A 230686-nucleotide genomic window follows, 5' to 3' on the forward strand; every position below is an offset into this window, starting at 1 on the left:
AGTAATTGAAGGTATTGAAAGCGGCTCGTTAACAGAAGCGTTTGCTGCCGGAACTGCTGCTACCGTAACGCATGTTGGTGAAATGGGCTACAATGGTCAGACTTATAAATTAACCGATCCAGCAACAAGACACATTTCAAACGGCATTGCTAAAAAATTAAACGATATACGTTATGGCTTAGCTCCAGATGAGTTTGACTGGAACTGGGTTTTATAATAAAAGAAAATCAACAAAAAAACCGGTGCAAATGCTGCATCGGTTTTTTTATGCTTTAAGCTTTTTCTTCTCGCTTATTCTATTTATCAAGTATCACCACGCCTTTAGCCTCAAAAGCCAGTTCTTTTTTAGGGTCGGTAATTTTAGCAACTTCTTCAGGTGTCTTTTTTGCATCTTCTGCGTAATGACGTAAGGTTTCGACAGAAATGGTCTGTTTTTTAGCCAAGCCATCCAAAACAACATTTTTCCCTACAATATCTTTTGGCATAAAAAAAGCATAATCTTTAAAGGTTACGCGCATGGGGTCGCCATTTGGCATTTCTAAGGTCATCCAGCATCCTTTTTTCTTGCATACATCAACCACTTTTCCTTCTATTTTCATCTCAGCTGTTTTCTTATTGCCCATTGCGGCTTCCATTTTTGCAGCAGGTTTAACATCACCAGGTTTAACTTCTTCGCCAAATTTTTGACCAGTATAGGCCGTTTGAGCAAATGCAATAGCACCAAACAGGCAGAAGCTAATGCTTAAAATAATCTTTTTCATTTTTTATGAATTTAGTTCCGGTTATTATCTGTTCAAAGTTATTTAAAAAAAAGTCTAAATAGCTAAAAAGTAAAAAAAACCACTAGCATCCACTAACGGGGCAAATTATCCCTATTTTGAACTTAGTTAATCAATCAAGCCAATGAGTGATATATAACTAGTTAACTAAGCCTTTTAAGGCAAGCGTTATTTCATTTTGGAGTATGAACCTGGATTTGTTTGTAATTATTTGTATTTAAGCTGCTTAATTATTTTTTGCGCTGTGTTTGTGCCAGATATTAAAGTGGGGAATTTATTCATCAATTTGGGAAAGTTGTTGAAATGTTTACACAGTTTTTTTTACCCGAATACCATTCCGAAAACCTCCTCAATTTTACTAACAGGTTTAATTTCGATGTTGTACTTTTCAACTGGTACGCCTTTTAGGTTGTATTTGGAGATGTAAATGGTTTCAAAACCTAGTTTATCAGCTTCGGCAATGCGTTGTTCTATTCTGTTAACAGCTCTTATTTCACCTGATAAACCAACCTCTGCTGCAAAACAATTTTTTGAAGAAACGGCAATATCCTGATGTGAAGAAATAATAGCAATGAGTACGGCCAGATCGATTGCAGGATCTTCAACCCTGATTCCTCCGGCAATATTTAAGAAAACATCCTGGGTACTGAGCCTGAAACCACAACGTTTTTCTAAAACCGCCAGCAGCATATTCATCCGCCTGGTATCAAACCCTGTAGCGGAGCGCTGCGGGGTGCCATAAGCTGCTGTACTAACCAACGCCTGTGTTTCTATAAGCATGGGCCGTGCACCTTCTAATGTTGCCGCTATAGCTATTCCGCTTAATTCTTCATCGCGTTGCGAGAGTAAGATTTCTGATGGATTTGAAACTTCTCTTAACCCGCTTCCCTGCATTTCGTAAATGCCCAGTTCAGCTGCAGCTCCAAACCTGTTTTTAATCGACCGCAGAATACGATAAACATGATGTCTGTCGCCTTCAAACTGTAAAACGGTATCAACCATGTGTTCTAGTATTTTCGGCCCTGCAATGGCGCCATCTTTGGTAATGTGGCCAATTAAAAATACCGGCACTCCTGTTTCTTTTGCAAAACGCAGTAATTCGGCTGTACATTCTCTTACCTGCGATACACTGCCCGGTGTTGAGTCGATATGCGATGAGTGCAGGGTTTGGATCGAATCTACCACAAGAATTTCAGGTTCAAGGATTTCAATCTGCTTAAAAATGTTTTGGGTTGAAGTTTCGGTCAGGATGTAGCAATCAGACGAAGGACTTTCTTTAATCCGCTCGGCCCTCATTTTAATTTGTTGCTCACTTTCCTCGCCAGAGATATAAAGTAACTTTTTCCCTTTTATGTTTAATGCCAGCTGCAACATTAAAGTCGATTTTCCTATACCCGGTTCACCGCCAATTAAAACCAGCGACCCTTCTACCAGGCCTCCGCCCAGAACACGGTCAAGTTCCTTATCTCCGGTTAGTATACGCCGCTCGGTAGAAGATTGTATTTCATCTACCTTACTTGGTTTGCTTAGCTTTCTGCTGGTGTTGTCGTTTTTCCAGGTCGGTACCGATGCAGGGTTCTTCTCTACGATTTCTTCTACAAAGGTATTCCACTGGTTACACGATGGACATTTACCCAGCCATTTTGCCGATTCGTAGCCACAGCTCTGACAGAAATATGCAGTTTTTGATTTTGCCAATTGATTGAAATTTAGATTACGAATTTAACCTTTCAGGATTGAAAGTGTTTTTATTTTTTTGAACAATTAAGCGTTTGGCGGATTGTAGTTTCTACTTTGAAGCGTACTTAAACAAGAAAGCCCGGACTTTTAAAATCCAGGCTTTCTGTTAAAATGTTTTGAGTTATAATTTAATCTCTTCATCCTTTGCTGAGATGAAGTGAAACTCAGTTAAGTAATATGATGATTGTGCCTTCACCTTAATCCACTGGCCATATTTAAAGAACCAACGGCGTTGAAGGTTGAAAATACCTTTTGTAATGTAAGCTTCTATGTATGGGTGAACACATAATGTTACACCTTTTTCATTCTGCTCTCTTAAAATATAATTAAGGTTGTTCTCAATATCATCCATTAAAACGATACTCGCTTTAATTTCTCCGGTCCCGTCGCAGGCCGGACATTTTTCTACCGTAACAATGTTCATTTCCGGACGTACACGTTGTCTGGTAATTTGTACCAAACCAAATTTGCTCGGTGGCAAAATGGTGTGTTTGGCCCTATCCAATAGCATCAGCTCACGCAAATAATCGAATAGCATTTTACGGTTTGTTGGTTTGTGCATATCGATAAAATCGATTACCACAATACCGCCCATGTCGCGCAGTCGCAATTGACGGGCAATTTCTTTAGCCGCCTCTTTGTTTACCTGTAAAGCATTTTCCTCCTGGTTTTCTTTACTGGCAGTACGGTTTCCACTATTCACATCTATTACGTGAAGTGCTTCGGTGTGCTCTACAACTAAGTAAGCACCTCCGGGTAAGTTTACGGTTTTACCGAAAGCATTTTTAATCTGCTTTTCAACACCAAAATGATCGAAGATTGGCTCTTTCTGCTTGTACAGTTTCACAATTTTTTCCATTTCAGGAGAAATATCATGAACATAAGAACGGATATCGTCGTACAGTTCGGGTGTACTTACGTAAACGTTTGTAAAATCAGGGTTCAGAATATCGCGTATTAATGTCGATGATCTGTCCATTTCTCCCCAAACTCTTTTTGAGGGTTCGGTTGATGGCACTTTTTTAGTGAAGTTTTCCCACTTTGCAATCAGGTCTAAAAGATCTTTTTGCATTTCGGCAACTCCTCTGCCTTCAGAAACGGTTCTGATAATAACCCCAAAATTTTGAGGTTTAATACTTTCGATAATCTTTTTTAAACGATTACGTTCGGTATTACTTTTGATTTTTTTTGATACGGATATGGTATTGGAGAATGGCACCAGTACCACATACCTGCCGGCAATAGATAGGTCGGAACTTAAACGCGGTCCTTTGGTAGAAATTGGTTCTTTAGCAATTTGTACGGGCAGGAGCATGTTTTTACTCAGCACATCAGAAATTTTGCCTGCCTTATTAATGTCGGCTTCGAGCTTTAAATTATCTAATAATGTGCCTGTAACCGAGCCATTACGCTTGATCTTAGTTAGCTTAATTAAAGATTGCACCTGAGGGCCCAAATCAAAATAATGCAAAAATGCATCCTTTTCATAACCAACATCCACGAAAGCAGCATTCAGGCCGGGCATAATTTTTTTAATGCGGCCTAAATAAATATCGCCTACGGCGTAGTTATTATTGATTTGTTCTTTGTGAAGCTCAACAAGTTGTTTGTCTTCAATCAACGCTATGGTAACTCCGGCAGGAGTCGAATTGATAATTAATTCTTTTACCAACAGCTACAGATTTAAGGCTTTCGCCTATTAACAAATGGATAGTAATAAACAAGAAAACATTGATAAAGCCGCTCCTTTACGAAATAAAAATCGTATAAATACTTTAAACCTCACAGTATTCACTATGAGGTTTAAAAGGGCTTTATCAAAATAAGAAACTATTTTTTCTTATGTCTGTTTTTTCTTAAACGTTTTTTACGTTTGTGGGTAGCCATTTTATGTCTTTTTCTTTTTTTACCGCTTGGCATAGTTTTAAGTTTTAAATGTTTTTATTAATCTGTTAATTAATTTTTATTTTTTAGCTCAGCCACTTTCTTATCAATGAAAGAAGATAAGGTTGGGTTTGCCGCTAATTTTTTGCTTGCTAAATAGGCGTTAACCGCTTCTTTATTTCTGCCTAAATTTTCTAACGCTGTACCTAAATAAAAATAGGCCTCAGGAGTTGGAGCAGCAGCAATTACCGTGTTAAAACGTGGAATAGCTTTGTCAAACTGACCCGATTTAATAGAGAATAAACCTAAATTCATATTTGCTTTAACGTTTTTAGGTTCTTTAGTAACTACCTCGAGCAGCATGGCAATACCTTGCATTGGCGCTCCTAAGCCATTTACTATTGTTACACCTAAGCCCGTCTTAGCTTCAATGTTTGTAGAGTCTTTCTCTAATGCGTTTTTGTAAGAAAGATTGGCTTTCTGCAATAAAGCAGGTTGAGCCAAACTATCTTGTGTGCTTTCAAAAGCTTTTATAAACTGATTACCTGCGGCCAACCACGTTTTCGACGATGGTTCTGCCTGGGCAACAATCTCTAAATAAAGTGCTGATGGGGTAATTTGCTCAACATCATCCCATTTTTGGGCCAGTTGTTTTGCAAGTTCTACTTTTTCTGCACCATTTGCGCCTTTGTAACTGTTCTCTAAAGCTGTAATATCTGTAGCTAAATTTTTATTTATTACATTTTTTGCAGCTGTAGAAGAAGTCTGGATGTTTAGTGCCGTTGAAGCTGACGGTGCTCCTGCTTCTGCCATTTGGCCGCTTGCAGGCATTTTACCATTTTCTTCAGTCGGTTTAACTAAACCCTTAATGTCTCTTGTAAATAAGAACGCAACAAGCAATACAATCGCTCCAATAATAATGGTTTGTTTTGATCTGATGCTGCTACTCATATGACTTAAGAACTAGGCTTCTACGTTAATTTTTTTTGAATTACTTTTTACTTTATCAACAAATACTTTTGCTGGTTTAAAGCTAGGAACGAAGTGTTCTGGGATAATTATTGCAGTATTTTTAGAGATGTTTCTCGCAGTTTTTTGCGCTCTCTTTTTAACAACAAAGCTTCCGAAGCCTCTAACGTATACATTTTCACCGCCAATCATGCTGGTTTTGATAACCTTGAAAAATGCCTCAACTGTTTCCTGTACATCAACCTTCTCAATTCCGGTTTTTGTTGATATTTCTGAAATAATATCTGCCTTAGTCATATTTTATTATTTATTATATTATTATGTTTTAATATTACTACTGTTTTGGGGTTGCAAAAGTATTGCTTTTTAATGAGATAGGGAAATAAAAGATGATTTTTTTATCTCCAGACTTATCAGCCAAATGCAACTTTTTTTTTAATCGGATAAATTGGCCGTAATTTGCAGTAATGACATTTCAAAATGAACTCATCAATTGGTACCTGATAAACAAGAGAGATTTGCCCTGGAGGCACACTAACGATGCTTATACCATCTGGTTATCAGAGGTTATATTACAACAAACAAGGGTAGAGCAGGGACTTCCGTACTTTAATAAATTTTTAGAAAATTTTCCGACTGTTACCGATTTTGCCAATGCAACCGAAGCCAGGGTTTTGAAGCTTTGGCAAGGCTTAGGTTACTACTCGCGGGGAAGAAATATGCATGCCACCGCGCAGATTGTGGTAAATAATTACCGCGGAATCTTCCCAAATCTGCACGATGAGTTGATAAAATTGAAAGGAATTGGTGAGTATACCGCTGCTGCGATCTCTTCTTTTTCATCAGGTGAGGCGCGTGCTGTAGTTGATGGAAATGTGTTTAGGGTGCTTTCGCGCTATTATGGTATCCATACTCCTATAAACTCGCCTGCCGGCAAAAAAGAGTTTTATGCGCTGGCTAACGAATTGCTTTATCAGAAAGATCCTGCACTTTATAATCAGGCTATTATGGAGTTTGGAGCCATGCAATGTAAACCCAAAAGCCCCAATTGTAACATTTGCCCTCTGGTGCAAAGCTGTTATGCTTTTAAAAAGGAGCAGGTTAATACTTTGCCTGTAAAAATTGGCAAGATCAAGCAAAAGCATCGTTACATCAATTATTTTGTATGTGTAGAAAACGACCAGATTTTGGTTAAAGAAAGGCAGGCAGGCGATATATGGCAGCATTTATACGATTTTCCAAGCCTGGAGACAGCAGAAGGTAGTGGGATTAACGACACAGCCTTTTTAGAGGCTGTAAAATCGGTTTTTGGAGAGGCTGTTGAACTGACGCTGGTCAGCACAAAAAAACACCTCTTAACACACCAAATAATCCATGTGCAATTTTTTGCATTAAAAAATTATATATTTAACTTTAAGAAACAAAAGGAACTTAATTGGGTTTCTTTTGATAAGTTAGATGAGTTACCGCAACCAAAAGTAATCCATGATTTTATTCAGGGATACTTTTATAAAAATGATATGGAGTAACTAACCATCTTAGTGGTGCGCATTTTTATACAAAACAACTAACCAAAAATATTTATGTCAGGGATTAACAAAGTTATTTTAGTAGGCCACTTGGGTAAAGACCCTGAGGTGCGGCATTTAGATGGTGGCGTAACTGTAGCCAGTTTTCCATTAGCTACATCAGAAACATACAACAAAGACGGAAAAAGAGTAGAGCAAACAGAATGGCATAATATTGTGCTGTGGCGTGGCCTGGCAGAGGTGGCATCTAAATATTTGCAGAAGGGTAAGCTGGTTTACATAGAAGGCAAACTAAGAACCAGGTCTTTTGAAGATAAAGAGAAGGTTAAAAAGTATGTAACTGAGATCGTTGCAGAGAACTTTACCATGCTGGGTAGAAAAAGTGATTTTGAACAAAGCCCGGCAGCACCAGTTCATCAAAGTACCGAGTCTAAAATTGAAGATGAATTTACCATAGGCCCATCTGATGAGAACGGTGATTTGCCTTTTTAAGATATAAACTCATTTAACAACGGCTATCTGATAACAGTTAGCCGTTTTTTTTTGGTGTCAGGTTAAGGCACAAAAAAACTCCCGCCGGTTTAGTGGCAGGAGTTTTAAAATTTTGTTTATTACTATTAATTAATCTTAGTGTAGTAAATATTAAGTTTTACTTTATTGGTGGTATTTGTAGTTGCCCCAAGAACTGATCTTTCTGCGGTAATGGCGGTCGGAACTACCTGAAACGCATCTAAGCCGGTTGGTGCGATGAAAGTACCATAATCTTTTACAGTTTTATCAATCAGGCCTTGTACATAATTAGTTACAATAAAGATGTATCTGTTTTTAAGCGAATCGTAATAGCCGCCAATTACCCCAGGGCTTGTTGAGCTATAATCAGGAGTTGTGGTGGGCTGGTTTGCAATATCCCAACGGTATAAAGATAGGCGTTGAATTGGTGTAAAAGGATAGGCATATGTTCCTGCGCTTAAATCAACCACTAACTCTGCTTTGTTTACTACAACTTTACCATATGTGCCGGTAAATGCATCGAGCAGAGGAAAAGAGATCTTTGTTTTAACGCCCGCCAAACCTTGAGTATAAGTTACGGTATAAGGTGAAGGAGAGCTTGTTGGTGGGTTCTTTAACTGTGTATCAACGTTTGTGCCTGTATAATCGTGCACAATTGTTGCGGCTGCAGCACTTGTAGTAGAAACAGGGAAGTTAACCGAAACGGTATCGATTCCACTTGTTGAACTCGTTTTTTTGTATACTAATTGTAAATAAGAATTATTCAGGTTGATAAAAGCCACACCTCCAACACCTGTGGAAGTATTTTTGTTCACCTCGGCATATAGACCTTTAAAATAATCGACGAATTTAGCATTTGTCGATGTACCTGTTGTAGGTAAGCTTAATATTTGCGATTGGATAAATGCTTTATCTAATGGGATCCTGATTTGTGCTTTAACCGTTTTTAAAGTGTCTGTTTTGCCTGTAACCACATCGGTAACCTTAAAAGGTGTGTTTGGATACAGTTTCTTTTTTACATTACCCAATAATTGTGCGTTGTGTGCCTGCACGTCAGAACTTTTGTAAGTAGTCACCTTATTGGTTAACTGATACACATCGATGCTATATTGAGATGAAGTGGTATCACCGTAAAATTTATTGGTGGTAGTATCAATTCTTAAAACCAGAATAGCAGAGTCTAAAACAGGCGAAGTACCAAAATCATAGCTTAAGCTACTTGGAGTAACGGTCATGGCTACACTCGATTTGGTTGTGCCAAAAACAGGATCAACCATATAGCCTAATGGGTAGCGCGTTAAGCTTTGTGTGTTGGCAGCAGGTTCGGCTATGGTTTCCGATCTAACCTCGCTGGTTACCAAAGTACCGGTAATTGCTGTGCTTGGATCAACATCTAAACCAACACTATCAGGGTTTTTGCACGATGCAAAAAGAAAAAGACCTATCAACAGGGTTAATAAGTCTTGTTTTGTAAATTTCATATTTAAAATAATAATACCTAATTAAGCAAGTGAAACCAATTCGTCATTTGAAATTTCTTCATAAAAAGTATAGAAGTTTTCAAAATTCTCGGTTAAGTTAAATGCTAATGTTGGCTTATTTGAATCTTTAACAAATTTTAACAAAGCGGTATCCAGGTTTTCGTCGCCTAAAACCACTGCGTCTGAATGTGTTACCGCACCAATGTGCATGCTGTTGCAATCTGCTGGAATGAAAGCTTTGGTGTCGTCTTCAGTCATGTTGGCCATAACTGCTTTCTTAGCGAAATTATCGTTTAGTTTTTCAGTAAAGCCATCCTCATAAATAGAATATACCACTTTCGAGTTTTTAAAAGTAGGATCGTTTTTATAAGTAGTTTTAATATAAGCAGGTACTAAAGAGCTCATCCAGCCATGGCAGTGAACAATATCTGGTGCCCAGCCTAATTTTTTAACCGTTTCTAATGCACCTTTGCAGAAGAAAATGGTACGCTCATCATTGTCGTCGAAAAATTTTCCGCTCGCATCTCTAAATACTTGTTTGCGTTGAAAATATTCTTCATTGTCTAAGAAATAAACCTGCATACGTGCAGCTGGGATGGAAGCCACTTTAATAATTAACGGGTTATCGTTGTCATCGATGATGATGTTCATTCCTGATAAGCGGATTACTTCGTGTAAACGATTTCTTCTTTCATTAATGTTACCGAATTTAGGCATCAAGATGCGGATTTCGAATCCTTTTTCTTGCATTGCTTGAGGTAATTGGCGTGTAATTTCAGAAATTTTAGTAAGCTCGAGGAAAGGCGACATCTCGTGTGTAACAATCAGCAGCTTCGTTTTTGCCATCTCCATATTCTAAGAAAATATTAAGTTAAATAAAAGATAATGAGCTGCAAAGGTAAGCATAATAATACTATTTATCAATATCGCAAGCATTTGTTTGGTTTCGTTTAGATTAATTTACACCTTTACGGCTTTAATTTAGATTGTCCGAATTGGAAATATTTAAAACAAAGGCTGCTCTTAAAGCTTTCTTAAAACCTTTAAAAGCATCAGGTAAAAAAATAGCACTTGTGCCTACAATGGGTGCATTGCATAATGGCCATATATCACTTATAAAACTGGCCCAGCACAACGCCGATATCATTATCTGCAGTATTTTTGTTAACCCAACACAGTTTACCGATCCTAAGGATCTGGAAAAATATCCGCGACCCATTGAACACGATCTGGCTATGTTGCAGGATGCAGGTTGCAGTGGCGTTTTTATGCCCAACGTAACAGAGATGTATCCGGCAGGTGCAGACGAAAAATGGCACATTGATTTGGGAAATGCCGAATTCCTGTTAGAAGGTGCTTTTAGAAAAGGGCATTACCAGGGGGTAACCCAGATTGTGAAAAAGCTCTTTGATGCAGTTGAGCCTGATGTAGCCATGTTTGGGCAGAAAGATTTTCAGCAGGTATTGATGATTAAAAATATGCTTGCTCACTTTAACTTACCTATTACTATTATTACCTGCCCGATTATCAGGGAGGAGGATGGTTTGGCCATGAGTAGCCGGAATATCCATTTAACCCCGAAGACCGTAAGCATTCATTGGTATTGAGCAAATCGCTCCAGTTTGTAGTTGATCATTTTGATAAGTATACATTAGCCGAACTCGAAACCCTTGCAAAAGCATTATACGAGGATATTGAAGGGGTAGCCCTTGATTACTTTACCATTGCCAATGGCGATACCCTGGAACCAGCCAAAACTAAAGAAGCAAACAACCTTGTTGCTTTAGTCGCTGCAAAGGTAGGCTCAACCAGATTGATTGATAATATGATTATTAAATGAGGTAAGATTTGAGGTAAAATGGCAGAGGTAAGATGGATTTTAGAGCATATCGTTCATATTTAGAGTTTATCAATCATTAGCCATTTCCCATATTACATGGTAGTTACATTTTCCATTTTTTTCATCCAGTGCTTTATTACTAACTTTGCCGAATGGTTATCACAATATTAAAATCGAAAATACACCGTGTTAGGGTAACACAGGCCGAATTAAATTATGTAGGCAGTATTACGATAGATGAAGATTTGATGGATGCAGCTAACATTATAGCTAATGAAAAGGTGCAGATTGTAAATAATAATAATGGTGCGCGTTTCGAAACCTATGTTATAAAGGGCGAACGTGGTACCGGAACTATCTGTTTAAATGGCGCAACCGCACGTTTGGCACAGCTTGGCGATATTCTTATTATTATGTCGTACGGTGCATTGCCAATAGAGGAAGCTAAAAAATATAACCCTATATTGGTCTTCCCTGACGATAATAATCATTTGCTAAAATAAATTGTGGCATTCGACCTTAAAGCAGCGCTAAAATATATCATCCTGTTTTTAATAGGAGTGGGAGTTTTATATTTAGCGTTTCGGGGTCAGGATTTAGGCAAAATCTTGGAAGAAATAAAAGGAGCTGATTTCTTTTGGGTAATCGTTTCTTCCTTCGCCGTATGGATAGCCCACGTTTTACGCGCATTGCGTTGGCAAATGCTTTACCGCTCCATACAATATAATGTTGGTTTCTGGAATGCTTACCACGCCGTAATTATTGGTTATCTGGCCAATTTGGCTTTACCCCGTTTTGGCGAAATTGGTCGGTGCTCTGTTATAAATAAGGCCGAAAAGGTGCCCATGTTCGCATCGATAGGTACTGTAATTACCGAAAGGCTTTTTGATGTACTGGTACTTTTACTTACCAGTGTAGCCATGTTGGTTTTTCAGTACGATATTGTTTCTGATTTTTTACACGATACGATTTATCTTAATCTGGTTAAAAAATTAAGTGCCATCAATTATTTGTGGCTGCTTTTAATTGGCATTATTGTTATTCTGTTAATCGTAAGCGCAATTTATTTTATGCGTCAAAAATTTAGTCAAAAATTTCTGCGGATTTTTGTGAGCCTTCGCCAGGGTTTTGGTTCATACAGCAAGTTAAAGCAAAAAGGCTTATTTTTAAGCTATACCTTAGGCATATGGGTTTTCTATTCGCTATCGATGTATTTTGCCTTTTCATCTATTTCAGCTACGTCAGGCTTGCATTTTAGTGCAGCGTTTACCGCAATTGTATTTTCTGGTTTTGCTATGGCAGCTCCAATCCAGGGTGGTATTGGTGTTTTTCACTGGGTAGTTGCGCAATCGCTGGTATTATACGGTGTATTGTTTAAAGATGGTTTGGCTTACGCTACCATTATCCATTCCTCGCAGGTATTGCTGATTTTAGTGCTGGGTAGTTTGAGTTTGCTGAGGGTTTTGGTGCAAAAACGGACACGTTAAAAATGGCCATTAATTGGCTCTGTTTTCATCTTCGTTTTTTTTGTTTTCCTTGGCCTTGTAAGTTGAGCTGCCAAAATTATAAGTTAAGCTAAAGACCAATCGCCGGGCAGCATTATAATGATACATATCGTTGTTTATAATGTGTTTCTCTCTAAAAATGAGCCTTCTTTTAATGTTGTCAAAAGCATCGTAAAGTGTCATCTTCGTATTAAGCTTATTCTTTAGCCAGGTTTTTTGCAATCCAAAATCGACTCCATAAATAGGTGAGAAGATGTAAAGGCCGTTGCCGCTTTTCGATTCGTAAGTATAGCTCACATCAATTAACCAATCTTTTAAGGTAAAAACCTGACTGCCGTTAATCTTATAATCATAAACGGGTATTTGATAGGTTTGCCCGAAGTAAGGGGTTAACTCTTTATTGTAATTAAAGGATACATTGTTATTCATCCGCCACCATTTGGTTACTGTTATTGGAGAACTGACCTGCAGGTTTGCGAAATTTCTGTACGGGAGGTTTCTGCCTAAAAAAATTAATTCATTTGTTTCGGGATTGTATTCGGGATAACGTGCCAAAACATCTGTTTCACGTCCGGCGTTTAATGAGATGTTGAGTGATTTTCTGCTGTAAGATAGCGCGAACAGGTTGGTTGTTGCAGGTTGCAGATAAGGATTTCCTATCCAATAATGGCGCGGACTATAATAAAAACGGAAAGGATTTAAAGCCGCAAAGGTTGGTCTTGTTAACCGTTTGCTATAGCTGAAACTAAGTTGTTCACTATTGTTAATTCTGTAGGTTAGATTAAGGCTTGGTAACCACTTCAAATACCTTCTTTCGGTAAGTATACCAGTTGTTACGGAATTTGCTACGGTAACAGTATGCTCGGTTCTTAAACCTAAGCTGTAACTTATTTTATCCAGTTGCCCGGTATAAAACAAGTAACCTGCTGCAATATGTTCGTGGTAACTAAATTGATTGCTGCGTTTGGGGTCTAAATTAAAGACAGCATTAGCCAGGGTATCGTAACGAAGGTTATTTTGAGTACTGTTGTAAGCATATTTGCCGCCAAATTCTAACTTTCCTTTACCTGTTTTTTGAATATAATCTGCTTGTAGGGTACGTATCAAAATATTGTTCCGTGAGTTTGTTTTCCAATAATTCACCAGCTCGTTTTTAAATATATTGCGGTTTTGAATATCCTCTGTTTGCCTATTGTCAATTTGAGCTAAGGTACTTATGATGTGTAGCTCGCTGTTTTTAAACTGGGCATTATAATTAAGACCGCCTGCATAATTACGTTGTTTAGGCCGCGCATCGTTGTCGCTTTTAACAAGATTAAGGGTATAATCTAAGTCAGGTGTCTGGGTAAGCAGTTGGTTGCCTGATATGGCATTTCTGTTTACCTGGTTGGTACGTACAAAAGCTTCCAGGTTTTGCCCACTTTTTAATTCGTAAGTCACGGCCGCCTGTGCATTAAAATTCTGGTTAGCGGTAATGGTTCGCGTATCGGTAATTAGGGCATTGCTATTGGCCAGGTATTGTAGCGCGTAATATTGGTAATAAGTGCTTCCATAGGCGTGGCCAAGTTTAAAGTCGTAACTGAATCGAGGTGTTTTTAAAACCAGCGATAGATTATTATCGAGTAAACTGTAGTTGTTTTGCTGAAAACGGGTATTGTAAATCCCTCTTAAACCTAACGCAAGATTCCTTTTTAACCTGATGTCTATAATTCCTTGATATTCTCCATCATATTTGGATGAAGGCTGGTTAATCATTTCGATAGATTCGACCATATCTGGCGATAAGCTATTCAGGTAAGTCAAGACTTCATCATTACTCATGTTTATAGGTTTGCCATCAACAAATACAGTAGGAGTTGCTCTGCTAGCCATTTGTATTGTTCCATCCTGGCTAACCTGAAGTCCGGGAAGCTTTCTTAATACATCGAGCAAATTTGAAGCAGACTTGAAAAATGTATTGTTGGCAATACCGATTTTAATTTGTCCATTTTTCGTGCTGAAATTAGCTGTACCGCCCATAATGGTTACTTCCTGGAGCAGGTTGATGTCTTCGGGTATTAAAATATGGCCTAGTTCTAGTATTTCTGCACTATTTTCATTAATCAATAGTATTTTTTCCACCTTTTGATAACCCATCAACGTAATGGTTAAACTGTATTTACCTTTGGGTATACTGCTAAATCCAAAGAAACCGGCAGTGTCGCTACTGGCATATTTAATTAAAAGCGGGCTGCCTTGATCAGTCAGCATCAGGTTAGCTAAAGGCAGGCTTTGGCCGGTCTTGCTGTCAACCACCCGTCCCTTAATAATCTGTGCGCTTAAATATGAGCTGATAAATAAAAAGAGGCACAATAATATTGGTTTCATCTTCGTGTGTTTGGTTTTTATAATTTATGCCAAAACTAGAAGTGGATGAGGGAGAGGTGGTTTTGAATTTCAGATTTGGGAGTTCTGAATTATAAAACCGGACAGTGTTTAGTTTGATGAAGCAACAGATAGCTGTTCTTTATAAAGTGTTGGGGTTGTTTGTTTATGCTTTTTAAAAGCGGTGTAAAAAGTAGATTTGGCATTAAAGCCCACTTCGTAACCAATAGCCTCGAGTTTAATGCCTTTATCGTTGATGATCAGTTCGCAGGCCTCATCTATTCTAAATTCGTTAATGTAGGCTGCAAAGCTTTTTCCTAAATTATCGTTAAGTAACTGAGATAGCTGGTGGCTCGAAATATTGATTTTTTTGGCAAGGTCATTTAACTTGAGGTCCGGATTTTTGTAAAGTTCTTCCTCCAGAATAAGTTTTTGGAGTTTTTGGGTTAAGGCTTTGGCCTGCTCCGTAGCAATCTTTTTGTTGGCATACTTGGGTAAATCGGGGTTGCCAGATAAAATATTGCTGTTTTTTCTTTCGCTAACAAACAAGAAAAAATTTAGATAAAGAACCAGTGAGAAAAATAAGGCCCCACTAATACAGGGCCCGTTAAAAAAAGAGAAAATAGATAACTTAAATGCAGCCGGAACAATTATGTTACCTGCAAATACAGATAACAATAGCTTTTCGGTTATAGAAAGTTTGTCTCGTTTGGTAAATAAGGTAATAATAACACTTCTTAGCAACCAGGCTGATAATAAGATATAGATGGTAAATTGTGCAGAAACGACTGTTCCGATGTAATTTTCCCACATATCAGGTCGGTTATCATAAGGTGCTATTATGCCCGCAATTGTAATGGCCAAAAACCAAAACAGATAAACCCCTTTTTGGACCATTGTACTTTTCTGATCCGGTACCAATGCCGATTGAATGAAATAATAAAGCGAGGGCCCCACTAAGGCACTTCCCATAATGCCAATTTCGATGTAGAGACCAGGGAGAGTGGGATAGAAGTAAAAAATAAATGATTTGCCAATTTTTAAGCAGAGCGATAATAACAAAATTCCGAGGAGGTGTACAGAAACAGACTTCGGCTTTTTGAACAGCAACAAGTATCCACCAATGAGAAATGAATTGAATATGCCTAAAGCACTGAAAAAAAATAAAATTTGTTGCCCCAGGTTCATTTAACAAAAATAATAATCTTTCGTTAACGCCAGCTAGTCATAATAAATACTTTCATTTTAAATGCGATAATCTTTTGCAGGATTGTTAAGTATTATCCAGCAAAATAAAATACTATGCAGCCATAGTATTTCTGATCTATAAATCATACATTTGATTTACTAACCTTTTATACATAATTGTTATGCATTTTGAATTAAGTGAAGAACAGATCATGATACAGCAAGCTGCGCGCGATTTTGCCCAGCATGAATTAAAACCTGGAGTTATTGAAAGAGACGAGCATCAGAAATTTCCGGCCGAGCAGGTTAAGAAATTGGGTGAACTCGGCTTTCTGGGAATGATGGTTGATCCAAAATACAATGGCAGCGGTTTGGATGCCATTTCTTATGTTTTGGTAATGGAAGAGCTATCTAAAATAGATGCCTCGGCTTCTGTTGTTGTTTCGGTAAACAACTCGCTGGTGTGTTACGGTTTAGAGGCTTATGGAAGTGAGGCACAAAAGGAGAAATATTTAAAACCACTTGCTGCCGGCGAAAAAATCGGGGCTTTCTGCCTGTCAGAACCCGAAGCTGGATCTGATGCCACCTCACAGCGAACTACAGCCGAAGATAAAGGCGATTACTATTTACTTAACGGTACCAAAAACTGGATTACCAATGGTAGTACTGCTTCAACTTATCTGGTTATCGCACAAACTCATCCTGAATTAAGGCACAAAGGAATAAATGCCTTTATTGTTGAAAAAGGGATGGAGGGCTTCACCGTTGGGCCAAAAGAAAATAAACTGGGTATTCGCGGGTCTGATACACATTCGTTAATGTTTAATGATGTTAAGGTACCCAAAGAAAACAGGATTGGTGAGGATGGCTTTGGTTTTACCTTTGCCATGAAAACCCTCGAGGGTGGGCGTATTGGTATAGCAGCCCAGGCGCTGGGGATTGCGCAGGGTGCTTTTGAGCTGGCTACGCAATATGCAAAAGAGCGCAAAACCTTCGGTAAACCGATTTCAGAGCATCAGGCTATTGCTTTTAAGCTGGCCGATATGGCTACACAGATTGAGGCTGCCCGTTTATTGGTATATAAGGCCGCCTGGTTAAAAAGCCAGGGACTTCCGTATACACAGGCTGGCTCGATGGCTAAATTATATGCTTCGAAAGTGGCTATGGATGTAACCATAGAGGCGGTCCAGGTGCATGGTGGTTACGGTTTTGTAAAAGAATACCATGTAGAGCGTTTAATGCGCGATGCAAAAATTACCCAGATTTACGAAGGAACATCTGAAATACAAAAGATGGTGATCTCGAGAGAGGTGATTAGATAGTTCATGGTTATCAGTTGGCAGCTCGAATTGCAAACTGCCAACTGAAAACTGAACTATTCTTTCTCTCCCACAATAGCGCCAAAAACTGCTTTCAGCAGGGCTACAATTATTGCCAGAAAAGCTGCGGAGATAAAACCCGAGGTATTAAAAGAAGTCATCATGTTATCAACCAATAATACCATTAATACGGTGATGATAAACGAAACCAGGCCCAGGGTAAGGAAATTAATCGGAAAGGTTAATAGCCTTAAAATAAAGCCAATTGTAGCGTTGGCCAGGGCAATTAAAATGGAGGCAATAATGGCACTGCCATAGCTATCAATATGTACACCAGGTACTAAGAATCTGGCGCCGATAAAAAAGGCCAGCCCTGTTAATAGTATTTCGATAATAAATCTCATAATTGTTTATTTTTGTGAATGTTAAAGTACTTTTTTAAATATTTAGTCTTGTTTATCGTCGTGTTTTTGGCGATTTCCTGTTCGAATACAAACAACAGGCCAATTATTCAGTTTTCTGGCGATAGTACTTCAATAATAATTAAAAATATTGATGAGGCCAGCCTTTTGCAGGTTAAAAATGCCTATCGGGCTAATGCAGATACAGTTAATATGGTTACAGTGTTACTTAAGCCGGGGGAGCTGGACAGTGTACAAGACGAGCTTGAAGTGCCCGGAAAAATTAACATTGCCGGCGATTCGCTTGTTTTTAATCCCGATAGCTCATTTGTTAAAGGTAACACCTATATGGTAGAAAGTTACATCGGCGTAAAATTTGCCACGGTGGGTAATCTGATCTCAGGTAATGCAAAACAGAACTTACAGGCACAGCGACAAACACTTAGGCGGTAATAATCAGCATAATAATTGCTGCAGGTGTTTGATTTTGTCTAAAAAATTACTACATTTGCATCGTAATCGAAGAAAAGAGAAGGGGACAGTGTCCCCTTTTTCTATGAAATCAGGTTAAAATATGCAGGTAGAAAAGAGAGTTGCAGCCCTCGTAGAGGAAAAAATTGCCGATCGTCCAGAGTTGTTTCTGGTTGATGTGAAAATGTTGCCAAACAATAAATTAATTATCCATGTTGATGGCGATGAAGGCATTAGCATACAGGATTGCGTGGCTATTAGCAGGCACGTTGGTTTTCATCTCGAAGAAGAAAACGCAATAGAGCAGGCTTATAATTTAGAAGTTTCTTCGCCGGGTGTTGGCGAGCCATTAAGGCTTGTTCGCCAATACAGCAAAAATGTTGGCCGTACTTTAGGTATTAAGTTAAAAGATGGCCTGAAAAAAGAAGGTAAACTGCTGGCAGTTACAGAAAATGATTTGCTGATTGAAGAATCGGTAAAAGAAAAAGGGAAAAAGGCGGTAGCGGTTCAAACAACTGTTCCGTTTAATGATATATTAGAAACAAGTGTGTTAATTTCATTTAAGTAAGAATGAGTACTACAACAATTAATTTGATCGACTCTTTTCAAGAGTTCAAAGATTTCAAAAATATAGATCGCCCTACGGTGATCAGTGTGCTGGAAGAGGTTTTTCGTAGCATGTTGCGTAAAAAATACGGAACAGATGAAAACTGTGATGTAATTGTGAACCCGGATAACGGGGACTTGGAGATCTGGAGAACAAGGAAAGTAATGGAAGATGGCTTTTCTGAGGATGATGATTTAGAAATCGAACTTGCTGATGTACACAAACTTGATCCGACTTTAGAAGTTGGTGATGATTATATCGAGCAAATTACTTTAGAAAGTTTCGGTCGTAGGGCAATTTTAGCAGCACGCCAAACACTCGTTTCTAAAGTATTGGAGTTAGAGAAAGATGAAATTTTCAAAAAATATAAAGATCGCGTTGGTGAAATTGTAACCGGCGAGGTTTATCAGGTTTGGAAAAAAGAAACTTTGGTTTTAGATGATGAAGGTAACGAACTTTTAATGCCTAAAACAGAGCAGATCCCAGCTGATTATTTCAAAAAAGGCGATTCTGTAAAAGCAGTAATCTCTAAAGTGGAAATGATCAATGCCAATCCGAAAATTATCATTTCGAGAACTGCGCCTGAGTTTTTACAGCGCTTGTTCGAGCTTGAAGTACCTGAGATTTTTGATGGTTTAATTACCGTTAAGAAAATTGTTCGCGAACCAGGAGAGCGTGCTAAAGTTGCAGTAGAATCGTATGATGACCGTATTGATCCGGTTGGAGCATGTGTGGGTATGAAAGGATCGCGTATCCATGGTATCGTTCGCGAGCTGAAAAACGAAAATATTGATGTGATTAACTTCACAAACAACATCTCATTATATATTACCCGTGCTTTAAGCCCGGCTAAAATCACATCTATTAAATTGGATGATGAAACCAAACATGCATCGGTTTATTTAAAACCAGATCAGGTTTCATTGGCAATCGGACGTGGCGGACATAACATTAAACTGGCTGGTAAATTAACCGGTTACGAGATTGATGTTTACCGTGAAGCTGGAGAAGAAAGCGACGAGGATGTGGATTTAGAAGAATTCTCAGATGAGATTGATAGCTGGATTATTGATGAATTAAAGGCTATCGGGTGCGATACTGCTAAGAGTGTTTTAGCACTTACAGTAGAAGATTTGGTAAAACGCACCGACTTAGAAGAAGAAACCATTAAAGAAGTGGTTCAGATTTTACAGTCAGAATTTGAATAAGTGGTGTAATTGCCAAATAAACACTACTTTTGTTTTATTATAAAAAATAACAGGAGCTAAATGTCAGACGACAAACCAATCATTTTAATTAAAGCTATTAAAGAACTTAATATAGGCATGAGTACGGCCGTTGAGTTTTTAAACAAAAAGGGATTCTCTGCCGAGAAGAGCCCTATGTTTAAACTTACGGGTGAGATGTATAATGCCTTATTGAAAGAGTATCAGGGAGATAAGATCGTAAGAGAAGAAGCCAAACAAATAGTGATTGGTAAAATACGTCGCGACGAGCCTGAAACTGAGAAGCCAGTAGAAGCGCCGAAGAAAAATACCGATTTTGAGAAAAATGAAGAGATTTTAATCAAAAATGCTCAGTCATTTACTTCTCCGGTAGAAAAACCAAAGGTGGTTGAAACACCTAAAGTAGAAACTCCGGCACCAACCCCTGCGGCAGCAGCGCCGGTTGCAGCACCAAAAGCTGAAGAAAAAGCTGATGAAAGCGCTTTACCAGGTGTTAAAATTGTAGGAAAGATCGATTTAAGCGATCTTAATTCAAAAACACGTCCGGTTAAGAAAGAAGAAACTCCTGCACCAGCAGCTCCGGTAGCAGCCGCACCAGTTGCAAAAGCACCAGAGCCAGTTAAACCGGTAGAACAACCTAAAGCAGAAGAAAAACCAGTAGAGGTTAAGAAGGAAGAAACTCCAGCTCCTGCACCAACACCTGCTCCGGTAGCAGCAGCACCAGTTGCAAAAGCACCAGAGCCGGTTAAACCGGTAGAACAACCGAAGGCAGAAGAAAAACCAGCAGATACTAAACCTGTAAGCAACGAGCCCGAAGTAATTAAGGCGCGTACGGTTAAATTAACTGGTCCGAATATTATTGGTAAAATTGTTTTACCAACTACGCCAGATCGCAGAAACGGTCCCGTAGCTTCATCTAGCGATAGTGAAGCAGCTAAACGTAAGCGTAAGCGCAAAAAAACTCCTGGAGCACCAGGTCAGCCAGGCCAACCTGGTGGTCATGGTCAGCAAGGACAAAATAATCCTGCAGGTCAGGGTGGGGCACCGGGTCAACCTCGTCAGCCTTATCAAGGCAACAGGCCAGGTGGCGGTACACCATACCAGGGTAACAGACCAGCCGGACAAGGCGGTACTCCTTACCAGGGTAATAGAAATAACAACAGACCAGGTTTCCAGAATAGAAATGCTGCACCAAGCGGACCTAAAGAAGAACCTACAGAGAAAGAGATTCAAGATCAGATTAAAGCCACACTTGCCCGTTTAAGTGGAGCAGGTAAATCTGGTAAGTTTGCACAACGCGCCAAGTTACGTCGTCAGAAACGTGATGATGTGGCCAGTAACGCTGAAGAAGCAGCAAACGAGCTTGAATCGCAATCGAAAATATTAAAAGTAACAGAATTTGTTACGGCGAATGAGCTGGCGAACATGATGGATGTACCGGTAACCAAAATTATTGGTACCTGTATGAGCTTGGGTATGTTCGTTTCCATTAACCAGCGTTTAGATGCTGAAACCTTAACCATTGTTGCCGATGAGTTTGGTTACGAAATTCAATTCGTTAAACCAGATGAAGAAGAAGATAATGTAATTGAGGAAGAAGATAACGAAGAAGATTTAATCGAAAGAGCTCCGGTTGTTACGATTATGGGTCACGTCGATCACGGTAAAACCTCATTGCTGGATTATATCCGTAAAGCGAATGTGGTAGCTGGTGAGGCGGGTGGTATTACCCAGCACATTGGTGCTTACATGGTAACTACCCCTTCTGGTAAAAAAGTAACTTTCTTAGATACACCAGGTCACGAGGCCTTTACCGCGATGCGTGCACGTGGTGCTAAGGCTGCAGATATTGCCATTATTGTTATTGCTGCGGATGATGCAGTGATGCCTCAAACAAAAGAGGCGATTAACCATGCACAGGCAGCGGGTGTGCCATTGGTATTTGCTTTTACCAAAATTGATAAACCAGGTGCAAACGGAGATAAGGTACGTGAGCAGTTATCGGTAATGAATATTTTGGTTGAAGACTGGGGGGTAAATATCAATCGCAGGAAATTTCGAGCAAAAGCGGCTTAAATGTAGACTTACTTTTAGATAAAGTATTATTAGAAGCTGAGTTATTAGAACTGAAAGCCAATCCGAACAAACGTGCTACAGGTACGGTAATCGAATCGGCATTAGATAAAGGACGTGGTATTGTAACTACAGTACTGGTTCAGGGTGGTACTTTAAAAGTTGGAGATCCAATTTTAGCTGGTAGTTACAGCGGACGTGTAAAAGCGTTAACCAATGAGCGCGGTGCTAAAGTAGATTCGGCAGGTCCATCACAACCGGTACAGGTTTTGGGTATGCAGGGCGCACCTACAGCTGGCGACAGGTTTAATGCTTTAGAAAGCGAAACTGAAGCCCGTGATATTGCAAACAAACGGATGCAGTTACAACGCGAACAAGGCTTACGTACGCAGAAACACATTACTTTGGATGAGATCGGTCGTCGTTTGGCAATCGGTAACTTTAAAGAGCTTAACATCATCGTTAAGGGTGACGTGGATGGTTCTATCGAGGCCTTAGCAGACTCATTGTTGAAACTATCAACTGAGCAGATCCAGATTAATATCATTAGTAAAGGTGTTGGTCAGATTTCAGAATCTGATGTATTGTTGGCTTCGGCTTCGGATGCGATTATTATCGGTTTCCAGGTTCGCCCATCAACAGGTGCACGTAAATTAGCTGAAGCAGAGCAAATCGATATCCGTTTATATTCTATCATTTACGATGCGATCAACGAGATTAAATCGGCAATGGAAGGTATGTTAGATCCGGAATTTGAAGAGAAAATTGTGGCTAACGTTGAGATCCGCGAAACATTCAAAATCACTAAAGTGGGTACCATTGCAGGTTGTATGGTATTGGATGGTAAGATTACCCGTAACAGCAAAATCCGTATCGTTAGAGATGGTGTTGTAGTTTACACAGGAGAGCTTGCATCATTAAAACGCTTTAAAGATGATGTGAAAGAGGTGAACAAAGGTTATGAATGTGGTTTAAACATCCAGAACTTTAATAACATCGAAGTTGGCGATATCGTTGAAGCTTACGAACAAGTAGAAGTAGCGAGAAAGCTGTAATCAGTTTTCTGTCAAAATAAAAGTAAGGGCATCAATAATATTGATGCCCTTTTTTGTTGCGGAGAGCAATTGGTTGTTCTTTTTAAAAATCTGATTGAATAATTATCTGATGAATCGGAATATTGTAGAGTCCTGCAATTTTATCCAGTTGTGATATGACAAAATCTAATTCGTTATTTTTAAGAAGAGGAACTGCTCCCGCAAATATGATTAAGAAGGGATACAGAAAGCAATATCTACAACTGTAATATTTTACGTACATAAATGTTAAAAGGGTTCATAATTAATTCTGAACCCTTTTTTTAACGGATATTTGCCGATTCATCTACCAAAACATTTAATGGATATCGAATTAAAGAAAGAAACTGCGGCTGTAAAAAAGAATTTTGATTTCGTTAATACCATCCGGTGTATCTCCATGATGGGTATTGTATTTGAGCACAGCCACATTGTTCAGGCTCCTATGTATAATACCATTGGGGATACGATTGTGGAAGCAGGCGTTATACAGTTTTTTAAGTTCTCTACAGTAGCCTTTTTTTTGATAGGTGGTTTCCTGATAAACCATAAATTTCAAGAGTATTCAGCAGTCCAATATCTAAAAAATAGGTTCAAAAATACAGTAAGCCCTTGGCTTTTCTGGATGTTTGTTTTTATTGCCATTACAATGCTGGATAGGTGCGTTGCTTTTTTTAAAGGAAGTGATGGTGGCTTAATGTTTACAAATTTCTGGGCTTATATCTCGGATTTTGTTTACCGGGTATTGTTCTTTAGCCCGTACTGGTTTATTCTTAATTTTTTAATCTGTATTACCTTATTGCTGGTGTTTAAAAAATATCTTTATAAGTATTGGCTTGGGGTATTTTTTGGATTAATTTCACTTGTGTATAGTGTAAATTTATATTTTAAATGGTTCGAAACTACGCATACTTCTGCCCTTTTTGGTTTTGTATTCTATCTGTGGCTTGGGGTATATTTAAACAGATATTATGTAGAGGTAAAGAAGTTTGTAAAAGAAACACCGTGGTTAATCTGGATATTTTGTTTAGTATTAACTTTTGCGCTGGGCATTGGAGAATCTGTAATCCTTATTAAATTAGGAAGTAAAGATGCTTACAATACGCTTCGTATAACAAATATTATTTATTCGTTTGTAGCCTTTGGAGTTTTACTTAAAATAGGAAACATTAAAATCCTTAATCGCCTTAAGCCCAGGGAAACGACATTTGGAATATATTTATTACACAGTATCGTAATTGAAAGGCTTTTACCCCTGATTTTTCAACCTTTGAAATTAGATGTGGAACATTATAATGTTTACGAAAACACAGGGTTGCTAGTCTTTAGATTTTTAATAGCCTATTCTATCAGCTATTTGTTATCTGCAGTACTTATCAAAACCAGAATGAAATGGACTGTTGGGCAGTAATCTAGTCTAAAATTTGTTTAAGACTGTTTTTTGCTGCCCTTCTAAATTTCTTAAAATTAAAATAGTTCCTTTCGAATATCTCAGTTTTAAAGTACCATTTTAAGTTCAGACCATTAATCTGGTCAGATATTAAAATCTCCATCCATTTATTAAACAGAAAACGATTAAATCGTTCTGGGTTATGTCTTTTAGAAATATTGTTAGCTAATTTAAGCTCATGGAACAGGTTTAAATAATCACCTAAGTGTGTTTTACTGAGACTCCAGTTGAACAATTCAACATGTAAATTAATCCACTTTGCATGATTTGTTAAGCCAATATGTTCTTGCATACTACTGATAATTTTTCTCTCATTTGCAAGTCTTATATCTAGGTTTAATGAAGAGGTATTATTGCTATGGATACGATAATCGACAAGTGTTTCATCCAGGTTTGCAACTTGATACTTCTCTGCCATTCGTATAAAAAGGTCAAAATCTTCGGATATTGTATAGTTTTGGTAACCCCCAAGTTCGATAAAAACATTGGTTTTAAACATCGTTGTAGAATTAACGAAAGGATTTCCGAACAACATAAATAAATCAACCGTATTATCTACCGGTACCATTAATTTTGTTCCTGTTTTTTCGCTATGCTCATTAATTATCGCTGCATGACCACCACATAGTACCACATCTGGGTTAGCCAGAAGATACTTGTACTGAAGTTTAAGTCTATTGGGATAAGCAATGTCATCTGCATCCAGTATTGCAATATATTCACCCTTTGCCAACGTTAACAAGAGGTTTCTGGTATAAATCAAACCTTTATTACTTTCATTCTGTATCAGTCTGATTCTTTCATCATTAAATGATTTAACAATCGAAACAGTATCGTCAGTAGAACCATCATCTACGACAATCAATTCAAAATCAGGGAAGCTTTGGATTAATATGCTATTTATGGAATGTTTGATAAAATCTGCCTGATTGTAAGCAGCCATAAATACAGTTATTTTTGGATGTCCCATTATTTGCAAAATAGATAAATTTGAACTTAAGTAATTAGTTCCAAATATACCAACAAACTAGTGTGGTGTAAATGCAATTACATTATTTATGCTTTAATTTGCATATCCTGTAAAAAAAATAAGGTTACTTTCATATCGGAGATTAGATGAAGAAAATATTGTTTATAACGCATAACCTAGGTAGAACAGGTTCAGAAATGTTGCTTTGGTACTCTTTAACCAATTTAAACAAAGAGAAGTTTATGCCCCTTTTATTTACCAAAGATAAAGGTGTACTCATTGATGAACTGCCTGGTGAAATTAAACATTTCCTGCCCTATAAAAAAAATCCGAAAAGATCTTTAAGGCTTTTGAGGTCTATTTTAAAGATCTTTAAAATAGATTCTTTAGCATATCAGCTAAGCCAGATACATAAAAAAAACAAAGTGGATTTTTGGTATGTAAACACGATTGTAATTCCTGAGGTTTATCCAATAGCGAAGAAATTGGGGGTTAAAGTGATCACGCATGCGCATGAGTTACCATTAGCTTATAACTTTGTTTCTTATACAGATTTAGAAACAATTGTATCTTCATCAGCAGCTTTAATTGGCTGCTCGGAAGCTGTATGTGAAAAGATTACTAATATGGGTAGGCCTGATGTGAATTTGCTGTATGGATTTATCGATAAATCTAAAATAGTTTGTACAAAAACTGCTGAAGAAGTAAAGGCAAATACTGGTTTTAAGGATCAGGATTTTGTTTGGGCAATTTCTGGTAAAACATCTTTGATAAAAGGGGTTGATTTTTTGGTTTTGTTACTCCAGGAACTTCCAGATAATATTAAAATTATCTGGATTGGTGGAGAGGAAAATACGGGAATATACTATTATGCTAAAAAGGCTGTCGAAAATAAATACCCCGGTAGAGTTAAATTTTTAGGTGCACAAAGTACAGAATACTACAATTATCTTAATTCTGCCGATGGCTTTTTATTATTGTCCAGGGAAGATTCATTTCCATTGGTAATGTTAGAAGCGGCATCGCTGGGCAAGCCAATTGTGGGCTTTAATTCTGGAGGAATTAGCGAATTTGTAAAAGAGGGTACCGGGATTGTTGTAGATTCCTGGAGGGCAAAAGATTTAGCGGCAGCCATGATGGCGGTTAAAAACAATCCTGAAAGGTTTAACGTCGAAGAAATAAAGCGGCAAGCATCTGGTTATGAAGTAAAAAAACAGGTGTCGATTTTGGAGAATATACTGGATAGTGTAAATTAATATTATCCCCGATCGATCGCCGGTCTTTTTACATCATTAGGTTTTCGGATTATGCTGATTCCAGTCCGTTTTTTAACGCCTTTAAATAACGGTGACCATATTGCTGATCGGGCTCTAAGTGGCAGCCTTCTGCCCATTCATTCCAGGCGTTTACAAAAAATAAGCGCTCTTCTCCGTTAAAATGTTCATTGGTATATTGGGCTGTTTTTGTAACCCATTCCTGAAATTTCTCAGGGCTTGAGTTTACAAAAACGGTTGCATCTTTGGCCCTTCTTGCCGAATTATCCCAGCTCGGAAAAACTGAACGGAAGTATTTATACGGTTTGGGTGCTTTTTTTTCCATTTTATCAACCATTTCTTCATAGTCGAATACTTTATTGGCAAGCAGTCCATTCTCTTTTATAGCGGTTTTATGAAGTAGCTTCCTGAAAAAATGATTAATCGGTTCTTTTTTACTGTATTTCTGTAAAGGGATTGAAAAATCTGGGGCAAATTCCATACTGGCATCAAAATCATGGCCTTTAGGATCGAAATCTCTCTTGAAATTTTCTACCCTGATCAGATAGAGGTCTTCAAAACCAGCTTTTTTTGCTTCCTCGCGCCATATTTTTACGGCCTCGTTGATATTTGGATGAAGTTCTGACCGATACATCAGATAAACAGGCTTACCATCAATTTTGATATATCTCTCATCCTTAAAAAATGGCATTAGGTATTGGATATGTTCAAGGTCGTCTTTTAAGTCATATTCCTGCTTAATTAAAACATCTGCCTCCAACCCATCCCACCGCCTGGTCCAGTTTTCATTCGCCCAACATAAACAAAAAGGGAAATCAGGTTTTTTAGATTTTAACATTTGTTCCAATGGGTTTTCCATTAAAAGTTTTCCATTAAACCAGTAGTGGTAAAAACAGAAACCATAAACGCCATAAGCTTCTGCGAGGACAGCCTGCTCAATCATGGTGTCCAATAATCTAAGATCATAAAAGCCTAAATCAGTTGGCAAATGGGGCTGATAATGTCCTTTAAATTTTGGTTTCGATTTGGTAACATTTGTCCATTCTGTAAAACCTTTTCCCCACCATTCGTCGTTTTCCTTAAAAGGATGGAATTGTGGCAGGTAAAGGGCTATGGCCTTCAGGTTATTTTTGCTGGTAGAATTTTGCATAAACTGTTGATGTTAATATCCCATTTTTAAAGCGAAATTAAATCGGCTGATAAGATTTCTCTTTTTTAAATCGGGGAAATAATATGGATAATTTCTGATCATTTGAGTGATCAGAAACGTATTGTATCTGCTCTTTTTTGTAAAGCTATTATATAATTCAGTAATAAGATGTTTATCTTCTGTACTAAGGTTCGCGTAATCTTTTAAAATTTCAAGGTTTTTTGTTTTTTCCAAAAAACGAGCCTCATTTTGTTTACTGGAATTAGCCTGTTCCTCTTTATTCATTACAGAACTGCTGTGAATTCTGTGCCGTGTTAAATTGCTATTTAAATAGGCTATTTTTTGATGGTAAAGAGCAATGAAGCCCATCCACCAATCGTAGTAACCTTCATTAGGAATTGGTAATATATAGGTAATAAAGATGCGTTTAAAAAGGACAGTATGACCAGTAACAAAGTTATAAAAAAGTAAACTCCTGAAATCTCTCTTACCAAGTTCAGAAGTTTGCTGAAGCAGGGTTTTATTTAAATCATTATTATGTTCATCTACAAATACCGAATTAGAAAAAATGAGCCAGTTTTCGCCAATGTGGTTAAGCAAGAGTTCCAGTTTATTTAATTCCCATATATCATCCTGGTCACTGATTGCAATGTAATCGCCAGTGGTTAGTGTTATTGCTTTTTCAAAATTCTTGTTAAAACCGAGATTTTGCTTGTTTTGATATAATTTGATTTGAGGGTAAGATTTTTCAAAGGTTTTTACAATATCTATGGTGTCATCCGTAGAACTGTCATCGACTATAATAACCTCAATGTTTTTATAGGTTTGGTTTAAGATGCTTGTTAACTGCTGATGCAGGTATTTAGCTCCGTTGTATGTGCATAGCGCTATCGAAATTAGAGGTTGCATCGGCAGAAAAAGATTTAAGCATTTACAAAAACTGTTTTTACCGCTGCTTCAAATTCCTGTTCTTCACGGTAAAGGGCTTCACGGTAGGGAATAAAGTTCTTAATTTCTTCGTCGTAGTTGTTTAAGCAGGTATTTATCGTTTCTATGATTGCATCGATATTATCGTCTGTTTTATCAAAACGGTATTTTTCAAGGATTGGCATGTCCTGATCAAAAGCGGCCGAGCCTTCTTTACCGATAATCATACAGCAACGCATAATACAGGCCTCCCTTGGCATTCTTTCTTTGCCTGGGTGATAACCAAAATCTACATAAAGTTTGGCCCTATTCATCCTATCAGCTACTTTTTCGGGAGTTAATCCTTTTAATGCAACCCAGTTAAGGGTAGGGGTTTTGGCAATAATCTTCTGTAAATATTCCCCGTTTTTTACCGGATTGTAAATAATGATATCTTCTTTTGTGATCTGATTATCTACCCGCATAAAGAACTGGTGGTTCATATAATCGGATATTTGGCCAATTGGCTTTATTCCGGCTTTAGCTAAATGATCCATCGAAAAATAAGAATGGCCAATATTCGCAATACTCATTTCCTTTATTTTGGTTAATGTTGCAAACTCAATAGGATTATATATTTTTCTGATCCAGTAGATTGGTTTTCGCCTGGTTCGTCTGATAACAGGTGCTAACATTTTGTAATAGTTAGTTACACTTAACCACCAAATTATCTTTTTAATTTTGCTAAACTCCTTTTTAAAAATGATTTCAGGAGAAGTTTCGGGTAAGATCAGGAAATTGGATGTCGAGTTTTCTAGCGTTGTAACATAAGGTACGTTATAGCCTTTATAAAATGGATGAACCGGATCTGCCTTAGGCTTTACAAGCGGGAAATAGTACATTTTGGCGTTCATGCCCATTTTTATAAGCTGATGTGCCAATTGATGTAAGGCTTCTGGGCCACCGGTTGCAAAATTCGGTGCGCAGAAAATGTATATGGTAGAATCTTTCTTTATTTTAAGCATCTTTTTTAACCTCTAGTACATATAATTTCTTTGGCTTAAAAGCTTTATAATATTGCCTGACGAAAAATTTTATAGGTTGTAAATTGTAAAACCAGGCCGTAAACCAATTACCCGATAAATAGTAACGTGTAATGGTTGTTGTCATGAAACGGCCCCTAAAAGCGTGGTTGTACTTTTTGATAAATGCCTTTCTCAATCTACGGAAGGATTCATCGGGATTGCCGTTGCTTTTATGTATGATGTTAAAATCGATTACATAAGCGTTAAAACCCAAAACATCGGCAATTAGACATAAATCAGGGCCATACATGTGAAAACCAGATAAGTTATGCGAAAGTGCAAGGTTAGCACTGTTTTTAACGACCATGAAATTCTCGTCAACTGTTTTTGTTTTTAAGGGCAGTTTAGGTTCCTTAATTACTTTACCGGATCCCTGCGTAATGTTTGTGGCAATCCACTTAAGGTTTATGCCCCGGCATTGGCCAATATAGCCCAATTGGGATCGTTTTGTTCGATCTCGAGGATCCGTTCGGATAAATGTTTCCTGTCGTGATCGTGTATGATAATGTCCTGATGGCACAAGATGATGTATTTTCCCTTTGCCTGCTGTAGAAATTGATTTAATCCCTTAAAAGCTTCAAATCCGGATCCTTCTGTATTATCGATAAACAGATACTCACAGCTTTTTTCATCAAACCCTTTCTGAAGAAATGAATCAAGCATTTCTGTATATTCTGATTTTCTGGTTACTAGAGTGCATATCGAATATTCATATTCGTAAACAGGGGTGGAAATTGATCTGGCTAAATTTAAAGCTGTACCCATAAATTAATCAGTAAAAGCCTGCATATCGATTAAACGTTTGTATAAACCATTGGTAGCCATTAATTCGCTGTGACTTCCGGTTTCTACAACGCTACCTTTATCTATCACAATAATTTTATCGGCGTGCTGTATGGTACTTAAGCGATGCGCAATTACAATCGAGGTACGGTTTTTCATTAAATTATTGAGGGCTTCCTGAACCAGTTTTTCTGATTCGGTATCCAATGCAGATGTAGCCTCATCCAATAGCATAATTGGGGGTTTGCCAATACGGCTCTCGCAATACAAACACGTTGTCTTTGCCCGCCAGAAAGTCTATTTCCCCTGTCGCCAACAAAAGATTGGTAACCATTTTCTGTATTTTCAATAAAATCGTGCGCGTTGGCAATTTTTGCTGCAGCAACTACTTCTTCCATAGTTGCATTGGGATTGGCAAATGCAATGTTGTTAAAAATGGTATCGTTAAAAAGGAAAGATTCCTGGTTAACGGTTCCCATTTGTGCCCTGATGCTTTCAGCCGTAAGATCTTTGTAATCATGGCCATCAATTTTGATGCTACCCGATTTTGGATCATGGAAACGTGGAAGAAGATCCATTAAAGTACTTTTTCCACCACCCGATGGACCCACCAAAGCTATGGTTTTTCCCTTTTCGATGTCGAAGTTAATGTTGTTCAGAATCTGTTTTTCTCCATAACTGAAAGATACATCTTTAAACTTTATGGCATGGTTAAAGTCTTCAAGTGCTTTTGCTTCCGGTGAGTTAACCAGCAACGGTTTGGTGTCGATTAGATCTAAAACACGTTCGCCTGCGGCAATACCTGAATGGATACCGCTAAATGAATCAGTTAATGCTTTAGCAGGTCTCATCACTTGTGAAAAAATAGCGATATAGGCTATAAAGTCTGTAGCAGCAAGGGCATCACTTTGATTGTTTATTATGAGTGATCCTCCATACCAAACAATAGTTGCAACCATTAATACACCCAAAAATTCAGAAACAGGAGAGCCAAGTTGTTGCCTTCTTGTCATTTTGCGGGTTAAATTGGAGTAATAAATGTTTTCCTGATTAAACTTGTCTTTAATCCTTTCGGTAGAATTAAAAGCTTTTATAATCTTGATACCACTAAGTGCTTCGTCCAGAAAGCCAATCATTTTTGCGAAAGACTCATGAGATTCTTTAGCCTGTTGTTTTAGGCGTTTAACAATTTTACTGATGATAAAGGCTGATACAGGTATAACCAGTAAGGAGAAAAAAGTAAGTTTGGCAGAGATGTTAAATAGTAGAACAACATAAACAATTAAGGTTACAGGTTCTTTAAATACTACCTGAAGTGTATTGGTAACCGTAAATTGTACAACCTGTACGTCAGAAGCAACCTTTGATATAATATCGCCTTTTCGTTCATTGTTAAAAAAACCAACATGCATATTCATTACATTGTTGAATACTGTTTTGCGGAGGTTCAGAAGGGTATGGACTCTTAGATCCTCCATATACCTTTGAGAAAAATATTTAAATAGGTTAGAAAGTAGTACCGAAATAATAATTACAATACATACATATCCAAGTGTTTTTTCGGGACCATGTATATTTATTGAATCATTTACAAATTTCCTAAACTGGGCCAATATGTCAAAAGAGGAAGCTGCCTTTTCAGTTAGAGATTCTGTTTTACATTCTTTATTCTTGTTGTTCAGAAGTGTTTCGAAAAGCGGAGATAGTAAGGCCAGATTTAAGGTGCCAAATAAAATCGAAAGCAATGTTGCAATAACGTAAGGTATTGCAAATTTTTCTATGGGTTTAGCAAAAGATAATAAACGAAAATATGTTTTCATTTTTATTTAAAATGGAATATGTAAGATGGAATATGTTATAAAACAAGCCCAAAAAATCTAATTAAAACTTGGTAAAGGTACGGTTTTCAAATCAACCTTGTCGTTTTTGGGGAAAGCGGTCACTAAAATTACAATCGTTTAATTTTTTTATGGTTAACAGATTGATTGATAATGGCCATCACATCCGAAACATTTAGGTTAGAATTGTATTTATGTTTTAGGGCTTCTAAATGTGCTTTACTATCATTAATAAGATCTTTATGGGCTAAATAATCTTTATAGCTTTCCAATACCCAGGTTTTGCCAGTAAGCAGCTTAGGAATCAATTCGGTAAAAGCCTGTTGCAATGGGTATAAAGCTTTTCTTAATCCGTGCAGATGGATTCCCTGCAGGATGTAACGGTTGCGGTAGTAGATTTTTTTGATAAAATTGGATTTGATCTGCGTTTTTGTGCTACCGCTTACGTGATGGAAACATGAAGACCGGTGCTCGTAATAACATTTCCAACCCAATTGCCATGCACGTAGGCTTAAATCAAAATCTTCTGAAGAGAATGGGGAGTAAATTTCGTCAAAACCACCAAGCTCTTTTAATTTCGTTGCATCTACTAAAGCATTCGCCCCCGAAAGATAAGCAGTATAAACCTCTTCATCTGCAGCATTTTCGCTATAATAAAACTTATTTGCTTTTATTCGGCAACCGCTATAGTACAATAAACGGGCAGCATCTTCTATTCTGGTTTCATCAAAGCTCATAATGCGAGCCATGACCCCAAAAGTATCGGGCTTGTTAAAATACTTCCATTGATGTTCAAAGTAGTTTGGTGTAAGTTTAACATCAGAGTTTAAAAGCAAAATCAATTCGTATTTAGCTTCGCTGATGCCGTGGTTACAGGTAAAAGAAAAACCTCTATTCCGATCGTTAATAAGCAGTTTTACATGCTGGTAATTTGCTTTGATAAATAATATGCTATCATCTTTAGAACCATCGTCGATAACAATGACCTCAAATTCGGTATTTGCATTTTCGGCAGCGGCAAAAACCGAAGGGAGGTACTTTTCGAGCAGATGCCTGCCATTATAGTTTGGTATTACGATGGAAACGCTTTTCTGCATCTACTTTACAATTTTATAGTTTCGGTATTCAAATAAGCGCAAGCCGGTTAAGTCTTCAATTTTTTGTAAAACCCTTCTGCGGAAATTCATTTTCGGGGTTTCTTTGGTTAAATCTTTGTCAAACTTCCAGTTTGCGGCAGCAATTCTGGCCTGCATTACTTTTGGATGGCTACCCTTAAAATGCACTAAACGATCGGCATTGTGCATGTCGTAGGTATCCTGAACAGGATAATTTTCCTCTATCCACTCTGGTGTTTGATAAAATTGATTGAAGTTACGCACCTTGCCCTGTAAACCCTTTGGTGGTTTTACCCAACCATAATGATAGATGTAAGCATCAATTAATTTAACCTTTAGCTTTCTTTCATTAATCCTGAAGCCCTGAGCATCGCGATAAGAACTTACTCCTGATAGGTTTTTGATAATCCTAACTTCTCTTCTGTACCAACGCCTCGATTCTGCCAAATAATCATAAGAAGCGTAGAAGTGTTTATATTTTAAAAGGAGGGCTTCAACATTTGGATTATTGAGTTCCTGCTCCATTTCTTTTTTAATCAAAGGGAGATAATCTTCGTGTATTGCCTCATCCCCTGAATGTAGATCATCCAATCGGTATCGGCACTTATTTCGGCCAGGGCTTTATTGGTTTCGTCGGCAAAAACGCGTCCACCTTCCCGTATGCTGTCATCCCAAACCGTATCAATGGTCCTAATTTTAGGATCGATACTTTTAACCATTTCAGCAGTTTCATCAGAGGAATTGCCCAATGCCACGATAAAATCATCACACAAGGGTAACACTGAAAGTATGGCTTCTTTTGCGGGATAATCGTTTACAATTGCATTTCTTAAAAAGGTAAAACCGGTAACTTTCATTCGTGGTGGTGCTTTGTAGCTGATAATTTTTGTTTATTTGTACAAAGATAGTTTTATTGATGAATACGCACCTATCCATTTTAAGCGAAGTAAAGGCAGGTAACTACAGGGCTTTGGCAAGGGCGTTAACGCTTGTTGAAAATAATATTAACCCGGCCAGTTCGATTTTAAGGGATTTGGATTGTAAGGCCAATACAACTGTTTTGGGTATTACCGGGCCTCCCGGAGCGGGTAAAAGTACCCTGGTAAATGTGATAACCAATCATTTTGTAGCTGAAGGGAAACGTATTGCGATTTTAGCGATAGATCCTACTTCGCCATTTAATTTTGGATCTCTACTAGGAGACAGGATTCGTATGGCCAGTCAGTTTAACAATCCAAATGTATACATCCGATCGTTGGCTACACGGGGAGCGCTGGGTGGAATTTCTGCAAAAACAATCGAAATGGTCGATGTTTTAAAATCAGCTAAATTTGACCTAATTATTGTTGAAACGGTTGGTGTTGGGCAATCGGAGGTGGAAATAGCAGGCCTTGCCGATAAAACAATTGTTGTGCTGGTACCTGAATCTGGAGATGAAATTCAGAACATCAAATCGGGACTAATGGAGATTGCGGATTGTTTTGTAATCAATAAGGCTGATAGAGATGGCGCTGATACCTTTACCAATAATTTGAAGAAAATCGTTCATCAAGGGGTAAAGACGATCCCGATTTTAAAGACAATTGCCGATAAAAACTCAGGGATTGATGAATTGTGTGCCTGGATTGCCAAATCCCCAAAAACAGATCATAACCGTAAGGCATTCCTTTTTGCCGAAAAAGCATGGAAACTTATTCAGCATAAAAGAATGATTGATATTGATAAAAAAAAGCTGCGAGAAAAAATTCAGGCAGCTTTAAAAAATGATGACTTTAATATTTATCGCTTTGCGGATAGCTTTGACAGAGCTTAACTGGTTTTTTGTTTAAACCGGTTAGCTGAGCACTGTAAATCGCTAACTGAATTAACTGTTCATAATATCTTCTATCTCTCCTGCCTCTAATGGGATATCGGCCATTAAATCTACATTACCATTTGCTGTAATCAGGATGTTGTTTTCTAAGCGGATACCCAATCCTTCCTCGGGAATATAAATACCAGGTTCAACGGTTAAGATGTTACCAATGGCAAACGGCGTGTATCTCCCTGCAAAATCGTGTACATCTATTCCCAAATGATGCGATGTGCCATGCATAAAATATTTTTTATACACCGGATAGGCACGGCTTTGTTTTTTCACGTCTTCCAACGAAATCAAACCAAGATTAACCAATTGCTCTGTCATAATCTCTCCAACCTGTTCGTGGTAGGTATTCCACAATACACCTTCACCAATTAATTTAATAGATTCTTTCATTACATGGCGCACTGCATTGTAAACATCCTTTTGCCTTGGCGTAAATTTTCCATTTACCGGTATCGAACGGCTCATATCTGCATTGTAATTAGCATATTCTGCCCCAAAATCAAAAAGAATTACATCGCCATCTTTGCATTCCTGATTGTTATCGTTGTAGTGCAGAATGTTTGCATTGTGCCCTGACGCGATAATCGGTGTGTATGCATGTCCGGTTCCGCCCTGACGGATAAATTCGTGAATAATCTCTGCCTCGATCTCATATTCTTTTACCCCAGGCTTGGTAAATTTCAGTACCCTAATAAAAGCATCGCGGGTTATGGCGCAGGCTTTTTTGGTTAATTCTACCTCAACATCCGATTTAACCGCACGTAAATCCCGCATAATGGGTGCTGAACGTTCGTAATGATGCAATGGATATTTTGCCCTCATTTTTTCGATAAAACGGATATCGCGGTATGGAACTTCGTGAGAATACCGGTCGTTTTCATTTGTATTTAAATAAATATGTTCGGCGTAGTTAACAATACTGTGTAAAATGTTGTCAAAATCTTCCAGCCAATATATTGTTTCAATACCCGAAGCGGCCTTTGCTTGCTCTTTGGTGTACTTATAACCTTCCCAAACTTTAATATAATCGTTAGTCTGTCTTAAAAACAGGACTTCCCTGTACAAAGGATTAGGACAATCGGGATATAATAATAATATCGTTTGTTCCTGGTCAATTCCGGATAAATAAAATAAATCGGGATTTTGCTTAAAAACAAAGTTCTGATCGCCACTTCTTGGAAACTCATCACTTGCATTGAATATTGCTAATGAATTGTTTTTTAGGTGTTTATTGAAATTTTTTCTATTTAAAATAAATAATGACTGATCAATAGTAGGATATTTCATGAAAATGGTATTTTTATATGGGTAACGGCCAAATGTAAGAAAATGATCAATGACTGTGAAGTTTGGAACGGAGTTTGTATAAAAGTTTGAAAATTTAAAATTTTGTTTAATTTTGCGATTACTAAAAAATTAATCAATTAAATTGTTTAACCCTTAAAAAAGAAAAAGATTATGAATTATTCTACTTTAAAGAAAAGTGTTGCGCTTTCTTTAGTGGCATTAACAGGAGTTGCTTCTCTTGCTGTCGCTCAGGATGCTCCTGCAACCTCTTCTGCTGTCAAGGTATTTGGCGGTAGAGGTCAGTACAGAACTTGGTCTATCGGTGTACACGGTGGTGTTTTAATGCCAGTTGTAGCTATCGGTGGTTCTAACGACTTCAACAAATGGGATGCTAACTTAGGTTACGGTTTAAACATCCGTAAACAATTAGGTCACTCTTTCGGTTTAGAATTAAACGGAACTCGTGGTAAACTTTCTGGTAATAACGATGGTATTACTTCATCAGTTAAAGAATTCGAAACTCAATTACAATATGCAGTAGATTTACGTGGTGTTGTGAACTTAGGTTCTATCGATTTCTTACGTCGTGAAAACTCTGTAGGCTTCTTCTTAACAGCTGGTGCTGGTATGATGGCTTATGCTCCTAAGGTAACCACTACTTCAGGTGTAATCGACTGGAAAGGTAAAGCTATCGGTCCTGCTGATGACAGACACGATGCTAAAGACTACGTAAAAGGTTTCTATATTCCAGTTGGTGCTGGTGTTAAATTCAAGGTTTCTGAGCGTGTTAACTTTAACTTAGGTTACACTATGAACTTTGTTGACGCTGATAACGTGGATGGAATTTATGCTAAAGGTGAAAGTAAAGATAAATTCTCTTACGGTTATGCTGGTTTAGAATTCTCTTTAGGTTCTTCTGCTAAACCAAGTTTAGAGTGGACTAACCCATTAGCTACTATGTATGATGAGTTAAAAGATCCAACTTTACGTCAAGAAGTTGAAGCATTGAAAAACCGTGTTTCTGCTGTTGAGAAATCTGTTGAAGATTTGAAAAAAGATACTGACGGTGACGGTGTTGCTGATCAATTCGATAAATGTCCAGGTACTCCTGCTGGTACTGCTGTTGATGGTTCAGGTTGTCCTCTTCCAAAACCAGCTCCAGTTGAAACTGCTACATCTAACGTAACTGGTTTCGAAAAAATCGCTTTCGATTTCAACTCTTCAGTTTTAAAAACTGAGTCTTACCCTACTTTAGATAAATTATCTTCAGTGTTACGTGAAAACGGTGGTAAAGTAACTGTAAACGGTTACGCTTCAAGCGAAGGTACTGCTGCATATAACTTGAAATTATCTAAAGACAGAGCTAACTCTGTTAAAACTTACTTAGTAAACTCTGGCGTTAACGCTAGTCAAGTTGCTACTAAAGGTAATGGCGAAGCTAATCCAATTGCTTCTAACGATACTGAAGAAGGTCGTATCCAAAACCGTCGTGTTGAAACTGCTAGAAACTAGTATTTCAATATAAAATTTTTTTAAAAAAGTCCCGATGCAAATCGGGACTTTTTTTGTGCCGTTTAGTTTTCTGTGTTAAGCTTTTTCGCTAAGTTTGTATTATGTATTTCTTTCGAAAAAAGGATCCCAACAGGCCAACCAATATCAATATCAGGATTATGCATTTTATCAATGCACTGGCCATATCTATTTTTCTCGCAGGTATCATTTACAAGCTGATTCAGTGGCTTGCTAAGTAATCTTAAAAAACACTTATGAAACAAATTATTAAAACAACAAATGCTCCAGCTCCGATTGGGCCATATAGTCAGGCTGTACAAGCCGGTAACTTTTTATTCGTATCTGGTCAGGTAGCTATTAACCCTGAAAGTGGAGAATTAAATATTGGCAATATCGAAGAAGAAACACATCAGGTAATGCGTAACCTTAAGGCTGTGCTACTTGAAGCTGGATTAAACTTTGATCATGTGGTAAAGTCGACAATCTTTTTAAGCGATATGGGTACCTTTGCACAGGTTAATGAAGTTTATGGTCAATATTTCACTGCCGATTTTCCGGCTCGCGAGACTGTTCAGGTTTCTGTATTACCTAAAAATGTAAACGTAGAAATTTCTGTGATTGCCATTGTAGGATAATTTTGGCTGCAGCTAGAAGCAAATATTTTATTGCTGGCATTGTTCCTTACATTATCTGGGGAACAATGTCAATTCCTTTGCGTAACATAAAAGGCTTTCCGCCACAAGAAATTTTATATTACCGGATATTTGTTTCCATATTAATGGTTTGGTCAACAATTTTGTTGTTTAGAAGAGCAAGCCTTAAAAAGGATTATACTTTTTTTAAATCTCTGAACTCGTCTAATAAAACCAAACTGATACTGCTGACCGTCTTATCAGCTTTTCTAATTACTGGAAATTGGTTTACCTATATTTATGCAGTAAATGGTGTGAGTTTAAAGGCCGCTGCTTTTGCTTATATGGTTTGCCCATTGCTAACTGCCCTCTGTGGCTTTATTGTCTTAAAAGAGCAATTAAGCAGAGAAAAAATCATTGCACTAATCGTCGCGCTAATCAGTATTCTGCTTTTGGCAACAGGTTCTTTACAAGAGGTGCTTTGGGCCATTCTGATTGCTTCATTTTATGCTGTTTACGTAATTGTTTTAAAAGTAATTAAGGGAATTGATAAATTTAATTTTCTTGGTGTACAATTAATTCTGTCGGGCTTTATGATGCTGCCTATGTATTTGGTTAATTCAGATCTGTTTCCAATCGAAACCATTTTTTGGTCGCATATCTTTTTAATTGCCATCGTATTTACCATTATCCCTTTATTTTTAAATTCTTATGCCCTGTTGGGGATGCCCTCATCGGCCTTGGGCATTTTAATTTATCTTAATCCTATTGTTGCTTTTGCAGTGGCATTTTTCTATTTCAAAGAACAAATAGATAGTCATCAGCTTTTTGCTTATTTGCTTTTACTATTGTCTATCGTTATTTTTAATGCGCAATTGCTAAAAAATATAGTTTATAAGAAACAATAATTATTTTGTTTAATTCGATCCTAGATACTCCTGTTGAATTTATAAAAGGCGTAGGGCCTAGTCGTGCCGATGTTTTGAAAAAAGATTTAGGTCTTTTTACTTTTCAGGATATGCTGGCGCATTATCCCTTTCGGTATATCGATCGTACCAAGTATTTTAAGATCAATCAAATCAATATCGATTCTCAATATATTCAGATCATTGGACGGATAATTGGTAAAAAGGTAATTGGCGATAAAAGATCAAAGCGGGTTGTAGCTATTTTTAAAGATGAAACAGGAATAATGGAACTGGTATGGTTTCAGAGTTTAAAATGGGTTGACGATAACATTCAAGTGGGTACGGCTTACGTGGCATTTGGTAAGCCAACATCCTTTAATGGTACCTTTAGCATTTCTCATCCCGAAATGGAGCTGTATCAGAATAAGCCTGTTGGCAGAGGAAATTTAACCTTGCAACCTGTTTATAATTCGACTGAAAAGCTAAAAAAGTTCAATCTCGATTCTAAAGGTATTCAGCGCTTAATTGCAGGGTTGCTTGATCAGGTAATTCAGCAGGTGACCGAAAATTTACCTGCATATATAATCGATAAATACCAGCTGCCGGATAAAAGACTGGCATTACTGAATATTCATTTTCCAAAGAATCAAAAGGATCTGAGTGCTGCAGAAAGACGTTTGAAATTTGAAGAGCTATTCTTTATTCAACTTCAGCTTTTACATAACAAACAGCTTCGGCAGTTAAAATTTAAAGGGGTGGCTTTTGATAAGGTTGGAGATAAAGTGAACCGTTTTTACAAGGAGTTTTTACCCTTCGAGCTTACCAATGCGCAAAAGCGCGTGGTTAAAGAAATCAGGATTGATACCCAGCGTGGCGTGCAGATGAACCGCCTTGTACAGGGCGATGTAGGAAGCGGTAAAACCGCTGTGGCGCTAATGAGTATGCTTTTGGCTAATGATAACGGCTATCAGGCTTGTATGATGGCTCCGACCGAGATTTTGGCTCGCCAGCATTATGCTTCGATAACTGAATTGGTTACTGATGATTTAGTGAAAGTGGCTATTCTTACCGGAAATACCAAAAAGAAAGAGCGTACTATTTTGCATGAGCAGCTGGAAAGTGGAGAAATCGATATTTTGATTGGTACACACGCGCTGATCGAAGATAAAGTGCAGTTTAAAAATCTTGGTCTGGTAGTAATAGATGAGCAACACCGCTTCGGTGTAGAACAGCGTGCTAAGCTTTGGCGCAAAAATGTTATTCCTCCGCATATTCTGGTAATGACAGCAACACCCATTCCCAGAACCCTGGCTATGACTTTATATGGAGACCTGGACGTTTCTGTTATTGATGAACTGCCTGCAGGCAGAAAGCCTATTGAAACAAAACATCTTTTTGAGGGACAACGCCTCAGGATGTTTGGATTTATGAAGCAGGAAATCGCTAAAGGCCGTCAGGTTTATATTGTTTATCCCTTAATTAAGGAAAGTGAAAAATTAGATCTTTTACATTTAGAAGCTGGTGTAGAGCAGCTGAGTTATCAGTTTCCGCGACCAGACTACCAGATGAGTATAGTGCATGGACAAATGCCAAACGCTGATAAACAGTTCGAAATGCAGCAGTTTATAGCTGGTAAAAGCCAGATAATGGTAGCCACAACAGTAATAGAAGTGGGCGTAAATGTACCTAACGCTTCTGTTATGGTGATCGAAAATTCGGAAAGGTTTGGTCTTTCTCAGCTCCACCAGTTGCGTGGAAGGGTTGGTCGTGGCGCCGAACAATCTTTCTGTATTTTAATGAGTGGGAATAAGTTGAGCAAAGAAGGTAAAGTTCGTTTAGAAACTATGGTGAGAACCAACAACGGTTTCGAAATTTCGGAGATTGATTTACAGCTACGTGGCCCAGGCGATATTACCGGAACGCAACAAAGTGGGGTTTTAGAGCTGAAGCTCGCCGATTTAGCTAAAGACCAGGTTATTTTAGCTGAAGCCAGAAATACAGTAATTGCTTTATTTGAAGATGATCCACATTTGGTTAAACCAGAACACACTGCCTTAAAAGCTCATTTACAAAAGCTCGAAAGAGGAATCTCTTTTGATAAAATAAGCTAATCTCGACAGATTTATCATCCCGCTATCTCAAATTTAATTTCTTAACGGGTTGCATCACTAAATACTTTAATCCCAAAAGCAATATTAAACAACATTTTTGATGTTTGTATGTTTTTATCTACGCCGTGTAGTTTTGATGATTAAATTTTACCAATCTATCCCTTATAAATATCAATTTACCCCGTTTCTTAATTCATAATATTTTCTATATTGCGGCTAACCAAATATAAACTGTCAAACTGACAAGTCCACTTCCGGGCGGGCCATACACAGTTGTTTTAAAGCCTTTTTATGCATGATAAGCATATTTTTTAAAGGTTTTAATGAGGTTAATGATAGTTTTTGCTGCGATTGATGATATTTAATGCCTTTTAGGTAATAGCTGTTTTGGCTATGTAGTCATCTGTTTCAGTAATTGGTAATGTACGCAAGAATTGTATTTAGTCTATATATTAAATGCATTAAATAATTACAATAAATATCTAACCGAAAACTAAAAATCTATGAAAAAAAGTCTATGGAGAGCTTTTACCAAAAGCAGCATCTTTCTGATGTTCGGTGGTTGTCTCATTTTCCCCCCTTTATCAAGCACATCCGCTGCAACATTATCAATCAAAAAAGAACCAAATTATTATAAGGTTCCGTTTGAGGATATTATTGTGAAGGGGCAGGTTACTGATGGTAAGGGGCCAATTCCGGGAGTAAGTGTTAAATTGAAAGGTGGAACGGCCACTACGGTAACAGATGGTGCCGGTAAATTTAGCATCAAAGTGCCTGAAGATGCAACCCTGGTTTTTACATACGTTGGTTATATAGACCAGGAGGTTCAGGTAAAAAACCAAACCAATATTAACATTCGCTTAGTAGAAAACAATCAAAACCTGTCGGAAGTAGTTGTAGTGGGTTATGGCACTCAAAAGAAAGCCGTTGTATCTGGAGCAGTAGCGGCAGTTAAGGGAACAGAGTTGGCCAAATCCTCATCAGTAAATTTAACCAACTCGCTGGCCGGGCGTTTACCAGGTGTTACTGCTTTACAAGGCAGTGGTGAACCGGGTTATGATGGTTCTACCATCCGGATTCGCGGTATTAACTCGCTTGGAAATAATAACGCATTAATTGTGATTGATGGTATTCCTAACCGGGCAGGGGGCATTGAAAGGCTTAATCCCAACGATATAGAAAGTGTATCGGTTTTAAAGGATGCATCAGCAGCTATATATGGTTCGCAGGCGGCAAACGGGGTAATCCTCATCACTACAAAACTGGGTAAATCGGGTAAACCCCAGTTTTCGTACGATTTTAGCTATGGCTTACAACAACCAACGCGAATACCAAAAATGGCTAACTCGACCCAGTATGCAGAGATATTAAACGAACTGAATATTTTTGGTTCGGATCTTAATCCAGGTGAATGGGGTGCAGCATGGAACAGCTTTAAAACCAATGGCACTTATTTATCTACAGGCGGAAAAACAATTAATGCAGCTTATACTCCAGGTCAGATTCAGAAATTAAGTGATGGTTCTGATCCATTGCGCTACCCAAATACAGATTGGTTTAAAACTGTATTTCAAACCTGGTCGCCCCAACAAAGGCACAATGTTCAAATTAACGGAGGAAGTGAAAATGTGAAGTATCTGGTTTCTCTGGGTTATCTGGATCAAGATGGATATTATAAAAATTCTGCTACTGGTTATCAGCAGTACGATATGCGTTTTAACCTCGAAGCCAAATTAAGCAAATACATTACTACAACTTTGGGCGTAACCGCGCGCGAGGAAAACCGTAACTTTCCTACCGTTGGGGCCGGTGATATTTTCAGGTTTCTGATGCGGGGAAGACCTACGGAAATAGCCATATGGCCTAATGGAAAGCCAGGTAGAGATATCGAATACGGCTATAATCCGGTGGTTTCTACCACAGATTTAACAGGCTACAATAAAGACATCAGGGATTATTTTCAAACAACAGGTAAAGTTGAAATTAAAATTCCGGGTGTTGAAGGCTTAAAAGTTACTGGAACTGCAGCTATTGATAAGTATTCAGGCAGACAAAAAAACTGGCAATTGCCCTGGACACTTTACGATTGGGATAAGAAAACCTTCGAAGCTGATGGTGTAACACCTGTGCTTGCGGGGACCGTACGTTCTCAATATACCGACCCCAGACTTAGGGAAACGGCAGGAGGGCAATTGGCCATTAACTTAACCGGAATGATCAATTATGATAAGAAATTCGGTGATCATAACATTGGATTAATGGCTGGGGTTACGCGGGAAAAAGTGGCAAACGATGGCTTTACCGCATTTAGAAGGTACTTTATTTCAACCTCTGTTCAGGAATTACTAGCAGGTGATGAAAGAGAACAATCGTTAGGTAATAATTCGGGCGACCCTAACAACCTTTTTAACAGAGCACGTTTAAGCTATTTCGGAAGAGCTGGTTATAACTATAAAGAAAAATACCTGGCTGAATTTCTTTGGCGCGTCGATGGGTCTTATATTTTTCCAACCAACAGGCGTTTTGGTTTCTTTCCAGGTGTTTCAGTGGGCTGGCGCTTATCAGAAGAAGACTTCTTTAAAAACAATGTTAGCTTTATAAACAATTTAAAAGTCAGAGCTTCATACGGTCAGATGGGTGCTGAAGCTTATTTTGGCGATGCCCTGCAGGAATACCAATACCTTAGTTTAATGAATTTTGGGACCTATATTTTCAATGATTTGGTTACCAAGACATTGTCTGAGGGTAAGGTGCCTAATTTCGATTTTGGATGGGAAGTGGCCAATAATACCAACATTGGTTTAGACGCGTCGTTTCTAAATAATAAATTGTCATTTGAGTTCGATTACTTCTATAATAAACGTACAAATATTCTCATTAGCAGAGGTAGTTCGGTTCCGGAAAGCTCTGGTATAACCGATCGTTTGCCGCCTGTTAACTTAGGAAAGGTAAATAACAAAGGTTTTGAATTTAAGTTAAGCTACAATGATAAGGTTGGCGATTTAAATTTTGGCGTGAGTGTAAATGGAGGGTATGCTAAAAACAAAATCGTATTCTGGGATGAAACCCCCGGTGCTCCTGAATGGCAGCGTTCAACGGGTAGGGTTACCAACTCATGGCTAGTGTACGATTATGATGGCGTTTTTAAGGATCAGGCAGAAATTAGTGCCAATAAATTAAATTATAGTGCCTTAACCAATAACCTGCGTCCTGGCGACATGAAGTTCAAGGATATTAATGGTGATGGTAAAATCAATGCAGATGATAAGATCCGTTTGGATAAAAATGGCACCCCAACATTTACGGGCGGTGTAAACTTTAACCTTCAATATAAAGGATTCGATTTATCAGTGCTAATTCAAGGAGCTACAGGCGGGATGCAGATTGTTGGTTTAACCGAGTCGGGCGATATTGGTAACTTCTTAGAATGGTCGTATCTGAACCGCTGGAGTATTGATAATCCAAGTTCGGTAAATCCGCGTCTATCAAACAGGGGGCTACCTATTATACCGATAGCAACAATGCATTAAACAATACCTATTGGTTGCGAAGTAATAATTACATCAGGCTTAAAAATGTTGAACTGGGCTATACATTACCTACTGGTTGGGTAGAAAAAATCGGCTTAAACAGTGTTAGGGTTTATGCAAATGGACTTAACCTATTTACACTCGATAAGATTAAAGTCTGGGATCCTGAATCAACTAATTCAAGCGGACAGTATTATCCTCAGGCAAGGGTAATTAATATGGGAATTAAAGCCGCTTTTTAATAATGTATAGCTGTTTATCAATTACAAAGAAGAGATGAAAAATATAAAAGTAAAAATTCAAAATAGAAACTTGTATCTACTGGTTTTAGTCAGCCTTTTTGCGTTTGCATGTAAAAAAGATTTTTTGAACGTAGATTCACCTAGCCAGGTACCAGCCGAATCGGTATGGAAAGATCCCGCAACTGCACAGGCGTTTGTTAACGATATTTATAATGGTTTGGGAAACGGCGGTTTTTCTGAGCAGATGCTGGCATCTGTTTCGGATGAAGCCATGTTTACACACCCTACCAGGGGAATAGATTTGGTGAATAACGCTACAATCAACCCTTCAACCCTAGGTTGGGTAGATGATACCTGGGCTTATAAGCAAATGTATAACCGTATCAGGGCTTGTAATATCACAATCGAAAAGATAACAGGAGGTGATAATTCGCTTACAAGTCAATCTTTAAAAGACCAGTTACTAGGCGAAGCCTATTTTTTAAGGGCTTATTTTTATCAGCAGCTCTTGCGATATTACGGTGCGGTACCATTAATCACAAAAACTTATGTGCTCGACGATAATTACAATGTAAAGCGTAATACTTACGAAGAGTGCGTAAACTTTATTATTAAAGATTGCGAGGAAGCCAATAGGTTATTAACGGGTAAAACACTGGATAAGGGACGTACCAGTGCACTTGCTGCTTTGGCCCTTAAATCGAGGGTGTTGATTTATGCCGCAAGTGACTTGCACGACCGGGCTAAACTTACCGCGAAAATTACCGGAATACCAGCCCAGAAATTAGATTTTCTTTCTTATGCCTCAGGTAATCAAACAGATCGTTATAAACTGGCTCAAACAGCTGCAAAAGCAGTTTTAGATGCTAATAAAGGCTATAAGTTTACGCTTTTAGCTCGCGAATCATTTGCAGATGGACAAGCGAACTTTAAAAGTATTGCCATGGGAGGGGGAAGTAAAGCACAGGGTATTGATGCTGCTGCAGCTTCCGAATTGATTTTTGCCCGTTATTTTATTACCCAGAGCAACAACAGGCATGCACAGCAAAACGGGCCAAATGGTTACCACAATTGGGCGGGTAATACGCCAATAGGTTTGTTGGTAGATGATTATGAAATGAATGACGGGAGCAAGTTTAGCTGGGCTAACGCTACGCAGAAAGCTAACCCATATCAAAACAGAGATCCACGTTTTTATGCTACTATTTTGTATGATGGTGCAGGATGGAAGCCTCGTGATAAAGCATCAGGAAATGTTGATCCAGCCAGTCAGATCCAGACGGGCATATATGATTTGTTGAGTAACGGAAGTGTAACGGACTTTAAAGGACTAGATACGAGAGGAAGCTCTATCGAAAACTGGAACGGCAGCTGGACAGGTTATTACTACCATAAATTTATCGATCCGGATCCAACTATTGTTGATGCCTCTGCACCTCAAACTATTCCATGGCCATTTTTTAGATACACCGAAGCAGCATTTAATTATATTGAAGCCAGCATTGAGTTGGGTGAATTAACAAATGCCACAAACTGGTTAAATAAAATCCGCTTTAGAGCAGGGATGCCAGCTGTTACGGCTACTGATCAGGCTGGTTTGAGAGAAGTATACCGCCATGAACGCCGTATTGAGATGGCTTATGAGGAACAACGTTACCACGATACCCGCAGGTGGTTAATTGCAGGCGAAACACTAGGTAGAAAAGTTACTTACATTAAAGTTACCGGTAAATTTAAGCCAGGCAAAACCATGTCGGCCCCTTACCATTATGATAATACTGTTTACGATTATACCTATAGCCCGGTAGAAGAGAATGCACAGGAAAACAGAAGCTGGGACAATAAACTTTATTTCAGACCATTTAGCCGGGACGAAATAAACAAGAATAATCTGCTGGAGCAAAACCCAGGTTATTAAGTTCTTTTAGTAAAAGAAGCCCGATGAGTATCATACTCATCGGGTTTTATTGTTTATGCCATTATAATTTCATAAATAAAAAAGAGGTTCCATAAAATTTAAAGCAGGTGGCAGATTTAAATTTTCATCGCGTAGTTTTGCAGATAAACTTTTTTCTGTGGCAGATTCAGACCCCAATTCGGTTATTGTAAAACCAGATGCTTACGCAGCACTTCGTTATAGAGAGTTCCGCTCTTACCTGGGCATGCGTTTTTTCTTTACTTTTGCCTATCAAATGCAGGCTGTAGTTCTTGGAATCTATATTTATCACATTACCAAAGATCCATTGGCTTTGGGTTTTGTAGGTTTGTGTGAAGCCATTCCAGCAATTGGAATAGCGCTTTATGGAGGTTATGTAGCTGATAAAAGCGAAAAAAGAGGACTGCTGCTCAAGATATTTGGTGGGGTATTTCTTTGTACGTTAATTATGCTGTTGGTAACACTTCCTCAGTTTAAGTTGCAACAATTCGATATCATTTTTACCTTATTTAATTTGAAGGTAAACCTTATTGCCTTAATTATGTATGTGCTTGTATTCGGGATGGGAATATCCCGTGGTTTTTTCGGCCCTGCTACATTTTCTTTGATGGCTCAGATCTTACCAAAAGAGTTATATCCAAATGCAAGTACATGGAGCAGTTCGAGTTGGCAGATGGCTTCTATTTTAGGGCCAGCTTTAGGGGAATGATTTACGGTTTTTTTGGTATCACGGTTACTTATCTTGTGATTATTTCATTCGTGTTTACTGCCTTGATTTGCATCTTCTTTTTAAAAGTGCATCCTCCCCAATTTGTGCCGAAAGAAAATATTAAGGAAAGCTTACTGAAAGGGATAAATTTTGTGTTTAAAACCAAAATGATGGTTTGGGCCATGAGTCTGGATCTCTTTTCTGTGTTTTTTGGTGGCGCTGTTGCCATATTACCTGTATTTGCCAACGATATTTTAAAGGTTGGACCTGAAGGTTTAGGCTTTATGCGCGCAGCAGTTTCAGCAGGTTCGGTATTTACCATGCTTGCAATGACCCGTTTTTCACCCATGAATAAGCCGTGGCGAAATTTGTTAATCGCTGTAACAGGTTTCGGAATCAGCATTATTTGCTGGAGTTTATCTAAAAACTTCTACCTTACCTTGTTCTTTTTATTCTTAGAAGGCTCATTTGATAGTGTAAGTGTAATCATCAGATCAACCATTATGCAATTGCTAACACCTGATGAAATGCGTGGTCGCGTATCGGCTGTAAATAGCATGTTTATTGGATCGTCAAATGAAATTGGCGCATTTGAATCAGGGCTAACAGCGAAATTAATGAGAACAATCCCTTCCGTGGTTTTTGGCGGAAGTATGACTTTGGCTATTGCTGGTATTACCTGGTTAAAAACAAAATCGTTAACGAAGTTAAGTTTGCAGGATATTAACGAACAGACTACAAAAGTTGTTTAATGACATGTAAAATGGTTCGTGTGGACACGAACCATGGCAGTAGAGGATTAATTTACTGCATAAAAATCAAAATGATTAACAAAGACGTTTTCGTAAATAACTCCTAAAAGTTACCGTCATTTCGAACGAAGTTGAGAAATCTACCTCGAGATAGATCTCTCCACTCCATTATGTTCCGGTCGAGATGACGGCGATGAAAAGGACAGCATGATGTAAATCCACGTTTATCTGTGGCAAAAAATAAATCAAATCGATAAAAAACAAAAGGTCCGTGGAAATACGGACCTTTTCAATGTGTTATCAAAAATTACACTTTTTCAAAACTTCTTATTCTTGCCCCACATGAGGTAAATAAGCGAGCCCAAAAATGGAGCCAACAGGATAATGATAAACCACAACACCTTGACGCTAAAACCCATTGCACTGTTTCTGGATATATGATAAAGGGCTACCAATATTAATGCCAGCCATAAAATGGCCGGTAAAATTATAAATAAGGCCACCTGGTTACTACTGATTTCTGCTAATAACATTTTAAAACATTTATTACCTTAAGCTTCAACAACTCTTTCGCCAATTTGTTGGCGCCACATGGCCTGGTACAAGCCATTTTGTGCAATTAGTTCTTCGTGCCTGCCCTGCTCAATAATGTGGCCTTTTTCTAATACGTAAATCTGGTCGGCATGTTTAATGGTCGATAAACGGTGGGCAATTAAAATGGTAATGTGATCTGTTAAATCGGAAACTGAGCGGATAGTTTTGGTAATTTCTTCTTCGGTAATTGAATCCAAAGATGAAGTTGCTTCATCAAACACCAGAATATCAGGTTGACGCAACAGTGCCCGCGCAATGGATAAACGCTGTTTTTCTCCACCAGAAACCTTTACGCCACCTTCGCCAATTAACGAATCTAAACCTTTATCGGCACGTGCCAGTAATGTTTGACAAGCGGCCTGATTTAAAACTTTATAACATTCCTCATCAGTTGCCATAGGGTTTACAAATAACAGGTTTTCCCTTATTGTACCCGAGAACAGTTGTGTGTCCTGAGTTACAAAGCCGATTTTTTCGCGTAAGGCATCTAAATCAATTTTGTTGCTTGAAATGCCATTGTATAAAATTTCACCCTCTTTTGCCGGGTATAGCCCAACCAATAGTTTTACTAAAGTCGTTTTTCCGGAGCCCGACGGACCAACAAAAGCAATGGTTTGGCCGTTGTGGGTTTTGAAAGAAATGTTTTCTAAAGCATTTCTGTTTGCCGTTTGATGCTTAAAACCAACCGCATTAAAAGTTAAATCTTTAATTTTTTGAATCGAAGTTGGGTTTTCGGGTTTCTTATCAATAGGTGTACTTAAAATCTTTTTAAAATTACCCAGCGAAACTTCAGCTTCTCTCCAGGCTAAAATTACATTGCCCAATTCCTGTAGCGGCCCGAAAAGAAAGAACGAATAAAATAAAAACGTTAAATATTGTCCGGCAGAAATGGTGTTGTCGAAAATAAGTAACAACAGCACCAGCACCATGGTACTACGTACCAGGTTTACCGTAGTGCCCTGAACAAAGCTCATACTGCGTACGTACTTTACTTTTTTGAGTTCTAGCCCAAGTATTTTGTAAGTGGTTTTGTTAAGTCTTTCGATTTCCTGGTCGGCCAGGCCTAAACTTTTAACCAGTTCAATGTTTCTTAACGATTCGGTAGTAGAGCCAGCTAAAGCAGTGGTTTCGCCCACAATGGCACGCTGAATGGTTTTGATTTTACGGCTTAAGAACCAGCTTACGAAACTGATAATCGGGATAGCCGAAAAATAAACCAGGGTAACTTTGTAGCTTACCGTAAATGAGTACACAATTACGAACACCATTCCGATTAAGCTTACAAAAAGGATACTGATAAATGCGGTGATAAACTTCTCAGAATCTAAACGTACTTTTTGTAAAATACCTAAAGTTTCGCCACTGCGCTGATCTTCGAAAACCTGGTAAGGTAGTTTTAGCGAGTGTTGCAAACCATCGGCATACATTTTTGCACCAACCTTTTGTACAATAACGCTGGTAAAGTAATCCTGAAAGTTCTTGGCAATGCGCGATACCATTGCTGCTCCGATAGCGAGGCCGATTAACCCTACTGAACCCCAAAGGTATTCGGCATAAGTTAAGGTGTTTTTTTTGTTGATGAAGCGATCTAGAATTTTTCCGGTAATAAGCGGATCCATTAAAGAAAAGCCAATATTTAAACCTGCAAGCAATAACGCTAAGGCCACAATCCATTTGTGGCTTTTCAGGTAGTTGAGTAATAATCCCATTAAGTTTTGTTGTTTTATATACAAACATAAAAAAAGGGAACGGATAAAAATCCATTCCCCTTTTTTATGACTTTAAGCTAAGAAACTTAGCTAAATGTAGTTTAGAAACCGTAGCGTAAACCGATTTGGGCCTGCCAAGGATTACCTGTTGGTATAACGATACCGGTATTGTTTACGCGGTAGTTGTAATTAGAAGTAGCCGCATCAAAACCTGTAACCGCATATAATGCCTGCGTACCTAAAGTTTCTGAAGTACCCCAGGTTTTCTTAAACAAATTGGCTACGTTAAACAAATCGCCAGAAATTTCAATGCTTTGTTTTTGACCACGTCCGAATTTAATCTGATAAGCTAATCTTAAATCAATTGTACCATAGAAACCATTTATACCACCATTACGCTCAGCAAAGGTACCTTCATACTTAGTGATATAATCTTTCAAACTCTGGCTTGCAGCGCCATTATCCAATAAGGTTTGTAAACCAGTTCTAAGTGCAGCTGGTACATTGGTATTTGATCTGTCGAAGATATAGGCTAAATCGTTTGTTGCCACGAAATCACCATTGGTATTTCCACCCGATAGTAAACTATATCTGGTGCCGCCAATACCCGAATAACGAATTCCGGCTTTAATACCATAGAATGATGGTAATGTGCCGTATACTACTACCTTGTTTCTAAATTGACCATTCGAATAACTCATTTTACTTAAGTTTCTTGGGTCATCAATCACAGGCAATGATAAGGTAGCTGAGTTGGCCACATTACCGTTATAAGATGTGTTGTCTTTAGTATCATTCCAGGTAAAGCTTGCCGTAATTTCTCCATCTTTAAAGTATTTCCAGGTACCATCTATAACAACAGCAAATTGATTTACTTTACCTTTGCTATTCAATTCCAGTACACGGCCAAATTGATTGGTTAAACGGCCCAATTTCCAATCTGTATTGCCATTACCTGTATTAATTGAGCTTGATGGTACAAATACTCCCCTGTTTCCTTCATTTGATAAGGTGAAGAAAGGATTGGCAACCATATTCCGATCCACATACATATAGTTGTTACGTGCTAAAGTTGCATAACCCGTAATACCTATTCGTATTTTATCATTTATCAATTTGTTGTATGATAGGTTGGCTTTATAAACCACTGGTACTTTCGCATCATCAGCATAGGTGTTTATGGTAGGGATTTGTAATGCAGGTAGGGTTGGTGCTGTAGCGGTTCCGTTTCTATAGCCGATAAAGTTTGGAGTTGGTACGCCCGTGCCAGTAACATCAACTGTAGCTAAATGTTTACCATCAAATGTTAAGTTGTTAATGGTTACATAGTTGTTAACATCCGATCCGAAAATACCTGCCCCTAAGCGAAGGTAGTCGGTATGGTTTTCATTAACATCCCAGTTAAACTGGATACGGGGCTGAATTAAAAATTGTTTTAACTCATGATCTGTTCTTACACCGATAGCATCAAATAATTGTTGATTTAATGGTGATGTTGGGTACTTGCTATAATCTAAACGTAAACCACCTGTAAAGTCTAAGCCTTTACCTAGTTTGGTTTGCATCTGGCCGTAAATTGCAGTATTCCATAACTTGCCTACAACAGTTGGATCAGCAACTAACGGAACTTCTCTGTAATAACTGATTGGTAATAAATTATCGAAGTTTTGTAGCGCGGTTGGATCGGTTGCTCCAGTGCCTGATCTGTTAAACGTAAAACGACCATTTACTTCACTGCCATACAATGATTTTGCATGGGTGTACATGATATCTACACCAAAAGTGTATTTAATTTTATCTGTGTTATAATATAAGTTATCTACCAATTGGAAAACGTTATTGGTAAAGCCTTCTTGTCCGAAGCGGTGACCACCAATTTGAACAGCTGTTAATAAATTGCCAGCTGGGGTAGTAGATTGTAAGTTAGAAACTACCGCTCTTGGTATAGCAAAACCTAATTCATCATTTTGCGTACTGGCCTGGTAGGTGTACAAATGCTGCAATTTTAATTCATTGGTAACTTTGCTACTAATGGTTGAACGTAAGGTAGCCAATAAACTATTATCAACGTTTTTATCATTACCGTAACTTTCATAAAAGTTGATAGCCGTATTATCCGCCAATCCCAGCGGATTTCTATCGTTGGTATAGTTATCCCTAACCGTTAATAAATTCTTTTCATCAATTTGCCAATCCAAACGTAAGAAACCGGCATCAGTTCCCCGCTTTTTATCGAAAGAACCAAATTGTGGCGTGTTGGCTACACCATATTTTGATCTTGCAACAGCTAAGAAATTATTTAATGTGGCATTTGTAATGTTGAAACGGGCAACATCCGCATCCGAGTTAATATCAGCAATAATTAATGGACGCGAATCTCTTTGGTGATCCCAAGCTGCAAAATAATGTAATTTATCTTTAATGATCGGGCCGCCTAAGCTAAAACCATACTGATAAGTTGAAAAATCATTAGTTCTTCTGTTGCCTCTGATGTCATACTTACTCGCAAGGAAATCGGCCCGGTTATAAGCAAAAGCACTACCTGTAATTTGATTTGTACCAGATTTAGTTACAGCACTGATTGTACCGCCACCAGAACGGCCTAAACTTACGTCGTACTGATTGGTTACTACTTTAAATTCCCTAACACTTTCAATAGAAATGGAGTATGGCGCACCACTACGACTGGTTGTACTACCTGCCGAAGTTGGGTTTTTGGCGGTCATACCATCAATGGTGAAGTTGGTAGAAGAACCTAACTGACCAGAAATACCACCCGGACCAGCCAAAGGAGATAAATCTGTTAAGCTTGAAAAGTTACGGCCGTTTACCGGCAATAAATTCATGGTTTTCGACGAAATCTCTGTAGAGGCACCAAATTGCTGAACCTTATTTTTTAATGAAGATCCATTAACTTCTACTCCATCAAGCATCTGGGCGCTTTCTTGCATGTTAATGGCAACACGTACGGCATCACCTTGATTTAACATGTAGCCTGTTCTGTTTTGCTCAGCATAGCCGATATAAATGGCCTTTACAGTATAAGGACCACCTAAAGGAAGTTCTTTAAAAGTGTACTCGCCCTGTGCATTGGTTGAGGTTCTGGTGGTAAAACCAGTAGAGTTGTTTCTGATCTGTACCGAAACTCCAGGAATAGGTTTCTTTTGCTGATCGGTAATGATACCTGAAATAGATGCCTGTGTGGTTTGCGCCAGCACTGCATTATGGGTACAACACAGCAGCAGCAACACTGCAATAAGTAAATTTTTCATCATCGTTTTTTTAAGAATTGGATGTCTGCCAGGCGTTATTTATCTGCCACGCAGGTCATCATGATTAGTTTCTGATTTTTTATGATGACAAAGATGTTAATGTAGTATTAAGCAGAATTGGATTCTATATTATGAAATGGTTTAGGAATAGTTAGGTTTTAAGGCAATTGTTAAAATAAATACATCAGGCCAATTAAGTAAGGGGGGCTGGTGTTAAACTAATGTTAGCTGAGTTTCTTTTTGCAGTGTATTGGACGCTGAAAATTTTTAATTGCTTTTATTTTTTATTAATAATTATTAATTTAGTTATCTGCTGATAAGCCATATAAATTTGTTAATGGCACAAGGCAATGTTTCCTTCCCAGGCCCTTTATGGCCTAAAACCCACCCTAAAAAGGGCTCTCAAAGCCCAACATCCCACAATGATAATGCAGAGGTATAAAAGCTTCAGCATGGTATTTTATATTTTTTAATGCTTGCTGCTGACCAATCCTCAGTGGCAGCGAAATTTAACAATGTGTGTGATGACCAATTGACTACTGCAACGAAACAATTAATACAGGAAGCCCAGCATAGCATGGTGGAAGCAAAACAATTGGTGCTGGTAGGTTAGCAAAGCAGGCTGCAGTACAAACAATCGACTATGACAATGAAACATATAACTCTTGCATAAAAACATTGGTGTGTGGCTTTTGAACAACACATTGATCAATAAAAAAACATTAATAAGATTTATCTACAAACAAAACATGACACAAAAAGAAGAGAATTACCTAACAATGGCTAATGTAACATTTTAGGTATTGCATGCAAACAAATCAATCTGGTCTGAGCAGGCCGTATTCAGTAAAATTGTTGACGAAATTGAGGAGGATGTGAAAAGCATTAATGCAGCCATCAATAGCGCCGGCGTAAAAAGCACCGGAGCTACGGCAACAAAATATCAGGCAGCAAGCTCAGCTATTGGCCGTGCGGTTAAATACTCTGCCCTGGCCCAAATCCATGCTTTGGAAATTGGGGATACTATACTGTTTGATGCGCTTAGAACATCGGCCACTAAATTAGAAAGGCTGCCCGATCAACAATTAATCCCTGCATTGGAGCATATTTCACTCATCCTCGTTACAAACGAGGACCAAACACTGCTCAAACAAAAAACGGCCGATAAATGAATATCGGCCGTTGTATTTTTGGGTACTAACAGTTACAGTTAACTGTATGCACAGTTTTCAGTTAGCAATTGGCAGTTAATAATAGGCAGTTTGCTATGCAGCAATCCAACAATTAACCGATTTAAACAATTAACCAGTTAACCCAACAATTGCTATTTCTTATCCGCTGTATATTTATCGCTAAATTTCTTGTCCAGCTGTTTGTGTAGGTTATCGAGGTTAATATCCCTGCCCTGAATAAAAGCCTGCTCAACTTTGTTGGTACGCATATCCAATGCATCGCCGGCAGAAATAAAGAAAGTGGCATCTTTGCCGGTTTCGATACTGCCAGTGGTTTTATCAACCCCCATAGCTTTAGCAGCATTTAAAGTAATGGTAGATAAGGCTTTTTCCTTATCCAATCCCCAGGCAGTAACAGTACCGGCCATAAAAGGCAGGTTGCGTTGTTGCCAGTAACCATCTATACTTAATACCACATTTAAACCTGCATTGGCCAGTACGGCTGCGTTTTTATAAGGCATGTTAACATCGTCATCATTATTGTTGGGCAAGGCATGAGGCTGCTTAACTATTAAGGTGATGTTGTTGTCTTTTAAGAAATCGATTACCAGATAAGCTTCATCAGCACCGGTAATAACCGGGGTAATGCCGAATTTTTTGGCAAAATTTACTGCAGCAACAATATCTTTCTGACTATCGGCTGCAATAAATAATTTTTCATCGCCTTTAAAAACCTTTTTCATGGCTTCGAAACGGGTGTTGATTACTTCGGGCTTGCTGATTTCAGCATAGGCTTTAGCTTCGGCAAAGAAAGAGGTTAACTGTGCAATGGCTGCCTGAGTTCTTTCTGCTAAAGCTTCGGGCGATTGCTGGGGACGGCCGAAACCACCAAAGCCACCTCTAAAACGTGGGGTAACCGGCCAGGTCATGTGCATGGCATCGTCAGTTTTTAATGCGGCATCTTCCCAGTTCCATGCATCGAGCTGTACTACTGATGAACTTCCTGAAACGGTACCGCCTTGCGGGGTTGGCTGTGCCATTAAAATACCATTACTACGTAAAGTTGCGGGAACCTTTGAATCAGTATTGTAGGCCACAATAGAACGGATGTGCGAATTGTAATCGCCAATCTCTTCAAAATCCAAGGTAGCCTTTACTGCTTCAATTTCTGTTAAACCAAGGTTGGTGGTTGCGGCAATAAAACCGGGATAAATGTGTTTATCCGTAGCTACAATGCGCATTACATCATCCTGCGGTACCTGCCCATTGGCTGTAACCGAAATAATTTTTCCATTGCCAAAAAGAATGGTGCCATTTTCGATTATGGTTCCATTGCCAACGTGCACCGTAGCACCTGTAATGGCAATGGTTTTGCTTTGTTTTTTTGCAGGCGAAATGTTGGCCTGGGCAAAGCACATCAGACTTGTTGCCGATAAAGCCAGACTGAATAAATATTGTTTAGTGTGCATGTTCTTTCTCGGTTAATTCTGCTGAATAGTTTTCTAAGGTTTCGCAATTGTAAAGGCGTGGTGCATCACCCATTGGGCGTTGTGTGCGGCCACCTTTGCTTTTGCTTTCCAACATTTTTTGGATCAAACGGGCTTTTTCTACCTGTTGGGCTTTAATCACCTGTGCATCTTTATCAAGATCCCAATAAGCAACGCCATCAACAAAGGTTTTTTCTGCTTTGGCATAAATAGAAAGTGGATTGGCCGTCCAAATCACCACATCGGCATCTTTACCAGCTTTTAAACTGCCCACTTTATCATCAATGTGAAGCATTCTGGCTGGATTTAAGGTTACGAATTTTAAAGCATCCTCTTCAGGCACATTACCGTATAATACCGATTTTCCAGCCTCCTGGTTTAAGTGACGGGCCATCTCGGCATCATCAGAGTTAAAGGCAGTGGTAACACCTACATTGTGCATAATTTTTCCATTGTATGGGATTGCCTCAGCAACCTCGTTTTTATAAGCCCACCAATCAGAGAAAGTAGAACCTGCTATACCATGTGCCTTCATTTTATCGGCCACTTTATAGCCCTCTAAAATGTGCGTAAAAGTGTTGATTTTAAAACCTAAGCTATCGGCTACGTGAATAAGCATGTTGATTTCGCTCTGCACATAAGAGTGACAGGTAATAAAACGCTTGTTGTTTAAAATTTCTACAATAGCATCTAATTCTAAATCGCGGCGTACGCTGTTACCTTTTACCGAAAGGGCTTTGGCATATTCTTTTGCGCGGGTAAATTCATCAACAAAAGTTTGCTCAACACCCATGCGGGTAACCGGGAAACGTGCACCTGTACCAAAGTTACTTTGTTTCACGTTTTCGCCGAGTGCGAATTTGATGAAACCATCAGCACCTACAAATTTCAATTCCTCAGGCGATTTACCCCAGCGCAGTTTAATCAATTGCGACTGGCCACCAACCGGGTTTGCCGAGCCGTGCAGAATGTGCGAAGTAGTTACTCCACCGGCTAACTGGCGATAAATATTTACATCTTCTGAGTTAATGATATCGGCAATGCGTACTTCGGCTGAAACCGATTGTGCCCCTTCGTTGATACCTCCCGCACCTGCAATGTGCGAATGCTCATCAATAATACCAGCAGTAATGTGTTTGCCAGTAGCATCAATTACTTTAGCTCCGTTTGCCGATAGGTTTTTACCTACGGCCTTAATTTTTCCGTTTTCTAAAAGTACATCAGCATTTTGCAGAATGCCATCTTTCTCATTCGTCCAAACGGTGCCATTTTTAATCAATACTGTTTCTTGTTTAGGCAGCTCTGTTGCGCCAAATGCAGTAAAAGGATAAATTATCGGGCCAATGGCTAATGTTGATTTAGGCTCGTCCTTTTTAGGCGTTTCTTTTGCCGCTTCTTTATAGGTTGCGGTAAACTTGCCTGTAGTACCATCGGCCAGTGCCGATTCGCCTTTTATGGTAATGGGATTGGCCGAAGTAATGTAACCACTTAAGCGAATATCGCCTTTAGGGTTTTTCTTTAAATTGAAGTTAATGCTTACCCAGTCGCCATTTCTGGTAAAGGTTGCAGTGGTTTTTACGCTATCAGCACCAGTTCTTTCAATGGCTGCGGCCGAACCACCGCCTGTACCTGTAATTTTAAGGGTTAATGCACCAACACCATCAACATTGAGGTTGTAAGTGCCACGCACATCGCTCACATCCATTTTGTTTACAATGAAACGTTTGCCCTGCACCCAGTTTTCGAAGATAATATTGGTGTTTTTAAACAGGTTATCGGATGAGATTAAAAAGTTGGCCACTTTTCCTTTTTCGAGTGAGCCTACTTTGTCGCTAATACCCAGTAGGGAAGCTGGTACTTCTGTTACCGATTGTAAGGCCTGCTTTTCGGTTAAACCGTTTTCGATGGCGGTGCGGATGTTCGCCCAAAAGTCGCGGCTGTTTTCTAATCCAAAAGTGGTTAAAGCAAATTTAATCCCTGCTTTTTCTAATGCTGCCGGATTGGTAGGTGCCAGCTCCCAGCCTTTCATTTGCGATAAACTCACATTTCTGGCCTCGGCAGGATCTTCCACATCGTAAGCTTTGGGGAAAGTTAAAGGGATAATTAAACTTGCCCCTGTAGCCTTAACTTCGTTAATGCGCTGATATTCATCGCCCGTAGATTTGATGATATAACTCTTGCCAAATTCCTTGCCTATTTTATTGGCGCGGAGAATATTTTGCCAGCCATCTACCTCAAAAATTTGTGGGATAGCTTGTTGTTTGCCGAATTCATCTAAGGAGATATTGTACTCATCTTTTTGTTTGCCATACCATTGGGCATCGTAATAAGTTTGGCGCAATAAAGCAATCGAACCCATTAACGAAGTTGGGTAATCGTTTGATGATGTACCCTTGTTGAATGAATAATTGGCTGCGGTTTGATCTTTCAGGATTACATTGTTATCGGCACCTTCGTTTAAGGTTACTGCTGCCGAAACACCACGGGCAATACCATCACGGTTAATTACATTTACACTTCCAAAACCTACTTTACGCAACTCGTCGGCTTTTTTGCTATCGGTTGAGAAAATATTTTTGACGTAAGTTTCGGGTCTGATGGCTTCGTTCCAACCGTACGCCCCTTTTTTAGTCGAAACAAAAATAGATTGGCGCTGACCGCCAAAACCACGTTGCGCGGCTGGCGTTTCACTAATGCCGTAGCTGGTAAAGGCATCTACCAGCGATGGATAAATAAATTTTCCTTTCAAATCGACCACCACATAACCTTTAGGCACAGCTAAGCCGGCTCCAACAGCCTGAATAGTTTGTCCTTTAATTAAAAGGGTAGCATTTGTTAAGGTTTGATTGGCATTTACTACTATAGTTGCGTTGGTAAAGGCAAACATTCCAGGTCTGGTATCAAAAGAGCCGTTAACAGGGAAGGTTGTTTGCTGTGCAAACAGAAATGTAGCAGAAAATACCAACCCAAGGGCGAGTAAAATTTTCTTCATAATAAGTTTAGATTTTAATTTGTTTAAAACTAATATAAATAAGCGTTCATTTTGCAGAATAACCTATTTTTTACAATTAATGCCTACTTTTGATTAAACATATTTTAGAAAAATGTACAATATCTTAAAATCTGCGCACTCCGGATGGCGCTACATCGTATTAATTTTATTGGTTATCGCGGTAATAAATGCATTATCGGGCTGGTTTGGGAATAAAACATACACAGAAGGTAACCGCAAACTAAATGTATTTACTTTGATTAGTGCACATATCCAATTGTTGATTGGCTTGGTGTTGTACTTTTTAAGCCCTTTAACAAAATTGCCAATGAGCGAGGCTGTTGGAAGGTATTTTAAAGCAGAGCATACTGCTATGATGATTATTGCAATCATTTTGATTACGGTAGGTAATGCCAGATCGAAAAAAGTAGCAGACTCTGTTGCCAAACACCGCACCATTGCTGTGTTTTTCAGTTTGGCCCTGATTCTGATTATTGTGGCTATTTTATTGATGGTTAAAGCAGTTCCCGGAAGATCGTTTTTTGGAGTTTCTTAATAAGATATTTTTTGCGAATTAATATAGAATCCTGCTTTATAAGAGCGGGATTTTTTGTTTTAAAAGCACCGTCATTTCGAGCGAAGTGCAACGTAGCCAAGAAATCTTTAAAGTAAATCACTCCGTTTTTGTTAAGCTGTCATACTCGATGCAATGAAGCATCTGAAAGAGAAGAGCTCCATATGTGAACAATAATCTTTGCTATGTTAGAGATCCTTCGCTGCGCTCAGGATGACAACTTGAAGTAGGTTCCCGCAGATTTCGCTGATTTGCTCGCAGATAGCTTACCACTTATATTCCCTTACATTTCTTAAATGTTGAATGATTAACCTTTGCCTACTTTGCGCCTCCCTTAGCGACCTTTGCGGTTAAAATGATTAGGCTTATAAAGTATCATTCTCTCAAAATAATTAACCGTTTGCTCAATTATTTTTATAAATATTTCGCTTTTTCAAAATTCTTTATATTTTTGTGGCTCATGATCAACAATATACACACATGGCTTTGGCAAAGTAATTCGAAAACGGATTGCGCTGGCTGCGTATGAAAAAAATATAGTTTATCAACCTAAACCTTATTAAAGAACCATTAAAGCCCGGCGTAGAACCACACGCCGGGCTTTTTATTGTTAAAAAAAATAATTTAACCGTTGTTGCAATGCACGAAGCAATAACCACACTGTAAAATCATGTATAAAATAAATACAACTTACAAAAAACTACTTGCCGATACCACCACACCAGTAAGCATTTATTTGCGCCTGCGCGATGTATATCCAAACAGCATTTTACTGGAGAGTTCGGATTATCACAGTCGCGAAAACTCGATGAGTTTTGTATGCGCGGATCCTGTTGCTGGTATCATTTTAAAAGGTTCACGACTGGAAACCTATTTTCCTGATGGAGTTGTTGAAATTACCGAAAGCAAGAACCTGATTGATGAAATTGCCGATTTTAAGGATAAGTTTAAAGAAACAGAACTGCCTGAAATCAAATTCATTTCGAGCGGCCTGTTTGGTTATTTTACCTGGAATGCCGTGCAGCATTTTGAAGATATCAAATTTGTTTCTGAAACGCCGGAAGGAGAGGAAATCCCCGAAATGCAATATCACCTTTACCGGTATATTATTGCTATCGACCATTTTAAAAATGAAATTACCCTTTTCAAAAATACTTTCGAAGGTGAAGAAGAAGGTGGCCTGGAGAAAATGGAATACCTAATCCAGAACAAAAACTATCCCGAATATAAATTTCAGACCAGAGGTGAAGAATCTTCAAACCTGACCGATCAGGGTTTTATGGATCTGGTAGAAAAACTGCAAAAACATATTTACCGTGGTGATGTTTTTCAAATTGTGCCATCACGCGCTTTTAAACAAGCTTTTTCGGGAGATGAATTTAACGTTTACCGTTGCCTGCGTTCTATAAACCCATCGCCTTATTTGTTTTATTTCGATTACGGTAATTTCAAGCTTTTTGGCTCGTCGCCAGAAGCACAGATTACCATTAAAAACAATTCTGCTAATATTTTTCCCATTGCCGGTACCTTTAAACGAAGTGGTAATGACGTTGAAGATGCTGAACAAGCCAGAAAGTTAGAACAAGATCCGAAAGAAAGTGCTGAGCATGTGATGCTGGTTGATTTGGCCCGGAATGATTTGAGCAGGCATTGTAACCGGGTAGAGGTAAAATCGTTTAAAGAAGTACAATACTATTCGCACCTGATCCATTTGGTAAGCAAGGTTAGCGGTCATTTGCAGGAAAACGTAAGTGCCTTTAAGGTGGTGGCCGATACTTACCCTGCGGGTACGCTAAGTGGAGCGCCGAAATATAAAGCCATGCAGTTGATCGATGAAAATGAAAAGCTTGGCCGTAATTTCTACGCCGGCGCAATTGGCTTTATGGGCTTTAACGAAGATTTTAACCATGCGATCATGATCAGGACTTTCATGAGTAAGAATAACGAACTGCATTACCGGGCAGGAGCAGGTATTGTGGCCGATTCGGTACCTGAAACCGAAATGCAGGAAGTAAACAATAAAATTGCCGCATTGCGTAAAGCAATAGAGATGGCAGTGAGTATTTAGCCAGGGCAAAAATGATAGATTCGCCAGAAAGCTGTAAAGATATAAATGAAATCCGGTCTGCTATTGATGCTATCGACCAGCAGGTTATTCAATTGATCGGGGAAAGATTTAAATATGTAAAAGCAGCTTCAAAATTTAAAGTAAACGAAGAGGCTGTTAAAGCTCCCGAAAGATTTAAAAATATGCTTTTACAAAGACGGGATTGGGCGGATGCAGCTGGTTTGAACCCCGATATTATTGAAAAAGTATACAGAGATCTGGTAAACTATTTTATCAGTGAGGAAATAAAAAATTGGAATATTGAAAATGGAAACAAATAATAAAGTTCTGGTAATCGATAATTACGACAGTTTTACCTATAATTTGGTTCACTTAATTAACGAAGTTGGTTATGAGGCCGAAGTATGGAGAAATGATAAATTCGATTTAGCAGATGTAGATAAATACAATAAAATTTTACTTTCACCAGGACCGGGCATCCCTGAAGAGGCTGGTTTACTTTTAGATGTAATTAAAACTTATGCCTCAACCAAAAGTATTTTTGGTGTTTGTTTAGGACAGCAAGCCATTGCCGAAGTTTTTGGTGGTACCTTACTTAACCTGGGCAGGCCAATGCACGGAATTGCTACTCCGGTTACTGTAGTAGATGGCGATGAGCCATTGTTCTGGGAATGCCCGCAAACGATAAATGTTGGGCGTTACCACAGCTGGGTAGTAAGTAAAGAGAACTTTCCTACATGCTTAAAAATTACGGCCCGCGACCATAAGAATGAAATTATGGCCTTAAGGCACGAAACGCTTGATGTGCGTGGTGTGCAATTCCACCCCGAAAGCGTGCTTACAGAGTATGGCAAACAGATGATGGAAAATTGGTTAACAGCCCCGAACCCCTAGCGTCTATTCACCGGTCGTCATCCTGAACTTTCTTCAGGATATCAATTGACTGGAATTAATTAAATTTTAGGTGCTGAAACAAATCCGATAGCTATCGGATCAGCAATACGGATTAGAAAAAAATGAATATTTTAGATAAAATCGTACTTCGTAAAAGAGAAGAAATCGCAGCTGCTAAAGCACTAGTTTCGATGCAGGATTTAGAAAAATCGGTACATTTTAACCGAACCCCTTATATTTTTAAAGAGTTCTTGCTGGCCGAAGATCGTACTGGTATTATTGCCGAGTTTAAACGCAGTTCGCCCTCAAAAGGATTAATTAACGGAGTGGCTGATGTAGCTGAAGTTACGCAGGCTTACAACAATGCAGGTGCATCGGCTCTTTCAGTACTAACCGATGTTGATTTTTTCGGCGGTAAAACAGCAGATCTTGTTGCAGCACGGGCAGCAAACAATATCCCGATTCTGAGAAAAGATTTCATGATTGATGAATATCAGATCCTTGAAGCTAAAGCCTGGGGAGCAGATATTATTTTATTAATTGCCTCGATTTTAACGCCGCAACAGATTAATGATTTTGGCAAGTTTGCTCATGATTTGGGTTTAAATGTGCTTTTAGAAGTGCATAATCTCGAAGAGTTGGAAAGAAGTATTTCGCCTAATTTAGATGCAATTGGGGTAAACAACCGGAACCTGGCCGATTTTACAGTTGATATCCAAACCTCGTTCGATTTGGTGAATAAGATTCCGAATGAGTTTTTAAAAATCTCCGAAAGTGCCATCAGCAATACAGAAACCATTAAAGAATTGAAAACAGCTGGTTTTAATGGTTTCTTAATTGGCGAAAACTTTATGAAAACCGATAATCCAGGTCTTGCCATTCAGCAATTTGTAGCCGGATTATAAACCTCACAGATTTTTAAAACCCCTGAGGTTTGGAAGAGCTAAAGCAACTTTCAGTGGGTTACTTTTCCATTTCATTGCGTTAAAAACTTTTATTGCATCCACATGGTTTGTTAATGGATTTACACGTTTGCAAATTTTGTATCTTTGTATCAATTACATGGGAAAACAAAAATTTTATGATACTGCCGTTGTGCAGGAACGGGCAATTTTAGTGGGGGTGGTTACTCCCGGCGAAAAGGAAGCCCAAACCAAAGAATATTTAGATGAGCTGGCCTTTTTGGTAGATACAGCCGGTGGGAAGGTGGAGAAGGTTTTTACGCAAAAAATGCTTAAGCCAGAGCGTGCCACTTTTGTGGGCACCGGTAAGCTGGAAGAAATTAAAGCGTATGTAAAATCAGAAGAAATTGATACTGTAGTGTTCGATGATGAATTATCGCCATCGCAACTACGCAACATAGACCGCGAGTTAGGGGTTAAAGTATTAGATCGCAGCAATTTAATTCTCGATATTTTTGCCAACAGGGCTCAAACTGCTCAGGCCAAAACACAAGTAGAGCTGGCCCAGTTACAATACGTATTGCCACGCCTAACAGGTATGTGGACGCACTTGGAGCGCCAGAAAGGTGGTATCGGGATGCGTGGGCCGGGTGAAACCCAGATTGAAAGCGACAGAAGGATCATTTTAAATAAAATCTCTTTATTAAAAGAACGCCTTAGAAATATCGACAGGCAGAATGAAACGCAGCGCAAAAACCGTGGTCAGTTGATTAGGGTGGCTTTGGTAGGTTACACCAACGTAGGTAAGTCGACCATCATGAACATGCTCTCGAAATCGGAAGTATTTGCAGAGAATAAACTGTTTGCTACTTTAGATACGACTGTTCGTAAAGTTGTGATCGAGAACCTGCCTTTCCTGTTATCTGATACGGTTGGATTTATCCGCAAACTTCCTCACCATTTGGTAGAATGTTTCAAATCTACATTGGATGAAGTTAGGGAAGCCGATTTGTTGGTTCATGTGGTAGATGTTTCGCATCCAAATTTCGAAGATCAGATCAATACGGTTAACGAAACTTTAAAAGATATTGGCGCAATTGATAAAGACATGATCCTGGTTTTTAATAAAATTGATGCCTATGTTTCGCCAGAGGTAGAGGAGGGTGATGAAGATGGGAAACTGACGCTTGAAGATTTTAAAAACAGCTGGATGAGCCATGGCAAAGTGCCGGTGCTGTTTATTTCAGCCACACAAAAAGAGAATATAGAAGAATTTAAAACGTTATTGTATGATAAGGTTAAAGCTGCGCATGTGGCGAGATACCCTTACGATAGCAATTTACTTTATTAGATAAAACCCCGTCATTGCGGTGGACAAAATAAACCTTGCGGGTTTTAAAAACCTGTATGGTTTGGTTCGTAAAAGCGCAATAACGATAGACAAATACAATATGGAAAGTAAACGTCAGCAGAAATTTGCAGGAGTATTACAAGAGGAGTTAGCACAGGTTTTTCAGCGCGAAGGGGCTTCATTTTTGCCAAATACATTGGTTACCATTACCCGCGTAAGGGTTTCGCCCGATTTGGCAGTGGCAAAGGTTTACCTGAGCTTTTTTAATACCAATAATACCACGCTTTCTATCAATACCGTTAATGCACATGCGGGTGAGATCAGATATAAACTGGGTAGCAGAATCCGCCATCAGGTAAGGGTTGTACCCGAACTGACTTTCTTTGTAGATGATACCAACGAATACGTAGAGCGTATGGATCATCTTTTTGATAAGATTGCAAAAGAACCCAGACAAAAGGACGAAGACAGCGAATAATTTTCTGTGAGGAAGCTAAGGGAACCTGTTAATTTCTTCACACACTTTATACCGGCTTTGATTGCAATTCCGGCAGGGTACTTTTTGCTTCAGAAATGCAATACGCCAATTGAACATACTGCCGCCTGGATTTATAGTATCGGTACTTTTATTCTATTCGGGGTAAGTGCGATGTATCACGGTTACCCGACAACGGAATACGGTGTGCGGTTTTGGCAGAAATTCGACCATTGCTGTATTTACCTTATGATAGCTGGCTCTTACAGCCCAACAGCTTTACTGGTTTTTGATGACTGGTTAAGCTGGAGCCTTTTCGCTATTGTGTGGATTATTGCCATTGTAGGCTGTCTGCTAAAAATCTTTAACCGGTTAAAATCCACAGCCATGTCTTTATCAATCTATATTTTAATGGGTTGTTTAATTGTACCTTTACTTCAAAAAATGTTGGGTACACTGCCCATTGGTGCCGTAGGTTGGCTGCTTTTAGGCGGTATTTTTTACATTGGCGGCACTTACTATTATGCAAAAGACAAACAATTATCTAAGTGGATGCACAGTCATGAACTTTGGCATTTGTTTGTAATTGGCGGAGCGTTATCGCACTACATTTACAATTACGTTTATATTTTTAAGTAAACTTTCTGATGCATATGCTTGAACAGGTAATTGCAGCCAACCGTGACTTGATCCACAGGGTTGTGGATTTCGATCCGGCACTTGATCAACTTTTAGCCTTGGATTTTACCGCTGCCAATACCGAACTTAGTAACGATATTTTAGATAATATTGATCGGTTCACGGCTTGGATTGAAGAAAAACTTAAGCTAAATAACACGAGGTACGGCATTGGTGGTTATAACGAACACCGCACCATATATTCGCGCAGTGCACATTTTGATACCGGCGAAGAACCCCGGAGGCTGCATTTGGGAGTAGATGTTTGGGCTCCGGCCGCAACGCCGATATACAATTTCTACGATGCAACTGTTCAGAGCTTTGCCAATAACAATAACTTTGGAGATTACGGTGCAACCATTATTTTAGCTTATGATATTGCAGGGTATAAATTCAATGCACTTTATGGTCACCTGAGTCTCAATTCTTTAAATCACCTGGACGAGGGAATGTTTATTAAAGCCGGAACGAAATTCGCCGAGCTTGGCAATAAGGATGAAAACGGTTGCTGGCCACCACATCTTCATTTTCAACTGATAAAAGATATGCAAGGCTTAAAGGGCGATTACCCGGGGGTGTGTAAGTTTAGCGAAAGGGAAAAGTATCTGGCTAACTGCCCTGATCCGGAGCTTATTTTGAGATCTACTTTTTCTTAACGCAAAGATTTTTAACCACAGCGTACACAAAGAAAGGCACTGAGCACACAGAGCGGTTTTTAGGCAATCGTCATTTCGAGCCTAGCAGAGAAATCTATGTTTCTGGCCACGGATTCACGGAAGGCATGGATTGTTGATCTTATGTCTTGCCAGCAGGCTGCTCTTATTTTCATGGGCGCTTATACTTCTGTGTTTTCTGTGCCTCGGTGGTTAATATTAGCCTTGCTGTATAAACTAAGTCCGTCTCATGCTTTCAGCTTTTTTTAGTAAATTAGTCTTATGAAATACCTGTTCATTATTTGCTTGTTTTTCTGCTGTTCGTTGGGCATGGCCCAGGTGCAATTTAAATCGGGTAAAAGCGGTTTCACCAATTTCCTGAGAGATAATACTATTTATCCGCAATTTTCGAAAGACAACTGCATTCAGGGAACTGTGAATGTAAGTTTTAAACTGGATGAGAAAGGGAAAGTATATTTTTCGAAAATAAGTAAAGGAATCCTGTCCGATTTGGATGAAGAGGCCTTACGCTTGGTGCGATTAAGCAGTGGCAAATGGCAGGTGCCTGCAGGTTATGATACGACCGTTTCGATTGTTGCGCCAGTTAATTTCAGGCTTTCAGGCTACAATTGCGAAGGTAAATCAAATGAAGATATTCAGGAAGCCATTCGCAATTATCAGGCTGAAGAAGGTTTAACCAATTCGGTTATCAATTTCTATAAAAATATCGATCAGGCCAAGCCGGGACAGGAAATCCAGATTATGGCGATTAAAAGCCAATTAGGCATTGACGATGAATATCTCGACGACCGCATTAAAATGGGTTTAAAAAAGATAAAACAAGGCGATAAGCAAGGGGCCTGCGAAGACTTTCTTTTTGTTAAATACATGGGGAGCAAAAAGGCGGATGACTATCTGGCCAAATACTGTAAGTAATAGCTAGCTACAGTAAACAAATCCGTGAGGAAAGCGTGGTTATTGTGGCCACTTTTTTACCATTACACATTGCTGGTGTCCATTTAAATGATTTGGCAATCTTTAACATCTGCTCGCCAACTTTACCAACTTCATCTTTTACTACCCTTTCTCTGGAGATGCGGCCATCTGCATCAACTAAAAAAGATACCATGAACTGGGTTGATGCACGACTTGGAATAGAATCTAATCTTACATTAATCATTGCGCGATAAAGTTTTGCCTGGCCTCCTTCATTTGTGGCGGGGACATCATAACTGGTATAAATTACCTTGCCTGTTATAAGATCTTTTTTACCGATGCAATCCGTTTTGTTGTTGGTAGGGGTGATTGGGTTCTGATTAATAAAATAACCTAAAACAGTGCTTGCGAGAATTGAAACCGTTAACATTAATCTGAACATGGAGCAATGAATTTGAATAATGGCTAAAGCAAGATAACAAAATTGATTAATTTAGCCAACAATGAAGAACACCACCCGATTTTTTGCCTTATTGGATATCATCAGTATTGTTTTGCTGGCCAAACAATTTTGGCAGATTTTAACACACTTAAACGAAATTCCCGATCAGGTACTTTCGCAGGCCAAAGTGGTATTGCTGCTACCCTTATTCGTTTCGTTATTTATCTCAGCGGCAGGTTTAATCCTGAATAAGAAATTTGGCTTCATTACCTATTATATCCAGTTTCCGTTCCGTTTGGTGGTATGGGTATTTTCTATTGGTTTTATTACTTTTTTGCCCGAAATGTTAAACCTCAGCGAACGCTGGTTCGATATTCTGTTCCGGATCTGTTTTATTGCCGAATTCTTCAGATTGTATTTTACCATCAGGATTCATCGCGCTACATTTCGTTAGGTAGAATAACGGTAATGGCTGCAGGTATAATGTTGGCTTCAACTGTATTTACGCGGCCAATATATTCACCGTCTACCTGAAAATGGGCTTTGTGTTTAGAAGAAATTTTGACTGCTGCAGTTTGAAATACTTCTATTTTCTTCGGGTTGAAGGGAAGTTTGGTGATCCATATTTTTAAAATCTCCAGGTAAGAGTAATCCTTAACCAAAACCACTTCAAAAAGTTCATCATCCAGTTTGCCATCAGGATTGATTTTTAATCCGGAGCCATATCTGGTTGCATTGGCAATGGCCACCATAGCTGCTTTTGAGGTGATGGTTTCGTTTTTAAGCTTCAATTGTACGTCCATTCTGCTGTGGTTCCATAAGGCATGCCAGGTGGCTTTTGCATAACCCCACATACCACGTTGAGGTAGTGTATCAAATTTTTTAACCAGGTAGGCATTAAAACCCAAATCGGATAAATGGATGCAGATTTCATTATTGAGTTTAACTACATGGATTTTCTGTTGCCTTCCTTCCTCCACAATCGCTAATGCCTGTTCTACCTCGGTTGGGACGCCCAGTTCTTTGGCCATGCCATTGGCAGAACCGGCAGGGATAATGCCTATTGGGGTGCCGGTATTCAATAAACATTCGGCAACCAGTTTCAGGGTTCCGTCGCCACCAACGGCCACCACACGGTCTGCCTGCGAACTGTTTATTTTTTGCTTAATCTTTTGTAAAGAACAATCTTTAGGCAATTCGAAAAGATCAGTTTCAGTAGTTTTTTCTTTAAAATAGGTAGAAATTACTTCTTTTAAGTTTATATCGTGACTGCCTGAGCCTGGATTTATGATGAATAGTAATTTCATTGGGTAGCTGATGCTTTTAATCACAAACAACTTTTAATAAACTCTGTTTTAATAACGATGAATAAATCGGTTAGTGTAAAAGTATATCACGGTTATGGGCATGCACATAATCTGGTTGTTTACGGCCATGTTTTTAAACGTAAGGCCAAAACAAGGCAGGTTTACAGTAACAACATCGTCGTTAATATTGTACATCTTTTAAAGCTGTTTATTTTAAAACCTTATGCTTTTGTTGATGTACGGCTACAGTTTTTTGATCAAACCATTTACAATAAAACAGAGCGCGATGGCTTTTTTAAATTCGAATGGAAAGCGGAACGGGAAATTCCGGCTGGCTGGCACCACGTAAAAGTAGAAGCGGTTGATGCGAACGGAAAAGTTTTGAACGCTGGCGAGGGAAAGGTTTATGTGCCGCACCTTACGCAATACGCTTTTATTTCGGATGTGGATGATACTGTAATGGTTTCGCATTCGGCCACCATCGGAAGGAGGTTGAGGGAGCTGTTTATTAAAAATCCGCATACCCGGAAAACTTTTCCTGATGCGGCCAGCCATTACCAGCAACTGGCCCTTTCACATACGGAAGCACAACAGCCCAATCCCTTTTTTTATGTAAGCAGCAGCGAGTGGAACCTGTACGATTACCTGCTCGAAACTTTTAAATTCAATAAATTACCCGATGGAGCTTTTTTGCTCAATACGTTAAAAAAATGGAAGGATTTAATCAGGACTGGTAAAACCGGCCACGAAGCTAAACTACTGCGGGTGATGCGGATTCTGGATGCTTTCCCGAACCAGAAGTTTGTGTTTTTTGGTGATAATTCTCAGCAGGACCCCGAAATTTATACCGCTATAGTAGAAAAATACCCTGAAAATATCGAAGCGGTTTATATCCGTAACATTCGTCCTGAAAAGGAGCTCGATACCTTGCAGCTGCTTAAAAGGGTTGAAGATAAAAATGTAAAAACCTGTTTATTTAATAATAGTAAGCAGGCGATTGAACATTCCAAATTGATAGGCTTAATTTGATGAATTTTTAAGGAGAGCAATTGTGGTGCTAGCCTGTTTCGATAGTTAGACTTTCTACTTTTTCTAACAGTTGCCTTTAAGAAATTGATTTACCAAAGGGGGTAAAAGCCAGATTCATTAATTTAAAATGCTGGCGGCCAAATGGAATGCCTACAATGGTGATGCATAGCAAAATGCCAAAGAACAAGTGGGTCAAAGCAATCCAAAAGCCTCCGCAGAAAATCCAGATCAGGTTCATGATAGTAGAAAGACAACCGGTATTGGATGTGGTATCGGTTATTTTAACACCAAAAGGAGCCAGGCCTACAATGGCAAATTTAAAGCATTGAATACCGAAAGGAATACCTACAATGGTTAAGCAAAGGATTAGTCCTCCGATAATGTATTCGAAGAAAATAAAAATACCGCCAAAAATAATCCAGATAATATTGCCTAAAAAGTTCATTGTATTTTTTTAGATTAAGATTTACTTTCAAAGTATTTGTTACAAGATCACTCTTCTTTTCCATGAATCATCGGAATCTGATAATCGAGTTTCCGGCTTTTAAAGAATGCTTTTAATTTTTGCCAGGTAATGATTCTTAAGCTATCCGAAAGCTTAATATCATTAGAAGTTACAAAATGTTTGCAGTCAAAGCAGATATCGAAAAAGGAACATTTATCTTGTTTGTAAATTAAAATACCGTGATGCGGCATAAAACACCTACCGCTTTCAAATGTTTCTCCTATTTTAAGGGGCATAATTAAAATGCTTGCTAATAAATCGATATCTTTTTTGTCGAGTTTCAGCGTTTGCTTTATAATTTTCTGATTTAGTTTTCCATTTTCGATTAAACGGGGAGAATAATCATCCTCGCTTATTTTTTGAGTGTAGGTTAGTGTATGACTAACAATTATGACAGAATCGGCGGCTGTAAAGGTTTGGTAAACTTTGTTTTTGCTCTTTTGTCCATATGTAGCCGATATTATATAGAAAAAGAGTACAGCTAAGCTGAGGAAGATTTTTTTCATGAGCATTAACAATTAAAACTAATATAGGTTTTTTTAATTCATTCTTTTGTAATTTAGAATACACACAAAAGAAACACAACATGAAAAAATTATTGATCTCTGCGGCTGCGGTCGTATGCTTTGCGCTTTCTTCCGCCCTGGCGCAAACTGTTAATGGTATCAGATTAACGGAACTAAAAGCCGATTATATCGAGCTTTCTTCAGTAAGTAGCACTTTTGAAGATAAATTATGGATTAAACTCGAGTACGGCCAAAAAGTTTCAGCAATGAACGATGCTTGTATTAAGGATGATAATGGCAAGCGTCTGGAATTTAATTCGGCTATTGATGGGGTGAATAAACTCAAAAACTACGGATATGAGCTTTTTAATATCTATACCAGGCAGATTGATAAGGATAGCAATAGGCCCGTTTACGTCTTAAAAAGAAAGTAAATTGTAAAACAATAGCTATGGGCTTAAGCCCATAGTTATTGTTTTTTATATAAAATCAAGTGTATTAAACTTCTTATTAAGGATATCTGCATTGTTCACGTCCAGCCATTTATCTAAAATAGTGCCGTAAACCTGCCGGAAATCGAGTTGGTATTTTAAGTCGCCCGTGTCCAGATCGCTCAGGTTAGGGGCTGCGTTAAAAATACCCTGTTTCTTTAATTTTCCGCCAAAAACGAACATGTTGTTGGCCGTTCCATGGTCGGTACCATTACTTGCATTTTGCTCAACCCGGCGACCAAATTCAGAGAAGGTAATCACCAATGTATCATCCAGTTTGTTGTTCGATTTTAAATCTTTTAAGAAAGCTGCCATCCCTTCGCTATATTGTTTAAGCAGGTTGCCTTGCTGCCCAATCTGGTTTACGTGGGTGTCAAAACCACTCAACGAAACATAATAAACCCGGGTTTTTAATCCCGAAGAAATAAATTTAGATACCGTTTTTAACTGATTGGCAAAACCACTGTTCGGATACGCCGATTTAGACTGATAAATTTTTGAGGTATTTTGGATATAACTGGCCGAAGATGAGGTTTCGATCATGGTTTTGTACAAATACCCTAAATTATCTTCGTCTAAATGCTCCTTATCGTTCTGTAGCATAGCTTTAAAAAACGGATCGTTGGTGTTACGGAATAAAGCAGCGGGATCTTTTAAAGCAATTCCTTTCTTGGTTTGTCCTTTCATGGCCAGAGAAAGCGAATCATCTACTTCTATGGCGGTGTAGGGGAATTTGCAGGTCTGGCAGTTGCTGTCCAGATAACGACCAATCCAACCGGTTGATAAAAACTGGTTACTGTCGCTACCGGTTTGCCAGATATCCATTGAGCGGAAGTGCGAACGGTCGGGGTTAGGGTAACCCACATCGTTAATGATGGTCATCCAGCCCTGATCGTGAATCTCCTGTAAAGCGGCCATGTTGGGGTTTAAGCCTTGCATGTCGTTGAGCTTTATTACCTCTTCGGGTTTAATGGCGATACTTTTTCTTTTCTGGTAATAAATATCGTTGCCAAAAGGTATAACCGTGTTTAAACCGTCGTTTCCGCCCGATAACTGCACCACTACAAGATTTTTGTAAAGGCTTAATTCGTCCAGCGCCATGGCTTCGAGTGGTTTCATAAAAGCCGGAACAAATAACGAGCCTGCAGCAACAAAACCTGTATTTCTTAAAAAATTTCTTCTGTTCATCTTGTTAGTTCTTTACTGGTTTTTGTGATCAATGGTTGATGGTTTAGTGTTTGAAAAACTACAATGAACTATAAGCCATCAACTATTAACCAATTTTTAACAAAGTTGATATTCGGGCATGCTGGTAATTTCGACTGCGGTACTCCGCAAACCTTTATTATCGCTCACCATTGAGGTTATTTTGGTGTTTAATTTAGGCTGCAACAGAAATTCGGTAAGTTCCAGCGGTGTTAAGCCTTTGGGCAGCGTATCTAAAAATTTGGGCCAGTCGGCATTTGCGTTTACATACGATTTTGGTTTGTTATTGGCATTTGCGTTACTGGTTGCCGTTCTGCTCAATGCAATTACAGCTTCATCTTCAGGATCGGCCTTACCGCTAAAATCAATTTCCCCATCGTTCAAAACCAGTGATGGAATGCGCATTCTGAGCATTAATGAGGAACTGTCGATCCAGCTTTGCCCGCCTGGCCAGCCTGCCACGTTGGGTGGATTAAATAAATATTGACCTAAGCTGCTTTGCAGCTGAATGAGCACCTGTGGTTTGTTGTAGGTAACATAAAACTCGCGACTTAAGCCTACTAAAAATTCGGCCGGCGATTTGATTTTTGTGCCCACATTTTCCGGTGCGTAAAACCAATCGGAGGTGAACATCTTTTTCATCATGGCGCCTATGTCGTATTTCGAATGGTAAAAATGTGTAGCCAGTTCTTTAATGTGTGCATCATTAGGATAATCATTTACAAAGAACTTATATACTTTCTGCGCTATAAATTGTGCTGTTTCGGGCTTTTCTAAAATAATATCGATAATGTTTTCGCCTTCAAAGTTGCCAATTTTACCAAAGAAAGTTTTGGTGCCATCGTCGTGCAGGTTCTTACGGAAAATGAAAGAACCATCCTTATCGTACATCCAGCCGGTAAACGAACGAGCCGATTCTTTAATATCCTGCTCAGTGTAATTGCCTCTGCCCAGGGTAAAAAGCTCCATCAACTCGCGTGCAAAGTTTTCATTAGGTTTACCTTTCCGGTTTTGCTGGTTGTTTAAGTATTGCAACATAGCCGGTGCTTTCGATACTTCGACCAAAAGCGTTTTAAAGCTACCTAAGGCATTTGCCCTTTGAATATTATTTAACTGTTGTGCAAAGAAAGGATTGTTGCTGCGGCAGGCAAAATGCCCATGCCAAAAAAGGGTCATCTTTTCTCGTAATGGTGCCTCTGTATTAATCATTTTGGTTAAAAAGGCAATATTAAGATCACGGCTTACCTCATTTTGCTCGCGAACGATTTGCTGACGCATTTTCTTTTCCTCGTCGGTAAGGTCTTTTTTAGCGTACAATCCTGCCTGTGCCAATAGTTGCCGTTTCGATTCGAAATCATTAACTAAAGCTATTGGGTCGTCTTTCTGTGAAGTCTCGATCAAACGATCAACAGTTTTTTCGAGATTTTTCTTGCTTAATTTTTGTAAGTCGGTATATGAAATCCCGAATCCGGCACGGTTATAAAGATGTTTAACTTTGGAGAAATTATCTTTTGCGCTCATAGTTAACGATTTTACAGTATGACTTATTTAAAACGCAAGGGTTTAATCTTTGTTTTCTTTCTTATTTTCGTCCATGTTTTTTCAATTGTTAGCTGATGATCCTGCTTTTCCCGATCCTGCCCTGGCAGAAGAAGATGGTTTATTGGCTATTGGCGGCGATTTAAGCATGGAAAGGCTGTTAATTGCCTATTCAAACGGCATTTTTCCCTGGTTTAGCGAAGGTGAGCCTATTTTATGGTATTCGCCACACGAGCGCTGTGTAATTTACCCAGATCGGATTAAGATCAGTAAAAGCATGAAGCAGGTTTTGAAGCAAGGAATATTTAAGGTAACGCTTAACCAGGCTTTTGAAGAAGTGATATTAAACTGTGCTACTACTGTAAGGAAAGGGCAGGACGGCACGTGGATTACGACAGAAATGCAGCAGGCCTACCTCAATCTGCATCAAAAAGGTTATGCACACAGTGTAGAGGTTTGGCAGAATGATAAACTGGTTGGTGGTTTATACGGCTTAAAGGTAAACCGGGTTTTTTGTGGCGAAAGCATGTTTAGCCACGTAAGCAATGCTTCAAAAACGGCGTTAATTTTTTTAAGTGAACATAATGTAGACCTGATTGATTGCCAGCTGCCTAACGATCATTTAATGACCCTTGGTGCTGAAATGATCAGTCGTGAAAGGTATATGGAAATGCTTCAGGCGAATGAATTTTAGTTCTGATTATTGCTGTCTATTAAATTTTGCTCACGCATGGCATTTTCAATCCTACTGTCGGGTATAAACCAGATACACGCCACTATGAAGTACATTGCAACGCCGATCCATGGGTTTATAAAACTTAATCCAACCCCTGCAATGTAAAAAAGCAACGATATTTTTCCTTTGGCATCGTTACCAATGGCGTGTACCACCAACGAATGCTGGCCTTCGGTTCTTTTGATTACAATAACCAATAGGGTATAAGAAATAGCTGCCAGAAGAAGCACTGCCCCATATATAATAACCGGCCAAAGGGCAAAGTGATGCTCACCCATCCAACCAGCAGCAACCGGAAATAAGGATAGCCAGAATAAGAAATTCAGATTGGCCCACAACATTGGCCCACTTACTTTTTTTACTGTGTGCATTAAATGGTGATGATTGTTCCAATAAATGCCCACATAAATAAAGCTTAAAACATAGCTGATAAATTTAGGGATCAGCGGTTTTAAACTATCTAAAGTTTCGCCATTTTCGGGAACTTTAATTTCTAAAACCATAATGGTGATGATAATGGCGATAACACCATCGCTAAATGCCTCTAGTCTGCCTTTGTTCATAACGAATGTACCTTTAATCGTAGTTGCTACAAGTATCAACCAAATTAATTACAAAAACAAAATCTTGTAGCATTCGCCTGCGGCTTTCTCGGCCCGTATATTTATCAGGTGGGTGTCCCCACCCACCTGATAAACTTGTGAATTTTTTATGGCGTACAAGCGGTAAAATCGCCATTCTCGTTAATCCTTATTACAAACGAGGACTATGCTTTGGTTAGATGAAACTGTTTAAAAACAAAAACCTGCAAGTTTTAGCCTGCAGGTTCCTTATTGTTGTTTTGTTGCAATTATAATTCTCTAACCCAAATGTTTCTGAAACTGATTGCAGGACTTGGGTCGCCATGATCTTGCAGTTTAATTGAAGCAGGGCCATGTTTTTTATATTGTGGCGCACCAATATAACGGGTTTCGCCTTTTAATACAAAGCCGTTTTGCAATAGCACGCCATTCAAGAACAAGGTAACGCTTGCTGGTTTTTGTAAGGTTCCGTCTTCATTAAAACGTGGCGCATTCCAAATGATATCGTAATATTGCCATTCGCCTGGTTTTTTGTTGGCGTTGGCCAAAGGGATACCCTGTTTGTAAACGCTTCCCGTTTGTCCGTTAACATAGGTTTTATTGTTGTAGGCATCCATAATCTGGATTTCGTATCCATCATCGCCACCGCCTGTTGAAGCTAAAAACACACCGCTGTTTCCACGTGCCTGTCCTTCTCCCGAAATATTAGCCGGAATTTTCCATTCCATGTGCAACTGGTAATCGGTAAATTTTTTATTGGTTTCGATATTGCCGGTTCCTTTTTTAACTGTGAAGAAACCATCATCGATGGTCCATGCAGCAGGTTTAGACGGATCTTTTACCGAGTGCCAGGCATCAAGATTACGGCCGTTGAATAAAATAATAGCATCTGATGGGGCATCTTGTGGCAATTTACCTGCAGTAACAACTTTAGGAACTGGTTCCCAAACCTCGGTTGTTTTAGGGTCTTTGGCCGGATCTGGTTTTTTATCTTGTGCCATAGCTTGCCCTGCAAATAAAACAGGAATAAATAATAGTGTGTATTTGTTCATAATTGTGGTTTAACTTTTTAAAGTTAACCAGTTTATTAAGAAATGGAAATTTGGTATTTAAAATTTTACCCCAGGTCATCTACAACATAGGTTTCGCTGATGGTAATTTCATCTGGCGCTATATCTTCTTTTCGCTGTTCTGCTAAATCGCGCATTGGGCAATAACCTGTAATGCCACGATATAATAGCCCTGCGCCAATTGCAGCGCCTGTTAATCCGATTACAGGATGGGTAAAAACACTGGTTATGCCTTTAAAGAGGAGGTAAGCGCCCGTTGCTCCTGATAACCAACGTTCTGATTTGGACACGTTCTGAAATAGTTCGGGATATTTCCAGGCTTCTTTTACATTGGTAATGGCCGTGTTGAAATCTTGATTTGTCATGATGGTAGAGTTTATGTTCTACACTATAACAAGTAAAGGCGGATTGAGTTTGAAAGAATTTTATTTGTAGGCTAAACAATAATTATTTTACCACCTAAGGCATGTAAGGGGATTTAAGTTGGTCATCATCTCGACTGAAGCGCATCGATTTTTCATCGATAGCGGAATGGAGAGATCTATCACGGTTAGATTTAGCTTCGCTGAGCTTTACGTGGTTCTCGACTGCGTTGCACCTGATAGCTGTCTGTTCCGCCCGAAATGAGAATTCCGTTCAAGCCCATAAAAAAAGATCCTTCATTACATTCAGGATGACACCTGTCTTAGTTCAAGATCTCGCGGATATCTTCCTTACTCAGCGATTTAAAGAAACTCTCCTCTGTAGTAATGAGTGAATTGGCCAATGATTTCTTCCTGTTTTGCAAGGCCAGGATTTTCTCTTCAACGGTATCTTTAGCAATAAATTTGTAGATGAAAACCTTTTTATCCTGCCCGATACGGTGCGTTCTGTCTATGGCTTGTTGTTCTACGGCTGGGTTCCACCATGGATCGAGGATAAAAACATAATCAGCCTGCGTTAAATTTAAACCTACACCACCCGCTTTTATTGAAATTAAAAACACTTTCAGTTCGGTATTTTGCTGAAATTCTGCTACAATTTCGCCACGGTTACGCGTTGCGCCGTCTAAGTAAGCAAAAGGGATATTTTCGGCTTCAAAATGTTTTTTGAAAATATCGAGATGCTTTACAAACTGAGAAAAAACTAAAACCTTATGACCGCCTTTCAATACGTTATCGAGCGTATGGATTACGTTTTCAAACTTCCCTGAATCTGACATATATTCGCCATCGATCATTACCGGGTGATTGGCCAACTGACGCAAAGCGGTTAAACCCTGTAAAAGCTGAACATGTTTCTGGGCAAATGTTCCATCATCCATACTTTGCAACAGATCGTTCCGGTAGGCCGATTTGGTTTTTTCGTAATATGCCGCCTGGTCTTCGCTCATGTCGCAGTAAATAACCTGCTCGGTTTTGGGTGGCAACTCTGCTGCTACCTGTTCTTTCGTTCTGCGCAGTACAAAAGGTTTGATTATGGTTTGCAGTTTGCGGGCTTTTTCTTCGTCTTTTTTCTTCTCTATAGCCTGCACATATTCTTCAAAAAAGAAAGCCTGCGTGCCTAATAAACCCGGATTTAAAAAGGTTAACTGCGACCATAAATCGCTTACCGAATTCTCTACCGGCGTACCACTCAAAATTAAACGGTGTTTCGATTTGAGGCTCCTAACTGCTTTAAACGATTTGGAAGCAGGGTTTTTAATGTTCTGACTCTCGTCTAATATTACGTAGTTGAAGTAAAAGTTCTTCAATTCATCAACATCTACCCGCGTGACACCATAAGTGGTAATCACAATATCGTAATTAGCAAAATTGGCCACATCTTTATTACGGTTGGTGCCGGTATGCGCCAGTATTTTAAGTTTTGGTGTGAACTTTTTGGCCTCCGTTAACCAGTTGTAAATTAAAGAGGTTGGCATAATAATGAGCGAGGATGTTTGGATGCCCTGCAACTGATCATCTTCCTTTACTTTTTGCAGCATGGCCAAAGTTTGGATGGTTTTACCCAAACCCATATCATCGGCCAGGCAACCGCCAAAGTTATACTCGCGTAAAAAGCTAAACCAGTTGTAGCCCGCCTTCTGGTAATCGCGCAAACTTCCCTTAAAATGAGCAGGCATTTGCGTATCGGCGATATCTTCAAAGTCGGATAAACGTTGGAGCTTACGCTCGAGGGTTACGTTGGCCAAACTATCTTCGGCCAGATCGTTAATTAAGCCAATGTGATGCTTCTTTAACTTTAAGCTTTTGCCGGTTTCTGCCAAACTGAATAAACTGCCATATTGCGTAAACCATTTATCCGGGATAATGGCCACTTCGCCATCGGGCAATAAGAATTCGCGTTTTTTATGGAGGATATGTTGTTTTAAAGAAAGAAAAGGGATCTGATATTTGCCAAACCAAACCACGGCATTAATATCGAACCAATCGTTTTCTTCTTTAACCTCGAGGTCTATTTTGCTAACCCCAAACACAAATTTCTTCTGTCCAGTAGCTTGTTCAATCTCAAAACCCGAAGCCTGTAATATTTCAATATGCTCATTCACCCAGTTAATGGCAGCGTAACTTGGGTTTTCTTCTCCCGAAATTACTTCCAGGTTACTGAATAATGAACTCGTTTTTTTTAGTCCGAGCGATAAAAGCAGGTTGAATTGTTTTTTCTCCCAGTCTGCCGAACGTTTAATGCGGTGAAAAATATAATTATCGGCCGTTTTTTCCAGTCGAACGGTTACTTTATGCGCATTTTCTACCGGGAAAGTATACTCGCCATACTTAAAGTACAGCTGGATTTGCGAAAGGCCACCATCTACATACAGTACCTTAATTACCGGGATCGCTTCGAACTGTTCGGTTCTGATTTCGAAACCTTCGGCATAAACATGGTGCTTCTCGATTAAAGGAGCAACAAATTTTTCGAAATAGGTAGCCTCGGTGGTTTTGGGAATGGCAATATAGCGTTTGTTCAAAAACGGCTGTAATTTTTTGCCTTCAATATCCTGATCAAAAAAGTACAAAACATCGTTAAGCAATAACCAGGCAGGTTTGTTGCTAATGATTTGCGCTTCTTTAAACATAAACTCGATGCGCAGGTTCTGGTACTTAATGGTAGGGAAGTAGCGCGTTTCGGTTTCGTTTCTGCGGAAGTGAAAAAGGATAGAAGCGGGTTCGGCAGCGAGTTCGATTTTACGCTCAACCGGCCAGCCATCTTTATCCATTACATAAAGTTCGTTTTTGGTTTTCAGTATTTCTAAAGCCTCAGCCAGTTTCTTCTCTATTTTCGGACGTACATTTTCATAAAATTTATCGTCGAAAACTTTGGTGAAAAACTCGGTTGGCCTTATTAGTTTTTTATAATACTTTTTGATAATTGAATCCTGCTCAATGTCGTCCAATATTCTGATCAGTTTATAATCAATATCGCTTAAATAACTATTGAATTCTTCGGCCGTATGGGTAAAGATTCGCTGGTATGTAAAAGAGAAATCGCCTTGCGGATTTAGCTGAACGATGTGTGGTTCAATTAAATAGCCCAAATACTCATGCTTGCACAAAGAGTACACTATTTTACAGGCTTTGGAACTATCGACACGTAACATTGATGGGATTAAAATTTTTGCAAGCTAAGCGCTTAAAAAACTTTAAACTTACAATATTTTGGGGTTACATCAAAAGAACTGATGGTTTTTGAAACAAAAAAATCAATTTTCTTGAGGAACAATTGAAGGGCAATAATTTAACTAAATACTTAAATTAAGTTAGCGTAAAAACTGCATAAACATTAATCCTTTATAATTGGTTACAACTTATTATCTTAGCACTCGTATAACGGTTTGTTAAAGACCGTTAAGCTTAACGCACGACCAAACCAAATGAAATTTTTTTACCCGCTCTCTCTGTTTATCTGCCTGTGCTTTTGTAGCTATGCGCAAGAAATTCCAAGAAGTACACAATATATTTTTAATAACATTCTGCTTAACCCGGCTTTGGCAGGTATTGATAATTATACCGACTTAAAAATTGGTCTGCGTAAACAGTGGAGTGGTTTGGAAGGATCGCCAAGTACACAATACCTGTCGTTAAGTACAGCTATTGGAGAAGATTTTGTAAGGAGCAATGTAAACTCATTTGCTGGTAATGGCGAAAATCCGATGAGCAGGAGTTATGTAAACAACTATACTGCAGCGGAGCCGCACCATGGCATTGGTTTGGTAGCCATGACGGATAAGGCGGGCTTGATCAGGCAAACCAATGTGAATGTAACCTATGCCTACCACCTGGGGCTTACCAATGAGATCAACTTATCATTAGGTTTATCAGGCGGTTTTAAATCAATCAGTGTAGATGTACGCGGAATTGTAGCCGACGAATCAAGCGATCCATTGTTTTCTGCAGATTATAATAACAAAATCAGACCTGATATTGGCGCAGGTTTATGGTTGTATAGTCCCAGGTTTTTTGCAGGCGTTTCGGCCAAGCAATTAATCGGGAATAAAAACAGTGTAGTAAACAATCAGGTGAAAAGCAGTCCGTACCAATCGGCAACTTTTTACGGAACGGCAGGTTACAAAATATTCTTAGATGAAGATATCGCAATGATCCCATCGGTGCTGATTAGCTATTGGGCCAATGCACCGGCTACTTTTGATGCCAATTTAAAATTTGCCTATAAAGATAAATTTTGGGTAGGAACGAGTTTCCGTAATAACGACTCCTTTTCGCTTTTGGCTGGTTTCAATATTGCGTCGCTGGTTAACCTCAGTTATTCTTATGATGTAAATACTTCGGGATTACGCTCAGTGAATAACGGTACCCACGAAATTGTGCTGGGCATACTACTCAATAACCGTTATCAGGTAGCATGCCCAAGCAGGCAGTTTTAACGTAAAAGCGTAATGCTGCCACCAAGTGGTTTACATTCGGCCCTTAAATCGATCACATAATAATAAACGCCGGCTGGTAATTCCTTATCCCTGAACCTGCCATCGAAAGGTTTGGTATAGTTACCGATAGATTCGTAAACGAGCTGACCACCACGTGTGTAGATCTTAATATTGGTGCCTTTAAAATCTGGTAAGCCCCGTACCTGCCAAACATCATTCATGCCATCTCCATTTGGGGTTATGGTATTGGTAATTTCTAAGTTATCGTGTGTTACTTCCACATGCACTTTGGTAAGCTCGCTGGTGCAGGAGCCCAGTTTTCTGCGTACAAAATAATCGGCTGTTTTGGCAACTTTGAAATTGAAAATACCTTTTGTACTTTCTAAAAATGGTTTGCTATCGTCTATTCTTTCAAATAACTGATAAGTTCCTTCTTCGGGAGCAATTACCGGCAAAGTTATGTCCGAAACATAACAAACACGCAGGTCGTTTATCACCGGAGCAAGAATTTTAAAGGGTTCATCAACAATGGTAAAAGGCTCACTGATGGCGTAACCGCAGCTTGTTTTATCCTTTACTGTTAAGCGGTATGTGCCCGCACCAATATTCGTTAAGTCTTGTGTAAACTGAACAGCTTCTCCTGCTTCGTTAATCCACTTAAAGTCGTAACCTGGTACACCGCCAATTACCTGTACACCGGTAACCGAGCCCCTTTGTAAAGAACAGCCATCTTTAACTGGTTTTCCGGTGTTTGGTACAATGGTAAGGAGAGGAGTAACTTCTATGGTGTAAGGGCCGATAATAAAGGGTGCACAGTTATTAATATCATAAGCGTACATGGTATAAACGCCGCCTGGTAAGTTTTTGAGTGATATAGAATTGACTGTTTTAGTACTTAATACAATGTTGCCAGCTTCATCTTTCCATTCATATCTATATGGCAGTGCAGAGCTAAAATCCAGGTCGATAGTTCCATTAGTCTGTCCGCAGGTTGTTGGCGATTCCCGGTGAGAAAAGTTATACACTGGCGGAGCAATAGCTGTTACGACAAAATCTCTAGGTACACGCGGGCAACTGGATTTGCTGTTGCTTGCCCATAACCTATATGAGCCTGGTTTTAGATTTTCAATTAATAATGATGTTCCTGCAGAATATGTTCCTTTTTTTACGGTTATTCCATCTGGTCCAATCCATTCATAGCCATCAGCATCAGTTAGGTTAATTCCTCCTATCGCTCCATTATCACTGTTACAAGTCACATTCTTTCTGATTGAGGCATCGCTGATTTGAATGGTATTATCGGTAATGATAAAAAAGGATGCAGTAGTAGCCGGACATTCACCTTCATCGGATACCACAATGGTATAATTTCCTCCTTCTACGTTTTGCAAATCGAGCGTTGCAGCAATTACATCACCCAATGCTCCGGTTATTGGGTCGGGTTTGTACCATTTATAAGTAACAGTGCCAGTGAAATCGGTAATTTTTAAGCCTGTAATGGCACCATTCAAGCTACCACAGGTGGCGTGTTTTGGTGGTATAGTACTCGCAATAATGATTTTAGGCTTTCTTTTCACTATAATAGGATCAGAAGAAAGGGTACAACTTGCTTCATCTGATACTTTTACCGAATAAGTACCTTCGGGTAAACTTGCCGGGTTGCTTCTGCTTACAACAGCATTTGTAGCGGTATTGATCCACTCGTATTTTAAAACTCCTTTTCCTCTTAAAACCTCAGCGGTAAAGGTAAAAGACGTTTGACCGCAAACGGGGTTTATAGGTAAAATGGTAGGTTTGGTTAACTTTTGGTCTTTAATGATGAATACTGTTGGAAATGGTTTACAGCCATCATCAACAGTTACTTCATAAGTGCCTACGTCCAGGTTCGAAATACTTTGTGTATTACCTTTTGACACGCGGCTACCATCTGTTTCTATTTTTACCCAGCTAAAGGTGAAACCCTCCCGTGGTTCGGGGATAGTGATTGATCCGTTGGCACTGCAGGTTACCGGTTCTACTATGGCTTCGTTGGGTAACAGCTCAGCGGTTGAAAATGGAGAGGTTGTAGCATTTAACAAACTGGCGGTTGCTGTAACCATTCCGCTTAGCGCGCCGTTGTATTCCCAACGACCATCACTACCAGCTTGTACTGTTGCAATATAAGTTTTACCCTCGCAAATGCCCTGACAGTTTATGGTATAAAACAACTCTACTTCTGAGTTTGGAGTAGCCCGGCCCGAAACATAATCGCTGCGTTTTTTCAAGATTTGAATATAAGGTTGAAGGATGGTCAGGGTTTTTCCGATCCCAAAATTCTTGTTGCAAAAGAAACTGTTGCGGGTAACTTTTACTGGTTTGGCTGATACTGTTTCCAATCCGAAGTTATTATTAGCAATTAAGTTTGCTTCAGCAGGAGTTGCACCGCCCACGATTCCGCTGGCACCTGCTTCTAATTTTACCCCCATGCCATTTCCCAGTACTACTGTTCCGGCAGCATCGGTACCAATGGCGTTGCCGGTTAATATAAAGTCGGAATTGGTTATCGAAACGCCTGTCGTCCGGTTACCGCCAATGATGTTATTACGTACATAAAGAGCACTATTTACCGCATTAACTTTTAATCCCGAAATTTCTAAAGCTGAAGAGGAAAGAAATAACGGGAGCTCATGAAAATCCTTTTTACCGGTATAGTCGACACCAATTTTATTGTTGATAACATTGATATCAAATCTGGCACTGCTGGAGTACGATGAACGGGTAATATCTACATTAATGCGGTTTGCGGCAATTACGTTGCCTTCGCCTACATTATCACCGCCAACATCCAATGCACAATCGTATAAATTGGCCGAAATACCGGTTACGTTGGTATTGGGAGTAATTCCATCGTAAATTATTCCGATTAAATTCGACTGGATTTTAATTTTGGTTGCTGCTACTGTAGTAAAGAAATAGTTATTCTGAATCAGGATTCCGTAAATGTTACCGCCAATTACGTTCCCCTTTCCGGCTGCGCCAATAATGATATTACTTGCACGGTAATCGACAATAATTCCTGAACCCTGCGCAGTGTTTACATTTTGCAAATTGGTAATGGTAGCAAAATTACGGATATACAAACCATATACTTCTACTCCGCTGGTGGGTACATTTGTACTTGATGATTGCCCAATAACCAAACCTGAAAAAGTGGTATTGGTATACTCAGGCTCTAAAATTACTTTCGCGCCCGAAACCCCAAGGGCAGGCCATGCAGCTTGTGAGGTTCCATCGATTACCACATTTGACGAAACTACCGGAAGTGCTGTGCGCAACCTGATGGTACGGTTAGCGTTATCTGTTGGGGTGCCTGGTAAATTAAAATTAATGGTAAAAGTAGAAGTCCTGTTGGCTACGGCAGCTTGTGTTAGGCCTTCGCGCAGGGTACCCGGACCGCTATCGGCATTGCTGGTTACCACATAAGTTTGGGCGTAAATATTCTGGAAGAAAAATAAGCCGGCAAATAGGGCTAAAAGTTTAGAGAGGCGCATAAAATTGTTTGGTAGCGCCAAAATACAAATAAACTGTTTAGTGGCTAGCGTTTTAGTTAAAAAACCAGGTTATTTTTTCTTTGCTTAAAGCATTAATCTTCGTTTTGTGAGAGAGAAAAGATTTTTCCCGCAGATTTAAGGGATTAAAGTTGCAGATAAAACATGATTAATATGGACCTCGTTTGTAACGAAGATCGTTGGGAAAGACGATTTTATCACTTTTACAAACACCTTAATGTGCGTCTCTTGCATCCGCGTTACAAACTGGAACGATAACTGGGCGCATAAATATTCCGACTTAAATCTGTGCCTTTTTCTGCGTTATCTGCGGGAAATACAAATAGCGCTTTCTTAAGTTATTCCAAACAAGAAAGGCATCCTGAAAAATCAGAATGCCTTTCTTTTACATTGACTTGTAGCTTATTTCCAGCCACCGCCCAATGCACGGTATAAATTAACTACCGATTGTAGTTTTTGCAATTTATCGTTAATGCCGCTTAACTGTGCTGTTAACAAACTTTGTTCAGAAGTTAACACATCAGTATAGTTGGTGGCTGAGCTATAACGCAGCAACTCCTTTGTAAAATCTACTGCTTTAGTTAACGAGGCAATTTGTTTTGCCCTTGTGGTTTCTTTTTCAGCTGCTGTTTGGTAAGCAAATAAAGCGTTCGATACTTCCTGCCCACCAGTTAAAAGAGTTTGCTGAAAGGCATAAAAAGCAATTTGCTGATTTGCCTGCGCTGTTTTTAAGCGGGCTTTATTGGCACCTTTTGCAAAAATGGGCTGGGTTAAACCTCCTATTAAATTGTAGAAAATAGATTTACTGAAGAAATCCTGCAATTGTAAACTTGATAAACCACCGGCAGCAGTTATGGTTAAAGCCGGATAAAAATAAGTTTTAGCCACATTCGTATTTTCAAAAGCTGAGCGGAAACCAAACTCCGCTGCAATTACATCCGGGCGGTTCTGCAGCAATTGTGCCGAAACACCGGTTTTTAAATCGGCGTAAGGTGTTTGCTGATCTAAGGTCGTACGGTTAATCGCATTTGGTGCTTTGCCAAGTACAACGCTCAATGCATTTTCGGCCTCTTTAATGCTTCTTTTTAAATCAGGCAGCGTAACCTGTGCAGCGTATAAATTGGCCTCGCTTTGTACCACAGCAGCACCATTTACTACCGCGCCTTGTTTAAGCTCTTTCATGGTTTCCACATCCTTAGTTCTCACTTTAATGGTTTCCTCGGTAATGGCAAGTTGCTTATCCAGCGCCAGCAAAGTATAATAGTTATTGGCAATTGTGGCAATTAACTGGGTTTGAACGGCCCTTTTAGCGGCATCGCTCTGCAATAAGGTAGCATAGGCGGCACGTTTGGCACTGCTTAATTTGCCCCATATATCGGCTTCCCAGGCAGTACTTAGCTGTGCTTTATACGTTTGGGTTTCCAGATTGATGTTAATCCCTGCTGGAAAGTTTAATGACGCCTGCGATTGTTTATTGTCAGTTACATTTACATCGGCCTGTAAGCTTGGTAAAAATGCCGCCCGACTTTGCTGTAAGGTTGCCTCGGCAATTTTAATCCTTTCAATGGCTTGTTTCAGATCTAAATTTTCATTTATCCCTTGTTTAATCAGCGATTGCAAAGTGGTATCCGAAAACAGTTGTTTCCATTGCAAAGCAGCAATAGTGGTCGTGTCTGTCGTATTGTTCTCGCGGTATAAACTCTCACTTTTCAGCTGCGGGCGCTCGTACTTTTTAGTTACGCAGCCACTAAGGCTTAAGATGACTATACCGGTTAAAATAGAATGCTTATATGTAAGTTTCATGTTTTTAAAATTAATGTGGACTGTTAACCGCTAACTCGTACTCTTCTTCTGTTTGTTCGCGGTCAATGCCTTCATCAAAGGGAGATTTGTTACTTATTTTTTCTTGCAAAGTCTGGAAAACAATAAACAGTGCAGGAATAACAAATACTCCGAATATAGTACCGATTAACATTCCCCCAACAGCTCCTGTACCAATTGATTTATTACCAGCTGCACCAACACCTGATGATAACATTAAAGGTAATAAACCTAAAATAAAGGCAAATGATGTCATTAAGATTGGGCGTAAACGTGCAGTAGCACCATCAATAGCCGCGTTGGTAATGCTCATGCCTTTCCGCCTTCGGTCTACCGCATATTCTACAATCAGAATGGCATTTTTGGCCAGTAAGCCCACCAGCATAATCAGGGTAATTTGAGTGTAGATGTTATTGTCGATACCAAAAATCTTATCGAACATGAATACCCCTGCTAAACCGATTGGCAGTGAAAATAATACGGCCAAAGGTAAAATGTAACTCTCGTATTGTGCCGAAAGCAGGAAGTAAACGAAGATTACACAAAGAAGGAAGATGAAAATGGTCTGACTGCCGCTGCTTACCTCCTCACGTGATAAACCTGAGAACTCATATCCGTATCCTGTTGGAAGGTGGATAGCCGCTTCTTCCTGTATCGCCTTGATGGCATCGCCAGAACTGTAACCGGCATTTGGGTTACCTGTAACCGCAATTGAAGTGTACAAGTTGAAACGTGAAATGGCCTGTGGCCCATACACCCGCTCTAAAGTAATAAACTCAGATACCGGAGCCATGGTGCCGCTCGAGTTGCGCACGTAAATGCTGGTTAAGCTTTGCTGGTTAGCGCGATACTTGGCATCGGCTTGGAACATTACCCGGTACTGCTTACCAAATTTATTAAAGTTAGAAGCGTAAACCCCACCGTAATAGCCTTGTAAAACGCCCAGTACATCGCTAACAGTTAAGCCTGCCTGTTTAATTTTTGCTACATTAACATCAATTTGATATTGCGGGAAATTAGGGTTAAAGGAAGTTGATGCGTACTGGATTTCCGGACGTTTACTCAAGGCTCCTAAAAATGCATTACCTACTTCGTTGAATTTCTTAATATCGCCACCAGTTTTATCCTGCAGTTGAAATTCGAAACCACCACCTGTACCAAAGCCCTGGATGGTTGGCGGGGCAAAGAAAATTACTTTTGCACCTTTAATGCCGGCAGCTTTAGCAAATAATTCACCAATAATGGCCTTAACATCTCTTTTACGCTGATCCCACGGTTTAAGCCTCGCGATAACCATACCGTAAGAGCTGCCCGAACCACTAATTAAACTCCGGCCAACTACCCTGAAAGTCGCTTCAACTTCTGGTACTTTACTTACAATATCATTTATTTTAACAATGATTTTATCAGTTTCTTCCTGCGAAGTTGATGGTGGTAAAGAAATATCAGAGAAAACAGTTCCCAAATCTTCGTTAGGTACGAATCCTTTAGGCGTGGTATTCATGATCCAAACCAGTACCACAGCAAAAACTGCAATGCCTAAACCAGCTAACCATCTTTTTCTACCTAAAAAGCCTACCGAACGTTTATATTTATGCGTTACGGCATCAAATGAGGTGTTAAAAGCGTCATAAAAACGCTGTAAAAAGTTTTTGCTTTTTCCGTGGTCATCTTTGTGCGGCTTTAAAAATATGGCACATAACGCCGGACTTAAAGTTAATGCGTTAATGGCCGACAAAATGATGGATATGGCCAGTGTTAAGCCAAATTGTTTATAAAATACACCCGATGAACCCTGGATAAAACTTACCGGGATAAATACCGCCGCCATTACCAACGTAATAGAAATGATGGCTCCGCTGATATCGTCCATAGCATCTTTGGTTGCTTTCTTGGCATCGGTATAACCTGCATCGAGTTTAGCGTGTACCGCCTCAACCACTACAATGGCATCATCTACCACAATACCAATGGCCAGTACGAGGGCAAACAAGGTTAATAAGTTAATGGTAAAACCAAATAAACTTAAAAAGAAGAAGGTACCGATAATTGCCACCGGAACACTAATTGCCGGAATCAGCGTTGAACGGAAATCCTGTAAGAAGATAAACACCACCAGGAACACCAGGATAAAGGCCTCAATCAGTGTATGGATTACCTTTTCGATTGAAGCATCGAGGAAGTTGTTTACGTTAACAACCGTTTCATAGTGAACACCCTTAGGGAAAGAAAGCGCAGCTTTATCTAAAGTTTTAATCGAATTGTCAATTACTTCTTTCGCATTTGAACCAGCGGTTTGGCTAATGGCAATACCCAATGCAGGTTTACCATTAAATTTTACATAACTGGCATAACTTTGTGCACCAAGTTCTATTCTAGCTACATCTTTTAATCGTAAAATCTGTCCGTTTGGATTAGCTTTTATTATAATATTGCTAAACTCGGTTTCGGTTTTTAAACGACCGCTATATTTTAAAGTATATTGGAATGCTTGTCCGCCTTGTTCACCAAACTGACCTGGTGCGGCCTCGATGTTCTGCTCGGCAAGGGCTACATTCACATCATTCGGAACCAGGCCATAAACCGCCATTACATCAGGCTTAAGCCAAATTCGCATGGTATAATCTAAAGTACCAAAAGCACTGGCATCACCCACACCATTAATCCTTTTAATTTCAGGAATAATATTGATGTTGGCGTAGTTCTGTAAAAACTTCTGGTCGTACGATGGGTCGTCGCTGTAAATAGCAAAAATAAGCAGGTTACTCGCCTGTCTTTTAGCGGTAATTACACCTGATCTTGTTACCTCTGCAGGTAATAAGCTGGTTGCCCTGGCCACGCGGTTTTGCACGTTTACAGCCGCCAGATCGGGGTTTGTACCCAGCTTAAAGTTAACGGTAATGGTAGCACTACCATCGTTACTTGCACTCGAAGTCATGTAGGTCATGTCTTCCACACCATTTATTTGTTCTTCGAGTGGAACAACAACACTACTCATTACCACATCGGCGTTGGCACCCTGGTATGAAGCCGATACCTGAACGGTTGGCGGCGCAATTTCAGGATACTGCGAAATGGGTAAAGTTACAAGGCCTAAAACGCCTAATATTACAATTATAATGGATATAACTGTCGATAAAACGGGCCTGTCTATAAATTTCTTAAACATAAATAATAGGGATTACACTGATACAGTGTGATTGCACTAATTGTATTTTTATTTTTTTATTTCAGCATAAACTGAATCGGCTGCTTTTTCTTCAGGTTTAATTTTTGTGCCGTCTTTTAACGATTGGAAACCTTCTAAAATCACTTTGTCGCCGGTTTTAAGCCCTTTTGTAACTACGTAGAAATTGCCTTTGGCTAATTCCATTACCTCAATTTGCGTATTAACAACCTTAGCCGAATCGCCTAAAATGTAAACGAATTTCTTACCCTGTAAATCGATTGTTGATTTCTGAGGGATTAGAATAGCATTTTCAACATGCTGAGGAATTCTAACCGAAGCACTGGCACCATTTTTTAATAGGAAAACCGGGTTAGGGAAGGTAGCCCTTAAGCTTGCCGAACCTGTGTTGGTGTTAATCTGACCGTTAATTGATTCGATTTTACCATTTTGCGCGTAAACACTTCCATCAGCAAGTACTAAACTAACCGGCGGAATGTTATTCATTTGCTCGGTTAGGGTTTTGCCTTTATAGGTGCTGGCAAAATCTAAAAGCTGTTTTTCGTTTAAAGAGAAGTAAGCATAAACTTTAGAGGTATTCGAAACCGTAGTTAGTGGCTGTGTGCTGCTGCTACTCACCAGACTTCCGTTTCTAAAAGGAATACTGCCTACTACACCATCTACCGGACTGGTAATTGAAGTATAACCAAGATTAACCCTCGCATTTACCAGCTCTGCCTTTGCCTGTGCCAACGCAGCTTTTCTGCTTTGAAGCGTTAATTGAGCTGCATCCAGGTCATACTTACTGATAATATCTTTTTCAACCAGGGGTTTGGTCTTGTTTACCGTTAACTGGGCGGCATTCACATCGGCCTCAGCACTGCTTATGGCTGCCCTGGCTGTTCTAACCTGTTGTTCGTATTGAGGGGCATTGATGGTAAAAAGTAGCTGACCTTTTTTAACCACCGCACCTTCATCAACAAATATTTTTTCGATAAAACCATCAACTTTTGGGCGAATATCGATATTCTGGATGCCTTCTATAGTTGCAGGATAATCTGAATCGAGGGTGGTGTTCTGTGTATTTACTGTAAATATTGGGTAAGCTTGCGGACCTGCAGCAGCAGCAGCGGCAGCTTTTTTAGCTTCGTCGTTATTTCCGCAGGATGCCAAAAGCATACCAATGCTCATGCTAAAAAAGAGAGTTGTTACTTTTCTCATGGACTATTTCTGTGTGTTTAAATTTAAATTTCCGGATTAAGGGCGTTGTCAATTGATGGGCTTTAATCGTCGCCGATAACTGTCCAAAAATAGAGCCTAAACAAAAATAAATCTGTCCAAATTCTGTCATTTAATCAATCGATTGATTTATTTTGCGTTTGGAACGCTACTTAAATATAACTAAAATATTGTTTTTAAGTAATTTAACTGCTTTATTTATTTTAAAATGGTGCTTGTAAATATCTTGAGACAGATGTTAAAAGCTGTTAAAATCGTCGATTCTGTATTGGAATTGTCACAGCGGGCTGTTGTTTATTTCGAGCAGAGATGGAGATAAATGGTGTATATTTTACACTGCCAGGGAAGAGATAGCACTCAAAATTTTTCTTAGCTTTAAACATATGAAATACCTTTTGCTGCTAACGGTTATGATATTGGGCTCGGGCTGTTTAATGCTAGGCGCACCCCACTATTATAATTACAAATCAATTCATGCGAATGCCGATTCAATCGTAGTAATTTCTTATCCCTCGCGGCTCGACTATCAATATCGCTTTACAAAAAATAAGTGGGACAGTGTTTTGGTTTTAGACCCCATACACTTGGTTTATCAAAAAATGGCCCTAAAAGAAAATGAGAACTTCTATCCAAAAGCCTATTACTCATTTTATAAAAATGAGCGATGGAATCTGAAAAAAATGGAAAAAGTGAAATCAGTAGTAGTGAAAAGGTACCAACAAAATCTGGCTGATGTTGATACCCTTTATTATAAGATAGTAAAATGAGTTTGATTAATCTACCTCTCCCTCAAAAACCAATTTGGCTGGTCCGCATAAAAACACGTTGGTAAATGCAGCACCATCGTAATCGAATTCAATTTTAATATCGCCACCCAAAACTTTAATATCGGTTTTAATGTGGCCACTCAGGTTTTTATGTTTGGCCATGGCCATAGCCACTGCAGTGACCCCGGTGCCACAGGCATAGGTCTCGTCTTCAACACCACGCTCGTAGGTACGCACAAACAGGTGGTCGGCTTTATCTTCTACAAAGTTTACGTTTATACCCTCGGTTTTATAAGTATCGTTGTAACGGATACTTTTGCCTTCATTGAAAACATCCAGGTCTTTTAAACCGGTTTGTAAAGCAACATAATGCGGGGAGCCTGTATTTAAAACATAGGCATCACCATCTTTGTTAACCGTGTCTACATCAATCATTTGCAAATCAACCCATTCGCCATTTTCTGAAATTCTGGCATAATGTGGCCCGTCTACTGCCAAAAAGTTGGTTTCCCGATCAATAATGCCAAGCTGTTTGGCAAAGGCAACAATGCACCGGCCACCATTACCACACATACTGCCCAGGTTGCCATCGGCATTAAAATAATGCATTTCAAAATCGTAATCTTCGTGTTTGGTCAGGAACATTAAACCATCTGCACCTATCCCGAATCTTCTGTGGCATAGTTGTTCAACTAATTGATTATCAATGTTTTTTAACGGACTCGTGGTGTGGTCTATTAAAATGAAATCGTTGCCTGCGCCCTGATATTTATAGAAATTAATTTTCATGAAAGCTTCATCTTTTAATGCAATATTTGAATTGCAAAGGGTAACCTGCACCTCGTGTTTTTTTGATTTAACATTTTTTAACACAAAACCAGGTGCACTAATGATGCAAATATCGTTTATATGGTATTAAATTTGAATAATTAACGAAAAGAAATTTTAGCAGATAAAAACTGCAGGAGCATTCTGCTTAAATCAAAGTGAAACAAACACTCCCGCAAAAATTAGTAAATTTAACAAATGAAATATTGTAGGCTAAAACATTTAGCTAGCAAAATGGCTTATAATAGATCAGGGGTTTTTAAAATAATATAGCACATGAAAAAAATATTGGGAATTACCGTGTTAGCTGCATTTATAGGTGGGGCAGCAGCAATAGGGGGTTACAAACTATTTGAACGTAACCAAACAGGCAGTACAATTTCTGAAAAACAGAATTTATATTTTGCAAATAATCCACTTAAGGTATCATCGGCAGGTACAACCGATTTTACACAGGCTGCAGCAGCAGTTGCGCCAGGTGTGGTGCACATTAAAACCACTTATGCCGCACAAAGTGGCGGTGGCAGAAGCTCTTCTCCGTTTGATATGATGGAAGATTTCTTCGGTGGCGGTGGCCGTCAAATGCAACGTCAGCCAAGGGCAGCATCGGGCTCAGGTGTAATCATCAGTCAGGATGGTTATATTGTAACCAACAACCACGTAGTAGAAAATGCAGAGAAGGTTGAAGTAGTTTTAACCGACAGACGTAAAGTAGAAGCCAAGGTAATTGGCCGCGACCCAAATACTGATTTAGCATTAATTAAAGTAAATGCAACCAATTTACCGGTAGTAAAAATGGGTAACTCTGATAATGTACAGGTAGGCGAGTGGGTTTTAGCGGTAGGTTTCCCGTTAGATTTAAATACAACGGTAACTGCAGGTATTGTGAGTGCTAAAAACCGCAGTATCGGTATCATTGGCCGCGAGCAACAAGGCAACGAAATTACAGAAGAAGAATACCGCGAATACCAACGTACTGGTAAAAGACCAGATCGTCCGGCAAATACAAGCATCGAATCTTTTATTCAGACAGATGCTGCCATTAACCCTGGTAACAGTGGTGGTGCACTTGTAAATGCAAATGGTGAGTTAGTTGGTATTAACTCAGCAATTGCTTCGCAAAGCGGTTATAACCAGGGCTATGGTTTTGCTATCCCGGTTAACCTTGCCCGTAAAATTGTTGATGATTTTATGAAATATGGTTCGGTTAAACGTGGATATATTGGTGTTAGTTTTGTTCCGTTAAGTGGAGAAGAAAAACAAGAAGGTGTTAAAACCAACGAAATCAGTGGTTTATATGTAAATGATGTAGTTGCTGGCGGTGGTGCTGCTGCGGCTGGTATTAAATCAGGCGACGTAATTAAAAAAGTTGATGGTGTGGTAATTAATGATTCGCCAGACTTACAGGAAAGAGTTGGTCGTTTAAATCCAGGCGATAAAGTTAAATTAACTGTATTGCGTGATGGATCTTTGAAAGACTACACTGTTACCCTTAAAGGTGAAGCCAGTGTAGGTTTAACGGCCAATAACACAGCAAGTAAAGGTGCTGAAGTTTCGAAATTGGGTGCAACTTTTGCTCCTGCCAGTCAGGCTCAAAAAGCTAAATACGGCATTAACGGCGGTGTAGTGGTAACTTCGGTTACAACTGGCAAAGCTTTCGATAACATTGGTGTAGAAAAAGGCTTAATTATTACAAAAGTAAACGGGCAACCTGTAAACTCGGTAGCCGACGTACAAAAAGCACTACCATTAGGTAGAAACAACATGGTAAGCATTAGTGGAGTTGGTGAGCAAGGATCGTATAACTACAGTTTCCCGGCTCAATAATTAACAGATAAAAATAGTTTTAAGAAGCCCTCCCGATTGAAGATATCGGGAGGGCTTTTTTTAGTCCTGGTGAATTGGCTCGTGATGCGCATGGCAGGCATCTGCACATTCTTCGCACATTAGGGCACACTGCCTGCAGTGCTCATGGTCGTGTTTACCACACTCTGCAGCGCATAACCTGCAAATTTCTTCGCACAGCAGTAAATACTGAGGGCCGATTACCGAATCACGCCGCAAGAACCTGGCGGCCTGTGTACAAATGTCGGCACAATCGCGGTCCAGATTAATACAGTCGATCATCATGCTAAGGTCTTCTTCCTGCAGGCATGATGCTGCACAATGCTCGCATGCCAGTGCGCAGTCTAATAAAGCCTTTATTAAGGCATGGTTATTCCGTGTTTCCATAGCTCAAAAATTTAGTTATCAATATGCTCTCTATTAATAACCTAAAGGAAATTAAACGGTTCTAATAAATCAAAATATGGTGGCGGCACTTGTTAAAGTTTGTTAATGTTCGTCGAGGTAAAATATATTAAATCCGTTTTGAAGCGTTTTGGAACATAAGCCCGTTTTGTTAATTAATCCATGTTCATCCTAAATTCATCATTGCGATTTAGTTTAGTGATTTACCGATTGATTATCAGTGTTTACCGATACTCTATAAAATTAATTTTTTTATTGTTACATATTTGAAACAGCAACAAAAACCAAATATTATGGCTTTAGCTCACATTAACCTCAGCGTAAAACAGTATTTCAATTTCATGTGCCAAAACGATTTTGAAAGAAGGATATTCCACGATAGCTACAGGGAATTTCAGAAGAAATCAAAGATATTCAGCCAAAATCAGCAGGCTCATACTTTTTCGCAGATGTTGCAGTTAAACGAAAAGGCTGGTTCGTTGCATCAGAAACTGCAGTATTCGGTTATGCCGAGCATTGCAGCTTTAGATGGTAAAATGCCGGTAATGGGCGATTTGGATGGTAATGCACTTAAATTTGATTGGGCCGAATTACATATTCTGAGTTCCGATTTGTTAAATAAAGCTGCCCATGTGGTTTCACTTACCTACACCAGCCCCACATTGGTTCTTCACGAAATCATTGGCGATTTACTGGTTTTAAGTTACGACAACCAAAACACAGGTGGCGAAACCATCATGATAAAAATTACCGAAAACCTAATGGTAAATTACAAGGAAAGTAACAGTTTGGTTTACAGTTAGGTCTTACTGGCATTTCTTTTCCTGCGGCCAGAAAAAATATTATTAATTTGTAGCATGCAACAATTTAAAGCTCCAACTTTTATTATCCATGTGGCAGGTTGGCTTTTATTCCTAACCTTTCCATTGTTGTTCATCAATAACGAACAATCGGGACAAAGTAGCTTTTTGTTGCTGGCATCGCCATTTTACTGGCTGTTTTGTCTTACTTACATGTTAATGTTTTATTTCAATGCCCTGGTACTGGTTCCTAAACTCATGTTCAAAAAACGGTACCTGCTATATACGGCAACTGTTTTAGGCTTGTTTAGCTTTGTGTATTATGCCCAGCCTTACGACAACCTGCTTGGGCACAACAAAAGTGTAATGGCGGCATTAAAAGGCGAGACGAATAAACAACCAAAAGGCTTAAACCAATCGCTGCAGCCGGGTAAGGATAGTGTAATCGGGCCTAATGCAGAAATGCCTTTCGGCCCCCTGCCCAATCAGGATTTGAGAATGCAGGACCCGAACCTGAAAAAACAGAAAGGGATTTTAGATTTGCACAAACCCGATAATATTGACGTAATCAGCCTGTTTATTTTTATGATGATTATGGGTTTGAGTATTGCCACCAGTACCGTTGAGCGTTGGCAAACCGCCGAATCGAAAGTGGTAAAGGCAGAGGCCGAAAAGGCTACGGCCGAGCTTTCATTCCTGAAAGCACAAATCAACCCCCATTTTCTTTTCAATACCCTCAATAACATTTATACGCAGTCGGTCATCAATAGCGAACATACTTCAGAAAGTATCATGAAGCTTTCGAATATTATGCGTTACGTTACTGATGATGTAACGCAGGATTTTGTGCTGTTAAGGGATGAAATAGATTGTGTACGCGATTACATTGAATTGCAAAGGCTAAGACTGGGAGCCGATGCCGAAATCAGTTTTCTGGTAGCCGGAAGATCTGAAGGAAAAAAAATTGCACCCTTAATTTTTATGACCTTTATCGAAAATGCTTTTAAATATGGGGTAACCAAAAAGGAAAAAACCGTAATCAGTATTAATTTGAGCATCGATACTAATAAAATTGATTTCTCATGCCAGAATAAAATTTACGGACATAAATCTAATTTAGAGCGGTCGGGAATTGGAATAGCCAATACACGCCAAAGGTTAACACATTTATATCCACAGCAACACAGCATAAACATTAAAAACACCGGCGAAATGTTTACCGTTAATCTTTGTGTAAATTGCTAACTTTTAACAACGACAATATGGCCCTAAAATGTGTAGCTATCGATGATGAGCCTTTAGCGCTCGAACTGATCAAGAACTATGTATCCAGGTTTCCGGGCTTGCAATTGGTGCAGGTGTTTGAAGATGCTTTATCGGGTGCAGAGTACCTGAAGCAGAACCCTGTAGATTTGTTATTTGTAGATGTGAACATGCCTGATATTACAGGTGTTGAACTGGTACGCAGTTTGGTAAATAGCCCGATGATTATTTTTACTACTGCTTACCGCAACTACGCCTTTGAGAGTTACGAGCTTCAGGCTATCGATTATTTGTTAAAACCCATAGATTTTAATCGTTTTACCGCTGCGGTAGAAAAAGCAATAGACTTTCATAAATACAAAAATGCTACACAGGAGAATACCAGCGACGAGAGCATTTATGTGTACTCGGAATATAAAATGATTAAGATTTTGCTCCGCGATATTGAATACATAGAAAGCATGGGCGACTACCTTAAAATTTACCTGTACAATGCAGATAAGCCGGTTTTAACCCTCATGACCATGAAAAAAGTGCTGGAAAAGCTGCCTGAAGATCAGTTTGCCCGCGTACACCGGAGCTTTATTGTAGCGCTAACCAAAATTAAATCGATACACAACAGAAAAGTAAATTTAACCAATGCCGAATTGCCTATAGGTGATGCATACAGCGGTTTTATCAACCAACAGAAGGGGATATGAAATTAAAGGCAAACATAGCAACAAGCGAAAACGGATTTATTTTCAATCCGGCAACCGGCGATTCGTTTACCAGCAATACCATCGCAGCAGAGATTTTAACCTGTTTAAAAGCCGGGGAAAGCGAGATGGAAATTAAACAGAAAATCCTCGATCTATACGAAGTAGAATTGTGCCAGCTGGAAAGAGATTGGGACGATTATATGCTGCAACTAAAGGAGGCAAATCTTTTAGATTTGTAACCCCGAAAAATAACACTAATCATGAGCGTTTCTCCCAAGCCAGACCAAACAAAAGCCTTAACCATTGCAGTTACGGGCTTAAATGCCAACGATAATCCCGGCCCTGGCCTAGCGGTAATCAGGGCGTTAAAGGATGGTTTTGGAGAAAACTTAAGGATTATTGGCCTGGCCTACGAAACGCTGGAGCCTGCTATTTATTTAAGCAATTTGGTAGATAAGACCTATCGCATTCCTTACCCAACTGCCGGAACAGAGGCATTGAAAGAACGTTTGCTGCAAATTCAGGAAATAGAACACATTGATGTGCTGATCCCGAATTTTGATGCAGAGCTATTTAATTTTATTAAGCTAGAAAAAGAGCTGTTGAATATGGGTATCCATACTTTTTTGCCTACACACCAGCAGCTGGCCGCGCGCGATAAAGTAAATCTGCGGGCATTTGGCTATAAACACGGCTTTGATGTACCTGTTAGCGAAACCATTTTTGGTGTGTCGGAACTTGATCAGATAGCTGATAAATTAAGCTTTCCGCTGGTAGTAAAAGGAAAATTTTACGAGGCCAGTGTTGTACAGAATATCAGCGAAGCCTACAAAGCTTTTTACAAATTGCAAGCCAAATGGGGGCTGCCTATTATTGTGCAGCAATTTATTAAAGGCACTGAAATTAATATAGCCGGTCTTGCCGATGGTAGTGGAAATGCCCTTAGCGTAATCCCCATGCGTAAATTGTACATTACCGAAAAGGGTAAAGCCTGGGCAGGAATTACCATAGCAGACGAAAAACTGATTAACCTGGCTAAGGCATTTGCTAAAGCAACCTTGTGGAAAGGTGGTTTTGAGCTCGAAATTATGCGCGATGACAACGACGCTTTATATATTATGGAGGTTAACCCCCGTTTTCCGGCGTGGATTTATTTATCGGCTGCTGCTGGGCAAAACCAGCCCAAATTGCTGGTTGATTTGGCTTTGGGTAAGCCTGTACAAGAATTAACAGCGTACACTGCTGGTAAAATGTTTGTCCGCTATGCTTGGGATAATATTGTTGACGTAGCAGAATTTCAAAAGTTATCGGCTTTTGGAGAATTATAAAAAGGTAGAAAGGAAATAAACACTGGGCCGAATCGGGTCTTGATACTTCCTGCTAACCCCTTGATACTAATAGAAGATGAAACAAAAATACGAACGACCAACCATCAGGAAAATGAATACCGGACTTATGAACAAGTTTGGTACCCGTACTGATTTTGACCCTGTTGAAAGCATTGATGGCGTTGCCGTTAAAGACCTGGTTGAGCAATACGGTTCGCCGGTTTTTGTCTTGTCCGAAAAACAGATCAGGCGCAATTACCAGGCGGCGCTTCGGTCGTTTAAAACACGTTATCCGAAAGTGCAGTTTGCCTGGAGTTATAAAACCAATTACCTGAATGCCGTTTGCAGGGTTTTTCATCAGGAGGGAAGCTGGGCCGAGGTTGTATCTGGTTTTGAGTATCATAAAGCTTTGGGCAATGGCGTTGCCGGTCATCAGATTATCTTTAACGGACCCGATAAAAAAGAAGCCGATTTAATTCTGGCGATAGAAAATCATTCGCTCATCCACATCGATCATTTCGATGAACTTTATTTGCTGATTCAAATTACCGAAAGGATTAATAAAACTGCAAAAGTGGCTATTAGGGTTAATTTTGATACCGGAGTTTATCCGATTTGGGATCGGTTTGGCTTTAACTACGAAAATGGCCAGGCCTGGACCGCTATTGCCAAAATTTCAAAAGCCGATAAGCTGGAACTTGTTGGCCTGCATTGCCATATTGGTACCTTCATGCTATCAACAGCCGCTTACGGTATTGCTGCAACTAAACTTTGTCAGTTAGCGCTGCGATGTAAAAACGAACTTCAAAATCCGCTGCAATATATAGACCTGGGAGGAGGATTTCCCTCAACCAATACCCTAAAAGGAGCTTATCTACCAGGGGTAGATACGGTTCCATCAGTTGATGATTTTGCCGATGCCATTACCAATACCATTTTAGATGCTGGTTTTGCTACAGACGAACTGCCCCTTTTAATTTTGGAAAGCGGGCGGGTATTGATTGATGATGCCGGTTATTTGATTGGGAGTGTTTTGGCCAACAAAAGGCTAAGCGATGGCAGGCGGGCTACCATTTTTGATTTTGGTATCAATATTCTATTTACCTCTAACTGGTATGATCATAAAATAAGTGTTGCAAAAGAAGCGGGACAGTACACTGAAGAAACTGTTTTATTTGGTCCACTCTGCATGAATATTGATGTTGTACGCGAAAGCATTATGTTACCGCTATTAGAGCGGGGCGATCAGGTTGTTGTACATAAAGTTGGCGCTTACAACATGACGCAGTGGATGCAATTTATCAATATGCGGCCGGCTGTAGTATTGATTGATCAACATGGTAAAAGCCATCTGATCAGAAAACCCGAAAACCTTGCTTATTTAGAAATGATGGAGGAAGTACCCGATTACTTAAAATAAAACCATTAAAGAAGTTGAGAAAAAATCTGCAATATTACCTTAACGCTGCTTTAAATAGCTACGCCATCCTGTTCTTCTCGCAGAACCGGGTTTTAGGTGCCCTATTGTTGGTTGTTTCCTTTTTTAATTTCGATGCAGGGTTTACGGGGGTGTTTGCGTAATCGGCTCCTTGTTACTGGTTACCGTATTAGGTTTTAAAAAAGAAGATATTAAATCAGGACTTTATAGCTTTAATTCACTTTTGCTTGGCATTGGCTTCGGTACTTTTTTTGGTTTCAGTTTTGCTTTCTGGTTATGGTTAAGCGCAGCATGTTTGTTATGTGTGGTTTTAAGTGTTAACCTCACTTCACTTTTAGGTAAGTACGCATTGCCAGGACTTTCTATCCCTTTTGTGCTTACCTTTTGGATGGTTTTAATTGCTGCCAACGGCTATTTGGGTATGGGCTTACTGCAAAAAGGTAGCTCGCTGATATTTGAACTAAACGCAAATCCACCCTCCCGTTTTGCCCAGCTTTGCCATCTTTTCGATCACCTGAGCGTACCAGCATATGTACTGCTTTTCTTTAGGTCGGTTAGTGCTATCCTGTTTCAAAATAGTGTGCTTGCGGGTATAATTATCAGTATTGGGTTTTTTATCCATTCGCGCATTGGTTTTAGCTTGCTCGTAATCGGTTTTATTACCGCCTGTGTTATTAACCATCTTACCGGAACTTATCCAGAAGGCATTAGTAATTACCATTTGGGCGCAAATTTTATGATGGTTAGCTGCGCCATTGGTGGTTTTTTCCTTATCCCATCATGGCGTTCATATTTGTGGGCAATTGCAGTTATACCTTTTACCTTTCTTGTGCTCAATGGCTTATCTCGCATATTGGTGTTGTTTAACCTTCCTGTATTTTCATTGCCTTTTTGCCTGGTTACCATTGGTTTGTTATATTTTTTTATGTTGAGAAAAAAAGCGGGCAAACTTCAGCTTACTCCGTTGCAGCATTATTCGCCCGAAACCAATTTATACCAGTTTTTAAATGGCCAGTATAGGTTGAAAGATTTTAAATACTTTAATTTCAGTTTGCCATTTATGGGCGCGTGGACGGTTTCGCAGGGTTACGAAGGAGAAATTACACACAAAGGAGATTGGCAGCATGCATTAGATTTTGTATTAAAAGATATTGATAATAAAAGCTATCAACTGCCAGGATTAAAGCTCGAAGATTATTACTGTTTTAATAAGCCTGTTTTAGCAGTTGGCGATGGTGTGGTGAAGGAGGTAATAGGCCATGTAGACGATAATGCGATTGGCCAGGTTAATCTGCAACAAAACTGGGGAAATACCATTGTAATTAAACACGCCGAAAATTTATACAGCAAGGTTTCGCATTTAAAAAAGAACAGTATAAAAGTTAAAGTGGGCGACTATGTAAAACAAGGCGATATTATTGCACTTTGCGGCAATTCTGGCCGTTCGCCAGAGCCACATTTGCATTTTCAGGTTCAGTGCACGCCCTACATCGGATCCAAAACATATCCCTATCCCATTGCTTATTTCACTTCAGCAAATCAGGCTATATTGCATTCTTTCGAAATACCTGAGGAAGGAAGTGCTGTAGAACGCCCTGAAATAAACCCATATTTAAAGAATGCTTTTCATTTTCAACCTGGTTACATCGCTAGTGCTACAGGTGATAATGGACAGGTGGAAACCTGGGAAGTATTTACCGATGATTTTAACGCAACTTACTTTTTTTGCCAGGAGAACCAGGCTGTAGCCTATTTTGTAAGCAATGCCAATATATTTTATTTTACCAGGTTTTATGGCGATAAAAACGCTTTGCTTTTCCGTTTTTACCAGATTGCCTATAAAGTTAATTATTCGGCACAACCTGTAGCCGATAGGTTTGCCATAGATGCTGAAAGTTTTAATCCGGCTTTATGGCTGCAAGATATACTGGCTCCATTCTACAGTTTTGTCAGGCATAACTATTGCAATTCTGTTAAAACGGATGCAAGCGCATTAATTATACATGCAGCAGTAAACAAACAACTTTCAGGGGGCAGTAAACAATTGTCGAATGGTGAAATTTTTATCGGATATAAAGGCATAAAGGAGTTTGCTGTTCAATATAAAAACAAACATTTAAAAGTAAAATGGGAAACAAGTTCAGTTTAACAGCCTTGCTTTTAATTGTTTGGATAACAGTTGCCAAAGCGCAAAGCAATTATCAGGCAACTGATAGTACTTCTTTGGCGCTTTTTAATGCTGCCGAATGGCAGCAACTTATTGTTTTTGGTAAAGCGGCAATTAATAAGGGCGAAGATTTCCCCTTGCTGCGGTTGCGTGTCGCCTATGCCTCATTTGTTCGTGGTAATTATATTGATGCGCTTGTTCAGTACAATAAAGTTTTAGCCAATGATAAGCACAACCAGATTGCCCTTTACTATGCTTATTTATGTAACATTAATTTAAACCGGCCGGAGAACGCTGGCTGGCTTGCCGTTGCTTTAGATACGGCAAGAGTAGAAGGCAAACAATTAAGACCGTTTAAAATTACTTCGGCAGGGGCAGAGAGTGGGATTAAGTTTACCAATATTTACGAAAGGGGCAACTCTTCCTATTCGAGGGCTTTTGTTAATTTCGGTCTCACTTACAAGTTAAATTTATCAACCTCGTTTTCCTACTATAATCAGCCCGTACACGATGATCATATTGTACAGCCAGGCTACTATGCAAAATTAAGTTATACGCCCCTTAAAAGATTTAGCTTTATTGGGGCCTATCATTACATGCGGTCTGATTTGAGGCAATTGGTGTATCAGAACAATGCGATCTTGTTAGGCGTTAAATATGCAGGAGATGCCGGTGATTTACAGGGAGATTTTGTCTTATCGCAAATTGGCGATGAAAAAACAAGGCAGTACAACATGCAATTTGTAAAATATTTATCAGGAAATCTGGATTTTTACAGCATTAGCCGCTTTTCACTGGTTGATGTGTTAAGTGATCATAACATAGTTGTACAGCAGTTGTTTGGCATTAAGCCCATCAGCAAACTTTGGTTTGAAGGTGTGGTAACCTTAGGTAACCAATACAATTATGCAGAAGCTGATGCATTGTATATTTATAACGGATTCGATAAAACGAAGTTCAAAGCCGGAGCAAACTGTTATTTTTTGTTAAAACAACATCTACTTTTAGGATTGAATTATACATTTGAACGTAAATCTGATAATATCTTTAAATTTAACTATTTACAACACTCAATTAACGGAGGCATTACATGGAGTTTTTAAAACAATTTATGGTAGTTGCAATTCTTGGCTTATCTGTATTTGAGGCAAATGCTCAAACCAATGTTGCATTGCAAAAGGCCTTCCAAAATAGTTATAACAACGAAAGTAAAAAGAGTTATACCGAAGCCATAAGTGATATAATGCCTTTTTATGCCGAAAATAATTATGAAACCAACCTCAGGATAGGGTGGTTGTATTATTTGGCCAAGAACTATACTGCATCTCAAAATTATTATAACAGGGCAATTGCAGCACGACCAAATTCGGTTGAAGCGCGGTTTGGTTTAATAAAAGCCCTGTCGTTGTTAGGCAGTTGGGAGAAAGTGATGGAGCAATATAATAGCATCATTAAAATTGATCCTCAAAATACGCAGGCAAACTATTGGGTGGGGGTAATTATCTACAACCGGAAACAGTATGTAAATGCTTCCAAGTATTTTGCCAGGGTTGTGGCTTTGTACCCTTTTGACTATGATGGCAATCACATGTTAGGTTGGTCTTTATTGTTTTCAGGCAGAAAATCAGAAGCAAAAGCTTGTTTTGAACGCGCATTATTGATAAAACCAGGTGATACATCGAGCACAGATGGGCTAAATAGATCGGTTAAATAGGGCTTAAAAGGCAATTAATCAATATATTTAGCAATTATTTAAATATTAAAAAATAAAAAAGTGATTTATAGGTATTTAAGTCTATATTTGACGCAAATTAAAATACAATATAATGCAACAAGGAACAGTAAAATTTTTTAATGAAACTAAAGGTTTCGGATTTATCATCCCGTCAAATGGCGATGCCGAAATTTTTGTTCATGCTTCAGGCTTAATTGACAACATTCGCGAGAATGATACCGTAAACTACGAAGTAGAAGAAGGTAGAAAAGGCCTAAACGCGGTAAATGTTAAAGTAGCTTAAGAAAACTCAAACACATAAATCGTAAAAGGTCCCGATGTAAATCGGGACCTTTTTTTTGCTTTTGAATGTAGGTTTTGCAGTAAGCAGGTCTATCTGCCTGCCAGGTTTTTACTGATTTCGTCGTCAACTAAATCCAAATTCAGATCGTTATTACTTAATACCGTACCGTTTTTGTCAGCCAAAAAGAAATAAGTGATGCTGTAATTACTTATCTTTTTTGCATTTGGGGATTTTGCTCCCTTTAAATCAGCATATTGTGGCCAGTTTAGCTTATCGTCTTTAATTACATTTATCCACCAATCTTTCTTTTTGTCGTAGGAGATACCAATAAACTCGACATCTTTATTTTTATACTTATCATAAAGCGTAGTTAGAATGCGGTTGTTTTCTCTGCTTTTTGTGCTATAAGATGCCCAACAGATAAAAAGATTGACCTTTTTTAAGATCTTGGAATCGAATTTCTGTCCCTGCTGGTTTTCACCTTCAATATTTGGCATTTTGCTTCCGGCCATCATTTTGCTGGCTTGCTCGGTCTCTTTTAAAAGTTGCTTACCTCTTTTACTTTCTTTAACCTCATCATCTAAGCTGTTAATAATAGATGTGTAAAGGTTAGGATCAGTTTCGGCCCTGCCATAACGCTCCAACAGAAAAAGGCTTAATTCAGACCCCGGGAATTTTTTAGCGAAAGCTTTTATAGCATTAAACTCGAAGTGGATTTTTTTCTCTCTCCAGCGATCTGCATTTTTGGCCCGCTCCATAATGTTGTTTGGATTTGCCTTATCCAACTCATCTTCTACTATCACGAGACTATCCATTAGGTTTTTGGTCAGGTTTTGGCGTATTTTATAAAAGTCAATAAATTCTTCACCCTTTTTTGAGGGGAGGCTTTTAAAGGGATAAGCGTTGATGTCTGATCCATCTAATACCCCATCGAAATTTCCTTTATCCAGATAAAAGAAATACTCCTGTTTTTTCGTGCCATCTTCTGTTCTTAAAATGGCATAGCCTTTATTAAACACATTGATCTTAAAATGTTGTTTTCCATTGGTGATGTTTTCTACTTTTAGTGTTTCGCTATTTTCAGAACTTTGAATGGTAATTACCGCATTCGGGCCAAAGTTTTTGGTTTCTACATTAAAGGTAGCAGGTGCAGGGTCGCATGCAGAGAACAGGCAGGCGACGAGCGCAATCAGGTAGAGCTGTTTTTTCATGTTTGATTATTTGGAGAGCTAAATATAACGAAAAGTTTAGTTGGTTTAATTAGTGTAAGTGAAAATAAATCTTTAGTATATCTGCCATGTGGGTAAAGAAACTATTACAATACAGTTTATCGTAGTAACTTGGGCTGTTGTTCCTCCATAAGATGAGTAATATTCTATTATAAAACCAGAATAATCGCCTAATCTTCCATTTATCTCTGAATATGCTTTAGAATGTTTCTAAATAAATGTTTTATCGTTGTTTTGTCATATTCGTTTATAAATTAAACTCATAATTAAATACTTTTGCAAGAAATATAGATATAAATCCTAATCAAATGAGTGGTTTCGGAAATGCGTTTTCTTCATCAATAGGGAAGAAATTCATCATGGGTATTACAGGTTTGTTCCTGATACTTTTTTTAGTAGTACACTGTTTTATTAATGCATTAATTTTCATTAATGACGGTGGCTTAACCTTTAACATTGGGGCGCACTTTATGGCCACCAACTGGCTTATTAGGGCGGGCGAAATTGTGTTGTTTATTGGTTTGCTTGTACATATTTTTCAGGCATTAAGGCTAACCTTGCAAAACCAAAAAGCACGGCCGGTCAAATATGCAGTAAACGATGGTAAGGCAAATAGTAAATGGTATAGCCGCTCAATGGGTTTATTGGGTACACTATTACTTATTTTCTTAGTAGTTCACCTAAAAGATTTTTGGGTAGTTTCTCGTTTTACCGGCATACCAACTGTAGATGCCAATGGCCACGAAGATTTGTATGCAGTAATGAGAGAGAAATTCCAGGATCCGGTAAGGGTTGTGGTGTACATTTTAGCTATGTTTTCTTTATGCTACCACTTATTGCATGGTTTTGCTTCGGCTTTCCAAACATTAGGATGGAACCACTCAAAATATAACGGTATAATAAAAGGCTTAGGTGTTTGGTATTCGATCATTATTTCGATTCTTTTCGCCGCAATGCCAATTGCAGTTTATGCAGGTTTAATTAATTAGTTTTTAGCACAAAAGAGATATGTCAGATATTAATTCAAATATTCCAGAAGGCGAGTTAACAAGCAAATGGACTAAGTATAAGTCTTCTGTGCCTTTGGTTAACCCATCGAACAAAAGAACTATCGAAGTAATTATTGTAGGTTCGGGTTTAGCAGGCGCATCGGCGGCAGCTACTCTGGCCGAAATGGGTTACAAAGTTAAATGTTTCTGTTTCCAGGATTCACCGCGTAGAGCACACTCCATTGCGGCTCAGGGTGGTATCAATGCAGCAAAAAATTATCAAAATGATGGCGATAGCACTTATCGCTTATTTTACGATACCATTAAAGGTGGCGATTACCGTGCCCGCGAAGCCAATGTGCATCGTTTGGCCGAAGTAAGTGCCAATATTATAGATCAGTGTGTGGCCCAGGGTGTGCCTTTGGCACGCGAGTATGGCGGATTGTTAGATAACCGTTCATTTGGTGGTACACAGGTTCAACGTACTTTTTATGCTGCGGGTCAAACCGGTCAGCAATTGTTATTGGGAGCTTATTCTGCTTTAGAACGCCAGATTGGTATGGGTAAAGTAGAAATGTACACCCGCCACGAAATGCTTGAGGTTGTTAAAATCGATGGCAAAGCCCGTGGTATTATTGCACGTAACTTAATTACCGGCGAAATCGAACGTCACTTCGGTCATGCAGTGGTATTGGGTACAGGTGGTTACGGAAACGTATTCTATCTTTCTACCAACGCTATGGGTAGTAACGTTACAGCAGCATGGAAAGCACACAAACAAGGTGCTTACTTTGCAAATCCTTGCTATACACAAATTCACCCAACCTGTATCCCTGTTTCCGGCGATCACCAGTCAAAGCTAACGCTGATGTCTGAATCGTTACGTAATGATGGGCGTATCTGGGTGCCTAAAAAGAAAGATGATACCCGTAAAGCTTCAGAAATTCCTGAAGATGAAAGAGATTATTACTTAGAGCGCCGTTACCCTGCTTTTGGTAACCTGGTTCCACGTGATGTGGCCTCACGTGCAGCTAAAGAGCGTTGCGATGCAGGTTATGGTGTGGGTACATCTAAATTAGCTGTTTACTTAGATTTTAAAGCCAATACCGAGCGTTACGGAAAAATTGAAGCTGCTAAGGCGGGTAACCACAATCCGGATAAAGAAACCTGCATGCGTTTAGGTACTGCCGTAATTAAAGAAAAATACGGTAACCTGTTCGATATGTATGCGCAGATTACAGGTGAAAACCCTTACGAAACACCAATGCGTATTTACCCTGCGGTACACTATACCATGGGTGGACTTTGGGTTGATTATAACTTAATGACTTCGGTACCGGGTTTATATTGCACCGGAGAGGCTAACTTTTCTGATCACGGTGCTAATCGCTTAGGTGCATCGGCTTTAATGCAAGGTTTAGCCGATGGTTATTTTGTTTTACCTTACACCATTGGTGCTTATTTATCAAAAGAAATTTCTACCAAAGCTATTCCGACCGATCACCCTGCGTTTGTAGAGGCCGAAGAAAGAGCTGTAGGCATTTTAAATACCCTGATCAACATTAAGGGAACAAAATCTGTAGATCATTTCCACAAACGTTTAGGTAATATCATGTGGGAAAAATGCGGTATGGCCCGTAACGAGAAAGGTTTAAACGAAGCAATTCAGGAAATCAGGGCTTTACGCACCGAATTCTGGAGTAACGTTCGTGTACCTGGAACAGTTGATGAGTTAAACACTGAGTTGGAGAAAGCTGGCCGCGTTGCCGATTTTATCGAATTAGGTGAGTTAATGTGTATCGATGCATTAAACCGTAACGAGAGTTGTGGTGGTCACTTCCGCGAAGAATACCAAACGGAAGAGGGTGAGGCATTACGTGATGATGAAAACTACGCATACGTTGCCGCATGGGAATTTAAAGAAGGTGTAAATTTCGAGCTTCATAAAGAAGAATTGAAGTTTGAAAATATTAAAGTAGCACAAAGAAGTTATAAATAGCAGAGTGCATAGGGCAAAGTGTTGTAAAACACTTTGCCCTATGCTCCCCGCCTAAATCTCAATATCATGAGTACAGGAAATATGAACTTAACGCTAAAAGTTTGGCGTCAAAAAAATAACAATGCCAAAGGTGCTTTGGTTGATTATAAATTATCCGGTATTTCGCCAGATATGTCTTTCTTGGAGATGTTCGATGTGTTAAACGAAGATCTGATTAATAAAGGCGAAGAACCAGTGGTGTTCGATCACGATTGTCGCGAAGGTATTTGCGGAATGTGTTCGATGTTCATCAATGGTCGTCCACACGGACCAAAAGATCTGGTAACTACCTGCCAGTTGCACATGCGTTCTTTTAAAGATGGAGATACCATTGTGGTTGAGCCATGGAGAGCCGCGGCTTTTCCGGTAGTAAAAGATTTAACGGTAGATCGTTCTGCATTTGACAGGGTTATTGCTGCTGGTGGCTTTATTTCGGTAAATACCGGTAATGCACAAGATGCCAATAACCTGCCTATTCCTAAAATGCAGGCTGATGCGGCTTTCGAGGCGGCAGCTTGTATCGGTTGTGGTGCTTGTGTAGCTACTTGTAAAAATGCCTCTGCAATGCTTTTCGTATCGGCAAAGGTTTCTCAACTGGCATTGTTACCACAAGGTCAGCCAGAGCGTTATCGCCGTGTACAAAGCATGGTAGCGCAAATGGATGCCGAAGGTTTTGGTAACTGTACCAATACCGGTGCCTGCGAAGCAGAATGCCCTAAAGGAATTTCTTTAGAAAATATTGCCCGTATGAACCGCGACTTTGCTTCTTCGAAATTCATTTCAGAAGAAACAGTTTAAAAATATACTGTGCATCCAGTTTAACAGCTGGATTGTTAAGCCTCCACCTAGTGGGGGCTTTTTAGTTTAAAACGCTGGTATAAGCCACGTCCTTTTTATGCGCTTTGTCATTTAATAAATTGCTTTTAGAAGGTAAACCTGATTAAAAACATGATAAAACTGGTTAAATCGAAAATAATAATAATACAAATCCTAGTCGTTTTTTAACCAGCGGTAAAACTGAATTTAGCTATCGATTTAACATTTATGTGGTGTATTGAAAACATACGAAACGAGAAACCTTAAAATCGAAAGCTAGGGCAACAAACAGTCGACAAAATAAAAGTTTGCGAAACTGACAATAATTCTATGTATGCATATTAAAGTTTTGCCTAAATGGAAATTTTATTCTGTAATATTTGCATATACATTAAAGTTTTTCTAAATTTATTGCTCCGAGACAGGAGAGAAAACATAAAACCCCGGCAATTTTTTGCTGGGGTTTTGTGTTTTTTAGGTTAGGAATGGTAATTAGTTAAGTGCGAAATTAACGTTGATGTTGTATTTTACACGTACCGGTACACCAAACTGAATACCTGGATTCCATTTCGGTGAACCTGAAATAACCCTTATGGCTTCTTCGTTAATGTCGGCGCTAACTCCGCGCATTATTTTTACGTTGCTTAACTCACCATCTTTTTCTACAATGAACGATAAAAATACCCTTCCCTGAATCTTATTCCTTGCCGATTCTTTTGGGTATTTGATATTAGCGCTTAAATACTGATAAAAAGCTTTTAAACCGCCCGGAAATTCAGGTTGTTTCTCTATGCTAACGAAGTCGAATGTTCCTTTGGCAATCGAATCTCTCGAGGGGTTGACAGTTTGGCCTGCCTTCATTACCATATCGGGTTTTGTTGCAATATTAAGCTTAGCTATCTTTTCTTTAAGGGCAATATTTTCGGCGGTATTTTGTTTTGCCCTGGTAAATACAATGAGCAGGCCATTGTTATCGTTAATTCCAAACAGGGCAGTTTTATTTCTGTCTTTTAAAATGGTTGCAGATTCAATGTCTTCTTTTTTAAATTTACGCAAGGTATCCACGCCGTTTACTAATAGTTTGCCATCCAAAATAACGGATGGTTTAGTGGTAACGGGACTTACCTCCTGCGCTTGCAGGGCAGAAAAAAGGGTTAAAAGACTGAGCAGTGTAAATAGATATTTTTTCATGCCCAAATATAGTATTTACTAAATTCAGACTTGCGGCCTGACGCGAAGCAGCCGATTTTTATGAGTGGTTTTTTGCCTTTTCTATCAGGTACCGATAAAATTAACTTAAATTTAATGAAGGCATTACGTGGCATAATGTATAAAAAATCTCCAGTCATGTAACAACTGGAGATTTGCTCATCAATAATATTTAATTAACTAAGCGTAAAATTGATGTTCATCACATATTTGCTGCGCACAGGAATTCCTTTATCTAGCCCGGGATTCCAGCGCGGCGATGATTTCATTACTCTGATCGCTTCTTCATCGGTTTCTTTACTCAGGCTTTTTATTACGGTTATATTGGATAGGCTACCATCTTCTTCTACATTGAATGAGAGCATCACTTTTCCCTGCACATTATTTTTTTGGGCTACTTTAGGATACTTAATGTTTTTGGCCAGATAACGGTATAAATTAGTCAATCCACCCTGGTATTGAGGTGTTTTAGTGTCCGACTGCTGAAGGCTTGCTGTTTTAGTATTGCCAGCTTTGGCAAGGTCGAAATTTATAGCCATGTTGTACTTTACACGTACTAGTTTCCCATCCTGCATGGCTGGGTTCCATTTTGGCGACTGTTTAAACAACCGGATGGCTTCTGCATTGGTTTCCGGGCTTAAGCCCCGTATAACTACAATGTCTGTTAATTTGCCATCCTTTTCTACTACAAATGAAAGAAACACCTTGCCCTGGGTTTTGTTCTTTTTGGCAACTTCGGGGTACTTTATTTCTTTTTTAATGTATTCGTAGAATTTGGCAATACCGCCAGGGTAGGCAGGCTGCTTTTGTACCGATACAAAATCGTATACTTTCTGGTCTTTATTTTGCGCATTTGCCGAATTAATGAACATAGCACAGCCCAGTAGGGCTATAATCATTAGCTTTCTCATTGTTTTTTAATTAAAAGGTTAATTATTTAATTCTTTTCGGAGAGCGGTTTTGCATTTTTTGTTGTAATAATAATTACGCCATTTTTTGCCTTATCGCCATAAAGTTTTTTGGCAGCAGCATCTTTTAAAACCTCAACAGATTTAATACTATCCTGATCTATAGTGATGTTCCTATCTGTTTCTTTACCATCTACAATGTATAAAGGAGATGATGCACCATTTTTTAGCTTAATGCCAAGTTTTGAAATAGAAAAGCCCGATCCATTAGAGGCGACTGGCTGTGCAATACCAGGGCGGACAGTGAGACCATAAACTTTTCCTTTCAGGTTTGAATTCATATTACTATCTAAGGCAGTTAGGCTATTTCTCTCTTTCGAACCTTTTGTTTTAATTTCTATCACACCAGCAAAGCCGTCAGCTCCATAGGTAGAAATAGCACTATTGTCTTTTAGTATATTTATCGATTCAATATTGTCTGGCTCCAACGCAATCTGGTTAATATCTCTGCTAAATTGCTTATTGCCATCAATTACAATCAGTGGTTGTTTCGCGTCAGATATTGCATTACCACGAATTTTAATCGTTACGTTCTTAGTACTGTCTGCTTTTTGGGCAAAGGCTGCCATGGTTAAACCCATTATAGCCGTAAATACAATTGTTTTTTTCATGTCAGTCAGTTTTTTAGTTAGAATTTTTGTCTCACATCAAAAAACGGAACAGCTCTGTCAATGGTGAGTTCTTTCTGATCTGGTTTTTTGAAAAGACTGTTTTTTGGACTTTTAGTTGTAATAACGATGGCTCCGGCTTTGGCGGCACTTCCATAAAGCAATGTTGCCGCCTGATCTTTTAACACCTCAATAGATTCGATATTATTTGGATTAAGGGTGTTAAAAGAGCTATTATCGGCTAATCTTACACCGTCTACAACAATTACACCGTTAAAGTTTAGTTCATTTTTAAATTTAACAGTCGTTGCATCAGAATTTACGGTTTTTGCGGGCTTTGTTTCACCGTCGCTAAGTGTAAAATTAACATTAATGTTATATTTTACGCGCACAGGTACACCATTCTGAATGCCTGGATACCATTTTGGCGATTCTTTAATAACCCTCAGGGCTTCTTCATCGGTACCACTACCCAGGCCTCTTGTAATCTGTACATCGCTTAATGAGCCATTTTTTTCTACCACAAATGATAAAAATACTTTCCCCTGTACGTTTCGCTCTTGTGCCAGCGTAGGATATTTAATTGCACCACTTAAATATTTATAAAATTTGACTATCCCGCCCGGAAATTCAGGCTGTTTTTCTATTGAAACGAAATCGTAAACCTTTTTATCCTGATCGGGTTCCAGATTTACTTCTGGCTCGGCAGGAGTAGGCAGATACGCCATCACCATGATTTTGTTTAGGTTGGTATAGCCAGCTGGCTTAGGCAACACTTTGTTTTTAAACTGTTCTGAAGACTCTGGAATATTAAAGCCAACGGTTAGTGCATATTTCCCGTCAGCTATTTTTTTATAGTCCTTGTACGATAAAATGGATTTCATTACCTCTTCGTCGCAGCCAGAACCGAGCTCCACATTAGAAGAGATATTTATAATCCTCCCGTTTTTTATACTGAATTTTACCTGGGCGTTGCCCTGCACCTCGTTGCTGTTAGCTATGGCAGGGTATTTAATGTTTTTGGATAAGAACTGGTAAAAACCATTCCAGTTCGCATCGGCTTTACCTTCAACAGAAACTTTGCGTACTACTGGTGTTTCAGCAGGTGTTTCGGTTACCATTTGCTGTACAATTTCTATTGGTTTTTCTAATGGAATGCGATCTGTAATGGAGATTAACTTCTCGTTTTTACGTACCGTAGCCGAAGAAAATACAATAAGAAGTGCAAACAAAGGGATAAAAATTCCATACTTCATAATGGCGATCTTTTTAGACCGTTCTTTATGAAGCATGAAAATTCTTTTTTTGATCAGCGATTTATCTAAAAAATTGTTGGTTAAAGCATTGGGCAAAATGCCGAAAGATTTGCTGAGCAGCAGCATCGCATATTCGGCTTTATCGCCTTGGTACGCTGCTGCCAGCTCGTCTGCCAAAAACTCGTGTATATTTTTAATCGCTTTTTTATAGAGGTATATAATGGGGTTTAACCAGGTAATGATCCCTAAAATTTCAAAAAACAAAATATCAACGGTATGCCATTGCTTAATGTGTGCCTGCTCATGAATATCAATTACATCCATTTGAGGCAAATTCTGATCGATAATTTTTTTGCCGAAGAAAGAGAAAGCCACTCCGGCTTTTCCTGGTACCAACATTTTTTTCACCGCCAGTAAGTTAAATACCAATCTACCTAAGAAAAACAGGATACCTGCACAATAGATATAAACAAATACATTTGCCCAAATGAGGCCGTTGTTGCGCTCTGTTACTACTGTGGCTTGTTGCAATACGGCTTCCCAGTTAACTGTAGTATAAACCTGCTGGGCAGCTTTATGTTCGGTAAGCCACTCTAAACGAATAAATGGGATACATAACGAAAGCACGCCTGCAGATACCAGATAGATACGGTTTAAGGTAAAATAGGTCTCCTTATCCAGCAGTAGTTTATAAACACCGTAAAAAACAACCAAGTATAGGTTTACCTGCAATAGGTAGTGGGCAAAACTCATTTTGGTTTGTGTTTAATGTTATTGATCATTTTTAAAATCTCATCAACATCACTTAAATCCAGTTTTTCTTCTTTAACAAAGAAAGAGAACATACTCTCTACTGAATTTTCGAAGTAATTGCCCAGCAATTTTTCTGTTGCATGGCGCTTATACTCTTCTCTGCTCACTAAGGGATAATACTGATGTGCTTTCCCGAACGCCTCATGGCCAATAAATCCTTTGGTTTCCAGGATTCTGATAATGGTTGAAACGGTGTTGTAAGCCGGCTTAGGAAGCGGTAGTTCATCAATTACTTCTTTGACGAATGCTTTTTCCAGTTGCCATAAAACCTGCATAATCTGCTCTTCGGCTTTAGTTAAATCTTTAATTTCCATCATGGTAATAATAATAAGGACGGGCAAAATAATTTGCTTAAACTAAAGTTAAAACTAATTGGTTAGTTATCCAAATTTTATTTGATAAATATTAGAAAAAAATAAAGGGCATCCTGATCGGATTAGCTTACTAAAGTAAAGGCTGAAAATTAGGCAGGAGAATAAGCTTTTGTAGTAGTTTGATTTTGGTTAGATGCTAATCAGACTGTTTTTTATGCCATATACTACCAGTCCGGTGCGCGATTTGATATTGAGCTTGGCAAAAAGTGATTCGCGGTAATTATCAACCGTTCGCGGACTCACGTTCATAATATCGGCAATTTCTTTATACGTAAGTTCGGTACTGCAATGCTGTAAAAAGGTAAGTTCTCTTGCCGAAAAAATAGGTTTTGCATCGGTGTCTTTCAGTGCAACCAAGAGCCTGCCCGATACGAGCTCGTTTACAAAGAAGCCTTTTTCTACAATTACTTTAATCGCAGCAAATAGATCCGATGGAGTAGATTCTTTAAGCATATAGCCACCAGCGCCGGCTTTAAGCATACCTATAATTGCTTTTTCATCTTCGAGCATGCTCAGGGCAAGTACATGCACCTTTGGGAAATTAGTTTTAACCCATTTAGTTGCTGCAAAACCATCCATAACCGGCATGTTAATATCCATTAGCACCAGTTGAACATCGGGATGATGGTTAATTTTAGATTGAAGATCGATTCCGTTTATGGCCTCAAACTTTACTTCTATTTCATCAAATTCTTCCAATAAACTGGCCAACCCTGAGCGAAAAAGGGTGTGGTCATCAACGATAGCAATAGCGATACTAGGATTCTGCATATAATTAAGGATAGGGGATTTCTATTGAAGTTGAAGTACCCTCTCCTGGTGCCGAATTTAGTGTTAATTTTCCATTGATCATCTCAATTCTTTTATAAATAGAATTAAGGCCCATTCCCGATTTCTTTGCTTTAATTTCATCGGGATTAAAACCAACACCATTTTCTTGTACAATCAGGCTGAGTTTGCCTGTTTTAAGATGCGCATCGATCTGTATCTGGGTAGCCTGCGCGTGTTTAATAATGTTGTTAATAATTTCCTGAAGTAAACGGAGAATAATCAGGTCTTTATCTGGTGAGCTGTAACCCGAATCCGATAGGGTATTGTTAACCTTAATGGTATAGGCTCCGCTCTTGCTTAGCCAGCTAATTTCCTGGTCGATAGCATGGCCAATACCGTTTTCTACCAGCTGCTCGCCATGTAAAAGTTTAGCCAGTTCTCTCAGTTCTTTAATGGATTTGTTAACCAGCTCGAGCGAATTTTCTATTTTCTTTTTGGCTTTAATTTCATCGGATAAATTTACCGAGTTAAGGGTAAGCGTAGTAAGACTGAGCAGCTGACCCACATTATCGTGCAGTTCAGTAGCAATGCTCTGCATGGTTTGGTCTTGTACCTCAACACGGGCCTGCAGCATTTCGGCTTCGAATTTCTGCTGCATATTCTGCTTTTCGAGAAAATGATTTTTTTTATGCTTGTTATATGATCTGATATAAAGCAATAAAAATATTGGCATCAAAAGAAATACTAATGATGCCAGTAATATTAATGAGATAACTTCCGTTGTCGAGCTCTGCATACAAATGAATAGGCCCAAAAGGCGTAGAGAAAAAAGTTAAGTGTTGTGTAAATGATGATTCGTGCGTTAAGTTTTCCTAAATAAACATGTTGCACCAGGTCATCAAAGAAATTGGCTAAGGTACTCCCGAAATAAAAAATCAGTGTTCCGCCAACCCACCAAAAGGCGGGATGATTCCTTAAATCGATGTAGTTTTCATCTTTTAATAACAGATAAAAATACATTAAGCCATAAATAACAAAAATTACCGACGCTAAACTTATGGTAAAAGTATTATATACATTTAAATCATATAAATAAACAAATACGGCATAAGTGATCATAGTGCCAATATAAATACCAATCAGCCAGTTTTTTATCTTAATATACTGGCTGAGGAAAACATAAAACGCATAGGTAATGTAAGATATTTCTATTATGATATATACATTAAATACGGCTATATTGGTATGGTATATTTTAGCAGAATATCGTGCTATAATTTGAGTTAATACCACAAGAAACAGGTAAAGGTTGGTAATTTTCCAAAACCTTGTTTTATCCCGATATAAAAAGTATAGGCCAAAAGCCAGACTTAAGTAATAAGGATAAGCATTAAATTTTGGGGTACACAGCTTTAATACCTGATGTAAATCTAATTCTCCGGCAATTTTTGCTACCATATTTTATTCTGGTCCCGATAACGGGCTTTTTTCATCGCACTGTGTTGGGCATAATTCTGCTCTGTTTTCAGGATCGGTTGGTGGGGTGTCACATAACTTGCCATCATGTGATTTATAAGCATATCCTTTCTCTACAAAGTAATCTGTTCCTGGTTTACCATCAATATTTTTAGTAATTACCAATAATACGGTATTCATATCAACATAGCTGTCTGGAATTTTATCGCCGTATTCTAGTTTGTTGATTTGACTGATAATATCGCTGGTATACCGGCCAAAATAGATCCTGATACCATCGCCATCCAGTTCTGCCATTTTTTTAATTAACGATGTCATTTGAGCTGCCGGATACCAGGCTGCTTTGGTGTAAATACCACTTTCTGCATTCTGACTTTTGCGGAATGCTGCGGTCATTTGTTTGGCAATTTCTACTGGTACAGTATTGTCCGTACCGTCTTTAGTTTCTTTGTCTTTGATCATAAAATTTGTTGATTTAATATTTCAAATATAATCAAATGATGATATGCGCGATGGAGGAGTTACTTAAAAAGTTAAAAACAGTATAAATACTAATACAATTCGAGGTCAAGCTGTGTTTGTCAGTGCATTATTGAACGATTGATGAACAGCTTGGCGGGTACATTCCTTAAAAGAGTATTTTGATGTCTCAATACCGTAAAAATACCCTATTAATAAGGGCGTTTTGCACAAGCGCCCAATTGTCGCCTACCACTACTTTTGGTATTACAATAACAACCGAATAAATTGTTGTTGCCAGGTATTAAGGTTGTCTATCCTCATAAGCCATTTTTTAAACCTATTTTAAAAAGAGTCTGTTGAAGATAAGATCTAGTTACCTGGGGAATAATAAACCATGATTTCATTAAACCTTTAATTCTTTTAAAAATGATAAATAATATCCTACTTCAGGAAAATCATAACGCAATAAGCGAAAGAGAAGTTGAAATAGTACATCTGTTATCAATGGGTTACAACAGTAAAGAAATTGGCGAAATGCTTTTTATAAGCGAGCATACCGTTAATACACATAGAAGAAATATGGTGAGGAAACTCGATTTAAGAAATTCGTACCAATTGATTGTATGGGCATTTAAAGAAAGAATATTATCCCTTTAGGGGCTAAGACATACACAACCTCTCAAATAAATAATAAAGCCTGCATTTGATCCCTAAAGTCAAATAAGCAGGCTTTTGTTTTATGCTGTTTTTTACCCTTTATGGCCTTGCCGGCTGTGGTGCGGGAAGCTCTTTTCTTGGGATTTGTGCTTCGCGTTGTGAGGTGTTATAAACGAAAGAAGCAATAATGGTTGCAGCTTGTTTCAGGTCGTCTTCCACCAGTCTGTCATAAGTATCCATATTGCTATGGTGTGTACGGGTATTGTAATCGGCAGGATCCTGGATAAACTGAAACCCCGGGATGCCTACAGCATCAAAGGCCTGGTGATCGGTACCGCCAGTATTGTTAATGGTAACAGTAGTTGCGCCCAAATCGTTAAATGGATTTAACCAGTTTTGAAAAATAGGCCCAGCTGCTGCATTGCCCTGTAAATAAACACCGCGTATTTTTCCGGTTCCGTTATCGAGATTGTAATAGGCTGATATTTTTTTCTGATCGGGGGTTAATACCATTGTTTTTGGATCGCCGAAATGTTTGGCCACATAACCTCTCGAACCAAATAAACCCTGCTCTTCCGAACTCCACAGGGCAATACGGATAGTGCGTTTAGGCTTAAAATCGATTGCTTTTAAAATGCGCATAGCTTCCATCATTACGGCAGAGCCGGCAGCGTTATCGGTAGCACCAGTTGCGGCATGCCACGAATCGAAATGGCCACCAATCATTACCACTTCATCTTTTAATTTTTTATCGGTACCTGGTATCTCTGCAATTACGTTGTAGCCTTTCGGATCCTGATCATAAAAAGAGGTTTTAATATCTGCTTCAACTTCTACTGGTTTGCCTGCGCGTAAAAGACGTAATATATGTAAAAAATCTTCTGCTGCTACTTCCAGTTCAGGCGATACGGGTTTAGCATCTAAAGCGTAAGACGCTCCATTACTTGTAAAAAAGGTTCCTTGTCCGCCACGGGCATAAGTTAAGATCAATCCAACTTTTTCTTCAACCAACATGGCATTCATGGCAGCACGTACTTCGCGCATTTTCATCATTTGTGCCATTCTATCGGCCATTGGTCCGCCAGCAGGGCGTTGTCTTGGGCCTGCAGCCTGGGGTTTTGCAGCGGCCATTTGGGCCAAAGTAGAATCGGCATAGCGTGCAAAATCGGCCTTGGTACCACTGGTTAAAGGGGCGCCTTGATCCATCATGATGATTTTGCCTGCCAGTTTGCCTTTATATTTAGCTAAGTCGGCAACGCTATCAGCTTTGATTAAGATTACTTCCGATTTAATTGGTCCGTTTGTGCCAGGCGTCCAGGCTTTGGGCGAGGCAATAATGGCATGGTAGAAAGGAAGTGTGGTGGCCGCATAATATTTGTCGATTTGCCAGCCTTTACCGAAGGTTCCCCAGGCCTCGAGGTGCGCATTTTTGAGCCCCAGTCGGTTAATTGTTTAACCGCCCAATCTTGTGCCTTTTTTAAACCCGGAGAATTGGATAAGCGCGGACCGCTTACGTCGGTTAAATTGAAGGCAATGTCCATTGCTTTCGAATTTTCCAGACCTTCTTTCCTGATTTTTTGAACTATGGCTGCATCAGGGGTATCTTGTGCAAAGGCCGAGAAGCAAAAGCCAAGGGCCAGTGCTGTAGTGGTAAATCTTTTGATCATTAGAATAATTTGTTAGGTGATTTTAACTTAAAAATACATTTAAAAGCCCTTCAAATCGTTTTACAATGAGATTTTTACACGGAAGACGTGGTGTTTTGTGAAATTCTGGAATGGGAACTTATTTTTTGACAGAACATGGGTGAAATAAACCAAATCCGATAGCTATCAGATGAAATGAAAAGCACGCATCCCGATATTTCTTCGGGAGCGGACTTGTAATGTTAAGCAGGACTAACGCTAAAGTGAATTGCTGAAATTGCTTTTCGAATGTACTATTTAATGCTCTTTTTGCTCACAATGAAATAACCGACGATAAACAGGATAAGCGCGTAAATTAAGCTGGTCCATATTTCTTGTGTAAAAACAGGAAAATCTAAAGGATCAACTCCTTTTTTTATTTTAGTTACCTTTAAGGATAGGGTTGGCAGGCAATAAGGGATTAAGTAAGCATATTTCCAACCTACATTGGCGGTAATAATGCCCATAATAGTGCCAACAAAGCCTATCCCCATGGGTTTAAGAAAATCGGCCCATACTAAACTAAGGATAAACTGCAGCGATAAAATGCCTAGTGATGATAGGAATAATTTGGTGTAAGCATTGATTAAAATACCCGATGGATCGTATTGATTGAAGTTGTATTTAGGTACAAGTACTTGAAGCAAATGACCAAAACCATAGGTAAGTACGGCAAATAAAAACAACGAGATAAATATTAATCCTACTGCGTACAGGTATTTCGCGGCATAAATAGAAAGCTTGTTTAAAGGTTGTGCAAACAGGGTTTTCCAGGTATCGTTTTTATGTTCGATATTATTTACCGAAAAAGCCATAAATATGACATAGAATGGCATGACCAACATACCCATTACACCAAGTGCTGCACCACTGTACTGTGCCCACAACACCATTGGAGGGTAGTGAAAGTTTAAAATCTTTTCTGAACTGGAGTAAAAACCAAAAGTAATGAGTCCACAAATGATTAACGGTAGCAATATAGCTGCCCAAAAAGCGAGGGTTTTCTTCGATTTGTAAAATTCGGATACTAACGAGATGTATAAAGAGCGCATATTAGTTGTTGTTGGTAATATCGAGGAATAAATTTTCGAGGTCTTTTCGCTGTTGATATAAGCTGCTAACCATAAAGCCATTTTGCACCAGCAAGGTATTTAATGCTGCACTATGCTGAGCCGAAGTAAAAGGAATTGTGATCTTTTTATCGGTTTGGTTTACAATTTCGTAGCCCGACTTTAATAGCAGAGCGCTTGCTCTTTCGATATCGTTTACATCGATTTCGAGCACGGGCTTGCTTAGTAAATGAAGTTCATCGATAGTGCCTTGAAATAACAATTGCCCTTTGTTTATAATGCCAACATGGGTGGCTGTTCTTTCTATTTCGGCCAGCAAATGGCTCGAAACCAGAATTGTTTTATGGTGTTTTGCCGCAAGCTCTATCATGAGGTTACGCACTTCGATAATGCCGTTCGGATCGAGACCATTGGTAGGCTCATCGAGCAAAAGCAGTTCGGGATCTGAAACCAGCGCAAGAGCAATGCCCAGACGCTGTTTCATGCCTAGCGAATATTTGCTTGACTTTTTATCGGCAGCATCGGTTAAACCAACAAGGGCTAGCATTTCACTGGCCTTGCTTTTTCTTATACCGAGTAAAATACAGCGGTTTATTAAATTTTCTTTACCGCTTAAGTGGCCATAAATGGCAGGTTGCTCTACCAGAGCACCTACACGTTTTAATATGGCTATGCGGTTGTGGTTAATCTCCTTGCCGAAAATAAATACCTGGTCGGATGGCGATTGTAAGAGGTTTAGCAATATTTTAATGGTAGTGGTTTTACCGGCACCGTTGGGGCCTAAAAAACCGTAAATACTGCCTTTTGGTACTTGTAGCGAAAGATCTTTTACAATGGCCTGATTGCCGAAGTTAAAATTTAAGCCAACAGTTTCGATAGCGTAATTACTCATTATGCTTATTTAAAAATAGCTGATACTTGTTTTACAATTGTTGTAGAAGCTTTAGCAGGTTTTACAACAATGTCAGCATCGTTTCTGTTGGTGTTAAACGTAAGCGTTAAAATCATCAACATAAATACTGGAAATAATAAAAATAAAAATGGTGATGTGTTTGCTAACTTTTTCATGATCGATTGTTTTATTTGAGAGGCAGTGAAGCTGGCATCAGCAGTTACTGCTTGGTTGTTTAAGTTGATTGCTGATGTAGTTTTCATTTTGTTTTCGTTTTGATGATTCAAAGAAACTCAAGAAAAACAAGCTGCTAAAATGTATTATACCAAGTGTTCAAGATTCTAGATCAACAGTCAATTTTGGCGTTTGTCGATAAAATTTGACCATTGGGCCGTTGGTAGAAAAAAAATGCCCGTTGGTAGATTGTGTTCGGTTTAAATTGAAAGTTTATTTACTTTGGATGCATAAACTAAACATGAGCATTATCTAATCAATTTAGTTTATACTGATAAAACAGATTTTAATGAAACAAAGCAAAGGGCCTTTAATTTTACACTCCATATTCTGGATCGTTATTTTGATGTTTATTATTGCTGGTAACTTTTTTGACACCACTAAACACACCAATAATGATTATTTCATAAGCTATATTGTATATGGGATAATAAATGTTTCTACTTTTTATATTAATTACATCTTTTTAATTCCGGAGTTAATAAAAAAAAGGAAGAAATATTTTCTTTATGTTCTGGCATTCATGTTATTGATTGCTGTAGCTGTTATATGTAAAACAACAATAGCTGTTTTGTATCCGGAAGATGTGTTAACAATGATTACCGCAAAAGGTAAGAAAATAGAAACTTCGGTACATAGTTTTGTAATTATTGTAACCTTCTTATCAGGGTTTTTCCTGATCAGTAGTTGTATTATTAAATTTATTATCGATTGGTTCTCTAGTGAGCGGATTCAGCGCAACCTGGAAAGCGAGCGTCGCGAAATGGAACTTCAGTTTCTAAAATCGCAGTTAAACCCACATTTTCTATTCAACTCTTTAAATAATATTTACTCGCTGGCTTACCAGAAATCGGATAAAACTGCTGATGCCATTATGAAGCTCTCGGAAATTATGCGCTACATGATTTATGAAAGCAATACGCCAACAGTAGCTTTAAGCAAAGAGGTAGATTATTTAACCAACTATATCGAACTACAAAAAATCAGGTTTAAAGATGGCGCTTTCATTGAGCTTACGCTGAACGGAGAGATAGACGACCAGAAGATTGTACCCTTGATGTTGATTTCGTTTGTAGAGAACGCTTTTAAACATGGTGTGGTAAACGACCCATCAGAGCCGGTTAAAATAAATATTATTGCCAACCAGAAGATTTTGCATTTTAGTGTAATTAACAAAAAAAGCAATTTAAATAAAGATGCGCAGGGTGGGGTAGGTTTAACCAACGTAGAAAGACGTTTACAATTGGTTTATCCCGACAGATATAAATTAAATGTTGTAAATTCGGCTACGCATTACACCTGCGAACTGATGATTGATATATAACCGGAAACCATTTATAAACCGGATATACGTTAAATCGTGAATTAAAATAAAAATCTAAAATGAACCTAAACTGTATTGTTGTAGATGATGAGCCTTTAGCGCTTGATATTTTACAGGATTATATCTCGAAAGTACCCTTTTTAACAATGGTTAAAAGATGCGAAAACCCAATTGAGGCCTTGCAGATTGTGCAGGGTGGTGGGATTGACCTCGTATTTTTGGATATTCAAATGCCTGAATTAACGGGTATACAGTTTTTGAAGATTGCAGGCAACAAATGCCATTATATTCTAACTACCGCCTATCCGCAATATGCTTTAGAGAGTTACGATTTGAACGTTTCTGATTATCTGCTAAAGCCAATTGCTTTTGATCGTTTTTATAAAGCCGTAGAAAAAGTACACAACCAGGTTAAACCGGTAGAGGCCCCTGCAAGTGTGGCTCAGCCTTTAGTTACGCCAGCACCATTTTCGGGTACACCTAATCCAGTACAGGATTATATTTTTGTTAAAACAGAGCATAAAATCCAGAAGATTTACCTGCACGATATCCTTTATATCGAAGGGTTAAAAGATTATATCTCTATTTTTACCAAAGATGAGCGTGTAATTACTTTGCAGAGCATGAAAAAAATGGAGGAAGCTTTGCCACAGAGTCAGTTTATCCGTGTACACAAATCGTATATTGTTGCCGTTGATAAAATTGAGAGCATTGAACGTAGCCGTATTACCATCAACCAGAAAATTATTCCTGTTGGAGATACATACCGCGACGAATTTTTTAGGGTAATTGGTAATAAGAACATCTAGGTGTCAGTCCTGAGTCTTTAGTCTGAAGTCCAGAATCGGGGGGACAAATAAGCTTTTGGCTCTTAAACCTTGATACCCTCTACCTGATACTTTTTTTTAATACGCTCTACTCTGCACCTGATACGATATTCTGCTCAAGCTCCTGCCCCAAAACTTTCCTGATCTCATTTTCGGCTTCCAAAGTAATCTCGTTGGCTGTTTTTCCTTCAGGTTCTATTGGTTTTAATACCGTCCATTTCAAGGCATTGCCTGTGGTTAGGGGGTACATGCCAAAGCGCACAATCTTCCATGAGTTTTCTATCGCAACCGGAACTACAAGCGCATTTGGTACAACCTTTAAAATGGTAGCGATACCGCCAAACTGAAAGGTCTTTACCTTGCCATCTTTAGCTCTGGTTCCTTCCGGAAAGATAACCGTGCTCCAGTTGTTTTCTTTCATGCGGCGACCAAGCTTTATGATTTCAGAAATGGCTTGTTTATTGTCTTTACGGTTAATATTGGCCCCTCCGCCTAAACGCAGGTTAATGGAAATAGAGGGAATGCCTTTGGTAAGCTCTATTTTGGAAATGAATTTGGCACTGTATTTTCTTAAAAACCAGATTAACGACGGAATATCGTACATGCTCTGGTGGTTTGCAGCAAAAATAATAGGCCTATCAGTAGGCAAATTGTAATCGTTTTTAAAGCTGATGGAGTTGAATAGCGATAGCTGGCTGTATGTTAAAAAGAAATTGAGCACGTCAACCGAAATTTTATGCGCCTTATAGCCAAGAAGCTTAAAGGATAACCATTGAATAGGGTGGAAGATACAAAGGAATAATCCGAAGAGGATATAGAAAATCGGGCTTAAAATATAGCCAAAAAGCTTGCTCATCTGGTTGATTTAATGGATGGCAAAGATAATAATAAATTATTCTGCTTTGATTATTCCATTACAATTCACCGTTTTGCATCATTATTTTGGCTTTTAAAATTGCGGCTACGCTTATCGAATCGGTTATTTCGGCATTGAGCACCATTTGGTAAGCTTCTTCAAACGGCAATTTTTTAAGCATCAGTTGTTCGGTTTCTTCAGGCATGGCAATACCTTGTATAAGACCGGTAGCCACATAAATAATGCTTAGTTCATCGCTAACCGAGTTGGAAAGGTATAATCTTTGAATTTCTTTCCAGTTTTGGGCGCTCATGCCCGTTTCTTCAAGCAATTCTCTTCTGGCGCTATCTAAAGGTGCCTCATGAAAAGGGCCACCACCTTCCGGAATTTCCCAGCTATAGGCTTTTATGGGGTAACGATATTGACCAACCAGCCAGGTGTTGTAATCCTCATCAAGCGGTAAAATCCCAATGGCGAGGTTTTTAAAATGCACTTCACCATAAATACCTTTTCCGCCCGATGGATTGATTACCTGATGCTCGGTTATGCGAATCCAGTTGTTATCGTATTTTACATCGCTTTGCAGCGTTTTCCAGGGATTAATCTCTTCCATACCGCAATATAAGCATATCCTATTAGCTTAGTGCGGTTTTGCCAGCGGTGGCGGCGGAATTTTATTTACCTTAATTTTAGTAAAACGGTAATTGAGACTAAAGGTGAAATTCTGGGTATTGTTGGTCGAATAATTCTCTACCCTGAAATTCTGACCTTCGTTAAAAAATGTATTGGTGCGGTTGCCTAAAATATCGTTAATGGTTACGCGCAGGTTTAACCTATTGCCTAAAAAGGCTTTACGGGCCGAGAAATTGGAAGTCATAGAGCCCTTGTTGCGGCCCTGCGCATTGGCATTGTTTGCGTAATTTAAATTCGATTCGAAAGCCGTTTTAAAGGGCAATTGCATTGAAAGGCCAATTGCAGCCCTAAAGCTAATTCCATCACGGTTTAAAGAGCTGTTTAGCTGCGATTTATAATTGCTTTGTATTACACTGAAATTTCCGTTGGCTGATATTTTGTTTGTTGGCCGGTAATTGCCAATTAAAATAAGCGATAGCGAATTGTTGGTACCTACATTATCGAAAGTGTTTTCAGATCGTGCCGTGTTTGATCCTGGAATTAAAGTAACGGTACGGTAACGTTCTATAACACCCTGGCTGGTAGAATACGATAACCTGGGGTTAAAAGACCATTTCTGGCCAAATGCTCCAAAATTGATATCGAACTGATGCGTATAAGCGGGCGATAAATTCGGATTTCCGTATGAAATGTTTAACGTATCTACATTGTTTACCTGAGGGTTTAATGTGTTTTCCCTCGGCCGGTTAATGCGGATGCTATAGGTAGCCCCGATGTTGTAGCGTTTGCGGTAAAAACGGTTTAAAGAGAGGTTAGGGAAAACACTTAAATAAGGTTTTACATTATAGTTATCGCCTGTAGATAAATCGAAGGCCACATCAGTAAGCTCGGCCCTTACACCTGTTTTTATGCCCCAGCCTACATTACGGTAATTATACGAAGCATAAGCGGCACCGATGTTTCCGTTGTATAAAAACTGGTTCGATAATTTGTTGTTGTGTATAAATTGTTGCGTGGCAAAATTAAAATTCTCGATCAGCAGGTCGTTATCATTTTTTCTATAGCTAAAAGCCAGGCCGGCTTCAATACGGTCGCGCTTTTTAAATATTGGTTTTTCGTAATCTAAAGTTACGTTTAGGCCATGGTTACCGGTGTTGTTATTGTTCTGCTGTAAGCTGGGCTTTAGCGTGCTTGTTTGGGCATAGGTAGTGTTGTAGCTGCGGAAATCGATATTCTTATTGGTGTTGAAATTTAAACCTAATGATATTTTTCCTCCGCTGGTATCGGTTTGCAAGTCGTAATCGGTATTAAAAACAAAATTGTTGCTGTTGCCGTTGCCGGTGTTGAGCTGATTACGCAGGCGGCTTTCTATTCGGGTTTCATCTAAATAATGAAGATCTGTTGAAGAATTGGAATTGGTATTGTTGAGGTTGTAATTGGTTGACAGGCGCAAACTCTGTTTAGGGCTAATGGTCCAGTCTAAGCCCAACCTGAAATTACCGCCATTGTTGTGGTTTTTGTAAACACCGTATTGGTCGTAGTAAAAGGTTGTATCCGGAAAGAAATTCTCGCGGAAATTATGGCTATCGCCCTTGCTTACGTTATAACGGTAAGCCGCGCTACCATTAAGGGCGTAAGATTTACCCCGATAAGAGGCATTTGCATTGGTATTGCCATTTCCCTGCAAGCCACCTGCAATGCCAGCATTTCCGTTAAAGCCAACTTTAAACCCTTTTTTCATCACAATATTGATGATGCCTTCGCCATCGCCGCTGTATTTAGATGGTGGGTTGGTTAACACCTCTATCTTATCAATCGCATCTGAGGGGAGTACATTGAGCAGGTCGGCAATGTTAGAGGTCATATAGTCTGATGGTTTGCCATCTATAAACACCCTGGTATTTCTTTTGCCGGCTATGGTGGCGTTGCCATCAATATCAACCTGTACCATTGGTACGTTTTTAAGCACATCGGTTGCGGTACTGCCTTCGGCAAGCAGGGTAGAACCCACGTTATAGGTAACGCCATCAGCGCCAAATTCTATTGGTGGTTTTTGTACAGTAATGGTAACTTCCTGCAGCGAATTTTGCTCAGAGCTAAGTTTTAGCGCCCCCAGGTTTTTATCGTAATCTTTCTCGGTTAAGGCAATGCCATTTACTTTTAGCGGAGCATAACCTATAAAACTTACGCGAATGTTATAATTGCCCGGTTTTAGGTTTTTAATGCTGAACCGGCCATCTTCGTCGGTGGCAGAAGTAATAACCGGTTGCTCGGAGCCATCTATGTAAACGGAAATTACTGCTGAGGGAATGGGTAATCCACCAACTTCTTCAACCACTTTCCCGCTAATTATACCTTTTTCGGCCGCAAAGGCCGTAGAGGTGCCAAATAACAGGGCGAGAGATACAAAGCAAAGCCTAAGTAAAAGTTTTCCCAATAGCTGATAAATTAAAAAGGTGCTTAGTAAATTTACTAAGCACCTTTGGTAAAATTAAAACGATCCTTCATCAGGGCGGTTGTCCTGATCCTCTCTCTTTTGTTTTTTTGCACCCGTAAATGTTGTTTTTCCAAAACGGTAAGAGAAGGTTAAGTTACCCATTGTTCCCTGAAACTGACGCTCAAAATCAACAATGGTTGCTTTATCTTCGGTAGTCATGCTCCACCTTCTGGTATTAAACACATCCCTTACATTGAAGCTTAACGAAGCCTTTTTGTTCGGAAAATCGTATTTGGCGCCACCATCTACTCCATACATCGCATTACGCTTACCTTGTGCCATTACTTCAGCGGCGCGGTAATCGCCACGGAGCTGTAACGAAAGGTTTTTAACTACGGTTAAGTTCGCGGTAAGGTTCGCGTTCCAGCTAAAGCCACTGCTCGAAGGGATATCAAATCTGGCATCGCCAGCAAACTTAGCTTGGTAAAGGTTAACGTTAGTAGTAAAATTTAAGGCTTTAATTAAGTCGAAGCGACCGATTAACTCCACCCCGCTGTTAATCTGGTGCGATAAGTTTTGTGGCGTTGAAGTAATAATGCCGTTAACCGGTGTACTTCTCACCCTTTGGATCACATCATTGGTTTGACGGAAATACAGGCTTGAAGTTAAAGTTACTTTTTTCCAGAATTTGCTATAGCCCAGCTCAAATGAATGTACATCTTCAGGTATTAAATTAGGGTTGCCACCTCTGTAATTTAATGGATCAGAAACATCTAAAAACGGGTTGGTATCCCATGGGCGCGGGCGGTTTACACGGCGCGTATAGCTTAACTGAAGCTGGTTTTCGCCTTTTAGCTTTTGTGTTAAGAAAACACTTGGGTATATTCTTTTGTAATGGATGTTACCTTCGCTGGTGGTTAATACATCGTTGGTATAACCTTCCAGGTGTGTGTCTAAGCGTGCATCTTCGCCCCTTAAACCTATCTGGTAACCAAAATCCTTAATCTGGTTCTGGTAGTTAAAATAAAGCGCATGTACCTGGTCTTTGCTGTCGAAACCATTAATCAATTTATTGTTGCGTATAAAAACATTGGTGCTGGTTGGGATCGAATCGGCGTATTGATCGTTGTTGCCTAAACGGATCTGGCTGCGGTAACCTACCTCAATTTTGCCTGCCTTACCAACTGGCAAAGCATAATCGGTTTGGATATTGTAATTGGTGTTATTACCGGTATTGAATACACGTTGCAAGCTTAACGTTTCGTTAATAGGCGTGCCGTTGCGGTTTGTAGTGGTAGTACTGTAGTTCTGGTCGTTGTTATTGGTACCGTACGAATAGCCAAAATTAAAGCTCAGCTCTTCTTTCGGTTTTTTAAACTTCTGCACAAAATCCAGGTTGGCATCGTAGCTGTTGCCATAACCATCAGTAGTGTTGGTTCTGTTACTCAATAAAACCGGAGCTTGCGAAATGTTTAATTGCCTGATATCGAGCACCTCGTTCCGGTCGTTTGCCCTGGAGTTAAAACCTCCTGATAAACTGATTACACTTTTTGGTGCCACGTAGTAATCAATACCCGCTTTTGCATTGTGGCCTTTATCTAACGATTTTGAAACGGTATTTTGACTTGCAAAACGCGTTGTAGCTGCTTCTGATTTGTAGGTAATATCTTGAAAACCACCACCAACACGGTTGCCATAGCGGTAGCTGTAGTTACCATAAATGTTTACTTTACTGTTTTGGAAACTTAAATTGGTATTGGCATTGTAGTTATCGCGGTTGCCGGCAGTTGCTGCAACCGAGCCGTTAAAGCCCAGTCTGGTATTTTTCTTTAGTACAATGTTAATGATACCTGATTGGCCCTCGGCATCGTATTTGGCCGATGGATTGGTAATTACTTCAACACTTTCAATTGAACTTGCGGGAATAGAAGCTAAAATCTGCGCCACATTACCACCGGCAATTAAAGAAGGTTTACCATCAATTAAAACTTTAACCCCGGTCGATCCGCGTAAGCTCACGTTACCATCCATATCGGTTGAAACTGAAGGTACGTTTTGCAATAAATCGCCGGCCGAACCACCTTCACTTACCAAACTCTGGTCTACTGAAAATATTTTCTTGTCAATTCCCATTTGCATGGCCGCTTTTTGACCGGTTACTGTAACCTCGCTCAGTACATTGCCTTTGGCAGCATTCATTTTAATTTCGCCGAAATTTAATGTACCTGTGGTGGCTGTAATGGCTACGTTATCGCGAACCATGGTTTGGTAGCCCACAAAGCTTATTTTAAAGGTGAAGTTTCCTTTAGGAATATCGGCCATTACAAATGCACCATTTACATCTGTTTGGGCTATTTTGGCATTTTTACCTGTCGATTTATCAATTAGAACTGCTGTTGCAAATGGAATGGTTTCTTGTGTTTTGGCATCTTTAAGTAACCCTGTAATTTTTGGTTTTCCGCCGGTTTGGGCAAAAAGATTAAATGTTAGGGTTAAAAGTAATAGGGTAATTTGTATTGTTCTCGAATGTAAGAGTCTCATTAAAAGTTAGTGTTTGTCGTGTATTTTTATAAAGGGAGACAAAGTAACGGCAAGGAAGTTTAATTATGGAGCCGTAACCATTTTATTACAGGCATTTTACAGTAATATTTTTGTTGGTTATTATTCGGTTTACAGTTAGCAATTGGCAGTTTTCAGTTTCGTGGAAAACAATGATGGAATAATACAATTGAACGATCTTCAAAATGTTACTTTTGTTCATCACATTGAGCATAAAAAACAGATGAAAAAGATACTAATTGTTGATGACCTGCACCCTGCATTTAAAGAGCAGGCTATTGCTATGGGGTATGAGGTTGATGATGAACCACAGATTACGCGTCAACAGACACTAGATAAAATAAAAGATTATACTGGTATTGCAGTTAGGACGAAATTTAGGATAGATGCCGAAATTTTTGCTGCTGCACCCAATTTAAAATTTGTAGCCAGGGCAGGAGCCGGTTTGGATAATATTGATGATAAAATCGCTTTCGAAAGAAATATCGAACTGATTAATGCGCCCGAAGGGAATTGCGATGCAGTAGGTGAACATGCTACAGGTTTGCTGCTCTCACTGATGAATAATTTCCGCAGGGCTGATATAGAAATTAGAAATGGCCAGTGGGACCGCGAAGGAAACCGGGGTTATGAACTGAAAGGCAAGAAGGTTGGCATTATTGGTTATGGTTTTATGGGGCAGAGCTTTGCTAAAAAACTTGCCGGTTTTGAGGTCGATGTAATGGCTTACGATAAATATAAAACAGGCTTTAGCGATGCCTTTGCCCGCGAGGTAAGCATGGAAGAAATTGTGAAACACAGTGATGTATTGAGCCTGCATATTCCGTTAACTGCCGAAACTAAACTAATGGTAGATGATGAATATTTCTTCCACTTTAAAAAGCCGATCTTCTTTATCAATACTGCCCGTGGCGAAATTGTAAAAATCGATGCTGTTTTAAATGCCATTAAAGCCGGTAAAATATTAGGCGCTGGCTTGGATGTATTGCAAACAGAGAAATTTCCGGCCCTGGGCGAACAGCCCTGGTATAATGAGTTAAAGCAGAACGATCAGGTAATTTTAACACCACACGTAGGCGGCTGGACATTCGATTCTTACCGTAAAATATCTGAAGTGCTGGCTGAGAAATTAAGCGGACTTACTTTTTAAAACCTGTAAAGTCTGTAATCCAATAACCGGAAGCATTATAAATTAACCTCGTAGCAAAAAACAGTTTATATTTTTTGCCTCAATTCAATCATAATGTTTAAATTGAGTTACAAAATCTAACTAAATTTATCATGCCGAAAGATCACTTATATTCAACTACAGTAACCTGGACGGGCAATAAAGGCTCCGGTACAATGGATTATCGCTCTTACGATCGCGATTATGTTATTTCAATAAAAGGTAAAGCTGATATTTCAGGTTCTTCAGATTCGGCCTTTTTGGGCGATAAATCTAAGTACAATCCCGAAGACTTATTACTGGCTTCAATATCGAGCTGCCACATGCTGTGGTATTTGCACCTTTGCTCAAAGAACGAAATTGTGGTAATCGATTATAAAGATGAAGCGGTAGGTACAATGGAAGAATCAGCAGATGGAAGTGGCAGGTTTAGGGAAGTTACCTTGCACCCGCAGGTTCTAATTGCCGATAAGGCACATTACGAACTGGCAGAAGCACTGCATAAAGAAGCCAATAAAATGTGTTTTATAGCCAATTCACTTAATTTTCCGGTGAAACACGAGGCTAGCTGCAAGGCAGAAAACGCTTAGAAGTTTTCAGTTGGCAGTTTACAGTTCGCTTTATGATGAATAATCGTCCTCGTTTGTAAGGAGGATGGGATGAGGATGGCGATTTTATCGCTCTAATCAGATATACACGCATTAAAAATGCGGATCTCGATAATCCCCGTTACAAACGGGGATTATTGTTAGATAAGTTTTCAGTTGGCAGTTATCCATAATCGCCAACTGAAAACTGTTAACTATTTAGTTGGCCAGGTATTATCAGCTGGAGTTGCATCTACGTAAATGCCATTATCCAATTTAACCGATTTTATCTTTTTAGCTGCATTAACCGTTACACTAACTTCTTTCTGGTTTGCTTTCCAAACGGCAGGCGTTTTATGGATGGTATCTGTTTTGCCATCGGTATAAGTAACCACAACATCAAATGGAATGGCAAAACCACCAACATTTTTCACTGTTATTGTTGCTTTGCCTGCAGCCGGACTAACTTTGGTAATCGCTAAATCGAGGTAGTTATTGGTGAAGAACCAGTTTTGGAAAAACCAGTTCAGGTTTTGCCCCGAGCCTGCATTCATCGAGTTGAAATAATCCCACGGAATAGGATGTTTACCATTCCAGTTGCTCATATAAGTATGTAACGCTTTTTTAAACAGTTCATCGCCCAGCATATCTTTCAGCGCCAGATAAGATAAAGATGCTTTACCGTAAGAGTTATTGCCGTAGCCTGCACCCGAAACCTGGTCAGACATCGAAATTACCGGTTGATCTTCTTCGGTAGATTTATCGTTAATGTATTTATCAACCCTGAAATTTTTGTAAAACTTATCGGCAGCTTCTTTGCCATGTTCGGCAATGCCAATCAGGTATTCGAAAGTGGTAGCCCAGCCTTCGTCCATGTAAGCGTAACGGGTTTCATTAATACCCATGTAAAAGGGGAAGTAAGTGTGTGCCACCTCATGGTCTTGCACCAGTTGCGCAAAAACAGGATCGCCAAATTGAGAATCGTTTACCATCATCGGGTATTCCATGTCGGCAAAACCTTGAAAAGCAATGGTTTTTACATAAGGATAAGGAATACCCGGCCAGTTGTTCGAAAACCAATCTAAAGCGTTCAAATTGTATTTAACCGAGTTTACAAAATCGGTACCGGTGGTTGGGTTATAAGCAGCTTGTGCACTAGCTCTACGGTTGGTCTTTTTATCTACAATTATGCTGGCACCATCCCATACGTAATGGTTGCTCAGGGCAAAAGTAACATCGGTAATGTGTTTTACTGCAAATTTCCAGGTATTCCAATCCTTTTGCGCGGTAACCTTCCTGTCTTTCATTTCCTGTTCGGTTGCAATGTGGATTACATCGTCGCCATTGTACGATTTTTTTAAACGTGCCGAAATTTCGGGTTGTAGTACCTCATCAGGGTTTAAGAAATCGCCGGTAGCATAAACCACATAGTTTTTAGGGGCTTTGATCGAGAATTCGTAATCGTTAAAATCGTTGTAAAACTCGGCCCTGTCGGTATGCGGAATGCGGTCCCAACCGTTATAATCGTCAAAAACCGAAATGCGGGGATAACTATAGGCTACAAAAAAAGAATTGGGATCGATCTGACCTTCTCTGCCACTTTCTTTCGAGAGGGGGTAATCCCATGTTATTTTAACAGTAATTTTTGATTTGGGTAGTAAAGGCTTTTTCAATTTTACATTGCCAACAGTTCCCCAGTCTTTGCTATTAACGGCATAGGTTTCGCCATCAACCGAAAAAGCGGAAATGTTTAACCCCGAGCTTAAAAAATCTTCGCTCACGGCACCGCCTCTTGGCGAAGTGGGTTTGTGCAGGTTATTTACAAAGCGGATGGCCAGGTTTCTTAACGTATCGGTACTGTTGTTGCTGTACAAAATTTCTTCCTGGCCACTAACTACCTTCGTTTCTGCATCTACCTTAATATCCATGTTGTATTTGCCATGGTTTTGCCAGTAATTGGGCCCTGGTTTTCCGCTGGCAGCACGTGTACCTTTTGCATAGGCTTCTTTAATATTCCGTGGCATATAAAGCTCTTGCGAAGAAGCTGCATAGCCGCCCAAGCCGATAAGCAGGGCTATAGAAAATAATTTTTTCATTTTTTACGAATAATTTTAAGCTAAAAATAAGACTAATGATTGAATTTTGAAGGAGTGTATGATTGAATTTCGAATGAATGTATGATTGGATGTTACTTTTCTGTTGGGAATTACACATCATATAAATTGGTTTATGCAAAAAAGATCCCTTGAAATCTAAAAATCAGTTAAATCTTAATCTTTTATTTGCTTTTGTAATTTCCACATTTTATCTTCGTTATAATTGAAGCAAGACTATGTAGCAAACCAACTATGTAGTCTTGTTTGTTTTTTATAGCGTTTGAATAAAAATTAATAGAGCAATGACAGAGGTAACATATTATACCCAAGAGGGGTTGGATAAATTGAAAGAAGAAGTACATTATCTAACTACAACCGGTCGTCAGCTTATATCTAAAGCAATTGCAGAAGCAAGGGATAAAGGTGATTTATCGGAGAATGCAGAGTACGATGCTGCCAAAGAGGCGCAGGGATTGCATGAAGCAAAAATATCGAAATTAAAGAATACGCTGGCAAATGCACGTTTAATTGATGAGTCGAAATTAGATTTGTCAAAAGTACTTGCCTTGTCGATCGTTAAAATAAAAAATGTTAAAAACGGCGCTACCATGACTTATCAGTTAGTGGCCGAGAGCGAGGCAGATTTAAAAACAGGAAAAATTTCTGTTAAATCGCCTATTGCGCAGGGTTTACTAGGTAAATCGGTTGGCGAATTTGCCGAAATTGAAGTGCCTGCAGGTAAAATGCAGTTCGAAGTGCTTGAAATCTCGAGATAAGTATATGGCGTATGGGGATAGGTGGGCAAACCGCTTCGCGCCATACGCTTAACGCTAACCTTTAACCCCTACACCTTATGACCATCTTTTCAAAAATCGTTGCAGGCGAAATCAGCGCACATGTTGTGGCCGAAACTGTAGAATATTTAGCTTTTTTAGATGTTTCGCCATTAACTGCAGGCCATGTATTGGTCATCCCTAAAATTGAGGTCGATTATATTTTCGATATGGATGAAGACCTGTATGTAGGGCTGTGGATGTTTGCCAAAATTGTTGCTAAGGGCGTAAAGATTGCCTTCCCTTGTAAAAAGGTTGGCGTTTCGGTAATTGGACTCGAAGTTCCTCACGCACATATTCATTTAATACCCATGAACAATGTTAGCGATATGAACTTCAGCAAAGAAAAACTGAGCCCAACAACAGAAGAACTGGCTGAGGCTGCTGAAAAAATTAAACAAGCTTTATTACAGGCATAAAAATAAAAAAGGTCGGCTGCGACAACGCCAGCCGACCATTCTACCTGCCTAACCCCAAATATTTTAAGGTGCCGGAGCAACTGTGGTTGTGGTAAACACATATGGCCAAACAGAACCCGGGGCAGCCGTTCCAGGTACTGTAATCCCTTTATTATCCCTCTTTTTGCATCAGATGCAAAATAATACAATGGCCAGCCTTTATAAGTAAGTTGTTTTTTGCCGATTGCAGCTACAGTAATTACACCCAGATCGGTTTTTGCAATAACTGAGGGTGCAATAAGTACTTCAGATTGGTAAACCGGCCATATTCCTTCCTGAGTAGTACCTTTCGTATAATTGTTAACGCCATTTTTATCCGGGGCAAAGGCATAAAGTGTTCTGCCAAATGCATCAGTAAAATATTTAGTGTTACCGGTTCCTTCTACATAGGCATTGGTGTAGCTTTTGCCGTTAGCGCCAATCAGTTGTGCATTGGCTATCATTAACGAATAATCGGGTTTGGCCACAAACCAGATTCCGCCAACACCATCACCTTTTATTTCTCCTGCAGCTGCATCGCTGGCGTAGTAATACAAGGGATATCCGCGATAAGTGCTTTGCTTGCGGCCATCAGCACGGGTAACTTCGCCAACGTCGGCCTTGTTTAAATTAAGGTCGGTGCTTGCATCTGCCGAGTAGTACAAGGGCCAGGTTGTTTCGCAACCACCACTGCAGGTTGGCGTGCCCGCAACATCAGAAGCAAAAAAGTAAAGTGTTTTCCCGTCTTTATCTGTTAGTACCGCTCCGAATGTGGTACTGGTTGCCAGCTGTATGCCTTTTTTCTGTGGAACAGGTTCGGGAGTTGGTTCTTCGGCGCTGTTCTTTTTACAGGCCGTAATTACCAGGGCCATACATGTTAAGGCCAGCAGGTTTCTTTTTAAGTAGATTAGCATAAGATTTCGTTTTTAGTTTTAACTTTAATAAAATAATATGCTGCTATTACGCCGTGCCTTTGTAAATAGTTGCTTCTACCAACAAGATTTTTTGCTAAAACAGAAGAAATAAGAATAATTTCAAAAAAAAAATTTTTCGGGCAACCTTTTGTAAACTTATACCGTAATGTGTTTTGAAAGGAGAACATGTGACCGCTAGTAGCGATACCGAACATACGATACAAAAGCATATTCAGGGCTGTGTTAGAAATGATAGAGATAGTCAGAAAGCACTATATAAACATTTCTATAGCTTTGCTATGGGGATTTGTTTGCGTTACACCAACGATCGCCTGGATGCTGCCGGAATACTGAACGATGGCTTTTTTAAAGCTTTTAAAAATATTTCAAAATACGAAACGTCGAAAGCGTTTATGCCTTGGCTTGGGCGGATTATAACCAATACCGCTATAGATTTTTACCGTGCCAATTTAAAATTTGCCGATCATGTAGATATTCAGGAGCACGAAAATATTGTGCAGGTAAGTTCTGTGTACGATAAACTGGCTTATCACGATTTGCTGGCTTTGGTACAGAATTTAAGTCCGGCTTACCGAACCGTTTTTAACCTTTTTGCTATAGATGGTTATAGCCATGAAGAAATTGCCGAAATGTTAAATATATCGGTAGGAACATCGAAGTCGAACCTGTTTAAGGCCCGGCAAAAATTACAGGAAACGTTAAAAGCTACCGAAGCGAAAACTTACCAGGTAAGAAATTCGGAAGTAGATAGAAACCTTTTACAGGTGAAGTTAAACACAAATATGCAATGAAAGAGGGAAAAGATATAGATAAATTATTTAAGGATGGATTGGGAAACCCCGATCTGCCTTTTAATGATTTAGATTGGGATAATCTGGAGGAAAGATTGCATCCAAAACCAAAGCGGAGGGTGGTACCTGTGGTTTGGCTTGCTGCTGTAGCAGGAATTGCAGCCATGTTATTGATTGTGTTTTTATTAGTGAAACCATTAGACAATCAGCCTGATGCGAATAAAGTGGTGAAAACCGATAAAGGGGAAAAAAATAATCCTAAACCAGAAAATAATGCGAGTAAGGCTACCGAAACACCTTTAAAGCAAAATGATGGGATGGTAAATAAAGATTCGGCTGTGGTAACCACGAATGAAGCCGGAAGAAGTCATTTAGTAGAAAAAAATATATTAACTGATACAGATGCACCAAAATTAGCTTTTGTGGAGCCTGCTAATACCAACCTGTTGGCCAATAAGGTTTATCAGCCAGCGCTTAGCACTGCAATTGATCCGGTAACTTTTAAAGATCAAAACCTGATTGCCAGTGTAGCAATAGGTAAACCACAGCCCTTTAAGGAGCCTGTTTTGAAGAAAAAACCGCGATTGGTGCTGAGTATTTTAGCGGCGCCTGATTTAACCAGCGTTCAAAAATCGGGTACGAGTAATTTGAGTGGCGGTTTTGGGGTAGAGGCTACTTATATTTTAAGCAAAAAGCTCAGCGTAACCACAGGGGCTACCTATGCCAAGAAAATTTACGATTCGGACTTTAGCTTGTATAGACCCAATACCAATTACGTTTTTAAAATTATACCATCAAATATCCATGCCAATTGCGATGTGATTGATATTCCGTTAAATGTTAACTATAAAGTTTTTGGCAACAGCCGCAATGCCATATCGGTAAGTACAGGGCTTTCGAGTTACCTCATGTTAAAAGAGAAATACAGCTATAGCTACGATGGTGCTTACCAGGGACCTCAAGAATATGAGGTAAGAGGTCGTAATCAGCATTATTTGGGTATTGCCAACATTGGTGTAGAGTTTCAACACAAAATCAACAACAATTTAAGCATCAGCGCAAAACCTTTCATGAAAATCCCATTAACCGATATCGGTTATGGCAATTCGAGGTTATCATCAACCGGCGTAGCAGTTTCGGTAAATATGAATTTATTCGGAAAAGGGAACTAAGCCTGGTTTATCTTTTTTGCTCGGGTAGGGGCACAAAGCCAGTTTCGCCTGGTACAGGTTTAAAACTTTGCTCCAGCCATTTTTGCTTTGCCTTTTCTATCAGTTCTTTATCCGATGCCACGAAATTCCAGTAAATAAAACGTTCTTCGGGGAAAGGCTCGCCACCAAAAATGTAAACCGTTGTGTTTTCGTGCATGGTAAACTCGCAGAGTTTGGCATCGTTGGCAATTAAAATCTGCCTCGGCTCAAAAATGTGGCCATCGCTTTCTATAGCGCCTTCTAAAATGTAAAGGGCACTTTCGCCAAAAAGATAATCGCCAATGTTTACCTTTTTACGGCTTGTGCTTTTTAATTCAAGGAAATACAGCGGACTGTAAACCGGAACCGGCGATTTACGACCAAAAGCCTCACCGGCAATTAACTTCACAGCAATACCATCTTGTTCCCATGCCGGGATATCGTTTTCTTCCACGTGGAAAAACTCCGGATCCATCTGTTCCAGGTCTTTTGGTAATGCCACCCAAATTTGCAAGCCATGCAACATTTTATCGGTATGGCGCAAATATTCTGGTGTCCGTTCCGAGTGTACAATACCACTTCCTGAAGTCATCCAGTTTACCTGACCAGGTTTAATTATCACGTCAGAACCCAAACTATCTTTGTGGGTAATTTCGCCTTCAAACAAAAATGTGAGGGTAGAAAGACCAATGTGTGGGTGTGGAGGAACATCGAGGTTTTCATGGTCGCTCATTGCCGCAGGGCCCATGTGGTCGATAAAGGAAAATGGACCAACCATTCTCTTCTCTCTGAAAGGCAGTAATCTGCCAACCATAAAATTCCCAATATTGGCCGGGCGTTCTTCGATAATAAGTTTAATGTTCGACATGATGATGCTGGTTTTTGATGAGGTGAATTTACTGAAAAACAGTGAAAGTTGGAGGATAATTAGACCTGTCTCGTATTAGTCGAATTCATTTTATTGCACTGATTAATGAATGATGCTTAAATAACGTCATTGATAGCGCAACATCTTTAAAAGATTAAATCCCATCCCCTTAAATGCCCTTAGGCGTCTAAGGTGGTGAACATGTTCATCATTAAGATTAAGGCCATTAAGAGATAAAGCTACAATGATTAGTAACAGCCCATTCGATGTCGTCATTGCGAGGTACGAAGCGATCTTACTCTGATGGCTGGGAAAAAGCATCGATTCAATCTCAACTAGCGATCGTTGTTAGATAGCCTGTCTGCTGAAGGCAGGCTTTGTCGTTCCTCCTCGCAATGACGATTTTCTATTGGGGCTGTCATCCTAAGCCGGTCGAAGGATCTTCCGCATCATCTCTTATACCCAATGCCAAGGTGAAGCGGTTAAGCGTATACCTGCTCCACCATTCCCATACCTTTTATCCGGCCAACCTTAACCCACCAACCGAAAGCGTGCTAAACCTGTGGTATAGGCAAGAGCCAGCAGTACTTAATTTTTACCGGCGTATAAGCGAAGCAATCCTCTACATGGGACGAAGCAGTACACAGGTAAGCCTGGCTAAAAGGTGGCCTTAACGTGGAGTAAATGTGGAGTAAATGTGGAATAAAGGAGGGGAGGTGTGATGTTTTTGGGTTTTTAAATTAACAAGTTGAAAAATTGGGTCATCGTCCCTTTGTATAAACCAATATAGAAAAATTATGGCTATCCAAAATGGAATTATTAAAATTGATGGGTAACTAAGACCATAGCATTAAAACAAAAGCACCCCTTTCGAGGTGCTTTTTAAACTTAAAAAGAAAAAATAAAGATTGTTATACCAATTGCATCAAGGCTTCTTTGCTAAAGCCTTTCAGCTCTTCGGTGCGGTTGTTTTTAATTTTCTCAACCCAATTCGGATCGGCTAAAAGCGGGCGGCCAACGGCTACCAGGTCAAAATCGCCCCGATCCATCCGGCGTACCAATTCATCTAAAGAACTGGGTTGTGAGCTTTGGCCTGCAAATGCGCCAAAGAAATCGCCATCTAAACCAACCGAACCAACTGAAATAGTTGCTTTACCGGTTAATTTTTTAGCCCAGCCCGCGAAGTTAAGGTCAGAACCTTCAAATTCGGGCTCCCAGAAACGGCGCTGCGAACAGTGAAAAATATCGATGCCGGCATCAGCCAAAGGCGTTAACCATTGCTCCATTTCCTGCTCGTTTTTGGCCAGTTTAAAATCGTATGCAGCAGGTTTAAATTGCGATAAACGAATAATTACAGCAAAATCTTCGCCTACTCTTTTGCGTACTTCTTTAATTACTTCTACACCAAAACGGGTACGTTCGGCTAAGGTTTTACCACCGTAAATGTCGGTACGGTTATTTGTGCCGTCCCAAAAAAACTGGTCGATTAAATATTGGTGGGCACCATGTATTTCAACGGTATCAAAACCAATAGCTTTCGCATCGGCAGCAGCCTGTCCGAAAGCGGCAATCGTATCGGCAATGGCAGCGTCCGTCATTGGTACTCCGTTTTCGAATCCCGGACTGTTAAAAGATGACGGGCCTTCAAATGGAGCACTTGGTAGCCAGCCAGAAGCATGATTTGCATGAATACCCTGGTGCCAGATTTGTGGACCCATTTGTCCGCCTGCACCATGTACACTTTTAATTACATTTTCCCATCCGGCAAGAGCTTCGGTTCCATAAAAATGAGGAATATTTGGATCTGCAGACGAAGAGGGCCTGTTAATTACCGTTCCTTCTGATAGAATTAAACCTACTTCGCCAGCTGCTCTTTTGGTATAATAAGTAGCTACATCAGCTGTGGGTACGCCGTCAGGAGAAAATGAGCGGGTCATAGGAGCCATTACGATCCTGTTTTTAGTATTTAATGTTTTAAGGCTAAATGGCCTGAATAAACTATCTGTGTTCATGTATTGTAGATTATAATTCTGAATTGATGATTTGACTTAACTTCTCTATACCTTCCTTATTGCGCTTGTAATATGTCCATTGCCCAACACGGGTGGCACATACCAAATCGGCACGTTGTAAAATAGAAAGGTATTCGGAAATGGTACTTTGAGATAAGCCTGCCTTATATTGAATTTGCCCTACACAAACACCAACATTTTCGAAATCGGCGTTAGGCTGTTCGGGGAAATTTTTCTCGGGCTCTTTAAGCCAGTTTAAAATTTGTAAACGGGTTTTATTAGAAAGTGCTTTAAATATCTCTACCTGATCCATGACGCAAATGTATATCGACTTTTCCCGATATGCCAATTAAAAGAATGAAATTTACAATTGTATGTTTGATTCAGGGTTTTTTAACCGCAAAGTGCGCAGAGCAGGGAGAAAACAATGCAATTCCTTTTTGCACCAAATTTTCGGTCTTCCGACTCCTGACCTCCGACTATACCAGTCGAAATTGTGGTAAAAAAAGAACGGGGATAAATCATACCGACCTATCCCCGTCATCTAAATTAACGCTCTCATATATATAAACAACCAAAAGGGCGATTTATTATATAACACTTAAAATATTTTTATTTTTTTGCTACGGGCTTTTTTGCTGCTGCTTTTGGTTTCTTGGTTTCTTCCTCAGTTTCTTTTGCCGGGGTAGCTTTTTTCGCAGCTGGTGCCTTAGCTTTTTTAGGTGCTGCTTTTTCGCTTTCTGTAGCAGTTTCTTTCTTTTTAGCTGGCGCTTTAGCTTTTTTAACTTCAGCAACCGGCTCAGCAACAATTTCTTCTTTTACTTCAGCCGCTTTAGGTGCTGCTGTATTTTGTAAATAAATTGCCAGTAGCTGTTTTAAATAAACATCTGGTTTGGGCATGTTAATTACGGTACCCGGTTCTTTATCCTGCGCTTGTTTGGTATAGGCCGATTTAATTTTGCCCCAATCTTTTGAGTAAAGTTTGATGAACATTTCTAAAAACTGTTCATCTGTATATTTTTTAGGCAACCTCCCCAGCACTGCCTGAATTTTTTCTTCTTTTCTATGTAATATCGCCATCGATTTTATTTTCTGCAAAGATAGCCGAATTTTATCATATTCAGGTTTTTGCTTTTTTAGGTCCAAAAGGGTTCAGCTGAACGAGGCTTAGGCGCTTTTCTCTTCCAGGCTTGTTTCTTTCCTTCTGTTTTTTACCAAACGTTCGCGGTGCTGCATTCCCCATTCCCTCAGTTCGTTAATTACACTATCGAGGGTTCCGCTGTACTCGGTCAACTCGTAGGTTACCGTTACAGGCGTGGTGTGGAACACTTTCCTGATCACAAACTCATTCAATTCGAGTTCTTTTAGTTCTTTGGAGAGGATTTTTGGCGTAATTTCTCCCAACGATTTCTGAATTTCGTTAAAACGGAGTGGCCGGTCCTGCAAACTCAAAATCAAAGGGAGTTTCCATTTACCGTTCAATACATACAGTGCATCTTTAATGGCGTTCATGCTGGCGGTGCATGCAGATTTATCGTGGTGTTTATCTTTTGGTCCCATAGGGCAAAGTTACACGCTTTCCTAAATGATACCACTATCCTTTGGGAAAGTAGTATCTTTTTGATAGCAAAAGTAGCTAGGTTTGCCTCAAAAAAGATGATGAACACAAAAGCAATTCAGATTACGTATTGGATATCAACAGCATTGGTTTCGTTGATGATGGTTTTTTCGGCTTATTCCTATTTTGCCAACCCAGAGGTTAAGCAGGGTTTTCAGCATGTGGGTTTTCCCGATTATTTTAGGGTAGAATTAGGGATTGCGAAGTTGCTGGGTGCAATTGTTTTGCTGGTACCTATTAAAGGTTTGATTAAAGAATGGGCTTATGCCGGTTTTACAATTGTATTTGTTTCGGCCTGTATTGCGCATCTGGCCTCGGGCGATACCATTGGCCATGCCAGTGCACCACTGATCTTTTTAGCCGTTTTGGCAGTATCCTACTTTACCTATCATAAAAGTAAAAAAGCGAATTAGCCGCATTTATTGGCTTAAGCGGTTTCATTTATGCTTTGCGTTGAAACTGCTTAAGTTCATCTATTAAAACGGTTTAGTTTGCATTGCAACAAATTAATGATGAAATATAAACTCCCGGGTTTTTATTTTATTTTGGGTTTGATATGAAAATCTATACTAAATATTCGGCCCTTGCTTTATTTGCTTCGATGGCTTTTTTTACTGCATTTAAGGATGACGGTAAAGCGCCGGAAAAGACGCTTAAGGCAGACGAAAGGCCCAACATCATTGTAATTCTGGCCGATGATTTGGGTTTCTCGGATATTGGCTGTTATGGTGGCGAAATTAAAACACCAAATATCGATTACCTGGCCGCTCAGGGCGTTCGTTTCAGAAATTTCTATAATACTTCGCGTTGTTGCCCCACACGGGCGGCCTTATTAACCGGGCTTTACAACCACAACGCTGGCATAGGCGAAATGACCCAGGACCGTAATATTGAAGGCTATCGCGGTGCCATAACCAAAAATACAGTTACCCTTGCCGAGGTTTTAAGGGATGCAGGTTACCGCACGGCTATGTCGGGCAAATGGCACGTTGCTAACACCGTTGAGCAACCCACGCCTCAGGCGCAACAAGATTGGTTGAACCATAAAACCAGTTTCCCGCTGTTTTCGCCAATTGATCAATACCCTACCAACAGGGGTTTCGAAAAGTTTTTTGGTACACTTTGGGGCGTAGTCGATTTTTTTGACCCTTTTAGCCTGGTAAGTGGTACCACCCCGATAACAACAGTACCCAAAGATTATTACCATACCGACGCGATTAACGATACGGCATCTACCTACATCCGCGAATTTAGTAAAGGCGATAAGCCATTTTTCCTGTATGTAGCCGAAAATGCACCGCATTGGCCATTACAGGCAAAGCCCGAAGATATTGCCAAATATAAAGATACCTATAAAGTGGGCTGGGATGCCATCCGTGCAGCCCGGTATAAAAGAATGGTAGCCATGGGATTAATTGATCCTAAAACGGCACCACTTTCGCCAAGAAAAAGTAACGATAACTGGGAAAATAACCCTACCAAACAATTTGATGAAATGGCCATGGCAGTACATGCAGCCATGATCGACAGGATGGATCAGGGGATTGGCAGGATTATTAAAACTTTAAAGGAAACCAACCGGCTAGACAATACGCTGATTGTGTTTTTAAGTGATAATGGGGCAAGTCCGGAAGATGCCATGCGTTATGGCCCCGGTTTCGATCGCCCAAGCCAAACCCGCTCTGGCGAAAAAATTGCTTATCCCATTTATAAAAAGGTAATGCCGGGTCCGCAAACCAGTTATACTTCTATCGGACCTATTTGGGCCAATGTGGCCAATACGCCCTATCAGTTGGCTAAGGCACAAGCTTACGAAGGTGGTGTACATACCCCAATGATTGCTTTCTGGCCTAAAGGTATTACGGCTAAAAAAGGCAGTTACAGCGATCAGGTTGGTCATGTAATGGATTTTATGCGCACGTTTACAGCGCTTGGAAAGGCAAAATACCCCACCCATTATAAGGGCAACACCATCAAGCCCATGCAGGGCGAAAGCTTGGTACCAGCATTAAAAGGGAAGCAGGCCGTGGGGCACGATATGTTGTTTAACGAACATTTTAATGCACGCTATGTACGCGCAGGAGATTGGAAGCTGGTTAACCTTGCCGGCGATTCGACCTGGCATTTGTACAACATTAAAAATGATAAAACTGAATTAAAAGATATGGCAGCTCAAAACCCCGATCGCGTAAAAGTATTGAATGACAAATGGCAGGCCTGGGCAAAAGAAAACCATGTGTCGCCAAAGAATTAGCCTTTAAGCTTTAACTTTAAATGGTTTACCGGGCTGAAAAGCGCTGACCCGAATTTACAGGCTTAGTCTTTCCAGCCTTTTTTCATTTTCTTATAAGCTTTTTTGCTGATTTTAGATTTCTTTTTAGATCTCGATTTCCCTTTCTTTTTTCGAGCATTAATGTTGTTCACTAACGAATTTTTAACGCCGAGCTTATTTTTCTTAGCCTTCTTTTTTGCCTTTTTCTTTGCTTTTGCCATCTCCTATTCTAATTGCTGTGTTTGTTTAACATCAAATCAGAAAGAAAAGTTCCGATAAAATATATTGAGCTTTTTAACAAAGTAAGTTGAGCTGTATAGCAAAGCGCTGCGGCTATAATCGCTATACCTTTGAGTTAAATAAAAATAGAAAGCATATGAAAATTTGGTTTATAACAGGTAGTGCCCGCGGTTTGGGCCGTAACCTAACAGAAGTAGTTTTGGCCCATGGTGATAAAGTTGCCGCAACTGCGCGAAATACAGCTGCCTTACAGGATCTGGTAGTTAAATACCCGGGGCAGGTTTTTCCGATCGAGCTTGATGTTACCGATTATGATCAGGTGCATTTGGCAGTAGAATCGGCAGTGGAGCATTTTGGCCAGATTGATGTACTGGTGAATAATGCGGGGTTCGGTATTGTAGGCGCTGCCGAAGCATTTACAGATGAGCAGGTGAGAAGTCAGCTGGAAACCAACCTGTACGCACCCATTGAAATAACCCGCGCTGTTTTACCTTTTATGCGCAGGCAACGTTCGGGACGGATTTTACAAATCAGCTCGATAGGTGGTCGTGTGGGTAACGCTGGTATTGGTATTTATCAGGCGGCCAAATTCGGGTTGAGTGGCTTTAGCGAGGTGTTGGCCAAAGAAGTAATCGATTTCGGGATTTATGTAACCAGTGTAGAGCCCGGTGGTTTCAGGACAGATTGGGCAGGCGATTCGATGACCTATGCACCGCATATTGAAGGTTATGAAAAAGTAGAGCAACGTGCCGAATATTTTAAAAACGGCGGATTTGTACCCATGGGCGATCCGGCCAAGGCAGCCAAAGTGATGCTGGATTTGGTAGATAGTACTGAACCGCCTGTGCATTTGGTTTTAGGTAGCGAAGCCATTGGCATGTTAAAAAATGCCGATGAAGCGCGTACTGCCGAAATGGAAAAATGGATGGCCGTGAGTGTATCAACTGATCATGATGAGGCCGATAATTTCCTTACTTCTAATTTGGGCAAAACCTTTTTGAAAAAGTAAATGCAGCTGAATAGAGCATGGCTATGGCGCAATAGCTGTGTTCTATTTAGCTACTTTATAATAGCTGCTAAGCTGCAATTGCAGCTTTTTATTTTATAAATTTGATTACATGCAAGAAAATAAAAAGCCCAATATCCTCTATTCCTGTTATTCGCGAAAAAACAGCGAGGGCGAGCAGTTTATTGCTCAGCATAATTTTGGGTTCATGATTTCGGGTAGCTCGGAGCATTTTATAGGAGGCGAAAAATTTGTTTTCAAACCGGGCGATTTCCGTTTTTTTAAAAGGAACCAGCTTACCCGCTGGACTAAATTTCCACCCGCAGGTGGCGAATACCGCTCTATTTCTATTTCGATAGATCAGGATACTTTGCACAGCATTAGCGAAGAGTATAACCTTACAGCTACAGGCCCGATAACGGGCAGGGGGCGATGCTACTGGAACCGAATAACCTGCTAAAGCACTATATCGATTCTTTAGTGCCTTACCTGGATGGCAGCAATGAATTTAATAAAGGTTTAACCAATTTGAAGGTAAAGGAAGCGGTGATGGTATTGCTCGAAACCAATCCGGGCTTAAAAAATGTGCTGTTCGATTTTTCTGAACCGGGTAAGCTTGACCTGGAGGCCTATATGAACGAGCATTATAAGTTTAATGTAGATATTAAACGTTTTGCCTATTTAACCGGCAGGAGTCTAGCTGCTTTTAAGCGCGATTTCCAGAAAATTTTTAATACCGCGCCAAACCGTTGGTTACAGCAAAAGCGCCTAGCCGATGCCCATTACCTGATCAGGGAAAAAGGCTGGAAATCATCTGATGTATATCTGGAAGTTGGTTTTAAAGATTTGTCGCATTTTTCTTTCGTTTTTAAAAAGGCTTATGGTGTTGCACCATCGAGGATTGGAGCAGCTATCTGAAAAGTGTAACGCTGCCTGATAGTTTCTTTGTGCCACCATTTGCAGTAATCAGATAAAAATAGGTGCCAACAGGTATGGTTTTGCCCGCTAAAGTGCCATCCCAGGGAATAGCATAGCCTCTTGATTGAAATATAATACTTCCGTTCCGGTTAAAAACCTGTACTAAATCGGTATTGCCAATTGCTTTTATCTGCCAGTAATCATTCACCCCATCGCCATTTGGCGAAAAGGAATTGGGTAACAGTATTTCACAATCGTTTCTAACGGCTACGCGGATAAAGTTAGAATAGGCTATGGCATTAGCCAGGCAAGATCCTGAACCAAAAGCCTGACAGCTTATTACATCCTCGTCTTTTAGCATAGTGCTTGTAAATGTACTTCCGATTTGGTTGGTCTGCTGGTCATTTACAAACCATTTGATAACAGCCTCTGTGTTAGAATTGCCTCGGGTTTGTGCCGTAAAGGTAACAGCTGAACCTGCGCAGGAAGCATCGGTTGTATTGGCTGCAATTTCTACACTAAAGGCGGTGTAAGGTGTAACTTCAACAATAATTTGATTGGATTGGGCGGAAAGCGGAATACAATAATCGTTGTTGGTTACCACCAGCGAAATTCTGTCGCCGTTGGTCAGGCTGTTTGTAGTGTAGGTGGCGTTATTATTAGCAACGTCTACGTCGTTAATCAACCATATATAACTGGGGTTGGCACCTGCGTTATCGGTTGCGGCATGAAAAGATACGGTAGAACCTTCACAGATGTAAACAGTTGATGTGCTGACAATGGCATAGGGTTTCTGCAGGTTAGATACCGTTAGCAGTTGGGTAGCCGTTTCGACTCCGTTGCTTGCGGTTATTGTTGCTGTCCCAGGCCCGTAAATGTGTATTTTTCCGTTAATGATATCGGCTACATCAGGCTCGCTCGATGTATAGGTTATGGGTAGGCTGCTGGTGGCCATCGGGTCAAAATCAGGATCACATATTCTTTTGGGGGGAATGGGTGGAAACCTTATGGCCCTTAAACCAGAACTTTCGCAAGTTTTAATGGCATTGAAAGGCAGAGGATGAGCTGCAGCAAAGGTGTTTACTTCGTAATGAACAAGGGAAAGTTCACGGGCAGTTAAGCATTTAGATGAGAGTACTGTTGCAATAAAAAAACAGAACAGTTTGAGGGCGTTTGCTTGAGGCTTCACGTAATTTAGATCGGCAATATAATAGGGCTAAAGTAGGTAAATATCAATGCCGGCAATTAAAATTACTGTAAACAAAAAAACACCATTCTGTTAAGACTGGTGTTTTTTGTTAAGATTCTATGAATGGCTAAATTGAGTCGGTAAATTGATGAAGACTATTAGAAACAAAAAAAGCATCAAATTGATGCTTTAAAATAAGTTAAACTTTTTTAGGAGGAAGATCGAAGGCAATTGCCTCATGCTCAAAATGGTCTTTATGTGAACCATCGCAAAAAGGTTTATTTTTAGAAAGGCCGCAACGGCAGATCGATACTACTTCTCTGCCCTGTAAGCCATAAGTATTTCCGTTTCTATCTACAATTTCGAAATCGCCTTCTATTTTAACGGATCCATTATTGTTAATGGTAAGTTTTGTTTTAGACATGTGTTTTGTTCGTTTCCTGCAAAACTAAAACATACTTACCGCAATCTCAGATCTGATTTCTATTTAGAAACATTCTCTGGTTCTCCTCCCTGTTCTTTTCTGATCACATAAGCCGTCATCTCCGTCCTGATTTTAAAACCGAGTTTTTGGTATAATTTAATGGCACCCAGATTGTCGTTTTTAACGTGTAAAAAAGGTATTTCGGCACGGTTAAGTATTCTTTTAATCTGCTCCTGTAAAATTTTAAGAGCATAACCCTTTCCCAAATGATCGGGATGGGTACAAACCGCACTTACTTCGCGGTAAGGAGTGGGGAAGAAGCGGTGACCAGCCATGGCAATCAATTGGTTTTCGGCAAATATGCCTATGTAGTTACCCAATTCGATGGTTTTGGCTAAAAACGGTCCCGGTTTGGTAAGCTCAACCAGGGCCGACATTTCGGTTACGTGGCTTTGATCAAGGTCAGTAAGCCCTCCGTTTGTGCTTTCGGGCATGTTTACTCCTTCATAAACCAGTTGAAACATATCAATTTGCATGTGTATAGTCCAAAGGGCTGGTATGGTTAATGGCGCTTTAGAAAAGACTACAAACAAACTGTCGGCTTCGCTGATTTTGTAAAGTGTTTGCAGGTTTTCTGCCGAATTATCTTTTAAGCCTGCAAATGCAGCAATATCTTTCTGGTAGTATTTAACCCCCTCAACACCTTTTGCAAAATGAGCGTGCGCCGATGTTAAGGCATGGTAAATGGGATTATCAAGCAGGTGTTCCATGCTGCAAAGATATTCAATAGGCAATTAAAATCCTGCTTTGCAGTGGCAACTCAGGGCCTTGCTGTGTACTATGAATGTAAAAATGATTCGATTAAACCGGCAGTAAATTCGAGTGTTTTAGGGTTGATATCAGGCGCACAGATTTCCCCAATCATACTGCCATGTATGCCGGGTAAAATGGTTAAGCGCGAATTTTCAATCAATCGCGACATTTTAACCAGATGTTCCGGCGTAATTACATCACGATCGGCCAGCATGAGTAAAGCATCTGCTTTAATGCCTGCAATTTCATCATCACTCAGATCAATGTAGTGTAGCATGCGCTGTTTATCTTTCTCAAACATATTCTGCAGCCCGGCAGGGTCGGGGTTCAGTTCCAGATATGATTTTTTAAGTCCTTCTGGCATGTGTGCTAAAGTAGCGTCTCCGAAGCCATCGTAAAAACCGGCTATTAGTCCTGTTTTCTGGTAATTGGCCGAAATAACAATAATTTTATTCACTACAATGGGGTAGCGTACAGCAATGTGCAGGGTGGTGGTACCACCATTGCTAAACCCCAGGAAATTGGCTTTAGCGATATCGAGCTGCTCAAGCAGGGTAACCACATCGTTTGCATCCTGCTCAAAAGATTCGGGCGCATCGCGATCACCGGTACGACCATGTGCCTGTAGTTCAACAGCAATAAGTTTGTTGTTTTGGGCCAGATAGGGGATAAAGTTGCCAAAGTTGGATGGTATGGTAGAACCGCCGCCGTGGATCAATACCAAAGGAATTTCGCCTTTGCCATAAATCTCGTAATACATACTGATCCCGTTAACGGATTTTGTGCCAGTTGTTTTTTCAATTTCCATATCTATATTATTTTGCTTTATCCTTTTTCGCCCCTTGCCAGTGGCCATTTATTTTATAAATTTAGCATAAGTAAGCCATTAAATTATAACACTGTTCCGGATATTGTTAAAAAATATATTACCCGCATCTGCCAATCGCTAATGCGTTACCAGCAATTCATCCTTTTGTTTAAATCTGCTTTGTAGGCGTCAGAAACAGGGATCAGGTTATTGTTAATTACCAGCGTTTTGCCCTCTACCTTATCAATTTTACTAATGTTAATGATAAATGACCAGTGCACACGCAGAAAAATATCAACGGGTAATTTCTTTTCTATGGTTTTAAGGGAAGAGTGGATGGTATGATCTTGTTCGTCGACATTTATTTTTACATAATCGCCTAAGGCCTCGAGGTAGTTGATGTCTCTGATTTTAAGTTTGCACACTGCATTTGACATTAGGTTGTGCAAGCACTATAAGGCAAATTACGCCACAGTGAGTAAGCTGCTTTTAAGGCATCTTCGTGCACAGCTGCAAGCCAACGTCATTTCACAAAATATTCACGTTATTGCCTGGGTTTTAGCGGGTGCCGTAATCACGAGCGTTTTTCGAAAGATATTGCTGAAGATATTTCTCTGCCAAGAGCCACCGCAAAGATTTAAGATTACACCAAACACAGCCCTCTGCTAAGCCGGTTAGTAGCAATAACGATGTTAATAAAAATAAAATCTCATACCCAGAGACTTAAAAAAAAGCAGTTTGAAGATCCATTTAAGGATGATAAATTTGCCGGATGACAGTTACGGTACTCGCTATATTAGACACAGAGTTCAGGCAAGAGCCTGCCCTGGCAAAGATCATGAACAACAGGTTACAGCGGGTAGCGAAAGAACTTAAAGAGATTCACCTCTCAGCACTGCTTGATAAGCGGACAGTACCTGAGAACCTTATCGTACATATCAGTTATACCACCAGGTACAAAATACGTTATCGCATAGTAAATAAAGTTCCCAACATTATAGCATATTTCGTAGCAGAGCAATGCAGCAGACTGGGCTATATACTTTGGAAGGAAGTCCTTTCAGAACAAGGCTCATATTATCGTTTATAAAAGCTATCCACCAGGTGCTGTAACCTTGTGGAGTACAGCTTGCCATCTGGCTATTACTCCTATTTTCAGTGTGCACTTTTTTATTTCCGGGTAGATTTATTTCTTATAAAATAAGGTGTTCTCACTCAAGAGAACACCTTATTTTGATTAAATGAAATGCCACCAGGGCGCAATAAGATTATTCCTCCTCACTATTTTTCATCTTGGAGAGCAAATCGTAGGTTCCTTTCAGCACTACTTTGCCTGAGAAATCCCTGCCAGCGGGCATGTTTACTTCCAGATAACCACCCTCTGAAATTCCTGCGCTTACTGCTACCATTTCGAAATGATAGGAAGGACCGGTATTTTCTGCCCCCTGATTTTGATTCTGGGCAGTTTTACCTTTATTGTCAGCTTCGTTCTTTACGAAAATGTATTTTTTACCTTCGAAATCTACTACAGCGGCTACAGGTAGTGTCATTACTTTTACAGAACCGGTTTCAATAAATGCTTTAAGGTAAGTGCCTGGAATAAAAGCTGTACTACCCTGAGCGATGGCATGAACAGTTACGGTTTTGTCGGCATTAATTTCTCCACCTACCAGTTGTACTACAGCACTGCGCTGGGTTGAATCGTTGGTAAGAGAAAAAATCACTTTCTGGCCTTTCTTTACCATTTGAGCATCTTTCTCAAAAACATTCAGTTCAACATGTAGGTTCGCGCTATTCACAATTTCGAACATCACATCATTCGGTGCTACAAACTTGCCGGTATTTACGTTCACTTTGGTTACATAGCCAGTAATTGGGGCATAAATATTAATCTGGCTCCTGATATTTCCGGCATTGAGCGATGAAGGGTTGATATTGATCAGCTGCAAACGCGCTTTCAGGGCACTTACCCTAGCGAGGTTCCCCTGATAAGCAGCTTTTGCCTGTTGAAGTGTTTTCTGTGCATTTACATTCTGCTGTGCCAGGGTTAATTGCCGTTTGTATTCGGCATCAGTGAGCTCAAGCTGGCTTTTGCTTTCCAGGTAGTCTTGCTGCAGCTGTACATACTCCTGGTTCTGCAATATCGCAATCACCTGGCCTTTACTTACCTTAATTCCCTGAAGCAGCGGTGTAGATTTGACGATACCGCCCATTTGGGTGGTAATACTGATCAGGTTTTGAGGAGGGACATCGATAAATCCGTTTACTTTAAGCATGCCGCTTAGGGAACGAAGTTCGGGGCTGCCCAATGCTATACCAACTGCTTTATATTGCGATGCAGTTAATTCGACAGCATTACTTTCCGCTGCAGTACTGTCTGCCTGGATCTCTGTAGCAGCAGCATCTTTTTCCTTATTACCACAAGAAGAAAGCGAGATGGCTAGAACAGCGATGCAGGAGATTCGGTTAAGGACTTTAATTACTTTTTTCATTTGATATCTTATTTACCTTTTAGGTACTGTAATGTGAATATGGATTGATTATATTGATTAATAGCCGCCAGGTAGTTAAAGCGGATATCTGAGTAGGTGCGAATGGCCTGCAGGTATTCAATATAGCCGATTTCGCCAGCCTGAAAAGCAATCTGGGCCTGCTTTAAGATCAGGTTTACATTGGGCAGGGCACTATCTTTATAGTAAGCTATACTTTTTGAATTTTTGAGCATATCCTGATAAGCCTGTTCATAGCGCCCCTTAAATCGGATTGGGATAATAGAAACTCACTTTCGGCAAGCTGCTTATCTATTTTGGCCGCCTTGATCCGTGAAGAGAATGGTTTAAAAAACAAAGGAACTGAGATCCCTGCGGATATACCCTGGAAACGCTTGCCGCCACCGTAATAAATATCCTGGCCGTTTATGTTCTGAAGTCCAATAAACGATTGGTTAAAATAACCGATATTAAAATCGGGGCCTGAACGCGAACGTTCTACTCTGATGGCTTTATCGGCGATATCAATTTGCTGGCGTAGCAGCAAAAGAGTTGGATTTTCTGTTGTTACTTTATCACCCTGCTCAGCCAACCAAAGGATTTGCTTAAAATCAGTGTTTGCCAGAATAACCTCTTCTTTGGTATTCAACAGGCGTTTAAGTTCGGCAGAATAAGCCAGTATATCGGCCTTGTTTTTACTCATCTGGTTGCGAACTTCGTTATACTGTGTTTCAGCAGTGGTTTTCTCCAGCAGGTTAGTCTCGCCGGCCTTATAGCGCAATGATGCCGCTTTTAAGAAATTGCTGTACACACTATCCTGACTAATGTACAGCCTTTCCAATGCCTTAAAATATGCTAACTGTGTATAAACGCTCCGTACCTGATAGCTCAGCTCCTGTTGGGTAACGCTTAATCCGATTTCTGCATTTTTGATCTGGGCATCGTAAAGATTCCGCTGGCTTGTGAATAAACCGGGATAAGGAATATTCTGGGTAGCAGAGAAGTTATTATCCCTTTTGATGGTATTGATCTGACCGTATTGGACATCAATATTGGTTTTACCTAAATCAGTTGAGCTGCCCTTAAGTGCCTGTTGCTTGCTAATTTGTAAGGCAGCGGATTTGACAGCCTGATTACTGCCAATGGCTATATTTACTGCCTGTTCCATGCTCATGCCCCGAGCTGGAGCAGTTTGTGCCTGAGCTGAGTTTGAGAAAGTGCATATGCCGACAAATAGCAGCAGAGTTAAAATGGCTGGTGGAGCTGCAGTTTTCTTTCTGCTTTTAAAGCCCTCGAAATAAGTGTATAACACGGGTAAAACAATTAAAGTTAAAATAGTAGAGGTAATTAGCCCGCCAATTACAACTGTAGCCAGCGGTTTTTGTACCTCCGCACCTGCAGCGCTTGAAATGGCCATTGGCAGGAAACCCAGCGAGGCTACTGTCGCAGTCATTAATACCGGACGTAGCCGAATAGCCGTGCCTTCGAGCACAATGTCTCTAATGCTGTATTTGTTCATTTTTTTTAGCCGGTTGAATTCGGTAATTAGCACAATACCATTAAGTACGGCCACACCAAAAAGTGCAATAAAACCTACGCCTGCAGAAATGCTGAACGGCATTCCCCTTAAAAGCAACCCCAGGATACCACCAATGGCGGCCATAGGAATGGCTGAGAAAATAAGCACCGATTGTTTTACTGAACCAAAAGAGAAGTAAAGCAGGAGCAGGATCAGCAGCAAGGCCACCGGAACGGCAATTGATAGCCTGGCCGTTGCCTCTTTAAGGTTTTCAAACTGGCCTCCGTAAGTGATGTAATATCCAGCAGGTAGTTTAATTTGCTCGTTGATCTTCGCTTCAATTTCGCTTACCACGCTCTGGATATCCCGCCCCGAACATTTAAGCCTACAATAATTCTTCTTTTAGTATCTTCTCTCTGAATCTGGTTAGGGCCAACCTTAAATTCAACATCAGCCAGCTGATCTAAAGGAACCTGATTGCCATTGGGAGCAGAAACATATACATTTTTCACATCATCAATCCCTTTACGGTTGGCCTGAGACAATCGAACGGTGATATCATAACGCTGTTCGCCTTCGTAAACCAGTCCGGCCGATTGACCTGCAAATGCGGTATTCAAAGCCTGATTTACTGTTTCTACGCTCAGGCCATACTGCGCAATCCGGTCACGGTTAATTTTTACTACAATTTGTGGTAGCCCGGTGGCCTGTTCTAGGTATAAATCTTTTGCTCCCTGAACACCTGAAACGATTTTACCTATTTTCTGTGAAAGAGCGGTCAGTGTTTCTAGATCGTCACCGAAAACCTTGATCCCGATATCCTGCCTAACACCCGAGATCAGCTCATTGGAACGGAGTTGGATAGGCTGAGAAAATCCGAAGCTTACCCCGGGAACTTCTTCTAACGCTTTGCTCATCAGCTCGGCCAGTTCTTCCCTATCATGAGTGGTTGTCCATTCTTTTTTGTTCTTTAATACGATAGTTAAATCGCAGGCTTCCATCGGCATTGGATCTGTTGGGATTTCAGCAGCCCCCACTTTACCAATTACTTCTTTTACTTCGGGGAATTTCTCTACCAGTATTTTTGAGGCCTGGTTAACTTTATCAATGGTTTGAGAGAGCGAACTACCAGTTAGTAGCCTGGTTTCTACAGCAAAATCCCCCTCTTCCAGGGTTGGAATAAATTCTCCGCCCATTCTGGTGAAGATAAACGCGCTGATGGCCAGCAGCAGTACCGAGGCGATGACAACAAGTTTCCTATGATTAAGTGCACCTTTAATCATAGGCGTATACCTTCTCTGGAAAAAATCCATCATGCGGTCAGAAAAGTTCCGTTTATGTGCAACTTTCTTGCTCAGCAAGAGCGAGGATACCATGGGCACATAAGTTAATGATAATATAAATGCACCGATAATGGCAAAAGATACCGTTTGTGCCATAGGGCCAAACATTTTTCCTTCAATGCCAACCAAAGCCAGGATTGGCAGGTAAACAATGAGGATAATAATCTGGCCAAATGCTGCGGCGCTCATCATGCGAACAGCTGATTTCTCTACTTGAGCATCCATTTCAGGTTGTGTGTATGCCCGACCTAATTTATTCCCGGATAGGATGTGCATGGTAGCCTCCACAATAATTACCGCCCCGTCTACAATGAGACCGAAATCAATAGCCCCGAGGCTCATCAGGTTGCCTGATACCCCAAAAAGGTTCATCATTGAAATGGCAAAGAGCATCGCCAGTGGAATTACGGAGGCTACAACTAGCCCAGCACGGAAATTCCCAAGAAAAAGTACCAGTACAAAAATAACAATCAGTGCCCCCTCGATTAGGTTTTTAGCTACAGTACCCATGGCGCGGTCTACCAGTGCGCTCCTGTCGAGAAAAGGCTCGATGGTAACGCCTTGTGGCAGGGTTTTGTTAATGCGGGCGATTTTAGCCTTCACCTGCTTTACCACATTATTGGCATTCGCCCCTTTGAGCATCATTACAATACCGCCCACTGCTTCACCTTCACCTTGTTTTGTAGCCCGGGTTAAGGCGCCATAACGGATCGAATTTCCAATTTGAACCGTCGCAATATCACGGATTAGCACAGGAATGCCATTGGTATTATTCTTTACTACAATTTTGTTGATGTCCTCCAGGTTCTCGACCAAGCCCTCACTTCTGATGAAATAAGCATTTGGCTTTTTATCTATATAGGCACCTCCTGTATTCTGGTTGTTCTTTTCCAAAGCAGAAAAAACATCGCTTATACTTAAGTTTAAACTTCGGAGTTTATCGGGATCAAGGGCGATTTCATACTGTTTAAGCAAACCGCCAAAACTGTTTACCTCGGCAATACCAGGTGTGCCAAGAAGCTGCCTCCTTACAATCCAGTCCTGGATACTTCGAAGTTCACGGGCATTGAATTTATTTTCAAATCCGGGTTTAGCATGTACAACATATTGATAGATTTCCCCAAGACCTGTTGATATTGGTGAGATTTCAGGATTTCCCAATCCCTGGGGGATGTTGTTCCTGGCCTCGGAAAGCTTTTCGTTTACCTGCTGCCGAGCCCAGTAAATATCCACATCATCATGAAATACGATGGTTACTACCGAAAGACCAAAGCGTGAAATAGAGCGTACCTGCTCAATTTCCGGAATGGTGGACATGGTTTGCTCAACAGGATAAGAAATAAGCCTTTCTACCTCCTGGGTAGCTAGCGAAGGACTTAATGTGATTACCTGAACCTGGTTATTGGTGATATCAGGAACGGCATCGATGGGTAGTTTTTTAAGGGAATAGATTCCCCATGCAATCAGCCCCAAAGTAAACAAGGCAATAATGAGCTTGTTCTTAATGGAGAACTGAATAATATTTTGAAGCATTATTCTTTCAATTAAGTTTAAAACAAAAAATAGCAATGCAGGACGATGCTACACCAATCTTATTGGGACGCACTCCGACATCGAAAAAAATTGAATTAACCTAATTTAGGCGGTTGCCAAACGGATAGGGGTAAAGAGGTCACCTGGCTAGGTGCTAAAATCTGATAATCTGAAATTACCTGTGGAAATATTATGGCAATTGAAATTGGTTTTGAAACCTCGCTCATCACACTGCAGCAGGAACACATACAGAATGGCGAGCATAGATCGTTAACATCTGTTTTTGAGGAATGGGAAACCTCTTGTGCTGTTGGCGCGTTAACCCGCTGCTGAGAACTGCCCAAAGCAAATACATCTCTGCATGGCATGCAGCTGAGTATAATGATTAGAAGTCCTAAAAACAAACTGGTGTGTTTCACGCTATTTTTTTTTCAAAAGTAAATAAAATATTTAAATAACAAATTTTAAAACAAGAACCATTATGGGTTTGTAGTCGGTTGATTGTCAAATATTTCAAGATGTAGCAAAATGAAAACCAATGTTCATCAGGCAGCAAAAACGATAGGTTGAGGTATTGTGAGGATGGATAAATATTGAACACTGAAAAATATTGATTATGCTTGACGGGAATAAATTTTCTAGCGTTATATTTGTTTTTTGGTTAACTTAGACTTTAGTTTAAGTATGCAAGCTAGAACATGGTTAACACTTATGAGGATTATAAACAGAAAATATGCAGACGTTCAATGGGTGGTTTAATCAATAAATTATTTGACAAATGAAACTGAAAATCGTACCAATACTACTGCTGATATTAATTGCCGGATGTAAAAAAACTAAAGTTTCCTATGATAAAAATACAGTAGCCTGTGGAATAAAAAATCCTTTGGAGAATTTACCCTGGCTTAAAAGTGAATTTCAGGATATTGCCGGTTTCCCTGAAACAAATGGCATAGTGCTTTATGAATTTAATGGCAAGGAAATTATTGATATTTACAAATCGTACTACAGTAGTTTAAATGGCCGGCAGTTTTATTGTGATGGCCAGCAAGTAAAGTTCGACTCAGGAAAAGATCTTCAGGACTACATTCAGATGAGGAAGAAAGTCTCTATATTATTTGGCCAAAAGTTCGCACTATCACAATAAACAAAAGGCTTAGCTACTTTTTCAATATTAAATCCTTTGTGCAATTCTGTTGCCAAATGGCCTGATTGCTGATTGCGCACTTTAAAATATTAAATATAGTGGGCCTGGTCAAAGTCCCAATATTTTCAATGTGCATAAGTATAATTCAGATATATTTGTAACATGTTAAATAGCGGCATCTTTCTGCCTGTCATCATCATTTGTGGTATGGCCTATAGCATTCTGGCCAAAAAACTGACCGTTATGGCCGCTGTTACCGGTGCAATAGTGGCACTTATTATTTTTAGCGCCTCAGGTTACACCGGGCTTGCCATGATGACCACCTTTTTTATCCTAGGTTCTGCAGCAACTTCATGGCAGCAATCAAAAAAACAACCTTTTGCCACCGGAGAAGAAACGAAGAAAGGTCGTAGTGCTTTACAGGTGTTGGCCAATGCTGGAGCTGCGGCGATTGCGGCTGTGCTAGCTTTAAGTTATCCGGGGCTTGGTTATTTAATGCTTCCGATAATAGCGGCATCTTTTGCCTCGGCTACAGCAGATACACTCTCCTCCGAGCTGGGTATGGTTTACGGAAGACGGTTTTTCAATATTGTTTCCTTCAGGCCCGAACCTTGCGGGATGGATGGAGTTATCAGCCTGGAGGGCACCCTGATCGGTGTTGCCGGTAGCTGTATTATCGCCAGTATTTATGCAGTTGGATCAGGGTGGAGCATTAGCTTTTTCTTTATTGTACTAGCAGGAACATTGGGTAACCTTACTGATTCTGTATTGGGGGCTTTGCTGGAGCGCAAGGGGATAATCGGAAATGATACAGTCAATTTTTTAAATACCTTAACAGCGGCGCTGGCGATGTTGTTGTTTGGAATATTTTATCTTTAAGATTCCCGTATATCTTCTAATGAAAGCCTTTGTATTATCGATCATTTCTTGAAGGAAGGATTCAAAAATTCGAGAATAACCTTATTGAGTAAATCTGGTTTTTCAAAGGGTACATAATGTGTGGCATTGGGAATGATTTGTAACTGAGATTTACCAATGTGTGCCGCAATGAGTCTGGTATGCTCAGGTTTAATCACATCGTCACTTCCTGCAATTACCAACACGGGATTGACGATTTGTTGCAATTGCTTTGTGGTAATATTGGGCTGCTCCAGCATCAGGCTGATTAATCGGGGGCTTTTCGGCGGGTTTTGTGCCGTCAACAGATTCTTAAAGGAGGCCAGCAAACTATCAGCTACGCCCGAAGGATAGAGGTTTGCACCGATGGTTACCATATTATCTACCAACTCTGGATGGGTAAGATTAAAGCTCAGGGCAGTATTACCGCCATCGCTCCAGCCTACCAGGTTCACTTTTTTTAGTTCCATTGCAGTAAGCACTTTATGGAGGTCGTCGGCAAATTTATCGTAACTATAAGCCGCCGTAGATAGGTCGGTACTTCTACCTTGTCCACGCGTATCGATAGCAATTACCCGAAAATGTTTTGCAAAAACAGGAATCTGGCGGTAGAAATCTGCTATACTTCCGTTGTTGCCATGCAAGAGTACCAGAGGTTCACCTTTACCATACTCCTCAGTATAAATTCTGGCATCTCCCAGATCAATGTATCTGCCTTTTTTATTTTTACCATATCCACTTTCCAAAGCCGCCTGTTTATAACGGTAGTAATTAGCTAGCGTCGTTATCTCCGGCTTTTCATCTATTAAAGGTTTATCGGTTAGTTGCAATTTCTTTCCTTCCTTGCTGTACTTAATATCAAGATTGGCAATGAAGGTTCCGGCATTGCCTTCCCAATTCCCCTGACTTTGATATCGGAACAGCAAGTCTTTAGCTATCGTTTTCTTTGCCGAAACACCAAAAACAAAATTGTTGTTACTATCTGGTGCATAGTTTACCAGTTGTAGTGTTACCGCAATCTTATCCAATCCATCAAAATTGAGCTGATGAGGGGCAAGATCTATATGCTGCCAACCCGTAGAGCTGGCCTTATAGGTAATATGTTTACGTAAAACATTACTGTCGGGCAAATTATCCTTTACCGTGTAAATGTTAAGCTTTAAGGTAATAGAAGAGAACTTTGAGCTAGGCATGATATAGAAGTTGTAAGCTTTAAGCAAGGTTCGATCGTATATTTCAAAGATATTTCCTTGCTCTATACTAGGAACGTTTTGGTCAAACATTTTAGAAAAAGTTATCATGGGCCTGGACTGTTGCCCTACGATCCGCTCTTTCAGTTTCGCTGCTTTAATAACAACTTCGCCTATATCAAATACCTTTTCCTGGAGTGTAATTACCATTCCCGATTTGGATTCATTTGCCTGAAGATGCCGATCAATAAAACCCGTGGCACTGAATATCACACTGCTGCTGGCCAGACTGTCTGGGATAACCAGTTTAAAGATCCCATCCTCGCTTGCAACGGTGGCAACCTTACTGTTTTTGATGCCTATTGAACAATATGGGACCGGATGTTGTTGGGAATCTTTCACACTGCCGGTTAAAATACGCTGTGCCTTAACATTGAATAATACGAATAATGCTGCTACTGTTAAAAATAGCCTTTTAAAAGAGGAAGGGATATTGCTCATATACAGCAAAGACGGTACAGTGGCCTGAACGGTTGCATGTTCATCTTAATTTTTTGCCTGCCAGGCATAGTAGCCCTTTAGAGTAGCCTAGATCTCAATGTGAGAATAGTAAGATATTTATCGATCCGCCTTTTATTTTGCTGTTGCAAAAGGACAGGATAGATGTTCATCAAGAGGTTAACCAAGGTGATAACCAGTGCAAAAAGGTAAAGGCCTTTGAAGATTTTAATGAATATAAAAACATTCATAAATCCAGATGCCAGCAGATGGTTGAGCTCCGCTGCGGTCATTTCTTTTCTATATTCATTTAACTCACTTGCCTTGATTTTTTTCTTCATGGAAAGCTTGGGGTTGAAAAATTTAAAGAAAGAATGCAGCAGAATATATTTAAATACGTTTAAGCCTAATAGTTTGTTAAGCTTTTCATTTTTAATAAAGTTAAGGTGCGTTAAGGGCTGGTAAAATGTCGTTTTTGCCAGGAAAGCATTCAATAGCATACCTACAATCCAGGAAATAAAAGCAATAGCAAAGCTGAAAGTTATTTGTTTGATGAGCATAGTTGTCGGTTTCTTTCTTTTGTCTCCCCTCAGGGGATCATGGCAGCTAATATAACCTTTATGCTGAAATTTAAGCGTTGAGAATCAGATTTCGGCCATCAATCTACTTATCAATACCAGCTGCGCAAGAATTAAATAGCAGGCCTTAAAAAATTAAATTAAGAAAGAAGAATAGTGTTATGATGGTATTATCTGGCCAAAAATGAAATGTTTTCTGGTTGTTCCCGTTACACAATTTTTTGTAGTGTTTAGATAACTGCTTTAGGAGTTTGATTTAAATGAAAAAACCTGCAAATGTTTAATTTGCAGGTTTTTTATTGATTTTCGTAGCCCGTAGGGGAATCGAACCCCTGTTTCCAGAATGAAAATCTGGCGTCCTCACCCCTAGACGAACGGGCCATTAAATTAAGAGTGTCTTTCAACTCTTTGGTAGCGGGGACACGACTCGAACGTGCGACCTTCGGGTTATGAGCCCGACGAGCTACCAACTGCTCCACCCCGCACTCTATTTTTCGCCTCAAATATCCGTTTGAGGGAGTGCAAAAGTAGGCTTTATTTTCGAATTTCCAAATCCTTTAAAAGAATATTTCCATTAAAAATTAAACTTCCCATAATGAAGTGCTTAGTATTGGTGTATAAGTTTTTTAAAATGAATGGGTTAGTGTGGGTGTGTGTGATGGAAATAATTTTAACTTTTTTATGCTAATCTACTTTTTGTAAAAATATTTGGATAGTTCACAATTGCTTTGTTTCTTTGTTTAAAATCAATCTAAATAAGAATAATGATTTTCTCTCTTGTTCTTAGGCTATGGATTTTTTGCATTTCGATATAATTTTTGGTTAGTTATGTTGATTAAAAGTCCTGTTTACCCGCATCGTCATCTGATGCGGGTAAATCAGGCGCTAAGTTTCGGTGAAATTAATCCTAGAATAATCGTATCCTGCAAATAAACGATAATCTGCACGTTAAGTTTATATGTTTTAAATTGCAAAAATACCTGACAATAGGTTGCGATTTGAAATTCTTTAATGCTCAAATCATATTTAATGAAACGAACCTCTTTATTCTTGAAGCAGTGTATTGCCAGAAATTATCTTGGTAAAGACGGTAAAAAGCTTTATGTAATTTGGAAAGGTGGCTCTACTACAGATGAACCATTTTATGATTGGGTTATTCAAAACTGGCAAACGGTGGCGAGTGTTGCCGTCAGTAAAGAATCAGAATAAATTTAGATTAATAGTCAATTAAAGCGTTTTCAGGAGGGGCTGAGAGCGCTTTTTTTCTGAGCTTTTAAAAGCGGTATAAACAATAAAAGCGATCAGAAATGATCGCTTTTTGTAGCCCGTAGGGGAATCGAACCCCTGTTTCCAGAATGAAAATCTGGCGTCCTCACCCCTAGACGAACGGGCCATTAAATTAAGAGTGTCTTTCAACTCTTTGGTAGCGGGGACACGACTCGAACGTGCGACCTTCGGGTTATGAGCCCGACGAGCTACCAACTGCTCCACCCCGCACTCTATATAATTCGTTTTTTCTTTTGAATTAAATCCTTAACCCTGTTTCCGAATTGGAATGCAAAGATATAATTCGTTTCTTTGTACTGCAAATTTTTTTTAAAAAATATTTCAATGGCGCATAAAGCAGGTTTTGTTAGTATAATAGGTAAACCCAATGTAGGTAAATCAACCTTAATGAATGTGCTTGTAGGCGAACGACTTAGTATTATTACACCTAAGGCTCAAACTACAAGGCACCGTATTTTAGGAATTGTAAATGAAGAAGAATATCAGATCGTTTTTTCTGATACCCCCGGTATAATTAAGCCAAAATACAGTTTGCAGGAAAGTATGATGAGCTTCGTTAACGGATCTTTAACAGATGCGGATGTACTTTTATTTGTAACCGATATTAATGAAGTGCATGATGAAGATGATGTGCTGGAGAAAATCCTGAACAAGGATATTCCAACAATTGTGTTGATTAATAAGATAGATCAGGCTACGCAGGAGCAGGTGGACGAGAAAATTGCTTACTGGAACGAGAAATTAAAGCCAGTTGCCATTTATGCCATTTCTGCGCTGCATAAACACAATGTGGATGGTTTGCTGGATCGCGTTTTGGAAATGCTGCCTGAACACCCACCTTATTACGATAAAGAAGATTTAACCGATCGCTCTGAGCGTTTTTTTGTTTCTGAAATCGTGCGCGAAAAAATCTTTTTAAACTATCAGAAAGAAATTCCTTACAGTACCGAGGTAATTGTAAAAAGCTTTAAAGAAGAGCCGCTTAAAAATGGCAAAGGTGAGATGATTAGAATAAGTGCTGAAATTGTGGTAGAACGCGATTCGCAAAAGAATATTTTGATTGGTACTGGTGGCAGCATGTTGAAGAAAGTTGGTACTGAAGCGCGGATTGAAATTGAGAAGTTTTTAGATGCCAAGGTTTTTCTTGAGTTGTTTGTTAAGGTTATTCCCGATTGGAGAAGTAAAAAGAACTATCTAAAAAGTTTCGGATACGATAATTAATTTCGATTTTTAAGGATGAAGAAAAGCATAACGATCTTGTTGTTGTTCGTAAGCGCGGTTGTTGCCGCCCAAGAATCGAACAATGGTAAAAAGCTTTGGGCCAAATCAATCCTGAACGAAAAAGCGCCAGAGCTGGTTGTCGAAAAATGGATTTCGAAACAGCCCGATACCAAAGGTAAATTTGTGTTAATTGACTTTTGGGCAACCTGGTGTGGTCCGTGCAGGGCATACATTCCTTCGTTAAACGATATTCAGAAAAAGTACGCCGATAAAGTAGTTATTATAGGCGTTTCTGATGAATCTGCCGAAAAAGTAGAAGCTTTTAATAATCCTAAAATTAATTACTTCGAAGCAATCGATACCAAAGCTGCTGTGAAAAATCAGCTGGAGGTTAAAGGTATTCCGCATGCCATTTTAATCGATCCGAAGGGTATTGTGCGTTGGGAAGGTTTTCCATTATTAAAGGATAATGAACTCACCGAGGAAGTGCTTAAAGGACTTTTAGAGAAGTATAAAAATTAATATTAACTGAGGTTACGAAAATTAACCGTACCTTTGCAGCCCGAAATAAATCGGTTAGTAGTTGATAGTCAATGGCTGATAGCCAAATAGTTTAAGCAGCTTGCCTAAACACCACGACCATTAACTATAAGCCATTAACTATCAAAAGAACACCCATGAGTAATATTATAGCCATCGTAGGCAGGCCAAACGTAGGCAAGAGCACCCTTTTTAACCGATTAACCGAAAGCCGTAAAGCCATTGTAGATGATATGAGCGGTGTAACCCGCGACAGACATTACGGAGTGGGAGAGTGGACCGATAAGCAATTTACCGTAATTGATACTGGTGGTTATGTAGCCAATTCAGAAGATGTTTACGAAGCTGCAATTCGCGAGCAGGTATTAATCGCCATTGAAGAGGCCAGTGTGTTAATTTTCATGGTAGATGTAACTACCGGTATTACTGATTTAGACGATGATATTGCACAGGTTTTACGCAGAAGCGATAAGCCTGTTTTTGTTGCGGCAAATAAAGTAGATAACACTGCACTTTATAACGAAATACACACTTTTTATGGTTTTGGTTTAGGCGAGGTTTACCCTTTATCGTCGATGACGGGCTCAGGAACGGGAGAATTGCTGGATGAAATTGTCAAAAAATTTGATGATATCCCTGAGGAAGAAAACCAGTTGCCGAAAATTACCATTGCTGGTCGCCCGAATGTGGGTAAATCTTCTTTGGTAAATGCTTTAATCGGTAAAGAAAGAAATATTGTTACTGCTAATGCAGGTACTACCCGCGATTCGATTAAAATTCACTACAACCAGTTTGGGCATGAGTTTATGTTAATTGATACTGCCGGACTGCGTAAAAAAACAAAGGTTAAAGAAAACCTTGAATTTTATTCGGTAATGCGTACCATCAAAGCTTTAGAAGAAGCTGATGTGGTAGTATTGATGATTGATGCACAGGAAGGAATTGAGAGCCAGGATATCAATATCTTCCATTTGGCTGAGAAGAACAAAAAAGGTATCGTAATTTTGGTAAACAAATGGGATTTGATTGAAAAGAATACCCAAACGATGAAAGCTTTCGAAGATCAGATTAAAGAACGCATTCGTCCGTTTACTGATGTGCCGATCATTTTTACTTCGGTATTAAATAAGCAACGTATTTTCAAGGCTATTGAAGCTGCTTTGGATGTTTATAAGAATCGTGGAAAGAAAATTCCTACTTCGAAGTTAAACGATGTAATGTTGCCATTGATTGAGAGTTTCCCACCACCGGCATTAAAGGGTAAACACATTAAAATCAAATACATTACGCAGATTAACGGAACATCGCCAATGTTTGCTTTCTTCTGTAATTTACCACAATACATCAAAGATCCGTATAAACGTTTTATCGAGAATAAACTGAGAGAGAATTTTGATTTCGCGGGTTCGCCGATCCAGATTTTCTTCAGACAGAAATAATTTAAGGCTTAAAGGTGTAAGGTTTAGGGCTGGAACATCAAAGTCAGCATATTTTGAAACAGGGCTGCATTCCATAGTGAAAGCAGCCCTGTTCTATTTTTTACAGTGGTGCTTAATAATGAGCATCTGTTTTTAACCTTATAAGTCATATCAGAACATTTAAGCTTACATGACCTTACATCTCTTAAGTGTTTAAAGGTTTGAGGTGTTTTAAATCTGTGTTCATCATTTTTATCTGTGGTAAAAAATTAACTTTGCTTTATGCAAATCCAAGTATTAAATAGCCAGCCCACTGATATCGACATCATTTTCGATTTTTACGATATGGCTATTGCACACCAAAAGAAGGTTTTTAACAAGCACTGGCAAGGTTTCAATCGCGAACTGGTGCAAACCGAGATTGCTGAAAACCGCCAGTATAAAATTCTGGTAGGCGGCGAAATAGCCTGTGTTTTTGCCGTAACCTTTAACGATAAACTGATTTGGGGTGAGCGCGATCATGATGCCATTTATATTCACCGGATTGTAACCCATCCAAATTTTAGAGGCTATGCTTTTGTAAAGGAAATTATTAAGTGGGCTACGCAATACAGTTTAGATAATGGCCTAAAATATATCAGAATGGATACCTGGGCTGATAACGAAAAGCTTTTGGAGTATTACACGGGCTGTGGTTTCGAATATGTTGGTGTGGTAACCATGCAAAAAACAGATGGCTTGCCCAAACATTACGAAGGAATTAGCTTAAGCTTATTTGAAATTGTAGTGTAAGCCTTACTTCAGCTCAATTTTCCAGCTTAACATATCGTCAACTTCACCGATATGGATAAAACCGTTTTTTTCTAATATAGAGTAAGAAGCCACATTATCTTTGGTGGTTGCGGCGAAAACTGATCGCACTTTTGGTTGTTCTTTAGCCCATTCCAATATCCGGCCAACAGCCTCGGTCATAAAGCCCTTACCTCTAAATTCTTCATAAGTGCCATATCCGATTTCGATTTCTCCGTTTGGATCGGGCTCACCTACAAAACAAATATCACCTACCATGCGGTTGTAGGGTTTCGAAATAATAGTCCAGAGCGTGTGGTAAAGGTAATCTTTGTCTTTATCGAAAACGTTAGGTAAAATGGTTTGCTGTAATGCTTCCTGTAATTCGGGGGCTATGTTTTTCTTAGTTGGCAGCAGGTGAAATTCTTTTTCTAGCGAGTGGTCGTCTTTAATGTATTTTAATAGTTGGTTATGAGTTAGCGGCTTTAAAATGAGGCGTGGTGTTTCTATCATATTTGAGTTGGTTAATTGGGCTCAATATAATGCTTTAGCCATTAAAATCCAGGTTTTTCAGAACAAGCTTATGTTAATAAACTTTTATTACCTGCCCGGTAACAATGCCTAATACGCTTTTTTCAAAAGCCTTTACTACTTTATCCATAGTTACGGGTATTTCGCCCGGAAATGAATCGAAATAGGCCGGCGAATCTTCAACTACATTTGGACTAACGGCATTGAGGCGTACGTCGTTTTCGAGTTCGGGAGCTGCTGCAATTACAAACGAATTTAAACCACCGTTTACTGCGCTTAATGCGGCGCCGGCTGCTACAGGATGATCGGCCAATATGCCCGATGTTAGTGTAAACGAGCCTCCTTTATTAATGTAGTGCTGCCCTATGAGTACCAGGTTAACCTGACCCAATAATTTATCCAGTAAGCCTTTTTTAAAAGTTTCGCCTGTCATTTCTTTAATGGGCGCAAAAGGGCCTTTACCAGTGGTGCTGATTAACGCATCAAAAGGTCCTGTTTTTTCGAACATGGTTTTAATCGATGCTTCGCTGGTAATATCAACCTGCACATCGCCCTTGGTATTGCCTACGCGTATCACTTCATATTTTTGGGCAAAGGCATCGCTAACTTTTTTGCCCAAAGTTCCGGTTGCACCTACAATTATTATTTTCATGCTTTTATGTTTAAAGGTTTTGTAATACTAAGTTAACCTTGCTATTAAACATTAAGGTCATTTAAAAGTTTGTATCCTGTTAATCTTGCAAAATTATTTCAGCCTTTAAATCGGTTATAAATAGATCGATATGTGCTTTGGTTACATTTGGCATACAGATGATATGTGAGTTTCCTTGTTCTGCCGCCAACTGCCATTTTTTGCAGATCGCTGGTAATGGTGCCGGAAAGTTTACAGTGATGGCATTGGTGTTGCGCCACGCCTCAATGCCCATTTCTCTAAGTTTTAATTCAGTGTATGCTGCAGTTTCTAAACTATGCATGGCACGTTCTTTTAAGCCTTCCAGTCCCAGGCGTTTAATGGTGTGCCACAAGAATAGCGGACTGTGCCCATTTCTCGAACCTGTAATGGTGGTATCAACACTGCCAATGTAAGCTACAGAACGTGCAATACGGTCGCGGTTCGATTTTTTTGCAATTACTACACCACATGGCATTGGTGAACCGAAAAATTTATGACCACTAATGGCAATACTATCTGCTCCATCTTCAAAATCGAATGCAGGGCGTGGTTCAATCAGGGCGCTGTAGGTGCCCGAAAGTGCTGCATCGGCATGGATATAATAATGCTGGATGGCCAGTTTTTTTAAAATTGCTTTAATTTTAGCTACATCGTCGCGGGCTTCGGTCATCGTGGTGCCAATGTTGGCCATAATAATAACGGGCATATGACGGTTCATCCGGATGGTGTACTCCAGGTCATCATAATCAATTTCGCCGCTCTCTTGTGTACGGATTACGATATTTGACATATTAAGCAAATGCAGGTTTTTTTGAACACTGTAATGGGTGGCTTCAGAATAATAAACCATACCTTTTGGATGAAGCTCACGGGCAAGGTACAAGCCATATAAATTGCCTTCCGAACCTCCGTTGGTTACATAGCCCCACCAGTTATCTTCGGGCGCACGGAAAAGGCTGGCAAAGAACTGCACTACCTCTTTCTCCAGATCACGCGATCCTACTCCATAAGTAGAAGTAACGAACGGATCGCCGAGGTTGTTCATCGGGTATTTTAAAAACTCAGCCAGTTCCTGGTAATCAAAATCCTTCGAAACCGGATAACCAAGAAATAAATCGGTTTGTCCTTTTACTTTTTCTAGTAAATCACTTAATACTTGTTGATCTTTTGCTGATAAATTGCCTGTTGCCATAATGAATTGGATATATGGGCAAAATTAGGAAAATCAAAATATAGTATCATTATTCTGTTTTAAATAAGAATATTATATTGATTTATTGTTATTTTTAGAAATTGTATTTTATGATCCGTAAGTCAAATGCATCTTAGTGCAAATAAAATACGGCTATTGCATGTTGGCCAATGCCTGTTTAACCGCATTATCGGTTTGGTTTGAGGCTTTGTAGTAGCCCACATCTCCTAAGTAATAGCGGCAAAGTAGTGCTTTAAGGTCGTTTTGAATTACTGTTTTCGCATTGTACAGTTGAAAACGATCGATTGGAACATTTTTACGTTGAATAAAACCAATAAAATCTCTAAAATCATTATCGGTAATGGTAAAGATGTTAATATTCTGTTCTACAAAGTTTGCGCTATATCTGCTCGTTAATACATTAAATACATAATCAGAAAGTACTTTTTTGCTCACCAGGTTACTATAAAATTTATTGTATCCGGTAGTGTCCAGTTTTACGAAAACATCTGGTTGTATACCACCAATTGGCTTAATTTTTTTTACGGGCTGTGTATTTACGCCTTCTGCTTTCTCAATCGAATCCTGAAAAGAAGTGCGGTCGCCGGTTAATTCTCCATCCATCATACGCTCATCCAGTTCGTGTTTGTAAGCATCATAACCTTTTTTGTAAGATTTTTGGATGCTGCGACCTGATGGTGTGTAATAGCGGGCAATGGTAAGATTTAGCGCAGAACCATCACCAAAAGCAAACTGTTCCTGTACCAGGCCTTTGCCAAAAGAGCGACGGCCTACAATTATGCCCCTACCTAAGTCCTGAATCGCACCAGCTACAATTTCACTTGCGGAGGCCGTATTTTCGTTAATCAGCACCGCCAGCTTACCATTTTGAAAGGCACCGGTTCCGGTCGAAAAATAATCGGTACGTGGCTCATGCTTGCCCTGGGTATAAACAATAAGCTTATTTTCGGGCAAAAACTGATCGGCCAGGCCAGTAGCTGCAGTAAAATAGCCACCGCCGTTATCACGCAGGTCGAGGATCAGCTTTTTCATGCCTTTCGCTTTCAGGCTGTTGGCCGCTGAAGCAAAATCGTTATCGGTATTGGCACCAAACTTACTGATGCGTACGTAGCCTGTTTCGCTGTTAATCATATACGCCGCATCAATACTGCTAATATTTACCTTGCCACGGGTAACCATAATGCGGTTGCTTTGTGTTAAGCCCGGATGTAATAAAACCACGCTTACCCCAGTTCCTGCACGCCCTTTAAAGCGGCCAGTTAGCTGGTCTTTGGGTAAATTTCTTCCGCTAACTACAGCAGTATCAATGCTCAGGATTTTATCGCCCAATTTTATGCCCGCCTGGGATGCTGGTCCGTCTTTAACAACGCCCGTAACCATCATAGTGTCGTTAAGCATGTAATACTCTATGCCAACCCCCTCAAAGTTTCCCTCCAGGTTATCGCTCATATCCTGTGCATCGGTTGGCGGCAGGTAAACACTATGCGGATCTAACTGATGTAAAACACTATCAATAGGTAAATTTTGAAGCGAATCGGTATTGATATCATCAACGTAGTTGCCGTTAATGATGTGAAGAATTTCGTTTAATTTCTCGTCGCTGTTGCTGGCTAGCTGTGGACTTTTTTTAACGCCAAAGCCTTGATCTTTGATAAATTTTATGCCCAAAAACATACCTGCTATTAAGATTACAGAATAGCTTATAGCGATCAGTATATTATTACGGGTATTTTTTTTCATCAGCGTTACTGCAAATTTATGAAAATTAGCGGGTTGATATATTTTTTAACTGTATTTTCTTGTCTTTTGTTTATAATTTTTAACATAAATTAACCATAACAAAGGCTGAATTGAATTTTATGAGATATATTTTTGAATTTTTAAAGGTGTATTTAGAAAGAATTTACCGAATTTTATCAAAATTAAATTTATGAACAGAGTTACCGAGCAAGAATCTAACTACAGCCACATCGATAAGATGTCGGTGTTGGAAGTCTTGCAGGGCATTAATAACGAAGATAAGACTGTAGCTTTTGCTGTAGAAAAATCTTTGCCTCAGATCGAAAAATTAACTTCGGCAGTTGCCGAAAGAATGAAAAAAGGTGGTCGTCTTTTTTATATCGGAGCGGGTACCAGTGGGCGTTTAGGTGTGGTAGATGCATCAGAATGTCCGCCTACCTATGGTGTGCCTTTTGATTGGGTTGTAGGCATTATTGCCGGTGGAGATACCGCTATCAGAAGGGCTGTAGAATTTGCAGAGGATGATGCTGAACAAGCCTGGGAAGATTTGCAGGAGTTTAATATTAACGAAAAAGACTGTCTGGTTGGCCTGGCTGCATCAGGGACTACTCCTTATGTTATTGGGGGCTTAAATACGGCACGTAAACATGGCGTTTTAACGGGTTGCATTGTTTGCAATACCGGCGGACCAATTGCTGCAGAATCTGACTTCCCTGTTGAAGTGGTGGTTGGCCCTGAGTTTATTACCGGTTCTACAAGAATGAAATCGGGAACGGCACAAAAACTGGTTTTAAATATGCTTAGTACTACGGTTATGGTACAGTTAGGACGTGTGGTTGGTAATAAGATGGTTGATATGCAATTAACCAATCATAAGTTGGTAGATCGTGGGACACAAATGGTTGCTGATGAGCTGCACATTGGCTACGAAGAAGCTGCTGAGTTGCTGAACCGCTACGGAAGTGTACGTAAAGCTGTAGAAGCCGGACAACATTAACAAATGATTGAAGGATGGAATGACAGAATTGGAGATGGGCTTAAACATTCACTCATTCAAAATTCGTTCATTCAAAATTAAATTAATGACTGAAGGGTAGAATGATTGAATTGGAGATGGGCTAAGAACATTTACTTATTCAAAATTCACGCATTCAATAATTAAAAACTATGCACGAGATTGAGCCTTATTACCAGTGGCGAGACGATTATATTTCGGCTGAAGATGAACGTTCACCGTTTTATAATACCGAATATTCTGAGCTTTACTTCGATAAGCAGATTTATAACTTTTTACTTCACCCACAATGGGATGAATTTGGATCGAGCACACTGTACATGAAGGTGCTGTATGCCGATTACGATCGCGGTTATGCCATAATAGAGTTTATCGGTGAGTGGAACGATGCCATCAACAACGATATTATGTTGCTCAAACGCGATGTGGTAGAGTTGATGATGGATGAAGGCATTAATAAATTTATCCTCATCGGAGAAAATGTGCTCAATTTCCATGCTTCTGATGATAGCTATTACGAAGAGTGGTTTCAGGAGGTGGAAGATGGCTGGATTGTTGGTGTGAATTTTCAGGAACATGTAATTGCCGAGTTTCGCGATAACAACATCGATTATTACATTAACTTTGGCGGCGATTTCGATAATCTGCCTTGGCGTACATTAAAGCCACTGCAGTTCTTTAAAAAAGTTGAAGAATTGCTGACAAAAAGATTGAACTAAATGTTTATTTTTATATAATTTAACACGCAAAAAATTAAAATGGAACAACAAAATTATCAATATCAGGACAACAGTGTTTTTGTACAGGAAAAATCTGTGTCTAAAAAATTCTTCGCTAACGTTTTCTTATGGATGTTCGTTGCATTGAGTTTATCTACAGTAGCTGCTTATCTTTTCGGTACCAACGAGCAGTTAATGCAGTATCTTTTAAATATTAACCCTGCAACAGGCAAAGTTAGTATGTCTATATTTGGTTATATAGCCATGTTCGCTCCGCTAGGCCTGGTTTTATTAATGGGCTTTGGTTTAAGCCGGTTATCATTACCTGCTTTAATAGGCGTATTTGTGCTTTACTCTGTATTAACCGGAATTAGCTTAAGCTTTATCTTGTTAACATATACTTCAGGTTCGGTAGTAAGCTGTTTTGCAGGTGCAGCCGGAATATTTGGAATTATGGCATTTATGGGTTATACAACCAATATCGATCTAAGCAAATTTGGTCCGATTCTGATGGTTGGGGTAATTGGTTTAGTAATTGCCAGTGTAATTAATATGTTTATTCAGAGCGAACAGTTCAGCTTGTTTATGGCTTTTATTGGCATTGCAATATTTACTGCATTAACAGCTTATGATGTGCAAAAGATTAAAAGAATTGGCGAAGGTATTGAGGCCAGCGGAGAACAGGTTCTTCAGATTGAATCTAAGAAAATGGCGATTGTAGCTGCGTTATCTTTATACCTGGATTTCTTAAACATCTTCCTGTTCTTACTACGCATTTTCGGAAGCAGAAAATAAACGGTTTAAACAGAACAATATTCTTAAGGCTGTGCAGTTTTGCATGGCCTTTGTAATTTTATTTGGCCACAAGGCGATAATTTTTGGAAATGATGCCGCTTTGTTGCATTTTTGTATGCTTATTAAGAAAGACGGAGGGATTAGACCCAACGAAGTCTTAGCAACCTGTGCCACACAAGGTGCTAAATTCTATTCTGCAAATAGCGGAAACAGATAAGTTTAGGATTACGATTCACGTACCAACTTTTTAGATAAGCCATTAATTTAGGAAACAAGTATGAAGTATTAAGACAATTTTGCCTTTACTTTTTGCTGCCACCTAATAAAAAGTGAGTTATCAATATTTCAACGCTTGATACTTGCTACTTGCTACAACAACAACAATGAGCATTAGAGAAGAATTAGAAAAACGTATTTTGGTGATTGATGGTGCAATGGGTACCATGATTCAGCGATATACCCTAACCGAAGAGGATTTTAGAGGGGAACGCTTTAAAGATCATCCCTGTGATGTAAAAGGCAATAACGATTTGCTTAACATTACACGCCCCGATATTATCAAAACCATACACCTCGAGTACATGGCTGCTGGTGCCGATATTATCGAAACCAATACCTTTAGTACACAGCGAATTTCGATGGCCGATTACCAAATGGAAGACCTTTCTTACGAAATGAGTTTTGAAGGAGCAAGGGTAGCCAAAGAAGCGGCCGACGAGTTTATGGCGGCTAATCCCGATCGCAAGTGTTTTGTTGCAGGTGCCATTGGCCCAACCAACCGTACCCTTTCTATGTCGCCGAATGTTAACGATCCTGGTTTTAGGGCGGTTTATTTTGATGAATTAGAAGCAGCTTATTACGAGCAGGTTCGTGGGTTGGTAGATGGTGGCTCGGATGTGTTGTTGATCGAAACCATTTTTGATACCCTAAATGCAAAAGTGGCTATTGTGGCCATTAAAAAATACGAAGAAGTAATTGGTCGTAAGCTCGAGATTATGATCTCGGGGACCATTACCGATGCTTCAGGAAGAACATTGTCGGGCCAAACGGCGGAGGCTTTCTTAAACTCGGTAATGCATGCCAAACCATTAAGTATCGGTTTTAACTGTGCATTGGGAGCTAAAGAAATGCGTCCGCATATCGAAGAGCTTGCCGCAAAAGCAGGTTGTTATGTTTCGGCTTATCCAAATGCAGGTTTACCCAACGAGTTTGGAGCTTATGATGAACAACCACACGAAACCGCTCACCTGGTTGATGATTTTATTGCATCAGGCTTTGTGAATATTGTTGGTGGTTGTTGCGGTACCACACCTGATCACATTGGTTGCATTGCTAAAAATGCCCGGAAAGCTGAGCCTAGAAAATTACCTGTGCTCGAACCTCATATGCGTTTAAGCGGACTTGAACCTGTAACCATTACCCCAGAAAGTATTTTTGTAAATATAGGCGAAAGAACTAATATTACCGGATCGCCAAAATTCTCGAAACTGATTTTAGGTGGCGATTATGAAGCTGCTTTAGCAGTTGCATTACAGCAGGTAGAAGGTGGCGCGCAGGTTATTGACGTGAATATGGATGAGGGGATGCTTGATTCGGAAGCAGCCATGACCAAATTCCTGAACCTGATTGCTTCTGAACCTGATATTGCCAAACTACCCATTATGGTCGATTCATCAAAATGGTCCGTGATTGAGAATGGCTTAAAATGCCTGCAAGGCAAGGGGATTGTGAACTCTATTTCCTTGAAAGAAGGCGAAGATAAATTCCGCGAAAGTGCCCGTAAAATTATGCAGTATGGTGCTGCGGTTGTGGTAATGGCTTTTGATGAGCAAGGACAGGCCGATAATTACGAACGCAGAAAAGAAATTTGTAAAAGAAGTTACGATATTCTTGTAAACGAAATCGGTTTCCCGGCAGAAGATATTATTTTCGACCCGAATATTTTAACCGTGGCCACCGGCCTGGAGGAACACAACAATTACGCAGTCGATTTTATTAACGCCACCCGCTGGATCAAAGAAAATCTGCCTCATGCCAAGGTAAGCGGTGGGGTTTCGAATATTTCGTTCTCTTTCAGGGGTAACAATGTGGTTCGCGAAGCCATGCACTCTGCATTTCTTTATCACGCCATTCAGGCAGGTTTAGATATGGGGATCGTAAACGCCGGTATGTTGGAGGTTTATCAGGAAATTCCACCCGAATTATTGGAAAGGGTAGAAGATGTATTGTTAAACCGTAGGGAAGATGCCACTGAGCGTCTGGTAGAATATGCCGATACCGTAAAATCGAAAGGGAAAGAGATTGTTAAAGATGAGGAGTGGAGAAAAGGATCGGTTGAAGAAAGGTTATCACATTCATTGGTAAAAGGTATTGTAGAATATCTGGATGACGATGTAGAGGAGGCCCGCCAGAAATATGCCCGCCCGATTCAGGTAATTGAGGGGCCATTGATGGATGGGATGAATATTGTGGGAGATTTATTTGGTGCAGGTAAAATGTTCCTGCCTCAGGTAGTAAAATCGGCTAGGGTAATGAAAAAAGCCGTTGCATACCTCTTGCCTTTTATTGAGCAGGAAAAACTCGATAATCCCGATCAGGATCAGAATTCATCGGCAGGTAAGGTTTTAATGGCCACGGTAAAAGGCGATGTGCACGATATCGGAAAAAACATTGTGGGTGTGGTGCTGGCTTGTAACAACTTCGAAATTATAGATATGGGTGTGATGGTTCCTGCACAGGATATCATCAAAAAAGCCAAAGAAATAAATGCCGATATTATTGGTTTAAGTGGCTTAATCACCCCTTCCTTGGATGAAATGGTTCACTTTGCCAAAGAAATGGAGCGCGAAGGTTTTACTATACCTTTAATTATTGGTGGTGCAACTACCTCACGTATTCATGCTGCTGTAAAGGTGGCACCAAATTATTCGGGTCCGGCCATTCACGTATTGGATGCATCCAGAAGTGTTACGGTTTGCAGCACTTTGATGAATCCCGATACCAAGGATGAATATGTAGCCGGTATTAAAGCCGAATACGATAAAGCGCGTGAAGCACATTTAAACAAACGTTCGGATAAGCGCTTTAAAACACTGGAAGAAGCCCGAGAAAATAAATTTAAGATAGATTTCCAATCCAACCTACCTGTTCCTGAATTTATTGGAACGAAGGTTTTTGATAATTACCCATTAGAAGAACTGGTGCCTTATATCGACTGGACCCCGTTTTTCCATACCTGGGAACTTCGTGGCAGTTATCCCAAAATTTTTGACGATAAAAACGTTGGCGACGAAGCCAAAAAGCTTTTTGATGATGCACAAACTTTGTTAAAAAGAATCCTTGACGAGAAATTGCTAACGGCAAGAGGCGTAATCGGTTTCTGGCCAGCAAATGCAGATGGAGACGATATTCAGTTAACAGTTGGCAGTAATCAGCTGGTAAATAACTCCGAACTGAAAACTGAAAACTCCCAACTGGTAACCATACATACCCTCCGTCAGCAGGCCGAGAAAGTAGACGGACAACCTTATTATGCCTTGTCTGATTTTATTGCACCGAAAGAAAGCGGTATTCAGGATTATTTTGGTGGCTTCGCCGTAACAACGGGTATTGGTATTGATGAATTAGTAAACGAATTTGAAGCTAACCACGACGATTACAATAGCATTATGGCTAAAGCACTGGCCGATCGTTTAGCTGAAGCTTTTGCTGAGCGCATGCACGAGCGTGTACGTAAAGAGTACTGGGGTTATGCCAAAGATGAAAATCTAAGCAATCAGGAACTGATTAAAGAAGAATATGCAGGTATACGTCCGGCACCGGGTTATCCGGCTTGCCCAGAGCATACCGAAAAAGGAACTTTATTTACTTTGCTCGATGCGGAAAATAAAATCGGATTACGCTTAACCGAAAGCTATGCCATGTATCCAACGGCAGCCGTAAGCGGTTTTTATTTCGCACACCCCGATTCGAGATATTTTGGTTTAGGTAAAATTACCAAAGATCAGATTGAAGATTATGCCATCAGAAAACATATGCCTGTTGAAGAAGTGGAACGGTGGTTAAGTCCAAATTTAGCTTATTAACATTGTTGCTTTGTCATCCTGATCCGATAACTATCGGATGTAACCAAGGATCTCTTAGCAAGAACATATATTTGATTTTGCAGTTATAAAAGAATAATAACTGCTCCCATGTTAGAGATGCTTCGTTAGCGCTCAGCATAACAACAAAAAACTGGTTATGAAGATTACAGACCATATAAAAAACGCAAAGGGTAAAACCTTGTTCTCTTTCGAATTATTGCCACCAATGAAGGGGCAGAGCATCCAGTGGGTTTACGATGCCATCGATCCTTTGCTGGAATTTAACCCGCCCTTTATCGATGTAACTTCCTTACGTGAGGATTACATTTATAAAGAACAGGAAAACGGTTTATTGCAAAAGGTTTCGTACCGCAAACGCCCTGGTACCATTGCCATTTGTGCGGCTATTATTCATAAATACAAGATTGATGCTGTGCCACACTTAATTTGTGGTGGTTTTACTAAAGAAGAAACTGAAAATGCACTGATTGATTTGCAGTTTTTGGGGATTGATAATGTGCTGGCGCTACGTGGCGATGCCCGCCAGGCCGAAGCCTCCTTTATTCCAACCAAAGGCGGTCACCATTATGCTACCGATCTGATTCAGCATATTAAAGACCATAATAATGGTAAGTTTTTGCACGAAGATATCGATACCTACAAAAGTGATTTCTGTATTGGTGTAGCAGGCTATCCGGAGAAACATTTCGAAGCACCTAATTTAAATGCAGACTTTAAATATCTGAAAAAGAAAGTTGATATGGGCGCTGAGTTTATTGTTACCCAGATGTTTTTTGATAATCAGAAGTATTTCGATTTTGTTAAAAAATGCAGGGAAAATGATATCAATGTGCCGATTATTCCGGGTTTAAAACCAATCAGTACCTTAAAACAGTTAACGGTTTTACCTAAAATTTTCCACCTCGATTTGCCAAACGAATTAACCGAAGCCTTATCGTATGCTAAGAACAATGCCGAGGCTAAAGAAATTGGTACCGAGGCCATGATTAAGCAGTGTAAAGAATTGATGGATTTCGGCGCACCTGTACTGCATTTTTATACCATGGGCAGACCAGAGCAAACCAAAGAAATTGCCAGGGCGATTTTTTAACAGACTTTAAAACATCTGTTAGGTTTTAAAAACTGACAGGTTTGAATGTTTCCCAAACGACTTAAACTGTATTTGACCATGAATCATTTAAATAAAGACAAGCAAAACCTCGATAGCATCTTAACAGAAGTAAAACAACAAGGGATGGCTTATTTAAATCAAATTCATGGACGTACTACGGCCAGTAATGCTGTTGTAGAACTGATAAATAGTTTAAATGAGGAAGGCCTTGGTACTGTGGGTGCTTTAAAGCAATTTAACGAGCGGTTCGAACCTATTATCGTGGCATCATCAGGTCCGCGTTATTGGGGTTTTGTAACTGGAGGCACAACGCCTGCTGCTATTGCCGGCGATTGGCTGGCTACCGTTTACGATCAAAATACCCAGTCGGCAAAAGGCAATGGCGATGTTTCTGCTGTGATCGAGCTCGAAACCATTCAACTTTTATTGTCTCTTTTTAATTTACCACCTCAGTTTTTTGGAGGTTTTGTTACCGGTGCAACCTTATCTAATTTTACCTGTTTAGCAGTTGCACGACAATGGATAGGTAAACAACAGGATAAAGATTTTGCACGGGAAGGGATTACGGGTAAGGTAAATGTTTTATCGGCTACTCCGCATTCATCGGCTGTTAAATCGCTGGCCATGCTGGGTTTGGGGAGTAACAATATTACGGCCGTTAAGGTAATGCAAGGTAACCGCGAAGCTTTGGATGTTGCCGATTTAGAACTGAAAATACAGGCTTTAAATGACGAGCCTTTTATCTTAATCTCAAGTGCCGGCACGGTAAATACAGTCGATTTTGATGATTTTGAAGCCATTAGTCAATTAAAGCAAAAATATAATTTCTGGTGGCATATCGATGCGGCTTTTGGTGGTTTTGCAGCTTGTTCGCCCCAATACAGCCATTTGGTAAAAGGCTGGGAAAATGCAGATAGCATTACGGTCGATTGCCACAAATGGTTAAATGTGCCATACGAAAGTGCTGTTTTTCTGGTTAAGGAAGCCCACCAGTTGTTGCAGGTCAAATCGTTTCAGAATTCAAATGCCGCTTACCTGGGCAATCCGATGGAGAATTTTAGTTATTTAAATTTTCTACCCGAAAACTCTCGCAGGTTAAAAGCTTTGCCAGCCTGGTTTACCTTAACAAGTTATGGAAAACAGGGCTATCAGGAAATTGTAGAAAGTAATGTGGAAATGGCCTTGTCATTTGCGGATTTTATTAACGAAAATCCGGCTTTCGAATTGCTGGCCCCTGTACGCTTAAATACGGTCTGCTTTACTTTAACCGATGAAAAGCGTGTTCCGGAGTTTCTAAATAAATTGAATGCAAGCGGAAAAGTGTTCATGACTCCAACTTTCTACAACAATAAAAAAGGAATCCGTGCAGCCTTTGTTAACTGGCGAACAACAACAACAGATGTTGAACTGGCCACTTTAGCCATGTGCGAAATTCTTACAGAACTTTAACCATAAATTTATTGTTTTAAAAGCATAGCACTTATATTTGCAACCATGAAGTTTTATGCTTTTAAATACGTACTGATTACCTGCATTGCGCTAACTTTTTTTATAAAAGTAAGTCATGTGGTTTCGTATTTAAGCTATTCTACCGATAACATTGAGGCTGTATCAACGCATGATGATGCAACCGAAAAAGAAGAAAAAAAGGTAGAAACCGAATATGCAATTGAACAAGTTGCCTTTCATGGCCAAACTTATTTCCCGGTGCTAACGGCTAAAAAGCTAATTATTTCCAATCATTCTTTTTCCCTGGCATACTTCCCTGAGGTTTTAACGCCACCCCCTTCCGTTTAACTGCATTTTTGCATTTACCTGGTTTTACATTATTGTGAAACCTTTAGTCTATTTTAAAAATTATTAAATCATCAGATATGAAACGAGCAATTTCATTGGCAGTGTTTTTAATCGCTGCATCTTTAAAAATCAGTGCACAGGAAGTTGTGCAGAACAACGTTAAACCTATAGAAAATGCATTAAATCAGGTTACAAAACTGCAGCCTGTAAGCTTTAATTACGATAAGGTCTGGGCCGAGAAACTTCGCTTATCAGCCAATCCTCAAATTGGGTTTGTAGGTTCTGATGCTAAAAAAGCTGTTCCGGATATTGTTTCTGTACAGGCAAAAGATTACTCTTCGGGTAAAAACGCCTTCAAAACTGCAACTATTACCAAGGTCGACTACGAAAGTTTAGTGCCACTTTTGGTCGGCAGTATTAAAGAGCAGCAACAGCAGATCGAGGAACTAAAACGCGAAATTAAAGCTTTAAGGGGCCAGCGTTCTAAATAGTTATGCAGGCAGGTACGTAATCCTATTAAGGAGATCGTCACCCTAAATTTATTTCAAGGTCTCTCTGTAAATTAATTAAAATAATAAAGGGATTCAGGCCTAAAGCCCGAATCCCTTTATATGCTCATTATTATAATAACTTTATCCTTTCAGCAAATAAGCCTTAAACCCTTCAAAATCTACTCCTAACTGATCAGCCTGTTTAGGCTTGCTTTCTAAATCGGTAACCTGCTCTGGAATTTCGATTTTTGAGGCAATCTCATCCGGGAAGATGTCTGGAAACTTGCAGGCATGCGCTGTAGATAAAAATACTGCCGCGCTTTCATCTGCCGGATTTTCGTTTCTGTATTTTTCTATTGCTAAATAAGCGATTGCCGTATGCGGACAGGCTACATAATTAAATTTATTATCAATCGCTTTAATTCCTGTAAGTGTCTCTTGATCAGTAAAACGATAAGCTGTAACCACTTTCTTCAAAGCATCTACATCCTGGTTAAACAAGTCCATAATCCTAACCCAATTACTAGGCGCACCAACATCCATCGCGTTCGAATAGGTTTGTGTAGAAGGTTTAGTCTCATAATTGCCAGTCGCTAAAAAGCGTGGAACAGTATCATTCACATTCGTTGCTGCAATAAACTGTTTTACAGGTAAGCCAAGTTTGTAAGCCAGTAAACCAGCACCAATATTACCGAAGTTTCCGCTAGGTACTGAGAAAATTACGTCGCTATGTCCTTGTTTTTTTAACTGAGCATAAGTGTTGAAGTAATAAAACGTTTGCGGAATTAACCTCGAAATATTGATCGAGTTAGCTGAAGTTAAGCGAAATTTATTATTCAGATCAGCATCTGCAAAAGCTTGTTTAACCAGGGCCTGGCAATCATCAAAAGTTCCTTTTACCTCGATAGCACGTATATTTTGCCCATTGGTGGTTAATTGTAACTCTTGTATCGGGCTAACCTTGCCTTCAGGATATAAAATGGTAACACGTGTATTCGGTACACCTAAAAAGCCAAGGGCTACCGCGCCGCCGGTATCACCAGAGGTAGCTACCAGTACATCCAAAAGCTGTTCTCCGTCTTTTAAGAAATATGCCATCACACGGCTCATAAAACGAGCTCCAAAATCTTTAAAAGCCAAAGATGGTCCGTGGAACAACTCGAGTACAAAAGTTTTTTCATCTAGTTTCACTGCAGGCGCCTCAAAGTTAATGGCATCTTCAATCAATGCTTTTAAGTCATCAGCCGGAATTTCATCTTTCAATAGGGCCGAAGCTACCTGGTAAGCAATTTCGGGTAAGGTGTATTGCTCTATATTTTCTACAAACGCAGCATCCAGCTGTGGAATTTTTACAGGCATGTATAAGCCTTTATCTTGTGGCATGCTGTTAAAAACGGCTTCTTTAAAAGAAACACGTAAATCTTTATTGTTGGTTGAGTATAGTTTCATTTTTTAATGGGTTGGAGGGTTGAAAGGTTGAAGGTTGGAAGGTTTTGGATGTTTAGCCCTCCACCTTTAAGCCCTCAGCCTTCCAGCCTTAAGAAATTACCTTTGGTCCTTCGGCGTTAACGGGAGAAACAAAAGCTTTGCTGTTAATATTTATTTTATGCAGATGTTGCTGCTGCGATTTGGTTATTTTTCGTGCGGTTTCTTCATCTCGGGTTAAAGCGAAAACCGATGGGCCTGATCCTGAGATGCCAAAACCGATGGCGCCATTTTCCATCGCCAGCGCTCTCATTTCTTCAAAACCGGGGATTAAAATTGAACGCGTTGGCTCTACCAGTACGTCTTTCATGCTTCTTCCAATCAAATCAAAATCATTCATAAACAAACCGCTCACTAATCCGGCTACATTTCCCCATTGGGTAACGGCGTCTTTTAGCGATACTTTACTGCGGATCATTTGGCGCGCGTCTTTAGTCGGCACATCTACCTCAGGGTAAACAATAGCTGCATACATGCCTGCCGGAGTTGGCAAAGAAATCACATCTAGTGGTTCGTAGCTTCTTACTAAAACAAATCCACCTAGTAGGGCAGGAGCAACATTATCGGCATGACCGTAACCGCAGGCCAGTTCTTCGCCTTTCATGGCAAAAGGAACCAATTCTTTGGTGCTTAGCAAATCTCCCATTAATTTGTTTATGGCAAATAAACCAGCTACTGTACTTGCCGAACTCGATCCTAAACCACTGCCAATGGGCATTTTTTTGTGCAATTCAATCTCTACACCCACATCTAAGCGGTTTATATGTTTCAGATAGTGCTGTACGCTTGCGCTAACCGTATTTTTTGCAGCATCTAAAGGTAAGCGACCATCATCGCCGGTAATCTTTTTAATCACTACGCCTGGCGTATCGGTTAAGCGCATTTCAACTTCATCGCCAGGTTCATTAACGGCAAATCCCAAAACGTCGAAACCACAAACTACATTGGCAACAGTGGCGGGGGCGAAAACTTTTATACTTTTTTTCATTATTAATAGGCTTAGCGCTTGGTTAAGCAGTTATTTGATTTAAATGATATTTTAAATGCACAAGGTAATCTTCAATATAAAAAGAAAGGCTGTGCAGCTCGGTCTTTCCTTTTCCTGTATCGCAGGTGTTTTGAAGTTTTTCTTCGGGAATATTTTCAATAACCCGGCTAATCTGGTAGTTCAAAAGTTTCCAGAGGCTTTTTACTTCAGCAATATTTACAGACTGATAATTTTGATAGGCTACCCATTCATCCTGATGATAAATGATTTTAACCTCCTGTTCGTATTGGCTAACAATTAAGCGGCGAATATTATTGGATGTACTATCAATCAAATGGCCCAATAATTCCTTTTTCGACCATTTATGTGGCTGTGGCTTATCATTCCAGGCTGCTTCGGTTATGTTTTCAAAATCGATCATTGCCTGGTTAACCAGAAGAAGGATCTCATCTTTTATGGCTAAAACTGAATTCATAACACTAATTGCTCAAGGTGCCCACATTAATAATGTCGGCAAAAACACCCGCTGCTGTAACTTCTGCTCCTGCACCAGGGCCTTTTACCACTAATGGGCGCGATTTGTAACGATCGGTTGTGAAAGAAATGATGTTGTCACTTCCCGATAGCATATAAAAAGGATGGCTGTCATCAACCATTTGCAGGCTGATTTCTACATTTCCATTTTCCAGTTTACCGATGTAGCGTAAAACCTTACCATCTTTGGCTGCGTTATTTTTCAAATCTTCAAAATAGGCAGCGTTGGCCTGTAATTCTGAATAGAAATCTTCAACTGACGTTGCATTTAAACAAGCTTCTGGTAAAATGTTGTCGATTTTTACATCGCTGGCTTCTAAAGGATAACCCGCATCACGTGCCAGGATCAGCATTTTACGCATAAAATCTTTTCCGTTTAAATCATCACGTGGATCGGGTTCAGTGTAGCCAAGTTCCTGCGCTTCTTTTACTGTTTCGTAAAAACCTGCTTCGCCTTTAAAGTTATTGAAGATGTAAGAAATGGTTCCCGATAAAATGGCTTCAATACGTGCAACTTTATCGCCACTCATCATTAATTCTTTCAACGTACGGATAATTGGTAAACCGGCCCCTACGTTGGTTTCATAGTAAAAATCGACCCCGAATTTACGTGCGGTATCTTTAAACGATTTGTATTGTGCAAAATCGGCCGAGTTACCTTTTTTGTTACAGGTTACCACCGAAATGCTGCTTTCGAATATACCCTGGTAAAATTCAATTGGCGATTCGGCCGCTGTATTATCTACAAAAACACAATTTGGCAAATTCATGGCTTTCATTTTGGCCACAAATTCGGCCAGATTAGCTTGTTCGCCTTTATCATTTAATTCCGATTCCCAGTTATCGAGCGATAAACCATCAGCGTTAAATGTCATTTTCCGTGTATTGCTTATTCCGGTAACTTTCACCTGCAGGTCGTTATTGGCTGCAAGGAATGGCATTTGCTCTTTTAATTGATTGAACAAGGTTTTACCAATGTTTCCGGTTCCCAAACAAAAAATATTTAATGTTCTTTTCAGGTCGGTAAAGAAAGCATCGTGTACCGCATTTACAGCTTTCGATAAATCAGCTGCACTGATGATAACTGAAATATTGTATTCTGATGAACCTTGGGCAATTGCCCTTACGTTAATACCGTTGCGGCCCAGCGCACTGAATAAACGCCCGCTCATACCTGGTGTATGTTTCATATTTTCGCCTACAATGGCCAAAACAGCAAGGTTGTTTTCAACTTCTGGTAGTTCGAGCTTTTTGGCATCAAGCTCCAGTTCAAATTCTTTTTTGATTAAAGCGATAGCTTGTGCAGCGTCAGTTGGTTTAACGGCAAAAGTAATGCTGTGCTCCGAAGAAGATTGGGTAATCAAAACTACATTGATCTGCTCGCGCGATAGCAAAGAGAATAACCTACCACTAAAACCAGCTTTACCTACCATACCACTACCACTAAGGTTGATGATACTGATGTGATCGATAGATGAAATTCCTTTTATTGGTAAATTAGATGATTTAACATCGCTTTTAATATATGTTCCGGCAAAATCAGGTTCGAAGGTGTTTTTGATCACAATCGGGATTTTTTTCATAAATGCCGGGATCATGGTTGGTGGATAAATTACTTTGGCACCAAAATAACTCAGCTCCATGGCTTCGGTGTAGCTCAGTTCAGGTAAAGAGAAAGCTTTTTTCACCATCCGGGGATCGGCAGTCATCATGCCGTTTACATCTGTCCAGATTTCTATTTCTTCGGCATTTAAGGCTGCGCCCCAAACGGCAGCAGTATAATCAGAACCACCACGACCCAGGGTAGTTACACGTCCTGCTGCATTGCTGGCAATAAAGCCGGTAACAAAGAGCACTTTGCTTTTATTTTCCTGGTAAAAATTGTTGATTAGTATTTCGGTTAGTTCGGTATCTACTTTCGCTTGGCCGAAATTGCTGTCGGTTTTAATAAAATCAGCGCCGTTTACATAAAGGGCATCTCCAAAATTTTGTGAGGCAATATGGCTGATCATGAAAGTGGAGCAGCGTTCGCCATAGCTCAAAATCTGATCTTTGGTTTGCAAGCTCAGTTCTTTTAGGTTGCTTACCGCCTGTAATAAGTCTTCCAGCTCGTTGAAAAAGATTTTTAACCGAGTAAATACAGGATTTTGTGCTGCTGCTGGCAAAAGCGAGCGGATCACTGCAAAGTGTTTCGCTTCAATTGCTTTTAAATGAGTATCGTAATCTTCACCACGCTCAGCCATTTCGGCCATATCAGTAAGCAAATTGGTTACACCACTCATTGCCGATAATACAACTACCGGGCTGTTCTTCTGTTTTTCTTCGCCAACAAGGCGTAAGAGGGTTTTAATGTTCTCGGCCGAACCTACGGATGTGCCGCCGAATTTGAGTACTTTCATTAGTATGGGGTTTTTATGGTAATGAAACCTGCACAATAGCTTGCTAAGTTATTATTTGGACTTATTGTGACAGTTTTCAATGGTTTTAGCTTAAAAAAAAAGCGTCCCGACTTTTGTCGGGACGCTCTCTGTGTTTTATATTTTTTCAATTTACAACAAATTAGCCCCGCTGGTTTATACCGGTGGTAATAATAATTGTTGTAATAATTGAAGTGTTAAATTTCATCTTGTCTTGGTGTACTTTGTACACCGTAAAGTAGAAGATTATTTTTTTAAAATGCAAATGTTTTTTAATTTTTATTTCGAAATTTTTATTAAAACGTTTAAGTCGATGTAATAGCCATATTTTTTGAATACGAATTAGATCGGTACTAAATTAGTATAATAATTATATGCGATTGTTCATTTGCGGTGATGCGGCCAATTTAAATTCTTCTTTCTGATAGTACAATATAGTATACATTTTAGCCGGATGTTTTGTAGAGGGCCTGGTCTTCTGGCCAGCGATTGCACTTGGATTTGACGAAAGAACGGTTTGGAAGAGCAGGTGCATAATTGTTGTTTAACGTTTTACTTAGTGTAATTTTAATATTTTTTTTGTCTTGTAAAACATGATGTAAATATCTGTAAATAAAATATTTACATAATAGTGTATTTGCTACAATATGTAAAAAATTAGCAATTAAAACTAGTTTTTGTGAGAGATAAGTATTTACCTTTGCTGTACTAACTTACTTATTGTTATGAGCAAAGAGAAACTGCAAACGCCAGATTTAAGCTATTTAAATCTAGGCGACAACGTTGCTGTAAAGTACCAATTATCTCCATCGGAATTAATTGAAGATGCATTATTGAATCAGGAAGGTACGCTGGCCTCATCAGGAGCACTGGCGGTTGATACCGGAAAGTTTACCGGACGTTCTCCTAAAGACCGGTTTATTGTTTGCGACAGCGTTACCGAAGACCAGGTATGGTGGGGAGATGTAAACATTAAAATCAGCCCGGAGAAGTTCGATCAGTTATTTTATAAGCTAACGGCTTATCTGGCTGATAAAACCATCTATGTTCGCGATTCTTCGGCATGCGCCAATCCAGATTATGATATTTCTATCCGGGTTATTACCGAAACAGCCTATCAGAATCTTTTTGCTCATCATTTATTTATCCGCCCTGAAGCACATCAGCTGGGAATCACACCCGAGTGGACCATTATTGCTGCGCCAGGTTTTCAGGCCGATCCTTCAATTGATGGTACACGTCAGGAAAATTTCTCTATTCTTAATTTTACGAAGAAAATGATCCTGATTGGCGGTACAGGTTATACCGGTGAAATTAAAAAAGGTATTTTCTCTGTACTGAATTTTATCCTGCCTGTATATAAGAATACACTTTCTATGCACTGTTCTGCCAATGTAGGCAAGGGTGGCGATACAGCTATATTCTTTGGTTTATCGGGTACTGGTAAAACAACACTTTCTGCCGATCCAGAAAGAGGTTTAATTGGTGATGACGAACATGGATGGGGTGCCAGTTCTGTATTTAATTTCGAAGGCGGCTGTTATGCTAAATGTGTAGATTTAACGCAAGAGAAAGAACCTCAGATATATAATGCTATAAGAACAGGGGCATTATTAGAAAATACCAACTTTTTTCCGGGAACAAAGGATGTAGATTACACCAATATCAATAAAACTGAAAATACCCGAGTAGCTTATCCAATTAATTACATTGATAATGCAATATTGCCATCAATAGCTGAAGTACCTAAAAATATTTTCTTTTTAACGGCTGATGCATTTGGGGTATTGCCTCCAATCTCTAAATTAAATGTAGAACAGGCCATGTTCCACTTTATGAGTGGGTACACAGCTAAAGTTGCGGGTACCGAAACCGGGGTGACTGAGCCTCAGTTAACATTCTCTGCCTGTTTTGGCAAGGCCTTCCTACCACTGCATCCTTCCAGATATGCAGCGTTATTAGGCGAAAAGATGGAAAAACACCAGGTAAATGTATGGCTGGTAAATACAGGGTGGACTGGCGGCGCTTATGGAATTGGTAAAAGAATGAAATTAAGCTATACACGCGCAATGATTACAGCGGCCTTAAACGGAGATTTAGACCATAATAAATATAAGCAGCATCACGTATTTAAATTGATGATGCCGCTAAGTTGTCCGGGGGTGCCAAACGAAATTTTAGATCCGTCTAAAACGTGGGACGACCAGGAAGAATACTTTTTAAAGGCCTTTGAGCTGGCCAATGCATTTACCGAAAATTTTAAGCAGTTTGAAGTGCCCAAAGTAGCAAAAAGGCACGACGAAGCGTTAAAATTATGTTAAATGTGCTTTAAAATGCATTTTTTGAGCAAAAAATTTGCAATTCGATTTTTTTTTAGTTTTTATTGTGAAAGAATTGCCTCCGGCTGAGGCAATTTTTTTGTTATATGCCCAACTGAGTTACCGTAAACTAAATGTTAAGTAACGATTTGATTGTTTATTGATTTATTAATTTGTAATTTAAAATCAATTTATAAATTTGTTTTTCGCAACAAAATCAGATAAGACACGTTGTGTGTATTACAAAAGAAATAATAGCTAAAAATTAAAAACAAGAACTAAAACTAAAATTCAAAAAAAAATGGCAAACGCACCAAAACCAACAACTGTTAAAAAAGAGAGCTCTTCTAGTGCTTCAAATGTATTTGCAACATTCGTTATTCCAATCTGTATCGTAATTGGATTCTGCGTTTGGAGATTCGTGTTCGGAGAAGGAACTAACTTTATTGATGGTGACAGAGAGAAATTACCTCTACCTGGAAACTACCTTGGAACAGCATACAAAGGAGGTCCTATCGTAGCGATCTTAGTTGGATTACTATTGGTAGTAATTGTATTCTCAATCGAGCGTCTAATCGTTATTGGTAAAGCAAGTGGAAAAACAAGCTTAGATAATTTCATCCGCAAAGTACAAGGCTTATTAAGCGCAGGAAACATCGAAGCTGCAAAAGCAGAGTGTGATAAACAACAAGGATCGGTTGCTAACGTAATCAAATCTGGTTTGAAAAAATATAGTGAAGTTGAAGCTGATACCAACATGGATGTTGAGCAATCAATCGTTGCTATCCAAAAAGATGTTGAAGAAGCTACAGCTTTAGAAATGCCAATGTTAGAGCAAAACTTAACTGTAATTGCAACTTTGGTATCAATTGGTACGTTAGTAGGTTTATTGGGTACTGTAACAGGTATGATCCGTGCATTCGCCGGTTTAGCAAACTCTGGTGCTCCAGATCAGTCAGCATTAGCGGTAGGTATCTCTGAGGCACTTATCAACACTGCAACAGGTATCTTGGTATCTACTGTAGCAATTATCATGTACAACGTATTAACTTCTAAAATTGATAAGTTAACTTACGCAATCGATGAAGCTGGTTTCAGCATCGTTCAAACATACGCTAGTTCGCATAAATAAGAATTTTGAAAAAATTTTTACCGGCTTTATGGAAAACCGGAAAAAAGATCATCATTATTAAAAACTAGTAAAATATTATGCCTAGAATTAAAGTTAAAAGAACAAGTACAGTAACAGATATGACTGCCATGTGTGATGTGGCATCATTGTTACTTACTTTCTTCATCTTAACTGCTACAGCAAGGCAACCAGAACCATTAGCCGTTTCTACTCCCTCATCTACGTATGAGTTTAAAGTGCCGGCTGAAAACAATGCGATTTTAACAATCGGACAAGGTAAGGTATTCTTCGAAGTAGCAGGTAATAAAGTAAGAGCAAGAACATTAGAACTAATGGGCGAACAGTACAGCGTAAAGTTTACACCTGAAGAAATTCAACGTTTCTCAGTAATCTCAACTTTCGGTGTGCCATTTGCCAGCTTAAAAGGATTTATCGCAATGGGCGGTTCTGATCGTATGAAACCAGGAGTACAAACTGGTATCCCTACAGATTCTACCGATAATCAGTTAAATTCATGGGTTCTAAATGCGCGTAAAGCAACTAAAGAAATCAATAATGCGGATATGCGTCTAAGTATCAAAGGTGATGCTAAAGAAGAATATCCAGTGGTTAAAAAGGTAGTTGACGTGCTTCAGAAGCAAGGAGTAAACAAATTTTTATTGGTTACTAACTCTGAAGCTAAAAAGAAATAAGAAATGGCAGAATTAAATACAGGCGGGAAGAAAGCCACACCAAGGGTTGATATGACTCCGATGGTGGATCTAATGTTTCTTTTGGTAACATTCTTTATCTTAACTACTTCAATATCTACGCCACAAGCAATGGATATTGCAAAACCAGATAAGAACGAGAAGTTACCTGAAAACAGATTAGAACTGAAAGCAAGTAAAACCATGACTATTTTATTGGGTAAAAAAGATAAAGTAGCCTGGTACATGGGAGTAGCTGGAGAAAGCGCACCAACAATTGAATCTGTAGATCAAGTAGGCGATGCTATTATAAAAAATAGAAAAACTGCTGATGCATCAGGAGTTGCAGGCGACTTTGTTGTATTGGTAAAACCAACAGCAGGTTCTACTTTCAAGAACTTTGTTGATATCATGGACGAATTGGAAATTCTTAAAGTTAAGGTCCGTCAAATCGATGACGATAACATTCTTGACAATGAGAAGCAAGCCATGAGAGATCAAGGAATTTTATAATCAATAAAACCAGTAGTTATGTCGAAGTTAGATATATTCAGAAAAGAATGGCTTGAGGTGGTTTTTGCGGATAAAAACAAAAACTATGGTGCATACCAATTGCGTAAAACCAATGGTGCTAACACCACAAAAGCTTTATTTATAGGCTCTGTAATATTTCTAGTGTTATTTTTCTCACCTAAAATCTATAGCCTTATTAAAGGTTCTATGGATCACCAGGACGAGCAGTTAAAAGCACAAGAAGTAATTTTAGCGCCACCACCACCAGTGGATCCAAAAACACCACCTCCACCACCGGTAGAGCCACCGCCACCGAAGATAGATCAGGTGAAAATGCCACCTCCAATTGTAAAACCGGATATTGAGGTTCGTGATGAACCACCTACGGTTGAAAAGTTGAAAGAAGCTGATCCGGGTCAGAGAGATATTAAAGGTGATCCTACCGCTGATATCGTTATCGCTGAACCAGTAGGTGAAGGACCGAAAAGAGAAGCTGCTGTTGCAGTTGATGATAATAAAGTTTATGACTTTGTTAGTATCGAGAAACAACCAGAATATCCGGGAGGTATTGCGAAATTCTATAAATATTTGAGTGGAGCAATTAAATACCCGCCAATGGCACAAGAAAACAACGTACAAGGTAAAGTATTCTTATCTTTCGTTGTTGAGAAAGATGGTAAATTAACAGATATTCAGGTTACCCGCGGTTTGGGTAGCGGAACTGACGAAGAAGCCATCCGTGTATTGAAAGCTAGTCCACGTTGGAACCCAGGTATCCAAAATGGTAAGCCGGTAAGGGTAAAATACAACATCAACGTTAACTTTACATTGAACTAGTAGTAAATGTTAAATTTTGATATTTTTAAGCAAAAATCGCCTAAACAGCGGTTTTTGCTCATTTTAGGCCTAATCATGTTTGTTTTTTACCTGATTTTAGGCATTGCATTTATCTTTTATGAACCAATTGCACTTCGTTTAAATACTATTCCAACCTGGGGTAGGATTGCAATTGGTATCTTTTTGATTATTTATGCTTTTGTAAGATTATTAAGCCTTGGTAGGCGCGACTAAATCATTAATGAGAAACTTCCTTTTTATATTATTGGTACTTGCACTGGTATCTTGCAAGCGTAAGGGTAAAACCGAAGCAGTTAAGGAAACCCGTACAAGCGGTACACTTAAAATGCTGGTTGATGAAAGTGTTGGCCCGATTGTGCAAGATCAGATTGATATTTTTAGTCTGGATTATCCACAGGCAAAAATCGTGACTGTAGTTAAACCAGAAGAGAAACTTTTGCCAGCATTCCTGAATGATAGTGTAAGGGTAATTGTTCTGCCAAGATTATTAACCAAAGCAGAGGAGAAATATTATAACCAGCGGAATATCAAAATTAACACTTCACGGTTTGCAGTGGATGGTATTGCATTAATTACAAATCAAGGCAATATCGACAGTACAATTAACGTTAAAGATGTAATTGATATACTACAGGGGAAGAATTCAGATAAGAAATTGGTTTTTGATAACGCTTATTCAAGTACCTTTCAATATTTTAAAGAGCTGGCCAAAATCAGCCAGTTTCCGGCTACAGGAGTTTATTCTAAAAATTCGAGTAAAGAAGTAATTAAACTTATTGCAGAAGATAAGAAATTTATTGGTATTTTGGGCGTGAATTGGGTTACGGATCGAAATACAGAAGCGAGTGAATACCTTTCGCAAGTAAAGGTTTTAGGCGTGAAAAACCTAAAAGGGAAAATTGGCGACGATAAGTTTTATAAACCAACCCAGGATAATTTAATCAATGGTGTTTATCCTTTTTTAAGAAATATAAATATCATAGATTGTGAGGGGCGAAATGGTTTAGGCACAGGATTTGCAACATGGTTAAGAAGCCAAAGAGGACAGTTGATTGTACTTAAATCCGGACTTGGCCCACATAAACTAATGCCAAGAGAAATTAACCTGATAAAAGGAAATTAAATTAAAAATTATAAATTGAACCACGAAGTAATCTAAACCAGATACTTCATTTTTATTAAAAAAAACAGAATATCCGATGAAAATTTTAAAGAAAGCAATAACCTTAAATGTAGGTTTGGTGTTGATGGGTTCTGCAGTTTTTGCTCAAAATTTAAATGACGCGAAAAAAGCCATTGACGCGGAACAGTATCAAAAAGCATCATCAATGCTTAAGTCATTGGTGAGCTCAAAAGCATCAGATGGTGAAAATTATTACAATCTGGGTTTGGTTTATCTAAAAACTGGTTATATCGACTCTGCAAGAGCTGTATTTACCAAAGGCATTACTGCCGATCCTAAAAACAATTTAAACTTAATTGGTTTAGGTGAAGCTGATATGTTATCTAATGATCCAACTTCTGCTAAAACTAATTTTGATAAAGCAGTAGCTTTATCTCCGAAAGATTACAAAACTTATTTGTATATCGGAAAGGCCTATTTAGCGCAGGATAAACCAAGTGACGATGTATCTAAACCTGATTTTACCAATGCATTGGCTAACATTACCAAAGCAGATGAGTTAGATTCGAAAGATAAAGATGCTGAAGTATTTTTAGCACAAGGTGATGCCTATGCTCTACAAAAGAAAAACTCTGAAGCTTTAGGCCCATATTTTCGTGTAAACGATATTGATCCCACTAATAGAAGGGCTAAAACGCAGATTGGTAAAATGTACAAAGAGTCAAGAGCGTTTCCTGAAGGTGAAAAAGAATTACAAGACGTAATTGCTGCTGACGCAAATTATGGTCCGGCTTACCGCGAGTTAGGTGAGTTATACTTACAGTGGAGTAGCTTTGGCGTTGATAAGGAAAAAGCAGCTAAAGGTATTGAGAACTACAAAAAATATCTTGATTTAACTGATAAATCTTTAGAATCTCAGTTGCGTTACGCGCAGTTCTTATTTTATGCTAAAGACTACAAAACGTTAGAGCAAGTAGCTACTTCATTACAAGTACCTGCAAATGATCCTAAAAGTACAGTAGTATCTAGGATGAAAGGTTGGGCTGCCTATGAAAATGGTAACTATCCTCAGGCTTTAACAAGCTTAACAGAGTTTTTTGCCAAAGAAAAAGATAAATCAAAAATTTTAGGTAACGATTATCTTTATTTAGGTAAAGCACAGTTAAAGTCAGGTCAAGATAGTTTAGCTGTACTTAATATTATTGAAGCAGCTAAAAAAGATTCTACAAATGCTGATGCTTTAGCAGAGGCAGCTAAAAGTTTATACGATGCTAAGAAGTTTGCTAAATCAGCAGATGTTTATGAATTAGCCTCGAAATATAATCCAAACGGTAAGGGATCTTTATATAACTATTTGTATATAGGAATAAATAGATTTATGGAATCTTATACTTTAAAGCGTGATAAGAAACCAATGAACTTGCAAGGTTTAATCAAAGGTGATTCTGCACTTAGTCATTTGTCTCAAGTATATCCAGATTTAGCACAGTCGTATCTTTTTAGAGCACGAATTAATGATTACATTGATCAAATTCAGAACAGTGGATCTCCTAAAGGTTTAATGATTCCATTTTACGAAAAGTATATTGTTTCAGTAAAACCTGAAGAACAAGCCGCTGCTAAAAACAATTTGGTTGAGTCTTACAGATTGCTAGGTTCTTGGTATGCTGATAAAGACAAAGCTAAAGCAATTGATTACTTAAATAAATGTCTTGCTTTAGATCCTACTGATAGTTATGCAACAACTAAATTAAAAGAGTTGACTGGTGCAGCAGCTAAGCCAAAAGGCAAATAATTTTAAAGTTAAATAATTTAGAAAAGGCAGAGTTTGGTTACTCTGCCTTTTTCTTTTACTTTTGCATCACAAAATAAAAATTATGCAAGCGCAAAGTTCCTCTATAGATTTTTTACCAATTATATTTCAAGTAATTGTTGCTTTAGGTTTTGTGGTAACCACCCTGGTTGCTACCCATTTATTAGGCCCAAAACGTAAAACAGCCGATAAATTAGAAACCTTCGAAGCGGGTATTAAAAGTGTGGGTAACGCACGTCAGCCTTTCTCTATTAAATATTTCGTAGTAGCTATACTGTTCGTTTTGTTCGATGTAGAGGTTATTTTTATGTATCCATGGGCTGTTAATTTCCGCGCGTTAAAAATGGATGGTATGATAGAGATGTTCATTTTTATGGGCACTTTATTGCTTGGGTTTATTTATGTGATCAAGAAAAAAGTATTAGACTGGAACTAATCAGTTAACAGTTTTCAATTCACAATTAGCAGTTAATAACTTACGATTTTATTAACTGTAAACTGAAAGTTACCAACCGCAAACCAGACGTGTATCACTTACACTATGTACAACTCCTTTTTAGTTATTTAGAAAGGTTCTAAATCTGGTAAAGCTAGTTCAATTGCCTTTTAAATATTGTAAATTTGTTGCTCATTCTGCAAAGGGATGAGCATTTTTTGTTTATAAACATGAGTGAAATTAATATAGTTGATGCGCCTCCAGGAACCGAAGGGCCTGGCTATTTTGCCACCTCTTTAGATAAAGTGATTGGTTTGGCCCGCTCAAATTCATTATGGCCATTGCCATTCGCAACTTCGTGCTGTGGAATCGAATTTATGGCTACAATGGGTTCTCACTACGATTTAGGTCGTTTCGGTGCAGAGCGCTTAAGTTTTTCTCCCCGTCAGGCCGATGTTTTAATGGTTATGGGTACCATCGCAAAAAAGATGGCTCCGGTATTAAAGCAAGTATATATCCAGATGGCAGAGCCACGTTGGGTAATGGCTGTTGGTGCCTGTGCAAGTAGCGGTGGTATTTTTGATACCTATTCTGTTTTGCAGGGTATTGATGAGGTGATTCCGGTGGATGTTTACGTTCCGGGCTGTCCGCCAAGACCAGAAGCCATTTTGGATGGTTTTCAGCGTATTCAGGATTTGGTTAAAAACGAATCGGGCAGAAGAAGAAATTCTGATTATTACAAAGAACTTTTAGGTCAATACGGTATTAAATAATGGAAGAAACGACACTAAATAATACTATCCTGGCAAAACTTAGCGAAAAGTTTGGCGAAAAAGTAACTGCGGTTGCTGAACCTTATGGTTTGCTCACTTTTGCAACAACAAAAGATGTAATCATCAACGTATTGTCGTTCCTTAAAAACGATTTAAAATTTAACTTCTTAACTGATATTACAGCGGTTCATTATCCGGGTAAAGATCATGGCATTGCAGTGGTTTACCATTTGCACAACATGGTGGAGAAAGTTAGGATCAGGGTTAAAGTTTTTATTTCAGAGCAAAATCCAACCATTCCTACAGCGACAACGGTATGGAAAGGTGCTAACTGGATGGAGCGCGAAACTTATGATTTGTTTGGGGTTAAGTTTGAAGGACACCCTGATTTACGCCGTATTTTAAATATGGACGATTTAGGCGTTCACCCAATGTTGAAACAATATCCATTGGAAGACCCGAACAGAGTAGATAAAAAAGACGAATTTTTTGGAAGGTAATTTTATGAATCATAACCATCCGGTATTTACAGATAACGACCCGCAAAGTGAGCTGGTAACCTTAAACTTAGGTCCAACACACCCTGCAACCCACGGCGTTTTTCAGAACGTTTTGCAATTAGATGGCGAACGTATTGTAAGCGGCGTTTCAACTATTGGGTATATTCACCGTGCTTTCGAAAAGATTGCCGAACACCGCCCATTTTATCAGATTACTCCACTTACCGACCGTTTAAACTATTGTTCTTCGCCTATTAACAATATGGGCTGGCACATGACGGTTGAAAAGTTGTTGAATATCCAGATGCCAAAACGTGTAGATTACCTGCGCGTAATTGTAATGGAGCTTTCGCGTATTGCCGATCACATTATCTGTAACACGATTATTGGTCAGGATACCGGAGCAACAACTACTTTCCTTTATCTTTTCCAGTTCCGTGAGCACATTTACGAAATTTTTGAAGAGGTTTGCGGAGCGCGTTTAACAACAAACATTGGCCGTATTGGTGGTTTTGAAAGAGATTTCAATGATATCGCCTTTGCCAAAATCAATAAGTTTTTAAAGGAGTTCCCCGTAGCTTTAAGAGAGTTCGAAAATCTGTTAACCCGTAACCGCATCTTTATTGATAGGACTGCCGGTGTTGCAGAGGTAACCAAAGAAACTGCATTGGAGTATAGCTGGACTGGACCGCTTTTACGTGCTACTGGTGTAGATTATGATGTTCGTGTAAGCGATCCATATTCTTCTTATCAGGATTTCGATTTCGAAGTTCCGGTAGGTACAAGTGGCGATATTTACGACAGGTATTTGGTTCGTAACGAAGAAATGTGGCAAAGTGTGCGCATTATTGAGCAGGCTTTAGAAAAATTGAAATCAGAAGAAAAAGGTATTTTCCATGCTGATGTTCCTGATTTCTATCTTCCTCCAAAACAAGAAGTATACAACAATATGGAAGCATTAATCTATCACTTTAAAATTGTGATGGGCGAAATTGATGCACCAAAAGCAGAGGTTTATCATGCTGTAGAAGGTGGTAACGGCGAATTAGGTTTCTATCTGATCAATGATGGAGGACGTACCCCGTACCGTTTACACTTCCGCAGACCAAGTTTTATAAATTACCAGATGTTTGCGCCAATGAGCGAGGGCATGTTATTGTCTGATGCCATCATCAACATGAGTAGTATGAACATTATTGCAGGAGAATTAGATGCTTAAAGTAGAAGAACAAACACCTGTAACGTTTTCATCAGAATTGCTGGCCAAATTTGATGAAATAAAAAGCCGTTATCCGGAAGGAAAACAAAAATCAGCTTTGCTACCATTATTACACCTGGTGCAGGCCGAATTTCTTTGGGTTCCAACGTCGGCGATGGATCAAGTTGCTGCGTATTTAAATATTCAGCCAATTGAAGTGTACGAGGTAGCAACATTTTATACCATGTACTTTTTAAAACCACAAGGTAAATACGCTTTGGAGGTTTGCCGTACAGGACCTTGCTGCCTGGTAGGTGCAGAAAAAATATTAAGCCACTTAGAAGATAAGTTAGGCGTAAAAGAAGGAGAAGTAACCGCCGATGGCCTTTTCAGCTTTAGAGGAGTTGAATGTTTGGCAGCCTGCGGTTTCGGTCCGGTGTTACAAATTAGCCCGGAATATACTTTCTACGAAAACCTAACTACCGAAAGTGTAGATAAACTGATTGAAGATTTGAAAAATAAGTCCTAAGTCGCAAGTCTTAAGTCGGGAGTCAATTTAGACTCAAGACTATGGATTATTGACTACAGACTATAGACTAATTAAAATGTCTCGAAAACTGTTACTTGAGCATATAAACGTACCAGGCATCAACACACTTGAAGTCTATCGCCAAAAAGGTGGGTACCGTGCCGTAGAAAAAGCCCTTAAAACTTTAACACCTGAAGAGATTGTTGAAGAAGTTAAGAAATCTGGCTTACGCGGTCGTGGTGGTGCAGGTTTCCCAACGGGAATGAAATGGAGCTTTTTGGCTAAGCCAGAAGGTGTTGCACGTTATCTGGTGTGTAATGCTGATGAGTCTGAGCCGGGAACTTTTAAAGACCGTTATCTGATGAATTACATTCCGCATGCTTTGATTGAAGGAATGATTGTTTCGAGTTTTGCTTTAGGCGCTAAGGTTTCATACATCTACGTTCGTGGAGAGATGATGCCTCAGATCCGTATCCTGGAAAAAGCAATTGCTGAGGCAAAAGCTGCAGGATGGTTAGGTAAAAACATTTTAGGAACCGGTTACGATTTAGAATTATATGTTCAGCCTGGTGGTGGTGCTTACATTTGTGGTGAAGAAACCGCTTTGTTAGAATCTCTTGAAGGCAAAAGGGGGAACCCACGTATTAAACCACCTTTCCCTGCAATTGCGGGTTTATATGGCTGCCCTACGGTGGTTAATAACGTAGAATCGATAGCAGCTGTAGTGCCAATTATTAATGATGGAGGCGATGAATATGCTAAAATTGGTATTGGCAGAAGTACAGGTACCAAATTAATATCAGCATCGGGTAATTTAGTAAAACCTGGTGTTTACGAAATTGAATTAGGTTTGCCTGTAGAAGAATTTATCTATTCTGATGAGTATTGCGGTGGTATCGCCAATGGAAAACGCCTGAAAGCAACAGTCGCAGGTGGTTCGTCGGTGCCAATCTTACCGGCTAATTTAACTTTAAAATACGCCAACGGCGAGCCTCGTTTAATGAGTTACGAATCATTATCAGAAGGTGGATTTGCTACTGGAACAATGTTGGGGTCGGGCGGCTTTATAGCTTTTGATGAAGATCAGTGTATTGTTCGCAATACCTGGAATTTCTCGCGTTTCTACCACCACGAAAGTTGCGGACAATGTTCGCCATGCCGTGAAGGTACTGGCTGGATGGAAAAAATCCTTCACAAAATCGAACATGGACATGGAAGCATGGAAGATGTTGATTTATTGTGGGATGTTCAACGTAAAATTGAAGGAAACACGATTTGCCCGTTAGGTGATGCAGCTGCATGGCCTGTAGCAAGTGCTATTCGTCATTTCAGAGATGAATTTGAATGGCACATTAAAGAGCGGGTTAAAAGCCAGAGCCAAAATTATGGTATTGCAAATTATGCAACGCCGATTGAAAAGGCTCCTGTAACAGAAGAAAAATAAAATCGCACAGGTTCGTATCTTCACGAAACGAAAGCTAAATAAATACAATTGGTTCGTGTTGACACAAGCCAAGAAGAAAATAAAAGATTATCATTAACCATGAGTGAAAAAGTTAAGGTTACGATAGACGGGATAACTGTAGAGGTTGATAACGGAACCACCATCCTGAATGCTGCAAGGCAAATTGGAGGTGACATTGTTCCGCCTGCCATGTGCTATTATTCTAAGTTGCAAGGCAGTGGTGGTAAATGCCGTACCTGTATTGTTAAGGTAACAAAAGGTTCGGAGAAAGATCCACGCCCAATGCCAAAATTGGTTGCTTCTTGCCGTACAACTGTAATGGATGGGATGGAAGTGCTTAATATTACTTCGCCAGAGGTTTTAGAAGCACGAGCCGGTGTTGTAGAGATCTTATTGATTAACCACCCATTAGATTGCCCTGTTTGCGATCAGGCAGGAGAGTGCGATTTACAGAATTTAGGTTACGAGCACGGTTTGCAAAAAACACGTTATGAGTTTGAGCGCCGTACTTTCGAACGTATTGATATTGGCGATAAAATTCAGCTGCACATGAACCGTTGTATTCTGTGCTATCGTTGTGTTTTCACCGCCGATCAGATTACGAATAAACGTGTTCACGGTATTTTAAACCGTGGCGACCATTCAGAAATTTCTACCTATATCCAGCAAGCGGTTGATAACGATTTCTCGGGAAACGTAATTGATGTTTGCCCTGTTGGTGCTTTAACTGATAAAACTTTCCGTTTCAAAAACCGTGTTTGGTTTACCAAACCAGTTGATGCACACCGCAATTGCGATCATGAAAAATGTAACGGTAAAGTAACACTCTGGTATAAAGGAGAAGATGTGATTCGTGTTACTGCACGTAAAGATCAGTTTGGTGAAGTAGAAGAATTTATCTGCAATACCTGCCGTTTCGATAAAAAAGCTACATCCGATTGGACAATCGAACATCCAACACATATTGATGATACTTCGGTAATTGCATCTAACCACTACGAAACATTAAAACCATTGCCGGTAATTAAGCCAAATGCAGCATTACAGGCAGCGAATGAAATTGAATTACATAAAACAGTTAAATACTAATGGATACAGGTTTTATCATAGAAAAATTTATTCTGGTAGCGGTAATTTTCGGTATCAGTTTGGTAATTGCCATGTATTCTACCTATGCTGAACGTAAGGTTGCTGCATTTTTGCAAGATCGTTTAGGCCCGGATAGAGCTGGTCCCTTTGGTATTTTACAACCTTTGGCTGATGGTGTGAAGATGTTTATGAAAGAGGAGATTATCCCAACTTCATCAAACCGTTTCTTATTTATTGCCGGACCGGGTTTAGCTTTACTTTGTGCCTGTATTGGTACAGCAGTAATTCCATGGGGCAATCCAATTGAAATTGGTGGCAAAATCATTCCATTACAGGTTACAGATATCAACGTAGGTGTTTTATATATCTTCGGTGTGGTTTCTTTAGGTGTTTATGGTGTGATGATTGGTGGATGGGCATCTAATAACAAATACTCTTTGTTAAGTGCAATTCGTGCCGCATCACAAAATATCAGCTATGAGATCGCAATGGGATTATCGATCATTGCTTTGTTACTTGTAACAAACTCTCTAAGTTTAAAAGAAATTGTAAGTAAACAACATGGTTTTTGGGAAAATGGCTGGTTTACTTGGTATTTCTTTAAACAACCACTAGGGTTTCTCATTTTCATGGTATGTTCTTTTGCCGAGACCAACCGTGCACCATTCGATTTACCAGAATGTGAAACGGAGTTGATTGGTGGTTATCACACGGAATATTCGTCAATGAAATTAGGGTTCTACCTCTTTGCAGAGTACATCAACATGTTTGTATCATCTGCAGTAATGGCGACACTATATTTTGGTGGTTTTAACTATCCGTTTATGGATCTGGCAGCGACTCATTGGGGAGCGAATTGGGCGTCCATCATCGGTGTGATAATTTTCTTTGGAAAAATATGCGGATTCATTTTCTTCTTCATGTGGGTGCGCTGGACTATCCCGCGTTTCCGTTACGATCAATTGATGAATTTAGGCTGGAAAGGATTAATTCCTTTAGCCATTGCCAACATTATAATAACTGGAATTGTGATTGCGATTATTGAGAAGTTTTAATTATGGAATCATTAAGTAATAAGAAAAAAGTACTGGAACAAAAGCCACTGAACTTTATGGAGCGGATGTACCTTCCGGCAATCGTAAAGGGAATGGGCATCACCATTAGCCACTTATTCAAAAAAGAGGCTACAGTAAGATATCCGGAAGTAGAACGTGAATTCTCAACCAACTTTAGGGGGATGCACTCGCTAAAGCGTGATGAAAACGGTAAAGAGCGTTGTACCGCCTGCGGTTTGTGTGCTTTATCTTGCCCGGCCGAAGCAATTACTATGATTGCTGCAGAACGTAAGCCAGAAGAAAAACATTTATACCGTGAAGAAAAGTATGCTGCAACTTATGAAATTAACATGTTGCGTTGCATTTTCTGTGGATTATGTGAAGAAGCTTGCCCGAAAGAGGCTATTTATTTAGACGGACCGATTGTACCTGCTGATTATTTACGTAAAGATTTTATTTACGGGAAAGACAAACTGGTAGAGGCTCCGTTGGAAATGAAAAAATAATACCTCGGTTCGTGTCTCCACGAATCGAAATATAAATACTGGTTTGTGATGACACAAACTATGGACATAAACAAAAAACAAATTAATGAGTACACAAGTATTCTATTTCGTAGCCACATTAAGTATCCTCTTTTCGCTGTTGGTGATTTTTGCAAAAAATCCAATCCACAGTGTATTGTACTTAATCTTAACCTTTTTCACATTCACGGTGCATTATGTACTGTTGAATGCTCAATTCCTGGCTGTTGTAAACTTCATTGTTTACATGGGAGCCATTATGGTATTATTCCTCTTCGTACTGATGTTGCTCAACCTGAATAAGGAAACAGAGCCATCAAAATCGCCGCTAATTAAAATTGTTGGTGTAATTGCTGGCTGTTGCTTAATTGTAACCTTAATTGGTTCGTTAAAAGCAGCAAGTATAAGCAGCCCGTTAATTTTAAAAAATCCGGGATTAGGTTTGGTAGAAAACTTAGGTAAAGAGCTTTTCGGACCATTCTTGTTACCGTTTGAATTATCATCTCTGTTACTGTTGGCAGCAATGGTTGGAGCCGTTTTATTATCTAAAAGAGATGAGGTAGAAGCATAATGGAAAATTTAACTACACAAATGGCAGGCGTTCCGCTAAATCACTACATCTATTTAAGTGCAATTATTTTCACTATTGGTGTAATTGGCGTGTTAACCCGCAGAAATGCAATCGTAATTTTCATGTCAGTAGAGTTGATGTTAAATGCAGTTAACCTGCTTTTAACCGCTTTCTCGGTGCACAGCAATGATCCTTCCGGACAGGTTTTCGTATTCTTTATTATGGCTTTGGCCGCTGCAGAAGTTGCAGTAGGTTTGGCCATCATCGTAATGGTGTACAGAAATACGAAATCGATAGATATTAATGTTTTAAATCGCCTTAAGTGGTAAATATATAATAAGAATGACAATAGAACAATTGATTTGGTTGGTTCCGTTACTTCCTTTTTTAGGTTTTGTAATTAACGGACTAGGCAGAAAATCTTTATCTAAAGGACTTGTTGGGATCATCGGAAGCGGCGTAATTTTAGCTTCTTTTATCATCAGCGTAGTTATTTTCTTTAGTTTACAAGGCGATACCCAAAAATCTCACGAAGTATTTTTATTCGACTGGATTAGCGCTGGCGCATTACACATTCCTTTATCATTTTTGGTCGATCCGTTAAGCTCGATCATGCTTTTGATTATCACTGGAATTGGTTTCTTAATCCACTTATATTCTACCAGCTACATGCACGATGACGAAGGATTCGGTAAATTTTTCAGTTACCTTAACCTGTTTGTATTCTTCATGCTATTATTGGTATTGGGTTCTAACTATATCGTGATGTTTATCGGTTGGGAAGGTGTTGGTTTATGCTCGTACCTGCTAATCGGTTTCTGGTATACCAACAGTGCTTATGCATCAGCAGCCAAAAAGGCTTTCGTAATGAACCGTATTGGTGATTTAGGCTTTTTGCTAGGTGTATTCCTAATATTCAATTTCTTCGGAAGTGTTGAATTCTCTAAAATTTTCCCTCAGGCAGCTAATATGTTACCTGGCAACAACATTTTGGTTTTAATTACCATTTTATTGTTTATAGGTGCCTGCGGTAAATCGGCGCAATTGCCATTGTTTACCTGGTTACCAGATGCGATGGCCGGACCAACTCCAGTTTCGGCCCTAATCCACGCAGCAACGATGGTAACGGCAGGTATTTACATGATTGCCCGTTCGAGCGTATTGTTTGATCTGGCTCCGCTAACCCAGCACATCATTGCAATTGTTGGTGCTGCAACCGCTTTAGTCGCTGCAATTATTGCCTTAACACAAACTGATATTAAAAAGGTATTGGCATATTCAACCGTATCTCAGTTGGGCTATATGTTTTTAGGTTTGGGCGTTGGTGCTTACACCGGGTCGTTCTTTCACGTATTAACCCATGCATTCTTCAAAGCTTTATTGTTCTTGGGCGCTGGTTCGGTTATCCATGCGATGCACCACGAGCAAGATATGCGCCACATGGGTGGATTAAGAGGTAAGCTGAAAACTACTTTTGCCACCATGATGATCGGTACCATTGCTATTGCAGGTTTACCGCCATTCTCCGGTTTCTTCTCAAAAGACGAAATTTTAGCCCATGCATTTCAAGCCAGTCCTATACTTTGGGGAATTGGCGTATTAACGGCATTCTTAACCGCATTTTATATGTTCAGGATGATGTTTCTTACTTTCTCTGGAAAGTACCGCGGAACACATCACGCTGAAAGCCATATTCATGAGTCGCCAGCTGCAATGACATTGCCTTTAATCATTTTAGCTATACTTGCTGCAATTGGTGGAGCAATCAACTGGCCACACATTTTTGGCGGTAACGAATGGTTGGCACACTGGTTAACAGGGGCAGGTGTTGCCCAGCACGAATTGGATTTAAGTCATTCTACCGAGCTCGCTTTAATGGGTACTTCGGTTGCAGCAGCAGTTATTGCTTTATTGTATGCTTATACTAAATATGTAAAAGGTGCGCATGTTCCGGTTGCTGATGAGGCACCGCGTTCAGCATTGGCCAAATTATCATACAACAAATTTTATTTAGATGAGATTTACGATTTCATCATTACAAAACCTTTAGATGTCCTTTCGAAATTCTTTTACAGGATTATCGATAACAAGTTTATTGATGGGATTGTAAACGGATTGGGATGGAGTACAAATGAAGCCAGTAAAGGCCTTCGCTTGTTGCAGAGCGGAAACGTTGGTTTCTACCTGTTTATGATGGTATTCGGTATCATCGCGTTATTGATCTATACATTTAGTTACATATTATAAAAAGGGTTCAAAAATAAATAATGGAACAACTTTTACTACTTATATTTCTTCCGCTTGCGGGTGCTATTATTACAGCATTTGCAGGTAAGTCGGCTAAAATAGTTTCGACCGTATTTTCGGTGGTTTCTTTAGGGCTGACTTTGTTTATCGCCTGTAACTTCATTCCGAATGCAAGTACACAGTTTGAAGCAAATTTACCCTGGATTGCTGATCTGGGCATTAATTTCCACGCAGGTATTGATGGTATTAGCATGTTGGTGGTATTACTTACCAACTTATTAATCCCGATTATCATCCTGTCGAGCTATAAACACGACTACAAAAATCCAGCTGCTTTTTACGCGTTGATTTTATTTATGCAAACCGGCTTGTTATTGGTGTTTACAGCATTAGATGCTTTCCTTTTCTATATTGGCTGGGAAGCCGCACTAATTCCGATTTATTTTATTTGCGCATTCTGGGGTGGAAAAGACCGTATTCGCATTAACATGAAGTTTTTTGTGTATACCATTGCAGGTTCGTTATTTATGCTAATGGGTATTATTTACCTGTACTTACAAAATCCGGTACATAACTTTGATATCCAGGCTTTTTATGCTTTAAATTTAGATTCAGCACAGCAAGGATGGATTTTCTGGGCTTTCTTTATTGCTTTTGCGATTAAGATGCCAATTTTTCCTTTCCATACCTGGCAGCCAGATACCTATACCGCGGCACCTACCCAAGGTACCATGCTATTATCGGGTATTATGTTAAAAATGGGTATTTATGGTGTAATCAGATGGTTATTGCCAATAGTACCTGCAGGTGTTCATGATTGGTCTTGTTTGGCTATCGGCCTATCTATTATCGGTATCGTTTATGCTTCTTTAATTGCCTTTACACAAAAAGACGCCAAACGTTTAGTAGCTTATTCATCAATTGCTCACGTAGGTTTAATTTCGGCGGGTATTTTTGCACTAAACCAGCAAGGTATGCAAGGTGCAATGGTTCAGATGTTGAGTCACGGTATTAACGTGGTTGGTTTATTCTTTGTTTTGGATATTATTTTCTCTCGTGTAAAAACCCTTAAAATTGAAGAATTAGGAGGAATTGCAAAAGTAGCACCACAATTAGCTGTCAAGTTTTTAATCATCGTTTTAGGAACAGTAGCTTTGCCAGGAACGAACGGCTTTATTGGTGAATTTTTATTGTTGATAGGCGTTTATAATTACGGTATTTGGGCAGCTGCTATTGCAGGCTTAACCATCATTTTCGGTGCTGTTTACATGTTGCGTATGTATCAGAATGTAATGCTGGGTAAAACCAATGAATTAACGGTTACTTTCCGCGATATCGAAGGATCGGAGAAATTTGTCCTTTATTTGATCTGTGCTTTAATTATCGTTTTGGGTGTTTATCCAAAACCATTATTGCACTTAACAGAGGCATCTGTACAACATTTATTAGAACAGGTAAATCAAAAATTAACATCAGTAAAATAAGCAATGAATATTATAATAACCATTAGTATAACAGCTTTTATTGTACTTTACGCAGGTTTGTTTAAAGCAAATAAAGCATTATTGCCGCTTACCGTTGTTGGCTTACTTACGGCCTTAGGCTTTACTTTTTGCGCCTGGGGTGGCAATGCTGTTCAATTCGGAATGATGCAGACTGATAATTTCGCCCTTGCATTTTCTGGCGTTTGTATAGTAGGTACACTTTTGATTTTCTTATTAACCCAAAACTATTTTCACTCCAAAAGCGATAACGTTGCCGAATACTATACCCTAATCCTTTTCGCCCTTGCGGGGATGATTATGATGGTGTCGTATAAAAATATGGCGATGCTTTTTGTTGGTCTGGAAATCATGTCGGTAAGTTTATATATCCTTGCTGGTATCCGTAAAACAGATTTTGCTTCAAACGAAGCTTCGTTAAAGTATTTCTTAATGGGGGCTTTTTCAACAGGCTTCCTATTGTTCGGTATTACTTTAATTTATGGAGCAACCGGTTCTTTCGATTTAGATAAAATTCAGGCTTACCTGGTAAATAACAGTGCTGCAGTTTCACCAATCTTTTATCCCGGTGTAATCCTGATGATGATTGGTTTGTGTTTTAAAATCGGTGCAGCGCCTTTCCACTTCTGGACTCCGGATGTTTACGAAGGTGCACCATCTTTAATTACCACCTTTATGAGTACGGTAGTTAAAACTGCTGGTTTTGCTGCATTCTTACGTTTGTTCGCAGGTGCTTTGGCTCCATTACACGAGTTTTGGGTTATGCCATTAATCGTTATCGTTTGCCTTACTTTGTTTATTGGTAACGTAACGGCCTTGTTCCAAAAGAACTTTAAGCGTATGCTGGCTTATTCAAGTATCTCACACGCCGGCTATTTGTTGTTTTCGCTTGTTGTATTGACTAAAAACTCAGGCAACAATGTTTTAGTATACGCTGCTGCCTATACTTTTGCATCGATTATCGCCTTTGCTGTATTAATTCTGGTAAAACAGAAAACGGGTAGCGACAGCTTCGAAAGTTTTAACGGTTTAGGAAAGAAAAATCCTTTAGTGGCTTTATGTTTAACCGTTGCGATGTTATCATTAGCAGGTATTCCGTTAACAGCTGGTTTCATCGGTAAATACCTGATGTTCCTGAATGTAATGACCGAATATAAAACCTTATTGGTAGCCTTTGCAATTTTAAACGCATTGGTTGGTTTCTATTACTATTTCAGGGTTATTGTAGCCATGTGGTTTAAAGATGGCGCAGATACAACGCTTACAACTCCGGTACAATACAAAGTGGTACTATTGGTTTCAGTAGTAATTACGCTTGTTTTAGGTATCTGTCCAGCAATAATTTTAAACCTGATATAGGTATGCTGTTGTTTAATAATTATTTGTAGTTTTACGAATAATTGAATATGCACGATTTTTGGAATAACCTGCATCAGCTAATTGATCCCGAGAAATTATTGAGGGAGGGCGGTTTCTATCTTGTTGTATTCGTAATCTATGCAGAAACCGGCCTGTTCTTTGGGTTCTTTCTCCCAGGCGATTATTTACTGTTCTTGGCTGGCATGTTTGTTGCTACCGGTAAACTGGATGTAAATATTGCTGTGCTTTTAGCCGGTTTATGTGTTGCGGCAATTTCAGGTAATTTTACAGGTTATTGGTTCGGGCGTAAAACCGGTCCGGTATTGTACACCAGAAAAGATAGCTTCTTTTTTAAGAAACGTTATTTAAAAGCAGCAGAAGACTATTACCACAAACAGGGCGCGTTTGCACTAATTATGGGTAGGTTTGTTCCGATTGTAAGAACTTTTGCACCTATTTTTGCGGGAGTTGTAAAGCTCGATTTTAAAAAATTTGCACTTTATAATGTAGTTGGTGGAACACTTTGGATCTGTTCTCTAACTTTATTGGGCTATTTTTTAGGTCGCCGCTTCGAAAAAGAAATAAACGATTATTTATTATATATTATTATTGGCTTTATCCTTATAACAACTATACCATTATTAATTACCTTTGTAAAAAGTAAAGTAGTGAAAGGTCCTGAAGAGGATAAAACAGATTTAAATTAGAAATGGTAAAAGACGATCATCACGCGTGGCATAGCGTATCTCCTGGAAACAATGTTCCAGAAATTGTAAACGCAATTATTGAAATTCCAAAAGGTTCAAAAGCAAAATACGAAATAGATAAAGAATCAGGTCTGATTAAATTGGATAGGGTTCTTTTTTCATCAGTTATGTATCCGGCTAACTATGGCTTTATTCCGCAAACTTATTGCGATGATAAAGATCCTTTAGATATTCTGGTTCTTTGTTCAGTTGATGTTTATCCAATGACATTAATTGAAGCTAAAGTAGTAGGTGTTATGCACATGGTTGATAACGGTGAGCAGGACGATAAAATTATTGCTGTTGCAGCACACGACATGTCAGTAAACTACATCAACGATTTAGACCAGTTACCTCCACACCAAATGAAAGAAATTGTTCGCTTCTTTCAGGATTATAAAGCATTAGAAGATAAAAATGTAACCATCGAGCATTTATTAGGTGTTCGTTATGCACATAAAGTAATTAAAGAAAGTATAGAACTTTATAACACAACATTTAGAGAATTAGCTTAATGGATTTACCCACGGTCTGTTTGTTTTTAAATTCAGCGTTAAGTACAATACTGCCAACCCCAAATGTAGTTCTTGTAGCCTTACAGGAGCCCGATACCGGATCAGTTGGCTGGCGTTTGTTTTTTGCCTTGTTTTTGGTGCTTTTAAATGGATTTTTTGTGGCAGCAGAATTTGCCATTGTAAAAGTCCGGGCATCACAAATAGAAATTAAAGCCAAATCAGGCAGTCGTGTAGGTAAAATGGCTAAAGGCATTATCCATAACCTGGATGGTTATTTGGCCGCCACACAGCTAGGTATAACGCTTGCATCACTAGGCTTAGGTTGGGTTGGTGAAGGCGTTATGCATACTATCTTTAAAAATCTTTTCGATAGTTTAGAATGGGGGCTTAGCGATGCTTCCATCCATACTGCCTCAACAATTGTGGCTTTTTCGTTAATTACGATCATGCACATTGTTTTTGGTGAGCTTGCGCCAAAATCGTTTGCTATCCAAAGACCTGTAGCTACAACATTATTTGTTTCGCTGCCATTGCAGTTGTTTTATGTTGTATTTAAGCCTTTTATCTGGACTTTAAACAGCTTAGCCGCCGTTATTCTAAAACCATTTGGTATTGATACCTCTGGTGGGCACGAATCGCTGCACAGTACTGAAGAACTTCAATATTTACTCGATCAGGGTAAAGAAAGTGGTGCCCTTGATAACAATGAACACGAACTAATAAAAAATGTATTCGATTTTAACGAGCGTGTTGTAAAAAACATCATGGTGCCCCGAACTAAAATTTCGGGTATAGAACTTACTTCAGATAAAGAAGAAGTAATTGACACGATTATCAAAGAAGGCTATTCGCGTTTACCGGTTTACGATGATATCATGGATAAAATCGTTGGTATTATCCACGCAAAAGATATTTTGCCCTTGGTAGCAGCTGGTAACCAGCACTGGACTTTAAACGACATTATCAGAAAACCATATTTTGTAACAGAGACCAAAAAAATTAACGACCTGATGAGCGAGCTGCAAAGCAACCGCATTCAGATTGCCATTGTTTTGGATGAGTTTGGCGGAACTGCAGGTATGGTAACCCTAGAAGATATTGTAGAAGAACTGGTTGGTGAAATCCAGGATGAATACGACGAAGAAAAACCATTGGTAGAAAAAGTATCAGACAATGAGTTTATTGTTAATGCATCTGCAACCGTTTACGATGTAAATGAGCATTTACCTCACGATCTGCCTGAAGATGAAGATTTTGATACGATAGGTGGCTTGGTTTCGCACATTTTTGAGCGTATTCCGGAGGTTGGTGAGAGCAACGAATCTTATGGTTATTTGTTTACAATCCTCAAAAAAACAGAACAGAATATCGAAACCATTAAGTTAGAACTGGTTATTAATAAGGCAGATATGGTTGATAATCATTAATTTCAGCCATGCATATTTTTTATACGCCAGATATAACCCAAAATACCTACACCCTTAACGAAGAAGAAAGCAAACATTGTGTTAGGGTACTTCGCTTAACTGTTGGTGCTATTGTTAATCTGGTAGATGGTAAAGGTGGTTTTTATACTGCCGAAATTACTTCCGATAATCCTAAAAAAGTTTCGTTATCCATACTAAAAGTAGAAACGGAATATCATAAACGGAACCATTACCTACATATTGCCGTAGCACCTACCAAGAATATCGATCGCATAGAGTGGTTTTTGGAGAAAGCTACCGAATTAGGTATTGATGAAATTACCCCACTTATTACCGATCGCTCTGAGCGTAGGGTAGTAAAAGAAGATCGCTTGAATAAAGTAATCACCTCTGCGGTAAAACAATCTATAAAGGCATACCACCCCAAACTGAACGATGCCATTTCGTTCGATACTTTTTTGAAACAACCTTTTGAAGGTGAAAAACTAATGGCACATTGTATTGATGAAGGAGAGAAACTGTATATTTCACAGCTTGTTGCACCACATCAAAAATATCTGATCCTGATCGGTCCCGAAGGAGATTTCACACCTGAAGAAGTGAATTTAGCTTTGAACAAAGGCTTTAAAGCATTAACTTTAGGTGATAACAGGTTGCGCACCGAAACTGCTGCGCTGGCTGTTTGTTTTGAAATCAATTACCTTAACCGATAACCAATTTGAAGTTTTCAGTTTTTAATTTTCAGTTTCCGAAGTGGCGAACAGTAGCTTTTGCTGGTGCGCTTTTAGCTTTCTGCTTTAGTCTTTCCGCTTTTATTCCACCAACTTACCGCATGGCTAAGCTGAAATATAACGGGGGTGGCGATTGGTATGCAGACCGCACCGCACTTCCAAACCTGATTGCTTTTTGCAACACCAACCTTAAAACTAATTTTTACACCGAAGAAAGCATTGTCGAAGTTGGATCGAAGGAACTGTTTAATTATCCCTTTGTTTATATGACAGGGCATGGCAATGTGGTTTTTAGCGATCAGGACGTTAAAAATTTGCGACAGTATCTTATTGGTGGTGGCTTCCTGCATATCGATGATAACTACGGCCTGGATAAGTTTATCAGGCCCCAAATGAAAAAGGTATTTCCTGAATTGAGTTTTGTAGAATTGCCTGCCAGCCACGCTATTTACAATCAGAAATTTAAATTTCCGGGTGGTTTGCCCAAAATACACGAGCATGATAATAAACGCCCGCAGGGATTTGCACTGATATATAAAGGTAGAGTAGTATGTTATTATACCTACGAATGCGATTTAGGCAACGGCTGGGAGGATTTTGGTACTTACCCTGAGGATACGCAGGAAACCCGCACTAAAGCGCTTAAAATGGGTGCAAATCTGATTCAATATGCTTTAACCCAATAAACATGTATAAAGTAAAAGTCAACGATCAGTTTTTATTTGAGATAGAAAATAGGGATTCGGCATTTTTAGTAAATGGTGATCCTGTTCAATTTGATTTAAGCGAAGTAAACGGCTCCCGTGCACATGTTTTATATCAGCATAAATCTTTCCGTACAGAAATTGTTGAGGTAAATAAGGCGGGTAAAACTTGTACTATTAAAGTGAATGGAAATACTTATCAAATTAGTATAGAAGATCAGTTTGATGAACTGCTGAAGCAACTGGGACTCGATAACCTGGCGGCAAATAAAGTATCAGAAATTAAAGCGCCTATGCCAGGTTTGGTGTTAAAGGTTTTGGTAGCAGAAAACACCGAAGTTAAAAAAGGCGATAACCTGCTCATTTTAGAAGCAATGAAAATGGAGAACATCCTGAAGTCTTCTACCGATGGTACCGTTAAAAAGGTTATGGTAGTGCAGGGCGATAAAGTAGAAAAGAACCAGGTGTTGGTTCAGTTTAAATAAGTCTTGCTGGCGTATCACGGCATTTCGAGCGGCCTTTAGGGCCCCACACTTAAAAAAGAGATGCTGAAATAAATTCAGCATGATGTGTACTGATTGATAACATATTAAAGATAAGCGTATATAAATATCTTGACGCATAAAAAAGTCCCGGCTGTTTAAAACCGGGACTTTTCTTTTTTATTTACCTCTGCTTACCCTGTAAGGTTTTTGCGGAGGGTTTTTAAAACTTCTTTTTCCTGCAGTGCTAATTTCTGGTGCACCTAGCATAGTCATGGCACAACGGAAACCAACTTCTGCTGATGATTCATCCTGCTGCATGAAACGACGTGTTGCCGGGTTTAACCAGTAAGCCATATCATTCCAGGAACCACCTTTATATACTCTCGATTTATCGTTAACCAACGTTACACCTTCATCATTTAACAAGGTATTCTGCCTGTCGCGATAACCTCTTTGGTCGGCCTGGTAGCTTGTAGAAGCTGTGGCTCCCTGAGGATCTGTTGATTTCGAAATAGAATCGGCACGTTTAGTTTGTGCTTGTTTCTCTGCCCAGGTTTGTTTGCGGCCTGAGTAAGCATTTTCCTTAATTGGATTGCCATACTTATCAAGCGCAATTTTACCGTTTTGAGCATCTTCTAATTTTTTATTGGTGAAATAGTTACCACGGTAAGGGTTAAATGCATCAGCATCGGTAAATGTACCTGTTCTGTATACGTCGTTTACCCATTCGTTCACGTTTCCAGCCATGTTATATAAACCAAAATCGTTTGGTGTATATTGAATAACCGGAACAGTTAAATCACCCTTATCATTCAATGAACCGCCCACACCCATATAATCGCCGGGTGCTCTTTTAAAGTTGGCCTGAATCATACCTCTGGTTTTCTTTTTAGCCGAACTTACGCCCAGACCATTCCATGGGTAGATTTTGTTTTGGTTAATGTTTTCGTATTCAGTATTGCCAATTAAACCTAAAGCGGCATATTCCCACTCTGCTTCTGTTGGTAAGCGGTAAGGTTGCATAATAACACCATCCTCCAAAGTTGCATTTCTTCTCGGCTGACTGTTTCTACCACCACCAGTAGCTGCTGTTGAAGCACCCGCTGTAGTAGTTGCCGAACCAGACCTTGTGTTATAATCAATCGGCGCATTTTTACCTTTATCATCGTACTGGCCATTTAAATAAGCATCAGTATTAAATGGTTTGTTAGGTCTTTGGGTTGCGGCTGCAGTTGCATTATTGTTTCTGCCCGAGTTTCCGCCAGCTAAAGTTTTGTAATCTGTTAAGATTCCTTTTTCACGCAAGATAAATTCGTTGGCTCTCGAAGTTCTCCATTCGCAATAACGCGAAGCCTGCTCCCATGATACACCTACAACAGGATAATCGCGGTAGGCCGGGTGTCTTAAATAGTTATCTACATAAGGTTCGTTGTAAGATAACGCACGACGCCAAACCAAAGTGTCTGGAAGTTCGTTGTAATAAAACTCACGATCTTCAGGATAATTGTATCTGATCCAGTGTAAATATTCTAACCAATCGGTGTTCGAAACTTCGGTTTCATCCATGTAAAAAGAAGGAACGGTAACCTGTCTTTTGTAATTGTAGATATTCGGTTCAACACCAGCCACCTCAATGGCACTACCACCAACTACCAAAACACCACCCTCAATCGGGATTAAACCAGGGCCTGGTGCACGCTTATATTGCGTAGCTACAGCAAAAGCACCAGATTGGTTCTTCTTACTTTTCCTATCTGCATAAGGAATGCCTGTTTTACTAGAACTGTTCCCGCCTTTAGAGCTACAGCTCGAAAGCAGGGCGGCTAATGATAAACAAGTAAAAGAATATAGTATTAGTTTTTTCATATAATGCAACGGGATATAGCCTAATGGCCTTTCAACCGATAAAATTAAACAATTTTAAATGAATATATAAATAATGAGACAATAAAATATCTAATATATTTTTAAGCCATAACGTATTATTTTTAGGCGTATTGTGTCTGTTTACTTTTTCAGTGAAATTTTAGCTAAATAATTAGAAATAAGTGAGATAATTTTGGAGTTTCTTAATTACACCGCTGATTTTTTTATTAAACAGCTACCAAGCAAGCATATGGGATTTGGTGGGTTTGTATAGGTTACGATATGAAATAGCAAAGTGATGCAATCCTTAATCCCATTCAATAAAGCTTAATATCAATTAAACACAGTTGGTCGAAAATTTTGTTCGCTAAATAAAAAACTATGGAAAATTAAGTTTATAATTGAATAAGATAATATAGCTAAATTGCTGTTAATTTAATGTTTAGGTTAAATGCAGTCACAGCGATATGTAAAAATCGTAGGTTTAATTAGTAAATAATGATAGAATTCGTAATTTGGTGAAATATAATTTTTGGTTTTACGTTACATGATATATTCTCTAGTATTTGCTAAATACCAAAATCTAAAATTACGGACCTTCAAAGGATGAATTTCAAGTATATCAGTAAGCTTGCTTTTTCTGCACTCTCTATGGCATTGCTGTTTGGTAAAACAAATGCTCAGGTAACCATAGGAAATACACAGACAAATGGAAGCGAGTCGAACAATATTGTAACAGCAGTTCCGTTCCTGCTTATTACGCCCGACGCCCGTGCCGGTGCAATGGGTGATGCAGGTGTAGCTGTAGCCGGCGATGTAAATTCGGCCAGTATTAATGCGTCGAAACTGGCATTTTTGGATAAACCTTATGGCTTTTCTGTTTCTTATAGCCCCTGGTTAAAAAGCCTGGTGCCCGATATTAACCTGGCTTACTTAAGTGGGTTTTATAAATTAGACGATCGCAATACCATTGGCGCTTCGTTAAGGTATTTCTCTTTAGGCTCTATTCAGCTTACCGATATTAACCAACAGGATTTGGGAATTTCGAATCCTAACGAGTTGGCTTTTGATGTTTCCTTTGCCCGTAGCTTTGGCGAAGAATTTTCATTGGGAACTTCTGTAAGGTACATTTACTCTAACCTGGCTTCTGGTCAGTTTTCGTCATCGGGGCAGGTACATAGTGGAAATGCCCTCGCAGTTGATGTTTCAGGATTGTATAAAACCAATACCTCAATGTTTGGTAAACAGGCTATCCTTTCGGCTGGAGCCAACATTTCTAATATTGGTACAAAAATGAGTTATTCAGACGGCGGCCAGAATTTTTTCCTGCCTACTAATTTTAAATTGGGCGGCGCTTCAACCATTATTGTCGACGATTTTAGTACCATTACCCTCGCACTCGATTTTAATAAGTTATTGGTACCTACACAACCGATATACGATTCGAACAACAATATTGTAAGTGGTAAAGATCCAAACCGCTCGGTACCAGCAGGTATTTTTGGTTCCTTTAGTGATGCACCAGGCGGATTCAGCGAGGAGCTTAAAGAGGTTGGCATTTCAACCGGACTGGAATATTGGTATAACCAACAATTTGCGGTAAGGGCAGGATACAATTATCAGAGTCCTATGAAAGGCGATAGCCGCTATTTTACACTCGGTCTTGGCCTTAAATACAACGTTTTTAATATCGATTTTTCTTATTTATTGGCCAATGCGCAAACTAGTCCGCTGGCTAATACCTTACGTTTTGGTCTTTTGTTTAACTTTGGCGATAAGAAACTGGTAAAAAAGTAAAACTTTAAACCATTTCCATTGCAGTTAAACAATTAACCCAAATTTCAAATGAAAATTAGAGTAGGCTTCGGATTTGATGTTCACCAGTTAAAAGATCAGCACCCCTTTGTAGTAGGGGGTGTAACATTAGATCATCATAAAGGTGCTTTTGGTCACTCCGATGCAGATGTGTTGCTACATGCCATTTGCGATGCGCTTTTAGGTGCGGCCAACCTTCGCGATATTGGTTTCCACTTTAAAAATACAGATGAACGATGGAGAGGAATCAGCAGTTTAATCCTTTTGAAGGAAACAGTTAGGTTACTAAGTGAAAAGGGTTGGCAGGTAGGCAATATTGATGCGATGCTTTGTTTAGAAGCGCCGAAAATCAATCCACATATTCCGGCCATGCAACAACACATTGCTGATGCGATAGGTATTTCTACCGAAGATATTTCTATTAAAGCTACTACCAACGAGCAAATGGGCTTTGTTGGCAGGGAAGAAGGCGTAGTAGCTTATGCTGTTTGCCTCATAGAAAAAAACTAGATATCCAAAGAAGTCAAGTTTTACAGCACACTGGTTATTAAACTTGACTTCTTTTTTTGCTGTCTATGATTGAAATCTTAAACTACGCGCAGTTAGGTAAGAAATTGGTAAGCCAATACAAAATATCAGTATTATAGTATTGATAATTGCCTTTTCTAAATGAATCGGTGACTCGGGTATTTGAGTTAATGGCACAATTAATAAATTCATTACTGCCCAAACAAAAATGCCATAAATTATGCCCGAAAGAAGAATATTCTTGCTTAAGGCCGATATTTTGTTCGATACCAGTACAAAGAAGACAGTAAAGCTGAAAGTAATGAAATAGTGAAGTACTAAACCAATCAGCACTGTTTTAATGCCACCGGCGTAAGCTGCTTTGCCCATTATTGCACTGGAAATATATTGAAATACCCCGCTGAAATTCATTTTCGCCAGGAATATTACTGCAGCCAATCCATCTAAAGTGCCTGCAATTAATGCTGTAGAAAGTAAGTTGCCGAAAGAAATTACATTTTGGTTAGCTTTTTTCATGCATTAATCTTTTATATAGGCCGGAGTATAAATTTAACGGTTCTAATGCACAATCAGTGATTAAAACCGTTAAATAATACTTTCAATTCTTTACAAAGCCACCTGCTCCTTTACATTACCTGTTCTTTTTAGGGTACCCCATGTTTCCAACTCGCCTTTTATGGCTTTTCTAACCGAGCGGAACAAAACAATATACATTAACTGTCGCCAGAAAAAACGTTGTGGGAAAAGATAAAGCAGGTTTTTATATTTTTCTTTTTCCATTCTGAAGGCGATGGCAGCAAAAAACATATCCACTACAATAAAGATAATGTAATAGAACAGTACCTGGCCAAAACCATTGTGTAAACTCAAAATACCTGAAAAACCTGTTAGCGTAAGATTATTAATGGCACTTAGAGAAAACAAGCCGCTAATTAATGAGATGAGCATAAACAAATCTGCCAAGGGAGAAAACAAAGGCAAAATAATCTGATAAATCAGGATATTGGGCATGCCAACCATACCAAAGTATCCGTATTTTTTATTGAGTAATGTTTTTCTATTTTTCCAGAAACTTTGCATTACCCCAAAACTCCAGCGGAAACGCTGTTTTAGCAGCATATTTACAGTTTCTGGTGCTTCGGTATACGCAATTGCAGTTGAGCAGTTTTTTACTGTATAGCCGGCTTTTAAAATGCGCATGGTTAAATCGCAGTCTTCGGCAAGGGTATCGATGGTGAAACCGCCCACCTCTAAGATTACATTTTTTCTAAAAGCACCAATTGCCCCGGGTACAACGGTAATGGTGTTCAACAAATCGAAAGCACGTCTATCCATATTTTGGGCCGTAATGTACTCTATTGATTGCCACTTGGTGATGATGTTATGGGCATTGCCCACTTTAACGGTGCCAGCCACTGCAGCTATTTTATCACTATAAAAGTGGCGCATTAATTCGGTTACCGCATCATTTTTAAGCTGGGTGTCGGCATCAATGCAGACTACAAAATCGGCATTGGCTTTCGATATGCCATAGTTTAAGGCTGAAGCCTTGCCTCCATTGGCTTTGCGGTAAACTTTTACCTGCGGGTGGTTTCCAAACTGTTCGTTAATAATTTCGAAGGTTTTATCTTTCGAACCATCATCGACAAAAATCAGCTCAAAATCTGGATAGGTAGTTTTTAAAAGGCTGTTGATGGTTTGTACAGCTGTAACTTCTTCATTATATGCGGGAATAATAATACTCACCTTTTCGGTCGGATTTTGCACCAGCTTACCGGCATTTTGTTTAGTTTTTTTCTGCTGCCTGATGGCCAGGTAAGCAATAAACAGAGTTCTTAATATAGCCAGTACAATCGCTACCGAAAAGATGATATTCAAGGTCATGTTTCCGTAGTAAAAGAAATTGATGAAAAAATAATCACCAGATCCTGAAAAACCGCTATTGGCTGTTGATTTAACAGCAGGCATTAGTTCTGAACGTTTTTTGCCCATTAAATCGCCAACAGTTGTAAAAGTATAGCCTTTTGCTTTAAAGAATTTGATGATCCTTGGTAATGCTGCTACAGTGGCCTCGCGGTTACCACCAGCATCATGTAGCAGAAGAATATTGCCATTATCTTGCTGTTTTACCACCTCATTAAAAATCTGATCAGCAGTTTTTCCGGGTTCCCAATCTTCAGGGTCGATAAATTCGCCAATATTGATATAATTTTCTTTACGGCTTTGCGCAACCGGTAATATCTCAGAGATGTTCTGTGGTTCGGCATCGGCATTAAATGGTGCACGAAACAAAATGGTACTGTGACCAGTAACCGCCTCAATGAGCCTGCGGGTAGCATTCAGTTCAAATTTTACACGTCGGGGTCCAATGGCCGACATATCTGGGTGGAAAAAGGTATGATTCCCAATTTCGTAACCATCGTTATATTCCTGCCTCAACAACTCCATGTTCTGCTCGGCCATAATGCCAACCACAAAAAAACAACCCGGAACTTTTTCTTTTTTAAGGATATTGAGTACCTGCGGCGTGTAAACCGGATCGGGTCCATCATCAAATGTCAGTGCAATTTTCTTATCAGCCTCACCAAATCTTTTAATTACATACTGTTCGGGTAAACGGGTATATTGCTGATTGGCAATAGAAAAATTAGCTGGGTTGAGCGTAAATTTAACCATACCCGGTTGAGGTGTCGAAATCAGATCAAGAATCTCTCCATTGCCGATGTAAGAAATTCCACCCATGTTTAGCGAAGCTATTTTACGTAGGTCGAAAGGTTTTTTCTTTAATGTGTCCAAACTCAAATCGTTCGAAATAAAGCTCCATAAGCGTTTATCTTCCGAGCCTAAGCGCCAAAGCGCAATGCCGGCAATATCCCAATCATCAGCTTTACGGATTAAATTAAAGTAGGTGGCCGCATCAGTAAAATACACGTTGTGTTTTATCCCGCTACCATCACTGTAGCTGTAGTTTAAGTTGGCCGATTCCGGATCGAAATTGATTTTGCTTTTGTAGTTTACAGCATTGATCATGGCCTCTTCGTAAGTTACTGACTTGCCTACACTATTTTGCGGCCAATCATAACCATAACAGGCGAGGGCCAGAATCACTTTATTGGCATCAACTTTACTGCAAATATTATCCAGTTTTTCTTCTACCCATTCCTGATGTGAAATGTCGCCGGCATTACTTTGCTCGGTATGCTGATCGTAAGCCATTAACACAATGTAGTCGTTGTATTTTTGAAGAATTTCTGGTTTATAATCATCATTTTCTGGTGAAATATCCTGCGAAACAATCAACTTTTGAGCATGAAACTCGGTGTAAAGATTTTTCATGAAAGCATTAAAGCTATCGCTGTTTTCGAGGTTAAGCTCTTCGAAATCGATGTTAATACCTTTATAGCCATACTTTTTAGTAATGGTGATTAAATCGCTAATTAATTTTTGCTGCGCCGGCTGGTTATTTAACAGGCGTTTTACCGCTGCTCCATCCCAATGGTCTTTATTATAGTTTGAAACTACGGCAATGGCCGATTTTTTAGCAGCATGGATTACTTTTAATGCCGCAGTATCGGCTTTATCAACAATCGAATCGCCATTTAAAAAGAACGATTCTGTAGCCACCATGTCTAAATGACTGATGTTTCTTTTTAAATCTGATATCGATGTTTCTTTAATTCCTGCCCAGCTTACATAAAAGGCCATGTTAATACGTTTGCTGTTACCGCGGTGGGTTAAAATCCGGCGTTCACGGTCTCTTTTAATTTTCTCGAGTTGCGACTTTTCTATCGAAAAAGCTTTGTATTGTTGCGATTTCTTTAGCTTATCTAACTGCTTTTGCGTTAAAGGCGTGTTGGTGTTAATAAAAGGTAAATTCGGTGCCTGTACCGAAGATAGGGTGTACACTACGCAGATAATTGCGATGATGAAGACTAAAAAGAAAGTGCGGCTTACCCATGTAAAAGTGTTCCAGCGGGTTTTAGTCTCAGTTTGAAATATTTGTTTTCCGGACATTTTTTCTGTTCTGATTTATAGTCAAATGTCATTAACGAATATGAAGATTATGTGAAAATAATTCGGGATGATGCCTGCGATCGTTAATTTATTCTAATTTACTCTTTTTAAGGATAATGCAGAAAGTTTGAGGTGAAATTTAAGGCATAAAAAAACCGGCACATTTTACAAAATGCCGGCTTATTATAGAAATGCTGATTAAGTTCAGCAAGACGGATTATTTTATTCTTCTAAATACCCAAACCTGCCCTGGTTATAATCTTCAATGGCTTGCTGTATTTCGGCTTCTGTATTCATCAGAAACGGGCCATATTGAACAATGGATTCATTTATAGGCTCACCACTTAATATCAAAATTACACTGTTTTCTAAAGCTTCGATTTCAATTTCAGTTCCATCATTTTTAAAATGAACGAAGCTATCTACAGGGGCATTTTCACTGCCATTTACTTTTATGCCACCTTCAATTATCACAAAGCCAGTATTAAAATTAGCAGGGAAATTAAAAATCGCCTTAGCTCCTTTATTTAAACGGGCATTGTACACTTCAATGGGGGTAAACGTATGGGCACTTCCTTTTATACCTTTGTAATTACCTGCTATGATTTCGATTTTACCTCCGTTTCCAGGTAAATCGAAATGGGCCATAGCGGCTTGTTTTATCGCCTGATAGCCGGGTTTCCCCATTTTATGTTTTGCAGGCAAATTTACCCAAAGCTGAACCATCTGGAACGGACCTCCGGTTAAGCTGTATTGTTCTTCGTGATATTCTTTATGTAATACGCCGCCTGCAGCTGTCATCCATTGTACATCACCGGGATAGATTACGCCGCTATTGCCTGAGCTATCGTGATGCGCAACTGCACCGTGATACGCAATGGTTACTGTTTCAAAACCCCTGTGCGGATGTACGCCTACACCCCGAGGTTCTTTTCGGGCCGAAAATTCGATTTTTGAACCGTAATCCATTAAAAAAAATGGGCTCATATCGATCTCGTATCCGCTTGGGAAAAAATTGTGCACCCTAAAACCATCGCCCACCATGTGTGGAGCAGGTGCTTTAAGTATGTTTTTTATTTGTTTTGTGTCCATTACCTTCTAATTTTTAATAAGGCATGGCGCATAGCGCAGGGAGCGCTTTAAAAAGCTCCATGCACTTTGCTCTATGCTAAATTATGCTTGTTTCACGAATTGCAATTCACCTAAAATGCGCACTTCTTCACTTACCATTACACCTCCGGTTTCTAAAGCTGCATTCCAGGTTAAGCCAAATTCGCTACGGTTAATTTTTCCGCTTAAAGTAAAACCTGCTTTTGTATTTCCCCATGGATCAGTAGCAATGCCACCAAACTCTGCAGTTAGTTTTACAGATTTAGTTTCACCTTTAATGGTTAAGTCGCCATTAACGATGTAATCGTTGCCATCTTTTTTTACTGAGTTAGATTTAAATTCGATGTGTGCAAATTGTTCTGCGTCGAAAAAATCTCCGCTTTTTAAATGATTATCACGGTCTGTATTCCCGGTATCGATTGAACTGATATCGCCTTTGAAAGAAATTTCTGCATTTTCAAACTCATCACCTTCTGATGATAATTCTGCTGAGAAAGATTTTAAACTGCCGGTTACAGTAGTAATCATTAAGTGCTTTACTTTAAATTGTAATTCGCTGTGGGTTGGATCTAAAGTCCATTTTGTAGTTGCCATATTTTTGTTTTTTGAGATGTTTAATATTTACAACACAAAAGTACAGCCTAGGCTTTACCTGCAAATTGATGTATGATAAGTAATTAGGGGGAGGGAATGATTGAATGAGAGCAGGATTGAATTAGAGAGGGGTTGAATGATTTAAAGCTGGAATGTTAGCTTGGCTAAATCATTCATCATTCAAAATTCAGTCATTTGTTTATTTGTTGGTGGGTCGAAAAGTTGGAATGTTGAAAGGTTAGTTTATCGAATCATTCAATAACTCCTTCATTCAAAATTTCTCAGGGTTTAAAATGTTTATTGGCCAGTTCTTTTCTCACGCGACTTAACGATTCAGGTGTAATACCAAGATAAGAGGCAATCATCCACTGTGGTACGCGCAAAGTAAGATTGGGGTAAAGCTTAATGAAATCGAGGTACCTTTCTTCTGCGGTAGCGCTTAATAACATGTTAATTCTTTTCTGCATAAAGCGGATCGAATTATTGAGCAACCTGATTTGCATGGGTTGTAGGCACGGCACTTTATTGGCCGCCTGTTCCATAAAATCGTTAGGCATCAATACGGCCTCTGTTGCCTCAATGGCATCAATAAAAAATATCGATGGCTCATTATTCATGTTATTCCGGTCTGAGATGAGCCAGTTTTCGGGGGCAAACTGTAAAATATGTTCTTTGCCTTTTATATCGATAGAGTAGGCCCTTAATAAACCTTTACCCACAAAGAAACCATGTTTGAGGTTATCGCCAGTATATTGAAGGATTTCGTTTTTTTCGAATTTCTTTACTTTTAACCCAGCTGAAATACTTTCAAACTGCTCATCAGTAATTTCTATTTTTTCTTGCAGGTACTTCTGGAACTGAAGGATCATAAAAAGAGGATGCTACTTTTTTACAGGTTTAATATCCGAAAAATCTACACCACATTTGCAATTACCACCGCAGCCATCCTTTTTTACCTGCACCGATTTAAAAACCAAACGGCCAACATATACCAATGCTACCGCAAAAAGTAAAAAGACTAAAATCGTTTGAATATCCATAATACAAATATAAGGGCTTTTGGGGTTTGGGTGTTCAATTGAATGTAAATTAATAGTTTTTTACCACAAAGTACACAGCATTTTACACCGAGTGCATGGAGCAATTTTACTGGCCATTAACCACTAATCTTTTTGACCACTATAGATCATTAGCCACAGATTCATGGAAAACACGGAGAGATTTATATCCGATGCTTTTTAAGTACTACTTATATTCATGTTGACACAAACCCCGGCTTTAGCTCTGTGTTACCTCTGTGCTTTTGCTTTGTGGGCTCTGTGGTTAAATTGCGGCTAATGCTATACCTCCATAAATCCAATTGTACCACCAACCCAATCAAAATCGGCATTGTAGCGTACGCCAATCATTTTTCCTCTACTTAAACGCGCCAGGTTTATACATAATTGTGGTTCGCCTCCATCCGGCCACAAGTACATCATCCTGATTTCAGCTTTTACACCTCCATCAGGTGCCTGCACCGCAGGCTCATAGTTTACTTTTCTCTGTAAAATCCAGTTTTCGGGGTCTTTAATGCTTGTAATGTCCGTAGCACTCACATCAATGATTACACCCATCCCCGCAAAAGAGAATAAAGGTTTAAGCACGTAGTTTTCTAAATCGGCTGGAATGGTTTCTACTTCGTTTAAAAAGCGGGTTTCGGGTACAAATTCGCTCTTTAAAAAAGGCATGGTGTATTTACTAATGCGGTAAAACCAGTTTGGATGTGTTACCCATTCAATATCCAGTTCTTCGCGTGGATCGAAACTGTTTTTGAAAATTTCGGTATCGTTAGCCACTTCATCAAATATAAGCCGGTTATAAATCCTTTTAAGCTGGACCTGTTTGCCGTTTTCTTCATAAAATAATTGCTTGCCAACTTTTTTAATGTCTTCCAAAGCCAAAATTTTAATGCCCAGCATCTTTTGTGTAACGAAAAAATCGATAGCTGTTTTTTGGTTTGGTGCATCAACATCCATCAGTGTTACTTCATCAGGCTGATGTTTGCCTATAATTACTTCCTTCAGCAAAGCAATATACTTTTCTTCGTTAAAACCGTTTAAGAAATGATTTACGGTATCGTTTATCTCAAAACTGCTTTTAAAAGTTTTAGCCAGATGGTGCTGAAAGCCATATAAAGATGGAAAGCCCTGCATTTCGATTAGCATAGGCGTAAGTGCCCCGGCCTCGTTTTTACAGATGCCGAAATCGAAAGTTAAGAAGTGAGGCTGTTCATTTTCATTGGGCACCTTCCAGTCTGCCGGAATTGCTTTTTGGGTTAGTGCTTTAAAGTTGGGCTGCTTAATGAGCTTAATGATTTCTTCTCCAGCAGCAATCAATTTTTCCTTTAATGCCTGTGGAACAAAAATTGGGGTTTCTGCAACGCGGAAAGGAATTTCGGGGTAACCTTCACCAAGCTGGGTTAAAAATGCCTGATACTTTTCTGTCGTAAATTGTTGATTGTACTTTTGGCGTTGTGCAGGTATCATAGGTTTTATTTGATTTTTGTTGTCTAAAACGTGATTTCGATCCGATAGCTACCGGATGAAGCATCGCGGATCAGAGAAATCTCTCTGTTTTTGCTAAAAGATTTCTCCACTACGGTCGAAATGACGATAACTGTAAAAAAGATTGCTTTATTCCAAATCTCTGCCCAGCGCTTCAGTTCGCAATGACGTAACTACAAGACTACACCTCCTGCAAATTCCCGATAGCTTTATGCAGAAAATTAGGCAAAATAACCCTTTGGGTTAATACTATCCTTGCCGGATCGTCTAAACTATTTAGCATATCCAGGTATTTTTGTTCGCCATGCATATCTACAATGGCTTTTTTTCTTTCATCCTGAAGCAGGTACATTTTCATGCCTACCGGATCGGCCTCCGGATGAAACTGCGTACCAATAATTTCATCAGAAAACCGGATTGACATCATGCAGCGTTCCAAATCGACATGTTTACGCTCCTTTTCGATGGCCAAAAGTTTAGCGCCCTTCTTTTCAAAAGTATCAAAATCAGGTTCGATAACCTGCCAGTCCCTGCTATCTACAGAATAGAATGGATTGGTGATGCCTTCAAAAATTTCGTCTCTTTCTCCTTCATCGGTTAGCGTAATCGGGAAAATGCCAAATGCGTTAGAGCGTCTTTCGGTAACATTGCCCAACTCGTATTTGCGGCAGGCCAGCTGAAAGGAGTGGCAGATTAAGAAAGCATATTTCTTTTTTTCTTCATTATTTTGGTTAAATGCCTCAATCTGATCGAGCAGGGTAAAGAAATCATTTTCCCATTTTTCTCCTTTGCTCTCAACCGGGCTTCCCGGGCCGCCACTCGAAATATAGGCATCGTAACCAATGCCAGGTATTTCGCCTTTTTGCCTTAAATCAAAAATATCAAAGGTTAAATCGATATTGTTTTCATTTCTAAAACGGGATAAAATTTCCTGAATTCCCCGCATACCCTGATTAGGTGCGCCGTTATTCATATCAATAACAGCCACCTTTAAGCCTCTTTTATCCATTGTAAAATTACTTTGCGCCTATAAGTGTTTGAGTAGTAATGTAATCTACTACGGCTTCAAAGTTACCAGTTTGTTGGTAAACGGCCAACTGTCTGTCTGCACCGGTACCGTGTTCTAATATTTTGTGTACATAATTGATGTCATCGCGGCAGCCTAAATCATCTACTACGTCATCCACAAAATCCAATAATTCTAAGATCAGGTTACGACAGTTTACCTCCATTTCTTTACCGAAATCGATCAGGTTGCCATCAATGCCATAACGTGCGGCACGCCATTTATTTTCATTAATTAATGCCCTCGAATAGCTGATAAATTCCATATTCTGCAAGCGTAACTTGTAGAGCTTGGCACATAATGCCTGGAACAAAGCTGTAAAAGCCATGGTTTCGTCAATCAGCATCGGGCAATCGCAAATGCGGAACTCAACGGTATCAAAAAAAGGATGCACACGGATATCCCACCAGATTTTCTTGGCGTTATCCATGCAATTGGTTTTGATAAGGAGCTTCACATAGTTATCGTAATCTTCAATGCTGTTAAAAATATCCGGAATTCCGGTACGCGGAAATTTGTCGAAAATTTTTGTTCTGAACGATTTATAACCCGTATTGCGCGACTCCCAGAAAGGAGAGTTGGTAGATAGGGCAAACACATGCGGCAGGAAATACCTTACCTGGTTAGCAATGTGAATGGCCAGCTCGCGCGATTGAAAACCTACGTGTACATGCAAGCCAAAAATTAGGTTAGAACGGGCAGCTTCCTGCAGTTCATTAACAATTTCGTTGTAACGCGGGTGCTCGGTAATTAATTGTTTTTCCCAATGGGAAAAGGGGTGTGTGCCAGCGGCACCAATTCTTAAACCTTGCTCTCCGGCCAGCTGCGATACGGTATAACGCAACTGGGAAATTTCTTTACGGGCTTCGGTAGTGGTTCTGCAAATACCGGTACCCACTTCTACTACTGCCTGGTGCATTTCTGCCTTAACCTGGTCTTTGTGTATTTTTTGTGCGGCCTCTACAATTTTTTGGTCGTGCGAAGTAAGTTCTCTGGTAACGGGATCAATTACCATGTACTCTTCTTCTATGCCCAGCGTAAACTCATTCATAATTATGCGTATTAATTTTTAATCCCTTTTATTTTTTTGGTGCTGCTTTTTTGGGTTTTGCAGTTGTTTTTTCAGGTGTAGCTTTCGTAGTTGTCGTTTTTGCAGCAGCAGGTTTAGCTGTTTTTGGAGCGGCTTTTGCAATAAGTGGTTTACCGCCAACTGAGGCTTTAATGTATTCGCCCCAGGTTAGGTTATCCTGTCCGTCTTTTTGCGCTTTTGCCCTTTCAATGGCATAATTTGCAGTGGTTTCTACTACCCAGTCAAAATTTTCCTGGCCAACACTTTTAACATCAGCATCGGGTGCAGGGTTACAGAAATCAATCGCAATAGGCACGCCATCGCGCACGGCAAATTCTACTGTATTAAAATCGTAGCCTAAATATCTACATAGCTTTAAGGTATATTCTTCTACGGTTTTAAGTAATTTCGGATCTGGCGATTTGCCTTCCGTAGCGTAACGTAAATGATGTGGATTACGTGGGTCATATTGCATAATGCGCACATGTTTGCCACCAATGCAATAACACCTGAAATATTCTTCAAAAATAATTTCCTCCTGTAAAAGCATTACCAATTGTTGTGTGCCGCTATGCTTGTCGAAAAAATCTTCTTTATCATGTAATTTGTAAACATCTCTCCAGCCGCCGCCATCGTATGGCTTCATGTAAGCAGGGAAGCCAGTATATTCAAAAATGGCATCCCAATCCAGTGGCATGGACAGATTAGAAAAAGACTCGCTGGTAGTGCCGTCAGGATGTTCTCTTGAAGGGATTAAGGCTGTTTTAGGTACCGGAACACCAATTTGTTCGGCCAGTGCATTGTTGAAAAACTTTTCGTCGGCACTCCACCAGAAAGGGTTGTTAATTACAGCAGTTCCTGTTATGGCTGCATTTTTTAGCGATGCACGGTAAAACGGCACGTCCTGAGAAATACGGTCGATGATTACGGAGTAACCCAGTGGT

General features: G+C 39.4%; 206 protein-coding genes, 4 tRNA genes, 6 pseudogenes and 1 riboswitch (2 of these 217 only partly in view). Of the genes and pseudogenes, 114 read left to right on the plus strand and 102 right to left on the minus strand.

From position 1 onward, the window contains the following. Positions 1–217, plus strand: the 3' portion of a protein-coding gene (locus G7074_RS10745; protein WP_124558189.1) for a branched-chain amino acid aminotransferase. Its footprint begins 848 nt before the window's first position; only the last 217 of its 1065 coding nucleotides appear in the window; its start codon lies off the left edge, out of view; the stop codon is at positions 215–217. A gap of 79 nt (positions 218–296) precedes the next feature. Here G7074_RS10745 and G7074_RS10750 read toward each other — a convergent pair whose 3' ends face one another. The 5 genes from G7074_RS10750 to G7074_RS10770 all read right to left on the minus strand — a co-directional run bounded on the left by G7074_RS10750 (position 297) and on the right by G7074_RS10770 (position 5669). Further along, positions 297–761 (minus strand): DUF4920 domain-containing protein, encoded by a 465-nt coding sequence (locus G7074_RS10750; RefSeq protein ID WP_124558188.1) that lies wholly within the window; start codon positions 759–761, stop codon positions 297–299. 339 nt (positions 762–1100) lie between these two features. Continuing rightward, positions 1101–2477: a DNA repair protein RadA gene (gene radA / locus G7074_RS10755; protein ID WP_124558187.1), complete on the minus strand. Its 1377-nt coding sequence runs from the start codon at positions 2475–2477 to the stop codon at positions 1101–1103. A gap of 163 nt (positions 2478–2640) precedes the next feature. Next, positions 2641–4191 carry an Rne/Rng family ribonuclease gene (locus tag G7074_RS10760; RefSeq protein WP_124558186.1) on the minus strand — a complete coding sequence of 517 codons (1551 nt, stop codon included), beginning with the start codon at positions 4189–4191 and terminating at the stop codon, positions 2641–2643. Positions 4192–4475: 284 nt separating this feature from the next. Then, entirely contained in the window at positions 4476–5354 is an 879-nt protein-coding gene (locus G7074_RS10765; protein ID WP_124558185.1) for a M48 family metallopeptidase, read from the minus strand. Between the two features lie 12 nt (positions 5355–5366). Then, positions 5367–5669: an HU family DNA-binding protein gene (locus G7074_RS10770; RefSeq protein ID WP_025143406.1), complete on the minus strand. Its 303-nt coding sequence runs from the start codon at positions 5667–5669 to the stop codon at positions 5367–5369. Positions 5670–5839: 170 nt separating this feature from the next. On the opposite strand from G7074_RS10770, the gene mutY reads away from it, so the two are divergent. Both mutY and G7074_RS10780 read left to right on the plus strand, forming a co-directional pair. Then, a complete protein-coding gene (mutY, locus tag G7074_RS10775; protein WP_166208345.1) occupies positions 5840–6901 on the plus strand; it encodes an A/G-specific adenine glycosylase in 1062 nt (353 codons plus the stop codon). A gap of 54 nt (positions 6902–6955) precedes the next feature. Next, the gene (locus G7074_RS10780; RefSeq protein WP_124558183.1) at positions 6956–7393 is read left to right on the plus strand and encodes a single-stranded DNA-binding protein; all 438 of its coding nucleotides are present in this window, start codon (positions 6956–6958) and stop codon (positions 7391–7393) included. Between the two features lie 125 nt (positions 7394–7518). On the opposite strand, the gene G7074_RS10785 is transcribed toward G7074_RS10780, so the two are convergent. Both G7074_RS10785 and G7074_RS10790 read right to left on the minus strand, forming a co-directional pair. After that, positions 7519–8892, minus strand: a complete 1374-nt coding sequence (locus G7074_RS10785) for a DUF4270 domain-containing protein (protein ID WP_124558182.1) — start codon at positions 8890–8892, stop codon at positions 7519–7521. Positions 8893–8913: 21 nt separating this feature from the next. Continuing rightward, a complete protein-coding gene (locus G7074_RS10790) occupies positions 8914–9738 on the minus strand; it encodes a glycogen/starch synthase (RefSeq protein ID WP_124558181.1) in 825 nt (274 codons plus the stop codon). A gap of 149 nt (positions 9739–9887) precedes the next feature. Between G7074_RS10790 and panC the strand changes: the two are divergent. From panC to G7074_RS10805, 3 genes and pseudogenes are all read left to right on the plus strand, one after another. Beyond that, a pseudogene (gene panC / locus G7074_RS10795) lies at positions 9888–10732 on the plus strand (pantoate--beta-alanine ligase). Positions 10733–10884: 152 nt separating this feature from the next. Next, complete coding sequence (panD, locus tag G7074_RS10800; RefSeq protein ID WP_090769374.1) at positions 10885–11235, plus strand: aspartate 1-decarboxylase; 351 nt, start codon at positions 10885–10887, stop codon at positions 11233–11235. Between the two features lie 57 nt (positions 11236–11292). Continuing rightward, on the plus strand, positions 11293–12219 hold the full coding sequence (locus G7074_RS10805) for a lysylphosphatidylglycerol synthase transmembrane domain-containing protein (RefSeq protein ID WP_240916555.1): 927 nt from the start codon (positions 11293–11295) through the stop codon (positions 12217–12219). 9 nt (positions 12220–12228) lie between these two features. Here G7074_RS10805 and G7074_RS10810 read toward each other — a convergent pair whose 3' ends face one another. Both G7074_RS10810 and G7074_RS10815 read right to left on the minus strand, forming a co-directional pair. After that, a complete protein-coding gene (locus G7074_RS10810; RefSeq protein WP_166208351.1) occupies positions 12229–14604 on the minus strand; it encodes a TonB-dependent receptor domain-containing protein in 2376 nt (791 codons plus the stop codon). Between the two features lie 108 nt (positions 14605–14712). Continuing rightward, positions 14713–15573 (minus strand): AraC family transcriptional regulator, encoded by an 861-nt coding sequence (locus G7074_RS10815; protein WP_158673978.1) that lies wholly within the window; start codon positions 15571–15573, stop codon positions 14713–14715. 398 nt (positions 15574–15971) lie between these two features. On the opposite strand from G7074_RS10815, the gene G7074_RS10820 reads away from it, so the two are divergent. Continuing rightward, positions 15972–17111: an acyl-CoA dehydrogenase gene (locus tag G7074_RS10820; protein WP_166208354.1), complete on the plus strand. Its 1140-nt coding sequence runs from the start codon at positions 15972–15974 to the stop codon at positions 17109–17111. Between the two features lie 53 nt (positions 17112–17164). On the opposite strand, the gene G7074_RS10825 is transcribed toward G7074_RS10820, so the two are convergent. Continuing rightward, complete coding sequence (locus G7074_RS10825; protein ID WP_124558175.1) at positions 17165–17512, minus strand: phage holin family protein; 348 nt, start codon at positions 17510–17512, stop codon at positions 17165–17167. 66 nt (positions 17513–17578) lie between these two features. On the opposite strand from G7074_RS10825, the gene G7074_RS10830 reads away from it, so the two are divergent. From G7074_RS10830 to G7074_RS10850, 5 genes and pseudogenes are all read left to right on the plus strand, one after another. Beyond that, on the plus strand, positions 17579–17962 hold the full coding sequence (locus tag G7074_RS10830) for a hypothetical protein (RefSeq protein ID WP_166208357.1): 384 nt from the start codon (positions 17579–17581) through the stop codon (positions 17960–17962). A gap of 121 nt (positions 17963–18083) precedes the next feature. Then, complete coding sequence (rimP, locus tag G7074_RS10835; RefSeq protein WP_124558173.1) at positions 18084–18548, plus strand: ribosome assembly cofactor RimP; 465 nt, start codon at positions 18084–18086, stop codon at positions 18546–18548. Between the two features lie 2 nt (positions 18549–18550). Further along, complete coding sequence (gene nusA, locus G7074_RS10840; protein ID WP_124558172.1) at positions 18551–19795, plus strand: transcription termination factor NusA; 1245 nt, start codon at positions 18551–18553, stop codon at positions 19793–19795. A gap of 60 nt (positions 19796–19855) precedes the next feature. Next, positions 19856–22941, plus strand: a pseudogene (gene infB / locus G7074_RS10845) (translation initiation factor IF-2). 340 nt (positions 22942–23281) lie between these two features. Continuing rightward, positions 23282–24370 (plus strand): acyltransferase, encoded by a 1089-nt coding sequence (locus tag G7074_RS10850; protein ID WP_166208360.1) that lies wholly within the window; start codon positions 23282–23284, stop codon positions 24368–24370. Between the two features lies 1 nt (position 24371). Here G7074_RS10850 and G7074_RS10855 read toward each other — a convergent pair whose 3' ends face one another. After that, entirely contained in the window at positions 24372–25379 is a 1008-nt protein-coding gene (locus G7074_RS10855; RefSeq protein WP_166208363.1) for a glycosyltransferase, read from the minus strand. Between the two features lie 350 nt (positions 25380–25729). Between G7074_RS10855 and G7074_RS10860 the strand changes: the two genes are divergently transcribed. Continuing rightward, positions 25730–26635: a glycosyltransferase family 4 protein gene (locus G7074_RS10860; protein WP_166208366.1), complete on the plus strand. Its 906-nt coding sequence runs from the start codon at positions 25730–25732 to the stop codon at positions 26633–26635. A gap of 49 nt (positions 26636–26684) precedes the next feature. Here G7074_RS10860 and G7074_RS10865 read toward each other — a convergent pair whose 3' ends face one another. The 9 genes and pseudogenes from G7074_RS10865 to G7074_RS27165 all read right to left on the minus strand — a co-directional run bounded on the left by G7074_RS10865 (position 26685) and on the right by G7074_RS27165 (position 34387). After that, positions 26685–27803, minus strand: a complete 1119-nt coding sequence (locus tag G7074_RS10865) for a glycoside hydrolase family 99-like domain-containing protein (protein ID WP_166208369.1) — start codon at positions 27801–27803, stop codon at positions 26685–26687. Positions 27804–27815: 12 nt separating this feature from the next. Further along, on the minus strand, positions 27816–28712 hold the full coding sequence (locus tag G7074_RS10870) for a glycosyltransferase (protein WP_166208371.1): 897 nt from the start codon (positions 28710–28712) through the stop codon (positions 27816–27818). Positions 28713–28726: 14 nt separating this feature from the next. Next, positions 28727–29734 carry a hypothetical protein gene (locus tag G7074_RS10875; protein WP_166208374.1) on the minus strand — a complete coding sequence of 336 codons (1008 nt, stop codon included), beginning with the start codon at positions 29732–29734 and terminating at the stop codon, positions 28727–28729. Next, on the minus strand, positions 29727–30230 hold the full coding sequence (locus G7074_RS10880; RefSeq protein WP_166208377.1) for a hypothetical protein: 504 nt from the start codon (positions 30228–30230) through the stop codon (positions 29727–29729). Before G7074_RS10880 ends, G7074_RS10875 begins: the two co-directional genes overlap by 8 nt. Continuing rightward, positions 30200–30457 (minus strand): hypothetical protein, encoded by a 258-nt coding sequence (locus G7074_RS10885; protein WP_166208380.1) that lies wholly within the window; start codon positions 30455–30457, stop codon positions 30200–30202. Before G7074_RS10885 ends, G7074_RS10880 begins: the two co-directional genes overlap by 31 nt. A gap of 105 nt (positions 30458–30562) precedes the next feature. Beyond that, positions 30563–32397, minus strand: a pseudogene (locus G7074_RS10890) (ABC transporter ATP-binding protein). Positions 32398–32525: 128 nt separating this feature from the next. Further along, a complete protein-coding gene (locus tag G7074_RS10895) occupies positions 32526–33512 on the minus strand; it encodes a glycosyltransferase family 2 protein (RefSeq protein ID WP_124558162.1) in 987 nt (328 codons plus the stop codon). Beyond that, complete coding sequence (locus tag G7074_RS27160) at positions 33513–34070, minus strand: hypothetical protein (RefSeq protein WP_240916521.1); 558 nt, start codon at positions 34068–34070, stop codon at positions 33513–33515. Further along, positions 34067–34387 (minus strand): hypothetical protein, encoded by a 321-nt coding sequence (locus tag G7074_RS27165; RefSeq protein WP_240916522.1) that lies wholly within the window; start codon positions 34385–34387, stop codon positions 34067–34069. The genes G7074_RS27160 and G7074_RS27165 overlap by 4 nt, the downstream gene beginning before the upstream one ends. A 59-nt stretch (positions 34388–34446) precedes the next feature. Between G7074_RS27165 and meaB the strand changes: the two genes are divergently transcribed. Continuing rightward, entirely contained in the window at positions 34447–35343 is an 897-nt protein-coding gene (gene meaB / locus G7074_RS10905; protein ID WP_124558160.1) for a methylmalonyl Co-A mutase-associated GTPase MeaB, read from the plus strand. A 51-nt stretch (positions 35344–35394) separates the two neighbouring features. Here meaB and G7074_RS10910 read toward each other — a convergent pair whose 3' ends face one another. Further along, positions 35395–36684: an aminopeptidase P family protein gene (locus G7074_RS10910; protein WP_166208383.1), complete on the minus strand. Its 1290-nt coding sequence runs from the start codon at positions 36682–36684 to the stop codon at positions 35395–35397. A gap of 171 nt (positions 36685–36855) precedes the next feature. Between G7074_RS10910 and G7074_RS10915 the strand changes: the two genes are divergently transcribed. The 9 genes and pseudogenes from G7074_RS10915 (at position 36856) to G7074_RS10945 (ending at position 49016) form a co-directional block, all read left to right on the plus strand. Beyond that, entirely contained in the window at positions 36856–38196 is a 1341-nt protein-coding gene (locus tag G7074_RS10915) for an OmpA family protein (protein ID WP_166208385.1), read from the plus strand. 158 nt (positions 38197–38354) lie between these two features. After that, positions 38355–38435 carry a hypothetical protein gene (locus G7074_RS27920; protein ID WP_370526646.1) on the plus strand — a complete coding sequence of 27 codons (81 nt, stop codon included), beginning with the start codon at positions 38355–38357 and terminating at the stop codon, positions 38433–38435. Positions 38436–38450: 15 nt separating this feature from the next. Beyond that, positions 38451–38831 carry a RidA family protein gene (locus tag G7074_RS10920; protein ID WP_166208387.1) on the plus strand — a complete coding sequence of 127 codons (381 nt, stop codon included), beginning with the start codon at positions 38451–38453 and terminating at the stop codon, positions 38829–38831. Positions 38832–38833: 2 nt separating this feature from the next. Next, positions 38834–39736, plus strand: a complete 903-nt coding sequence (locus G7074_RS10925) for an EamA family transporter (protein WP_166208389.1) — start codon at positions 38834–38836, stop codon at positions 39734–39736. A gap of 5 nt (positions 39737–39741) precedes the next feature. Continuing rightward, positions 39742–41847 carry an ATP-dependent DNA helicase RecG gene (recG, locus tag G7074_RS10930; RefSeq protein WP_166208391.1) on the plus strand — a complete coding sequence of 702 codons (2106 nt, stop codon included), beginning with the start codon at positions 39742–39744 and terminating at the stop codon, positions 41845–41847. 503 nt (positions 41848–42350) lie between these two features. Beyond that, entirely contained in the window at positions 42351–45377 is a 3027-nt protein-coding gene (locus G7074_RS10935) for a TonB-dependent receptor (RefSeq protein ID WP_205944176.1), read from the plus strand. Positions 45378–45391: 14 nt separating this feature from the next. After that, complete coding sequence (locus G7074_RS26560; RefSeq protein ID WP_205944177.1) at positions 45392–45619, plus strand: TonB-dependent receptor; 228 nt, start codon at positions 45392–45394, stop codon at positions 45617–45619. Between the two features lie 124 nt (positions 45620–45743). Beyond that, positions 45744–47537, plus strand: coding sequence for a RagB/SusD family nutrient uptake outer membrane protein (locus G7074_RS10940; protein ID WP_233603764.1), 1794 nt, complete (start codon positions 45744–45746; stop codon positions 47535–47537). A 157-nt stretch (positions 47538–47694) separates the two neighbouring features. Then, positions 47695–49016, plus strand: a pseudogene (locus tag G7074_RS10945) (MFS transporter). 317 nt (positions 49017–49333) lie between these two features. Here G7074_RS10945 and G7074_RS10950 read toward each other — a convergent pair. The 3 genes from G7074_RS10950 to G7074_RS10960 form a co-directional block, all read right to left on the minus strand. Next, a complete protein-coding gene (locus G7074_RS10950) occupies positions 49334–49549 on the minus strand; it encodes a PLDc N-terminal domain-containing protein (RefSeq protein WP_124558152.1) in 216 nt (71 codons plus the stop codon). Between the two features lie 18 nt (positions 49550–49567). Next, positions 49568–51319: an ABC transporter ATP-binding protein gene (locus G7074_RS10955; RefSeq protein WP_124558151.1), complete on the minus strand. Its 1752-nt coding sequence runs from the start codon at positions 51317–51319 to the stop codon at positions 49568–49570. Positions 51320–51420: 101 nt separating this feature from the next. Beyond that, positions 51421–54591, minus strand: coding sequence for a TonB-dependent receptor (locus G7074_RS10960; protein ID WP_199748255.1), 3171 nt, complete (start codon positions 54589–54591; stop codon positions 51421–51423). Positions 54592–55394: 803 nt separating this feature from the next. On the opposite strand from G7074_RS10960, the gene G7074_RS10965 reads away from it, so the two are divergent. After that, a complete protein-coding gene (locus tag G7074_RS10965) occupies positions 55395–55763 on the plus strand; it encodes a hypothetical protein (protein ID WP_166208393.1) in 369 nt (122 codons plus the stop codon). Positions 55764–55915: 152 nt separating this feature from the next. Here G7074_RS10965 and G7074_RS10970 read toward each other — a convergent pair whose 3' ends face one another. Together G7074_RS10970 and G7074_RS10975 are read right to left on the minus strand one after the other, a co-directional pair. Next, on the minus strand, positions 55916–57232 hold the full coding sequence (locus G7074_RS10970) for an amidohydrolase family protein (protein WP_124558148.1): 1317 nt from the start codon (positions 57230–57232) through the stop codon (positions 55916–55918). Further along, positions 57222–60242 (minus strand): amidohydrolase family protein, encoded by a 3021-nt coding sequence (locus G7074_RS10975; protein WP_124558147.1) that lies wholly within the window; start codon positions 60240–60242, stop codon positions 57222–57224. Before G7074_RS10975 ends, G7074_RS10970 begins: the two co-directional genes overlap by 11 nt. A 112-nt stretch (positions 60243–60354) precedes the next feature. Here G7074_RS10975 and G7074_RS10980 point away from each other — a divergent pair, with 112 nt between their 5' ends. The 10 genes from G7074_RS10980 to G7074_RS11025 all read left to right on the plus strand — a co-directional run bounded on the left by G7074_RS10980 (position 60355) and on the right by G7074_RS11025 (position 68773). After that, a complete protein-coding gene (locus tag G7074_RS10980) occupies positions 60355–60798 on the plus strand; it encodes a cytochrome B (protein ID WP_124558146.1) in 444 nt (147 codons plus the stop codon). Between the two features lie 688 nt (positions 60799–61486). Next, the gene (locus G7074_RS10985; protein WP_199748254.1) at positions 61487–62884 is read left to right on the plus strand and encodes an anthranilate synthase component I family protein; all 1398 of its coding nucleotides are present in this window, start codon (positions 61487–61489) and stop codon (positions 62882–62884) included. 11 nt (positions 62885–62895) lie between these two features. Further along, entirely contained in the window at positions 62896–63204 is a 309-nt protein-coding gene (locus G7074_RS10990) for an isochorismate lyase (RefSeq protein WP_124558144.1), read from the plus strand. Continuing rightward, positions 63191–63778, plus strand: a complete 588-nt coding sequence (locus G7074_RS10995) for an aminodeoxychorismate/anthranilate synthase component II (protein WP_124558143.1) — start codon at positions 63191–63193, stop codon at positions 63776–63778. Before G7074_RS10990 ends, G7074_RS10995 begins: the two co-directional genes overlap by 14 nt. A 122-nt stretch (positions 63779–63900) precedes the next feature. Next, on the plus strand, positions 63901–64683 hold the full coding sequence (gene trpC / locus G7074_RS11000) for an indole-3-glycerol phosphate synthase TrpC (RefSeq protein ID WP_166208395.1): 783 nt from the start codon (positions 63901–63903) through the stop codon (positions 64681–64683). 157 nt (positions 64684–64840) lie between these two features. After that, positions 64841–66031 carry a GTPase HflX gene (gene hflX / locus G7074_RS11005; RefSeq protein ID WP_124558141.1) on the plus strand — a complete coding sequence of 397 codons (1191 nt, stop codon included), beginning with the start codon at positions 64841–64843 and terminating at the stop codon, positions 66029–66031. A 100-nt stretch (positions 66032–66131) separates the two neighbouring features. Further along, positions 66132–66509 (plus strand): 30S ribosome-binding factor RbfA, encoded by a 378-nt coding sequence (rbfA, locus tag G7074_RS11010; RefSeq protein WP_039472670.1) that lies wholly within the window; start codon positions 66132–66134, stop codon positions 66507–66509. Positions 66510–66515: 6 nt separating this feature from the next. Then, on the plus strand, positions 66516–67145 hold the full coding sequence (locus G7074_RS11015; protein ID WP_124558140.1) for a hemolysin III family protein: 630 nt from the start codon (positions 66516–66518) through the stop codon (positions 67143–67145). Positions 67146–67159: 14 nt separating this feature from the next. Continuing rightward, entirely contained in the window at positions 67160–67840 is a 681-nt protein-coding gene (locus tag G7074_RS11020; RefSeq protein ID WP_233603762.1) for a peptidoglycan DD-metalloendopeptidase family protein, read from the plus strand. 279 nt (positions 67841–68119) lie between these two features. Next, the gene (locus tag G7074_RS11025) at positions 68120–68773 is read left to right on the plus strand and encodes an energy transducer TonB (RefSeq protein ID WP_124558138.1); all 654 of its coding nucleotides are present in this window, start codon (positions 68120–68122) and stop codon (positions 68771–68773) included. 7 nt (positions 68774–68780) lie between these two features. On the opposite strand, the gene G7074_RS11030 is transcribed toward G7074_RS11025, so the two are convergent. Beyond that, positions 68781–69215 (minus strand): energy transducer TonB, encoded by a 435-nt coding sequence (locus tag G7074_RS11030; RefSeq protein ID WP_124558137.1) that lies wholly within the window; start codon positions 69213–69215, stop codon positions 68781–68783. A 61-nt stretch (positions 69216–69276) separates the two neighbouring features. On the opposite strand from G7074_RS11030, the gene G7074_RS11035 reads away from it, so the two are divergent. Continuing rightward, the gene (locus G7074_RS11035; RefSeq protein WP_124558136.1) at positions 69277–69669 is read left to right on the plus strand and encodes a hypothetical protein; all 393 of its coding nucleotides are present in this window, start codon (positions 69277–69279) and stop codon (positions 69667–69669) included. Here G7074_RS11035 and G7074_RS11040 read toward each other — a convergent pair. After that, positions 69656–70522: a diacylglycerol kinase family protein gene (locus tag G7074_RS11040; RefSeq protein ID WP_124558135.1), complete on the minus strand. Its 867-nt coding sequence runs from the start codon at positions 70520–70522 to the stop codon at positions 69656–69658. The two genes, G7074_RS11035 and G7074_RS11040, sit on opposite strands and share 14 nt — an antisense overlap. A 57-nt stretch (positions 70523–70579) precedes the next feature. Here G7074_RS11040 and G7074_RS11045 point away from each other — a divergent pair, with 57 nt between their 5' ends. After that, positions 70580–71551 (plus strand): App1 family protein, encoded by a 972-nt coding sequence (locus G7074_RS11045; RefSeq protein ID WP_124558134.1) that lies wholly within the window; start codon positions 70580–70582, stop codon positions 71549–71551. A 76-nt stretch (positions 71552–71627) separates the two neighbouring features. On the opposite strand, the gene G7074_RS11050 is transcribed toward G7074_RS11045, so the two are convergent. Beyond that, the gene (locus G7074_RS11050) at positions 71628–71996 is read right to left on the minus strand and encodes a YccF domain-containing protein (protein WP_124558133.1); all 369 of its coding nucleotides are present in this window, start codon (positions 71994–71996) and stop codon (positions 71628–71630) included. 47 nt (positions 71997–72043) lie between these two features. After that, positions 72044–72562 carry a hypothetical protein gene (locus tag G7074_RS11055; RefSeq protein WP_124558132.1) on the minus strand — a complete coding sequence of 173 codons (519 nt, stop codon included), beginning with the start codon at positions 72560–72562 and terminating at the stop codon, positions 72044–72046. 80 nt (positions 72563–72642) lie between these two features. Between G7074_RS11055 and G7074_RS11060 the strand changes: the two genes are divergently transcribed. After that, positions 72643–72996 (plus strand): hypothetical protein, encoded by a 354-nt coding sequence (locus G7074_RS11060; RefSeq protein WP_124558131.1) that lies wholly within the window; start codon positions 72643–72645, stop codon positions 72994–72996. A 45-nt stretch (positions 72997–73041) separates the two neighbouring features. On the opposite strand, the gene G7074_RS11065 is transcribed toward G7074_RS11060, so the two are convergent. Together G7074_RS11065 and G7074_RS11070 are read right to left on the minus strand one after the other, a co-directional pair. Then, positions 73042–74241, minus strand: a complete 1200-nt coding sequence (locus tag G7074_RS11065; protein ID WP_124558130.1) for a DUF1501 domain-containing protein — start codon at positions 74239–74241, stop codon at positions 73042–73044. Positions 74242–74337: 96 nt separating this feature from the next. Continuing rightward, positions 74338–75780, minus strand: a complete 1443-nt coding sequence (locus G7074_RS11070) for a DUF1800 family protein (RefSeq protein WP_124558129.1) — start codon at positions 75778–75780, stop codon at positions 74338–74340. A gap of 73 nt (positions 75781–75853) precedes the next feature. Between G7074_RS11070 and aat the strand changes: the two genes are divergently transcribed. Continuing rightward, positions 75854–76492: a leucyl/phenylalanyl-tRNA--protein transferase gene (gene aat, locus G7074_RS11075; RefSeq protein WP_124558128.1), complete on the plus strand. Its 639-nt coding sequence runs from the start codon at positions 75854–75856 to the stop codon at positions 76490–76492. Here aat and G7074_RS11080 read toward each other — a convergent pair. The 4 genes from G7074_RS11080 to G7074_RS11095 all read right to left on the minus strand — a co-directional run bounded on the left by G7074_RS11080 (position 76489) and on the right by G7074_RS11095 (position 81762). Next, positions 76489–77097, minus strand: coding sequence for a TMEM175 family protein (locus G7074_RS11080; RefSeq protein WP_166208397.1), 609 nt, complete (start codon positions 77095–77097; stop codon positions 76489–76491). The genes aat and G7074_RS11080 overlap by 4 nt on opposite strands. Before the next feature lie 287 nt (positions 77098–77384). After that, positions 77385–78167: a DUF1080 domain-containing protein gene (locus G7074_RS11085; protein ID WP_124558126.1), complete on the minus strand. Its 783-nt coding sequence runs from the start codon at positions 78165–78167 to the stop codon at positions 77385–77387. 65 nt (positions 78168–78232) lie between these two features. Further along, positions 78233–78550 carry a DUF2892 domain-containing protein gene (locus G7074_RS11090; RefSeq protein WP_166208399.1) on the minus strand — a complete coding sequence of 106 codons (318 nt, stop codon included), beginning with the start codon at positions 78548–78550 and terminating at the stop codon, positions 78233–78235. Positions 78551–78870: 320 nt separating this feature from the next. Beyond that, positions 78871–81762, minus strand: coding sequence for a DEAD/DEAH box helicase (locus G7074_RS11095; protein WP_166208401.1), 2892 nt, complete (start codon positions 81760–81762; stop codon positions 78871–78873). A 273-nt stretch (positions 81763–82035) separates the two neighbouring features. On the opposite strand from G7074_RS11095, the gene G7074_RS11100 reads away from it, so the two are divergent. Beyond that, the gene (locus tag G7074_RS11100; RefSeq protein WP_166208403.1) at positions 82036–83046 is read left to right on the plus strand and encodes a type IX secretion system membrane protein PorP/SprF; all 1011 of its coding nucleotides are present in this window, start codon (positions 82036–82038) and stop codon (positions 83044–83046) included. Here the strand turns inward: G7074_RS11100 and G7074_RS11105 are convergent. From G7074_RS11105 to G7074_RS11120, 4 genes are all read right to left on the minus strand, one after another. Then, positions 83043–86576 carry a gliding motility-associated C-terminal domain-containing protein gene (locus G7074_RS11105; RefSeq protein ID WP_124558122.1) on the minus strand — a complete coding sequence of 1178 codons (3534 nt, stop codon included), beginning with the start codon at positions 86574–86576 and terminating at the stop codon, positions 83043–83045. The genes G7074_RS11100 and G7074_RS11105 overlap by 4 nt on opposite strands. A gap of 420 nt (positions 86577–86996) precedes the next feature. Then, entirely contained in the window at positions 86997–88397 is a 1401-nt protein-coding gene (locus tag G7074_RS11110) for an efflux transporter outer membrane subunit (protein ID WP_166208405.1), read from the minus strand. 10 nt (positions 88398–88407) lie between these two features. Next, the gene (locus tag G7074_RS11115) at positions 88408–91584 is read right to left on the minus strand and encodes an efflux RND transporter permease subunit (RefSeq protein ID WP_124558120.1); all 3177 of its coding nucleotides are present in this window, start codon (positions 91582–91584) and stop codon (positions 88408–88410) included. A 48-nt stretch (positions 91585–91632) separates the two neighbouring features. Then, entirely contained in the window at positions 91633–92802 is a 1170-nt protein-coding gene (locus G7074_RS11120) for an efflux RND transporter periplasmic adaptor subunit (protein WP_166208407.1), read from the minus strand. 401 nt (positions 92803–93203) lie between these two features. Here G7074_RS11120 and G7074_RS11125 point away from each other — a divergent pair, with 401 nt between their 5' ends. After that, entirely contained in the window at positions 93204–93587 is a 384-nt protein-coding gene (locus tag G7074_RS11125) for a hypothetical protein (RefSeq protein WP_166208409.1), read from the plus strand. A 6-nt stretch (positions 93588–93593) separates the two neighbouring features. Here the strand turns inward: G7074_RS11125 and dapF are convergent, their stop codons facing one another. Beyond that, positions 93594–94376 carry a diaminopimelate epimerase gene (gene dapF / locus G7074_RS11130; protein ID WP_124558117.1) on the minus strand — a complete coding sequence of 261 codons (783 nt, stop codon included), beginning with the start codon at positions 94374–94376 and terminating at the stop codon, positions 93594–93596. 315 nt (positions 94377–94691) lie between these two features. Here dapF and G7074_RS11135 point away from each other — a divergent pair, with 315 nt between their 5' ends. Next, positions 94692–96242, plus strand: coding sequence for a trypsin-like peptidase domain-containing protein (locus tag G7074_RS11135; RefSeq protein WP_124558116.1), 1551 nt, complete (start codon positions 94692–94694; stop codon positions 96240–96242). A gap of 60 nt (positions 96243–96302) precedes the next feature. Here the strand turns inward: G7074_RS11135 and G7074_RS11140 are convergent, their stop codons facing one another. Continuing rightward, positions 96303–96647: a four-helix bundle copper-binding protein gene (locus tag G7074_RS11140; RefSeq protein WP_166208411.1), complete on the minus strand. Its 345-nt coding sequence runs from the start codon at positions 96645–96647 to the stop codon at positions 96303–96305. Between the two features lie 311 nt (positions 96648–96958). Here G7074_RS11140 and G7074_RS11145 point away from each other — a divergent pair, with 311 nt between their 5' ends. The 11 genes from G7074_RS11145 (at position 96959) to G7074_RS11195 (ending at position 106380) form a co-directional block, all read left to right on the plus strand. Beyond that, positions 96959–97468 carry a hypothetical protein gene (locus tag G7074_RS11145; RefSeq protein WP_124558114.1) on the plus strand — a complete coding sequence of 170 codons (510 nt, stop codon included), beginning with the start codon at positions 96959–96961 and terminating at the stop codon, positions 97466–97468. A 54-nt stretch (positions 97469–97522) separates the two neighbouring features. Then, on the plus strand, positions 97523–98710 hold the full coding sequence (locus tag G7074_RS11150; RefSeq protein ID WP_166208413.1) for a sensor histidine kinase: 1188 nt from the start codon (positions 97523–97525) through the stop codon (positions 98708–98710). Between the two features lie 17 nt (positions 98711–98727). Next, positions 98728–99429, plus strand: a complete 702-nt coding sequence (locus tag G7074_RS11155; protein WP_166208415.1) for a LytTR family DNA-binding domain-containing protein — start codon at positions 98728–98730, stop codon at positions 99427–99429. Beyond that, positions 99426–99668, plus strand: a complete 243-nt coding sequence (locus G7074_RS11160) for a PqqD family protein (protein ID WP_124558111.1) — start codon at positions 99426–99428, stop codon at positions 99666–99668. The genes G7074_RS11155 and G7074_RS11160 overlap by 4 nt, the downstream gene beginning before the upstream one ends. Before the next feature lie 21 nt (positions 99669–99689). Further along, entirely contained in the window at positions 99690–100757 is a 1068-nt protein-coding gene (locus G7074_RS11165; protein WP_124558110.1) for an ATP-grasp domain-containing protein, read from the plus strand. A 76-nt stretch (positions 100758–100833) separates the two neighbouring features. Beyond that, positions 100834–102177 carry a diaminopimelate decarboxylase gene (locus G7074_RS11170; RefSeq protein ID WP_124558109.1) on the plus strand — a complete coding sequence of 448 codons (1344 nt, stop codon included), beginning with the start codon at positions 100834–100836 and terminating at the stop codon, positions 102175–102177. 14 nt (positions 102178–102191) lie between these two features. After that, the gene (locus G7074_RS11175) at positions 102192–102338 is read left to right on the plus strand and encodes a hypothetical protein (RefSeq protein WP_166208417.1); all 147 of its coding nucleotides are present in this window, start codon (positions 102192–102194) and stop codon (positions 102336–102338) included. Positions 102339–102346: 8 nt separating this feature from the next. Further along, entirely contained in the window at positions 102347–104344 is a 1998-nt protein-coding gene (locus G7074_RS11180) for an urea transporter (protein WP_166208419.1), read from the plus strand. After that, on the plus strand, positions 104323–105465 hold the full coding sequence (locus G7074_RS11185) for a hypothetical protein (RefSeq protein ID WP_124558107.1): 1143 nt from the start codon (positions 104323–104325) through the stop codon (positions 105463–105465). The genes G7074_RS11180 and G7074_RS11185 overlap by 22 nt, the downstream gene beginning before the upstream one ends. An 8-nt stretch (positions 105466–105473) precedes the next feature. After that, a complete protein-coding gene (locus G7074_RS11190; protein WP_158673977.1) occupies positions 105474–106076 on the plus strand; it encodes a tetratricopeptide repeat protein in 603 nt (200 codons plus the stop codon). Between the two features lie 112 nt (positions 106077–106188). Next, positions 106189–106380 (plus strand): cold-shock protein, encoded by a 192-nt coding sequence (locus tag G7074_RS11195; protein WP_039472718.1) that lies wholly within the window; start codon positions 106189–106191, stop codon positions 106378–106380. Between the two features lie 89 nt (positions 106381–106469). On the opposite strand, the gene G7074_RS11200 is transcribed toward G7074_RS11195, so the two are convergent. Next, positions 106470–107591: a thioredoxin family protein gene (locus G7074_RS11200; protein WP_124558105.1), complete on the minus strand. Its 1122-nt coding sequence runs from the start codon at positions 107589–107591 to the stop codon at positions 106470–106472. Between the two features lie 326 nt (positions 107592–107917). On the opposite strand from G7074_RS11200, the gene G7074_RS11205 reads away from it, so the two are divergent. The 3 genes from G7074_RS11205 to G7074_RS11215 all read left to right on the plus strand — a co-directional run bounded on the left by G7074_RS11205 (position 107918) and on the right by G7074_RS11215 (position 111434). Then, positions 107918–108598: a succinate dehydrogenase cytochrome b subunit gene (locus G7074_RS11205; protein ID WP_124558104.1), complete on the plus strand. Its 681-nt coding sequence runs from the start codon at positions 107918–107920 to the stop codon at positions 108596–108598. Positions 108599–108617: 19 nt separating this feature from the next. Further along, a complete protein-coding gene (locus G7074_RS11210; protein ID WP_124558103.1) occupies positions 108618–110597 on the plus strand; it encodes a fumarate reductase/succinate dehydrogenase flavoprotein subunit in 1980 nt (659 codons plus the stop codon). Positions 110598–110663: 66 nt separating this feature from the next. Then, complete coding sequence (locus G7074_RS11215) at positions 110664–111434, plus strand: succinate dehydrogenase/fumarate reductase iron-sulfur subunit (protein ID WP_124558102.1); 771 nt, start codon at positions 110664–110666, stop codon at positions 111432–111434. A 510-nt stretch (positions 111435–111944) separates the two neighbouring features. Here G7074_RS11215 and G7074_RS11220 read toward each other — a convergent pair. From G7074_RS11220 to G7074_RS11260, 9 genes are all read right to left on the minus strand, one after another. Next, positions 111945–112643, minus strand: coding sequence for a TonB family protein (locus G7074_RS11220; protein ID WP_166208421.1), 699 nt, complete (start codon positions 112641–112643; stop codon positions 111945–111947). Between the two features lie 194 nt (positions 112644–112837). Continuing rightward, positions 112838–113572, minus strand: a complete 735-nt coding sequence (locus G7074_RS27170; RefSeq protein ID WP_166208423.1) for an energy transducer TonB — start codon at positions 113570–113572, stop codon at positions 112838–112840. Between the two features lie 26 nt (positions 113573–113598). Beyond that, complete coding sequence (locus G7074_RS11230) at positions 113599–114240, minus strand: TonB-dependent receptor plug domain-containing protein (protein ID WP_124558099.1); 642 nt, start codon at positions 114238–114240, stop codon at positions 113599–113601. 17 nt (positions 114241–114257) lie between these two features. After that, a complete protein-coding gene (locus tag G7074_RS11235; RefSeq protein WP_166208425.1) occupies positions 114258–116246 on the minus strand; it encodes a M56 family metallopeptidase in 1989 nt (662 codons plus the stop codon). Further along, the gene (locus G7074_RS11240; protein WP_039472733.1) at positions 116243–116620 is read right to left on the minus strand and encodes a BlaI/MecI/CopY family transcriptional regulator; all 378 of its coding nucleotides are present in this window, start codon (positions 116618–116620) and stop codon (positions 116243–116245) included. Before G7074_RS11240 ends, G7074_RS11235 begins: the two co-directional genes overlap by 4 nt. 189 nt (positions 116621–116809) lie before the next feature. Further along, a complete protein-coding gene (locus tag G7074_RS11245; protein ID WP_166208427.1) occupies positions 116810–117451 on the minus strand; it encodes a response regulator transcription factor in 642 nt (213 codons plus the stop codon). A 4-nt stretch (positions 117452–117455) separates the two neighbouring features. Further along, entirely contained in the window at positions 117456–118109 is a 654-nt protein-coding gene (locus G7074_RS11250) for a sensor histidine kinase (protein ID WP_166208429.1), read from the minus strand. A gap of 104 nt (positions 118110–118213) precedes the next feature. Then, on the minus strand, positions 118214–118909 hold the full coding sequence (locus tag G7074_RS11255) for a hypothetical protein (protein ID WP_124558095.1): 696 nt from the start codon (positions 118907–118909) through the stop codon (positions 118214–118216). A gap of 3 nt (positions 118910–118912) precedes the next feature. Beyond that, entirely contained in the window at positions 118913–119389 is a 477-nt protein-coding gene (locus G7074_RS11260; protein WP_124558094.1) for a hypothetical protein, read from the minus strand. 426 nt (positions 119390–119815) lie between these two features. On the opposite strand from G7074_RS11260, the gene G7074_RS11265 reads away from it, so the two are divergent. Then, complete coding sequence (locus tag G7074_RS11265; RefSeq protein ID WP_124558093.1) at positions 119816–120046, plus strand: response regulator transcription factor; 231 nt, start codon at positions 119816–119818, stop codon at positions 120044–120046. A gap of 99 nt (positions 120047–120145) precedes the next feature. Here G7074_RS11265 and G7074_RS11270 read toward each other — a convergent pair whose 3' ends face one another. The 5 genes from G7074_RS11270 to G7074_RS11285 all read right to left on the minus strand — a co-directional run bounded on the left by G7074_RS11270 (position 120146) and on the right by G7074_RS11285 (position 123956). Continuing rightward, entirely contained in the window at positions 120146–121255 is a 1110-nt protein-coding gene (locus G7074_RS11270) for a M20/M25/M40 family metallo-hydrolase (protein WP_205944178.1), read from the minus strand. A gap of 68 nt (positions 121256–121323) precedes the next feature. After that, on the minus strand, positions 121324–121713 hold the full coding sequence (locus G7074_RS26570; protein WP_205944179.1) for a hypothetical protein: 390 nt from the start codon (positions 121711–121713) through the stop codon (positions 121324–121326). A gap of 272 nt (positions 121714–121985) precedes the next feature. Further along, the gene (locus tag G7074_RS11275; RefSeq protein WP_124558092.1) at positions 121986–122783 is read right to left on the minus strand and encodes an ABC transporter permease; all 798 of its coding nucleotides are present in this window, start codon (positions 122781–122783) and stop codon (positions 121986–121988) included. Position 122784: 1 nt separating this feature from the next. Further along, a complete protein-coding gene (locus G7074_RS11280) occupies positions 122785–123693 on the minus strand; it encodes an ABC transporter ATP-binding protein (RefSeq protein ID WP_124558091.1) in 909 nt (302 codons plus the stop codon). Between the two features lie 5 nt (positions 123694–123698). Then, entirely contained in the window at positions 123699–123956 is a 258-nt protein-coding gene (locus G7074_RS11285; RefSeq protein WP_124558090.1) for a hypothetical protein, read from the minus strand. A gap of 260 nt (positions 123957–124216) precedes the next feature. Here G7074_RS11285 and G7074_RS11290 point away from each other — a divergent pair, with 260 nt between their 5' ends. Further along, entirely contained in the window at positions 124217–125251 is a 1035-nt protein-coding gene (locus G7074_RS11290; RefSeq protein WP_233603760.1) for a sensor histidine kinase, read from the plus strand. 59 nt (positions 125252–125310) lie between these two features. Then, a complete protein-coding gene (locus G7074_RS11295) occupies positions 125311–126060 on the plus strand; it encodes a LytTR family DNA-binding domain-containing protein (protein ID WP_124558089.1) in 750 nt (249 codons plus the stop codon). A gap of 106 nt (positions 126061–126166) precedes the next feature. On the opposite strand, the gene G7074_RS11300 is transcribed toward G7074_RS11295, so the two are convergent. From G7074_RS11300 to G7074_RS11315, 4 genes are read right to left on the minus strand one after another with little or no spacing between them, the layout of a single operon-like run. Beyond that, positions 126167–126934, minus strand: coding sequence for a 1-acyl-sn-glycerol-3-phosphate acyltransferase (locus tag G7074_RS11300; RefSeq protein WP_124558088.1), 768 nt, complete (start codon positions 126932–126934; stop codon positions 126167–126169). Between the two features lie 58 nt (positions 126935–126992). Continuing rightward, complete coding sequence (locus G7074_RS11305; RefSeq protein ID WP_166208431.1) at positions 126993–127547, minus strand: NUDIX hydrolase; 555 nt, start codon at positions 127545–127547, stop codon at positions 126993–126995. Between the two features lie 27 nt (positions 127548–127574). Then, positions 127575–130004: an outer membrane beta-barrel protein gene (locus G7074_RS11310; protein WP_166208433.1), complete on the minus strand. Its 2430-nt coding sequence runs from the start codon at positions 130002–130004 to the stop codon at positions 127575–127577. 54 nt (positions 130005–130058) lie between these two features. After that, complete coding sequence (locus tag G7074_RS11315; RefSeq protein WP_166208435.1) at positions 130059–132545, minus strand: outer membrane beta-barrel family protein; 2487 nt, start codon at positions 132543–132545, stop codon at positions 130059–130061. 241 nt (positions 132546–132786) lie between these two features. Between G7074_RS11315 and G7074_RS11320 the strand changes: the two genes are divergently transcribed. Together G7074_RS11320 and G7074_RS11325 are read left to right on the plus strand one after the other, a co-directional pair. Further along, positions 132787–133713: an NAD(P)-dependent oxidoreductase gene (locus G7074_RS11320; protein ID WP_124558084.1), complete on the plus strand. Its 927-nt coding sequence runs from the start codon at positions 132787–132789 to the stop codon at positions 133711–133713. A gap of 131 nt (positions 133714–133844) precedes the next feature. Next, a complete protein-coding gene (locus tag G7074_RS11325; protein ID WP_090769184.1) occupies positions 133845–134321 on the plus strand; it encodes an OsmC family protein in 477 nt (158 codons plus the stop codon). Positions 134322–134533: 212 nt separating this feature from the next. Here the strand turns inward: G7074_RS11325 and G7074_RS11330 are convergent, their stop codons facing one another. Then, positions 134534–136414 (minus strand): M1 family metallopeptidase, encoded by a 1881-nt coding sequence (locus tag G7074_RS11330; RefSeq protein WP_166208437.1) that lies wholly within the window; start codon positions 136412–136414, stop codon positions 134534–134536. A gap of 302 nt (positions 136415–136716) precedes the next feature. On the opposite strand from G7074_RS11330, the gene greA reads away from it, so the two are divergent. Both greA and G7074_RS27175 read left to right on the plus strand, forming a co-directional pair. After that, entirely contained in the window at positions 136717–137190 is a 474-nt protein-coding gene (gene greA / locus G7074_RS11335; RefSeq protein ID WP_047798983.1) for a transcription elongation factor GreA, read from the plus strand. A 77-nt stretch (positions 137191–137267) separates the two neighbouring features. Next, positions 137268–137666: an HIT family protein gene (locus tag G7074_RS27175; RefSeq protein ID WP_124558082.1), complete on the plus strand. Its 399-nt coding sequence runs from the start codon at positions 137268–137270 to the stop codon at positions 137664–137666. Positions 137667–137851: 185 nt separating this feature from the next. Here G7074_RS27175 and G7074_RS27590 read toward each other — a convergent pair. Further along, positions 137852–138598, minus strand: a pseudogene (locus G7074_RS27590) (hypothetical protein); the annotation flags it as partial. 173 nt (positions 138599–138771) lie between these two features. Between G7074_RS27590 and G7074_RS11350 the strand changes: the two are divergent. Further along, entirely contained in the window at positions 138772–139410 is a 639-nt protein-coding gene (locus G7074_RS11350) for an RNA polymerase sigma factor (protein WP_233603758.1), read from the plus strand. Further along, a complete protein-coding gene (locus G7074_RS11355) occupies positions 139407–140582 on the plus strand; it encodes a hypothetical protein (protein WP_166208439.1) in 1176 nt (391 codons plus the stop codon). Before G7074_RS11350 ends, G7074_RS11355 begins: the two co-directional genes overlap by 4 nt. A gap of 7 nt (positions 140583–140589) precedes the next feature. Here the strand turns inward: G7074_RS11355 and G7074_RS11360 are convergent, their stop codons facing one another. The 5 genes from G7074_RS11360 to G7074_RS11380 form a co-directional block, all read right to left on the minus strand. Continuing rightward, on the minus strand, positions 140590–141468 hold the full coding sequence (locus G7074_RS11360; RefSeq protein ID WP_124558079.1) for a pirin family protein: 879 nt from the start codon (positions 141466–141468) through the stop codon (positions 140590–140592). Positions 141469–142379: 911 nt separating this feature from the next. Continuing rightward, a complete protein-coding gene (locus G7074_RS11365; protein WP_124558078.1) occupies positions 142380–143480 on the minus strand; it encodes an NADH:flavin oxidoreductase in 1101 nt (366 codons plus the stop codon). Between the two features lie 10 nt (positions 143481–143490). Continuing rightward, the gene (locus tag G7074_RS11370; RefSeq protein WP_124558077.1) at positions 143491–143793 is read right to left on the minus strand and encodes a helix-turn-helix transcriptional regulator; all 303 of its coding nucleotides are present in this window, start codon (positions 143791–143793) and stop codon (positions 143491–143493) included. A 299-nt stretch (positions 143794–144092) separates the two neighbouring features. Continuing rightward, the gene (locus tag G7074_RS26575; RefSeq protein ID WP_205944181.1) at positions 144093–144578 is read right to left on the minus strand and encodes a hypothetical protein; all 486 of its coding nucleotides are present in this window, start codon (positions 144576–144578) and stop codon (positions 144093–144095) included. 69 nt (positions 144579–144647) lie between these two features. Continuing rightward, complete coding sequence (locus G7074_RS11380; RefSeq protein ID WP_124558076.1) at positions 144648–145040, minus strand: helix-turn-helix domain-containing protein; 393 nt, start codon at positions 145038–145040, stop codon at positions 144648–144650. A gap of 96 nt (positions 145041–145136) precedes the next feature. Between G7074_RS11380 and G7074_RS11385 the strand changes: the two genes are divergently transcribed. Further along, positions 145137–145511, plus strand: a complete 375-nt coding sequence (locus G7074_RS11385) for a DoxX family protein (RefSeq protein WP_240916523.1) — start codon at positions 145137–145139, stop codon at positions 145509–145511. A 143-nt stretch (positions 145512–145654) separates the two neighbouring features. Next, positions 145655–147352 carry an arylsulfatase gene (locus G7074_RS11390; protein ID WP_166208442.1) on the plus strand — a complete coding sequence of 566 codons (1698 nt, stop codon included), beginning with the start codon at positions 145655–145657 and terminating at the stop codon, positions 147350–147352. A gap of 62 nt (positions 147353–147414) precedes the next feature. Here the strand turns inward: G7074_RS11390 and G7074_RS11395 are convergent, their stop codons facing one another. Next, on the minus strand, positions 147415–147591 hold the full coding sequence (locus tag G7074_RS11395) for a hypothetical protein (protein ID WP_166208445.1): 177 nt from the start codon (positions 147589–147591) through the stop codon (positions 147415–147417). Between the two features lie 155 nt (positions 147592–147746). Between G7074_RS11395 and G7074_RS11400 the strand changes: the two genes are divergently transcribed. The 3 genes from G7074_RS11400 (at position 147747) to G7074_RS26585 (ending at position 149534) form a co-directional block, all read left to right on the plus strand. After that, positions 147747–148619: an oxidoreductase gene (locus G7074_RS11400; RefSeq protein ID WP_124558074.1), complete on the plus strand. Its 873-nt coding sequence runs from the start codon at positions 147747–147749 to the stop codon at positions 148617–148619. Positions 148620–148728: 109 nt separating this feature from the next. Then, complete coding sequence (locus tag G7074_RS26580) at positions 148729–149076, plus strand: hypothetical protein (RefSeq protein ID WP_205944182.1); 348 nt, start codon at positions 148729–148731, stop codon at positions 149074–149076. Next, positions 149049–149534, plus strand: coding sequence for an AraC family transcriptional regulator (locus tag G7074_RS26585; protein ID WP_205944183.1), 486 nt, complete (start codon positions 149049–149051; stop codon positions 149532–149534). Before G7074_RS26580 ends, G7074_RS26585 begins: the two co-directional genes overlap by 28 nt. Here G7074_RS26585 and G7074_RS11410 read toward each other — a convergent pair. From G7074_RS11410 to G7074_RS11430, 5 genes are all read right to left on the minus strand, one after another. Then, complete coding sequence (locus G7074_RS11410; protein WP_166208448.1) at positions 149527–150723, minus strand: gliding motility-associated C-terminal domain-containing protein; 1197 nt, start codon at positions 150721–150723, stop codon at positions 149527–149529. The two genes, G7074_RS26585 and G7074_RS11410, sit on opposite strands and share 8 nt — an antisense overlap. Before the next feature lie 199 nt (positions 150724–150922). Next, positions 150923–151147 (minus strand): CDGSH iron-sulfur domain-containing protein, encoded by a 225-nt coding sequence (locus G7074_RS11415; RefSeq protein ID WP_039472820.1) that lies wholly within the window; start codon positions 151145–151147, stop codon positions 150923–150925. 59 nt (positions 151148–151206) lie between these two features. Then, the gene (locus tag G7074_RS11420; protein WP_166208451.1) at positions 151207–151917 is read right to left on the minus strand and encodes a GNAT family N-acetyltransferase; all 711 of its coding nucleotides are present in this window, start codon (positions 151915–151917) and stop codon (positions 151207–151209) included. A gap of 68 nt (positions 151918–151985) precedes the next feature. Continuing rightward, positions 151986–152768, minus strand: coding sequence for an alpha/beta fold hydrolase (locus G7074_RS11425; protein WP_158673975.1), 783 nt, complete (start codon positions 152766–152768; stop codon positions 151986–151988). A gap of 146 nt (positions 152769–152914) precedes the next feature. Then, positions 152915–153205, minus strand: coding sequence for a LytTR family DNA-binding domain-containing protein (locus G7074_RS11430; protein ID WP_166208454.1), 291 nt, complete (start codon positions 153203–153205; stop codon positions 152915–152917). 335 nt (positions 153206–153540) lie between these two features. Between G7074_RS11430 and G7074_RS11435 the strand changes: the two genes are divergently transcribed. Continuing rightward, positions 153541–153858, plus strand: a complete 318-nt coding sequence (locus G7074_RS11435) for a hypothetical protein (RefSeq protein ID WP_124558068.1) — start codon at positions 153541–153543, stop codon at positions 153856–153858. Positions 153859–154036: 178 nt separating this feature from the next. Here G7074_RS11435 and G7074_RS11440 read toward each other — a convergent pair whose 3' ends face one another. The 3 genes and pseudogenes from G7074_RS11440 to G7074_RS27925 form a co-directional block, all read right to left on the minus strand. Beyond that, positions 154037–155260, minus strand: a complete 1224-nt coding sequence (locus G7074_RS11440; protein ID WP_166208457.1) for an efflux RND transporter periplasmic adaptor subunit — start codon at positions 155258–155260, stop codon at positions 154037–154039. A gap of 8 nt (positions 155261–155268) precedes the next feature. Beyond that, positions 155269–159652 (minus strand): annotated as a pseudogene (locus G7074_RS11445) (CusA/CzcA family heavy metal efflux RND transporter). A gap of 95 nt (positions 159653–159747) precedes the next feature. Beyond that, complete coding sequence (locus tag G7074_RS27925; protein ID WP_370526628.1) at positions 159748–160020, minus strand: hypothetical protein; 273 nt, start codon at positions 160018–160020, stop codon at positions 159748–159750. Positions 160021–160430: 410 nt separating this feature from the next. Here G7074_RS27925 and G7074_RS11450 point away from each other — a divergent pair, with 410 nt between their 5' ends. Further along, positions 160431–160799: a hypothetical protein gene (locus G7074_RS11450; RefSeq protein WP_124558065.1), complete on the plus strand. Its 369-nt coding sequence runs from the start codon at positions 160431–160433 to the stop codon at positions 160797–160799. A gap of 162 nt (positions 160800–160961) precedes the next feature. Then, a complete protein-coding gene (locus G7074_RS11455) occupies positions 160962–161678 on the plus strand; it encodes a DUF92 domain-containing protein (protein WP_166208460.1) in 717 nt (238 codons plus the stop codon). 41 nt (positions 161679–161719) lie between these two features. On the opposite strand, the gene G7074_RS11460 is transcribed toward G7074_RS11455, so the two are convergent. From G7074_RS11460 to G7074_RS11475, 4 genes are all read right to left on the minus strand, one after another. Beyond that, positions 161720–163387: an alpha/beta fold hydrolase gene (locus tag G7074_RS11460; RefSeq protein ID WP_166208463.1), complete on the minus strand. Its 1668-nt coding sequence runs from the start codon at positions 163385–163387 to the stop codon at positions 161720–161722. Between the two features lie 77 nt (positions 163388–163464). Further along, entirely contained in the window at positions 163465–163944 is a 480-nt protein-coding gene (locus G7074_RS11465; RefSeq protein WP_166208466.1) for a hypothetical protein, read from the minus strand. Positions 163945–164271: 327 nt separating this feature from the next. Further along, positions 164272–164343, minus strand: a tRNA-Glu gene (locus tag G7074_RS11470). Positions 164344–164371: 28 nt separating this feature from the next. Beyond that, a tRNA-Met gene (locus tag G7074_RS11475) sits at positions 164372–164447 on the minus strand. A 544-nt stretch (positions 164448–164991) separates the two neighbouring features. Between G7074_RS11475 and G7074_RS11480 the strand changes: the two genes are divergently transcribed. Then, a complete protein-coding gene (locus tag G7074_RS11480; protein ID WP_166208469.1) occupies positions 164992–165171 on the plus strand; it encodes a hypothetical protein in 180 nt (59 codons plus the stop codon). Between the two features lie 112 nt (positions 165172–165283). Here the strand turns inward: G7074_RS11480 and G7074_RS11485 are convergent. Both G7074_RS11485 and G7074_RS11490 read right to left on the minus strand, forming a co-directional pair. Next, positions 165284–165355 (minus strand) — tRNA-Glu (locus G7074_RS11485). Between the two features lie 28 nt (positions 165356–165383). Beyond that, positions 165384–165459: transfer RNA gene (locus G7074_RS11490), tRNA-Met, on the minus strand. Between the two features lie 114 nt (positions 165460–165573). Between G7074_RS11490 and era the strand changes: the two genes are divergently transcribed. From era to G7074_RS11510, 4 genes are all read left to right on the plus strand, one after another. Continuing rightward, positions 165574–166470: a GTPase Era gene (gene era / locus G7074_RS11495; RefSeq protein WP_124558057.1), complete on the plus strand. Its 897-nt coding sequence runs from the start codon at positions 165574–165576 to the stop codon at positions 166468–166470. Positions 166471–166485: 15 nt separating this feature from the next. Beyond that, a complete protein-coding gene (locus G7074_RS11500) occupies positions 166486–166992 on the plus strand; it encodes a TlpA disulfide reductase family protein (protein ID WP_166208472.1) in 507 nt (168 codons plus the stop codon). A gap of 155 nt (positions 166993–167147) precedes the next feature. After that, positions 167148–168449: a ribosome biogenesis GTPase Der gene (gene der / locus G7074_RS11505; RefSeq protein ID WP_124558055.1), complete on the plus strand. Its 1302-nt coding sequence runs from the start codon at positions 167148–167150 to the stop codon at positions 168447–168449. A gap of 261 nt (positions 168450–168710) precedes the next feature. Beyond that, a complete protein-coding gene (locus tag G7074_RS11510) occupies positions 168711–169220 on the plus strand; it encodes an N-acetyltransferase (protein ID WP_166208475.1) in 510 nt (169 codons plus the stop codon). 3 nt (positions 169221–169223) lie between these two features. On the opposite strand, the gene G7074_RS11515 is transcribed toward G7074_RS11510, so the two are convergent. The 4 genes from G7074_RS11515 to G7074_RS11530 all read right to left on the minus strand — a co-directional run bounded on the left by G7074_RS11515 (position 169224) and on the right by G7074_RS11530 (position 173374). Then, the gene (locus G7074_RS11515; protein ID WP_166208479.1) at positions 169224–169730 is read right to left on the minus strand and encodes a GNAT family N-acetyltransferase; all 507 of its coding nucleotides are present in this window, start codon (positions 169728–169730) and stop codon (positions 169224–169226) included. A gap of 73 nt (positions 169731–169803) precedes the next feature. Then, entirely contained in the window at positions 169804–170400 is a 597-nt protein-coding gene (locus tag G7074_RS11520) for a short chain dehydrogenase (RefSeq protein WP_166208482.1), read from the minus strand. 79 nt (positions 170401–170479) lie between these two features. Beyond that, the gene (locus G7074_RS11525) at positions 170480–171613 is read right to left on the minus strand and encodes a histidine decarboxylase (protein WP_166208485.1); all 1134 of its coding nucleotides are present in this window, start codon (positions 171611–171613) and stop codon (positions 170480–170482) included. Positions 171614–171766: 153 nt separating this feature from the next. Next, positions 171767–173374 (minus strand): S41 family peptidase, encoded by a 1608-nt coding sequence (locus tag G7074_RS11530; protein WP_166208488.1) that lies wholly within the window; start codon positions 173372–173374, stop codon positions 171767–171769. 190 nt (positions 173375–173564) lie between these two features. On the opposite strand from G7074_RS11530, the gene murQ reads away from it, so the two are divergent. From murQ to G7074_RS11570, 8 genes are all read left to right on the plus strand, one after another. Beyond that, on the plus strand, positions 173565–174371 hold the full coding sequence (murQ, locus tag G7074_RS11535) for an N-acetylmuramic acid 6-phosphate etherase (protein ID WP_124558049.1): 807 nt from the start codon (positions 173565–173567) through the stop codon (positions 174369–174371). 170 nt (positions 174372–174541) lie between these two features. Further along, entirely contained in the window at positions 174542–175108 is a 567-nt protein-coding gene (locus G7074_RS11540; RefSeq protein ID WP_124558048.1) for a hypothetical protein, read from the plus strand. 39 nt (positions 175109–175147) lie between these two features. After that, entirely contained in the window at positions 175148–175903 is a 756-nt protein-coding gene (locus tag G7074_RS11545; protein WP_166208491.1) for a Bax inhibitor-1/YccA family protein, read from the plus strand. A gap of 116 nt (positions 175904–176019) precedes the next feature. Next, a riboswitch (SAM riboswitch) is annotated at positions 176020–176123 on the plus strand. Positions 176124–176286: 163 nt separating this feature from the next. Further along, positions 176287–179988 (plus strand): methionine synthase, encoded by a 3702-nt coding sequence (metH, locus tag G7074_RS11550; RefSeq protein ID WP_124558046.1) that lies wholly within the window; start codon positions 176287–176289, stop codon positions 179986–179988. Positions 179989–180145: 157 nt separating this feature from the next. After that, the gene (gene metF / locus G7074_RS11555; RefSeq protein ID WP_124558045.1) at positions 180146–181099 is read left to right on the plus strand and encodes a methylenetetrahydrofolate reductase [NAD(P)H]; all 954 of its coding nucleotides are present in this window, start codon (positions 180146–180148) and stop codon (positions 181097–181099) included. A 78-nt stretch (positions 181100–181177) separates the two neighbouring features. Then, positions 181178–182569, plus strand: a complete 1392-nt coding sequence (locus G7074_RS11560) for a pyridoxal-dependent decarboxylase (RefSeq protein ID WP_166208493.1) — start codon at positions 181178–181180, stop codon at positions 182567–182569. A gap of 45 nt (positions 182570–182614) precedes the next feature. After that, entirely contained in the window at positions 182615–182917 is a 303-nt protein-coding gene (locus G7074_RS11565) for a hypothetical protein (protein WP_166208496.1), read from the plus strand. Positions 182918–182994: 77 nt separating this feature from the next. Then, positions 182995–183408 carry a tail fiber domain-containing protein gene (locus tag G7074_RS11570; RefSeq protein WP_124558042.1) on the plus strand — a complete coding sequence of 138 codons (414 nt, stop codon included), beginning with the start codon at positions 182995–182997 and terminating at the stop codon, positions 183406–183408. Between the two features lie 141 nt (positions 183409–183549). On the opposite strand, the gene thrC is transcribed toward G7074_RS11570, so the two are convergent. The 4 genes from thrC to thrA all read right to left on the minus strand — a co-directional run bounded on the left by thrC (position 183550) and on the right by thrA (position 188814). Next, positions 183550–184857, minus strand: coding sequence for a threonine synthase (gene thrC, locus G7074_RS11575; RefSeq protein ID WP_124558041.1), 1308 nt, complete (start codon positions 184855–184857; stop codon positions 183550–183552). An 88-nt stretch (positions 184858–184945) separates the two neighbouring features. After that, positions 184946–185881: a homoserine kinase gene (locus tag G7074_RS11580; protein ID WP_124558040.1), complete on the minus strand. Its 936-nt coding sequence runs from the start codon at positions 185879–185881 to the stop codon at positions 184946–184948. 22 nt (positions 185882–185903) lie between these two features. Beyond that, complete coding sequence (locus G7074_RS11585; protein ID WP_166208499.1) at positions 185904–186356, minus strand: DinB family protein; 453 nt, start codon at positions 186354–186356, stop codon at positions 185904–185906. 4 nt (positions 186357–186360) lie between these two features. Continuing rightward, entirely contained in the window at positions 186361–188814 is a 2454-nt protein-coding gene (gene thrA / locus G7074_RS11590; protein WP_166208502.1) for a bifunctional aspartate kinase/homoserine dehydrogenase I, read from the minus strand. Positions 188815–189557: 743 nt separating this feature from the next. Here thrA and pckA point away from each other — a divergent pair. From pckA to G7074_RS11725, 27 genes are all read left to right on the plus strand, one after another. Then, a complete protein-coding gene (pckA, locus tag G7074_RS11595) occupies positions 189558–191153 on the plus strand; it encodes a phosphoenolpyruvate carboxykinase (ATP) (RefSeq protein ID WP_124558037.1) in 1596 nt (531 codons plus the stop codon). Positions 191154–191451: 298 nt separating this feature from the next. Continuing rightward, positions 191452–192282 carry a MotA/TolQ/ExbB proton channel family protein gene (locus tag G7074_RS11600; RefSeq protein WP_124558036.1) on the plus strand — a complete coding sequence of 277 codons (831 nt, stop codon included), beginning with the start codon at positions 191452–191454 and terminating at the stop codon, positions 192280–192282. Positions 192283–192359: 77 nt separating this feature from the next. Next, on the plus strand, positions 192360–192974 hold the full coding sequence (locus G7074_RS11605) for a biopolymer transporter ExbD (protein ID WP_124558035.1): 615 nt from the start codon (positions 192360–192362) through the stop codon (positions 192972–192974). 3 nt (positions 192975–192977) lie between these two features. Beyond that, positions 192978–193484, plus strand: a complete 507-nt coding sequence (locus G7074_RS11610; protein ID WP_124558034.1) for a biopolymer transporter ExbD — start codon at positions 192978–192980, stop codon at positions 193482–193484. An 18-nt stretch (positions 193485–193502) separates the two neighbouring features. Continuing rightward, the gene (locus G7074_RS11615; protein ID WP_166208505.1) at positions 193503–194321 is read left to right on the plus strand and encodes an energy transducer TonB; all 819 of its coding nucleotides are present in this window, start codon (positions 193503–193505) and stop codon (positions 194319–194321) included. 241 nt (positions 194322–194562) lie between these two features. Then, positions 194563–195465: a PstS family phosphate ABC transporter substrate-binding protein gene (locus G7074_RS11620; protein WP_124558031.1), complete on the plus strand. Its 903-nt coding sequence runs from the start codon at positions 194563–194565 to the stop codon at positions 195463–195465. Between the two features lie 76 nt (positions 195466–195541). Continuing rightward, positions 195542–197260, plus strand: a complete 1719-nt coding sequence (locus G7074_RS11625; protein WP_124558030.1) for a tetratricopeptide repeat protein — start codon at positions 195542–195544, stop codon at positions 197258–197260. An 82-nt stretch (positions 197261–197342) separates the two neighbouring features. After that, the gene (locus G7074_RS11630; protein WP_113949920.1) at positions 197343–197714 is read left to right on the plus strand and encodes an NADH-quinone oxidoreductase subunit A; all 372 of its coding nucleotides are present in this window, start codon (positions 197343–197345) and stop codon (positions 197712–197714) included. Positions 197715–197944: 230 nt separating this feature from the next. Continuing rightward, a complete protein-coding gene (locus G7074_RS11635; protein WP_039472971.1) occupies positions 197945–198487 on the plus strand; it encodes an NADH-quinone oxidoreductase subunit B in 543 nt (180 codons plus the stop codon). Beyond that, positions 198487–198987, plus strand: coding sequence for an NADH-quinone oxidoreductase subunit C (locus G7074_RS11640; RefSeq protein WP_039472972.1), 501 nt, complete (start codon positions 198487–198489; stop codon positions 198985–198987). Before G7074_RS11635 ends, G7074_RS11640 begins: the two co-directional genes overlap by 1 nt. Positions 198988–198991: 4 nt before the next feature. Next, entirely contained in the window at positions 198992–200206 is a 1215-nt protein-coding gene (locus G7074_RS11645; protein ID WP_124558029.1) for an NADH-quinone oxidoreductase subunit D, read from the plus strand. After that, positions 200199–200714 (plus strand): NAD(P)H-dependent oxidoreductase subunit E, encoded by a 516-nt coding sequence (gene nuoE / locus G7074_RS11650; RefSeq protein ID WP_124558028.1) that lies wholly within the window; start codon positions 200199–200201, stop codon positions 200712–200714. Before G7074_RS11645 ends, nuoE begins: the two co-directional genes overlap by 8 nt. 76 nt (positions 200715–200790) lie before the next feature. Continuing rightward, positions 200791–202158: an NADH-quinone oxidoreductase subunit NuoF gene (gene nuoF / locus G7074_RS11655; RefSeq protein ID WP_166208508.1), complete on the plus strand. Its 1368-nt coding sequence runs from the start codon at positions 200791–200793 to the stop codon at positions 202156–202158. Positions 202159–202257: 99 nt separating this feature from the next. After that, positions 202258–203268, plus strand: a complete 1011-nt coding sequence (locus G7074_RS11660) for a 2Fe-2S iron-sulfur cluster-binding protein (protein ID WP_124558026.1) — start codon at positions 202258–202260, stop codon at positions 203266–203268. After that, positions 203268–204323 (plus strand): NADH-quinone oxidoreductase subunit NuoH, encoded by a 1056-nt coding sequence (nuoH, locus tag G7074_RS11665; RefSeq protein WP_124558025.1) that lies wholly within the window; start codon positions 203268–203270, stop codon positions 204321–204323. The genes G7074_RS11660 and nuoH overlap by 1 nt, the downstream gene beginning before the upstream one ends. A 2-nt stretch (positions 204324–204325) precedes the next feature. Continuing rightward, a complete protein-coding gene (locus G7074_RS11670) occupies positions 204326–204829 on the plus strand; it encodes an NADH-quinone oxidoreductase subunit I (protein ID WP_124558024.1) in 504 nt (167 codons plus the stop codon). An 85-nt stretch (positions 204830–204914) separates the two neighbouring features. Continuing rightward, on the plus strand, positions 204915–205418 hold the full coding sequence (locus tag G7074_RS11675; RefSeq protein ID WP_124558023.1) for an NADH-quinone oxidoreductase subunit J: 504 nt from the start codon (positions 204915–204917) through the stop codon (positions 205416–205418). Further along, complete coding sequence (gene nuoK, locus G7074_RS11680; RefSeq protein WP_039472993.1) at positions 205418–205747, plus strand: NADH-quinone oxidoreductase subunit NuoK; 330 nt, start codon at positions 205418–205420, stop codon at positions 205745–205747. The genes G7074_RS11675 and nuoK overlap by 1 nt, the downstream gene beginning before the upstream one ends. 13 nt (positions 205748–205760) lie before the next feature. After that, positions 205761–207665 carry an NADH-quinone oxidoreductase subunit L gene (gene nuoL, locus G7074_RS11685; protein ID WP_370526629.1) on the plus strand — a complete coding sequence of 635 codons (1905 nt, stop codon included), beginning with the start codon at positions 205761–205763 and terminating at the stop codon, positions 207663–207665. Between the two features lie 20 nt (positions 207666–207685). Further along, positions 207686–209149, plus strand: a complete 1464-nt coding sequence (locus tag G7074_RS11690) for a NuoM family protein (protein ID WP_124558022.1) — start codon at positions 207686–207688, stop codon at positions 209147–209149. 3 nt (positions 209150–209152) lie between these two features. Further along, a complete protein-coding gene (locus tag G7074_RS11695; RefSeq protein WP_124558021.1) occupies positions 209153–210526 on the plus strand; it encodes an NADH-quinone oxidoreductase subunit N in 1374 nt (457 codons plus the stop codon). Positions 210527–210573: 47 nt separating this feature from the next. After that, positions 210574–211233, plus strand: a complete 660-nt coding sequence (locus G7074_RS11700; protein ID WP_124558020.1) for a DedA family protein — start codon at positions 210574–210576, stop codon at positions 211231–211233. A gap of 2 nt (positions 211234–211235) precedes the next feature. Beyond that, the gene (locus G7074_RS11705) at positions 211236–211787 is read left to right on the plus strand and encodes an inorganic diphosphatase (RefSeq protein WP_124558019.1); all 552 of its coding nucleotides are present in this window, start codon (positions 211236–211238) and stop codon (positions 211785–211787) included. Beyond that, a complete protein-coding gene (locus G7074_RS11710; protein ID WP_124558018.1) occupies positions 211787–213214 on the plus strand; it encodes a hemolysin family protein in 1428 nt (475 codons plus the stop codon). Before G7074_RS11705 ends, G7074_RS11710 begins: the two co-directional genes overlap by 1 nt. Positions 213215–213222: 8 nt before the next feature. Further along, positions 213223–213927: a 16S rRNA (uracil(1498)-N(3))-methyltransferase gene (locus tag G7074_RS11715; protein ID WP_124558017.1), complete on the plus strand. Its 705-nt coding sequence runs from the start codon at positions 213223–213225 to the stop codon at positions 213925–213927. A gap of 119 nt (positions 213928–214046) precedes the next feature. Then, positions 214047–214631 carry a DUF4159 domain-containing protein gene (locus tag G7074_RS11720; protein WP_233603771.1) on the plus strand — a complete coding sequence of 195 codons (585 nt, stop codon included), beginning with the start codon at positions 214047–214049 and terminating at the stop codon, positions 214629–214631. A 2-nt stretch (positions 214632–214633) separates the two neighbouring features. After that, positions 214634–215134 carry an acetyl-CoA carboxylase biotin carboxyl carrier protein subunit gene (locus tag G7074_RS11725; RefSeq protein ID WP_124558016.1) on the plus strand — a complete coding sequence of 167 codons (501 nt, stop codon included), beginning with the start codon at positions 214634–214636 and terminating at the stop codon, positions 215132–215134. 177 nt (positions 215135–215311) lie between these two features. Here G7074_RS11725 and G7074_RS11730 read toward each other — a convergent pair whose 3' ends face one another. After that, complete coding sequence (locus G7074_RS11730) at positions 215312–217000, minus strand: SUMF1/EgtB/PvdO family nonheme iron enzyme (protein ID WP_124558015.1); 1689 nt, start codon at positions 216998–217000, stop codon at positions 215312–215314. A 606-nt stretch (positions 217001–217606) separates the two neighbouring features. On the opposite strand from G7074_RS11730, the gene porV reads away from it, so the two are divergent. Both porV and ispF read left to right on the plus strand, forming a co-directional pair. Further along, positions 217607–218797, plus strand: coding sequence for a type IX secretion system outer membrane channel protein PorV (gene porV, locus G7074_RS11735; protein ID WP_124558014.1), 1191 nt, complete (start codon positions 217607–217609; stop codon positions 218795–218797). A gap of 48 nt (positions 218798–218845) precedes the next feature. After that, entirely contained in the window at positions 218846–219325 is a 480-nt protein-coding gene (gene ispF / locus G7074_RS11740) for a 2-C-methyl-D-erythritol 2,4-cyclodiphosphate synthase (protein WP_124558013.1), read from the plus strand. Between the two features lie 63 nt (positions 219326–219388). Here the strand turns inward: ispF and G7074_RS11745 are convergent, their stop codons facing one another. The 10 genes from G7074_RS11745 to G7074_RS11790 all read right to left on the minus strand — a co-directional run. Continuing rightward, entirely contained in the window at positions 219389–219859 is a 471-nt protein-coding gene (locus G7074_RS11745) for a DUF1440 domain-containing protein (protein ID WP_124558012.1), read from the minus strand. Positions 219860–219949: 90 nt separating this feature from the next. Then, positions 219950–223357, minus strand: coding sequence for a glycosyltransferase (locus G7074_RS11750; protein WP_124558011.1), 3408 nt, complete (start codon positions 223355–223357; stop codon positions 219950–219952). Positions 223358–223579: 222 nt separating this feature from the next. Next, on the minus strand, positions 223580–224449 hold the full coding sequence (locus G7074_RS11755) for a pirin family protein (protein ID WP_124558010.1): 870 nt from the start codon (positions 224447–224449) through the stop codon (positions 223580–223582). 81 nt (positions 224450–224530) lie between these two features. Next, on the minus strand, positions 224531–225061 hold the full coding sequence (locus tag G7074_RS11760) for a YceI family protein (RefSeq protein WP_124558009.1): 531 nt from the start codon (positions 225059–225061) through the stop codon (positions 224531–224533). 281 nt (positions 225062–225342) lie between these two features. Further along, positions 225343–225930, minus strand: coding sequence for a Crp/Fnr family transcriptional regulator (locus tag G7074_RS11765; protein WP_124558008.1), 588 nt, complete (start codon positions 225928–225930; stop codon positions 225343–225345). Between the two features lie 12 nt (positions 225931–225942). Beyond that, positions 225943–226101, minus strand: coding sequence for a FeoB-associated Cys-rich membrane protein (locus tag G7074_RS11770; RefSeq protein ID WP_166208511.1), 159 nt, complete (start codon positions 226099–226101; stop codon positions 225943–225945). Positions 226102–226401: 300 nt separating this feature from the next. Next, a complete protein-coding gene (locus tag G7074_RS11775; RefSeq protein ID WP_124558006.1) occupies positions 226402–227589 on the minus strand; it encodes a hypothetical protein in 1188 nt (395 codons plus the stop codon). A gap of 199 nt (positions 227590–227788) precedes the next feature. Next, positions 227789–228616, minus strand: coding sequence for a type 1 glutamine amidotransferase (locus tag G7074_RS11780; RefSeq protein WP_124558005.1), 828 nt, complete (start codon positions 228614–228616; stop codon positions 227789–227791). Positions 228617–228623: 7 nt separating this feature from the next. Next, the gene (locus tag G7074_RS11785; RefSeq protein ID WP_124558004.1) at positions 228624–229724 is read right to left on the minus strand and encodes a carboxylate-amine ligase; all 1101 of its coding nucleotides are present in this window, start codon (positions 229722–229724) and stop codon (positions 228624–228626) included. A 28-nt stretch (positions 229725–229752) separates the two neighbouring features. Beyond that, positions 229753–230686, minus strand: partial view of a RimK family alpha-L-glutamate ligase gene (locus G7074_RS11790; protein WP_124558003.1) — the 3' portion only. The gene runs 131 nt beyond the window's last position; 934 of the gene's 1065 nt are visible here — the last part of the coding sequence; its start codon lies off the right edge, out of view; it ends in the stop codon at positions 229753–229755.

Source organism: Pedobacter sp. HDW13, from assembly GCF_011303555.1.
In the GTDB taxonomy this organism is placed as follows: Bacteria; Bacteroidota; Bacteroidia; order Sphingobacteriales; family Sphingobacteriaceae; genus Pedobacter.

Coding starts and splice junctions, on each gene's coding strand:
- G7074_RS10750 (WP_124558188.1), bottom strand. CDS start 761: ATGAAAAAGATTATTTTAAGCATTAGCTTCTGCCTGTTTGGTGCTATT.
- G7074_RS10765 (WP_124558185.1), bottom strand. CDS start 5,354: ATGAGTAGCAGCATCAGATCAAAACAAACCATTATTATTGGAGCGATT.
- G7074_RS10770 (WP_025143406.1), bottom strand. CDS start 5,669: ATGACTAAGGCAGATATTATTTCAGAAATATCAACAAAAACCGGAATT.
- mutY (WP_166208345.1), top strand. CDS start 5,840: ATGACATTTCAAAATGAACTCATCAATTGGTACCTGATAAACAAGAGA.
- G7074_RS10780 (WP_124558183.1), top strand. CDS start 6,956: ATGTCAGGGATTAACAAAGTTATTTTAGTAGGCCACTTGGGTAAAGAC.
- G7074_RS10785 (WP_124558182.1), bottom strand. CDS start 8,892: ATGAAATTTACAAAACAAGACTTATTAACCCTGTTGATAGGTCTTTTT.
- G7074_RS10790 (WP_124558181.1), bottom strand. CDS start 9,738: ATGGCAAAAACGAAGCTGCTGATTGTTACACACGAGATGTCGCCTTTC.
- panD (WP_090769374.1), top strand. CDS start 10,885: ATGGTTATCACAATATTAAAATCGAAAATACACCGTGTTAGGGTAACA.
- G7074_RS10810 (WP_166208351.1), bottom strand. CDS start 14,604: ATGAAACCAATATTATTGTGCCTCTTTTTATTTATCAGCTCATATTTA.
- G7074_RS10815 (WP_158673978.1), bottom strand. CDS start 15,573: ATGGGAAGTGCCTTAGTGGGGCCCTCGCTTTATTATTTCATTCAATCG.
- G7074_RS10820 (WP_166208354.1), top strand. CDS start 15,972: ATGCATTTTGAATTAAGTGAAGAACAGATCATGATACAGCAAGCTGCG.
- G7074_RS10825 (WP_124558175.1), bottom strand. CDS start 17,512: ATGAGATTTATTATCGAAATACTATTAACAGGGCTGGCCTTTTTTATC.
- rimP (WP_124558173.1), top strand. CDS start 18,084: ATGCAGGTAGAAAAGAGAGTTGCAGCCCTCGTAGAGGAAAAAATTGCC.
- nusA (WP_124558172.1), top strand. CDS start 18,551: ATGAGTACTACAACAATTAATTTGATCGACTCTTTTCAAGAGTTCAAA.
- G7074_RS10850 (WP_166208360.1), top strand. CDS start 23,282: ATGGATATCGAATTAAAGAAAGAAACTGCGGCTGTAAAAAAGAATTTT.
- G7074_RS10855 (WP_166208363.1), bottom strand. CDS start 25,379: ATGGGACATCCAAAAATAACTGTATTTATGGCTGCTTACAATCAGGCA.
- G7074_RS10865 (WP_166208369.1), bottom strand. CDS start 27,803: ATGCAAAATTCTACCAGCAAAAATAACCTGAAGGCCATAGCCCTTTAC.
- G7074_RS10870 (WP_166208371.1), bottom strand. CDS start 28,712: ATGCAACCTCTAATTTCGATAGCGCTATGCACATACAACGGAGCTAAA.
- G7074_RS10875 (WP_166208374.1), bottom strand. CDS start 29,734: ATGCTTAAAATAAAGAAAGATTCTACCATATACATTTTCTGCGCACCG.
- G7074_RS10885 (WP_166208380.1), bottom strand. CDS start 30,457: ATGCTTGATTCATTTCTTCAGAAAGGGTTTGATGAAAAAAGCTGTGAG.
- G7074_RS10895 (WP_124558162.1), bottom strand. CDS start 33,512: ATGCAGAAAAGCGTTTCCATCGTAATACCAAACTATAATGGCAGGCAT.
- G7074_RS27165 (WP_240916522.1), bottom strand. CDS start 34,387: ATGAAAGTTACCGGTTTTACCTTTTTAAGAAATGCAATTGTAAACGAT.
- meaB (WP_124558160.1), top strand. CDS start 34,447: ATGAATACGCACCTATCCATTTTAAGCGAAGTAAAGGCAGGTAACTAC.
- G7074_RS10910 (WP_166208383.1), bottom strand. CDS start 36,684: ATGAAATATCCTACTATTGATCAGTCATTATTTATTTTAAATAGAAAA.
- G7074_RS10915 (WP_166208385.1), top strand. CDS start 36,856: ATGAATTATTCTACTTTAAAGAAAAGTGTTGCGCTTTCTTTAGTGGCA.
- G7074_RS27920 (WP_370526646.1), top strand. CDS start 38,355: ATGCATTTTATCAATGCACTGGCCATATCTATTTTTCTCGCAGGTATC.
- G7074_RS10920 (WP_166208387.1), top strand. CDS start 38,451: ATGAAACAAATTATTAAAACAACAAATGCTCCAGCTCCGATTGGGCCA.
- G7074_RS10935 (WP_205944176.1), top strand. CDS start 42,351: ATGAAAAAAAGTCTATGGAGAGCTTTTACCAAAAGCAGCATCTTTCTG.
- G7074_RS10950 (WP_124558152.1), bottom strand. CDS start 49,549: ATGTTATTAGCAGAAATCAGTAGTAACCAGGTGGCCTTATTTATAATT.
- G7074_RS10955 (WP_124558151.1), bottom strand. CDS start 51,319: ATGGGATTATTACTCAACTACCTGAAAAGCCACAAATGGATTGTGGCC.
- G7074_RS10960 (WP_199748255.1), bottom strand. CDS start 54,591: ATGAAAAATTTACTTATTGCAGTGTTGCTGCTGCTGTGTTGTACCCAT.
- G7074_RS10970 (WP_124558148.1), bottom strand. CDS start 57,232: ATGCACACTAAACAATATTTATTCAGTCTGGCTTTATCGGCAACAAGT.
- G7074_RS10975 (WP_124558147.1), bottom strand. CDS start 60,242: ATGAAGAAAATTTTACTCGCCCTTGGGTTGGTATTTTCTGCTACATTT.
- G7074_RS10980 (WP_124558146.1), top strand. CDS start 60,355: ATGTACAATATCTTAAAATCTGCGCACTCCGGATGGCGCTACATCGTA.
- G7074_RS10985 (WP_199748254.1), top strand. CDS start 61,487: ATGTATAAAATAAATACAACTTACAAAAAACTACTTGCCGATACCACC.
- G7074_RS10990 (WP_124558144.1), top strand. CDS start 62,896: ATGATAGATTCGCCAGAAAGCTGTAAAGATATAAATGAAATCCGGTCT.
- G7074_RS10995 (WP_124558143.1), top strand. CDS start 63,191: ATGGAAACAAATAATAAAGTTCTGGTAATCGATAATTACGACAGTTTT.
- trpC (WP_166208395.1), top strand. CDS start 63,901: ATGAATATTTTAGATAAAATCGTACTTCGTAAAAGAGAAGAAATCGCA.
- hflX (WP_124558141.1), top strand. CDS start 64,841: ATGGGAAAACAAAAATTTTATGATACTGCCGTTGTGCAGGAACGGGCA.
- rbfA (WP_039472670.1), top strand. CDS start 66,132: ATGGAAAGTAAACGTCAGCAGAAATTTGCAGGAGTATTACAAGAGGAG.
- G7074_RS11020 (WP_233603762.1), top strand. CDS start 67,160: ATGCTTGAACAGGTAATTGCAGCCAACCGTGACTTGATCCACAGGGTT.
- G7074_RS11025 (WP_124558138.1), top strand. CDS start 68,120: ATGAAATACCTGTTCATTATTTGCTTGTTTTTCTGCTGTTCGTTGGGC.
- G7074_RS11030 (WP_124558137.1), bottom strand. CDS start 69,215: ATGTTCAGATTAATGTTAACGGTTTCAATTCTCGCAAGCACTGTTTTA.
- G7074_RS11035 (WP_124558136.1), top strand. CDS start 69,277: ATGAAGAACACCACCCGATTTTTTGCCTTATTGGATATCATCAGTATT.
- G7074_RS11040 (WP_124558135.1), bottom strand. CDS start 70,522: ATGAAATTACTATTCATCATAAATCCAGGCTCAGGCAGTCACGATATA.
- G7074_RS11045 (WP_124558134.1), top strand. CDS start 70,580: ATGAATAAATCGGTTAGTGTAAAAGTATATCACGGTTATGGGCATGCA.
- G7074_RS11050 (WP_124558133.1), bottom strand. CDS start 71,996: ATGAACTTTTTAGGCAATATTATCTGGATTATTTTTGGCGGTATTTTT.
- G7074_RS11055 (WP_124558132.1), bottom strand. CDS start 72,562: ATGAAAAAAATCTTCCTCAGCTTAGCTGTACTCTTTTTCTATATAATA.
- G7074_RS11060 (WP_124558131.1), top strand. CDS start 72,643: ATGAAAAAATTATTGATCTCTGCGGCTGCGGTCGTATGCTTTGCGCTT.
- G7074_RS11065 (WP_124558130.1), bottom strand. CDS start 74,241: ATGAACAGAAGAAATTTTTTAAGAAATACAGGTTTTGTTGCTGCAGGC.
- G7074_RS11070 (WP_124558129.1), bottom strand. CDS start 75,780: ATGAGCGCAAAAGATAATTTCTCCAAAGTTAAACATCTTTATAACCGT.
- aat (WP_124558128.1), top strand. CDS start 75,854: ATGTTTTTTCAATTGTTAGCTGATGATCCTGCTTTTCCCGATCCTGCC.
- G7074_RS11080 (WP_166208397.1), bottom strand. CDS start 77,097: ATGAACAAAGGCAGACTAGAGGCATTTAGCGATGGTGTTATCGCCATT.
- G7074_RS11085 (WP_124558126.1), bottom strand. CDS start 78,167: ATGAACAAATACACACTATTATTTATTCCTGTTTTATTTGCAGGGCAA.
- G7074_RS11090 (WP_166208399.1), bottom strand. CDS start 78,550: ATGACAAATCAAGATTTCAACACGGCCATTACCAATGTAAAAGAAGCC.
- G7074_RS11095 (WP_166208401.1), bottom strand. CDS start 81,762: ATGTTACGTGTCGATAGTTCCAAAGCCTGTAAAATAGTGTACTCTTTG.
- G7074_RS11100 (WP_166208403.1), top strand. CDS start 82,036: ATGAAATTTTTTTACCCGCTCTCTCTGTTTATCTGCCTGTGCTTTTGT.
- G7074_RS11105 (WP_124558122.1), bottom strand. CDS start 86,576: ATGCGCCTCTCTAAACTTTTAGCCCTATTTGCCGGCTTATTTTTCTTC.
- G7074_RS11110 (WP_166208405.1), bottom strand. CDS start 88,397: ATGAAACTTACATATAAGCATTCTATTTTAACCGGTATAGTCATCTTA.
- G7074_RS11115 (WP_124558120.1), bottom strand. CDS start 91,584: ATGTTTAAGAAATTTATAGACAGGCCCGTTTTATCGACAGTTATATCC.
- G7074_RS11120 (WP_166208407.1), bottom strand. CDS start 92,802: ATGAGAAAAGTAACAACTCTCTTTTTTAGCATGAGCATTGGTATGCTT.
- G7074_RS11125 (WP_166208409.1), top strand. CDS start 93,204: ATGAAATACCTTTTGCTGCTAACGGTTATGATATTGGGCTCGGGCTGT.
- dapF (WP_124558117.1), bottom strand. CDS start 94,376: ATGAAAATTAATTTCTATAAATATCAGGGCGCAGGCAACGATTTCATT.
- G7074_RS11135 (WP_124558116.1), top strand. CDS start 94,692: ATGAAAAAAATATTGGGAATTACCGTGTTAGCTGCATTTATAGGTGGG.
- G7074_RS11140 (WP_166208411.1), bottom strand. CDS start 96,647: ATGGAAACACGGAATAACCATGCCTTAATAAAGGCTTTATTAGACTGC.
- G7074_RS11145 (WP_124558114.1), top strand. CDS start 96,959: ATGGCTTTAGCTCACATTAACCTCAGCGTAAAACAGTATTTCAATTTC.
- G7074_RS11150 (WP_166208413.1), top strand. CDS start 97,523: ATGCAACAATTTAAAGCTCCAACTTTTATTATCCATGTGGCAGGTTGG.
- G7074_RS11155 (WP_166208415.1), top strand. CDS start 98,728: ATGGCCCTAAAATGTGTAGCTATCGATGATGAGCCTTTAGCGCTCGAA.
- G7074_RS11160 (WP_124558111.1), top strand. CDS start 99,426: ATGAAATTAAAGGCAAACATAGCAACAAGCGAAAACGGATTTATTTTC.
- G7074_RS11165 (WP_124558110.1), top strand. CDS start 99,690: ATGAGCGTTTCTCCCAAGCCAGACCAAACAAAAGCCTTAACCATTGCA.
- G7074_RS11170 (WP_124558109.1), top strand. CDS start 100,834: ATGAAACAAAAATACGAACGACCAACCATCAGGAAAATGAATACCGGA.
- G7074_RS11185 (WP_124558107.1), top strand. CDS start 104,323: ATGGGAAACAAGTTCAGTTTAACAGCCTTGCTTTTAATTGTTTGGATA.
- G7074_RS11190 (WP_158673977.1), top strand. CDS start 105,474: ATGGTAGTTGCAATTCTTGGCTTATCTGTATTTGAGGCAAATGCTCAA.
- G7074_RS11195 (WP_039472718.1), top strand. CDS start 106,189: ATGCAACAAGGAACAGTAAAATTTTTTAATGAAACTAAAGGTTTCGGA.
- G7074_RS11200 (WP_124558105.1), bottom strand. CDS start 107,591: ATGAAAAAACAGCTCTACCTGATTGCGCTCGTCGCCTGCCTGTTCTCT.
- G7074_RS11205 (WP_124558104.1), top strand. CDS start 107,918: ATGAGTGGTTTCGGAAATGCGTTTTCTTCATCAATAGGGAAGAAATTC.
- G7074_RS11210 (WP_124558103.1), top strand. CDS start 108,618: ATGTCAGATATTAATTCAAATATTCCAGAAGGCGAGTTAACAAGCAAA.
- G7074_RS11215 (WP_124558102.1), top strand. CDS start 110,664: ATGAGTACAGGAAATATGAACTTAACGCTAAAAGTTTGGCGTCAAAAA.
- G7074_RS11220 (WP_166208421.1), bottom strand. CDS start 112,643: ATGAAAAAATATCTATTTACACTGCTCAGTCTTTTAACCCTTTTTTCT.
- G7074_RS27170 (WP_166208423.1), bottom strand. CDS start 113,572: ATGAGAAAGCTAATGATTATAGCCCTACTGGGCTGTGCTATGTTCATT.
- G7074_RS11230 (WP_124558099.1), bottom strand. CDS start 114,240: ATGAAAAAAACAATTGTATTTACGGCTATAATGGGTTTAACCATGGCA.
- G7074_RS11235 (WP_166208425.1), bottom strand. CDS start 116,246: ATGAGTTTTGCCCACTACCTATTGCAGGTAAACCTATACTTGGTTGTT.
- G7074_RS11240 (WP_039472733.1), bottom strand. CDS start 116,620: ATGGAAATTAAAGATTTAACTAAAGCCGAAGAGCAGATTATGCAGGTT.
- G7074_RS11245 (WP_166208427.1), bottom strand. CDS start 117,451: ATGCAGAATCCTAGTATCGCTATTGCTATCGTTGATGACCACACCCTT.
- G7074_RS11250 (WP_166208429.1), bottom strand. CDS start 118,109: ATGCAGCAGAAATTCGAAGCCGAAATGCTGCAGGCCCGTGTTGAGGTA.
- G7074_RS11255 (WP_124558095.1), bottom strand. CDS start 118,909: ATGGTAGCAAAAATTGCCGGAGAATTAGATTTACATCAGGTATTAAAG.
- G7074_RS11260 (WP_124558094.1), bottom strand. CDS start 119,389: ATGATCAAAGACAAAGAAACTAAAGACGGTACGGACAATACTGTACCA.
- G7074_RS11265 (WP_124558093.1), top strand. CDS start 119,816: ATGATAAATAATATCCTACTTCAGGAAAATCATAACGCAATAAGCGAA.
- G7074_RS11270 (WP_205944178.1), bottom strand. CDS start 121,255: ATGATGGATCAAGGCGCCCCTTTAACCAGTGGTACCAAGGCCGATTTT.
- G7074_RS26570 (WP_205944179.1), bottom strand. CDS start 121,713: ATGATCAAAAGATTTACCACTACAGCACTGGCCCTTGGCTTTTGCTTC.
- G7074_RS11275 (WP_124558092.1), bottom strand. CDS start 122,783: ATGCGCTCTTTATACATCTCGTTAGTATCCGAATTTTACAAATCGAAG.
- G7074_RS11280 (WP_124558091.1), bottom strand. CDS start 123,693: ATGAGTAATTACGCTATCGAAACTGTTGGCTTAAATTTTAACTTCGGC.
- G7074_RS11285 (WP_124558090.1), bottom strand. CDS start 123,956: ATGAAAACTACATCAGCAATCAACTTAAACAACCAAGCAGTAACTGCT.
- G7074_RS11290 (WP_233603760.1), top strand. CDS start 124,217: ATGAAACAAAGCAAAGGGCCTTTAATTTTACACTCCATATTCTGGATC.
- G7074_RS11295 (WP_124558089.1), top strand. CDS start 125,311: ATGAACCTAAACTGTATTGTTGTAGATGATGAGCCTTTAGCGCTTGAT.
- G7074_RS11300 (WP_124558088.1), bottom strand. CDS start 126,934: ATGAGCAAGCTTTTTGGCTATATTTTAAGCCCGATTTTCTATATCCTC.
- G7074_RS11305 (WP_166208431.1), bottom strand. CDS start 127,547: ATGGAAGAGATTAATCCCTGGAAAACGCTGCAAAGCGATGTAAAATAC.
- G7074_RS11315 (WP_166208435.1), bottom strand. CDS start 132,545: ATGAGACTCTTACATTCGAGAACAATACAAATTACCCTATTACTTTTA.
- G7074_RS11320 (WP_124558084.1), top strand. CDS start 132,787: ATGAAAAAGATACTAATTGTTGATGACCTGCACCCTGCATTTAAAGAG.
- G7074_RS11325 (WP_090769184.1), top strand. CDS start 133,845: ATGCCGAAAGATCACTTATATTCAACTACAGTAACCTGGACGGGCAAT.
- G7074_RS11330 (WP_166208437.1), bottom strand. CDS start 136,414: ATGAAAAAATTATTTTCTATAGCCCTGCTTATCGGCTTGGGCGGCTAT.
- greA (WP_047798983.1), top strand. CDS start 136,717: ATGACAGAGGTAACATATTATACCCAAGAGGGGTTGGATAAATTGAAA.
- G7074_RS27175 (WP_124558082.1), top strand. CDS start 137,268: ATGACCATCTTTTCAAAAATCGTTGCAGGCGAAATCAGCGCACATGTT.
- G7074_RS11355 (WP_166208439.1), top strand. CDS start 139,407: ATGAAAGAGGGAAAAGATATAGATAAATTATTTAAGGATGGATTGGGA.
- G7074_RS11360 (WP_124558079.1), bottom strand. CDS start 141,468: ATGTCGAACATTAAACTTATTATCGAAGAACGCCCGGCCAATATTGGG.
- G7074_RS11365 (WP_124558078.1), bottom strand. CDS start 143,480: ATGAACACAGATAGTTTATTCAGGCCATTTAGCCTTAAAACATTAAAT.
- G7074_RS11370 (WP_124558077.1), bottom strand. CDS start 143,793: ATGGATCAGGTAGAGATATTTAAAGCACTTTCTAATAAAACCCGTTTA.
- G7074_RS11380 (WP_124558076.1), bottom strand. CDS start 145,040: ATGGGACCAAAAGATAAACACCACGATAAATCTGCATGCACCGCCAGC.
- G7074_RS11385 (WP_240916523.1), top strand. CDS start 145,137: ATGATGAACACAAAAGCAATTCAGATTACGTATTGGATATCAACAGCA.
- G7074_RS11390 (WP_166208442.1), top strand. CDS start 145,655: ATGAAAATCTATACTAAATATTCGGCCCTTGCTTTATTTGCTTCGATG.
- G7074_RS11395 (WP_166208445.1), bottom strand. CDS start 147,591: ATGGCAAAAGCAAAGAAAAAGGCAAAAAAGAAGGCTAAGAAAAATAAG.
- G7074_RS11400 (WP_124558074.1), top strand. CDS start 147,747: ATGAAAATTTGGTTTATAACAGGTAGTGCCCGCGGTTTGGGCCGTAAC.
- G7074_RS26580 (WP_205944182.1), top strand. CDS start 148,729: ATGCAAGAAAATAAAAAGCCCAATATCCTCTATTCCTGTTATTCGCGA.
- G7074_RS26585 (WP_205944183.1), top strand. CDS start 149,049: ATGCTACTGGAACCGAATAACCTGCTAAAGCACTATATCGATTCTTTA.
- G7074_RS11415 (WP_039472820.1), bottom strand. CDS start 151,147: ATGTCTAAAACAAAACTTACCATTAACAATAATGGATCCGTTAAAATA.
- G7074_RS11420 (WP_166208451.1), bottom strand. CDS start 151,917: ATGGAACACCTGCTTGATAATCCCATTTACCATGCCTTAACATCGGCG.
- G7074_RS11425 (WP_158673975.1), bottom strand. CDS start 152,768: ATGGAAATTGAAAAAACAACTGGCACAAAATCCGTTAACGGGATCAGT.
- G7074_RS11430 (WP_166208454.1), bottom strand. CDS start 153,205: ATGTCAAATGCAGTGTGCAAACTTAAAATCAGAGACATCAACTACCTC.
- G7074_RS11435 (WP_124558068.1), top strand. CDS start 153,541: ATGACAGTTACGGTACTCGCTATATTAGACACAGAGTTCAGGCAAGAG.
- G7074_RS11440 (WP_166208457.1), bottom strand. CDS start 155,260: ATGAAAAAAGTAATTAAAGTCCTTAACCGAATCTCCTGCATCGCTGTT.
- G7074_RS27925 (WP_370526628.1), bottom strand. CDS start 160,020: ATGCCATGCAGAGATGTATTTGCTTTGGGCAGTTCTCAGCAGCGGGTT.
- G7074_RS11450 (WP_124558065.1), top strand. CDS start 160,431: ATGAAACTGAAAATCGTACCAATACTACTGCTGATATTAATTGCCGGA.
- G7074_RS11455 (WP_166208460.1), top strand. CDS start 160,962: ATGTTAAATAGCGGCATCTTTCTGCCTGTCATCATCATTTGTGGTATG.
- G7074_RS11460 (WP_166208463.1), bottom strand. CDS start 163,387: ATGAGCAATATCCCTTCCTCTTTTAAAAGGCTATTTTTAACAGTAGCA.
- G7074_RS11465 (WP_166208466.1), bottom strand. CDS start 163,944: ATGCTCATCAAACAAATAACTTTCAGCTTTGCTATTGCTTTTATTTCC.
- G7074_RS11480 (WP_166208469.1), top strand. CDS start 164,992: ATGAAACGAACCTCTTTATTCTTGAAGCAGTGTATTGCCAGAAATTAT.
- era (WP_124558057.1), top strand. CDS start 165,574: ATGGCGCATAAAGCAGGTTTTGTTAGTATAATAGGTAAACCCAATGTA.
- G7074_RS11500 (WP_166208472.1), top strand. CDS start 166,486: ATGAAGAAAAGCATAACGATCTTGTTGTTGTTCGTAAGCGCGGTTGTT.
- der (WP_124558055.1), top strand. CDS start 167,148: ATGAGTAATATTATAGCCATCGTAGGCAGGCCAAACGTAGGCAAGAGC.
- G7074_RS11510 (WP_166208475.1), top strand. CDS start 168,711: ATGCAAATCCAAGTATTAAATAGCCAGCCCACTGATATCGACATCATT.
- G7074_RS11515 (WP_166208479.1), bottom strand. CDS start 169,730: ATGATAGAAACACCACGCCTCATTTTAAAGCCGCTAACTCATAACCAA.
- G7074_RS11520 (WP_166208482.1), bottom strand. CDS start 170,400: ATGAAAATAATAATTGTAGGTGCAACCGGAACTTTGGGCAAAAAAGTT.
- G7074_RS11525 (WP_166208485.1), bottom strand. CDS start 171,613: ATGGCAACAGGCAATTTATCAGCAAAAGATCAACAAGTATTAAGTGAT.
- G7074_RS11530 (WP_166208488.1), bottom strand. CDS start 173,374: ATGAAAAAAAATACCCGTAATAATATACTGATCGCTATAAGCTATTCT.
- murQ (WP_124558049.1), top strand. CDS start 173,565: ATGAACAGAGTTACCGAGCAAGAATCTAACTACAGCCACATCGATAAG.
- G7074_RS11540 (WP_124558048.1), top strand. CDS start 174,542: ATGCACGAGATTGAGCCTTATTACCAGTGGCGAGACGATTATATTTCG.
- G7074_RS11545 (WP_166208491.1), top strand. CDS start 175,148: ATGGAACAACAAAATTATCAATATCAGGACAACAGTGTTTTTGTACAG.
- metH (WP_124558046.1), top strand. CDS start 176,287: ATGAGCATTAGAGAAGAATTAGAAAAACGTATTTTGGTGATTGATGGT.
- metF (WP_124558045.1), top strand. CDS start 180,146: ATGAAGATTACAGACCATATAAAAAACGCAAAGGGTAAAACCTTGTTC.
- G7074_RS11560 (WP_166208493.1), top strand. CDS start 181,178: ATGAATCATTTAAATAAAGACAAGCAAAACCTCGATAGCATCTTAACA.
- G7074_RS11565 (WP_166208496.1), top strand. CDS start 182,615: ATGAAGTTTTATGCTTTTAAATACGTACTGATTACCTGCATTGCGCTA.
- G7074_RS11570 (WP_124558042.1), top strand. CDS start 182,995: ATGAAACGAGCAATTTCATTGGCAGTGTTTTTAATCGCTGCATCTTTA.
- thrC (WP_124558041.1), bottom strand. CDS start 184,857: ATGAAACTATACTCAACCAACAATAAAGATTTACGTGTTTCTTTTAAA.
- G7074_RS11580 (WP_124558040.1), bottom strand. CDS start 185,881: ATGAAAAAAAGTATAAAAGTTTTCGCCCCCGCCACTGTTGCCAATGTA.
- G7074_RS11585 (WP_166208499.1), bottom strand. CDS start 186,356: ATGAATTCAGTTTTAGCCATAAAAGATGAGATCCTTCTTCTGGTTAAC.
- thrA (WP_166208502.1), bottom strand. CDS start 188,814: ATGAAAGTACTCAAATTCGGCGGCACATCCGTAGGTTCGGCCGAGAAC.
- pckA (WP_124558037.1), top strand. CDS start 189,558: ATGAGCAAAGAGAAACTGCAAACGCCAGATTTAAGCTATTTAAATCTA.
- G7074_RS11600 (WP_124558036.1), top strand. CDS start 191,452: ATGGCAAACGCACCAAAACCAACAACTGTTAAAAAAGAGAGCTCTTCT.
- G7074_RS11605 (WP_124558035.1), top strand. CDS start 192,360: ATGCCTAGAATTAAAGTTAAAAGAACAAGTACAGTAACAGATATGACT.
- G7074_RS11610 (WP_124558034.1), top strand. CDS start 192,978: ATGGCAGAATTAAATACAGGCGGGAAGAAAGCCACACCAAGGGTTGAT.
- G7074_RS11615 (WP_166208505.1), top strand. CDS start 193,503: ATGTCGAAGTTAGATATATTCAGAAAAGAATGGCTTGAGGTGGTTTTT.
- G7074_RS11620 (WP_124558031.1), top strand. CDS start 194,563: ATGAGAAACTTCCTTTTTATATTATTGGTACTTGCACTGGTATCTTGC.
- G7074_RS11625 (WP_124558030.1), top strand. CDS start 195,542: ATGAAAATTTTAAAGAAAGCAATAACCTTAAATGTAGGTTTGGTGTTG.
- G7074_RS11630 (WP_113949920.1), top strand. CDS start 197,343: ATGCAAGCGCAAAGTTCCTCTATAGATTTTTTACCAATTATATTTCAA.
- G7074_RS11635 (WP_039472971.1), top strand. CDS start 197,945: ATGAGTGAAATTAATATAGTTGATGCGCCTCCAGGAACCGAAGGGCCT.
- G7074_RS11640 (WP_039472972.1), top strand. CDS start 198,487: ATGGAAGAAACGACACTAAATAATACTATCCTGGCAAAACTTAGCGAA.
- G7074_RS11645 (WP_124558029.1), top strand. CDS start 198,992: ATGAATCATAACCATCCGGTATTTACAGATAACGACCCGCAAAGTGAG.
- nuoE (WP_124558028.1), top strand. CDS start 200,199: ATGCTTAAAGTAGAAGAACAAACACCTGTAACGTTTTCATCAGAATTG.
- nuoF (WP_166208508.1), top strand. CDS start 200,791: ATGTCTCGAAAACTGTTACTTGAGCATATAAACGTACCAGGCATCAAC.
- G7074_RS11660 (WP_124558026.1), top strand. CDS start 202,258: ATGAGTGAAAAAGTTAAGGTTACGATAGACGGGATAACTGTAGAGGTT.
- nuoH (WP_124558025.1), top strand. CDS start 203,268: ATGGATACAGGTTTTATCATAGAAAAATTTATTCTGGTAGCGGTAATT.
- G7074_RS11670 (WP_124558024.1), top strand. CDS start 204,326: ATGGAATCATTAAGTAATAAGAAAAAAGTACTGGAACAAAAGCCACTG.
- G7074_RS11675 (WP_124558023.1), top strand. CDS start 204,915: ATGAGTACACAAGTATTCTATTTCGTAGCCACATTAAGTATCCTCTTT.
- nuoK (WP_039472993.1), top strand. CDS start 205,418: ATGGAAAATTTAACTACACAAATGGCAGGCGTTCCGCTAAATCACTAC.
- nuoL (WP_370526629.1), top strand. CDS start 205,761: ATGACAATAGAACAATTGATTTGGTTGGTTCCGTTACTTCCTTTTTTA.
- G7074_RS11690 (WP_124558022.1), top strand. CDS start 207,686: ATGGAACAACTTTTACTACTTATATTTCTTCCGCTTGCGGGTGCTATT.
- G7074_RS11695 (WP_124558021.1), top strand. CDS start 209,153: ATGAATATTATAATAACCATTAGTATAACAGCTTTTATTGTACTTTAC.
- G7074_RS11700 (WP_124558020.1), top strand. CDS start 210,574: ATGCACGATTTTTGGAATAACCTGCATCAGCTAATTGATCCCGAGAAA.
- G7074_RS11705 (WP_124558019.1), top strand. CDS start 211,236: ATGGTAAAAGACGATCATCACGCGTGGCATAGCGTATCTCCTGGAAAC.
- G7074_RS11710 (WP_124558018.1), top strand. CDS start 211,787: ATGGATTTACCCACGGTCTGTTTGTTTTTAAATTCAGCGTTAAGTACA.
- G7074_RS11715 (WP_124558017.1), top strand. CDS start 213,223: ATGCATATTTTTTATACGCCAGATATAACCCAAAATACCTACACCCTT.
- G7074_RS11720 (WP_233603771.1), top strand. CDS start 214,047: ATGGCTAAGCTGAAATATAACGGGGGTGGCGATTGGTATGCAGACCGC.
- G7074_RS11725 (WP_124558016.1), top strand. CDS start 214,634: ATGTATAAAGTAAAAGTCAACGATCAGTTTTTATTTGAGATAGAAAAT.
- G7074_RS11730 (WP_124558015.1), bottom strand. CDS start 217,000: ATGAAAAAACTAATACTATATTCTTTTACTTGTTTATCATTAGCCGCC.
- porV (WP_124558014.1), top strand. CDS start 217,607: ATGAATTTCAAGTATATCAGTAAGCTTGCTTTTTCTGCACTCTCTATG.
- ispF (WP_124558013.1), top strand. CDS start 218,846: ATGAAAATTAGAGTAGGCTTCGGATTTGATGTTCACCAGTTAAAAGAT.
- G7074_RS11745 (WP_124558012.1), bottom strand. CDS start 219,859: ATGAAAAAAGCTAACCAAAATGTAATTTCTTTCGGCAACTTACTTTCT.
- G7074_RS11750 (WP_124558011.1), bottom strand. CDS start 223,357: ATGTCCGGAAAACAAATATTTCAAACTGAGACTAAAACCCGCTGGAAC.
- G7074_RS11755 (WP_124558010.1), bottom strand. CDS start 224,449: ATGGACACAAAACAAATAAAAAACATACTTAAAGCACCTGCTCCACAC.
- G7074_RS11760 (WP_124558009.1), bottom strand. CDS start 225,061: ATGGCAACTACAAAATGGACTTTAGATCCAACCCACAGCGAATTACAA.
- G7074_RS11765 (WP_124558008.1), bottom strand. CDS start 225,930: ATGATCCTTCAGTTCCAGAAGTACCTGCAAGAAAAAATAGAAATTACT.
- G7074_RS11770 (WP_166208511.1), bottom strand. CDS start 226,101: ATGGATATTCAAACGATTTTAGTCTTTTTACTTTTTGCGGTAGCATTG.
- G7074_RS11775 (WP_124558006.1), bottom strand. CDS start 227,589: ATGATACCTGCACAACGCCAAAAGTACAATCAACAATTTACGACAGAA.
- G7074_RS11780 (WP_124558005.1), bottom strand. CDS start 228,616: ATGGATAAAAGAGGCTTAAAGGTGGCTGTTATTGATATGAATAACGGC.
- G7074_RS11785 (WP_124558004.1), bottom strand. CDS start 229,724: ATGAATGAGTTTACGCTGGGCATAGAAGAAGAGTACATGGTAATTGAT.